This is a genomic window from Spirosoma sp. 48-14, assembly GCF_001898575.1.
In the GTDB taxonomy this organism is placed as follows: Bacteria; Bacteroidota; Bacteroidia; order Cytophagales; family Spirosomataceae; genus Spirosoma.
Map to the genome: position 1 here is coordinate 1 of NZ_MKUD01000070.1, position 230,686 is coordinate 230,686.

The window sequence follows — 230,686 nt, forward strand, 5'->3', positions numbered from 1 at the left end:
GCTGATTCTCAATCCGGTCCCCAATGTTATGATTGAGGTGAACCTACAGGGAAGTAAGCTGGCTCTGTTCAACACCGTTCAATTCCTTTTTTAGTCGATTTATAATGCCTCTGTGCGCATGGCACACTATTTAATCCACCAACATCTGCATTAAGCATCTAATTATGGCAATCGGTACACAATTAGTACGTATCCGTCGCACCAGCGATGGACAGGAAATTTATCAGGCAACGACGACACGAGATACGGATGTGTATCCGCTGAATAGTGCGGGGCAGGCAGCGTTTGAAGCAGCCGCCAGCGCCGGAGGATTCACACTCACGCTCGATAACGGTGCCGTAATTCCGGCGGGTACCCGCCCCCCGCTTATCAAACCCGGTGGGAATACAACACCCCCTTTTTCCCGAAAGATACAGGCCGAAGATGCTGCCGGTACGGGGACCTATTCGGGAGCGCCGGGCGACAATAATGTGCGGGGGCCTTATACATCCAGTGGTGATTATTTACTATACGCCGTTTCGGATGTACCCACTACAGCCTCTAACTACATTCTTACCATCCGTTATCAAACCAATTCGCAAACACCTGGGCTGGCCTCTATAATTATAAATTCAGGATCACCAGTCGATTTCCCTCTGGAAGGAACCGATGGAGGGAAACGGATGTATAGTCTGACAATTTCGTTGAATGCAGGGAGCAACCGGATTCGGATTCAGGGTAAGTCAGGTACTTCGTTTTATCAGGATTATATTATCGTTACCCGACCGGCTACTTAATTTACTGGCCTGCCGATACATACGCCTTCTTACTGGGTTCATCAGACAACTATAGGGTTGCTGTCTGATGAACCCAGTTGGCTTTATGGGTTAGTACATAGTTTGTACAGAATGCGCCACCAAGGGGATACGGACCCCAAAATACGCGTTTGTTTCTTCAATCTCCAGGTCGCCGTTGCCCAAAGAACGGTATCGATTTACCAGGTTTGTCAATCTGGCCTGAATCTGTTCAACCTTATTGATTTTACGCTGTACGTTATTCTGAACCAGTAATTTCCCGTCAGAAATAGTTTGTATATGAATAATCAGGGGATTATTGATCGCCATGCTGTTATGTTTCATTGCATTGTCGATCAGGGTCTGTAGCGTCAGTGCAGGCAGGCTAGAATCAAGGTAGTCGTCATCAATCTGACAGGCAATCTGTAAACTGGCGCCGTAACGAGTCTGAAGCAGGTGCGCGTAGCTTGCAATAAAGTCCAGCTCCTGTTGAAGAGGCACCAGTTCATGATGATTAGCCTGTAGCAAATACCGGTATACTTTCGACAGCTCATCGACAAACTGGCTGGCTTGCTGGCGGTTTTCGCCAATGAGCGACGAGAGTGAGGTCAGGCTATTGAACAGAAAGTGCGGGTTGATTTGCATTTTCAGGGCATCGAGCTGATTTTGATATGTAGCCTGACGAAGCTGCTCATTTTCAGTCTGGTCGTTGGCCCATTGCCGATAAGCGTAGAATGCGTTGAGCGTGATGCAGAGGAAAACATCGAAAATAACATCCAGTAAGAACAACGCACGAATCGTAGGCCAGTCGAACTGCGTACCGAACCAGGGAATTCGACTAAACTGAAACAGAATGCTTGTAGTGATAAAAACGGCCAGGATCAATACCAAACCCAGCATAACCAGGGTTCGGGCAACGGTCTGCTTTACGTTGGGAAAGCGGGCAATGATCTGGCGTACCAGTAACGTAAGCACCACAACGGCCCAGGCATAGTTGATACTGCCAATCAGAACCCCAATGACAAAGACGCGCCAATCGGACAAAAACACCGGGCCGATTAAATAATATAGCCCAATGGGGAATATAATCGGCATCACTAACGCATGATACCAAAGCTCCCATTTCGAAAAGAAGGTAGTCAGACGTTGATAACCAGGTTGGAACATGGACAGTAAGGGTAGTGCCTCAGCAATAAACTGACAGACTACTAAATTAGTAGATTTTGGGCGAATATACGCGGAATGGCCATCGATGTTCACGACCATTTAGGCATCGGTATGTGTTCGATGTAGAAAATTTTCTACAATTGACCGGCAGACTATTATTGACTGTGTACATCCGTACAGTTCATACGCGTTTATCCTCAATTCATTCATCATTTTTAACAATTCGTGCATCACTGGCCCAAAGGTTAGCCTCATATTGACCAACTTCGACTAGGTGCTTTGGCTTGCTTTACGAGCCAGTGGCCAGGAACTAGTGCCTATCTGTCGACCGAAAATTTTTTCAAAATACGAATGGCGGTATCATCTCCTGATGATGCCTGTTTTGTTCCCAATTGGTAACTATTACTTTATTGGGCCTTCTTATTTTAACGACCCGTCAAAATTCCTTGTCGGAACAGTTCTCGTATTTGGCTTATACTGGCTCTCCGTTAGTACGCTGACGCTTACCATATGGTGGGCCATACGACGGTATCCGGCAGCGCACCAAACCATTCGTCGCTCATTGGTGATGCTGGTCAGTGTGTTAGGGCTGACAATAGGGCTGGCTATTTTCGATGTCTGGGTATACAGCCTGGTTCCGGTAACAGGTGTGCGGTTTAGCTGGGCTTCTGTGCGTCCTATCTGGCTATTAGGTGCTATTTTCGATGTTTTTCTGTGCGTAGCACTCGGTTTATTTTACACCTATGCTCGATGGAAACAGGATATGACCGAAAGTGAGCAGTTGCAGCGGGTAGCCCTGCAGCATCAATATGATACCCTCAAGGAGCAGTTAAATCCCCACTTTTTGTTCAATGCGCTCAACTCGCTATCGGTACTGATCAGTGAAGAACCTCAACAGGCTGAGCGCTTTGTTGATAAACTGGCCGTTGTGTACCGATATATGCTACAGGCCGACCGACGTAATGGACAGCCCGTGGCCAGAACCGCTACAGAGTTAGTTACGCTACAGGCCGAATTGAATTTTATTCAGGCCTATACCGATCTGCTGGCCGTTCGGTATGGCCAGAGTCTTCAAATTCAACTACCTTCTCTGGTGAATAGCAGCTACATCGCCTATACCTTGCCCACCCTTAGTGTACAAACGCTGGTCGATAACGCCATTAAATTCAACGCTATGTCGGCTACGCACCCGTTATGGATTGTCATTACGATTACGGATACAGGCTGGTTACAGGTTACCAACAATCGACAGGCTCGATCGGTCAGGCTTGAAACGGGCGGGGCGGGTTTAGGCAGTCTGGCGGCCAAATACAGGCTATTGACGGAAAAAGCGATCAGGGTTGATGCAGATGAGGCACAGTTTCTGGTCGAATTGCCGCTGTTAACCCCTAATCTGGTATGAAAAGGAGCAAAAAGCAGCCCGGAGGACTGGCCATAATTCTATGTTACTATTCAGATTGTAAACTCTTTTCAACAATTCACAACCTGTAAAAACCAATTGACACAAATTCGCCTGTTGTTGGCCTAGGTATCTCTGTATCTTTATCGCTATCGACATGGCATCACGTTTACTTACCTATCAATGACCACACGCAGCATAACCCACTTTGATCGCGCGCGACGTTGGCTACGTCTAACAAGACGCGGTGGGTGGTCTTATGGGCTGCTGATGCCGTGGTTCGTTCCGTTGATTACCTACTCCCTGGTTGGCGAATCGTACCTGCAAAGCCTGCCCACGTTTCTGGGAGCTACCGTATTTGTCTGGCTTCTGTCGACGATAGCGTTCATCTGTCACGATTGGGTTGCCGATGCCATTGCCCGTCGCTACCCTGAACTAAGCCAGACACGCGTAAGGGCTGGGCTGCTCTGCCTGGCTTTCATGGGGCTTTCGGCTGGTTTTCTGACTGTATATACCTGGCTATTTATTCGATTTCGGCCGTTCAATTCGCAGTTGACTTATGAAACCGTGCCTGCCGTGTTTGGCTTCGATCTGGTAGCTATTTTCCTATTGGTAGGTATCTATGAAACCTCTTATTCGATGTACCGCTGGCAGCAGTATCAGATGAACAAGGAAAAGTTGAAGAAAGAAAATCTGCGGGGTCAGTTGCAGGGGTTGCGAAGTCAGGTCAACCCACATTTTCTGTTTAATAGTCTGAATTCCCTGTCATCGCTCATTGCAGAGGAACCCAAACGTGCCGAGCTTTTTGTCGATCAGATGGCCCGAGTGTATCGCTACATGCTTCAAACCAACCAGCGATCCAGCTTAGCGGCTAGTTCCAGTCACCGTCCAAATAACCCGGTTGGGCCAACGTCTCTGTTCAGCTTTCAAGCGCCTATTGGTGACGAACTTAATGAATTAACAACTCTCGACGAAGAGTTGGCTTTTATTGATTCCTACTTTCATTTGCTCAAAACCAGGCATGGCGATGGGCTTCAACTGAACGTAGAGGTAGCTGAGCAGTATCGACAGTATCAGCTCCCCCCCCTGACACTGCAACTACTGGTCGAAAATGCCGTAAAACATAATGTTATTCTGGCGAGCCGCCCTTTATCCATCGCCATTCTGACAACCGATCAGGGCAACCTTGTGGTTCGAAACAATCTTCAAAAGAAAACCAGTCGCTCGGAATCGCTGAAAATGGAGTCCACTCAGGTTGGCTTGAGCAATATTCAGGCTAAATATGAACTTCTGGCCTGCCCGGTGCCTACGATTGAAACGGGACCGGAGTATTTTACGATAACATTACCGCTGCTGACCAAAAAACAAACAAACGCATGAATGCTCTGATAGTTGAAGATGAAGAATTAGCGGTTCGCAAGCTTCAGAAATTATTGCAGGAAGTTGCTCCGGCACTGACGGTGTCGGGCGTAACGGCTAGTATCGACGATACGGTAGCCTGGCTCGAGAACCTGCGTGCCAGCGGTCAGCCCGACCCGGATCTGATCTTCCTGGATATTGAACTGGCCGATGGGCAAAGCTTCGAAATTTTTGAGCGCACAACTGTAAAGAGTACTGTCATATTTACAACGTCTTACGACGAGTACGCGCTTCAGGCGTTTAAAGTCAACAGTATCGATTATTTGTTGAAACCCATCCAGCGCGACGATTTACAGCGTAGTCTTCAGAAGTACGAGGATTTGCGCAGTCGGTCGGTGGTCTCGCCGGGGTTGAACATTGAAAAGCTGTTGCAGCAGCTTCAGAATCAATCCATTCGCGACTATCGGCAGCGGTTTCTGGTGCGACAGGGGCAACGAATGCTCTCCGTCGAGGTGACCGACATTGCTTATTTTTTCACCGAAGATCGCTACAGCTTCTTTACGATGCACACCGGACAGAAATTTCTGGTCGACTATACGTTGGACGAAATTGCTGATGCCCTGGACCCTGCCCGTTTCTTTCGGATCAACCGGGGTGTCATTGTCACGCATCAGGCTGTTGATCAGATCCAACCCTATTTTGGCAATCGACTGGCACTGACTCTCCGGCCCGTTTTCGACAAAGAAGCCCTCGTCAGCCGCGAAAAAGTGAGCGATTTTAAATACTGGATGGGAAAGTAAGTCTTTAGGGTGAGGGCAGATTCTCAAATCTGCCCTCACGAACTAAAAGAACTTTTCAGGAGGGAAATAATCCGGCGGGTCGGTGAGGTGAAACTATGTCAAGGCCTCCACCATTAACTGGCCAGCTCGTTCGGAAGCACCTGGGCCGCCCATTTTCTGCTGAATAGCCGCATAGCCTGCCAGAATCTCAGCCCGTTTTGGGCCACCAGGCAAAATCTGCTTGAGCTCAGTAGTCGCTTGTTCGGGTGTCAGATCGTTCTGGATCAGTTCTTTAACAACCTCATAGCCTGCAATCAGGTTGACGAGTGAAATAAACGGTACCGCAATGAGTCGTTTGGCAATGGCATATGAAATCGTTGTGGTTTTGTAGCAAACCACCTGTGGAATGGAAAGTAGGGCCGTTTCGAGCGTAGCTGTTCCCGACGTGACCAGGGCCGCTACCGACACATGTAGCAGATCATAAGCGGCATCATTTACACGCTTAATGTTCGGATAGTCAGCTAACAGGCTGTCGTACAGCGAAGTGGGTAAATTGCTGACTGTACCAACCACAAACTGGTAATCAGAGAATTGCCGGGTTGTCTGAAGCATGGTGGGCAGGATACCCGTAATTTCCTGACGACGACTGCCAGGTAGTAGAGCAATAATTGGCTGGCCACCTAAACCCGCTTTTTGTCGAAACAAGGGGTCGGGATGGAAATCGGCTAGCGCATCCAGTAGGGGATTCCCCACATAATCAACGTTGTAGTCGTATTTGGCAAAAAACTCGGTTTCGAATGGCAAAATTGTAAAGAGCCGATCTACACTGGCTTTGATTTTTAAGGCCCGGCGCTGATTCCAGGCCCAAACCTTTGGCGAAATGTAGTAAAAGACTCGAATGCCATGCTGTTTGGCGAATCGGGCTATTCGAAGATTAAAACCGGCATAATCGATCAGAATCAGCACGTCGGGGCGATGTGCCAGCAGGTCCGCCTGACATTCCCGCATAATCCGACGAATGGTTCCCAGATTTTTGACCACTTCCAGAAACCCCATAAAGGCCATGTCGCGGTAATGTCGTACCAGAACAGCGCCTGCTTCTTCCATCTGCTCACCACCGTAAGCCCGAAAAGTGGCCTCTGAATCATGACGATGGATTGCCCGAATCAGGTTCGCGCCATGTAAATCGCCTGATCGTTCGCCCGCAATTAGGTAATAGGTCATGAAATGATGAATGGGGTATGCTATATGATGTATGGGGTAACTTTTATTCGGTCTCCTACATCATACAGCATACCTGGAAACGTTATTCGCCAAAATAATCGACGAAGTTTTTTGGAGTTTCAACAAGTCGAATTTGATGCAGATGAGCTTCGGTAACGGGGGCAAGTGCTCGTTCAAGAATTTTCCAGATTTCCATCACCAGAATTTCACAACTCGCCATTTTTCCCTGCATAAAATCGACGTCGAGATTTAGATTTTTGTGATCAACTTTATCAATAACTTCCCGACGAATAATATCCCCCAACACTTTCAGGTCGATCACAAAACCCGTATCAGGATCGGGTTCACCTTTCACAGTTACAATTAATTCAAAGTTGTGCCCATGCCAGTTTGCATTCGCGCAGGGGCCAAAAACTTCCTGATTTTTTTCCTCCGACCAGGCCGGATTATGAAGCCGGTGAGCGGCATTGAAATGTTCAATTCGATTGATATATACCATAGCTCTGGTTTATATGGGGCGGTTGCCAGAAACGCCCATGTTAAAATGAAATGACAAAAGTACGAATCGAACCTGCCTTATAAAAACGTCGTCGATTTTATATAAGTGTCAACGTGACACATTAAAATAGTTATTATTAGAAAAATACAATTTAATCAACGAATCTGATAGTCGATTGTCCAATGGAAAAGATGTATCTTTACAGCCAATTTCACTTCATCAAGGCTGATACCCATCGGATTGCCAATATAAACACGTTTACGACTAGCATTTTATGATTATAGTTACGGGAGCCGCCGGTTTTATCGGAAGTTGCTTAATCAGCAAGTTAAATCAGGAAAACTTCAATTTTATCATTGCAGTCGATGATTTTTCATACCCGGAAAAAGAAGCAAATCTGGCTGGAAAACGGATTCAGGAACGTGTGGATCGGGAAGCTTTTTTTGATTGGCTTGATCAAAATTATCAGGAAGTCGAGTTTATTTTTCACATCGGGGCCCGTACGGATACAACGGAATTTGACCGCCAGATTTTTGAGCATCTGAATGTTGAATACTCTAAGCAAATCTGGAATCGGTGCATTGAGTATCAAATTCCTCTGGTGTATGCGTCATCGGCCGCTACGTACGGAATGGGCGAATTGGGCTACGATGATAATGAATCGTTGATTCCGCAATTAAAACCGCTGAACCCCTACGGCGACTCGAAGAATGAATTTGATATTTGGGCGCTGGAGCAGGAACGCAAACCTTTCTTTTGGGCTGGCCTGAAATTCTTCAATGTATATGGCCCAAATGAATACCACAAAGGCCGTATGGCATCAGTTATTTTTCATGCATTCAATCAGATAAAACAATCGGGTCGGATGAAATTATTCCGGTCGCACAACCCCGATTTTGCAGATGGCGAACAGATGCGCGATTTCGTGTATGTGAAAGATCTGGTTGAGGTTTGTTCATTTCTGATGCATCACCGGCGCAATTCGGGCATCTACAACCTGGGTAGTGGTAAAGCCCGTACGTTCCTCGATCTGGCCAAAAATACGTTCTACGCCCTGGGACTTGAGCCCCAGATCGACTTCATCGATACACCCGCCGACATCCGCGATAAATACCAGTATTTTACGCAGGCCAACATGGCAAAACTCCGGTCTATCGGCTACGACCGGCCGTTCTGCTCCCTCGAGGAAGGTATTGCCGATTACGTCAAAAACTATTTGAGTAAAGAAGACTATTTATAAAGGCGGATTACCATTTTTTGAAGATGAAGAATACCGCGATGACGATGAAGGCAAACCCAACCAGGTGATTCCAGGCCAGTTTATCGGTTTTGAACAAAAAAACCGTGATGAGGGTAAAAACAGTCAGCGATACAGCTTCCTGAATGGTTTTTAATTCGAACAGCGAAAAGGGGCCGCCCGTTTCGTTTGAGCCTATGCGGTTGGCAGGAACTTGAAAGATGTATTCGAAAAAAGCCAGCCCCCAGCTAAGCATAATCACCCCAAAAAGCGATAGTTTGGCCAGCATAGGATATTGTTTAATTTGAAGGTGACCATACCAGGCCAGCGTCATAAATACGTTCGATAACGTTAGTAATAGGATGCAATAAAGTCCTTTCATGGATTGATAAATAACTTACTTGTTTGGTTCAGCCGGCAAAATTAAGGTGCTTTTGAACGTAAAATTCTGCCAGTTTAGATGTAACTCACCATCGAGTAAGGTTGTTAGCCGGAAACCGATCCAAAGTCCCAAACCATGCCCTTCTTTGAGTGGATCAGCCTGAAAATAAGCTTGTGTCAGGTCGAGAGTAGGGCCATTTTTTCGAACAGTACGGTTCTCTACATCAACTTGCCAGTTAGTTCCTACACGCTGTAAACGAACGATTATGATACTGGCTGCCACAGCGTATTTAATCGCATTTTCGATCAGATTAAGCAGAATATGTTCCAGTTTGACAGCATCGGTCAGTATAGTTGTCTCGGTTGCGGCTGGCCAGTCGAGGTGAGTGGTTACGTCATAGTCGGTCGCAATGACGCTCAGTTGCGTCAGGCAGTTGGTCAGTAAAGTCGCTAAGTCGACTTCTGCCAAATTGAGTGGTTGCGTAAGGGCATCCGGTCGGCTGAGTACTAAAAACTCATCAATAAGCCGTGCTAATCGACTTACTTCGTCCAACTGCCCGGTCAGGAAAGACCTTGTTCCTGCATCGATCTGGCCATTCCCCAGCGTTACTTCCAGGCCGGTTTTCATAATGGTCAATGGCGTACGTAATTCATGGGCAGCCGCGCCAAAGAAATTACGTTGTAGCTCCACATTTTCCTGAATCCGGGCCAGCATTTGGTTGAGTGTGTCAGTCAGTTGGTATAGTTCGTCGCGGCTGCTGGGGAGCTGAATACGACTGCTGTTACTGGTAGAACTTATGGTGTTGGCCTGCTCAACAATACTCTGTATTGGCCGAAGGAGCCAGCCCGCTACGCCATAGCCTGCTCCGAAGGCTAGTAAAAGGCTCATGAGCCAGCCAAGACCGAAGAGCCAGCGAAGTTGTCGTATATCCTGCTGCAAAGTGGCATCGGGTACAGCCAGCGTTAGTAAAATCTGACCGTCGGCCAGCTGGTTACTGGTCGTTTGAGTCGTTACCGACCGATAGGAGTACGAAATGGACGGCTGGTGGCGACCTCGCCGGAACGTATTGGGAAAACCCGGACTGCGGAATAATTCGCGCGAGTGGCCGTAGGTTTGATAGTGGACGAGCATTCGTTCCCGGTCAGTTGGGAGGGGCAATACAACCGGATCGATACTGACCAGCGAGAGTAACCAATCGGCTCGGGTTTGCAGGGTTCGGTCAAAGGCAGTCTGCAGGCTTTTTTCGGCCCGATTGAGCATGAGCCAACCTGCCAGCAGGCTTACGATCGCAAACACGGCTGTAACGGCCAGCACAATCCGACTGCGCAAACTCATGCCGTTTTGAGCCGATACCCCCGGCCGATAATCGTTTCGATTAAACCCGTTTTTCCAGCAGCATCCAGCTTTTTTCGAAGCTGGTAGATGTGAACTTCGATCACATTACTGCCCATGTCGAAATCCACCGACCATACTTTCTCCGCGATTTCTGTTTTGGTGACCAATTGCCCTGGCCGACGAATGAGTAGTTCGAGTAGGGCAAATTCCCGGTTGGTTAATTCAAGTCGTTCACCGTGCTTGAATACCTCATGGGTTACCAGGCGCATTTCCAGATCGGCTACACGTAATACAACATTGTCGCTGATGGCTGTCCGGCGTTGAAGCACCCGAATTCGGGCCAGCAATTCATTGAAATCGAAGGGCTTGCGCAGGTAATCGACTGCGCCCAGATCGAGCCCCTGCACTACTTTTTCGGGGTCGCTCAGCGCCGATAAAATCATAACGGGAACGGTTAGTCCGAATGCTCGCAGATTTTGGAGTACTTCGAAACCAGTTTGGCCAGGCAGCATCAGATCAAGTAGTACCAGGTCGTATAAGCCACTCGCGACATAATCGAGCCCTTCAGAACCGGAGTGTGTCAGATCGGCAACATGGCCATGTTGCTCCAACCCCTGTTTTATAAACCGGGCCAGTTTACGCTCATCTTCGATGACTAGAATTTTCACGGTGCAAAAGAGCGAAAGAGCGAAAGAGTGAATGAGCGAAAGAGCGAATGAGTGTTTTGAAAATTCGCTCTTTCACCCATTCACTCTTTCGCTCTTTACTTGTTAACGTACCAGATATTGTTGCCCGTTGATGGTCAGCACTGACGCTCGCAGGATGTTTAGTTTTTCCAGTTGTACTTGGCCTTCATGCAGGGATTTTGGGTAACCCTGAACGGTTACAGTATTCCCTTTCTTCGCCAGATTCGTGAGCTGATACGCTACATGGGGAGGAATCGTCACAATGGTTTTGTCATCCAGTACAAACCCATTCACACGACCTTCACGGTCCATTCGGTAATCGGCGATTTTGCCGGTGGCGGTAGCAAGAGCCGGTGGTTCGGGCAGGGTCGCTGGTCGGGTTGGAGGGGTATGCATAACGGTTGATTTTCCAGCTGTCAGGCTATTCAGCAGAAAAACAGTTTCTCCCTTAGGTGTTGTGTCCGAATAACCTGTTACACTTACAGAGCTACCAGGTTTAACGGCCTGCTGAATCTGTTTTCCGAGGTGAGAAGGGAATTTAACCGTTGTTGCCGTTGCCCCTGTTCCAATGGTGAATCCATCCAATACCGAGTCGTCGTTTGTAATCCATTGCCCAACCGTTCCTGTAACCGTTGTGAGTGACGTAAGCCCATGGGCTTGTGGTTCCTGCCCTGGGCCACGTTGATTGCGGAAGTCGCCGGAATGCCGACCATGTTTACCTGGGCCGGGCCGACCGGGTTGATGTGGTCCAGCAAGAGGATCGTTGAGTGCGATCCCCGGAGCCGGTGGTTCGGGCGGGGTAGGGGCTGCTTGTTGGGCGTAGGTAAGGGGAGCGGTTAACGAGGCTGCCAGGATAGCCAGAGCCATTAGTTTTGTGTTCGTTTCCATGTTCAGTTATTTGTTACTGTGTGATTACGGAAGCAAACCTATACCCTCCGTATAAGCTCTATCTGAAACGGAAATTAATTTTTCTTCATACCGTAATCAATCATTCCCAGATTACCTCTACCACTTCTTTTTTGAGATCAATGGTGGTTTGCTTTTCGTTCGATGAACGACGTAGCGTCAGTTGTCCGTTATTGACTTTTGCCGCTTCCTGTTGCAGCACGTGTGTAGCATCTTTCTTATGAAATACCGATATGGTAGCCTCGTTTCCATCAACAGGCCAGTGGAATGTTTTCCCAGTGGCCTTAACCGATCGGGTTGTAACCGGCAGGTCCTGATTGCGAAGTAAAGCCAATGCCCGCGATGCCTGTGGTACACCATATCCTACATAATTATTGCCGTATGGATACAGGTGCGACGATTTCTCAATGATTTCCATAACCTGCTTATTGGTTAGCTTCGGATTTGCCTGCATAATACAGGCCGCAAAACCCGTAATAACGGGCGCCGACAACGAAGTACCATAGAGCGAAAAGCAGGAAACATTGGGTTTTAGGTAGGGAAGATTTTCGGGGCCAATGCTGCTATAGCCAATTCGATTCCAGAGTCGGCTGTTGGTGGCCCCAATGGCGAGTACCCCCTGGGCATCGGCAGGGGTACTGATGATCCGCCATGAACGGTCGTCGCCTTCGTTCCCGGCCGATACAACAATGAGAATCCCCTTTTTATCGGCTGCAATCTGAGCCGCCCGGCTAATCAGGCTCGTGTGGCCGTCCATCTGGCTGGGTTCGTAGTTCTCTTTCGGATTGCTCATGCCTTTGGCATAACCCAGTGAGGTATTAATCAGTCGTACGCCCAAGCTATCCATCCATTCCATAGCGGCTACCCAATTGTCTTCTTCGCCACGGTATTCACGATTGCCCTGATCAGTACGGGCCAGGTAGAACGTAGCATCGGTAGCTAAACCAAACTGAATGTTTTCGGTAGGATCGCTACCCGCAATGGCGGCCATTACTTCGGTCCCATGAAAATCAGACATCGTCTCGAGGGTGCGCAGTAGGTTGTTCTGCGTTTTCTTTTCATTGACATAATCGCGAACCTGCTTAACGCCCTGTCGCTCGAATACGTGCTTTAGCGAACTGGCAGAGTCTGCACCAAAGAAACCTGCATCGATGACTCCGATGTTAACAAAACGACCTGTTAGGCCTGCCTGGGCAAAATTAGGAGCCTGAATCTGGGTCATGACCGGGGCCATCTGAAGCTTCGAAGGAACCTCAAGGCTGGTAATTACAATTGCCGGGTCAATTGGCTGAATGCCTTTCACAAACGGCATCGCCATCACCTGAGCATATTGCACATTGGTAAGTCTGGCCGATACGGCATTTAACCACCGCGATAGACAAACCGGCTGAATACCGGCTTGTTTTAAAGCAGAAAGGTAGGCGCCCGATACGGCAAGATCTGTTTCATCGAAGGATAAATGTTGCTGTTGGCGTTGAGCGATGGACTGTGGCGACAAAGCAGGCGAAGAGGAAAGGTCTTTGTCTCGAAGCAAAACCCAATATTTAGGAGCTTCGGAACGGGCCTCGTTAGGTTGTGCCTGCACCAGATGGATGAACAGGCAGAAAAACGCGGTTAGGCGTACAATCATGATTCGTTTAGGTCAGAAAACGCGCGGCCTCACTGAAGCAAGGCCAATAAATTGTTAACTCAGAAACACACTAAAACTGTTCTGGGTTTTGAGTTTCTTTGCAATATAATCAAAAATAACTAAGCCTACACGGTATACCGTATGCGTTATTTACCAATCGATAAGCAGCTTTTTATTCAGAATCGTCAGCGGCTTACCCAACTGCTGAAGCCAAAATCATTAGTTGTTTTAAACGCTAATGACATCATGCCAACCAATGCCGATGGTACGATGGGGTTCCGGCAGAACAGTGATCTGTTTTACCTGACGGGCGTTGATCAGGAAGAAACCCAATTGGTATTGTTTCCCGACCATCCTGATGAAAAATTTCGGGAAGTTCTCTTCCTGCGTGAAACCAGCGAACTTATCGAAATCTGGGAAGGGCACAAGTTGACTAAAGCAGAGGCTGAACAGGCAACGGGTATCCCACAGAAGCAGATTTACTGGACGCACCAGTTCGAGCAGGTGTTTATTCAGATGATTTTCGAGGCCGAGCATGTGTACCTGAATTCGAATGAACATACCCGGGCCGGTATTGAGGTGCAAACCCGTGATGCCCGTTTTATCGACGAGTTTAAGCGGAAATATCCATTACATCATCTGGAACGGCTTGCCCCGTTGATGCATTACCTACGGGCCATCAAGCAGCCATTGGAGGTTCCCCTTATTCAAAAGGCTATCGACATTACCGATTCGATGTTCCGGCGGTTACTCAAGTTTATTAAACCCGGTGTTTGGGAGTATGAAATTGAGGCCGAAATGATGCATGAATACCTCAAAAATCGCTCACGGGGGGCGGCCTATAGCCCGATTATTGCATCGGGAGCTAATGCCTGTGTGTTGCATTATATCGATAATAGTCAGCAATGCCAGGATGGCGACATGATCTTGCTCGATATTGGTGCCGAATACGCCAATTACAATGCCGATATGACTCGTTCGGTCCCGGTGAATGGCCGCTTTACCGAACGGCAACGGGCAGTATACGACGCCGTTTTGCGCGTGATGAGGGAGGCCACTCAAATGCTTCGACCGGGTAACCTCTGGGACGATTACCACCGGGAAGTGGGTAAAATCATGGAGTCAGAATTGATTGGCCTGGGCTTACTGGATCGGACGGCCGTAGAAAAGCAGGACCCGGATGCACCCCTCTATAAGAAATACTTTATGCATGGCACCTCGCACTTTCTGGGGCTGGATGTACACGATGTTGGCAACAAGTACCGGCGCATGGAAGCCGGAATGGTATTTACCGTCGAACCGGGTATCTATATACGTGAAGAGAAGCTCGGTATTCGGCTCGAAAATAACGTATTGCTGACCGAGTCGGGTAACATCGACTTAATGGCCAACATTCCTCTGGAAGCCGACGAGATCGAGGAATTGATGAACCATAATCAATGAATAATGTAAAATGGAGAATGAACAATGGAATTTGTAAACCCATTGTTCATTCTCCATTTTACATTATTCATTGATTATTTCGCTTATTCTTTCTTCGAGTTTTCGCGATCGAGTGCAATGTTCAGGCTGGAGTAAATCCGACGAATGGCTGTTTCGAGACGCTCCCAACCGGCATCGGAGCGCAGGTCGATGTCTCCAATGTGATCGCGGTGATTACTGGTAAGAACCAGATGGGTTACGGCAGCAACCATCAAACTGGTGATAGCAATGGGGTCAAAAGCTGAATAGGGAGCAAGCTTGCTCACCATCGTTTTATACGATTGGTCACGGAAGTCGGCCAGGCGACGAGCCAGTTCAGTCTCTCCATTTGCCATTTCCCAGCGAATGAGTTCCTGAGACGATTTCCGGTTCCGGAATTCACGCATGAACTGAATGGTATATTCTGACCAGGCTTTGCTACGAGCTTCTGGAGCCAGATTATCAGGTACGGAATCCAGAAATTTATCATTAAACATCGAGAGGAAAAAGCCGCGATGTACGTAAGCTTCCAGCAAACCATTCCAACCACCGAAATAGCGGTAAATTAATACTTTGTTGACTCCAGCACGCTCAGCAACGGCATTAATACCTGCTTTTTCGGTACCGCGTTCAGCCATTACTTCTCCCATGGCGCGCAGGATACGTTCCATGGTCATCTGGCGATTCCTTCGCTTGACGACTTTCATACGATTGGGTAGTTTTATGTTTAAAGAGGATTCAGTTATATGCGTTTGTATGCTTTGGGAGTTAAATAGTCTGCTAAAATAGTAGCAAATCTACTGTAGCTACAAATATGAATATAACCGTTGAGGTTGTCAACCACTAGTTACACTAAAAATAAAAATAAACCGCAAAATGATTGACAAACGGGACTATTCTATCCTCTGCATTATACAATTATGAGTACCTGCACAAATCTGGCTGTACAGGTAAGTTAAGTGAAAAATTAGCCAATGGCCCAAGGGTAAATTGGTTAGGGAGGCACAAACTACCGTTCTGGGTAGGTATCTATCTGGCCCGATAAATCCTGAATGGCTTCCTGGAGCTGATTTCGATTGAGCAGAATATCCATTTCCAGTGGAAAATCGGGATAAGGATGCCAGGCAGGGGTAAGCTCATGATTAAGCTGAATTTGCAGGCGATATTGGTCGTTCGAAAGGGCTTTAGCCTCTACACTTAAACCAGGTTGTGAGAAATTGAGCGTAATGTGATTAGAGGCCTTATTCCATAACGAGCGTAAGCTAACCAGTAACCGCTTTACTTCCCAGGTTTGTAGAATAGCCGACCGCGTATCGGCCTTTTGGCGCCAGAAGGTCGAAAAACGGCACTGAAGCCGATTTCGGTCCCGCCAGGTGGTAGTGGCTTTACCATACCCAACAATAGCCATTTCGAATGAATCGGGAGAACCTGTGGAAGAAACAAATTTCATAACGAGAGTAATTAGGGAGTGTATATTTGTCTACTTAACAAATATACTAAGTATTTGTTAGAGCGACATGAATTTTTCGTGATTTTTTGGACTTTTCGAGTTTATGACAACGAAATGAGCGAAATGGTGAATGAGCAAAAGGTAAATGGCTGATGCAGGCAGGTTTTCACTCGTTCGATCCTGCATTCTTTCGCTCTTTAAAACAACCCTTCCCTGCTTTCCCTATCTTTGCAGCCGAAAACGAAACACACAAACTTTTAGATTCAGATAGATGGCAAAGGTGCTCATTATTGGGGCGGGTGGTGTTGGCAGCGTGGTAGCACATAAGTGCGCCATGAACAGCAACGTATTTACTAGTATCATGCTGGCTAGCCGTACCAAGGCGAAATGCGACCGTATCGCAGCCGAGATTCAGGAAATGCACGGCGTAACGATTCAAACAGCGCAGGTCGATGCCGACGTGGTAGCCGAGACGGTTGCTTTAATTCGGTCATTCAATCCCGTGTTGGTAATCAATGTGGCATTACCCTATCAGGATTTGCCCATTATGGATGCCTGTCTGGAAGCGGGTGTGCACTACATGGACACGGCTAACTACGAACCTAAGGATGTTGCCAAGTTTGAATATAGCTGGCAGTGGGCCTACAAAGAGCGTTTCGAGCAGGCTGGCCTGATGGCGTTGCTGGGTTGTGGTTTCGATCCGGGTGCTACGCAGGTATTTACGGCTTATGCTGCCAAACACTATTTCGACCGGATGGATTACCTCGATATTGTCGACTGTAATGCGGGGAACCACGGAAAGGCATTTGCGACCAACTTTAATCCAGAAATCAACATTCGGGAAATTACCCAGCCCGGTCGCTACTGGGAGAATGGGGAGTGGGTGGAAATTCCGGCCATGAGTATTCATAAACCCATCGACTATCCGGGCATTGGGCCCAAGGAGTCGTATGTACTCTACCACGAGGAGCTGGAATCGCTGGTGAAAAACTTCCCAACGCTGAAACGGGCTCGTTTCTGGATGACCTTCGGACAGGCCTATCTGACACACCTGGAGGTACTGCAAAACGTAGGCATGACGCGTATTGACCCCATCAAGTTTCAGGGCATGGACATCGTTCCACTTGAATTTCTGAAGGCCGTACTACCCGCTCCTGACTCATTGGGCGAAAACTATACCGGCCAAACCAGTATTGGGTGCCAGATCAAGGGGGTAAAAGATGGCAATGAGCGTACCTATTTCATCTGGAATAACTGCGATCATGCCGAGACCTACAAAGAAGTTCGGGGGCAGGCCGTTAGTTATACCACCGGTGTGCCAGCCATGATTGGCGCTATGCTCATGCTGACGGGTGTCTGGATGAAGCCGGGCGTCTGGAATTGTGAAGAGCTTGATCCCGATCCGTTTATCGAGCAAATGAACAAACAGGGCTTACCCGTAAACGAACGGATCGATATTCCCTTACCGCACGAATATCCGGCCTGATTAAAAATTCTTAAAATAGAAAAATCCCGTCATACATCAAGGCGGGATTTTTCGTTACTTGACAAACTATTTCTAAACCACGCATCCTATGAAACGTCTGGTACTTTTTGTGTTGGCAATGGCTTCCCTTGTTAATGTATATGCGCAGAAGCCTGATTCAACCAAAACACAGCCCGTTAATCAGTCGCAGTATAACCCCAATTCGCAACGGAATGGGTACGAAACCTATCAATCAACCAGCCAGATTGTCGGTGCCGGCCCCTATACCATGGTCAACACCATCGACCATCGGTACGAGGGGTTGCGTGGAACACCGTATTTTCTGCCCGAGTGGAATAAAGGCCAGATCGAAATGGTGGCTGGGCAGCACTACAAAGATGTGCCGATCAAGTTCGACGCCTTCCGCCAGCACCTGATTCTGCTGCGGACCTGGGCCGGAAATGACTCAATCATCGTTAATGCAGACCAGGTAAAGTCGTTTCAGCTAAAAAATGGCGATGGACAGTTTTATGTGTTTCGCCATATACCATCGGCCAAAATCAGTGACGAACTTGTTAGGGAAGGCTATTTTCTGGTGCTCTATCAGGGAAAATCAGCCTTGCTGAAACGAATCGCCAAGGCGTTTAAACAGGCCGATTATAAAAATCCTTACTCGAACAATGTCCGTTATGACGAATTTCGGGATATAATCTCTTATTATATCCTGAAGCCTGACATGACCCTGGAGAAAGTAAAACTCTCCGACAAATCACTGATTGAGGCATTGGGCGACCACAAAGAGGAACTGAAAGCGTATGTGAAGCAGGCCGATTTACATTTTAAGGCCGAAAATGATGCCATTCAGCTTGTCCAGAAGTACGATAGTTTCTGACCAGATTGTGGAATACGGTGTGGGCCCACATCTAAGCGGTAAACCAACTAATTATCGCTATGCGTCGCTCCGATCCGTTTCTGCCCGTTGCTCCTACCTACGACGACATTATTTTTCAGGCCCGTAATCAGGCCTATGGCGCATTTGTACTGCGTCAGCAGTATCGACCGACACTCAGCCGTGCTTTAGGCCTGGGTGTCGGTTTATTTTTAGCCGGATTGGCTGGGCCCGCCCTGTATGATCATTTCTGGCCTAAACAGACAGCCTCCGATCAGGAAGTCATGATTTCGGCCGATATGATGAAACTGCCTGAGAAAATAGAGGAACCTCCGGTTACCTTACCCAAAACGGAACCGGCTCCGGCAGTCAATACCGTCCGAAACTTACCTCCCGAAGTGAAGCCTGAGGAGGAAGTGATTGACGAAAATCTGCCGCCCACTACTGATCAATTAAAAGACGCTACATCGGGTACGGAAACGGCCGAAGGAACGGGTGCCGAAGAGGTAATACTGGCACCGGAAGCGTCTGCGCCAACCATTCAGGAGAAAGCAGTTGAAGTGGAAGCCGCCCCCGAAGCACCTTTTTTAAGGGTTGAGCAGCAGCCCGAGTATCCCGGCGGGATGGAAGCTTTGAGAAGCTTTCTGAGTAAAAACCTGAATTATCCGCGTGCAGCCGCATCGGCAGGGGTTTCGGGGCGAGTATATGTCAGCTTTGTGGTGAATACCGACGGTAGCCTGGCCGAGCTTCAGGTACTGAAAGGCATCGGCTTCGGTTGCGACGAAGAGGCCATTCGGGTTATGCAGAAAATGCCCCCATGGAAACCCGGTAAACAGTCGGGCCGGGCGGTGCGGGTCAGATTCAATTTGCCCATTTCGTTTACGCTGGAATAAATCGTTCACTCTGGGCCATGCACTCTATCCCTATTGCCTTGCTGATCATTAGTTTGTTTATTCTGTCTGTGCCAAAGGCCCAGGGACAAACGATACATAAAACGGATACAACTGTATATACAATTGTTGAAAGCGCGCCAGCGTTTCCGGGCGGGTCTAAAGCGTTGACCAGCTACCTACAGGCGATGATACATTACCCGTTAATGGCTCAAAAAGAAAAGATAAAAGGCCGGGTTTTTGTGTCGTTTATTGTTGAAAAAGATGGTAGCCTGACCGATATCCGGCTACTGAAAGAACTTGGCTATGGATGCGATGAAGAAGCACTTCTGGCCGTAAAAGCCATGCCCTGCTGGGTGCCGGGGAGCCAGTCTGGAATACCGATCCGGGTGAAGTATTACCTGCCGATCGCTTTTGGGATGGATTCAGACAAACGTAAATGACATTCATTTGCCTTTGCCTACCTTTGCGGTATGAATACCAATCTGCTGCAACACCTGTCCGATCCGGCGATTCCGTCGCCCTGTTTTATTCTCGAAGAAGCTAAACTTCGCCGAAATCTTGACCTTATCGATTCCGTTCAGAAGGCGGCTGGAGTAACCATTATTCTGGCCCTGAAAGGCTTTTCGATGTACAGTGCCTTTCCATTAGTACGCGAATACCTGAGTGGAGCTACGGCCAGTTCGCTCAACGAGATTAAACTCGTCAACGATTACATGGGCGTCAAAGCGCATACCTATATACCGGCTTACCGCGACGATGAGTTCGACGAAGTGGTAGACCGTAGCAGCCACCTCACGTTTAATTCATGGAGCCAGTGGGAGCGATTTAACGATCGGGCCGTTGGGCGGGTATCGTGCGGTATCCGTGTCAATCCGCAGTACTCCGAAGTGGCTACGGAGATGTATAACCCTTGTGTGCCCGGTTCGCGGCTGGGTGCCACCCGCGATCAGTTACCCGATCAGCTACCCGACGGACTGGAAGGGATTCATTTTCACACTCTTTGCGAAAATGACTCCTTTACCCTCGAGCGGACACTTCAGGCCTTTGAAGCGCGGTTTGCGGATTTACTACATCAGGTGAAATGGGTCAATTTTGGTGGAGGGCATCTTATGACCCGCGAAGGGTACGATACGGCACACCTGATTGGTCTGTTAAGCGCTTTCCGGCAGAAATACAATGTCGATGTGATTCTGGAGCCGGGATCAGCCATTGCCTGGCAAACGGGGGTTCTGGTATCGACCGTGCTGGATGTGCTGGATAGTCAGGGGATTCATGTCGCCGTTCTGGATACGTCGTTTGCGGCTCATATGCCCGATACACTCGAAATGCCCTATAAGCCTCGCATCATCCATTCCTATCATGAACCAGTGGCTGGTAAGCCTACCTATCGGCTGGGAGGTATGACCTGCCTGGCGGGTGACTTTATGGGCGATTATTCGTTTGATTCCCCTTTGCAAATAGGCGATAAAATCGTGTTCGATGATATGATTCATTACACGATGGTCAAAACCACGACCTTCAATGGCGTCAATCTACCTTCTATTGGAATATGGAAAGAGGATGAGACATTCCAACTCGTGCGAACGTACGGTTACGAAAGCTTCAAAGACCGGCTGAGTTAACGATAAACAGGTTGTAACGCGGTTGAAAATCGCCCGCTTTCTCCCGCGTTACAACAACGATTAGCTATTACTCAATAACGCCTGTTTCTTCCCATTGCGTTAGCCAATCCTTCTTGATGCCTTGTATGGATGAGAAAAACGCGTAGAAAGGAACCATATCGGCCTCATAATTGCCCGTTACATAGAGGGGTTCACTGAGAATGACCTGCTTACGGGGCCAGTCGAAGCCTGTGAGTATCAACGGAACGTTGGCCTTTAACGCAATGTAATAAAAGCCGGTTTTCAGCTTTTTAACATTACTGCGAGTGCCTTCAGGGGCGATGCAGATATGAAGATGGTCGCTTTGGCTAAAAACCTCTACAATTGCATCGACCAGATTGTGTGATCTATCCCGGTAAACAGGCTTGCCGCCAAGCGCCCGAAAGAGCCAGCCGGAATACCACACAAACAGCGAACTCTTGGCCAGGTATTGAACCCAGACACGAGTGGCCGCCCGGGCACCGAGCCCCACGAGAAAATCCCAGTTGGTTGTATGGGGGGCAACCACCCAAATGGTTTTGGGGAGATTAGGAACAGGACCTACTAATTGCCATCCGGCAATGGTAAACAACCAACGTGCAAAGGCACTGAGCATAAGAGTCGATAGTCGAAATAGATCAATCACTCAGTAATAGCCATTCTGGTTGAAAGACCTACTACTGAGTGATTGATCTATTTCGACTGAAATTAATACTTCCGGTCATTGCGCTCCAGCCACCGACCCGTAATGAACGAAGCGGTTAGCAGAACGACGTAGAACAGAATGGTCAAAGGAGTTGATAAATCCATGTCGATGTTCGGTTGAATTCAGATGCAAAAGTAATAGGAAAAGTCGATAGTTAACAGCCGTTGGCCGATACTCGTTCGTCAATTGTAGGTGCAAAAGCAGGCGGGTTATAACCGACGGCTCCACACTTACAAAACCCCTTTCGTACTAGGTAGGTTGTCCAGTTCTTTAATGTCACGTCGGACGGCCATTTTTATGGCTTTGGCAAAAGCTTTAAAAATAGCTTCGATTTTATGATGCTCATTGTCTCCTTCAACCTTGATGTTCAGATTGCAAAGTGCTGTATCTGAGAGTGATTTGAAGAAATGGAAAAACATTTCGGTAGGCATATCCCCGATTTTTTCGCGCCGAAATTCCGCATCCCAGACGAGCCACGGACGGCCCGAAAAATCGATACCGACCTGAGCCAGTGCTTCATCCATTGGGAGTAAAAAACCATATCGGCTAATGCCCCGTTTATCGCCCAGCGCACGACGGTAGGCTTCCCCAAGGGCCAGTGCTGTATCCTCAATAGTATGATGCTCGTCAATATGTAGGTCGCCGTTGACATGAATGGCCAGGTTTGCCCCTGAATGTTTGGCAACCTGGTCGAGCATGTGATCGAAAAAGCCCAGCCCCGTATGAATATCCGCTTTCCCTGAGCCATCCAGATTCAGATCGACACGAATTTGTGTTTCTTTGGTATTCCGTTCTACAGTGGCTGTTCGGGCGGGTAAGCGTAAAAATTCGTAAATCTGATCCCAGTTGTCGGTCGTTAGGGCAATCGCGTCCTGCATAGCTGGGGTCATGCCCGACACATCAGCAGCTTGTACCGTAGCTAGTCCATTGGGCGGTAGAAACAGGATGGCTTTAGCGCCCAGGTTAATCGCTAACTGTACATCTGTGAGCCGATCACCGATCACAAAACTATTGGCCAGGTCATAATCGGCTGAAAAATAGCCTGTCAGCATGCCGGTACCCGGTTTGCGCGTGGGGGAGTTATCGCGCGGAAAGTGACGATCAATGTGAATCGCCTTGAAGTGGATATTTTCTCCGGCGAAGGTGGTCAGCATTTTGTTGTGGGCGGGCCAGAAGGTATCTTCAGGGAACGAGTCGGTACCCAGTCCATCCTGGTTTGTGACCATAACTAGTTGATAATCTGTTTCTTCGGCTATTTTGCGCATTGCCGAAATCGCCTTGGGTATATAATCAAGCTTGGCTAATGAATCGACCTGTTGATCGGGCTGTGGCTCAATTATAAGCGTGCCGTCGCGGTCGATAAATAAGATTTTTTGCATAGTACGCAGGAATGAATGGGCAAAGATAGGGGTAGGGTAGCATGCATCTAAAAAATTGTTATGTTTGCAGCGTATTCTTTATACACTATTAATCTTTCCCGCACTGATTCTCCTTTTTCTTTGTTACCTACAATAATTAATAAAGTCTATACAATAAAGTGTAGTGCTTAAGGTTTAAGTAACTTGTTTTGAGTAATATTGAATACGATTAAAATAGAAGTAGATAAGTTATTTTTTTCGTAGTTATAGTATCCATATACCACCAATCAGCCCCATAAAAGGATAATTAAAAGCATTTTTCTCTTACATAATCATACAATTATAAACATTCAGGTACAGCATGCCAGCAGAATCCAGATTAACCCGTATTGGGGTTTTCTATGACGGTAATTATTTTCTACATGTAAGCAACTACTATAATTATTCGCACGAACGTCGTAGCCGTATCAGTATTTCAGGGCTGCACGCGTTTATTCGTCGTCAGGTAGCCGAAGAAGAAGGGGTGAACGAACGGCTGTGTCAGATTGTAGATGCACACTATTTTCGTGGTCGGCTGAACGCTCATGAGGCTAATCAACGTGGTAATCAACTTTTTTATGATCGACTGTTCGACGATATTCTCATGTCGGAAGGGGTTGTAACGCATTACCTGCCTGTAAAAACGTATCAGGGATACCGGCAGGAAAAAGGGATTGATGTATGGCTGGCCCTCGAAGCATTCGAACTGGCTCAGTACAAAAAGTTCGACGTAGTCGTATTGATCACATCCGATGGGGATTATGTGCCGCTCATTCGAAAGCTTAACACGCTGGGCTCCCGTATTATGGTGCTGAGCTGGGATTTCGAATTTCTGAATGAACAGGGCGAAAAGCAGGTGACGCGCACATCGCAGGATTTGCTCGAAGAGGTATCTTATCCGGTGGCTATGCACGGTATTATTGATGACCGAAGCCGTAGGAACGATATGGTGATCCAGAATTTATTTGTCAAACAGGCTGCCAGACCTACTTTTTCAACCGTCAACGGAAATGGCAATAGCTATACGAATGGTATGAGCTATGGCAGTTCATTATCACTGGAAAGTAATTACGACTACGATTCATCGATAGAGCCTAATTATAATGTGGCCGATAGTGACCCGGAAGGGCGTAAAATCAGCACCATTCGCAGCCTTAAAACCGGCTATGGCTTTGTGAATTACCCGCCTAATAACCTGTTTTTCCACTACACAAGTTTAGTCGATACCGATTTCAATGAATTGCAGGTCGACGACGAAGTTGAGTTTTCAATTGGTCAGAATGCCGAAGGAAAAGATATTGCTGTTGACGTTCGGTTATTACGTCAGTAAGGTATGGATTCCCTGCGTATAGACGTTGCCGACATGCAATCTGTTCGTTGGCAGGCATTAGCCTGGGCTATCAGCCAACAGAACGATTCAGTTGATTTTGTCGCTTCATTAACCAATAACGATAGTATCTATCCAAATGACCCGTTCCCAAACCGACTCTTTGTTGGTGCGGAACGGGTCATTTCGTTTTCTGAGCATGATGCGTTCGAGGCTCTAGCGGATGCACATGCCCGTCGACCATCTTACCTGGTTGGTTATCTGGGGTATGACCTGAAAAATCAGCTTGAGGTATTGGAAAGCCGTAACCCGAATCGATTAGGTTTTCCAGATGTTTATTTTGTTGAACCTGCCTGGGTTATTGACTTTGAAGCGTCTGACCGCCAGACGGGTTGCGTATGTATTCGTGGATACGGCAACGCCCAGGAGCTATGGCAACAAATCGTACATTTCCAGCCAGCCCCTATAACTGCACCTTCATTAGTTGCTCTTCCTCCGGCCATTCAGTGTCGGGTTTCTTATGATGACTACCTGGCCAACGTGCGTCGTATTCAGCAGCATATTCTGGCAGGCGATGTATATGAACTGAATTATTGCATCGAGTTTTTTGCCGAAGCCATCCATCTGGACCCACTAACGGTTTACCGCGCTCTGAACCAGCGATCCCCCATGCCCTTTTCTAATTTTATGAAAATCGGTGAGCGGTATGTTATGGGTGCATCGCCCGAGCGATTCCTAAAAAAGGAAGGGCAAAACGTTTTATCGCAGCCCATAAAAGGAACAATCAGGCGCGGAAAAACACCGGACGAAGATAGCCTGCTTCGTACGCAATTGCTGCAATCAGAAAAAGAGCGGGCCGAAAATCTGATGATCGTTGACCTCGTTCGAAACGATCTGGCGCGTAGCGCCAAAACCGGATCTGTGCGGGTGGATGAACTGTTCGGTATTTATGGCTTTCAGCAGGTGTATCAGATGATTTCGACGGTTTCGGCAACATTGCGGGAAGGCGTAAATTGGGCCGAGGCTATTCGACATGCTTTTCCGATGGGGAGCATGACTGGCGCTCCCAAAATCCGGGCCATGGAGTTGATCGATGAACTGGAGGTAAGCAGGCGGGGAGTTTATTCGGGCGCTATTGGTTTTATTACGCCAGAGGGCGATTTTGATTTCAGTGTGGTTATCCGCACGCTTCTCTACAATGCGCAAAATCGGTATGCGTCTTTCTCAGTAGGTAGTGCCATCACCTACGATGCCGATCCCGTACAGGAATGGGAAGAATGCCTGTTGAAAGCAAAGGCAATTCGGGAGGTGATTGACGGTTTTACTACCGTTTAATCAATTAAACGTATCGTTTTATGCAATCACTTCCTGTTTTTTCTCTTCACTAATCAAAGGATGCAACCTTTTTATCGGGATAAGGCTCTTTCGTTTAGTTGAGTAGGGTATTCGGTTTGTTCCTATAAAAATAGTTAATTTACTAAAAAATTAGTTAAAATTCGTTAAGGCCGTAACTAACCTATTAACTGATTTTTATATTTGCTCTCATTATCCTATTATCTTCTATTCGATCATCCATGAGAAACCTTTCCCTGCTGGCCTTACTATGCCTGCTCACGGCTTCGCTTTATGCACAAAGTCCTCCGGCGGCAACCCGCTTTACACTTCAGGGCCGTGCTGTCGATACAACATCGGCTCCGCTGCCCTCCTCAACGGTTATGCTGCTCAGCGCCAAAGATTCGTCGATGGTCAACTTTACCCGTACGGGCGACAACGGAGCTTTTACTTTTAAGAATATAAAAGCGGGTACATACATTCTGAAAATTTCGTTTGTCGGGTTGATTCCTTATAATCAACTGATTAAGCATGCGGGGGAGCCGGTTATGGATTTAGGTCCGTTGAAACTGAAGCCGATCACCCGCGAACTGATGGAAGTAGTGGTTCGAACGGCAAAGGCTCCACTGACGATCAAAGGCGATACCATCGAATACAATGCCAGTTCATTTAAGGTCCCGCCCGGATCAACGGTAGAAGATTTGCTTAGAAAGCTACCGGGTGTTCAGGTCGATCAGGACGGGAACATTCGGGCACAGGGGCAGGAGGTTAAAAAAGTAACGGTCGATGGAAAGAGTTTTTTCGGGGATGATCCAAAGTTAGCGACCAAAAATCTGCAGGCCGAAGCCATTACAAAAGTGCAGGTGTTTAACGATAAAACCGAACAGGCTAAAATGACCGGCGTTGACGATGGCAAGAAAGAAAAAACCGTTAACCTGCAACTGAAGGAAGAGTTTAAAAAAGGTGGTTTTGGGAAATTGACGGCCGGAGCCGGGCCTGCTTCGAATAATGTATCGACGCGTTTTGAGGGGAAAGGAAGCTACAACAAGTTCGACAGCAAGCAACAATTTTCGGCCTTGCTACTCGGAAATAACACGAACCAACAGGGCCTTTCCTTTAATGACTATCAGGATTTTAGGGGGAGTAACTCGTTCAACTGGAACGATAATGCCGACTTCGGGTTTAGTGGCTCTAATCGTTATCTCTACTTTGGCGACGACAATGAAAGCCTGACCATTCCGATTAGTGGCGGCAATGGCCGGGGCTTTACCAAAAATACGGCCGGGGGCCTTAACTACAACTACGACACGAAGAAAACCAAGCTAAGCACCAGCTATTATTTCAACCAGACCCGGTTAAATCTGGATGCGCTTCGGGAAAACAAAAGTTACCTGCCCGGTTCAACCAATCTGCGGAAAACGGACACCAGCAGCCAGTCCAACCTGGCCACGAACCACCGGATTAGCTTCCGTTTAGAGAAGCAGCTTGATTCCATGCAAACGTTGCTGATCATCAGTAACAGCCGGTTTGGGCTTAATACCAGCAATCTGCAAAGTCAGCAACGGGTGTTTCAGAGCGTCGCAAATAGCGCTGAACTTCCGACAACCTATAGCCAATCGACGAATAATTCATCAGCCAACCAGTTTGCGATAGCCAATACGCTTCTGTATCGGCTGAAGTTCAAAAAGAAAGGGCGCAACTTTGGCGCCAGCGCTACGTTTCAGATGAATAAAAACGATGGCGATTTACTGCTGAAAGCCCGAAACGAATTCTATCAGGCTACCAGTGTGAACGACATGCTGCGAATACTCAATCAGGATCAGGGAACCAATTCGGTCAGTAACCAATACAAGGCTAACCTGTTGTATGTAGAGCCGTTCGCCAAAAAGTTCTTCTGGGAGACGTTCTATAACTTTAACCTTCGCTACGATGAAGTCGATCGCGATGTGGCAAACCTGGACGACAGCCGCCGACGAATTGATTCCCTGAGTTTGTACTACAAGAACAATTACCTCTTCAATCGACTGGGAAGCAGTGTGCGTTACTCCTACAAAGGGTTGAATATATCGGCTGGGGTAGCGGGGCAGCAATTTCAGCTTGATGGGAAGTTTGCCCGCGACCAGAGCCAGCCGCTTCAACCCATCAACCGGACATTCACGACAGTGATTCCGAACGTCTCGCTCAACTTCGATCTGAAAAATAACCGATACCTGGGAGCCAATTATGATGTAGGGGTACAGATACCATCCTCGCGCGATTTACAGCCAGTAACCAGCAACAGCAACCCGCTGGCCATTACCCGTGGAAATCCGAATCTGCTCCCTCAGTTGGGTCATAATCTGAGTGCTTCGTACAACTACTTTAACCCAGGGAGCTTCATTAATTTATGGACGAATATTTACACGACCTATTTTGTAAACCAGATCGTGTATAGCCAGACCGTTGATCCGAAAACCCTGATTACAACGACGATGCCAGAAAACCTGACGGGTGGTAAAAATCTGGGATCTAATATTTATTTCGGCTTCCCGCTGAAGAAAACAAAGGCAACGCTTAACCTGAACACTTCGTTGAATTTGGGCCACAATCTGACGCGAATCAATGAAGTGCTGAACGAGACGAATAACCAGAATTACTCATTTGGTGTCCGGCTGGAGTTGACGCCTAAAGAGTGGATTACTTTTTACGGTAATGCGAATATGAGCATCACCAATACCAAGTATTCGATCAATACGACGCAAAACCAGACCATCTACAACAACAGCATCCGGGGTGATCTGAACCTGAAATTGCCCGGCGATTTTTACCTGAACACGACGCTGAACTACAACGAGTATAAAAACGAGAAGCTGAATTTCAATCAGCAGATTCCCTTGTTAAGTTCGTCGATCTATCGTATCGTTGGGAAGGCGAAAAAAGCAGAGATTCGGCTGTCGGGCTTCGATCTGCTCAATCGCAACGTGGTGGTGTCGCAGTATGCGGGTCAGAACTATACCAGCACCGAGCGAATTCAGTCGCTGGCCCGGTATTTTATGTTAAGCTTTACGTATAACATGCGGGGTGTTCAGGCGAAAATGCGCCGGGATTATTATTGATTTCAAGCTCTTCTAAACGCACTTATTTATCATGAAGAAATTAGTCCTGGTACTATGCCTGATGGTCAGCTCGATGGCTATGGCCCAGAAAACGGAAGGTGTAGTGACCTACGTTCGTAAAGATTACTGGAGTAAAATGATTAGTAGACTGACGTTTCTGAGTCAGGAGCAAAAGGACCGTCAGACGCAGCTACGGAAGAACTGGGAAGAGAACAACAAAGGCACCAAAATGAAGATGGCCTTTAACGCCAACGAAAGCCTGTACACCTATTTCAGTACGGAACCGGAAGAGGGTGGATACTCGTGGCGGCAGTACGAACTGGATTTGTACCGAAATTTTGAAAAGGATAAGAAGACGGACATCATCGAAATGCTGGGTAAAACCTACGTTGTTGAAGATTCGATCCATGCACCCGTCTGGAAAATTGGGAATCAGATCAAAGAAGTTGCGGGGTTCATTTGTATGAAAGCTGAGACGGAAGATCCCGTCAAAAATCAGAAAATTACGGCCTGGTTTGCGCAGGATATTCCGGTTTCGGCTGGCCCCGAACGGATGTGTGGTTTGCCCGGTCTGATTCTAGAACTGAATATCGATGACGGAACGGTGATCATAGAAGCAACCAACGTTGCGTTCCGCCCGCTTACGGCTGATGACCTTAAGCTACCAAAAGTAAAAGGAAAGAAAATAGACGATGCTGCCTACGATAAGGTGATTCGCCAGTATATTGCCCAGCAAACAGTAGCTCATGAAAACCCGTACTGGGAAATACGTTATTGAGAAAACTCAATTGAATTTGACAACGAAAACCGCTTCCTTACAAGCGGTTTTCGTGTTTATGACCTTTACCTAACAAAAGTCAAGTTTGACCCTGATAAACGTCATGTGGGGTCCGGCGACCTATGCCGTGATTTGTAGAGTAATTCAAACACACAAAATCATGGCAACGCTCACACAAGTAACTCCTGACTATAGCACAACCACCGATACTTCATGGATTTCTGCCGTTAAAAAATTCGTTTCTGAAGCCGAATTTTATCGCTTTGGATGGGCTGTCGGTGCCTTGGCTATTCAGGGATGCATCCTGTCGCCTGTACTGTTGCTGATCATGGCCAACTTTGGCGGAGGGGATTGGCAGTTTCTAGCCAGTATGCTTTGCTTTTTAGGGGTGCTGGTTCCCGTACTTTCTGCCTTACCCGTCCGATATATTTTTTCCGGCTTCGCCATTAGCCTGATCCTGCACATTATCATGATCGCTATCGATCTGCTCTGATAAGTAGCTTGTTTGGCTACCCGTATCGCTAAAAGAAGAACACTGCATATACAACTCCCCCTGAATGAGCTTACGAAGCAGCATTCAGGGGGAGTTTTGCGTTGGAGGTATTTGCTTTCCAGGTTTTGTAGGCTTCGGGCATACACACAGCACATGGGCGATACCCAATTGCAATGGCTTCTGTTGCATTGCGAAAAAACACCCGGTTTTCAGGTTTCATTCGCTTACCAGCCCGACAATCCAGCCGACCGTATAACTTGCCAGGACGATGGCCACCGAGCGCAATAGCTCCTTTTTTTAGTTCGCTAACTAACCTTCGCAGTCGGGCAAATGGTGTTGGACCGAGATCAACATGACGGATCATGCTGCATCGTGAAAAATAAGCCCAACGTTGATGCGCGTACCTGTCCGAACTTCACTGACACCGTGTCGCATCGTCAGCCGATAGTAGCCACGTGTGCCTTTAGCCGGTCGGTATTTTGTCGTGAATACAACAACCTGGCCTTGTTCGGGCTGTAAAACAATGGGCTTCGATTGCATACGCGGTCGTTGTTCGATGAGAACAAATTCGCCACCCGTATAGTCCCGATTGGGTTGACTCAGAGACAATACCGCCTGAAACGGAAAATACAACTCGCCATACATATCCTGATGAAGTGCATTCCAATCGCCAGCACCGTATTTCAGAATGAGTGGTGTTGGTTTGGTTTGCCCGGCTTCATGGCACATTACCAGCCATTCGTCAAGGTTAGTAGGGTAACGCAGGTCAATACCCAGTTTAGCGTTCCAGTCGTTGGCTACAGGAGCCAGTTGGGCAAACAATTCATGCCGAAACCGATCGACAACAGTAGGTAGGGGATAGCTAAAGTATTTGTATTCACCGCTACCGTATCCATGGCGTTGCATCACTACCGTTTTCCGGTATAGATCTGAGGCATCAAAGAGCGTTGCGACATAGTCACATTCCTCCGGCGATAACACGGGAGGCAATACGGCAAAACCTGTTTCGGGGAGCGTGGCTAAAGTCATTAGAAAGGAATTTAGTGGTCATTTACTTCGCGTCATTGATGGAAACTAATACACTGTCAATGATTGACAACAAAGTACGTGAAGTAAATGACCGGTTGACGGCCCTTGAATCACTAGTTATCAACGCGCGCAGCTTCCCAGCCTAGCATGGCCTGCTTGCGTTCGGCTCCCCAGCGATAACCACCGAAAAGGCCGGTTTTCTTAATGACCCGATGGCAAGGAATCAGATAACCGATAGGATTAGCGCCGATAGCCGTTCCAACCGCCCGCGACGCTGTTGGCTGTCCAATCGCATCGGCAATCTGATCGTAACTAGCCAGTTGGCCTTCTGGAATCTTCAGCAGGGCTTCCCATACTTTTAGCTGAAAGGCGGACCCACGCATCAACACAGGTAAGGGAGTACTAATAGTCTGGTTGGGTTCGCCAGTAACAGGAAAAATCTGATTGGTAAACCGCTGGATGCTAGTAGGATCGTGAATTAGTGACGCTTCAGGCCAGGCTGCTTTTAGAATAGTAACTGGGTCATCCTGGTCGTCTAAAAAATGCAATAGAGCGATTTTGTCATGCATAGTCCCCAATACATACGCGCCAAACGGACTATCGAATACGCCGTACACAAGTTGCAACCCGGAGCCTGCCTGCTTAAACTGGCCCGGCGTAACGCCTTCGATGGTGACAAAGAGATCGTGTAAACGCCCTGTTCCTGAAAGCCCGGCCTCATAAGCCGCTTCGGATAAGGCAACGCCTTTCCGGAGTTGGGTTTTGGCGTGTTCGAGGGTTAGGTACTGGCTGAATTTTTTTGGACTTACCCCCGCCCATTCGGTAAACAGACGTTGAAAGTGAAACTCACTCATATTAGCCTTGGTCGCCAGTTCACTCAGTGAGGGTTGCTCGCGAAACGTAGCGGTGAGGTGCTCAATGGCCTGGGCAATTTGCTGATAGGTGTACGTGCTGTTGGTTGTCATTGTATTTGTGTGTTGACTATACAAAAGTCGCCATAATCGCGCTGCCCAAAAACCCGATTCTTGCGGAGTTGAGTGTCTAAATAGTTTCCTGGCCTATGCGAAAGGGCGAACGATTTAGACATTTGTCCAGGAGATCAGCCCTGGTGCTCAGCCAATTTTGTATCGTCAATCAATCGTATACAAATGAAAACGGCTCTATTACCTTCGAATCGATTTATCAGTAATCTACTCATTTTTGGGGTTATTCTGGTCATTGTACCTTACACGGCCTTAACCATACTCTTCGATTATCCGAATGTGCTGCGCTACGAACCCGGTATCATACTGACCCGTTTCCATCAGGGCGGTGGGCTGCTGATAGCGGTGTGGTGGCTCTTTGCCATCAGTGGCTTTCTTCTGCTACAGGCGTATGTGCTTATCGGGCAGAAACTGGAGCCACAGGAACCCGGTTTGCGGTGGGCAACAACACTGGGCGTTATGTCGGGTATCGTGCAAATTGTTGGGTTGCTACGCTGGCCGTTTGTGGTGCCTGTGTTGGCTACCCAGTATGTTCAGGCGACCGACCCAGCTACCCGGCAGGCGACCGAAGTCGTCTTTACGGCTATTCATCAATACGGTGGTGTTGTGCTGGGTGAACATCTGGGCCAACTGCTGACCATTGCTTATACTGTTTTGCTATCGCTGGCTTTACGTCGGCTGGCTATGGTTTCAGGGTGGGTAAGTTACCTGGGTCTGGTGGCTTCTGGCATCTACCTGCTGGCACAGGGCGACCTGTTTGCGACTGTACTGCCGGGCTTCCCAACCTGGGAACTGGCTGGATTAGTGGGGAGTACACTTTGGCTGGTCTGGCTACTGGTTTTAGGCATTCAGTTTCGTCGGCTGGATGAGGTTGCCGTTCAGAAAGCCTAATTTACCTTCCAACGAGGGGAAGCAGCAGGTGATGTATTTTGGTGTTGTGCGATAGCTGCTTTTTCGTAAGTTCGATTAGTTATTAAACCAGACAGAACCTATGCCAGTTAACGCCAAACATTTAGCCACGTTTATTTTGGGAGCTGCCGCCGGAGTCGCGCTCAATAAATATGCACAAACCGAAGATGGTCAGAAATTGATGGCCGACCTGAAAGAAAAAGGACTGCAACTGAAATCGGAGGCCGAAGGAGCCATTGATAACGCACCGGAGTACTTTGAAAAATTAAAAGCTCAATTGGCCGACGTGCTCAAAACCAATTTCCCCGATGCGGAAGCGACGATAAACGATGTACTGGGCAAAAAGCCGGACGCGCCTAACACCTCTAGTCCAAGCTAGAAAATAACCTCTTTGTCAGCAGGACAAAGAGGACTTCTGTATGTACCTGTTGACCAATACTAGCGGGAACCAAAAAACAGCGCCGGACAATATTGCCCGGCGTGTTTGGTTTAGAGAAAGCTAGAAATTGACGTTGATCAGGCTAGTTCAAAGCGATCAAGATTCATAACTTTGGTCCATGCGGCAACAAAATCCTTAACAAATTTTACCTTCGCATCCGAACTGGCATAGACTTCTGCCAGAGCGCGAAGCTCGGAGTTCGAACCAAAAATAAGATCGGCACGAGTGGCGCTCCATTTCAGGTCGCCCGACTTGCGGTCGCGGCCTTCAAACACTTCTTTATGATCGGAAACGGCTTTCCAGGCTGTGCTCATATCGAGCAGATTGACAAAGAAATCGTTGGTCAGTACGCCGGGCTGAGCGGTGAAAACGCCGTGTTTAGAACCATCGTAGTTCGTATTTAGCACCCGCAGACCACCGACCAGCACCGTCAGCTCAGGGGCAGTGAGGGTTAACAACTGCGCTTTATCGACCAGTAACTCTTCCGTCGAGATCGTGAATTTAGCTTTGAGGTAGTTACGGAAACCATCGGCAATAGGCTCCAGCACCGCAAACGATTCAACATCGGTTTCTTCCTGCGAAGCGTCCATCCGGCCAGGTGTAAAGGGAACCGTGGTATCGTAACCCGCATCTTTAGCCGCTTTTTCAACAGCGGCACTACCAGCGAGCACAATCAGATCAGCCAGCGACACCTTTTTGCCGGTTGTTTGCGTACTGTTAAATTCTTCCTGAATGCTTTCCAGTATGCCCAGTACTTTCGCTAACTGAGTCGGATTGTTAACGGCCCAGTCTTTCTGAGGAGCCAGCCGGATACGGGCACCGTTGGCACCACCCCGTTTGTCAGAACCACGGAACGTAGAGGCCGAAGCCCAGGCTGTCGATACCAGTTCGGATACGGTTAATCCCGAAGCCAGGATGTTCGCTTTCAGGGCAGCAATGTCGGCTTCATCAATCAGGGCGTGATCAACAGCCGGAATAGGATCTTGCCAGATCAGCACTTCTTCGGGCACTTCAGGGCCTAAGTAACGGGCTCGAGGACCCATGTCGCGGTGGGTTAGCTTAAACCAGGCACGCGCAAATGCATCGGCAAATGCGTCGGGGTTTTCAAGGAAATGTCTTGAGATTTTTTCGTAAGCCGGGTCGAAGCGAAGGGCGAGGTCAGTGGTCAGCATCCGTGGCTCGTGGCTTTTTGATGGATCATGGGCATCAGGAATTGTACCAGCACCTGCACCGTTTTTCGGTTTCCACTGATGAGCACCGGCTGGGCTTTTGGTCAGTTCCCAGTCGAAACCAAACAGGTTTTCGAAGAAGCCATTACCCCATTTGGTCGGTGTGCTGGTCCAGGTAACTTCCAGGCCGCTTGTAATGGTATCGCCACCTTTGCCGGTTCCGAAGCTATTACTCCAGCCAAAACCTTGTTGCTCAATACCAGCGGCTTCGGGTTCTGGACCTACGTGCGTTGCCGGAGCAGCACCGTGTGTTTTGCCGAAAGTATGTCCACCTGCAATCAGCGCAACGGTTTCTTCATCGTTCATAGCCATCCGGCCGAAGGTGTCCCGAATATCTTTTGCGGCTTTAACGGGGTCTGGGTTTCCGTCTGGCCCTTCGGGGTTCACGTAGATCAGGCCCATTTGTACAGCTGCCAGCGGGTTTTCCAGATTCCGTGAGTGGATATCGCCATCAGCATCATCGTCAGAAACAAGTACGCCCCCAGCTTTTTCAACACCGTCGGAGCCATGCGCATACCGGATGTCGCCACCAAGCCAGGTTTTTTCTGCACCCCAATATACATCCTGCTCGGGTTCCCAGACGTCGGGGCGACCACCCGCAAAACCAAAGGTTTTAAAGCCCATCGATTCAAGCGCTACGTTGCCCGTCAGAACCATCAGGTCAGCCCAGGAAATTTTGCGGCCATATTTCTGCTTGATTGGCCAAAGTAATCGGCGGGCTTTGTCCAGACTAACGTTGTCGGGCCAGCTATTGAGGGGAGCAAACCGCTGTTGACCAGCGCCAGCGCCACCACGACCGTCGCCCGTACGGTACGTACCCGCACTATGCCAGGCCATACGGATAAACAAGGGGCCATAATGTCCAAAATCGGCTGGCCACCAATCCTGTGAATCGGTCATCAGGGCGTGAAGATCCTGCTTTACAGCCTCCAGATCCAGGCTTTTGAACTCTTCAGCATAGTTGAACGCTTCGCCCATTGGGTTCGATAGCGACGAGTGCTGCCGAAGGATATTCAATTGCAACTGATTGGGCCACCAGTCCCGGTTCTGCGTTCCGTTACCGGCTACACTAATCTTTTCAGCAGTCTGCATATTCCCATTGTGAAAGGGGCACTTGCTGATATCACCTGACATTGTATCCATCTTATTTTAACGATTTGGTTTACGCGTGAACGTGGTCTTTGTGTTGTTCTCGATTTGTTTTACAAGGCAATACTAGCAGGAACTTACTTATCAATCAAATTGATTTAATTGATTATCGTATCGACAATATTTATATTGAATAAGTAATGCTTATGGTTTTTCGGGTACCTTACTGGCTACCTGCTGGATCATTCCAATCATAATCAGGTATTGTGCCGTTGCGTAGGGTGTCATAACCAGCCAGGTCGAGCCACTAAATGGACTGAGAAACTTATTGACAGCAATAGCCGAGTCGGATATAATAAACAGTAAGGCGCCGATCACTACCTGATTATAACCAGGAAGACCCTGTCGCTGGGTTGCCAGAAGGCCCATTCCATTCAGGCAACTGGCATAGATGACAACAGGCCACCAAAGTACTTCTAAATCCGGTTTGCTGATAAAAACAGGTCGGAGTAAAACCAGAAAAATAATCAGGTATAGGCTAAAGGGAATCGCACGTTTCACTAACCTACGGCTTGTAATCAGTTGTTCTCCCGCCCGGATCGACTTCAGGAAAGCAATGCTGTAACAAATTTGCATCATCAGAAAAGCCCCTAGTCCGGCAGCAAACAAGTCGATTTCCTGAATCATCAGCAGGATATCGCCAACCAGCGCAAACACCATTCCAACCAGAAGCCATCGTATATACGAAACGAAGCCGACGGCCTGACAAAACTGCCACACGTATAGCATCAGCAGGGCCATAATCAGTGGTTTGCATCCGTAATGCAATACGCGGATAGTCAGCGAATCGCCAAGTATTTCCAGCAGCGTAATGGCTATAAACGTAAGCGTGAACGGACGGGTGGGCCTGATATACATAGCATTCGGTTCGGGTTTAGGTGAGCTAAATGTACGTGTTTCGTTGCCAGAATAGCTAAAATAGGGTAGGGAGCGTAGGTGGAAATGTGGCTAAATTAGACTGGGTTTTATAGATGAAATTAACGAGTAGCTACCAGACAAAATTTGCCTAATAATTTCTTAGTCTATTAGTTTTATTTATTAAGAAAAATTTATATTAATTATTTAATTGTGTCACATAACGGTAACTTTAATTCTGTTCAGTATTTTTAATCGATTTTTTAGACTAAATCGCTCTACACCCGATTTTGGTGAAAAACAGAGTGGATTTCTGGATAGAAACGTTCCTGCTATGAACAGATACCGGCGGATCTCCCTGATGGTAGCTTTGGGGGTTCTTATAACCGTAATCATCGGAATTAATGCCTGGCAGACGGTGAATCGGCTGACTGAAATGAATAAATGGGTTGTCCATACCCATCAGGTAATCAGTAAAACGCAACGGATGCTGGCACTACTGACCAATATGGATAATGATTTACGAGGCTATTTGCTGAGTAGCAATCTCTATTTCAAATCAGATTTTGAGCGCACAAGTCAGCAAATGAGTAAGGAACTCAAAGCCATACAGAAACTGTCGGCTGATGATCCTATACAAACAAAACGGCTTCAGTTGCTCGATCAACTTTTCCGGGCGAAGATTGCCAGGAGCCGCCCATTATTTGCGGAGGGGCTAATTAAGCCGGGAATGGCCCGACTGGATTCTATTGAACATTTTCTGAGCATCAGCAGCGACTTTTATCAGGTTTTAAAAGAGTCGGACAGCTACGAAAACGTACTACTCGAAACCCGCGTTGCGCAGAGTAAACGGTCGGCTGCCTATGCTACGATCAGCAATCTGGTTGGTGCGGTTGCGGCCTTGCTCATGATTATTGGGGCTATTTACCTGTTGTATCGCTCCCTGCGGGAAAGTAACTGGCTCAATCAAAAACTGACCGAAAGTGAGCAGCAAACCAAGAAATTGCTGGAAGCGGTACCGGCTCCTATTGTGATCATCGACCGGGATGGAAAGTTCTACTATGCGAACCAGGCCGCTATTAAATTATTCGGTGATCGTATCCAATTTGGTCAATATACGGAAGGGCTCAATGCCGATTCACTATTCCGTTTTCCGGATGGCCAGCCTTATCCGGTTAAGCAAAGGCCTACCTATCGGGCGCTGCAGGGCGAAACGGTTCAGGTCGACGATCTGGAACTGCGCATGAACGGTAAAGCCATTCAACTGCTTAGTACGGCCACGCCTGTTTACGATGCACAGGGCGATCTCCAATACGTAATTACGTCCAGTATTGATATTAGCGACCGTGCACAGTCACAGCATCAGTTACAGGAAGCGAAGAAAATAGCGGAAAAAGCGGCCAAGCTCAAGCAGGATTTCCTGGCTAATATGAGCCACGAAATTCGAACACCGTTGAACGCTATGCTTGGGTTTTCTGAATTGCTGGACACCACCTCCCTTGATGCCGACCAGCGCGAATACCTGGGGCATATTCGAACGTCGGGCAAAAACCTGCTGACCATCGTTAATGATATTCTGGACTTATCAAAGCTGGAAGCGGGTATGATCAAGCTGGAGTCGATACCCTTTAGTATTCAGCTGCTCGTTGCTTCGCTTAAGGCGATGTGTCAGGTATCCATTGCTGATAAAGGGCTGGAGCTGGTGATAAAAATTGATCCGGCATTGCCAACTGTTTTTCGGGGCGACCCAACCCGACTCACCCAGATTTTATTGAATCTGCTCAATAATGCCATAAAGTTTACCAAGCAGGGTACAATTACTTTACAGGCTGAGCCCCGTGGAGAGGTTGATGCCGACCTGGTTCTGGTGCGCTTTATAGTAGAAGATACAGGCATTGGTATCGACGCCGACGTATTGCCTACTATTTTTGATCGCTTCCAACAGGCCGACGATTTCACAACCCGATATTATGGTGGAACGGGCCTTGGCTTGAGTATTGTCAAAGCACTGACGGAGTTACAGGGTGGTACAGTTCGGGTAGTAAGCACATTGGGTAAAGGCTCTCAATTTGTCGTAGAAATTCCATATCCGGTTGCTGAAGAGCAACTGTTGCTGCACCAGCCCAATAACCTGGCCGTAGCTCCTGTGCTGGGTGATGTTCGTGTGTTGGTAGTGGAAGATAACCTAATGAATCAAAAGCTAGCAATTCAGGCGTTGAAGCGATTGGGGTATCAGTCACAAGTGGCCGACAATGGGCAGAAAGCCCTTGCGCTGCTCGAAGAAACCAGCTTTGCCATAATTCTGATGGATCTTCAGATGCCGGTGATGGACGGGTATGAAACAACCCGCCAAATTCGTTCAACACTCAAAAGTTCGGTGCCTATCATTGCCATGACGGCCCACGCGCTGCCCAGTGAACAGGAGGAGTGTATCAAAGTGGGCATGAATGATTTTCTGCCCAAGCCATTTCAGTTAGAAGAGTTACAAGCGCTCATGCGTAAATACGTAGTGACGGGCCGCCCTATCCCAAAACCTGCACTGGTAGCTGAACCCTCAACCCGTTCGTCGGCCAGCTTTTCTATAGAACCTTTATTAAGCGCAGTGGGCAACGATACGGCATTGGCAATGGAGTTAATCGAGATTTACCTGGTCGAAACGCCTTCGGGACTTGAGAGCCTCAGACAGGCAATCGATCAGCAGAATTTGGACACAATCAAACAGATCGTTCATACCCAGCAAGTCCATACAAAAATGCTGGGTATGAACGAAGCCACCCGATTAATTCTGGAAATCGAAGCGCTGATCAGAGAAAAGAAAGGGATTGACGACGTAGCTCCCCTGGTTGAACAATACATACTGCAAATTGAGGCAATCTTACCACTGATGAGCCACTATGTAGAAACTAGCCAAAGTCGCGCTGAGTAAATGTATTCGCCTATCCAACCTAAGGTATGTAGCGTAATCTATGGGTTTACCTGAGGATTTCAAAAACCATTTTCTGTTTAGATAGTTAAGTAAATAGACTCAACAAAATAGAAAAATTATGGATAAGGCACAGAAGTTTGAACTGATGAACAAAGTGGTTCGTGAATTGGAAGACCTGCAAAACAGCCAGACGGCCCTCATTACCAAAATCAGTCAGATCGAAGTGGACAATATGAATGGTCTGAACGATTCGACGCTGGAAAAAAATCTCAGCGATATGCATTCGAAAATTGCCGAGAATGTTGACTCGATCAATGACATTTTTTCGTATTTCGAAAGTAAACGGGACGAGTACGGTGAGAAGAATGGTGCAGCTATAGCGGCTATAGAGGCCGCAGCGGCTGTCGAAGCCGTTAAATAGATCAAAGAATACGATCAGGCAACAAGCCGGACACGATGTCCGGCTTGTTGTATTTAGAGCTAGTCTGTTTTTGCACTAGTCGGATAATAATGATTAGGGCCTCTCCAAGTGAAAGTTCAGGTTAAGAACCAATCAAAAAGTGTACGTAGAAGCTTGGTCTACATGGGCTGTATTACCTGGAAAAACGGCGGCTATAGGTTGAAATGTATTGGCAAGACGATACAATCAGGCAAGCCATATCCATTACGCGCGTGGTCTTCTGTGTGTTTTTCCGATGGATTGCTCTTGTTAAACCTTGTAAAAAGTCTTACCGTAAAAAATACGTAATGATAAAAAAGCATAGTAGATTCGTAGCGATTTGTTAAACCCTTGCTTTACGAAATTTATGACGTTACGAAATTGGCTACTGCTATTCGGTTGTCTGTTGTTCCAGACGGCAACACTTCTGGCTCAGGTTCCGCGAATGCCCGCCGTCAAATCCCCGGAAGTGACCGACGGCGGATTGATCTTCCGGCTGCGGGCGCCAAACGCTAAAGAAGTAATTCTTGACATCGAAGGCGTTTCGCGGGAAACGATGACCAAAGATGATCAGGGCGTCTGGAGTTTTACCAAAAAGCTTGACCCCGATGTGTATGATTATGCCTTTGTCGTCGATGGCCTTCGCATTCCCGATCCAGCTAATCCCGTGGCTAAACCCTGCTACCAATGTAACGGACAGAGTCTGGCCCATATGCCGGGACCAGCTTCGCTGAGTTGGGAGATCAAGGATGTGCCTCGCGGTATTGTCAACCACCATGTCTATCGGTCGGCGGTGATGGGCGAAGACCGGGACTACTATGTGTACCTGCCGCCAAACTACGACCCCAAACGCAAAGAGCCGTATCCAGTATTTTTCCTGCTTCACGGTGCCACGGGGACGGCCCTATCTTGGATCGTGAATGCGCAAGCCAACATTATTCTGGATAACCTCATTGCCGAAGGCAAAGCTAAACCTATGATTATGGTCAATACGCTGGGCTATGGCGGTAATGAAAAATACACCACCGAAGTGCTTCAGGAAATCATACCTCAACTGGAAAAGACCTACAATGCTGCTAAAGACCGAACCCAGCGAGCTATTGTCGGTTTGTCGATGGGTGGGGGCACGGCTTTTTATACGGGACTGAACAACCTCGACCATTTTGCCTACGTTGGTGGGTTTAGCAGTGCGGTTGGTATGGGAGGTCCGCGTCCAGCGGCTTCGGCATCCGGCAACCCAGCTACGACAACCCCGTCGGAGGAACAGATCAAAGCCATGAATGACAGCTTTGCCAAAGCGTATCCGAAGCTGGACGAGAGCGCCAATAAACAGTTAAAGCTCTTGTGGGTTTCCTGTGGGGTGGACGACTTTCTGTATCAGAACAATAAATACTTCAAGCAATATCTGGCCTCGAAAAAGGTAAAGTATAAAGAGGTCGAAACACCCGGTGGACACACATTCATGGTCTGGCGACGTAACCTCACCGACATTGCACCCCTGCTATTTCGGTAGGATACTGTTTTTTGTGTGAGCGGGTTCTTAAACCCGCCCACATTAGTACCTTACTGCTGTAATCACGTTCTGTAGTCTTGTTTGACCGAAATGGTTTATAAGTCCTGCGTTGTCGCTGGTAAAAGCCGGAATACCTTATGATCGGCATAGAAGGTTCCGCCCGGTAGGATCGATGCCAGCAGTGCCAGTCCCGTTTTGCTCGCCGACCAGCCATACTCGGTTTTGGCCTGAATAATGACCAGTACGTACCAGACAAACAGCAGCCCATGAATTGGTCCCAGAATTTGCACTGCTTCGGGATGACCACCAATTCGTTTTAGTGGCACAGCAATGAACAGAAGCAGCAGGTAAGAAATTCCTTCGGCAAAGCTTACTACGCGAAGCCGGATTTTGAGTGAATTGAAAAAGTGCATAATAGGTTGGAGAATGCTTAAAGCGTTCGATATAATGGTCGGGTGGCCAGCGGTGAAAATGGCCAGGGAATCGCAAGGAGGATGAGCAGCAAGGTAATGGTAAAATAAATAGCGGTCGTTCTGAATTTCTGTTGGGATGTCGGCTGGCGTTTCGCTTTGCTCGAGCCAACGGTCATTATCACGATGGCCGTGAACATCAACCCAATATGAATCAGGCTAAAAAACCGAAACTCGGGCGATTGACTGGCATCGGGCGAAAACGTCCAGTAATAGCTTACGATTGGACTTTTGGAGTAAAGATAGAAGCCGACCAGCAACTGCGTATGGGCAATTGACGTAGCGATCACGCGTATTGTCTGGTCGATGGGTCGGTACGAACGCCCTCGCAACCAGCCCGAATAACTGTTGCCCAGCGCTATCAGTAAACTCCCCAGAACCAGCCACCGTAGCGCATTATGAACAACCAGCAGAATAGGATAAATCATGGAGCTATCGAAGCCTGAATACAACCGCAAAGGTCCGACAGCTTACCGAGATATATGTAGGCAGGAACAGGGTAAATCTGGTCAAAATCAATCACGTTGTAAAGCCTCTACAAACTGGCTCCTGAATTGAGTCGGGGTCAATTCAGTATATTTCCGAAAGAGTTTTCCAAAAGTCGATTGATCGGGGAATCCCATTTCATGCGCGATCTGGGCCACAGTCAACTCTGTCTGAACAAGTAGCACCTTAGCTTCCAGTACAACCCGTTCGTCGATCCATACGGAAGGGGATTTACCTGTTCGATTTTTCACCACTTTGTTCAGGTGATTCGGGCTAACGGCCAGCCAGTCGGCATACTGACTGGCGAGTCGGGTTTCGCGAATACGTGTTGTCAGTACGTCCATAAAGCGCTGAATCAGTCGTTCGCCCAGGTCGGTTTTGGTTGCCATCGGACCCACATACGCCCGGTCGATCTCGGCAAACAGCGCCAGCAGATACGGCCGGATCAGCTCTGGTTTAGTTGCTCCGTTCTCCTGATATTCAATAGCGAGTCGATGCAGAAGCGTACTGACAAACTGTGCCTGCTGATCCGATAAATTTATGTGCGGATTGCCCGTCAATTTCAGAAAATCGAATTCACTAGCAGCGCCTAAAAGTAGTTCCTGACTGATAAACGACATAAACCCAATCGAATCGGGTCGGATGCTGTGCAGGGTAAATATTTGGAGCGCAGGCACTATGACCAGTTCCTTCGACCGAAGCGTATACGCCTGATGCCCGATGGTAATGTCGACCTCCCCATGTTCTACCAGAATCAGGGCATGATTGCTGGTGCGCGATGGGGGTAAAGGCAGTTTGATGACCGGCCAGCTATACTCCAGGGGCGCAATGATAAACTGGTTAAAATTTTCTTTAAACCGATCTCCCCACGATGCATCCCTGATTAGAAAAAGCTCGCGGGCCATTGCCGGACTGATGGCCGGAAAAAGATCACTGGACGTCATAGGTGATACAGCAACTTACTTGCCCGGAATGGCCCATCGGCCGCCTGTAACAGCTTCGCTCGCAACCGTGGGTTATAGTTCGGGCGGTCAGCCAGAAATTTCCGTATCAGTTGAACGGTTTCGGGTGTCTGATAGCTCGACAGGGTGGAACGAAGCCACGATTCAGGAAAGAAAATATCACCCGTCCGCTGAATTTCTTCCAGCAGTTCCAGACTTTTAGGCAGGTATTTGGCGGAGGTTTCTGTCCGCAACGGGTGGTGTAGGTACCCTAATGCCGCCGTTACCCAGGCTTCATGCTCCCGGTTGGATTCCGTTGCCAGTGACGCAAAAAACTGATCTCGCTCAGCTACGTTCGACGATAGAGCAGGCATCATAAATTCCAGCCGTTTCTTCCGGTCTGGGTTTTTGATACGAGCCAGTTGCTTCGCCAGAATTCCCTCAGCCGGGTAGTCGCGAACGGCCAGGGCTAAGGCCAGACTGGTGTAATCGTCTTCAGTGAGGGTAACGCCCGCTGGGGCTTTCTGATCGCGCCAGATGGCATACAGCCGGTCGCGGGCGTCGGTGCTTAAGGCAATGTTTTGGTACAACCGAAACAGGAGTTTCTTCTTACCCGGATTCGGTTCCTGTTCCATAGCCTGCCAGGCTGCCTGCTCAATTGAAGCTGCCAGGGCGGGCCGTTTTTCAGGTCGGGTAAAATTCCAGAAAATATCCGATAGCTGGCTGGTTATCAGACGTAGATTCAGTTCTTCCGATTCTATACGTAACATATTCTGATACCCAAAGGCCATCTGCTCCGGGGAAATTCCCTGACCAGATACCATGTTTTCGTATAAATTGATGTACGTAGCAGCCCGTGTTACTGGGTTTTTCGTGAATTCCAAATTGACAGCTGTGGCCGTATCGACGGGAAAAATTCCATACCCCTGCCCCGATGAATTGAACGTAACAAATAAAGGCGTTCGCTTCCCGATCGCTTCTTTTAGAACAACCTGTGGTTTGTCCATATGCACGGTCAATTCTTCCCGGTGATCACGATAGACAAATGCTATTTCAAAGCTCTGGGGCCAGAATCGATTGGAGCCGTCTTCACCCTGTTGCGAAATCACAAACTGTTTGATGGTTCCTCCTTTGCCATCCCATTGGTACGAAAACCGGGGGCGGCCGGTTTCATTTACCCAGACCTTGTTCCAGGCCTGGAGGTCGGCAGGGGTATATGTATCCAGAATCGAAATCAGGTCATTCCAGGTCGCGTTGCCAAACGAGTATTTTTTCAGGTAGTCACGCAGGCCGTCGCGGAGGGCGGTTTTGCCCATCAACCGCTCCAATTGCCGCATCATGATTGGCGCTTTGTGATAGATGATGCCTCCATACAGCGTTCCGGCTTCCTGTAAATTGGCCAGCGGCTGACCAATCGGGTTGGCGCCTTCAGTCCGGTCAACGGCATAGGCTGCTGGAAAATGATCGACCACAAACTGAAGGTCGTAATTAGCCTCCGGTGAGGATACTTCGGTAATCTTATCGGCCATGAAGTTGGCAAACACCTCTTTCAGCCACACATCGTTGAACCAGCGCATGGTAACCAGATCGCCAAACCACATGTGCGCCGTTTCGTGCGAAATCAGTGTCGCCCGTGAGAGTTTCTGGTCGCGGGTGGCACCGTTGTCGAGAAACAGGCTCGATAATCGGTAATCGATGGCCCCGACGTGTTCCATGCCGCCGTACTGAAAATCGGGTACGGCCACAAAATCGAATTTCTGGAATGGATATGGAATCTGGGTGTAGTCTTCCAGGAAGTTCAAGGCATCGGCATGGAGTTTAAAGATCGGGTCAAGACTCAGCCGGATTTTGGTCGTATCCGTTTCGCGATGGAAAAGGGTCATCGGTCGGCGGTCGAGGGTTCGGCTGATGGAGGTGAACTTCCCGGCTGCAAACGAAAACAGATAGGTCGGTATCACTTCCGACTGACGGAAATGGATGGTTTTACGGTCGCCAGTCACCGTCGAGTCGTTGACAGCCGCATTGGTCATAGCCTGCCAGTGGTTCGGAATCGTCAGCGACAGTTGGAATTTAGCTTTCAGGTCGGGTTGGTCGAAGCAGGGAAATACCGTTCGGGCGCGGTCGGGAACAAGCAGAGTGTATAGGTATTCATCATTTCGGTTGAGCGATAAATTACCAGCCATAAACTGGATAAAAATTGTGTTCGCTCCGGGCTTCAGATAAGCAGTAGAAATCAGTAGATGTTCGCTCTCAAACACAATAGGAATCGCAACCGAATTGACAGAAATGGTCTGTACCTTAGTATGTTTCTCTTTAAAATCGAGCTGGAGAGGGGCTGCGTTTTTGGTCCAGTTAAACGATATTGATTCAGTGGCTGGAATAGGCTGGTTTTTTTGCGCAGGAATGTCGAACTTTAAAGCATAAGCCACGTCACGGATCGTTTGTTTCCGGGCTTTGGCCAGCGTTTGCGACACGCCTGTTTCAACGGTTTTAGATTGACTTAGAGCAGGCTGTTGGCTCCCGAGCATGGCAAGTAGAAGAAGTGCAGTAATACCGTAACGCATCATAGAAGTTGTTGGTAGTCATGACTACACATGACGATGAATTAGGTCAAAAATAATGCACGCTATGAAACAGCACTTAACTTTTCTGCTGGTATTACTGGCTTTTGTTGGCTGGGCGGCTCCTGCCTGGGCTAATTACGTCCTGATTCCAATGGACGACCGACAGACCAATCACCTGAAAGCCTATGGCATTGCCTATAAAGTGCTGAAAGACGACCAGGACGTAGAGTGGCTTCTCAATTACCGGGGTGGCAGTTTTATGATGAAATACACCAAGTCAGTAGAGACCGAATGCCGGGTTCGAGGGGTGTCATTCGAGGGTATTTCAGATTCGCAGGCTGAATCGATCCGGCAGCAGTTGTCTAATCCAGATGTAAATATGGATGTGGTCAAACTGCAGAAGGCGGCAAAAATCATCGTGTATTCACCCGCTAAAGTTGGTCCTGCCGAATTTGAAAATACGGATGCTGTACTGCTCGTGCTGACCTATGCCGAAATTCCGTATGAACTGGTGTATGACGAAGAAGTGCTGAAAGGCGACCTGCCCAAGTACGACTGGCTGCACCTGCACCACGAAGATTTTACGGGTCAGTATGGGCGTAACATGCATCGGCAGTCGCTGGCCGACATCAAAGCGCAGGAAGACATTGCCCGTAAGTATGGCTATTCGAAAGTATCGCAGATGAAGCTGGCTGTTGCCAAAGGAATCAAGCAGTTCTGCGCGGGTGGCGGTTACCTGTTTGCCATGTGTTCGGCGGCCGAAACGCTCGATATTGCACTGGCGGCTGATGGCGTCGATATTGTCAGCAGTAACTACGATGGCGATGGCATGGACCCCAATGCGCAGGAGAAACTGGACTTCAGTAAAACGTTTGCGTTTGGCAACTTTACACTCGAATCCGACAATGGGTATCGCGGTTTTTCAACCTTCTCGGATATTAATTCGGCCGCTAATCGTGGATTCGATGAGCCCAGCGGCTTTTTTGAGCTGTTCAACTTTTCGGCCAAATGGGATGCTATTCCATCCATGCTCACTCAGAACCACGAAAATATAATCAAAGAGTTTTTTGGTCAGACGACAGCCTTCCGCAAAGGAGCGGTCAAGCCCAGTAGCCTGGTCATGGGCGAGGGCAAAACGTCGGATCGCTATCTCTATGGCGAAATGGGCAAGGGGCAGTGGACGTTCTACGGCGGGCACGACCCCGAAGGAACACGGGGGGGCGGTTTTCGTAACCCAACCGATCTGAATCTGCATCCCCATTCGGCGGGTTATCGGCTTATTCTTAATAACGTGCTGTTCCCATCGGCCCGTAAGAAAAAGCGCAAAACGTAGCCGAAGGTACACAGCCTTTGCCGTTTCAGGGGTTCTGATGGGGATAGGTTTTTTTAACCGCTGCCAGCATCTGATTTAATTCGGCAGCACTAAACCAGATTCCTTTCAGCATGACCCCGTTTATTTTTTTAGTGTTGGTTATGTCTTTTAACGGATTCCCTTCCAGCAGGACCAAATCAGCTTGCTTGTGAGGCTCTATCGTACCCACTTCCGATTGATTCTTCAGGAAAATGGCCGCATTGACCGTACAGGCTTTTAAGGCCTCGTATTCGGGTAAGCCTGCACTGACCAATTCCTGGAGTTCTTCGTGAATGCTGAAACCGGCTAGCACATAGGAATTCAGGCAATCAGTTCCCGCAATAAATCGCCCTCCATGTTTATGGATTAATTGGGCCATCTTTTTTTGTAAACTGTAGTGATCCCGGCTGTAATAATGAAGGCGCTGTTGCCAGAACGTTCGGGTGATCTTATCGACATAGCGTTCGTAATTGGTCGGAATACTCGGGTCGTTGGGGTGTTTCTGCATATTTTTATAGACCAGCAGAGTTGGGCACATCCATTTTTTGGATTGACCAATCAATTCTAATCGTTTCACCAACGGAAGATGTGGCGAGATAGGGCTCACATCGACATGCTCCAGCGAATATTGCGAAGATGCCAGGACTTCCTTAAGGTCTACCTGAAAAGGAATATGGCCTACTACCGGAATCTGGAGCGAATCGCCTACCCGCAAAATTTCCCGGTACAGTTCCTGGGGTAACGTGTGGTAAATTTTAATAAAATCATAACCGGCTTTGGCGAACTGGATAACCGCCTGACGGGCCTCCTGCTTCGTCCTGACGATCCGGCTAAACTTCCACACATTCGGACTCCCTTCCAGAATTGGGCTGGCCGTGTAAAGTGTTGGCCCCAGAAGTTGCCGTCGATGAATCTTTTCCCGCAGACTAAGATGAAATGGGTACCCGGCCATATTCCGAATCGTGGTTACGCCATTGGCTACAAATAGAAGCAGATTGTTGTCATCATTGATGTGTACGTGCAGATCATTCAGGCCTGGGATAAGAAACTTGCCGGTTCCGTCGATAAGCAGTGGATGGGCAGCCGTATCCACAGTACTTAAGTCAGGAGTGAGCTGTTTAATTCGGCCGTTTTCGACCAGTACATGGTAATTAGATAGAAGGGTATCCTTCGTCATAGGAATTACCGAAACATTACGGATCAGGTAGGTGCCTGCTTTTTTTAAGGCCTCTGTTCCAAATTGAGAAGGGAGCCCGGATTCCAGGTGTACGGGAGGTATCGCTTTGGGAGCAAAATAAAAATAGGCCACCAGTGCCAGTACGAGAATGATGGCTGGAAGCGCTGCCTTTTTCATGCCGTCGAGGGAGTAGGGGTAACAAGAAGTGGGGGCGTTATTGTGATTTTTTCCGTTTCTGGGCAAATAGCCAATCGAATATCCCAGGTGTAGTTGCCAGACCGGGCCGCAGATCGTGTCCTATTCCCTTAAATTCGGTATACCGAGGATGTCCACCCGCTTTCTGTATGGCCTTAACAACGTTTCGGGAGCCTTCTACCGGCACATTCTTATCGTTATCCCCATGAAAAGCCCAGATTGCTACGTCCACCATGTGGTTAGCGAAAGCCGGATTCCCCCCTCCACAGAAGGGGAGGGCAGCCGCAAATACGCCTGGATGAGTGCCAATGAAATGCCAGGTTCCATACCCGCCCAACGACCCTCCGGCCACATAACGCCGATTGGTATCGATAGCAAATTCGTATTCCAGGGCATGCATTAATTCAAAAACGACCGTATCCCGAGCTACCACGTTAGGTAGCCCGCCCCAGCTACTGCCAAGCGGGCATTGGGGAACCAGTACAAAGGCAGGGTATTTTTTTCGGCTTGCCGGTTCGGCCAGTTGCTGAACTTCCCAATTCGCCAATTGACGGATATTGTCTGTTCCGCAGCCTGCTCCTCCATGCAGACTAATTACCAGCGGATAGTTTCGGGTAAAATCATAGCCTGCCGGTTTGAGCAATCGATACGACAAGGTATCGCCACGCGAGTCAATAAAGGTTCGCGCTTCGAAAATTTGAGTCAGTTGGAGAGCCTCCTTTGAGGGATAACGGGCACGAATGCCCTCGCCAAATAGGGGTACGCCCAGAAACAGCAATGCAGCTACGCCGAGGAAACGAGCAGCGTCGATCAGCATGTCTGGCCACGAAGCTATGGCCGACTGAGGGATTGGCGCATGAAGTTGGGCCTGTTTTTGCCAGAAATGGCCAATCAGAAGCAAGGGAGGGATAGTACCCGCGAAGGAAAGCCATTGCTGAATGCTGACCAACATTGGATTGCCGGGACCCATATGTGCCTGTATGGACCAGATCAATAAGGCCAATGTGCTGCCTGATAAAACAAAATAGACCAACCCCGCTCCTTTCAACCAGCTATTCCTTCCAGTTCGGGACACAACCAGGCTACTGGCGTAGATAAGGCTGGCGCCAATATCCAGAAAGAGTACGGGCAGATAATAGCGCTCGAAAGCCCGCGTTAAAGGCACCAGTGTACAATAAAGCAGAGTCGCACGCAGCAGGGCGGTGGAAAAAGCGAATATACCCGTCCAAAAGGCCACCCGGTATGGCTGCTCATATAAATAACGGAGCAGAAAGCCCGTGCTAAGAAACGAAATCAGATTGGCTGCCAGAAAGAAATTGGCAAATGAGGGGAGCGTGGGCAGGCTTGCCCCTATTTGAACAAAAAACCAGCTTTGCAAAAGGCCAACCACAACGGTAAGTCCTAGAAAGAAAATCGTATTCTGATAGAATTTCTTAGTCATCACATCGGCAGTCCAGCCGCTTCTGGGGAAAAGTAAGCCTGTCTATTATTGTAAATCGGGTCATTTCGTTCTGGGCAGATTTATAGCCCTGCGTAGTTTTTAGCGGTATCGTCTAGCACCAGTATCCAGTCGTGGCCGTAGCCTCTGGAGGGCGGAGAAAATTGCCTGGCCTGCTGATTGTCGAAGGTGCCCGCCGATTGGGTTTTGCCCGTACGCGGATCGAACCAGGTGGCCGTGATGGTTTTGCCTGAAATCTTTCCCGGATTGACCGTAAACGGCTTGCCGACGGCCGAATACACAAAGGCATAGTCTTTGCCCCGTGTGGCCTGAATCCGTTCGGCCGGGCTGAGGTTGTTTTCCACAATAATCGACTGGTCGGGTACGCGGTCGAGTAGGGGGCGGGCGGTCATTAGTTTCCGGACATAAGTCATTTGATGGGCACCGGGTAAATCGAGTGCCTGCTGCCAGAATAGATGCGGGCCATTTACGGCGGGGCGCTGGCTACTGTACATCTGCCAGATGTCGTGACAACCGTAAGTGTGCCCGTGTGCACCCGCAAACAGATCCAGATAGGCATACACCCGCACATCGTAGGCATTGGAAGTTCCCAGATCCTTGACGTTGAAACAAACCGGATGGTCTTCATAAATGGGTTCGGCATCCATCGTTGGCTTGGTTGGCTGGCGGTTGTACGAAACGCTGATCTGGTCATATACAGGCGTGTATCGGCAGTGCCCGTTCTGATGCATGTTGAAGTCGAACCAGTCGTCATTTTGAAACCATTTTGAGGCCCCACCTTCCATTCCGTTGGGCTGGGGATGGTACGACATCAGGGCTTTATCGGTCCCGCCAACCCCTTCCTGAATACCTTCGGCCATAGCCCGCCAGACCGCTACATCCTGCGAACCATCGCGTGGCATCCGGTCGCCACCCAGTATCCAGACAATATTTTCGCGGTTTTTGTAGCGATTCCCAACGTAACGGCCATAAACACGGGCATTGGTCGGATTGAAAATTTCGGGTCCCTGTCCCCAGGTGCTTTTGAAAAGCTTGTCGCCCCAGGTGGGTAGAAAGGCAATGACGATTCCGTACTGAGCCGCTTTATCAACAATGTAGTCGATATGTTTGAAATAGGCTTCGTTGGGTTTGGTTGGGTCGTTGTCCAGAAGGGGTGTTTCACCGTAGGGGTTGGGTTCTTTCAATCCGTCAAATTCCGCCAGTGCCACCGCCTGTACGACCGTGAAGCCCTGTTCAGCCCGTCGCTTTAGGTATTGCTCGGCTTCTTCGCGGTTGAGTCGGTGAAATAGCTCCCAGGCTGTATCGCCCAGCCAGAAAAAGGGAGTGCCGTTCTGATGAACCAGGTAACGTTTATTCTCCGACACCTTTAGCCGACCATTCGTGAACGGTTGCTGGGCCTGAAGCAGGTGGTGACCAAGAAGAAATCCTGCCCAGATGATGAGTTTTTTCATGAATACGGGTTTAGACTAGGAAACCGATACAAACTGACTCAAAAAGACAGTTGAACCGTTTGCCTACCGTAGTGGCCGACGGACTAAACCTGAAAACGATACCTTCTGACTTATGTCTCAAATGCTTCATGCTGGCCCTGTACAGGTGCGTTATGAGCAGGGCTTCCTGCGTTACTTTACCCATAATAGTACTGAAATCCTACGGCTGATCTATTTCGCCATTCGCGACCACAACTGGACCACAGCCGCCTTTACCATAACCGACGAATCGATAACCCAGCAGACAGACACGTTCCGTGTTCAATATAATTGGCAGATCGACGAACTGGGTATTCAGATGACAGGTCGTGTTGTGATGACGGGCGATGAAAAAGGGACAATCTCGGTCGATTTCTACGGCAAGGCGCTCAATTCATTTCGGAAAAACCGCATCGGTCTCTGCATACTACATCCGATAGATGGTGTATTAGGCCAACCGGCTCAGATCGTAGCCCCCGATGGAACGACAACCGATGCCCATTTCCCGACATTTATAAAGCCCCATCAACCGTTTCTGAACATACAGACATTACGTTGGAAACCCGCTTCCGGCCTGACCTGGCAGTTGGATGTTGCAGGCGATGTGTTCGAAACGGAAGATCAGCGAAACTGGTCCGATGCGTCGTTTAAAACCTATTCAACCCCGCAGGTTCGGCCCAAACCCGTTACGGTTGCCGTTGGCGATGAATTTCAGCAGCAGGCAATAGTCAGTCTGGCTGAGGAGAATCTGATAGCTCCAGCAAACGACGAAAAACTACGCGAGATGGAGGAGTTTGCGGCATCAATAAAACCCGCTCAGCCGCGCGTAGGGGTCGGATACCGTACGGGTGGCCCTGCCCTGACCGATGCTGAGGTCGCTTTGTTGCGTCAACTAGAGCTATCACACCTGCGTGTCGATGTCTTTTTTAGTCTGACCAACTGGCCGGAATTATTCGCGCAGGCGCTTGCGGATGCGAATCGTCTGGATATTCCGCTTGAACTTGCGTTGTTTTTCGGTACAGAGCCAGCCGCTGAATTAACAGCGCTTCAGCAGGTTGTAGAAACACAGGCTGTGACTGTACAGACCATCCTGCTTTTCGAAGCCGCCACCTTACGAACATCGGATGAATTATTGGCCGCCGTTGTGCCTATGCTACGAAACGCCTGGCCAGAAGCGGCTATCGGCGGAGGAACTGACGATAACTTTGCGGAACTGAACCGAAACCCATTTGATGTTGAGCAGGTCGATTTTGTTACCTACTCAGTCAGTCCGCTGGTTCATGCGCTCGATGATCTGACCCTGTTCGAGAACCTGGCCGGGCAGGCCGAAACAGCTCTATCGGCCCGGAAGCTCAGCGGTGGTAAACCCGTTCATATTTCACCGATCACTCTCCGGTTACGATTCAAAACCCTGGAAGGCACGGCTACCGAACGGCTGAATGCCCCAGCCGACCCCCGGCAGGCTACTGAATTCGGAGCTGACTGGACGCGACAAAGTCTGGATACGTTAGCCAGGGCAGGTGTTGAGTCTGTAACGTATTACCTGACACACGGCCCCGGCGGGCTAGTCAGTAACGACATGGCTCATCCGGTTTATGATGTTTTTAAGCAACGCCTGAGCTGAGTACAGGCAGATCTATTCTTACCGTTATATGGGGTGGTTTATTGCGGTAAAAAGCATGAGCGTTCGTTTATGTGAAAGCCAACAATCAGTGCCGTAGCTGGTTAATCAATCTGTTGGGCGTGCGAAAAACCTGATAGATTGATTAACCATGTAGTGCAAATAGCCTGTTTGGGCATACTGGATGAATGAACGGTAGTGCTTATGACCTTCAAAAAACTGTTCACTATTGTTACCCCGCTTATGGGAATGGCTCTGCTGGGGTTGATTATGATTGGGTATGGTTTTGTACACCCGTCGCAGCAGAACAATGTACTACAGTTTATTTTCGGCATTCCTATTGCCTTAGGAGCCATAGGGGCTCATTTCCTGATTCTTCGGATCGTACACAACAACACGCTCATTATGTGGATTATTGAAGCGGTAATCGTCGGTTTCCTATGTTATGCTTTCCCGAAAATGTAGCCATCAGGTATGCTTGAAAGCTCAGAAAAGAATTTTTTATAAATTTGTATCGTAAGCGATATAATCGTTTGCGATTTTTTAATAACCATTCAGATGCTGGTTTCCTGACGAAGGAAGGCGCATATACTATTGAGTCAAGTAGCTAATTATGGAAAGTACATTTTATCAATTATCGGCCAGAACCCCAAAGGGGGCACCTATCCCAATGGGGGATTTTAAAGACAAGGTTGTTTTAGTAGTCAATACCGCAACCCAGTGCGGCCTGGCTCCACAGTTTGACGGGCTGGAGGCTCTGCATCAGCAGTATAAAGACAAAGGGCTGGTGGTGCTGGGATTTCCCTGCGATCAGTTTGCCGGACAGGAGCCTGAAAACAACGACACCATAGAGCAGGTATGTAAACTTAATCATGGGGTGACGTTCCAGCTTACCGAAAAATGCGACGTAAACGGCCCTCACACGCAGCCCGTATTTCAATATTTGAAAAAGGAACTAGGGGGCTTTCTGGGGAGTAGAATTAAGTGGAATTTTACGAAATTTCTGATCGATAAAAAAGGACGACCCTACAAACGCTATGCGCCAGTGGTCAAGCCTGAGGCTATCGAGAAAGACATTCAGAAACTGCTGTAAATGGAGAGTAAGCGCACATCCCTAAAGCTGGAAGATCAGCTCTGTTTTCCGCTATACACAGCTTCCCGGCTGGTAACCCAGTGCTACGCGCCCATCTTGAACACGCTGGGAATCACCTATCCTCAGTATCTGGTATTACTGGTGTTGTGGGAAAACGATGCAGTGAATCTGAGCTTTATTGCACAGCGTTTACAACTTCAGTCGAATACACTTACGCCTTTGCTTAAACGTATGCAGGAACTCGGGCTGATAACCCGGACCCGTTCGGAAACCGATGAGCGTAACATTGTCATTACCCTGACCGACAGCGGTAAAGTACTCAGGCAGGAGGCTGCCCAGATACCATTATATCTGGCCGATAAATTGCCATTATCACCCGAAGAAGCAGGGCAGCTTTACCATATTTTATACAAGCTGATCGGCAAGGTATAGGTAGCAGGGGTATGGTGCAGGAGGAGCGATAGAGAGAATGTCGCAGGTTAAAAAGTAGAAAAATGGGCGGAAGTCTGATGGAGTAACAGTTTATGCGTAAACTTGCCGCGCTTAAGCAACTAGAATAAGTAGGAACGTGGGTCAGCGGTTCTTACCAAAGCAAAACGTAGCAGTATCGTATCATTCACCAAATAATAGCATAATGTCAGAATCTGCAGATATTGGCCTGATTGGTCTAGCCGTAATGGGCGAAAATCTGGTGCTCAACATGGAGAGCAAGGGGTATACCGTAGCCGTTTTCAATCGGACGGTTGAGAAAGTCGACCATTTTATCAATGGCCGGGGAGCCGGGAAAAACTTTATCGGAGCCCATTCTATTGAAGAGCTGGTGGCTTCGCTGAAACGCCCTCGTAAGGTGATGATGCTGGTAAAAGCCGGACAGCCGGTGGATGACTTTATTGAACAGATCATTCCCCATCTGGAACCAGGCGATATTATCATTGATGGCGGTAATTCGTATTTCCCCGATACCATTCGCCGGACCCAGTATGTCGAAAGTAAAGGATTCCTGTATATCGGAACGGGTGTTTCAGGGGGTGAAATCGGTGCCTTAACCGGACCGTCGATGATGCCGGGGGGCAGCGTGGCGGCCTGGCCGTTTGTAAAAGAAATTTTTCAGTCGATTGCGGCCAAAGTAGACGATGGTACACCCTGCTGCGACTGGGTCGGTAGTGATGGGGCGGGCCACTTCGTCAAAATGGTACACAATGGGATCGAGTATGGCGATATGCAGATTATTGGCGAAGCCTATCAGGTGATGAAAGACCTGCTGGGCATGGGTGCCGATGAGATGCATGAGGTGTTCAAAAAATGGAATACCGAGGAGCTTGACTCCTACCTGATCGAAATTACGGCCGATATCATGGCCTATAAAGATGAGGACGGCACACCAATGGTCGACAAGATTCTGGATACGGCCGGACAGAAAGGTACGGGTAAATGGACCGGAACGGCTGCATTGGATGAAGGTATTCCGCTTACATTGATTGGCGAATCCGTATTTGCTCGATTCCTGTCGGCACAGAAAGACCTGCGCGTAGCGGCTTCGAAAGTGATTAGCGGGCCCAAGGCTGAATTTACGGGCGATAAGGCTCAACTGCTCGACGACCTGAAAATGGCGTTGTACGGAGCTAAAATCATCTCCTATGCACAAGGCTACAACCTGTTTATGGCAGCCGCCAAACAATACAAGTGGCAATTGAACTACGGCGATATTGCCCTGATGTGGCGCGGAGGGTGTATTATCCGGTCGGCCTTCCTGGGCGACATCAAAAAAGCCTTTGATAAGAATCCGGCCCTTCCACACCTGCTGCTCGATGATTTCTTCAAGGATAGAATCGAAGCAGCACAGGCGGGATGGCGTCGGGTGTGTGCGGCTGCCCTGAGCAACGGTATTCCGGCTCCGGCACTCACCTCGGCACTTTGCTACCTGGATGGATTTCGTAGTGAATGGCTACCCGCCAACCTGCTGCAAGCCCAGCGCGACTATTTTGGTGCGCATACCTACGAACGGATCGATAAGCCACGCGGTCAGTTTTTCCATACGAACTGGACAGGCGAAGGCGGTGATACGGTATCGACAGCGTACAATAACTAATTTGCCAACTTACTAGAACGCTGATTAGTATGATCACTATGATTTACCCAGATCATAGTGATCATACTAATCAGCGTTCTATTTTTAGTAAACGTTTAAGGATTACAAACGGGACAGTACCCCGGATCGGCCTGCGTAAGCCCATCCGCGCGACCTCGTATCGTTCGATAGGTGCATAATACACAGCCATCGATTTCGTAGTGGGTTAGTTCCGTTTTGTGGCCGCATTGACGGCAGGGTAATCCTTTTTCAGAACCTACCTTGCCCCAGCCAGGAGTGTGGCAGGCCGGGCATACACAGGAAAGACGATCGGCCAGTCGGGTTGCCAGCTCGCCAATGACTTGCATACGAGTTGGATTGAACTGCGCCCGCATATCCGTTTCGACCCAGACCGTATCCTTCGCAGAGTAGTACCTGGCCGTTTCATAAGCCACTTCCAACTCCGTCTCCGATTGAATGCCTTTAAAAACGGGCCCTTTGGTTGTCCGGCCGTTTGGGCGTACGATGAGCCCGTGAGAAGGAAACTGACAAGCCTTTGCAAAGGCTTGCAGCGCTTCCCACGACTGCACCTGTCCTGTCTGGTAGTTGGTATGCTCGCTTACCTGGGAAAGGTGCAGATGAAATCCTCGTTTGCGATCAATAAAATAAAGGATTTCCTCATCACAGGCTAGATAAGGCAGAAACGGGTGCGCTCCGAAACTACCCTCGCTGGCCAGGGCATAGTCGACTTTATCACCTAGCTTTTCCAGCGCCCACTCACATTTGCGCCGGGCACACGCAAGAGCGCTACCTTCGCGATCGATTTCCCCGGAAAATGTTCCTAACTGGTCAGTATCTACGACATATTCCAGGATACTCGCGTTCAGCCGGGACCAGAACGGCGGGGCTATCGCTATGGATTTAGCATGTTTGGTGGTCAGGATCATACAACTTCCTGTATAAACCGATGCGTGTTTTAGGTAAGGCTTTGCCATTGGAAGTCACGCGTTAAAAGATAGGGTTGGCTATCCTCAGGCTCCAGGCAGGCTAATTGTACCCATCCGTTTCCAAACAGTTTCTGCAAGACTGGCTGAGTCTGAACCAGCGTAATCAACAGCGTACGAGGAGCGTAAACCACCGTCAGTAGCCGTTGGGGTTCGTGGTAGGCTTGTTCGTCGGTGGCATAGACCGATTGTAACGGTAGGCCCGTCATCAGATCACTCGCATTTCCCTGCATGAGGCCGATTTTGCTGGTAACGTTCTGGGTTAGTTTGCTGCCACCGCCGTAGGCTATATTATCCAGCGTAGAAAACAGGTACTGCGCATTGATCCATTGAGCTACCACCATCGGCGCAGTCAGTATCGTTGTGAGGATGGTGCCCTGTGGGTCCTGCGTGTAATCGTACGAGTGCAGAAAGCAGCGCCCTTCCAGATTCAGGGAGGCCGTCAGCGCACGAGGAGCGACGATGAAGGCTGCATTACGAGCCAGGCCCCATTCGGGCCGAACCTGAGCCCAATCCACCGAACGCAGCCAGGTTTGCTGGACTTCATCAGAGCCTGGTCGGGAAGATGGGAACTGCTTGAGTCGCTCAATGCTGTTGGTCAGCCGGGCTTTTGCCAAATCCTGACTGATTTGTTGAAGTGCTCCAGAAGCGCTGTCGCCAAAGAGGGTGACTTCGTCGGTGGTTGTATTGTGTTCAGCCGCAACAAATCGAGTGGTATCTGGAATAACGATGCCTTTTTTACGCAATTCCTGCCGTACCTGCTGATCGTTTAGGATTCCCGCCAGCACTCGGGCATTCCCTCCACCATGTCGTCCCCCACAGGCTCCGCAGTCGAGGGCTGTGGCATAAGCATTGTTCTGGGTCGAGCTACCATGTCCACAGAAAATAATCACAGGAGCGAAGTTTTTGGTAAGCCCCATAGCCCGTAGTGCCCCTTCGGCATACCGGCTTTGGTCCGTTCCTGAAATGGAGTCCCAAGAGGAGGAGGTTGCCATGGGTTTTCGAATGGAGCGCACAAGCTGGTCCTGTAATCGATAGGCCAGCCCAGGCATAAGGCTGCGTAAGCCCATCCAGGTACCACTAGCAAGGCCCAGTCCTTCAACCAGAGCGAAGGGTGTAGTAAAGGTATATTTCAGCGATTGATAGAGTCGCTTGAGCATCTTTAGACGGGCATAACCGCTGCGATTCTGCTGTTGTTCTGTCGCTGTTCCGCAGGGCGATTCATGTATGGTATGGTTGGGAGTGAGCAGAACTGGGCAGGAGGCATAGGACTCCCCTGTCACGGTATCGGTGATCTGAACGGGTAGGCCAAAGAAGCCCGCAAATCCCAGCGTCTGGTAATCGCCTGTTGCTTCCAGGGCCCGGCGAAAAGGTTCTGAACGAACATCGATACAGAAAACAAACTGGGCGTCTGGAACATGGGGACCGGGCAGTGATTGAGCGGCTAGCTGTTTCAATAAAGGTACGCGGAACGTGCGTTCGGCCTGTTGCAACTGCGCCAACTGATTGCCGCCAGACGGCGCATTTTCCAACACCCGCTGGTGCCAGGTGAGCAACGTTCGGGCTTCTGGCCATAGCAAAGCAGTGATGATGACGCGTAGAGCCAGGTAGTCTACCTGTGTTACCGGGTGAGGATGATGGGCGTCCAGACCGGCCCAGTCTGTACGGTAGCGAATATAGGAGGCCCAGCCCGGTAAGGTCGTGAGCATGAGGGTTAGAAATTCCTCCTGCTCGTCGGTGGGTACGCCTAGCTGAAAAAGCGACTCCCGCAGGGCTTGGGCTGGCTGTTCGGGTAAGTTTGCCAGCCATTGCCGTTTTGACATATCCTGACCATACAGGCTTTTATCATGAATGGCGAGTTGTCGCCAGGCAGCGAACAACCCCAGGTGGCGCATGGGCATGGGTAAAGTGGCCTGACCGTCATCGACATATACAGATAACCATTTGATGGTTTGTCGGTTAATGGCTTCCATGGGCTCGGGTAGGGTAGGCTGCTGGAAATAAGCGTGTCCCAGCGCCAACGCTTCTTCAATGGGTAGCTCTTCGAAGCCCTGGAGGGGATTAACTGCAATCAGGTTTTTCAACGGCCAGAAGGGTGCTATTTTTTTGAAGCTACTCGTTACAGAATCAACTACTTGAGTTGCGTACAGATTGTCGAGCGGATCGATCATACGATCGGTGGAGGGAGGTAACAGGACAGTTTCCATCGGTTGTTGTTAGCGATAGTGGTAGTGATTGCGGTGTGTGGTTATGGTAGTTGGGTGGGGCTGGCTTGCATTGAGGGCCAGCACGTAACTTTTTAGCGCCCACTTGGGAAGCGCCCCGGTTTTTGCTGGCTTTCTGATAAAGAGCATACCTATCCACGACACTGAGAGAACGAGTAGCCCAGCGATGTGAAAGATGGTCAGGGGCTGTGGTTGCATTAGTGCCATTGGGGCCATAAATCCGGTAATAAGCTGTACGCTGCTACCGTAGATCAGTCCCGCCAGGGCCGTACCGAGGAGTGCCCCGGGTAGCATTCGCAATGGCTGAACGCGAAGCAGAGGCAAGGCAAACTGGCTCCCCGATAGAAAAACAATAGCATTCAATACAAGCGTTGTAGTACCGACAAACCAGGTTTCTCCACTGGTAAGGGAAAAACTGGCGCTACCGATCAGCCCACAGAGCAGCGAGCCGAAAAAGGCAGGAAGCCCAGGTGGGTAATCCAGGTCGATCCGTTTTTCCTGAGCGGCACTCCCACTAGATAGGAACAGATACGCTTTGAATAGTCCGTGCCAGACCAGATGGGCTACCGCAGCCGGAAACAGACCCAGGCCGCATTGAACGAACATAAATCCCATCTGACCCATGGTTGAGCAGGCCAGCATCCGCTTCACATCAGGTTGCATCAGCTTCCAGAAAGTACCCAGCCACGCTGTCAGAAATCCTATCACAGCTAGTCCCGTTAGTAGGAGAGGACTTTGTAGATAAAGCGGGGCAAACCGAACCAGTAAGAATCCTCCGCCATTGATCAGACCTGCGTGCATGATGGCCGAAACGGGCGTCGGCGAATTGAGGGAACTAAGCAGCCAGCGTTGGAAAGGCCAGATGGCCGATTGACTCATAGCACCCAGCAATAATAGCCCGAGGGCCAGACTCATCAGGGGCGAAAGACCAGACTGACGAAGCACCGCCTGAATACTGCTTTCGCCCGTGGTCAGATAAAACAGGGCAAAAGCGGTGGCGATACAGATGGCCCCCAAAGCAAAGTTTCTGGTAGCCAGCCAGCCAGCTGCTCTGGCCGCTTTCCAGCCTGATTTGTGGACCATCAAGCGAACCAGTAGCCCGTTACTAACGCACCAGCTTACCAGCAGTAGCCCCATATGATCCGCACTAACCATCAGAATGACTGAACCGATCAATAGACTAAATCGGACAAAAAACGCCCGATATTGACCATCCCCTTTCAGATAGCGGTAGGCGAAACTACCCACACATAGGCCAATAAAAAGGACCAGAGTGATCATGACCAGGGCCAGTCTATCGACATGAAAGAAGTTGCCAAGGATAAAAAGTAGCATTCGAGTGTTCGTTTATAAGTTATATTTGTTTTAGCGCTCAAATGTATTAGCTATTCTAATATTAGAAAAACTCGAAATTCTAATACTTTTTATTAGAGAATCTTATGAATATCGATACCATTGCCCTCCAGTGTTTTATTGCGGTGGCCGAAACAGGGAGTTTTACTAAAGCTGCCGACCGGGTAGGCCGAACCCAATCGGCAATTAGTCAGCAGATGACCAAGCTGGAAGGTTTATTGGGGAAGTTGCTGTTGGTGCGGGGGAAAGCGTTTACACTTACCCCCGAAGGAGAGATTTTTCTGGGCTATGCCCGCCAGATTTTTGCCTTGCACCGCGAAGCGCTGGATCGCTTTAAAGAACCCGAGCTGGAAGGGGAAGTACGCTTCGGCTTACCGGAGAATTTTGCTACCGTGTACTTATCGGACGTTCTGGCGGATTTCTCGCGGATTCACCCCCGTATCCTATTGAAAATTGAATGCGATCTGACGCTGAATTTATTCGAGCGGTTCAAGCAGAATGAGTTCGATCTGGTGCTGGTAAAGATGAATCGTCCCGAGGATTTTCCTAATGGACTGGACGTATGGTCGGAGCCACTCAAATGGGTAGGGGATACCAATCTGATTGATCCTGGAAAGCCGGTGCCGCTGGTGTTGGCTCCCCAGCCTTGTGTGTACCGGGCTTCGGCTATCAAGTCCCTTGAGCAGTCGAGCCGTGCCTGGCGATTGGTTTTTTCAAGCCCGAGTTATGCCGGAGCCGTAGCGGCTGTCCGGGCAGGTATGGGTGTTTCGGTGATGCCTCAGACTATGATTCCTGCTGATTTGCAGGCTATTGATGCGACGTTGTTGCCTAAATTGGCTGATACGCATGTGTCGTTAATCAAACACATGGCCAATAATGCGGCTATCAATACGCTGGAAGAGTTTGTGCTTCGGCGACTTAAACACTGAATTGATGAAAAGGTATTTCGACAGGATTAACAGGATTTGCATGATTTTTAAATCGTGTGAATCCTGTGAATCCTGTCGAACTTTTACTTCTTAATCTTGTTCTCAAGCAGGAAAACCCCGTTTTTGTTCGATACGATAATGTCGGGTTTCCGGTCGCCATTCATGTCGTGAACCGTAACGTTCAGGCCCGAACCTGAATCGGTATCAATGATGTGCTCTTTGTAGTACGGCTCTTTACCGGGCGTAAACTCAAACCACATCAGAATGGCCGGGTCGCTGTCGCCGGGGTCACGGCCGTGGTGCGCCAGAAAACGCTTGCCCGTAATATAATCCTTCCGGCCATCGCCATTCAGGTCGGCCATGATCGACGAGTGGGTTTGAGCGGTTGTGTTGCTCATCAGGTGCGTCTTGAAGTTGATCTGACCCTGCTCATCGGTGATTTGTTCGTGCCACCACACACCTAACGCGTGTGCCGATGCACTCACTACATCATTTTTGCCGTCGCCGTTTACATCCAGTACCTGCATGTGCGAACAGGGCTCGCCCAGATTGGCCGGATGAAAGACCCAGTTGCCTGATTTTTTGTCGGCCGTTCCTTCAAACCAGCCTTCCCGAATCACCACATCATTGAAACCGTCCTTGTTAATGTCGCCGAAGCCGATGCCGTGTGAGAAAATTTCGGTGCCAGGTACGTTTTCTTTGCTGAGCGGATAGCGTATCCATTCTGTTTCGCCGGGTTTCGAGGGCGCTTTCAGCCACACAATCTGCTTTTTGTCCTTATCACCACAAAGGATGTCGAGCCGCCCGTCGCCGTCGATGTCAATAAAACCGGGCGACTCGTTGGCAATCCCCATCGAGTTGGCCAGCATGTGTTTCTTCCATTCGCCCGGCGTGGATTCGCCCGGTGCATTGTTCTTCGGATTTTCGAACCAGAAGCCGGGCTTGCCGGGGAAGTCGATAATGACCACATCGTCCCAGCCATCCTGATTGACATCCATGCCCATATTCAGAAACGAATCACTGTACTCTTTACGCGGATCGTACGAGCGCGAAGGGGCCATTTCGTGACGGGTCCAGTTGGGGGCTTCGAACCAGTAATAGCCGGCTACAATGTCCATTTTGCCGTCTTTGTTCAGGTCGGCCACGGCAGCCCCCTCCGAGATGAAGTCGCGGGTAAGTGTCGTTTTTTTGAAATTACCTTCGGGAACGACTGGCTTGGTAGCTCGCTCGGTGCTGGTAGCTGCAGCCTGTTGCTCCCGAACCTTCATTAAGGTCTTATCCTGACTGTAAGCCGTAGTGAGCCAGCAGGCTAGTATGGTTCCACTCAGTATGATTTTTGTTTTCATAAGTTCATCGGTTATAGACCACAGATTTTTATGATTCTTATGATTTACGCAGATCATCATTAATCATAAGAATCATAACGATCTGTTGGGGACTCCCGTGCGGGTCTGTTGGTCTTAAATTATTCACCCAATACTTTGGCAATCAATGTCTGAATTTCGTGATTTTCGTGCGAATGCTCCAGTTTACCAACACGGTCGTTGAACTCTTTCAGTAGCTTTTTCGAGTCGTCGGTATTGATGGCTCCGATTCGCTGAATCATGTAGTTCAGATGCTTTGGCATTTTCGACTTCTGGGCCAGATCCAGCGCCCGTTTCATGTCGACAGCAGCCAGCGGCTCGGTAGCGTACCACAGCATAAGTGGTTGGTTATGGTCGTCTTTATCCTGCGCCTTTTGCACGAGGGCATCCAGTACATCCCACCGCTGACCCGGATCAATTCGCCCCATTGCCGAAGCCAGATACAGTCGGACCATTGCCGAATTGTCGTTTTGCGCCATGGTAGCAAACTGTTTCAGGGTTTCGGGTGAAACAGTTTTGTCTTCGGCTAGCAACTGGATGGCCCAACTCCGTACATACTCGTTTTCGTTCGAAAGCAGGTCGTTCAGATCTTTGTCGGTTAGCCCCTGCGTAACGTGTAAGGCCCAGAGTGCCCGTAGTTTACGGGTTGCGTCGGGGTTTTGGGCCAGAATCTCTTTCAGCGCCTTATGGACTTTTTTGTTCGGACCACGCTCCTGCAAAATGGTCCGGGCCTGCCGCACATACCAGTCGTTCGGGTTCAGTTGCGCCTTTACCAGTTCCATATCCGACGCCTTCCGTAAATCGACCTGCACCCATTTGTCATTCTCGTGGCTGAGCTTGAAAATCCGGCCCATCGTTTTGTCATGCACGTCGGGATTGGAGCTGTGGCATTGGTTTTTGTCGTACCAGTCGATCACCCAGACCGAGCCGCTGGCATCGTATTTAAAGTTGAGCCACTGCGACCACGAATCATTCATGACAATAAAATCGGGCTTGTGCGACACCGCATAACCAGTTCCCGAACGGGCCGGATGGTCTCTGTTGAACCGGGCTCCGTTGATGTTGTTCATGAAAATATCGTTGCGGTACTCCTGTGGCCAGCTATTGCCGAGGTAGATCATGGCACCCGAATGAGCGTGACCGCCACCCGCCGAGGCCGACCGGAAATTGCCCGCATGAGGGCCACGCTCACCTACCCAGTGTACGTGGTCGGCGTGGGTTTTGATGTCGTCGTAAGTGTAGGGGTTGAAATGTTTTCCGGCCTGTCGCTGGTAACGTCCGCCCTGAATCATGTGGTACATGTGCGGAATCACGCAGGCCGTTATGAACGCATGACCGTAATCGTTGAAATCGAGTCCCCAGGGGTTGCTGGTTCCTTCGGCAAAGAGTTCGAACTTGTGTGTGGTTGGATGATACCGCCAGACCCCCGCATTCAGTTTGGTCCGTTCCGAATCAGGGGCACCTGGCTTGCCAACGTTGGAGTGCGTAAACACACCGTGGGTACCATACAGCCAGCCATCTGGACCCCAACGCAGACTGTTGAGTGTTTCGTGGGTGTCTTCAAGGCCCCAGCCATCGAGCAGTTTTTGGGGTGGCCCCAGCGGTTTGTCGGTTTTGAAATCGGCCGGGATAAAGAGCAGGTACGGAGCCGCTCCGACCCACACACCACCCATACCAACTTCCATACCACTGACCAGATTCAGGCCTTCGATGAACACTTTCTTGCTGTCGAGCGTGCCGTCGCCGTTGGTATCTTCAAAGATGAAAATCTTGTCGCGGCCCTGGCCTTCGGGAGCTGGAACGGGATAGGTGTGCGATTCGACCACCCAAAGCCGCCCGCGCCAGTCGACGGTAAAGCAAATCGGCTTCACAATGTCGGGTTCAGAAGCGGCCAGGGTCATTTTAAAGCCATTGGGCAGTGTCATGGCCTGAGCCGCTTTGACGCCCGAAAGTCCCGCGTTCAGGACCGGATCGAGCGGAGGTAGAATAATAATGTCTTTCTGTTTCAGCTCATTAGGAAACGTTGGACGAGTGGCATAAAACTGGAAATCATCGAAATTGATGTGCGCCCACTTGTCATGCGGAATGTACGGAATCTGCGAAATTCCCGTTTCGTTGTCGATGATACGGATGTAAATGTCCTGATTCAGATACGGTTGCAGATCAACCACAACGGGCTGAAGCGTGGCGCGGCCTTGTCCGGTGCTGTGAAAAATAACCTTGTTGGTGCTGGCCTGTACAAGTTCGACGCGGGTATCCTGCAACGCTCCTCCCGACACTTTGAAGGCAGCAAAGGGCTGCGTGACTGTAAAGGGAACAGACGTTAAGGTGCCTGTTTGTTTGGCATTGGCCGTGCCGCCACTACTCAGAAAATACTTCCCATCGAAGCCGATGTGCATGTCTTTTTCATGAACGGGCGAGGGGTCATCCTGTCCGACAACCGGGTTGCTAAACGCATTGCCAGTCGCGGTCCAGTCTTTCAGCGTGCCCGTTTCAAAATTCAGGTTGAGTGGCTGACCGTTCTTCATGGGTGTCTGACCGGCAACAGTGGCATCGTTGACTGAACCTTCAACCACCTCGAAATTACCGACCATACCAGCCGCCCGGTGGCCCGGAACAGTACAGTAATAGGTGTCGTTTTTGTCGGCTTTGAAGGTGATACTGGCTTTGGTTCCCTTTTCCTGTAGCGTCTTGCTCTTAATGCCCAGCTTTTCGAGAGCAATATCGTGGGTCATCAACTCGCCATTGGTGATCGTAATGCGGACCCGGTCGCCTTTGTTGGCTTTCAGAGTTGGGTTACGGGCACCGTCCTTGGCGAAAAAGCCCAGCATAGTGGCTTCCAATGCATACTCCCGGTCGACTTTTGCCGTGTCTGGAGCCGCGGATTTGGTTTTGGGCGATTGGGCTAAAACAAGTGTTGCGGGTAGTAAGAAGGCCGCAACCGCTGAAGGTATACGATAACGGAAGTTAGGCATAGGAATAGATTTTTGTTTCTGACATGATTTACAGGATTGACATGATTTTCAGTCAACAAATCATGTCAATCCTGTAAATCATGTCAGAAAGAACATTACAACTCGTTTATGGTCAGATCTCTAAATTCAACCTGGGCGACACCACCGCTGTGAATTTGAACGGCAATGACGCCCTTGTTCGGAATTTTACTGTCCTGCTCTGTATAGTCACAGGTTTTGACACCGTTGATGTATAATTCATGGTGGTTGCCTTTGCAGCGGATGATGTAGCTGTTCCAGCCATCTTCTTTCAGCAGGTGTTTGAGCGTTCGCAGATCACCACCAACCAGTTTTTCCCGACGGTGTTCATCGTACAGATCGCCCCAGAAACCATTGCCAATATCGGCCTGGTACCCAATGATTTTTTTGCCCTCAATAATCGACCGATACTGAATGCCACTGTTGATCATCCCCGTTTTAGGATCGCCGTAAAGCCGAAACAGACAACGGAATTCAAAATCACCATACTCTTTTAGGGTATGCAGGTAGGTATTTTCCGGTATCTTGTTAACCCCATCGCCACTATGAATCACGCTGTCTTTCACCGACCACCAACTCGCCTGTGCCGGGTCAACGGTTTTCCAGCCGTTCAGTGTCTTTCCATCAAACAATGAAACCGCCTTGACGCTCGACTGGGCGAAAAGTGAACATGTACTGATAATCAGTAGTACCAAGGTACTCAATGTGGTCTGAAACGGCCTGGATAAATCTTGCGCAAAAAAACGATGTGGCCCGTTTGCGTTCATGCTGTCGAGGTTTACGTACTGGTTGACTTACTAAAGCAACCAATGCGGGTAAAACTCCCCATGTAGACGCAAGAAAATGATTGAATCCGTTAATCGATTAAGCTCAGTTGGAACTAGTTACGCACATCGTAAAATACATCAGGTACTTCCCTGGGTAGTGATTGAATCGGCCTCTATAGAGTACTTTTTTGTAAACGGCGAGGACGCAAAGACGCTAAAGCTAAACGTTTGATGTATAGCTCTTAGCGTCTTTGCGTCCTCGTGGTTGACTTGAATTGGGCTATTGTGAAACCATTAAGTCAGGAAAGGCTTCACAATCTCCAGCACTTCTTCTTTGGTAAGTGGCTCGTCGTAGGCTTCGGTAATGCCTTCCAGCGGTACCAGACCATTCAGAATACCCGCCAGATTGATGTTCTTCTGGGTTACATTGTCTTCGCCCTTGTAGACCATAGCGCCTACGGCTGGTGGTAAACCGGATGGGCTAGCCAGTGGAATCCAGCCTTTCTGACCGCGCAGGAACCGAATCCGGGCTGCATGGGTAGCTTCGGTCGAGTGAATCTGCAAAGCGGTTTCCAGAATTGGTTTGGCGTTCATCAGGTTTGGAGCCTGTCCTTTATAGGCCCGTACGCCCGTATCTTCAAATGCCTGCGAAACGGCAGCAAAGGTCTGGAAATTACTGAACACATCCGGAAACATCCCTTTAGCCGTAAAATCAAACTTCGGCTCCGAAATGGCTTTAGGCCCCAGTACACTTTTCAGCAGTTTAACGTGGAGTTCTTCGTGCCGACGAATTAGTTCAAACGCAGGTTTGTACTGCGAAGGAATCATGGTCAGGTTGTTGCCGATGTCGTAAAAACGATATTCGAGATATTCCAGTGTAAGGGCGAAGTTGAGCACATCCACAACATTGTCGGGGAGCATCATACCCTGTCCGTAGGCTTTATTGAGTGCCGAGGCCAGAATGGTTGGTGCGGCAACAGCCACTGTCTTTTTGGTCAATGCACTAAATAGTCCGCGACGGGAAACGTGTTCCATCCGTCCGATAAAGTCGCCATCAACCTGTTCGAGTTCGTTGAATAGATTTTGTAAGTTCATGAGCTTAACTGGGTTTAGGCGACGGCTGTCGGCAGATTACGACCATCGATTTTTTCAAGGATATATTTTTGCGCTTTGGGCAGTACTTCTGAAGGCTCCATTTTGATGAATAACCCGTCCATCACGATGTTTTCGCCCGAGAAAGCCGTTTGGTTCATGTATTCCATTTCGCGGATGATGGCTACGTGCCGGGCTTCGAGCGAAACAATTTTCCCCGCTACTTTCAGGTTTTGGGGATCGGTCAGGTATTTACCACCACCTGTATACGCTGCCGTACCTACTTCGGCAAACATGCGCGAGGCCTCCATGACGTCGGTACGCTGGCGGAAGTTGATGCTGCTGAAATCGAAGGTTAGATCGGGTATACCGGCACCACCCAGAGCCGTCCGGTAAAAGGCCCGGTGCGTAACCTCATGGTTACGTAGATCCTGGAACAACTGCATTTCCATAGCAGTCATGCCCGAATAAGGATTCGCCAGCACCATCTGGTAAAAAGTGGCTTCAAGCTGTTCCAGAACGAAGGCATAGTTTAGGATGCCCAGATCACCGCCGGGAAGTGTAATGACGTCGCCCGGTGCCGCAGCCCGTGCCCCATTGGGACTTACTTGAAGATCCGCTGTGGAGCAGGCCGTCAGAATACCACCGGTGACCGCTGCGGCTCCGACAGTTCGCAAAAACGATCGCCGTTGAACGGAAGCCGTCTCGGGCGCAGTCTGCGTAGGATTGTGCATGTTTTTCATTGAGTAAATAAATAAGTGTTCGTACTGCTGGACTTACACCAATTCGGGCTAACAGGTTATGCAAAGTGAGGAAATGGGACTTTTCAGCAAGCGGTGGGATGAGTTGAAACAAGGTCGGATAAATCCTGACTGACGGGCCATTACCTCACTATTTTTCGGTGAAACTCTAGGCAGAGGGTTGTTAATGTACTAAGTACCCATCATACTATGATTTGTACGTAATAATTAGCTATAAGACTATTGGATCAGTAGATTTTGGCTAATTTTACAGAGTTGCTTTATGCCAACATTAACTGAAGAATAACGTATGCGGCAAAACTTCAAACGGGCCAAAGTGCTGGTGATTGATGATAGTTCAGATCATTGGCTATTAATTAAAAAGGCCATGCAACACTGTCTTCCTGAGGTGACGCTTGTGCACGTGAGTAGCGTACAGGAAACACTTGAGCTACTTCAGGAGTGGAATACGCAGGAATGGGAACTACCTCAACTGATTTTGCAGGATTTGTACCTTCCAACTCGTGAAGCCGGGTGGCAGCTATTGAATCAAATTAAGGCAATGTCTACGACCGTAAGTCTGATACCGTTGATTATGTTCAGTTCATCCAACGACCATCTCGATGTTGAGGAGGCCTACCACGCAGGTGTTTCTTCGTATTTGGTTAAGCCCATTGATTACACGGACTGGGTTGCTTATTTCAACGAATTACGAGCCTATTGGTGGGAAACCGTTACGCTGCCTCCCGTTCAGTTTTCGATCTATTAAACGGACGGCAGATCGTAAAGTCATTAAAAAAATGATTTACTCTGCAGGGGGCGTCATTGAATGGGGGAAAAGAAGTTTTGGGATGGGTTGGGCGAGCGTGGGTAGAATTTAGCCGTATTCTGTATTTTCGTTATCAGCAGACTTCGCCATTCTCCTACGCCTTATTTTCATGCAACCATCACCCAGATCCCTGCCGTTCGACGAGTATGTTACCCATGATGCCACAGCCCTGGCCGAACTTGTCCGAACGGGCGAGGTAACTCCGGCCGAGTTGCTGGAAACGGCCATTGCCCGAGCCGAGGCTGTCAATCCACAGCTCAATGCCATCGTCACACCCCTGTACGACAAAGGCCGGGCCATGACAAAGGAGTTGCCCGAGACTGGCCCCTTTCAGGGTGTTCCCTTTTTGCTGAAAGATCTGGAGCTGGAATGGGCCGGAACGCCGATGAAATCAGGTTGTCGGGGCTATCATAACTATGTGTCGACGGTGGATAGTGAAGTGATTAAACGATTGAAAGCCGCCGGATTAGTTTTCTTTGGTAAAACCAATACGCCTGAATTTGGTCTGACACCCTATACCGAATCGAAGCTGTACGGCCCTGCCCGAAATCCCTGGAAACTGACGCATTCGCCGGGTGGTTCGAGTGGTGGGTCGGCGGTGGCGGTAGCGTCTGGTATCGTTCCGGCAGCAACGGCATCAGATGGGGGCGGTTCCATTCGGATTCCGGCTTCGTGTTGTGGACTATTCGGGCTGAAACCGTCGAAGGGCCGGGTTACGTTGGGGCCTCGTTTTGGTGAGTTGTGGAACGGAGCGGTGACCGGACTTGCTGTTACCCGTAGTGTGCGGGATAGTGCCCGGCTGCTCGATGCCATTGCGGGACCTATGCCGGGTGATCCGTATTTTTTGCCTGCCCCTGAGCGCCCCTTTCGGGACGAAGTGGGTCGTGAGCCCGGTAAGTTGCGGATTGCGTTCTCTACCCAGCCCCTGATGCCTGGCCAAATAGTTGACTCAGAATGCATTCGGGCGGTTCAGGAAACGGTTATACTGCTGGAAAAGCTAGGGCACTCGGTTGACGAAATTCCGTTGCCTTACGAGAAAACCATCGTCACGGAAGCCTTCTTCGTGAATGTGCTGAGCGAAACAGCCGCTACTCTTCGCGAACTGGGTGAGTATCTGGGGCGCCCGGTTCGGCGTGACGATGTCGAACTGAACACCTGGGCGCAGGCCCGACTGGCGGAAGGGTTCTCGGCGGCTGATCTGGCCTATCAGAAACGACGCTGGAATACACTCAACCGCAGTATGGGGACTCTCCACGAAACCTACGACCTGTTCCTGACACCGACCTTACCCCGCCCGCCTATTGCCATCGGAACATTTCAGAACAAAGCTTCGGAAGAGCGGCTCCTCAAACTGGTTGACTCGTTGGGTGGCTTAAAATACCTGAAAGGCAGCAAAACGGTCGATGACCTGGCCGAGCGCTCGCTGGGTTATATTTCCTTTACGGTCATTACCAACATGACGGGCCAGCCATCCATGTCGGTTCCTCTGCATTGGTCGGCAGATGGTTTGCCCATCGGTGTTATGTTTGCCGCCAAACTTGGTGACGAAGCCACCTTATTCCGACTGGCCAGCCAGTTAGAGCAGGAACGCCCCTGGTTTATGAAACGCCCGAGTTTATAACAAACGGCTCGTCCGCTATTGTATCGCAGACGAGCCGGGAGCGAATGGGCTTTTGTGTAGTGTGTAGTTTACTGACAAGCGTAGGTGTAATCTGTCGTGCTGATGGAAGGGGTTCCGGCAGCGTTCGGATTTATACCACCTACACCACTTTTATAAAGCATCACTTCCAGTTTTCGTTGAATTTTCCCCTGCTTGTCGTAAGTATAGCTAAACGTTGATGTAAAGTTTGTGTATAGATTTACATCAAATTGCTGATAATCCTGTGATGATTTAATGAGCAGGTTTCGATTTGGACGACCTTCAAAGAGTTTTTTGGCTGGCAGATTATCTTTGGTCAGATCGTAGGTGTATACGGTCGTTAGCTTGAAGTTTGGATTCGTAATTTCCTTTTTGATCACATTACCATTATCAATCGTATACGTCGTCTTCTGAACGCCCGTCGGGCTGAGTTCCGTCGTTTCGATAAGGTAGCCATTGGCATCGTATTTATAGGTGGTATTACCATTGATAATGGACCCGATCAGGCTCTGGCTGTTCAATGAATAGCTGGTCTCTTTGGTAAGGATGCCTCCCGTAAATTCAGATTGCTTAATCGTGGAAACATTATATTCATAGGTGGTCGCACTATTGGAGCTGTTATACACTATGTTTTCCTGAGAGAGAAGTTTCTGCGAATTATAGGTGTAGGTATGTGTTTCTGTAGGCGCTAAGACAAATGTTTGCTTGCCTGCCGGAAGCCCGTACGTAGATCCTTCAAACGTAATCGTTTCGCTGTTAGGTGGGGTTCCAGTCCCTGTGTAATCTTTCTTAATGGTTTCTTGTACAATCGGACAAGATGGGATCAATTCGGGGAAGCGGTGATCCGTGCAGGAAAAAACGACTGATGCAATGGTTAAACAACTGAGTAATGGGTATAGCGTGAACTTCATAAGTGAAACGTATATAGATAAAAAGTATTTATGCGGTTACTTGTTTAGTAACCCGCAAATGTAAAAAATGAATACTTGAAGATGTAATAAATTCTATGCTATGGTTTTATGAAGCTTTAAGATGATGTGCCTTTTGTGACGTTTAAAATAAACAGCCTCAATCTTACTCACTATAAGTCAGCTACCTCCCAAAAAGATCGCTGTTCGCCCGCGATGTAATCGCTGACGAACGGATGTGGGTGATGCGATAGTTTAATAAGTTTACTCACTATAATCCAGTTCCTTTCCATAAGTTTCTTCCATCGTGAAGAGGGACCAGAAGCCTAGTACAAAACAGATCAGGGCGACGATAGCGGCCGATTCGATGACGCCCAGCGACGGCTTCATAGCCTGATAGGCCGGAATGCTTAGAAGGGTGGTAGCCCGGACATTGTTGGCTACTGAGGTCGTAGCGGTAGCACGGAGGTTGGTGCCAAAACTCTCCGCTGTAATGGTCAGGAACATGGCGATGTAGCCGATGCTGAAGCCCATCAGTAAGTAGCTATTGTAAAAGAGGCTGGTCGATTTTATCCCGCCGAACAGATAAATACCGACCAGAATAAGGGCTAGCCCCATCATCCAACCAATGGCACTCCGGCGAGCCTGTAACCATTGGCTCAGTATTCCACTGAATAAATCACCCGCCACCGTACCGACATACATAAGCATCAGACAACGACCTGGCTGGATCGCTTCGGCAATGCCCAACGCCTTCCCAAACTCGTTGCCGAACGTAGCCAGAATACCAATGACAAAATAAGTTGGAACGGCAATGCCCATGCAGCGCAGATAACGAAGCGTCGAGGTTCTGGTTCGAAACAACGCCCAGAAATTTCCTCGTGAGACACCTGTTTCCTGCGTCCGTTTGAACATACCCGATTCCAGCACGCTCACCCGCATGAGTAGTAGGCCTAGCCCCAGTCCACCACCAACAAAATAGGTTGTGCGCCAGTCGAACAGGGTAACGGTGAAATACGCAACGACAGCCCCGAGTAAACCGACACTGGCTACCAGTGATGAGCCATAACCGCGCAGATGCGGTGGCAGAATCTCACTGACGAGCGTAATACCTGCTCCCAGTTCACCCGCCAGACCCAGCCCCGCTATCAACCGCAGGATAGCATAGAGTTGAGGGTCATGAACAAAACCACAGGCAATATTCGCTAACGAATAGGTAATAATACTGCCAAACAGAACTGACAACCGCCCCCGTTTATCGCCCAGAATACCCCAGACAATGCCACCGATTAATAGCCCTGCCTGCTGATAATTCAGAATTTTGCCGCCAATAATGGAGATGTCAGCCTCCGACAGGCCAATATCTTTCAGGCTCGGAACCCGCACGATGTTGAACAGCAGCAAATCATAAACATCGACAAAGTAACCCAGGGCGGCTACAATAACGGGCAATGCAAAAAGTGGACGTAATGAGTTTGACGGTGATACGGTAGCAGTTGGCGACATAAGAGGTAAGGAATAATAAGGTCGAATGTACGGCAAAAAATAGAACGCAGATGGTTAGGCCGATTATGATTCGCACAGATTTTTTGCGCGTAAATCATAATCAGCCTAACCATCTGCGTTCTATTTTTTAAATCAAAAACTTTCGCAGGTTATAAACGAAGCATCCAGCTTTATGTATCTTCAATATAGCTATTAGTCGTATTACGCGTAATTCGCCTGTATTGCCTTTTAGGCGCGGTTGCCATGCACACCGTATTCCCGATTTGGACTTTAACCGAACGCCCTGATTATACGGCTTTATTGAATGACAAACGAATAGCTTATTCCTGGGGTCGGATTTATTTTTACATCGTGGTCTTTCGCTAGTAGAGCAATGCCGCCAATTCGCAGGTTTAGCCCTTTCCAGACCATCCAGCGAAACCCGGCTTCAAGGCCCATTGCATTTTGTTCATTGTAGTCAAGGTTTGTACCGCGCAAATACGAAATACCTGCGTAAAACGAAGACGGATTTTCTTTTCTGCCAACGGGTAAAAACCAGGTCGTTAAGCCAACCTTCATAAATTTTGTGGTAACGCCTGGTTCCAGCGCTGTGATGTAGTATCCTGCATGTACTGACACTTGCTGATGACGGTATTCCAGCCCGATCGACGGATTGCGAAAGCCATTCAGGCTAATTTCCTGTTTAGGAAAACGACTTTGCGAAAAAGTAGTAGTTGATACAAGCACTAGAAGAGCGACGATTGACCGTTTGATTTGCATGAGATTATTCGTTTTCGATTGACGATGCAAAGGTCAGTCGCTTAAAAATGAGGCTACTAGACAAATGTCCAAAAAGAAGAAGCGGTAACTTTCCGATGAAATTACCGCTCCCTTGAGGCCAGAAGAAATTGTATTCGGGTAGATTGATTGTTATCGAATAGTACTACGGATGCGGCTCAGGTGCCGGGGAGTTACGCCTAAAATCGAGGCCAGGTACTGTAGAGGAATTTGCTGTAAAAGGAAGGGCTCTTCCCGGAGCATTTTCTCATAGCGTTGTTCAGCGGTCAATACGATCAGGTCAATTCGGCTGGCATCGATACCGCAGATGGTGCTTTCCAGAAGCTTAATATAAAAATCCTTGAACTGCGGAACTTCGCTGATCAATGCCTGTAGGTTGGGTTTACTAATCAGGCTGATACTGCCATCGGTTAATGCCCTGATGTTTTCGAGAGCGGGCGTTTCGCTGACGAAGCTTAAAACAGAAGCCAGAAACGTATTTTCAATGGAAATGTAGGTTGTTTTCTCTTCCCCATCCTTAAGCACGTAGTACTGGAACATACCGCTTTCCACAAAGCCAATATGCCGGCTTGTTTTACCAAACTGAACAACGAAGTCGTTCTTTTTGAACGTCCGACATTGTAACGAAGCCAGAATTTTCTCCAGATCAGGTCCCGCAAAGCCTATACGCTCGAAATATCGTTTTAGTTTTTCCATCGTGGAGGGCCGGGGGAATTATCTAAAATCAGCGATCAAAACAAAAGTAGGAAGAAGTTTAAGCTGTTGATTGATAATCGGTTTGGCCTTTTTGGACGATCGTGTCAATTCAAAAAGGCCAAAAACAAAAACCAGATGCCTTTTCTGTTTGAAGAAAGACATCTGGTTTTTGTTTATTATGTTGGGTAATTACCAGAAACGAACGTATAGTACTGTCAAAATCAGCATAATAACCGTAATCATCGCTGTGACCGTGGGTGGCAGACGGAACATGCTGGTATCGATCTTGAACGCTTTCGGATTCACCGCCGGACCAGCCAGGCTAATCAGTACCATAGCCAGGATGGTGAAGAAAAACGCCCAACCCATTGCTACCAGGAACGGAATCTCGTATACGCCATCCGCATTTTTGAAGGCCGTATACAGGATCGTTTCGTGACCAAACCACTCAGGAGCAAAGTTGTTGAACAACGTGGTTAGCGCAAAGCCGAGCAGAATACCGGCCACTGCAGCCGCGCCCGTAGTACGCTTCCAGAAGAAGCCCAGCAGGAACACCGCAAAAATACCGGGGCTGAGGTAGCCTGTATACTTCTGAATGAACGTAAAACCACCCTCACGACCGATACCCAGTGCATCTTTCCAGGTCAACGCAATAGACAGCAGCATGGCGATCAGAATGGTAACTCGTCCGGCCCAGACCAACTGCTTTTCGCTGGCGTCCTTCTTGATGTATTTGTGGTAGATGTCGAGCGTGAAAATCGTCGAAATCGAGTTGGCTTTACCCGCCAGCGACGCTACAATGGCGGCCGTCAGTGCGGCCATCGACAACCCTTTAAGACCGTTGGGCAGGAACGACAGAATAGCCGAATACGCGTTGTCGGCCAGGAGTTTACCACCAGGAGCCATTTCGCTCTGGAGGCTACCGTTTTTATACAGTACGTAAGCCGCAATACCCGGTAGCATCACGATCAGCGGCATAAACAGCTTGATCATGGCTGCAAACAGGATACCCGTACGAGCAGTTTTCAGGTCGGCGCCAAGCGCACGCTGCGTAATGTACTGGTTACAACCCCAGTAGTTCAGGTTCACAATCCATTGACCTGCAAAGTACATCGTAATACCCGGTACAGTCAGGTATTTATTTACTTCGACCTGTGATGTATTCGGCCCCGGCTTTTCAAAAATTAGGTGGAAATGGTCGTCGGCATCTTTCATCATGGCTGAGAAACCGGCCACTACATCGTTGCCCAGCCCAAACTTCTGGCTCACCAGCGTTAAGGCAATGTAGCTCGTTACCAGACCGCCAATCACCAGTACGACTACCTGAAACACGTCGGTATACCCAATCACTTTCATACCACCCAGCGTAATGATCAGCGCGAAGATGCTGAGACCAATAACGATTGGATGGAACGACGAGGGCCCTACCAGGCTACTGATGGCCAGAGCACCGAGAAACAAAATAGAGGTCAGGTTGACGAACACATACAGAAACAGCCAGAAAATAGCCATGATAAGGCTGACCGTTTCGTTATACCGCGTTTTCAGAAACTGCGGCATGGTATAAATGTGATTTTTGAGGTAGATAGGCATAAACCACACCGCCACGATGATCAGGGCCACAGCGGCCAGCCACTCATAAGCAGCCACAGCTACCCCAAACGTAAACCCATTGCCCGACATGCCGATAAACTGCTCAGCCGAGATGTTGGAAGCGATCAGCGAAGCCCCGATGGCCCACCAGGTCAGTGACCCTTCAGCCAGGAAAAAATCTTTGGTATCGAGTTTAGTTTTCTGTTTTTGTTTGTAAATCCAGTATCCGTAGGAGGAAACACCGATAAAATACAGTAAGAAAATTATGTAATCTGTCTGGTTAAGCTGGTTCATTGTAACAGCGCGATAAGTTGGTTTTGGGAATTAGCGTGTAAAAAAAAGATTATTTCTCTAAATAGGACTACTTTATGTTAAAATCATTTAGAGATTGGCCAATCCAATACCATATTTTCAGTTTTTGGTTTGAGGTTTGACTGCGCCTGATAGCAGGCGTACCAGTACCAAACCTCAAACCAAAAACTACTGCTTCGCCTGTTCCACTTTTTTTTCGATCGGAATTTCGGATACGTCCCGCTCCCGTTCGGTTTGTTCGACATACACAGCATAATCGGCCGGTTCGATGCGGATGCCGAAATGATTGGCGTACGCTTGTGTGAACTCAGCTCCGAAATACAGGATGGCAGCCGTGTAGTAAATCCAGGTCAGGATAACGATCAGTGACCCAGCCGCTCCGTAGGTCGAACTGGTGCTGGTGGTTTCGATGTAGAGGCCAATCAGGTAACGACCCAGCATAAACAGCAATGCCGTAAATACAGCCCCCAGTCGCACATCCTTCCAGGCGATCTTTGCATCGGGTAGCACCTTGAAAATAATGCCGAATAAAATCGTAATGATAGATGTACTGAGCAGGAAATTAAACGCCATGACAATGTACACGCCCAGGCCCGGTAGTAAACGGGTCAGCTGATTGCTCAACGCCAGCACCAGCCCGTTGATGACCAGCGATACCAGCAGTAGAAACCCCAGGCTCACCACCAGCGATGACGACAGGAGCCGATCTTTGATCAGTTTTAACCAGCCGCGTTTAGGTTTAGCCTTCACCCGCCAGATCAGGTTAACCGAATCCTGAATCTCAATGAAAATACTGGTGGCGCCAATCACCAGCGTAATAATTCCAATGGCCAGCGCTGTATTGGTTTTGCCCGACAGCCCCACGCTTTTAATCATGTCCTGGATCTGCTTGGCGGCTTCGTTGCCGACCAGCCCGTTGAGCTGACCAAAAATTTGCCCACGAATGGCTTCTTCACCCAAAAAAATACTGGTCAGCGACATGATCAGTACCAGCAGGGGAGCCAGCGAAAAAACAGTATAATAAGCCAGGGCTGCACTCAGTTTCAAACAACGATCGTCCAGAAAGCCGTTGAACGAATCGCGGAGTACAATCCAGGCATCTGAAAAGAAGTGATTCACCCGTTTCGTTGCCATACGATTGCTGTTTCTTATAATCGGTTTTGGTCATGCATTGACCAATGGTATATTCTTAATACGTACCGAAATAACTTGAATACAGCCAGGTTGTTGGCAAACAACCGCGTTTTCTAGGCAAAACTGTTGACTAATTTGGAGGAAGGTTAATGAATGCGTGCAAATCGGATGGCAAACGCCCCGATCGAGTAGTCAGGATTTGTTGCTGCCAAATGAAGCCAGCCAGCCAATAACGCTACCTAAAACCACCAGAGCGCCCAGCACAATAAGCATCCATTTAAAAATGGTCAGAAATGGCCATTTGGCAATGAAACAAATGGCAGCAATAAAACCGATAATGACCAACATGCTGATGCCCAGTCCAATAAACAGCATATAGGCAGAGCCAATCCCTGAATCGCGGCTGTCGTTGTATACGGCAGCTTCGCACAGGAAATTGACCACCAGGAAAATCCCGACCAGGCTGGCTAGTCCAACCCGAAAGAGCCACCACCATTGTCCACCCGGAAGCCAGTACAGTGTAGCGAATGCGAGCAGCACGCCCAGGCCCGGTAAAAACCAGCCTGCATTGAGTAGTTTGTCGTGATCGTTTGGCGGCAGCGGTTGGCTGAATGAAATCAATAACCCGGTGATTGCTAATAAACCTACCCAAACGAGTTCAGGCCCTAGCAAAAAGGGGAGCAAACGGTTCATATTAAAACGGTTTGTAATTTTTTACGTTTTCCTGCAATAGAGCCAGCGTATGATTAACCTGTTTGTCCAGCTCTGCGTAAATCGCCTGAAGATCTCTGTCGCCTTTCTGGCAGTATAGCTCGATGGGTGTCGAGCGAGCGTTTCCAGTATCCTCAACTGTGATTTGCGTAATGGTGGCCCGGTATTTTCGATTGGTGCATTCTACCATAAAACTGAAACGGAACGAATACACACCCCCAGCCGAACTCTCCGAGCGGGGTAATGTCACTACCTGCGTCATACGACCGACCAGGTCGCCTGTTTCCCTGTCACTCAGCGAAACGTTATCGTTTGCCGAATGGCTTGATTGCATAATCCATAAACGCGCTCTACGAAACAACTCGACCTGGGATACGCTACCGCAATCAACGACGTCGGTATAGGTGACGGCCTGATTCATAACGGGTAGTATGCCGTGTAACTTTCCGTTCGTCAGTGTGGGCGGGCATTGGGCCTGCGCTGATCCAACAAGGAATAATCCGGCGGCCAAAACGGTAAGAAAGAGGGAGTTCATAAGGGTTGTTGTTCAAATAAGTTGAATGACTGTTCAGCAGGGGCCTCTGGTTGCCCAGGACGTTAAAAAAGAGGAAGGGTTGTAAACCGATGTAAAGGTAGCCTGTTGGGCAGGCGGCAGGCCAGTTGGAGTTGGTAACAGGTGGCCCCGAGCCAATAAGTTGCGGGAAAACAACCGTATTCTGTTGGGCTACTGGCACACTTCATCCGGCTTATTCGACAGTTCAGCCAAAAGGGCGTTTCGGTCGTATGGTCAACTCGCTAGTTTTGAGCAACAGCTAATCGTATCAAGTCATGAAACCGTTTGTGTATATAGTCTTTCTGCTAATCGGCAGCACCAGTTTTGGCCAGTATGTCCCCTTGGGGGCAATCACTATGTGGACAGATGGCTATGTGGTTACGCTCCAGAACGATACCCTTCGTGGGCAGGTACGGGTAGGCTCGCTGATAAACGATTCGCCTGCCAGTATTCTGATTCGTACCAGTGACACTGATAAGATCAAACTGAAAGGGGATGACCTTCGGTTGGTTGCCCAGTGGATTCCTGAATTTTCGTATTCCACGGGATACATTCCCCGTCAGCGGGAAATGGTTGTTTTTGAACGGGTACCTAATCCGCGCCGGAACGGGAAGCCGATGCTGCTGGAGCGACTAACTCCGTTCGGCGGTAGTGTGGCCCTGTATTTTGATGCCGCAGGCTGGAAGAAAATGACCGAATATACCTTTGGTAATTTCACCGTCGAGACCGATTATCAGGACTTTAGCTATATCGTACTCAAAAATGGACAGGAAAGCTGGGTAGCCAAACGGGGGGATATGGAAGTCGTTCACGAAAAACTCTTTGGCGACTGCCCGGCGTTTATTCGAAATTACCCATCAGCCACTCGTCGTAGCTGGCGTGAATTTGGCGAAATGGTGGCTTCCTACAACCAACTATGTTCGAAGGAATAAAAGTTGGTTGGGTTGTGGTAAATCGAGGCAAACGACCACCCGGTCTATCTCACGGAGTGAAAGTTAAAAACAGCCTTATAGCGCAGAATGAAGATTTTAACCGATAGAATTAAAAAATATTAATCCACGACATGGTTTTTGGGGTATATATTGGCGTATCATCCATGTAGCCGTCGCTGTTTGTAGCGACCGATTCCTTATGGTGAGGTTGTCCAATATGTCTCGTTTGCGATTGCTCTGGCAAATTCCCCTTATACTGTTTGTTCTTATTGTTGTGCTGATCCTGGTGAATGAATACGCCATTGCCCGTTCCAGCCGACGCATCAACGATATTCCTTACCGACCAATCAACGCACCCGGTTTTGATGCCGAGCGCAATAGTCTGGATGTGTATGCGCCTACCGACGATCCATCCCGGCCAAAGCCTGTGGTCATGTTTATTCACGGGGGCAGTTGGAACAGTGGCAACAAGAATATCTATGCGTTTATAGGCCGCCGTTTGGCCAAACTAGGTGTAGTGGCTGTGCTGATCAATTACCGATTGGCACCCGCTGTTGAAGTGCCCGATATGGCGGCCGATTGTGCAGAGGCCGTTCGTTGGGTGAGCCAGCATATCGCCGAATACGGGGGCGATTCGTCACGTATCTTTCTGATGGGACATTCGGCCGGTGCCGGGTTAGCCGCCTTACTGGCTACCGACGACCAGATTCTGGCTAAGGTGGGCATGTCGCCCAATCCTGTGAAAGGAGTGATTCTCGATGATCCGGCCGGGTTAGATATGTTCGACTACCTCAGTCGAATGGACTACCCTAACGATGAGCAGTACCTGATTCCTTTCGGGAAAAAGCCGGACGTTTGGCGGAGCGTGTCGGCCTTATATTCATTGACAGCCCATACACCCCCCATGCTGGTCTATGTAGGTGATCAAACGTATCCGAGCATCATCAAAAGTACCGGGCAATTTCTTCAGCGACTCCAGGCGCTGGGAGTTAACCATGAATTTACCAGAATGCCCAATAAAAAACATGTGGGCATGGTTACGCAGTTGTTCTGGAAAAACAACATCATCTACCGCGATTTGCTGGCTTTTGTCGGGGCAAAACGTTGAAAATACCAATCGTTTGCACGATGCCCTACGAAATAACGTCCTGAAACCCTTTTAAATCTGAAAATCAGATAAATAGCGGAATGAACCGATAAATATAAGGCGATTCGCTTACGTTTGCCCGTATGGAAAATGGCGGGCTTAAGACAAACCGATACTTTATTCAGCGAACCAAGGATGGGCTTACTTTAGATAATGATGAGTACCGCGCCTATTTGAGATTGAAATAAGCAGCTATATGTTCACTGTTTCTGCTGAAATTGAGTGATTTTGGGCTTCTTCTAATTTTCTATATTTACAGTAAAGTGCTCAGAGCGAACAGTGTATATGGCCGACATCGACTTATTGAAATATGCATTATACGAATTTGCTGGTATCGACGAGGTTGAATTTGCCCGTTCACTGCCTTATTGGGAAAAGAAGCAGTACCGCAAAGGCGAGTTCTATAACGAGTACAAAAACGTGTGTAAGCATCTGGGCTTTGTGCTGGATGGCTTTTTCAGGGCGTACTGCGTGAATGGCGAGACGGGGGAGGAGAAGAACGTTTTCTTCCTTTCGAAGCACCAGGTTGTCGTATCGTACAAGAGTTTTGTTAATCAGACGCCCTGCAACTACCATACGGAATCGATGGTTGATTCGACGATCTTGTACATTCATATTAATCACCTGACGCAGCTATATCAGCAGTCGCATCAGTGGGAGCGGTTCGGTCGATTGGTGGCCGAAAAAGCGTTTACTATTGCCATGACCCGCACCGAGGATTTTCTCTTTCAGACGCCAGAACAGCGTTATCTCGATCTCATTACCCAACATCCTGAAATCTACAATACCATCCCACTGTATCATATTTCGTCCTATCTGGGTATTCAGGGGCCTTCGTTGAGTCGAATTCGCAAACGAATGGCAGGCCGTTGAGCGCGTTGCTCTTGTGGAGTCGGTTTTGAGAAACCGACTCCACAAGAGCAACTACTTCAGCAAAACCACAGCTTTATTTTATGTCTTTAGTACCATTCCAGGTCTGGTGATTGACGCTGATGATGACACCTTTCTGCCGTAGGTTAGTTTGCAACTCGCTGGTAGCTAGTTGCTGAACGGCTTTTTTCTGACGGAACGCCATAGCCGCTGCAATACCGGCACTGTTGCCCAATTGCATCCAGGTCGATTCGACCCGCAAGGAACAGAAACCCACATGCGAAGCCGATACACATACTGGAACCAGCAGGTTGGTACACTCGTTCGGTTTAGGCGTAATGGCCCGGTACGATACTTCGTATGGCTGCGTAATCGACTCCCAGATGCGCCCCTCATTAACAAATTGGGTTTTCGAGACGGCTACCCGCTGTACGTGGTGGCTGTCGATCCAGTGCGATCCCAGACAAATGGCGTCGGGTTTCGTTCGTTCGTCCAGAATATCCTTCTGCGTCTGGATGTAGGCACCGATCATGCGCCGGGCTTCGCGTACGTACAGGTAATACGGGAAGTTTTCGTTGTCGGTAAATTCATCGGCACTGAACCCATACGAAGCTGTTTCCTGGCGTAACGCGTCCGGGACCGACGGGTCGTTGGCGAGGTAATACATCAGCCCCAGTGTCCAGGCTTTATGGTCGTCGTAGATTGCTTTCCGGCGGGAATAACTGGCCTCCGGGTAATCGACATTGCCGCCGAAATGCCCAAGCGAAATGACTGCTTTCTGCTTGTTGTTGGTTTCAAATTTGCCCTTCGGATAATTCCACGCATACAGGTCGATGATATCGCGCAGTTTTGTTTCAGGATGGTTTTTGAGCAACCGGGTGAGCAACAGGTACCGTTTGGGGTTATACGCGGCCGGTTTGGGAAACGGACGACGGTCGGTATGCGTCGACATCATGAGCCGGAAATTGTAATTCATCACCCGATCACTCGCCTGTCCTTCCGTTAAGGTAGATCGCTCGACAAAGCCGGGAAGTAGCTTGCCCTTGTCGTCGTAAGGCGAGGCATCGATGGGCGTGTCAATAAACCGGACCCCCGCCAGCGATTCGCCGTATTGTTCCCGGTTTTCGCGGCCATGTGTATGCGAGACACCAGCTTTGGCCATCAGATCCCCCTCGTAGGTAGCGTCGATAAACACGGAGCCTGTGTAGCGGTTACCGTTGGTTAAGGTAATCGACTGGATCGTCGTCCCTCGTTTGGTTGCCGACTGCACAAAGGCATCATACACGACCGTTACGTTGGCTTCTTTCAGCAGATCGAGAAACGTTTTTTCGGCAACGTGTGATTCAAAATAAAACGTAGGCCCATTGATACCATAAAACTTGCCTAATCGCTGATAAAATTCCAGCGGTAGACCCGAAATAGTTTCTTCAATCATGTGTTCGGATTCGGCTGTACCGATGCCGCTGGTGTTGAGGCCGCCTACGTGCCGGGTTTGCTCCAGCAGTATGACACGAGCACCTTCGCGGGCGGCTGCTACAGCGGCAATGACTCCACTGGGCGTACCGCCATAAACGACAATATCATACGTGGTTGCCTGATGCGGACTAAACGACTGGAATGTCCAGCAGAGCAGCATCAGACAGAGTGATAGAATGGATTTCATAATAACTGATTTCGTTGACTGCATGATAGAAATGGAACAGATAAGAGTCAGCTAGCCATTAATGGCCGACTAGGTGAATTCGCCTGTAGTAACGTGGGTGGAAACCCGCGATCTTAACTAGATAGCGCGGGTTTCCACCCGCGTTACTAAAAGCCAGGGTTTTGCGTTAAGGCCGGATTGGCATCCCGTTCAAACGTCGGAATTGGGAAAAGCAGGTATTTATCCGTTATTGCGTAGCCCTGCTTCTGGGCGGCTGCCAGTAATTTACCCGTCCGAAGCAAATCCCACCGACGATGCCCTTCGCCTGCCAGTTCCCAGCTCCGTTCCTGCAATACCGCGTCGCGAAACTGAGCCTGTGTTAGTCCGGTCAGATCCTGTGGTCCCGTCGTAGCGCCTTTTCGTGCCCGCGCCCGGACCAGATTGATGGCATTATACGCTTCGGCACTGGGCCCATTCAGTTCGTTCAGCGCTTCGGCATACATGAGCAGTACATCGGCATAACGAATGACCAGGAAGTTGTTGCGAGCCGACGAAGATCCACAGGCATTATAGTCCCAGTATTTGTCGAGGTGTGGCCCCGTACGCGACTGCACCACTGTACCGTCGGCCAGGGTTTTCTGCGTGATGACGGCTACCTGTTTGCGGTAATCGCCCGCTACGAACGAGTTGGCGTACGAGTCGGTGACCTGAAATGAGCCTCCAGTCAGGTTAATGGGATAGCTGAAATAAATGGCAAAATTTGAGGCCATCGAGCTGCCGTACTTAGGCTGGATACAGCTAAACTGAATCGAGAAAATGTGCTCAGGTCCGTTTTCTTTTTCCGGGGTGAATACATCTTTGTAATCCGGCACCAGGCTGTAGGTTTTCGCGTCGATCACCTCTTTCGCTTTGGTAGCCGCATTGGTCCAGTCTTTACGGGTCAGATACACTTTGGCCAGAATCGACTTGGCGGCTCCGACAGTAGCCCGGCCAATTTCGCCAGCGGCTGTATAACTGACAGGCAGCACTTTTTCGGCATCCTGCAAATCCTGAATGATCTGTTGGTATACCTTCTCGGTTGGGTCGCGGGGTATTTTGACGTTGACCACATCGGTCGTTGTTTTTACCACCAGCGGCACATCGCCAAATGCCTGAACCAGATTGAAGAAATGCAACGCCCGGAGAAACTTGGCTTCGCCCACAATCTGATCCCGCAACTTGGTGTCCATCTGAATTTTGGGCACGTTTTCGATCACTCGGTTGGCCCGGTCGATGGTAACGTAGGAGTTGGTATAAAAGCTATCGAAGTAGGTGGTAGAAGCCGTGTATTTGAACTGGTCGATTTCGTTAGCGACCGGATCGCCATCGCTGCGGACCCAGAGGTCTTCTCCGCTTAAATCGCCCAGGATGATCATGGGCATCTGGTAAATGGCTTTGGCCCGGTCGTAAACAGCGTTGATAGCCGTAGTCGCATCGGCTGCATTGTTGAATGAATTGGATTCACTCAAAAAGCTAAGCGGAACTTCTTCCAGATTGCTTTGGCAACCACCCGTAACCAGCAGGCCGCTTAGAAAGGTGAGTAGATATAGGATTCGGTTCATGACAGTCATCGGATTTATTCGTGTCGGTTGACGGATGATAAGAGAGGGATCAGAAAGTGAGGGTGCCACCAATCGTATAGGTACGGGAAACCGGGTAGGCGAAATTGTCGATCCCGTAGGTGGTATTACTGTTGAAATTTGAGTTTACCTCCGGGTCGTAGCCTGAATACTGGGTGAACGTGAGCAGGTTTTGCCCGCTGATGTACACCCGTGCCGCTTTGATGGCTTTTGTTTTGATGGGCAGCCGATACCCCAGCGATACGTTTTTCAGTCGCAGGAAGGAGCCATTTTCGATCAGGTACGAACTGTTCGAAATGTTCCACTGCCGGGCTGATGGGCGATTGTTGGAAGGTTTATCGGTTTGCCAGTGGTCGTCGATAAAGCTTTTCAGGGGTGTGGCGCCGGGGTCGGTTTCGGTAACGCTACGGGTATAATTAAAAATCTGATTGCCCTGTACGCCCTGAAGAAATACGGATAGGTCCAGCCCTTTGTAGGAGACGGTATTTGTCAGGCCATAAATAAACTTGGGTAAGCCGTTGCCAATGATGGTCCGATCGGTTGTGTTGTTGAAAACGCCGTCGCCGTTCACATCTTTAAAACGAGGAGCGCCACCCAGATCGCCCGTTTGCGCGAGTGTTCCGGCCGCTTTAACCGCATCGGTCGATTGCCAGACCCCATCGAACACGCGCCCGTAGAACGAACCAATGGGCTCACCTACTTTTACAATGGTTTGCATACCCGTATTCGGGTCGGTAACCAGATACTGATCGGCATCGGCCAGCTTCAGGACCTTGTTGCGGTTGAACGACAGATTGCCGGAGGTTGTCCATTTAACCTGGCCGGTCGTATTGACCGACGAAATGCCCAGTTCAAAACCGTGGTTCTGTAGACTGCCAATGTTACGGGTTACGGTGGTGAAGCCCGTTGTGGCGGGGAGGTCGATGGCCAGGAGCAGATCGGTGGTCGTTTTGATGTAGTAGTCGGCCGTTACCTGAAAGCGGTTGTTGAGGAAACCCAGATCGACACCCGCATCAAACTGGCCGGTTTTCTCCCAGCGCAGGTCGGGATTGCCAATCGTAGATGCTTGTGTCGTAAGCACTTCGGTGTCGCCAAAGACCGTACGGGAAGTTGCGTAGGAAGACAGTGAATTGTACAACCCAATACCATCGTTACCCGTAAAGCCGTAGCTCAATCGGAATTTCAGATCACTCACTACCGGGCTCGATTTCAGGAAGGGTTCGTCGGATACCCGCCAGGCAAAGGCTCCCGACGGAAAGAAACCATATTTGTTGTTCGTGCCAAATCGGGAAGAACCGTCGATCCGGCCCGTTAGTGTAAACAGGTAGCGATCTTTGAATCGATAGTTGACCCGGCCCAGATAGGAGTTCAGCCCCCATTTTTGTACCGTTGTGGTTGGAGCGATCAGTACGGAGCCCTGCCCCAGGTTATTGGCACCCAGCGTGTAGTTGGCGAAGTTTTGCGCTTCCTGATAGGTACGGTCTTCTCGGTTCGACTGGAAGGTAAGTCCGGCCACAATGTCGAAGGCGTGATTGGTGTTCAGCGTACGCGTATAGGTCAGCGTATTTTCATTTAAGAGATTCACGTTGCTGGAGTTGCCATTGGAGCCATAGCCGTTTAAGGTGTTGGCCACCAGCGTTTGGGGCGTGTAGAATACGTTGCGTCGGCTGGTGAGCAGATCGGTACCAACGCTGACCCGCGCGGTTAGGCCGTCCAGAATCTGATAGTCAGCAAATACGTTTCCTAACACCCGACTGGTATACAATACGTTGGTCGAGGTGCGGAGTACGGCCACCGGATTGGGAATACTGGCCATGCCTGAGCCGGGACCGACATTCAGCAATTGCCAGTTTCCAGTAGCGTCATAGACTGGGCTGGCCGGCGAAATAGTCCGGGCAGCGCCAACGGGCCCGTTGGTGCCAGCCTCGTTGATGCCGTTGTTGATGCTATAGGTAACCAGAAAATTGGTGCCGATCTTCAGCCGATTGCTGAGTTTGGCATCCAGGTTCATACGCCCGGTATACCGTTTGAAATTGTTGGCAATCACAATCCCATCCTGGTTGAAATAACTGCCGCTGATCAGATACCGGAGTTTATCAGTCCCGCCCGATGCCGAAAGCTGGTAGTTCTGCATGGGAGCGGCCCGATAAATTTCCTTCTGCCAGTTGGTACCGACGCCATAGTCCGATGGCTTTTTAGGGTAGGCGGTTGTATAGCCATAGCGTTCAGAAAAGCCAAGATTGCGCAACTGTTCATTTTTAAGGGCGGTTTGGTCTTCGGCCGTAGCCAGATTGAGGAGTTTAGTAATGTTGGATACACCGTAATACGCTTCAAAATCGATATTCGACATCCCCTCTTTACCCCGTCGGGTCGTTACCAGCACTACGCCATTGGCCCCCCTGGACCCGTAAATAGCCGTGGCCGACGCATCTTTCAACACTTCAATGCTCTCAATATCATTGGGATTAATAGTCGATAACACGTTCGGGAAATTGGCGGAGCCGTTAGCCCCCTGTGCCGATGCCGGATTGGTCACGGGAAATCCATCGATCACATACAGGGGGTCGTTACTGGCCGAAATCGAATTGCCACCCCGCACGCGGATTGTTACTCCTCCACCCGGCGCATTCGAGGCATTGGTAACCTGTACGCCACTGACTCGCCCCTGGAGCGCCTGATTGAACGACGAAATTGGTTGTGCTTTAAGCTCATTAGTTCCAATAGAGCTAACGGACCCAGTCAGGTCACGTTTCTTGACTGCTCCGTAGCCAATGACAACGACCTCGCTAAGTGCCTTGTCGTCCGTGGCTAAGCGAATGGAGAGGGTTGTCTGATTGCCAATGGCAATTTCCTGGGTTTGGTATCCGACGAAGCTGAACACCAGTACAGAGCCTTTTTCGGGAACGGCAAGCTGAAACGTGCCCTGGCTATTGGTCGTTGTGCCGCGCTGAGTGCCTTTCAACAAGACACTAACCCCCGGAAGGGCTTCCCCTTTCTCATCGACGACAGTACCGCTAATGAGCTGATCGACGGCCATCATGGCGGGCGTGGGCATAGCCGAACTGGTTGGTTTCTTTCGCAGTACGATGTAATTGCCTGACACCTGATAGCTGATATTCAGGGGTTTCAGCAATCGTTCCAGTACTGTTTCGAGTGGGTCGTTGCTGGCCCGAACCGATACTTTCTGCTGCGTTTCGACCACCTGAGGTACGTAGGTGAATTTAACATTAGCCGCCTTTTCAAGTCGGCGGAGTACGGTTTTTAAATCCCGATTCTCGAATTGAATGGAAATCGGGCGATTCAATAAATCCTGCGCCATACCGTCCCGGGCGGCTGTCAGGCTGACCGAAACCAGGGTAATGAGTAACGGTAAACAGGTGAGTTTCATGAGGGTAAAGAGGGGAAAGGAATCCCGGAATTTTTTCATACTTTTAACCAGTTTTTGTTCGATTGAATTGGAAAGCAAAGGGCAAAAACAGTCCCGTCCCCGCTTTTTCAGGGTTGTTGCAAGGCCGGAAAAGAGAGGAGCGACGTTACATAGGGCCGGACATCGGGTTAATACTGGTTGCAACAGGATTAGCCGGTTGTCCGGTCTTTTTTGTGCAGGAGGTTAGGGTTGCTTCATCGTGAATGGGTTTAGGGTTAACTAATTTGGTTTAGGGGCCTGACAGCCAGGGCCGGTAATCACAATCCGGGTACCCCAGACTTCATACGTAGCGCCAATTGTCTGGCAGATAATATCTAACTTCCGGAAAAGGGGTTCGTTGCCCAGTGGTGCGGTCAGGCTGCAATGGGTAAATGTGGTGGTGTCGTACTGAATGGTGACGCCGTAAGCCTGCTCCAACTTGTGGAAAACCTGGTTGACCGGCGCATTCTCGAACACAAAATACTGACTGCTGCCGGGTTGTTTTAAGAGGGCAGGTTCATCGACCAGGCGTTTGGTGAGTTTTTCGCTGCGGGTGTCGAAAATGGCCTGCTGATTAGGCGTCAACAACAACCGATCGGCAATATTACCCTGATTTTTTGCGGCTTCCAGTAGGGCGTTTAACGTATAAACGGCCACTTTCCCAGTCCGTACCGCTACGGATATGGTTGGACTTCTTGGTGTAGCCTTAATCGTAAAACTCGTGCCGACCACCTGCGTTATCATCTTACCCGTATAGACTAGAAACGGTTGTTGGGCATTGTGGGCAACCTCAAAAAAGCCTTCGCCCTCCAGGTAAATCTCCCGTTTAGCCGAATCAAACGTTTGGGGATAACGGAGTCGGCTTTGCGGTTGTAATACTACCTGGCTACCATCGGTCAGGTGAATGGTAAGGGGTGATTCCGATTCATTGACCCGTTCTACCAGCGATTTGTCCGTATTGCCACCCCATGCATGCTGCGATACAGATCGGTCGTTGGAGCTGGTTTCCACCATAAACCACCAACCGAAGCCAATCATCAGGAGTACAGCAGCCGCAGCCACCCAACTCCATCGGAAGCCAATCGGGCGCTGTATGGGTTCGCTGGTTGGCTCAACCGTATCGACGTCCTGAATCTGATGCTGAATACCCGCCCACATTCGCGTACCCTGCTCCTGCGTAGGCAATCGCTGGATGTTTTCGACTGCCTGTAAAAAGGCTCTGGCTGTAGCGACAACGACTTGCTTTTCGGGATAACGCTCCAGAAAATCGTTCCAGAATGCATCGGTTTCGACGGTTGGTTGACGGACCGACCGCTGAAAAAAGGCATCCTGCGCCAAGTCTTCAACCGTATAATCCCGGTAATGCTGCATGGTTGTCGGGTAAGGGAGTAGCGTGTAACGGCACTTCTAAAAGACAAGAGAGCAGCGACCCTAAAATGTCCCCTTGTTTTTTGAAAAATATTTTTTGTCCCGTTACAGTAATCCAGATCAGGAGAGCCACCAAAGCAGAAAACCCAGCAAAGGGGCCAGATAAGGCGCCTGTTCGCGTAGATGACTTAGGGCTTTATGAAGCGTGTTGCGAACCGATTTTTCGGTAATGCCCATGATCTGAGCGATTTCTTCATTTTTGAAACTCTGGTAGAAGCGGAGTGTAATGACTTCCTGCTCGCGTTGGGGGAGTTTGGCTAACGCCTGGGTTAAACGGTCAATCAGTTGCGACTGCTGTTCCTGACTAATCAGTGCTTGCTCGGCCGAGTAGTCGCTTGATACCGACTGACTGGTTTCGGTTAGCTCAAAGTCAAGCCCCTGTTCTTGTTTGTCCAGGTGGTGGATTTTCCGCCTGAGCGACCGGAATAGGTAAAATTTGACCGATTGGGCTAGTGCAATCGAACGGCGCATACGCCAGATGTCGACGAACAAATCCTGAATGGCATCTTCAACCAGCGCGGTATTGTCGGCTACTTTGTACCCATAGCTGTATAAAATGGCATAAAAACGCTGGTACAGTTCAGCAAAAGCCGCCTGATCGTCCAGTTTCAGGGCGCTCCAGAGTTGCTCATCCGACTGCCATCCGTTATGTAAATCGCCAGCCAAGTTGTTTGTACTTCGGGTTGTGAAATAGATTTTTTTATAAAGTTACTATCTATAATAATATTTCTATTTTTTTGAAGAAATTCATTTTGTTCAGGTAATGACGGTTCAGTAGGCTTTAGTGCCGATTCAGTCGATTGGAACTCGGTGGCCGGGCCATACAGGCACAATTTTGATTCATCATGTCAAAACAGCCATTGTATGCAAACGTCAAAAACGGCTGCGCTTAAGAAGGGGCGCACCATCATCAATCCAATTCTGAAAGACGAGGTTATTTTTCTGGAAACCAGCCGCGAAAGTAATGGGGCTCAGACATTAGTTGAAGTAGTCTTAGCGCCTGGAGGAGGGAACCCCCTGCATTATCACGAGGATTTTTCGGAAGAGTTCACCTGTCTGGAAGGCGAGCTGAGTATTCACCTCGGCAAACAGATCATTCGCCTGAAACCCGGCGAGTCCGCTACTGCTCCTGTTTTAAGTAGGCATCGGTTTTTTAACCAAAGCCAGCAGCCTTGTCGGTTTCGATGCCGGATTGCACCCGGTTGCCCTGGTTTTGAACAAACGCTTCAACTAATGTATGGATTAGCCCGGGATGGTCAGGCGAATGCCCAGGGTATACCGAAAAACCCCTATGCCCTGGGGTATACGATCATGATCGGTGGGACTTGTATGACCGGCTGGATGGCGTTAGTACAACCCCTATTACACTGGCTGGGTCGTCAGGCTGTTCGGAAAGGTGTTGCGGCTGAATTGCAGCGTCGTTATCTGACAATCTGGTAGCACCCTATTTAGGATAAGTTTTTGGGTATCAGTATTCAGTTAGCCTGCTCATCTGCTTGGCCAAACCAATATTACCTGTATTTTTGATGATAAATGATTTGTTTGTCCTATGAAGCGGTGGGCTAAATTTGACCGATACGACTTTCTGATCTATTTGCTGAATTATCCCGCTGTATTCATTGCCAATTACGTCGTTTTTGGTCCTGCTTACTTTCAGGATCGGTCGCTGTTTCTGGGGGCTACGCTTATCGTCAATAGTTGGGGTATTGTCATTTTTGTGACGTTGACCCTCTGGATGAAATACATGCGATTTGTGTATGGCGCCCCCGATCAGTTTGGTCAGCGGCTTCTCTACTCCATGCTCATGTATGTCGGCGTGATGATGTCGGTTATTCTGTCGATCTACTGGATTTACGACCAGCTTGGCTACCCTTACAAACCCGAAACCATTCCATGGGTATTAATGATCGGCTTCGTGACCAACGTTACATCGGCTGGCTGTCATGAGTCTATATTCACCTACAACCAGTTGCGGGAAAGCACCCAGCGTGAATATCGGTTGAAGCAGTTACACATGCAGCAGCAGATGGATGTGCTGAAGCAGCAGGTTAATCCGCATTTCCTGTTCAACAGCCTCAATTCGTTGCTTACCTTGATTGGTGAGAATCCCAGCCAGGCAGAAATCTTTACCGAAGAGTTAAGTTCGGTTTACCGCTATGTGTTGCGGGCAAATGAACAGGACCTGACCGACCTGGCTACCGAGCTGGATTTTATCAACTCATACACGCATTTGCTGAAGACGCGCTATGGAGCTGGCTTTCAGTTAACTGTACAGGTCGATTCGCGCTTCCAGTCGTTTCAATTGCCGCCGTTGACCTTACAGCTACTGGTCGAGAACGCCGTCAAGCATAACATCGTAATGAAAAGCAGGCCACTTACAGTCGACATTCAAACCGATGGACTCGCTAATCTGCATGTTCGGAACAATATCCAGAAGAAAAAACAGGGCGTTGTGTCGAATGGCGTTGGTCTGACAAATATTCTGGCTAAGTACGAAATGCTGGGACAGCCCCGGCCATCGGTTCGCGAAGAAACGGGTCAGTTTGTCGTCGCCTTACCCCTGATCCCAGCTTAGTTTAAGCCGCTGTAATACCACACGCTATGCAAGTTCTGATTATTGAAGACGAAGATTTAGCCGCTCTGCGATTAACCCGGTTACTAGCTGAACTAGAACCGCAAATACAGGTAGTTGAAACGATTTCGAGTGTTGAAGCGTCTGTCAAGTACCTGCAAAGTGAACCCGCTCCTGATCTGATCTTTATGGATATTGAGCTGGCCGATGGACAGAGTTTCGAGATTTTCGAACAGGTCCTGGTGCCTGCCCCTGTTATTTTTACCACCTCCTATGATGCGTACGCGATAAAGGCCTTCAAGGTGAACAGCGTCGATTATTTGCTGAAGCCCATCAAGCAGCCTGAACTGGCAGCGAGTCTGCGTAAATACCATCAACTAAATCCCCAGCCCGAATCGACCGTGCGGCAGGTAGAAGCCATCGACGCGCTGATACAGCAGTTGCGCCAGCAAACGCAAGCCCCTGAGTATCGACGTCGGTTTCTGGTTCGGCATTTGTCACAGTGGTTACCTGTTGACGTTAGCGAGATTGCCTACTTCCACTCCGAAGAGCGGGTTACCTTGTTCCGTACGTTTAAAGGGCAAAAATTTTCGCTGGATTACCCACTGGACGAACTGGAAACCCTGCTCGATCCGACGCAGTTTTTTCGGATAAGCCGACAGTTTATAGTTAGTATCAATGCTGTGCAGCAGATTCATCCGCACGACCATCATAAGCTTAAACTTTTTCTCGACCCGGCCCCCGCTGAGGATGTATTGGTAAGCCGGGAACGAACGGCTGCTTTTAAAACGTGGATGGGCAAATGAAGCAGGCTATTACAGTTCCTGCATCACAAAACTCTCATTCGGATTCGCCTGTACAACAAATGTCTTACTAACAGTCTGGCCGCCCGTAGTCAGTGTCAGTCGGTAGGTGCCTGTGCTTAAGTTCGAGACGTCGAATTGTTGGTGCAATCCTTTCTGAAGAGCCACACGGCTTGTATAAATAGCCTGACCATTGGCATCCAAAATGGTAAGCTGGCCTTTGGTTTGGAGCGGTTGCACGTAGAGTTTTATTTTATGGTCGCTGGTCATGACCACGCGGGTATCGGAGGCCGAAGCAGGGGCAGTTGAAGCATGGGCAAACGATGCGGTACTGGCTACCAGGCTCAGCATCAGAACAAGTACTTTTTTCATGGCTTATAGATGTTATGGTTTGTAGACCGCGTCGGCGATCTGATGGAACAAAGTTGCATCCGGGTTTAATGGCCAGAAAATTGAAGACGATGAGTGCCCGAAATAGCAGGATGAATTTGGGCTTTTGCTGGATGAATACGCTACTAGGCTATGGTTATCAGTCTTTTATGTTATTTTTATTTAGGATATTTTGGTGAAGTTTTTGGCTTGTGGTAAGCTTGTCTACGTTCAGAGCCTAGATGATCGAATAGGGTAGTAAGCTATTGGTCAATAAGCCAATAAACGCTCATGGATGAGACGAATGATCTGTACCCCATAATAGGTTATTCATACCAATTGAGTTTCTAATCGTCATCCGGTCTATATTCAGCTCGGCTAACAGATCGTCCGTTTGTGTCGTATGAAAAGAAAAATAAGGCAATTTCTCAACGAACCCTTGCAGGCACAGATTCGCGACGTGCAAACCCAGCTTCGGCAAGCCAAAGAAGATAACGTGGCTACTAAACTGGTGACGGGGGCCGTACTGGCGAAACTGGCAAAAGGGGCGAAGTCTCTGAGGGAAGCAGAATTTAAAGTATTTTCCCAGTTTGGTGATGATGGTATTATTCAGTACTTAATCAGTCGTGTTAAGCCCCGTGTGGATACCTTTATTGAGTTTGGGGTTGAAGATTATGAGGAAGCGAATACCCGGTTTTTGTTACTGAATGATAACTGGAAGGGGCTGATTATCGATGGGTCGTCATTCTTCATCGACGCTATTAAGGCAAGTTCATTTTTCTGGCGTTATAGCCTAAAAGCTATTGCGAGTTTTGTCACCGCTGAAAACATCAATCAGTTGCTCCTTAGTAGTGGGCTTACTGGGCAGATCGGGTTGCTCAGTATTGATGTGGATGGCAATGATTACTGGATCTGGAAAGCCATCACCGTGGTTGAGGCCGATATTGTCGTTATTGAATACAATAGTGTGTTTGGGGCTGAGCGAGCGATTAGTGTTCCTTATAAACCTGATTTTGTGCGTGAGCAAGCGCATTACTCATACTTATACTTCGGCGCTTCACTCCCTGCATTATATAACCTGGCCATTGAAAAAGGATATGCATTTGTAGGCTGTAATCAGGCAGGGAACAATGCCTACTTTGTCAAGCGGGAGAAATTGAATGGTATAGCTGAACTATCTGTTGAAGAAGGCTATGTGTATTCTCGTTTTCGGGAAAGTCGAAATCAGGAAGGGCAAATGTCTTTTCTGGATGGCGTCGAGCGAAGCGCCCTGCTTGAAGGCCTTCCAGTTATTAACACAGTAACGAATAAAGACGAATACTTGTAAGAGTACAACGATTCGGGCTTCTCTAATACCCAGTACAGGCCAGTAGTTTCAACATCACAGTGAACATAGCTTATGATAGCGTTGGTTATGATGTTGAAACTTGACTCAACAACGTCTACGCCCGAATTCGATCAGGGTTGTAACCGACCCAGATGCGTAAGGGGTAGGGTTTACGAAGTTAGTAACCAAGGCTGCCTGACTCCATAAACCCTACCCCTTGAGACAGGTAAATCTTCTCGGTTATTGACCACCTGAAGGGAGTTTTTGGGGCGTAGTGGTTGGTCCTAAGACCTTAATAGTGCCTTGCCCTACTTCCATCCGGTCAAGAAAAACGACCCGCTCGTCGCCGGTTTTTGATGTTCTGGCGTGATAAACGCAAAACATCTCTTTCCCATCCGGTGAGTAAGCAATGCTATTATGCCCGGTTCCCGTAACCGAGCCCCCGTTGGGCGTGTTTTTCGCTACGATTGGGTTATTGGCGGCTTTTTTATAGGGTCCTAACGGTGAACTGGCGGTGGCATACCCAATGGCGTAATGCTGTCCACCAAAATAATTGGCCGAATACATCATATAATACGTGTTCCCCTTCCGGAAAGTGACTGAACCTTCTGTCCAGCGCCGGTTTACTTCGCGAGCCGTTACGGAGCGGCTTTCCCATTCCGACTGCGTATCGTCTAGCTTAACAGGCGGTCGTAACAAGAGAACGGGCTGACCAACGACTCCCGAAAAATCAGGTTTGAGTTCGACACCGTATACCCAGCTTTCTTCAATCTGGTTAAACCAGCCTTTTTGGCGGGCTAAATCGGCTACTTCACTCTCGACCGGATGTTTGTAGCAACAACGCGAGTAGTATAGATACGCTTTACCATTGGTGTCGAAAAAAACATTGGCATCAATGATGGGATACCCTGGATCAAAAATGGGTTTGTTCGCCAGATCAATGAAGGGACCCGTCGGTTTATCGGCTACGGCTACGCCAATCCGGAAGTTTTCTTCCTCATGCGTTGGATTGACTTTCCATTGAGCACTGTAAAAAAGGTAGTACTTGCCCTTTACCTCGTAGACTTCCGGCGCCCAGTAGGCACCGCCCCAATTCGCGTCTGGATCGCTCCAGCCCTGAGGATTGTCGTGAAAATAGACCTGTCTTTCCCGCTTCCAGTTTACCAGATCGTTGGACGAGTAAGCGACAAATCCCTTATTGGCCCCTGCGCCTGTGCCGTACATATAGTACTTACCTTTTGTATGCAGAACAAACGGATCGCCAAATTGAACCGATAAAGGGTTCGAATAAGTGGTTTGAGCTGGCGATACTTTTTGCGACGTCTGGGCTGTTGACTGGTAGCAAAACAGACTAAAAGAAACGAGAAGCAAAAACAGTTTTTTTATCATAGCCATGGTTGTTTCCTGGGTGAGACTGCGCTCAAAGCCTTTTTGTGAAGAAGGTCTACCTAAGAAATGGATAAATTGGGAGTAGGTTAACAGGTAAAGAGGTAACGGTTGTTTGGAACGATTCGCATCGAATACCAGAAGACAGTCTTGATTGCTCACCAGCGTTAGTGAATGGCCAGCAGATCAATCTGGAAGACAAGAATCGAATGGGCGGGAATATCTCCCTGCTGTTGATCGCCATAGGCTAACGAAGGTGGTAAATACAACGTAATTCGGCCACCCGGTGCAATAAGCGGAATTCCTTCCTGCCAGCCCACAATTAGTTGATTAAGGCCAAAGCGAACGTCATCCCCACTATCGAAACGGGTGCCATCGGTTAAATGTCCCTCATAATTGACACTGACGTTGGAGCAAACAGTGGGTTTAGCGCCACTACCCGCGTTCTGAATGGTGTAATAGAATCCCCGCTTATCGGCAGTAGCCTTAATCTGTTTCGATTCGATGAATTGTTTGAGCTGCGCTATTTCCTGGTCAGGCGCTGTTATTGTGACTGGCGTTGGTTCACAGGGGGGCTGATTGGATGACTGACAATTCGCTAGAAGACAAAGACTGATTAGTCCGATTCCAGCCGTAGTGAATAAGGTTCTAAACATAGTCGCAAGGTAGGGCTTTTCCGAAAGAGTTTCTCATGGGAGTGCGACCTTACTCGTATCCATGTGATTGGTTGACCCGTCAGCGTAACAAGCTCACACATAAAAGCGAGCTTAGTCTGTTGCTCATTTGCTGAAAGGGCTATTCTAGTAAATGGCTGGAAGCTTGTAAATCGTAAATTTTTTGAAAAATTATCGGCTCTTTTTTCAGTAGCGAAAACAATTCTTGCTGTAAGTCGTTTTATACGTACAATCGCTGATAGACGGGGATGCTGTGAAAAGCACCTGATTAGAGATAATAACTGTTCTAGTAAGCGAATCAAAAGCCAGGTGATCTCGTGTCGTCTGGCTTTCTTTTTTGTGATAAAGGCTTGGTCAGTAACCCGCCGTCGTTGCAGTTGATTTCCTGGGCCAATTGGTAAGGCATAGCAGAATAAGTGTATGAGATTAAAACAATTTGTTTACTCTTCGACTTCCACAACCAATCAATGTTGAGTAAGCCGATGAAACCTGTTTTCCGTTTCCAACCTCCCATTTTTCGTAGTTGTTGGGTTGACCGTTCCATGATAGCCTTTCTGGTTTTGACAGTTATCGGCATGCCATTTTATCCTATTCATTCTGTATGCCATCCATAACGCGCCGACTGCACATTGCCATTCTGGGTGGAGGCCCCAGCGCTTTGTTTATTTACAAACGACTAGTTGAATCCCAGCGTACTGATTTACAGATTGATATCTTTGAGCGGTCGAGCCAGTTGGGAGCCGGGATGCCGTACAGTAAAGCCGGGGCTTGCTCAGAACATGTAACGAATGTTTCGGGTAATGAAATTCCAGAGCTGGTCACCTCCTTGCCGGAATGGATAAAAAACCAGCCGGTTGACCAATTGAAACCCTTTCAACTGGACCCTTCTACGATCAGCCCTTACCGCGTAGTTCCTCGCTTACTCTTTGGCCAATACCTGGCTGCCCAGTTTGATTTACTGCAACAGCAGGCCTTGGTTCGTGGAGTCGATACCCAGGTCCACCTCAACTGCCCGGTGATTGACATCCGCGATGAGCCAGACCGTCAGCAAACTTGGGTGCAAACCACGGACCAACACTGGCACTGCTTCGATAAGGTAATTATCTGTACGGGCCATTACTGGCCGATCCGCCATGAAGGCAAGGTACCGCACTACTTCGATTCGCCTTACCCACCCACCAAACTGGCTCATACGTTCAATCATCCCGTTGCCATTCGGGGCGCATCGCTGACAGCCATCGACGCCATACGCACGTTGGCGCGTCATAATGGCCATTTCGAGGCTGATGCTACGGATCGACTTACTTATCATCGAGCTGAAACATCTCCTGATTTCAAACTGGTATTGCATTCGCGCGAGGGGCTGCTACCTGCCATTCGGTTTCATCTGGAAGAGCCGCTCATTTCGCAGGATGATCAGCTAAGTCCAGAGATGATTGCGGCTAATCGGCAACAAAATCAAGGATTTTTGTCACTGGATTTCGTTTTCGAAAAAGCGTTTAAAGACGCTTTCCGGCAAAAAGATCCTGCGTTTTATGCGCGCATTCGTAACCTGAATCTGGAGGATTTCGTTGAACAGGTGATGGCGATGCGGGAACAACAGGATCCATTTGTGCTTTTTGCCAACGAATATCAGCAGGCCGAACAGTCTATTCATCAACGGCAGTCCATCTACTGGAAAGAAATGCTGGCGGTACTGAGTTATGCTTTGAATTACCCCGCTAAATACTTTTCAGCAGAAGATATGCAGCGGTTAAAAACGGTGCTGATGCCGTTGATTTCTATAGTCATCGCTTTTGTTCCGCAGAGTTCAGCCCGAGAGCTATTGGCTTTATACGAAGCTGGATTACTGACACTTATACCCGTTGGCGGAGATAGTGAGGTGATTGCCCATCCACAGGGCGGAGCAACCTATCAGTATCTGGATGCGGAAAATCGCCCTCAGTCGGTGTACTATCACACATTCGTGGATTGTATCGGTCAGCCGCATCTGGCTTTTGAGGAGTTCCCCTTCAAGAGCTTGCTAACTGGCAAAACGATTAGCCCGGCCCGCTTACAGTATCAATCGGATGAGCAGGGTCGGGCTGCCTGCCAGCAAGGTCAGGAAGGAGTAGAGTTGTCGACTGATGGGAAGTATTATCTGAAAGTGCCAGGTTTAGCCATCAATGATGACTTTCAGGTTGTTGATCAGCAGGGACAGCCAAACCCGCGCTTATACATTATGGCCGTGCCGCACATCGGGGGCTATAATCCCGACTACTCGGGGCTTGATTTCGCAGAAGCAGCTTCGGATCGCATTGGCCATCGGTTGCTGACCGATAATCCGAAAGCCTGATCGATTACAGCTCGAAGCAACGAAACACAGCTAGTTTACCTTTATGATTGTTACCAGTAAAGATTTTGGGTGGGAGGTGATCCATCAACAGGCCCACGGCTTGTTAGCTTTTCAACTGGCCCTGCATTGGGCACCTGATAAACGACCGATTAGCTGGGCCGAGACCCTGGTGGCGCTTACGGAACACGACGACGGACAGGATACCTGGGAGGCACGCCACCATCTCACACAGGCGGGGGCTCCTCTGGACTTTACCATACAGCAGTATTCAGTAGCACAGGCCCAGCGAATGGTAGAGATCGCTCTGGAGAAAAGTCGCTGGAACGCTCTGATGGTGTCAATGCACGCTTCATTTCTGTATGAGCCCCTTCGCAAGGAACAGGCGGAGCTGAAAGAATTTCTGGACCAACAGCGTAAGAATCAGCGCGATTGGCTGCGAATGATGAAGGCTACAACAGCCGAGGCACAGTATGCTTACGCTTTTTTGCAGTGGTGTGATGCCTTCTCGTTGCTCTTATGTCAGGATAAGATACCTGTCGATGGTCGGCGATTGGAAATTAGCCGGGGACCAGACGATGTACCGTATTTTGTTGCCAAAGCGCCCGACGATTCGCTATGCGTCGATCCCTGGCCTTTTGACGTAGACTCCTTTGTGGTAGGCGTTGAAGCTTTTCAGCTAAACCAATTAGCCTTTAAAAATGATAAGGAGTTGTATGATGCGATTCAACAGGCTGATATTCTTCGCCATGAGTGGCGGATCAGTAATACAGCTCGCTAGGGTCGAGTGCCCGATTCGAGTAACCGAATCGGGCACTAAGCTTCCGAAGAGTCGGTACGGAATCCTTTTCCCTGATCATCTAGGGCAGATCCGTACAAAAGGCGAGGCTGGTTTTTAGATCAGTTTCCCGATTGAAATTGATTGAGTTCTCTTTCAGGTATTGCTTGACGGCCTGTTTGTTTTTAGCGAATAAATGCAGAAATCCGGCTTGGCTTGCCGGATGAAATTTGCCGTTGCTATCCCGTAATCTGAACTCCTCTTTTTTTGAAAATAACATATCGCTATGGGTGTCTAATCGGGCTAATGATCCGTTGACACCTGAATAGGTCGTGGTGGTTCGTATCGCTGAGGCACCCGTCGATTGTTTGTAGCCACCTTCCTTTTCCCGGTCAATTAAAACCATGGTTCGTTTAATCAGCAGCTGGGCTGAACGATAGGCTGATGCCAGCTGCCAATAGGTCTTTGGGTACTCATAATAAAACGAGTCGGGGCCGATAATCACGAGCTGAACGGTGGGGTCATTTTCTAAGGCCAGTGTATCGCCGGTAGCGTTAATAAAATGCATCTCATTCAAAAATAGATTGTAGTTGAACCGGGCTGCCGACGACTTATTGGAGGTATAAACAAGCTTTCCCATTGTAAAAGCCGGGTATTGGTAACGGTCATTGAAGGAGAGAGAATTTGTCAGATTCTCTCCCGCTTTGACCCGGATATACTGATTGCTCTGCGCAGCGACCATCGACTGCATACCAATCAACAAGAAACAAATGAGCGATAAAAATTTCATGGCTAAGGATAATAGAGAAGTGTAACGGTGAACCAACGCTTACTCGGGAAATAAATAGCTATGTTATTGAACCTGAATTAACTGAACCCCTAGTACCGGATGCCCATCAGCTGTAATGCCCTGAATGACCACGCGCAAGGTTCGCACAACGTCCGACAGTGGGAAACGGAGTTGGCTATGCCCCTGGCTATCGGTTTGCATGAGTGGCTTCCAGTATAATACATCGCGCTGATCGACGGGGCCAGAAAGGTTGTTGGTTGGTGCCTCCGCATCGTAGCGGGGTACATAAAATTCACGCTGTACCGACGGATAGCCAATGAGTTTAACGGCCCTCATCCCCTCGCTAGGCATCGCGTTTCCACGCATAGACCGGGCACTTTTGGTGTAAAAAGCAATGACTCCATTTCCTCCCCGAGCACCGTATGTGCCAGTCGTAATAGCGCTTTTCAACACTTCAATACGTTCAATGTCGCTTGGACTAAAGAAAAACAAAGCCGTTCCATCGGGGTCTTCAATGGGCATACCGTCTATCAAATACAAAGGTTGTGAACCCATGACAAAGCTAGTCGTTCCGCGTATCGAGACACGATAGGAAAGCGCTACCGCTGCTCCTACGCGTTTAACCGTCACGCCCGTCAAGCGCCCTTGAAGCATTTCGTATAGATTCTGGTAGGCTGGCGATTTCTCATCGACTACAATAACAGCATCGGCCTCATGGTGCAAACTACGCTGCTGAATATCCTCGGGTCTTTTATCGAATTTTTGCGCTCGCACGGTCACTTCGCTTAGCTCCTTCGCCGTTTTATCGCGGTAAAAATCGGTGTTTGCTTCCTGCCGAATTCGAGCCGCTTCCAGTTGAGCTTTCATCGTCGACCAGTTTGGCATATCGATTGGCATGCTGGTGGGCTCCCATCGTTGCCCCGGTTTTTCCTGAACCAGAAAGGCGTCTTTAGCCGAAAGGGTATGCTGCTTACGATCGGCGATTTTCGTTACTAATTGTACCGTATCGGCAATGGCCATCCCCGCCAGCTGGAAACGCCCCTGCTCATCAGCAATTGTTGATTTAACGAACGATTGTCTGGGGCCTGTCGACATTACGGTGATCTGGGCACCGGGTATGGGGGCTTTTTGGGCATTCAAAATACGACCTCTTAAGGATATGCCACCAAGCGAATCCGCTTCGGGCGTGCCACTAACTCGTCGCCAGCCCTGGGTCAGCAGCAGGTCGTCCAGCGCTCGACGGGTTTCGGACGAGTGATTCATGACGTAGCTATTGGGGCTTTCGATACGGCCCCGAAGCTCTCCTGTTAGCAACAAGTGCGCTGACAATGTGGCGTTGGCGGTATCATCGGGCACCTGGCCTGCATCGGTAATCGACGCCGATAAAGCGGCCTGAGACGATGATCCATTATGGCTCAGATTGATGCTCAGGATGGCTTGCTCGCGTGGCAGATACCGCTTTTTGTTAAAAGCCATTAGCACCCGCACCGGCGCAGTAAATTCGGGAACAAAAACTAGTCGCTCGGCTTGAGGGTTGGCGCTGGCATCGTACAGAGTGATTTGCGCCAGGCCTGGCAACCAGGTCATCATAGGCAGGCTTACCTTTGCTACCCCATGTTGCAGGAGAATTTTTCGTCCATCAAGTACACGGCCGTGTTGCTGAATCAGAATATAGGCGGAGTCGAGCGCGGTTCGATTAGTACTTAGTATGGTCAACGCCAGACGGGTTGTATCGCTGGTTACATCGGCTGAAAGTAAGAGCCCTTCCGTTTCGGGTCTGGGTAACGGAACGCGCTGGGGCTGGTTGTTGTAGGCTATATCGGCATAATAGGTCCGCTGTGGCTTTGGCGTCAGCGAGATACTGCTCATACCTTGCCGATTCGTCTTAAATCGGGCGACTTCAGCCCCCAAATCGTCGATAATACGCCCTTCAATGGTCAGGCCATGCCCATTCGGTTGCACAATTTTTACACCTAGCCGTGCTGCTAAACCCGAAATCCAGCGACCTCCTTCTGGTAAAATCTGAACATCAGCCTGTTGAGCGATAGAATCACTGCGTATAGATGCGTTGGGCCGAAGCAGATTATAGACGGCTACAGACCGCTCGAACGCAGGACGTTGCTGGGCGTCGTCTTCATCGGTATAAGCGCGAAGACGATAGGTTCCCGTTAGGAGTGTATCTGACAGGCGAAAACTGCCTTCACCGCGCCCGTCAATAATACGTACCCACTGGTGTTGCACGAGCCTGCCTGCTGACGACAGTAGATCAACATGAATAGCTGTTTCACCACTGGCTCGCAGGTAGCTAGCCGGGTCGAGTACATACGTACTCATCCACAGCCGATCGCCCGTGGCGTAAAAAGGCTTATCGATGTGAACAAACACGGTAGGCGCCAGCAGCCTGAATCGCTCACTGAAAGCCGCTGCGATACGCTCCAGGCGAGTATCAGATGGCGCGAGCTTCCCTTGTGTAGCCAATGGTTCAGTCGAAAGCGTCTCTTTCGCCATGTCGCCGGGTTTCCAGTCGGCTGGCAACATAGTCGATAGCCGGTCATTCCCCATCGAGCCTTTGACTTCCAGGCCTTCCGGCATCGTAATAACCCCATCGACCGTCATTTGCAACTGACCTTTGGGTAGTCTCATTTCTGTGTAGGCATAACGAGCATCAGGATAAGGAGAGAAATTTGAATTTGCATTCGTGTAGAATACAATCAGCTTCATAGGCGAAACCAATCGCCGTTCAGTCGATAGTCGGCCGGGTTGAATCAGCGTAGAGGTTTGAACGGGTATTAATCGTTTATAGTCATTAACCGCAGCCGAGAGGGTAATAGAACGCTGTTCCAGGGATACCATTTTAGTCAAATCTTCCTGATAGACCAGAAAACCAGCCTCTTTGAACGTATTATTCGTCAGGCTAGCCATTAAATGGCGAATAGATCCTTTGTAAGCGTTCAGTCGGTTCCGCTGGAAGCGGTTGGCTTCCCGTTCGTTTTCGGGTTTTAATTCATCAAAACGGGCCGTACCCCCATAATACGCTTCTCCTGACGTACTACCGTCAAACTGTTGCAGATCATAAATTAGTCGATAACCCAGCGCCTGATTTTCGATAATCAAAGGCGTAGAAGCGGTTGCATATAGATGATCTTTATCTTCTTTAAAGCTGAGAACATCACTGTTTACGAGCTGGCACTGCCCACCGAAGGGCTCGCCGAAGAGCAACTTTTTAAACTGACGTAACTGCCGTTCTCTATTCTTCGGATTGCCCTTTACGGTTACAGCATCCAACGTTTGCTCACTGGCTTTCAGCCGAAAATTGGCTGTTTGCGGAGAGGTGTTGTCAAACCGGATTGTGCGTTTATCAGACTGATAGCCAACAAACGAGGCAACAATCTCAACCGTACCAAGAGGAATTCCAGTAAGGGTATACGTGCCTTTTTCGTCGGTGATAGCTCCTCGCGTTGATCCATTGATATAGACGTTGGCAAATGGCATGGGCTTTCCCGTTGTGGCATCTGCTACGGAGCCGGTCAATAAGGCTGTTGGCTGGCCATGAGCCAATAAGAATGATCCTAAAAACAGGAAGGCCGCTAACCAGCCGATGATGAATAAACTCCGCATAGTCATTGAATTGCCCTCTCAAAAGGACCACTGATAACTAATTATACCTATGGCTGTACTAGGCAATAGGCTGTGAATGGCAAGCGTGTAGATTGGACTGGAAAGCTTATCGTAATCTCTGTTTATGAGGTCGTTGACAACGTTTGTCGTCGTTGGTAACTTTGCCCGTTTAAGCTATTTATGTATATCCTCCGAACACGTATGTTTTGTATTCGCTCGCTTATAAGCTCCTCGTTTTTAGCTGCCCAAACAGTTGTATTTACGTTCGGACAGATAGTGCAACCCGGCGATGCAACGCACCGTAGTCAGATTGCTTCCGATCTGAGTGGGATCGATGGGTTATACGATGACCAGAATAGCCTGATTGCTATTCAAAATCGGCGTTGACCATCCGCTGGCCAGCGAACCTGCCCTGGGCGTTATGGTTGGGCGTCGGTTTTATTATATTGCCAATAGCCACTGGGATGCTTTCGATGAAGCGGGCAAATCCGTACCTAATTTCCCGGCTCAAAAACCAACAGTTCTGGTATTCCCGCTGAATGAAAAGCTGGTAACTTAGAAAGTACCTATAGCAGACAGAGTAGACTTAGTTCTGAGTTTGAACCGAAGCTGTAGCATTATCAAATGTTAAGCGAGCGTTTGTACCAAACTGAATACGTTTGGCCTTAGCATTCGGAATGGTTATAGTAACCGTATGCCCATCCTGGATTTGGACGAGATCGCATAACGTGGGCACCCTACCACAACTCCAGGTGGAGGCCGATGACCACAAACCCGATGCTAAGCTCTGACAGGGACCCCTGGAAATGATAATATCATCAATCCGCAACTCATCCCGAGCATTGCTGCCCACCCCCGTCCAATAGTACTGCCACAACAACTGAACATAGGGCTTGTTCAACACAGTGGCTGGCAGAGCCACCGGACCCAGTACCTGACTATCGCCCGCTGTGGCACTACGCACATACTCGACAGGGTTGTTCTGACTGTCGAGCACATCGGTGAAGGGCCCTGAGTCGCCCACCCGGTAGCGGAGCCGGATGCGGTATTGCTTCACATTGGGTGTGACCGTACCAGCCGTCCACTGAACATAGGCTTCGTTGAGACCACTGGTTCGGATGGCCAGCAGGGCTCCCCCCAGGGTGGAGGCCACGTAGCCCGGATTGGTGTTGTTGTTGCCGGTGTTGATGAAGGAGAAACCGTTCTGATTGAGTCCGTTGATTCGGGTACGGCTGGTAAAGTTGTAGGCGCCAGTGACGGTGTTTGAGATGGTGGCCGATAGCGTGGGGTCTTCCTGATTCATAGAGACGAAGACCATGTTGGGAGGGTAGCTACCCGCTGGTGCGGAGTCGGGCCACTGGTCGAGCTGGTAGTCGCAGGTGGCCAGTGAGTAGGCGGCCGGGAACGAGTTGAAGGATTCGTCCAGGTAGAATACGGCGGTCAGGCTACGGTTGGCGGATGGGTTGAAGGTGTATACGGAGTCGGTGGAGATAGAGGCATTTGCTTCTGTCCAGCGGACGAACTTGTATCCGGGTTTGGCTCTGGCAGTGATGGTGACAGCGTTACCCTGGAAGTAGATTCCGGTCCATGGGTAGGGTTGCTGGGGAACGCCTACGGTAGAAGGCAGGATGGTGATGGAGTTGACGTTGACGTATCCTCGGGCGGTGTCGGAGACGTTAAGGGTCAGGCTGCGGTTAGCACTCAGGCTAAACTGCTGCCGTATATGCTTTCGGACGGAGTCGGGACGAACCTGTAGAAAATTCATCATATTTCCAATGTTCCCGAGCCAGCCGTTATAACTGGTGTTGGTTATCCATCGATTAAAATGTTCGGCCATGTTAGGCTGGTACTGCTGTTGCATGGAAGTCAGTAATGCCGTCGTTCGGGTGGGGTTGAAGGTGGTGTTCAGCAAGTCGGCGTATCGGTTGATGAAGTAGGTTTTAAAGGCTGGTATAGCGAGCAACCGACGCAAATAAACTGTGAATTCAGCATCCTGGCCCGTATCCAGCGCCGTTGGGAATACGTTTTTCTGCGCATAATTCTGCCCGGTTATTCCCCAGTCGAGATCCCGAATCATCCATCGCCACCGGCCATCGTGCCCGCGAGGAGCATTGGGTTTATACTGGCTGGTCCGTTTACGCCACATCGAGAGGTTGTTGTGAGGCCAGTCGGTGTTGGCTACGAAAATCTCCGACATCTGATAATCGGCGAAGCTCTCCACATCCATCAGCGTTTGCACATAGGTGTAATTGACCGGACTGGTATTCATGAAGTAGTTCTTCAGAGCAGTAAAGCTGGTTAGATCACCCTCGGTAGGCTCGTAGGTATATTGCGATACTTCTACCATATCCACACTGTCGGTAGCTACGCCGTAGTTCTGGTTGATGTAGAATCGATCATAGCGTTCGTACAGATTGGAGACACCCCAGTATTCGCCGTTGAAAAACAGGGCTACAGGTCGGTTCGACTGCGTGTCGAAGGGAAGATGCCGAACCATGGTTTGTCCGAACGCATCTACCAGTGTGGTGTAATCCCAATCGTTGCCGCCATTACGAAGCAGGAGCCGATCGTAAACGACGTTGGTTGGCCGATTGTCGAAGAAAGGATAGGCGAATTCGCTACTTCCATACAGACGAACACTTTTACGAGGTACGGATCGGGAGCAGCCGCCATGTGTCCGTAAGCCTATTGGCTGGTTGATAACCGAAGCGTTATTGATAAAGAATTCGACATTGCCTGGTCGTTCCCAATCATCACCTTCGTTAAAAAAATTGCCGGTTGTACAGAAGGAGGTGCCTGCGCTGGGATTGGCTGCCCGCCAGGTATCGAAGGTTTTTCCGGCTGTATAAATACCTGTGTTGTAGTCAAATAAATGCTTCTCATTTAGTGAAACCGAAACGACAGGAATGTTATATCGGGGGAGCGAGGGGGAGACGAAGTAGGTTTGCGTGACGATATCACTGGGAATGGCATCGGGTTTATAGACCACCGCCCGCACCACCGTGCCCTTAAAAACTGGACTTGTAGGGAAATAGGTGGGGGTATAATTCCAGGTCGATGACTTGACGGATAATTTATTCGGTGAGCTGGTTTGGTCAGTAATGGCTATCGTTGTCGAATAGGGGAAAGTTTGATAAGAGCCTGTCAGGAGCGGACCAGAGGGTTGACCTGGTTGTTCGGTATATCTGTTTTTATACGTATACGTAACGGAGTTGGGATTGGTAGGATCGGGGTCGGAGCCATCCAGCGTATAGTAAATGGTTGCCGTTGGATCGGATGCACTCAGTGCCAGATTGAAACCCGTCGAATAAAAGCCTCCAGCCTGCGAAAATGTCGGCCCTGCCAGCCATGCTGTATATCCGGTTTTTCCATTATTCGATGCCTTTGGCGTGCTGTTGGCTTTCTGAAAATAGACCCAGCTGGCACTGCCGTTGGGCTGGCGACCCCAGGATATATCGGCCCGCTGGGGTCCGAAACGCAGCGTATCCACCACTGTGGTGCCATCCGGTTGATACAAGCCCAATTGCTCCCCACTGGCCGACAGGCTGAAACCAATGTGATCGGCTCCCCGGTTGGTCTGCCCGCTGGCCCATACCAGCAGAAAACCGTTGGCGGGAATAATCGTTTTGGTGGATCCGGAAACGAACTGGTATTTGGTGGGATTAGTCAGGTTGTCGGTGATGAAATAACCGGCGATGTTGACTGAGAAGGAGTTAGGGTTATAGATTTCGAACCAGTCTTCAAAGGCCCCGGTCTGGTCGGCGAGGGTCGTTTGGTTGGAGGCCATCAACTCATTGATATAAAGTTGCTGGCTGCGTGCAGAGAAGTTAATGCACAGAAAAAAGATGGTGAGGGCAGTAATTGTTTTCATAAGCGGTACTACGCGTACTGGGCAGGCGATATATAGTTAGAAAGTGCCTGGCTGATTTAATTGGATAAAACACGTACAGACTTTTAACGGGAGGCTTTAGTAGAATGGCTATCTCCCAAAAAACGGATTGAGAGCAGGTATAACTAGACAGAATTATATAAGTAAACTTATTTCTGCTATAAGTAAAAAGAGGGCAAGTGCCTTTGTTGGGGCTTCAAATATACTTATGGGAGTTGCAAATGTATATAGTCTTATGTTGGTTTGTCTATAATCTTTACTGGAAGGTATGTAAATGCTAACCCTAACTGCGTGAAGCTTGCAGCGGAGTAGCGCGTATCACTCAAATTGAAAAGCGAAGTACATGCAGTTCCCCTTGCTCGTGTTCTGAAGGGCGTGAGGCACATTCGATTCCAAAAAAATCAAATCCCCTCTGGTCGACGGGCAGAGCTTGCCATTGATACTTTCCTGAGCGTTGTTATCAACCATCAGCAGGATTTCGGCGGCCCGGTGCGTATGGGGAGCATGGCTCCATAAACCTTCACGAAGCGTGGTCACGTGCATTTCAAACCGTTTGGTCATGGCCGTAGCCCGGTCGAACATCCGCCGGATTCCCCCTTTATCGTGTGGCTGAAAAGGAACCTCGTTCCAGTCGATCCAGAAGGAACCACCTGCTATCTGGCCCCGCTCCCGGTCGACAGGTAGTCGGGACGTATACCGCATCACGTAATAGGTTGTCGGGCTGCCTTCTTTATTGCTAAAGCCGTGCTCATCGCCGGGCATGATCAGGGCAATGCTGCCAGCTCCCAGCGTTTTTGTTTTGCCCTCTATGGTAATTGTCAGTTTGCCTTCTTTAATGATAATTAATTCTTCGTCGTCATGTTTATGGGCTGGATGGGGCGCCTGATGGGGAGGTAAGGTGGTAGCGTGGACGTCAATATGGCTGAAATCAATGGTGTTTCCTTCAAGAATTGGTCGTTGTTCCGAAGCTGCTTTTTGTACAACAGGCGCTTCGGCCCAGGCATATACCTTCGAGTCGATGGATTGGCCAATCACCAACTGAAACGGAATAGTCACCGACAAAGTGGATAGGAGTATAACCAGTAATTTCATAAACGAGACAACGTCTGCCAGTAAAAAAAGCAATGAAGAACAATAGTTTGTTCATATGTGATAAGGCAGAAGTCGGGCGTACTTACTGCTACTGGTGAAGTTGGGCATGTCCAGGCGATACGATGGTGGTGTATAATCTCAATGGGAAGCTGACTGTAAAGAGCCAAATAGAGGAAAATAGTTGAATTGCCAGGATACTATTGCGTGAAATGCCTCATTTGTAATTTATTATAGGGGATATGTACTAATTTATTTGAAAAAATTATACCTTGGTCGGTATTCCACTACAGGACTGTAACTATATGAAGGTCATCATATTGGGGGGAGGGGTAGCTGGTATGAGTGCAGCCCACGAATTGATCGAACGTGGGTTTTCTGTCGATATTTATGAGAAAAAACCGTATTACATGGGCGGTAAAGCCCGCAGTGTAAACGTACCGGGTTCGTCTCCAGATGATCCTGATGGCCAACATTCAACGGAGCCTGGCGCCGATGCCCAGGCGTTACCTGGCGAACATGGCTTTCGTTTTTTTCCGGGTTTCTATCGGCATATTACCGATACCATGAAACGAATCCCTTATACAGCACCAGACGGGAAGAAAAACGCCCAGGGTGTGTATGATAATCTGGTCGATGTGACACGGGTGGGTATTTTGCGAAATGGGAAAAAGCCGATCATCACCATCGTTAGTTTTCCGAAGTCCCTGGCCGATTTGAAAGCGGCTCTGGAAGTACTACATACACACGATACGGGGCTGCTACCAGGCGAAGCGCACTTTTTTGCTACGAAAGTCTGGCAATTGATGACTTCCTGCCAGCGTCGGCGTGATATGGAGTATGAAAAAGTTGGCTGGTGGCAGTATATGGAAGCTGATGGGCACAGCGAGGCTTATCGGCACCTGTTGGTAGAAGGGTTAACACGGACACTGGTGGCGGCTAATGCCAAATTTGCCAGTACCAAAACAGGGGGGGATATTTTTATTCAGCTACTGTTCAATATCGCCAATCCTGGGATGCATACCGACCGGGTATTGAATGGCCCTACGAGCGAAAAGTGGCTAAAGCCCTGGGAAGACTATCTGACCGCTAAAGGAGTACGGTTTTTCAAAAGTGCGCTGGTGCAGCGGGTAAACTGCGTGAATGGAAGCGTTCAGGCGGTCGATATTCAGAATTGGGAGAAGGGGGCCCCCTACGATCCCCCTGCCCAAGGAGATTATTACGTGCTGGCTACGCCCGTTGAGGTGGCAGCCGCCGTACTACCCGACGAACTAAAGCAAAGTATCGGTAGTCTGCAATACCTGGATGATCTGGCGGCCGATGTAGCCTGGATGAATGGCATTCAGTTTTACCTGAATCAGGTGATTGACGTTGTGCATGGGCACTGTATCTATGTCGATAGCGAATGGGCACTGACATCCATCTCACAGCTTCCTTTCTGGGACGATTATGATATCAGCAAGCGCGGCAACCGTCGGGTAAAAACTATTCTATCTGTCGATATATCGGACTGGCTTACAGATAGTCCCGACCTGCCGGGGTTGCCAGCCATGAAGGCCAAAGATTGCCAAACCTTTGATGAGATTGCCGACCGGGTGTGGGCGCAGTTGAAGCGTAGTTTGAACGTCGATGGCACCATTGTACTCAGCGATGACATGAAAGAAGGGGCTTTTCGCGAGAACGACATGGTATACCGGGGGTACTTTCTCGATCACTCCCTGAACGAGCAGGCGCCACCTAGTAAACGGGATCCGATGGCTTCGGTGGTCGGGCAGAAAGGGCAGAAGGGCGATGTGCTGGTCAACCACGAGCCACTGCTGGTCAATACCGTAAATAGTTGGTTTAAGCGACCCAGTGCCTATATACCGGGTTTGTCGAATCTCTTTCTGGCTTCGGACTATGTGCGCACCAATACTGATCTGGCTACGATGGAAGGAGCCAATGAAGCAGCCCGACGGGCGGTCAACAGCATTATTGATGTGTCGGGAGTCGATGCTCCGCTCTGCTCGGTCTGGGATTTACACGAGCCCGTCTTTTTTGCCCCTTTCAAGTGGTACGACAACTGGCGTTTTGGGCGAGGGTTACCTTATAAAAAGCCTCCCGGCTGGTTCGATGCCCTGATGGTGGTCTGGGGTGTTATGTATGCCATTGGATTTCTGCTATATACTGCCTGGACGGCCCTTACTACCTGGACCCAGAAAATGCGATGATAAACCAACACGATTATACGAACCTTGAACTCATTACGTTCGGAGTCGGCTGCTTTCTGTGGGTGATGGTTTACTTCTTCACGCTACGAAGCATTCGGCTGCATCGGTTTGTCGAAATTCCCATTGTGACAATATGGGGGAATATTGTGTGGGAGTTTCTATGGAGCTGGGTCTTCGTGCCGGATATGGGTAGCCTGTTTGTGTGGGGCTATCGGGTCTGGTTTTTTATGGACTGCTTTATTGTGTATGGAGCCATCCGGTTTGGGTATAAGCAGATCAGTGTCCCGTTGTTTCGGCAGCACGTTGGTCTTTTGACGGTGTTGGGTATACTGGGCTGGCTGCCCTTGCTCTATTATTACATTGCCGTGTACGATGCACCCCTGAGTCATATGGGGGCTTACTCCGGCTATTTACTGAATATACTGATTTCGGCTTTATACATTACGCAGGCTTTGCGGCTCAATAACTGGGCGTTGTTCTCATACCCGGCGGCCTGGTGTAAAGGGGTCGGTACACTCCTGATTTCCATATTTTGTTTCCTGCATTTCACCGATCCGTTCCTATTATCGATGTGCGTTATTACGGCTATCCTTGATGGTGCCTATATTGTTCTCTTCACCAGGCAGTCTACTCATGCCTAACCGTTATGAGCAAACTAGTACACTGGAAAGATAACTTTTGGAAAGGGTTTGGTTTTGACGGACTGGAGCCTGAAGAATTTAAAAAGCGGACATCTGCCGTTTTGCTGGCTATTTTTACGATAGGGGCTGGGTTGTGTTATTCGTTGATCTACTCTTTTTTAGGTTTCTCGTCGCTGGCTTTTGTTGTTTATACCTACGTGCCTGTATGCCTGCTGAACATCCTGTACCTGCGTTTTTCGCACCAGTATCAGGTTTTCGGCGGTATTCAGCTTGTGTTAATTTTTATATTTCCTCTAGCCGCCCAATTGGCTATCGGCAGCTATGTCGATGCCAGCGCCGTTGTTCTGTCAACGTTTCTGGCACCCGCAGGGGCACTCATTTATGCATCACGCCGGATTGCGCGTCTCAGCTTTTATTTGTTCATGGTGGCCATTGTGGGCGTAACCTGTTGGGAGTATTTTTTCGGGCGACCCGAAATGGTACTACCTCGCGGTATTGTCCTTATCTTCTTTTCCTTTAATCTGATTATTGTCTGCGCCATCATTTTCTTCCTGCTCGAAAGTTTTCTCCAAAAACAGGATGAACTTCGTGCCGAATTGCGCCAGTCGCTTCATACCCTGAAAATCACGCAGAACCAATTAATTCAGTCCGAGAAACTGGCCAGCCTGGGCGAGCTGACTGCGGGTATTGCGCACGAAATTCAGAATCCACTGAACTTCGTCAATAACTTTTCAGAAGTAAGTACCGAACTTATAGAGGAGCTAAAAGAAGAGGCCCAGGCCGGACGTATCGACGATGTGCTGGCTCTCGCCAACGATCTGGATCAAAATCTTAAAAAGGTTATCTTTCATGGTAAACGGGCCGGTTCCATTGTGCGAGGAATGCTGGAGCACAGCCGTTCTGGAACGGGCGAGCGGCAACTGACTCAACTGAATGACCTGGCCGATGAATACCTGCGGCTGGCGTATCAGGGGCAACGGGCCAACGACAAAACCTTCAACTGTACGCTTCAAACCGACTTTGCGTCAGGGCTTCCTCAACTGAATCTGGTGCCGCAGGATATAGGTCGGGTCTTGCTGAACCTTTTTCAGAATGCCTTGTATGCGGTACGGCAACGGCAGAAACAGGAACCTGTTGGTTATACGCCAACCGTGTGGATCAGTACTAGTCAGCAACAGGGACAGGTCGTTGTCAGCGTAAAAGACAATGGAACAGGTATGTCGGAAGTGGTCAGGGGTAAGATTTTTCAGCCGTTTTTTACGACCAAACCCACGGGTGAAGGAACAGGATTGGGCCTGAGTCTGAGCTATGACATCGTAACGAAAGGGCACAATGGCACACTGGACGTGGAGAGTCGGGCAGGCGAAGGGAGTAAATTTGTCATGAAACTTCCTCTTGTATATAACGGACCCAGTTCGGCTAAACCAAAAACAACGTAAATCGGCTACTTATTTACTCATATCTACCAGTTATTCATTTCCCCGTTGACGGCCGGTCCCTGGCGTATTGTTTTGTGACGACAAGTGAGCAATACCTCCTTGACTAAATCATAGCAAGACAATGGCAAACGAAAAAACAATCATCGACGAGTGGGCGGTGAAAGACCTGGAAGACGGCTCTTCCCTTAAAGTTACGGTTATGAGTTGTTCCGAACTGGGTAATCAATCCCTCCCTGGTATTCAGGTTTGGTATCTGGGTTATATTGTTAACTACGAACCGCTGATTGTAGAACGTTGGGCATATCAGGCATCGAAAGCGGGTGTTGATGAATACCTGCTGGAAGACCAGTCGTGGATGGTGCATGCCGATCAGTTTATAAAAAACTACCTGGTGCTGGGCTCTCCGCTGAAAGCCAAAGTAGAAGTTAAAACGCGCTCATCCAAGGTGATTACTAAAGAGTACGAGCTGCCTTTTGAGGTCTAGAAACCCATGACGCCCCTGTTTCGCAAGGTTTTCCGCGTTTTATTCTTCCCCATTAGCCTGTTATTCGTCCGGTGCGGTAATTCATCGCTATCGACAGGAACTGTAATCGATCCTTCACTGCTTCGGGTGAGTGTTAACGTTTACCAGTCTACTGATGAAGATGGTGACCTAACGGAGCGTGTGGATGCCTATGTTAAAGATGCCAAGGATCGGTCGGTGGCTAACCCAAATATTCAGGTGAAAGTGGATGGACGTAAGCTGCGGCTGACGACCGGATCAACCAATTATTATAGCTCTTATGCTTATTACATGCTGGCTGATACCACCTGGCATGTGGACGCTACGAAAGCGTATCCTGTCTCGATTGTACTGACCGATGGAAAAGAATATAGCCTGGGTACTATGCAGGTTCAGCCAACGCTTACGCCCGCTTTATTTCTGCCTCCTAAAACCCACAGTCGACGCCAGGCATTGACCCTATATTGGCAGGATGTAGAACCGAACAACTGGTTGGTCAGCCTCTGGAAAAAGTGGCATGGCGAAACCTCCAAAACAGAATTGACGGTTTCGAAAAGACATCGCACCGTTGATGAGTGGAACAATGTATATTACGAAGGCCAAAGTACTGACGAGGCCGATTATCTGCTTAAAGAAATAGGATCGGGTAAGGGAGCCCTGACCGTTCCTGTGACTTATTTCCAGCGGTCGCAGAACCCATTTAACGAACTCTCGCTGATGGTCAATTCGGAGAAACAAGTCACCGTCGATGCACCTTTCCTGAAGGGGAGTGCCATCAGTAGTACACGCAGAGCTCTTTACCGCATAGACGTAACGGATTAGAAAATACAGACGGGCCCATTGCGTTGGCAACGAGAACCTTTCCGACTAGCGGCAGTTATCTCTGTTCAATAGGTTGAACATACTATGATGACTGTCTCAACGCAAACAAAAGCCCTGCTGTGGGGATTAGCAGGAGTTGGCGCCTGGGTAGCCCTAAAGTCGGGACTGGCCAGGCAACGTAAAATCGATTTTCAGGGAAAGACTGTGGTGATTACAGGTGGATCACGCGGACTTGGACTCGAAATGGCCCGTATTCTGGCGCAGGAGGGGGCTAATCTGGCTCTGTGCGCTCGCAACCCCGCCGAACTCGACGACGCCCGAAACGAATTGCTGGCCTATGGCGGAAGGGTTTATACACAAACCTGTGATCTGACTGATAAGCGCCAGATTGAGGACTTCATCGAAGACGTCCGCCAGGCGCTCGGCCCTGTCGATGTGCTGATCAATAATGCCGGAACGATTCTGGTTACCCCTTTCGAACACAGCACTGAAGCCGATCTTCGGGAGTCGATGGATACCAATTTCTGGTCGGCTTTTCACACCATCAATGCTGTGTTGCCCCATATGCGCCCTCGTAAGGCAGGCCGTATCGTCAATGTGACCTCCTTTGGCGGGAAAGTGTCGATTCCGCATTTGCTGACCTACTCGGCCAGTAAATTTGCCTTTGTAGGCTATTCAGAAGGCATTCGCCCCGAATTACAGAAAGAAGGTATTTATGTAACAACCATCTGTCCGGGCCTGATCCGAACGGGCAGTCCGCGTAATGCTTATTTTAAAGGGCAGAACGAGAAAGAGTATGCCGCCTTCAAAATTGCCGGATCGCTCCCTTTTTTCACCATCGACTCCGCCGAATGTGCCCGTGAAATTATAGAGGCCTGCCGCTATGGTGAAGCGGAACGTATTATTGGCCTGCCCGCTAAGATTGGCGCTTCCGTTCAGGGATTGGCTCCGAATCTGCTGGCGGAAGTTATGGGAGTGGTAGCCCGACTGTTGCCAAATCCTGGCGGTATTGCGGAAGAGGCAATAAAAGGGAAATACAGCGAAACACCGTTATCCGAATCCTTTCTGACCACGCTGACCGACCAGGCCGCTCTACGAAATAATGAACGGGCGGAAGAGTAAAAGAGCGAAACCTGCCGGATAAAGCGCTCTTTTACTCGTTCGCTATTTGAGTTTACTCCTCCTCAATGCTTACATCGTGTTTTTTTGCCGCTTTTTTGATGCGCTCTTTGATCGTATCTACCTCATCGGCATCGTATTTGGCTGCGTTGTCTTTGTGGTTGATGTAACTCCAGGCCGCCCGAACGTGCTCAGGCGTATCAATTGGGTATTTTTTGTTGGTTTGGTCGGCGAATTCAACGTCTCCGTATTTATGTTCGCCTTCGGTCGGCCGGACGTCATCGCGCCGACTGATTGTTGAGTCAGTTGCCATAGTCGTTGAGTGTTTGGTTTATCTCTATAAAACGTTGCGGGTCGATCGGTCATCGCTCCGAAAAAAAATCCATAAACATAAATTGTTGTTCATTCGTCAACGATCCTGTTTCAGGGAATGTTTAGGTAAGTAATCCATCGGTCAGGATTAACGCTGACCGGTCAATACGTTGACGATCACATAAACACTGTACAATGTCTGTTCTTTTTTCGCCACTGGGTCTCCGAAGCATTCAGCTTAAAAATCGCATCGTCGTTTCTCCGATGTGTCAATATTCAAGTCTCGATGGTTTTGCCTCCGACTGGCATCTGGTTCATCTGGGAAGCCGTGCTGTGGGTGGGGCAGGGTTGATTTTTACGGAAGCAACGGCTGTATCGCCCGAAGGCCGCATTTCACCCGACGATCTGGGGATCTGGAGCAATGAACATATTGCTGGATTAAAACGCATTACAAAGTTTATTCAGCAAAACGGATCGGTCGCAGGTGTCCAACTGGCGCATGCTGGTCGAAAAGCCAGCCACCGTCGGCCGTGGGAGGGAGGGTCGTTGCTTTTACCAACCGAAGAGCGCGGCTGGCAAACCGTAGCGCCCAGCGCGATTCCGTTTCAGGAAGGACAGCCTTCCCCTCTGGCACTGACCGCAGAAGGCATTGAACAGGTACTGACTGATTTCGAAAAAGCGGCTCAGCGTGCTATCGAGGCAGGTTTTCAGGTTGTCGAAATTCACGCGGCCCACGGTTATCTGCTTCATCAGTTTATGTCGCCACTGAGTAATCAGCGGACGGATGATTACGGCGGACTGTTTGGCAACCGGATTCGCTTGTTACTGGAGGTCATTGAACGCGTCCAAAGTGTGTGGCCGGGCGATTTGCCGCTGTTTGTGCGTATATCCGCGACCGATTGGACCGAAGGCGGCTGGACAATCGATGATTCGGTGGCTTTGGCTAAAATTCTTCATGAAAAAGGGGTAGATGTAGTTGACTGTTCGACGGGAGGTAATGTCGCCAGAGCAAAAATTCCGGTTGGGCCAGGCTATCAGGTTCCATTTGCTGAGCGAATCAAACAGGAAGCAGGTATCAAAACGGCGGCTGTTGGCCTGATCACATCGGCCGAACAGGCAGAGGGTATTCTGGAAAACGGACAGGCCGATCTGATCTTGCTGGCCCGCGAATTTCTACGGGATCCGTACTTTCCGCTACATGCCGCGCATGCGTTGGGCGATTCGGTCAATTGGCCAGTACAGTACGAACGCGCCAAACCTCGCTGAAAATTCGGTTGAGTATAAACAATTTATCCGCAGAAACAGTAATCTTGCCAACGAAAAGCTAAATAACCAGTTGTACTATCACCATTTATTAACTCAAAAGAAATCATGCGTTGGTTAGGAGGACGTGAAAGTGATAATGTCGAAGACCGCCGGGGAAGCGGTGGCGGTGGACTACTTGTAGGCGGGGGTATCGGTACCGTTGTCATCGCCATCATTGTTACCTTGCTGGGGGGCGATCCATCAGAAATTCTAAATCGGTCGTCTCAGTCATCGGCTCCGGTCAATCAACAGGCCGACGACCAGGCCGCTTCGTTTACCCGGAAAGTGCTGGCCAGTACGGAGGATGTCTGGACCAAAATTTTTGCCGAACAGGGAGCACAATACCGGAAGCCGGTGCTGGTTATGTACCGGGGAACAACTACATCCGGCTGTGGCACAGCCCAGGAAGCGATGGGGCCATTCTATTGCCCTGCCGATCAGAAGGTTTACATTGATCTGTCGTTCTACGATGAGCTGGCTGAGCGCTTTCAGGCACCGGGCGAATTTGCCATGTCCTATGTGATTGCGCATGAAATTGGCCACCATATTCAGAAACAACTGGGGATTATGGATAAGGTAGACCGATTGCGGCAGCAGCTAAGCGAACGGGAATACAATCGGGTTTCGGTCCGGCTGGAGCTACAGGCCGATTTCTTTGCGGGGGTCTGGGCAAATCACGCACAGGGGCAAAGCATAGCCATCGATGAAAACGATGTAGAGTCAGCCCTGACAGCGGCCAATGCCATTGGCGACGATAAAATTCAGGAAGAAACTCAGGGGCGTGTTGTTCCCGATGCCTTTACACACGGCACCTCTGCCCAGCGTGTATACTGGTTCAAAAAGGGACTCAAGACCGGTGATTTAAATCAGGGTGACACATTCAATAGTCGCGAAGACGCCAATTTGCAATAGTTGGGGTTGTCAACATAAAAATAGCCATCCTGAATTTTTCGGGATGGCTATTTTTATACCTAAACTTCTTACGCAGGTAATTGAACTCGCGGTTTCAATACGCCTAACCACATACCTACCAAGGCACCAATAACGGCCGAAATAAAAAACTTAAGCGGAAACCAGTCTAACACCAGGTAAGATGGCCGCTCCTCGTAAAAAATGGCAGCACTTACTATAATTTCTCTAATTGCTGAAAGACCGGGATCAACGCTTTCCCTCGTTCGGAGAGTGTATATTCAATATGGAGAGGCTTTAATTTGATCACTTCTTTAGTCAGGTAGCCTTCGTCCGCCAATTCTTTTAAGGCCAGAGAAAGAGATTGTTTGTTTGCACCTTCGATTATGCGTAGCAATGTGTTGAACCGTAACGGACCCTGCATCGCTAATTGAAAAATTTGCGGTTTTAGCTTGCCAGAAAGCCGCTTCAATAGCTCTTCGGCTGGACAACTCGTTTCAACTTTTTGCATTTTCTTGTAGTCAGCTTTTTTTGACTAATTGACTTGTTGCCTGCTATAAGGCCAATTTTGCAGACGAATTAACCAATATCCTGAAACAGTCTGAGCAACCAGTCAGTAGCTGTTACAGAAAGTAGGCTGGCCAATTTTTCAAAAGGGATATTGACAGCATAACGCAAACTTTAGCAGAAAATTCAACAGGAATTGGCTGGCTCATGCGGAGCTAACCGGCATTAACAAAACGTACAACCTACTCAATATGGATAATACGACCATTAATCCGCTTTTATGCGATGTCGAATCCGGTATGTGTGAACTACCCGGTTTCGATGCAGAAACCAAAACGGGTGTGCCTGCGCAAGCTAAACAGTCTGTCAGCGTCATTTATTTCACCGACCCGATCTGTTCTACCTGCTGGGGTATCGAACCGCAGTTGCGTAAACTCAAATTGGAATATGGGCATAGTCTTGACATAGAATACCGCATGGGCGGGTTATTGCCCGACTGGAGTTACAACAGTGGTGGAATAAGTAAACCATCCGATGTGGCGCCCCACTGGGATGAGGTGAGCCTATACTATGATATGCCCATTGATGGGGATGTTTGGCTGGAAGATCCTCTGTCATCGTCCTACCCAGCGTCGATTGCCTGTAAAGCTGCTCAATTGCAGGGCGAGAAGAAAGCACTGTTATTCCTTCGGGAGATTCGCGAAATGGTTTTCCTGCAAAAAACGAATATTGCAACGTGGGAGAATCTGGAAGCTGCGGCCAGGAATGTAGGTTTAAACGTGGAAACCTTTACTGCCGATTACAACGGGCAGGCTCAGGAGTTGTTTCAGCAAGATCTGGCTTTGGCCCGACAACTAGGTGTTAGAGGATTTCCAACCCTGTTTTTTGTGGACCAGGCTGGTAATCAGGAAAAAGTATATGGATACAAGCCCTATTCCGATTATGAGAACGCCATTCACAAACAACTCCCTTCGGTCTCTAAATCGGCGATTGATACAGACTGGCAAAATTTGTTTGCTATATACCGTACCTTAACCTCCCGTGAATTTGCTGAATTGTCGGGAATGGATCGAAACGAAGTGGATGGGTATCTGCAAAAATTGTCGGAAGCCGGGTATCTTAGAAAATTAGCGTCTAAAAACGGCCCATTATGGATTAGGCAGTAGGCTCGTTCAGCGTGTTTAAAACCGTCTATCTGCGAATTGATTTCTATCCTTACTTCAGATAGAAATCAATTCGCAGATAGACGTTGGATGCTGGTAGGCTTGTTGACGGATTTCCCTGACTCGCCCAGGCAGAGCAAGATCAGTATTTTCTCCTCACACCAGGTTTTCTCTGGAGCTGAGTTCTTTTTTTATTGCCTTTAAATTATTCCAGTTTATAAATAGGATGGGCATAAAGGCAAAAGGAATCACGCCCAGACCTATGCTCGTTGCATTGAGTCCTTTTTTTGTTGCCAGAAATACGACCATAACCAGCAGTGCTAAAAGCATCCCAGCCAATATACCCGTTGCGAGTTCCGTTGTTTTCTTTTGTTTGAGCAAAGCCTCATTGCTCATCTCTTCGATTTTCTGGCCTTTCATGTGTCTGATTTAGCGTTAAGAAAAAGTTACTTTATAGGGGACTATCTGTTCAAAGGTATTTTACAACACCTATAGCGATTTACAACTGCTTTTTGAGCCTTCTGTAGAGGTATAGGCCTATTGACCAGCTCATTATGAGACTGTAAGCCATCAACTTTCCGGGCAGTAGAATAACCTGGATGTATATGAGCCATCTGTTATAATCGTCCGATATGCGAAAAGGGTTGTCGATCAGCCCCCCAAACCAACCCACGTTGGTATAGTCAGGGGTAGCGGTAACGACATGACTTATCAGCACATAGATAGTTAAAAAGCATAGCTTTACAAATACGGCCCTAAATCCTGCATAACCTAAATTGTAAAATACTGTGTAGAGACTGATACCGACCAAAATTAGTCCTATACCAATGGCTACCCAAATCAACCATTTCTTAGGTGGCTCATCGTCATCTGGTTCAGGGGCATTCACTTCCAGTTTGCCAACAGGCCCTGGATTAGTTGGTTCAAGAAACCATTCAAGGAAGCTCATTAATCGATTTTTAGGCCTAATCTAGAGCCCACCAGGATATGAAAATGAAACTTTGTGTCTATTGGCTTCGCCTATACATTGCTGGTTGAAAACAAGGATAGGGTTACTATAGTATTCACTTTGGAGCCCCTCTTGATCCTGTTCGTCAAAGCCTATTTTAGTGCGATTGTATTATACGGATTTGAGATTCAGGGAGCCAATAGTTGTGTTGTTCTGATATCCTGTACTTTATCGATTCGAATACTGTTTAATTCTATATAGGCTGAAAAGCGCAACGAAGCGTAGGGCTTGATCGTTTCGTACTTTTATAACAACTATGCCATTTACGTTACGACTTTAACCAAAACGCAAACAAGTGAATTATTACAGTATATGTGTCATGGGCTGCCTACTGCTCAAGAGTGGTATAGCGGCTGCTCAATCAAACGCTAAGCAGATTACCGTCGAAGTAAACCCTACTGTCGAAACCATTGCCACATTAATGAATCAGTTATCGCCGGAATTCCTACCTGATTCAGCGAAAGACCCGACAGGCTACCGACGCTCACAGTCAATGCGTATCAACGTTAATGCGTTTCAATTGTACGCCAATCATCCAGCTATTGCGGCCACCAAAGCCTTATCAGATAAAATCGGAACAGGGATCTATCTATTGGGGCTTTATGCTCGTCCATTGCCGGCGACCGGATGGCGGGCTCCGGTATCACCGTTGATCCTATCTGCCGTACACGCAGACCCGGATTCAGCGGAATACTTAGCAAACGCCTATATGGATCATGTGGCTCGTTTTTATAAAGATACTCATATGGCCAGATTCATAGCTGAGCAACACCGTACCTACCAGAAAGCGATCGCTCAAGTGAGCCAAAACCGCCCCTCGACTGCTTTTATTCCAACAATGGAACAGTACTATGGTAGCCGAAAGCAGGCTTATACACTCGTTGTAATGCCTTTTTTTATTACGCAATGGGGTATGGGCTGGCAAATCGGGGAAGGGCAGACTGCTCAGATTTTTAACATTAGCGCCCCTTACCGGGATCAGCAGGTGCAAGGGCAACGGGTAGTCGATCCGGGGTTCAATGACAGCGAAGCGGTTCGTACACTTTGTGTCCATGAATTTGGGCACTCCTTTGTTAATCCGCATACTATGCAACCGTTGCTGATGGAGCGCATTAATCAGTATAAAGACTTATTCAGACCCGTACCCAATCAGGCCCAGTATACAGATTGGCTAACTCTTTTTAATGAATTGACGGTACGGGCCGGCGAAATACGGATTGCCCTAAAAATGGGGTTGCCAGCAGAGAGTCAGCGCCTTCAGGAGTTATATAACGAATGGCCTTACCTCGATCATTTTAGCAATCAGTTAGCTTATTATGAAAAGAATAGGGACAAATATCCTGCCTTTACCGACTTCCTGCCTGATCTGATTCATTCATTAGAAAAGCTACGTTCTGTTCGGTAAATCCAACAAGTGAGACTGATGGTCTTCAAGTAACGGAGAGTCTAAGAGGCCAATATCGCCCAATTCGTTAATCCGTAGAATTTACTATTTTTTGTAATTCAACCGATATCGTCAACCTGTGACTATTAAACTCCTAAAGCGGTGTTAATCTGCACGAACACCGCTTTAGGAACTATGGGCTGCTTCCCTTACTTCTTCAATTCGTCCAAAAATTCATGGAATGCTTTTTCAAGCGCCTGTAGCGCATCCGACAGGCCACTGGTGTCATTCACTTTGAGCTTACCTTCGGCGGTTCGGGCAATATCGGCTACGCGGGATACACCGATGGTCCCGGCACTACCTTTCAACGTATGCAGATGACCTTTTACCGTCGGAATATCGCCCAGTGAATAGGCTGATAATGAACCACTGACCAGCTCTTCAGCCTCGGTCACAAACTCCTCCATAATGCTATCCACCAAGTCCTGTCCGCCAATGTCACGAAGTTGCCCCACGATTTCCTGGTCAATAATGGGCAACGTTGGCTGAGGAGTCAACACAACGGGCTTTACTGGTTCGGGCGAATCAGTGGATTTGGCTCGGTTGGCATCCGAAATCTCTTTTACTTTGGCGACCAGACTCTGCGCGCGGATGGGCTTGGCAATGTAGTCGTCGAGGCCCTGACTAATGAATCGTTCCCGGTCTTCCTTCATCGAGTAGGCGGTCATAGCCACCACCGTAGGCAGGGCTTTCCCAAACTGTTCGCGAAGTCGACGGGTGGTTTCAACACCATCCATATCTGGCATCTGAATGTCCATGAAAATGACATCGAAGGGAGTTAATGGATTGCTACCTTCTGCTCGTTCCGTCACGGCCTGAATGGCGGCTGGTCCACTATCGGCAGTGGTGACAACACAACCCGCTTTTCGTAGGATTTCGCTGGCCACTTTGCGGTTTACGGCATTATCGTCGACCAGGAGTACATCCGGGTGGTAGGTGCTGAAGAAGTTAGCCAGGGCGATTTCGGCTACTTCGGTCGTTTGCTGCGTTGGGCTGATGGCCGTTTCTTTAAGCTCAATGACGAACCAGAACGTACTGCCCATGCCAACGGTCGATTCAACGCCAACTTCGCCTTTCATCAGGTGCGCCAGCTCCTTAGAAATAGCCAGTCCGAGCCCGGTGCCCCCAAACGATTTCCGCGATGAGGTGTCGACCTGGCTGAATGAGTTGAACAACAGATTGATATTCTGGGGAGAAATGCCAATGCCCGAGTCTTTAACCGCCACACGAATCCGGTTGAATTTGCCCCGTTTGCTGACCAGCGACGCTTCGACTTCGATGGTGCCATTCTCCGTAAATTTGATGGCGTTGGATGTCAGATTCGACAAAATTTGCAACAGACGCGTCTGGTCGGCAATGACAAACGTGGGGAGGTCGGGAGCCAGTTTGTACGTTAGCTGGTTGTTTTTTGAGTTGGCCTGCTGCCCAAAAAGCGCAATCAACTTCTCGAAAATCTCCTTGAAGGCAATGGGCGCTTCGTGGAGAACCATTTTACCCGCTTCGATTTTCGACAGGTCCAGAATGTCGTTCAGGATATTGAGCAGGGTTTCCGACGACCGTTTGACGGTTTTGACATAACTGCGCTGCTCTTCATCCAACCGGGTGTCGTTCAGCAGGTCGATCATGCCGATGATTCCGTTCATGGGAGTCCGGATTTCGTGGCTCATATTGGCCAGAAACTGCTCCTTCACCTTCAACGAACGCTCGGCCTCGTCTTTGGCCTTTTCCAGTTCGGCCGACTGTCGTTTCAATTCGGTGATATCACGAGCCAGTACGGCCACTACCGAACCTGTACTGGGGTCGTCGTTCAGCATCAGCATGTTGAACATATATTGCCGTTCACTGCCGTCTTTCCGGCGCATACTGGCTTCAAAATTCCGAAGGCTTCGGTTTCGGGCCAGTTTGAACATGGCTCGGCGAATGGCTGTCTTATCGATAAAGAACTGGCTGATTTCATGCCCCAGCACTTCGTCGGGCGTGTAGCCCATGCGCTTGAACACCGACGGGCTGATCATGGTAATGCAGCCTTTCCGGTCAACACGAGCATAGATATCCTGAAGGTTTTCAAAAATACCCCGGAATTTCTCTTCACTCTGGCGGGTTGCAATTTCGGCCTGCCGACGGTTGGTAATATTCCGGGCAATGCCCGACACTTCTTCGATAACTCCGCCCGCCAGTAAAATTGGGTTGAGATGAAACTCAAAAAATGTTTCGCCCCGATCGGTGGTGAAGTGCAGTTCGAAGTTTTGTGGGTGCCCGTGAAAAGCCTGCCGGTAGCGTTCCTCAAGTCGCTTCAGGTTTTCATCGCCAATCATACGCCAGCCCAGGTTAGGCACATTATCCTTATTGGTTGGAGCTACCTTCTCCTGGTAATCAATAAGCCGGGCGTAGTTTTTATTGAACGAAGTCAATTGGAGCGCTTTGTTGACCGACCAGATCAGGTAGGTACTACTGTCGAAGATGGCATTCAAACGGGCGTTTTGATTGTCGAGTCGGGCTTCCGACTGCTTCCGGGCAATTGCCAGCGCTACCTGCCCCGAAATAAACTCCAGCAGTTCCAGATCGCGGGGGCCGTAGGTTTGTGCATCGTCGTACGATTTCACTCCAATGATCCCCGTAATCTCATCGCCAATCCGAAGAGGAGCCGTCAGCATAACCTGGGGTTGTTGCTGACCATACAGATCGATGTTGTGCTGGTCGGCTAGCTGGCGAATATCACGCTCGTAGAGGAACAACGGTTTGTTGGCCCGAATTGTGTACTCGATAATGCCATTGCCCAGCTTCCGTTTCGTAAATCGCATGTTGCTGCCAAAATACTCATCGACGTAATACGGGAAAGACAAATAGGTTTTAGTCGAGTCGTAGAGCGCGATGAAAAAGTTTCGGGCGTCGATGATATTCCCCAGCTCTTCGTGAATCTTATGGTAAAGCTCGCCAAGGTTAGGGGTATTGATCGTCCAGTTGGCGATGCTGTAGTAAAGTTTCTGCGATTTTTCGGCGCGGATTTTGCCGGTTGTATCGTGCAGAATACAGCGAAACGTTGTCGGACGGCCATTGTCGAACCGGCAGTTGACACTTCCCGACAGGAAGAGTGTTTTGCCCGACTTACTCCGAAAAACGGTTTCGACATAAGGCAGTTTGTCGCCTTCCTGAATTCGTTTGAGCAGGCCGAGAGTACTTTCGGCGTAGTCGGGATGGAGCACATCACGCAGGTTGAGGGCCGAAATCTCTTCGGAGTTGTAGCCCAGAACCTCACGCCAGGCGCGGTTCACAAAAATGAACTTGCCATCGAGCGTTAGCAACTGAATGAGGTCGGAAGTATTATCGACCAGATCCTGCAACTGCGCGTTGGTATTCGATAAGGCCGAGGCTACGCGTCGTTTGTTGGTAACGTCTTCACCGATTACGGTAAATGAATCGACGTGGCCATCTTTACTGTTGGTAATGAGCGAGTTGATCTGTACACTACGAAGCGCACCACTACGGGCCAGCAGGGTAATTTCGCGAAGATCAGGAAAGGTGTCCTTTGCGAGTGAGTCCTCGAAGTCGATTTCGAGTCTGGCCCGATCGGCAGGAGGAATCAGTACATCGAAGAAGTTTTGCCCGATGATGTCGTCCGGTTGCCAGGCCGTTACGCGGTACGTATACGGATTGGCATAGCTAAGGGTTCCATCACGCTGGATGGTGAGGCCTACCAGATTGAGTTGGTCAACCGTCTGTCGAACATCGAATAGGGGTTGGGCGTCGGTTAGCACCTGACCGTCGCGCTCATGGTGGAGCCGTTGGATTTCAGCCACTAACTCATCTTTAGTTTTTGCAGACCAGCGCATGTAGGGTAGGGAAGTTGATATGTCGTCTGACTTGTTAAATTTACAAAAAAAGCTGCTTTCTGACTACTACTGACGAATTGGTTAGAAATAAGTTCTGCCTATAAGACCCACCTTTGGGCAATTCGTCATCCGTAATTCTGCAACGTTTTAATCAATACGATTCGTCGATAGGAGCCTGAAGTCTACCAAAAATATCCACGACTATGAAAAATTGTAGGGCATTGAGCTTTTGTTTACTCGGTATGTGGCTGTTTGTTACCTGCCATCGCTCGGAAGTAGAACCCCCTCGTTTTCTGGATGGTTCTCCGCGCATCAAATCCATTGCCTTTTCAGGAATTTCCTCGGATAACGTTTCTATCGACCAGGCGACGCGGACCATCTGGGTCATTATGCCAGCGAAACTACCCGACTATATTGACATTAATATGGAGTTGACCGATAATGCGGAGTGGGTCAACAAACAGTCGGGTGTCAAAGGTAGTGGTTTGTTTGGCTGTGAGACCTGTTCCCGTATTGATCTGATTGATAAAACGGCCATGAGCAGTCAGGCTACATATGGGTATCAGATTAAGCGTAAAGCGTCGGCCCCGTTGCAGGCAGGTGTATTGACTGTGCCGTTGCAATACAACATTCGGAATGCAAATGGAATGGAGTTAGCCATACCGATGCTGAATCTGTACGGAAATAGATTGCCTAAAGAAGCCCGCTTTACGCACGACAAAACCGGCGAAACACTACAGGTCAAACGAGACTCGGCTTTATCGTGGATTTATCCCGATTCACACCGGATTTATTTTAGTTCGTATACCAATCAATTAGCCATTTATCTGTACGATGCGAACTTACTGCCGGGAAATTATCATATCGACCTGATTTTGGATGACGATTCGATACTGAGCGTTCCTCAGCCTGTGGTGGTGACACAGGGTACAGCCGATTTTGAATACGAATCGGAACCCTATATGGCGTATCGAAAAAAAGACTTTGGCTACCGGGTAGCTGTGAACGACGTTCTGACGGTCGATGGCTATAACTTATTTGAAGGGACTGTTGCTATAGAGTGGGTCGATAATCAGAATAATGTCATTAAGCCGTCGGGTATTCGGTTCGATCGGTATGGGCGTCGGGTTCAGATACCAGTCCCGGCGGGTTTGCTGCCGGGGCAATATAGCATGCGGGTTTGGCAGAACGATGTTAAACTGCCTTATACCTATTGCCTGCGAGTGAACGTGACGGGCGATACTAAAAATCGGCCGATCATTGGCACTATTGGTGATGATTCGGCTCCTTGCTCGCTCCGTGATCCGGTTCCTGTTAATCGGGGAGTGCGTGTAAATTTTTCGTCCAGTCTGAAACAGCAGGTGATAAATGGAGTCATGCAAACGGCTGTACTCAAACTGACGGCCATTGCCAGCAAAGACGTCTATTATGCGCCGGTTGCTCCTTATGATGAGCGAAGAGGCTGGGACCCGGCAGAATCCGTTACGATACCTATAACGGTGCCACCTGGTTTTTATACGGTATCTTTGCAGGTTATTGATGATAAGACAAGTGTTTTATCGGAAAGTGAATCATATGGCCGGATTATTGATGTAAAGTAATCGATGGTCTTCATTGCGTAATTACTGTTTATTTCGTCATGTTTTAGTGACTACCTATGCAACATCGCTTTATTTGCTTACTGGTTTGCCTGGTCACCGTAGCCTGCGAACCCTTTGATCTGGAAAAAAAGAATTTTCCGGTATGCGCCAAGCCGTCGGCATCTATTGGATACACGGCTGGTACACTGGATGTTACATTTTTCTTGGAAAATCCACAGGGCAACATTGGCGCTGTGGGCTGGGACCCCGGCGATAACAAAGGAAAAAACCGGGTCGGGACGCGGGTAACCTATACCTACGACAAACCCGGTACCTATACCGTAACGCTCACGCTCGCTAACTCATGCGACGATCAGTTCTCAACAACCCGACAAATCACCGTTAGTAATTAACCTATGATGCGCCTATTTTTCCTTCTATGCTTTAGCTGTCTGCTGGTTTTGTCGGGCCAGGCGCAGGAGCGTGTTCGCAATGTGCGAATGCGGGTGGTCGATTCAGTTCAGCTCGAAATCCGGTACGATCTTATCAATGCCAAACCGGGCGATTCGGTGTATTTCGAGATGCGCAGTCGATTACGGGGTACGTTGCGTATCCTGCCCGAATTTGTACAGGGCGACTGGGGGGCTAATGTCCCGGCGGGCTCCGATCGACGAATCATCTGGGATGCACTGGCCAACGGCTATTCGCTCAACGAAGAAGTGCAGGCCAAAGTATTCGTTCGAACCAATACGGGTGCGGTTGCTGCGCCCGCACAGAATGAGCCGACACCACCCATTGTAACACAAGCGGCCCCGGCCACCAGTAAAAAGCCAACGCCCGTGCCACCTAAACCGGCATCGACTGACCCTGTTGCGATTACAGAGCCAAAACCAGAACCAACGACCCCTGTGTCGGTAACGTCTACACCTGTATCAGCCAGAAGGCCAAAACGAGTCGCACCACCCAAGCGATCTATTTTTGCCCCCGATAGCGTTCAGGCGGAACCAACAGTACCAACAGCATCGACCCCTACTCCTCAGACTCCTACAGCCCAGACAACGGTGGTAACTCAGCGTGTTGAACCCGCCAAAACAGAACCGGCAAACGTAGAGCCTGTCAAAAGCGAACCAGCCAAGGTTGAGCCACTAAAAAGTGAACCGGCAAAGATTGAGCCTGTTAACGTCGAATCGAGTACAGTGGCTGGCCCAGTAGCTTCGGCAAGTGACACAACTCGGCGGCCCAAAACCCGCTATGCAGGACCTGCCTGGGCCTTACTGTCGGCAGTGGCGCCGGGCGTCGGGAATATTTTCGTACAAACGCCTAAACCCAAAATAGGCTTACGACCGCTGGTGGCCATTGGGTGTTATGGGCTAGTAGCGTATGGGCTGATTGAACGGCAGAAATCAAGGGATGAGTACGCGATTTACGAGCAGCAGAAGAATGTGAAAGAAGGCGATCCGTATTACCAGACTGCCAACGAGCATTACCATATGTATTGGCTGGCTACCAGAGGAGCCGCGGTCGTTGCCGTTGCCGATGTAATTCTGACAATCATAAAAGGCGTTCGGAATAACCACATCCAAAAAGAAGCCCAGCGCTATCAGAGTATCAGGATTCGACCTGGCCTTCAGGCTGGGCAGCCAACAGCCGTATTGCGGTACACGTTTTAACGAGTGAACGTTTTCTCTATAACTCATGCACGCTGCATCGATAGTCCGATTTCGCTCATTTACTCTTTCGCTCTTTGCATACCTATGCGCTTAATTCTGACCATTAGCCTTGTGGCTCTGATTTCCATAAACAGCCTGGCGCAGCCGGCAGGACGGCGGCCGAAATCGACTATCTATTCGGCTTCCAGCGAGTGGCAAAAAGTGACACTCAGGCAAACTGCCCGGCTTTCAGGCAATGCATCAGCACCTACTCAACCCGTGCGTGAACGTGTCGAATCAACCTCCAGACAGCCAGCTACGCCCGACGGTTCTGATTTTCGGCCTGCTTTCACGGGCGATTTCTCGACCAATCGCAATGGCTGGCGAGCTGGTAATCAGGGCGACTATTTTTATCAGATTGGCCTGGGGCGCTACAGCATTCGCAAACGCAACACGAATACGCAAAAAACGGCCTTTAGTTCCGTTGAACTTCCCACCAATATCAACCTCAACAAAGCTGATTACTTTACCATTAAGGTAGATGTATTGGCTGATTCTGGGCAGGTCCCAACGGGAGGAATCTTGTTTGGCGTCAAAGATTCACTGAATTATTCCGCATTCACGGTAAATGGTAAGGGTGAAGTGTCGATCATGCGTATTGCCAACGGGCAGACCTTCAGCGATTATATGCCGGGCGATTTTTTTATGCCAGGGGTAACTGTCGATAAAAACCGAAATCGATTGATTATCCGACGAAAAGGGGAAGAACTTCATTTTTACATAAATGAGCAGGAGATTCGCAGTAGCCCGTATTTGTTTAAAATGCTTCCCGGAAATGGGATTGGACTAACCTCGTCGGGCTACTGGACTTCGTTCCAGAAATTAATCGTTACGCTGGGGCAGTAAGCTTAATTTCTGACCTGCTCGCCGTTGCGGTTGATAGTCAGGAGCTGACCGTTTAAAAAAACGGAGGCTGTATTACCCCGGAAAGGCGTAACCGCTTCATATTCGGGCTTGATCACCCATTCGTCATCTTCGTTGATATACCCCCATCGTCCTTGGCTTCGGGCACGTCGCCAGCCGCGTTCATCGGCACCCAGTTCCACTTTGTCGAACGGTTTATCCCCAAAGGCTTCTTCGTACTTCCCCTGTCGGGCATCGGCTGGGGAAGTAGGCTGTGACTCAGGCGCCGACGGATTCAGATCGGCATCTGTAGTTTTACCTTTAGGTTTAGTATCTGCTTTTATTTCCTGGTTCGTAGCCACCGTCTGATCGGCTGGCGTTTCCGTTGGTGTATCGGTTGCTTCTGTCGATGCAGCTTCCTTTTCGGGCTCTGCGGTGCCGATAGATGACCCTGTTTCGGACGGCCGATCGTCGGGAATAGCGGTGGTACTCTGCTCTGTTTTCGACTTCGGACGAGGTTCGTCGGGTCGGGAATTACTGCTTTTAATAAACCAGTAGATCAGTGCCAGCAATAACAGCGCGAATAAAACGCCATAAATACCACTACGGTCGCGGGGGATAACCTCAATCCGTACCGTACTCAACGGATTATCATTGGCATCGAAGAGGGTATAGTCTGTACTTTTCGAGGGTTTCACCCAGCCCCGATTTTTGGGAGATAATCCTTCGCCAAGGTCATCAATCGTCACGGCCAGCAGATTCTCAACCTCCCACTCCAGTGTTACGGTTTGCCCTTGTCGAATACGGGCGGGGGTTGCGGTGAATCTCCGAACAACTGGTGCGGGATCGGTATGCGTCGGTGGCGCCTGATAAACCGGAGGCTCTACCACAACGGGCGGTGGTGGAACGGGTGTCGTAACAACTGGCGCTGAAACGGTTGAGCGAACCGGAACAGGTTCAATGACTTTCGGTTCAATGATAACCGGCTCTCGATTGATCAGTTTGTCAAACTCATTTGGTGATGTTGGCGGACTGATATTGACGGGTTGGACCGGAGCAGGGTGTTCTGCCGGTTTAGGTGCAGACGCAGGTTCAGGCGTTGGCGCGAGTCGCTTCAGAACTGTAGGTACCCAGCGATTCTTGACGAAATCGGGGGACAGCTTTAGTGACGTAGCGGCATTGACGATCTGGGCCAAATCCTGATCATAGAAATGGCTCCGCGAGGGTTGCGCCATCCGGGCAATACGAGCCTGTATATTTTGAAACAGCAAGCTATTATTCGCTACTTCCTGACTGATTTCTGTTGCCCGTTTTTGCGCATCAGCCAGCGATAGGCCTGCCCGTTGAGCATCCTGTAGGTAGCCATTGGTTTGCCAAACATCAGGGCCGTCGAGCACAATGGCTTCTCGAAGTCGGTCGATCAGTTCGGATTCTGTCATTTGTGGGGGGGAGTTTTGTCAAGTAGGATCACGTAATTGTCAGATATTGCCAACGTCTACTGGAGAATTCCTATAACGATTGCTGGCAATCGCTGGGCCAATACCTGACAATTTCTGACAACTTGTTTTACAAACAACAAAAATCAGTCGAACGTCACGACATTCCGCCGATAATCGACAGAAATTTTTCCAAACTTCGACAGAGCCGACTGACCCAGCAGTAAAGGAGCCTTCGTACTACGGACTACATTGGCATTGACATTTTCGAGTACCCGATCGCCGATCTGGACGGATTTCAGTCGGATAATATCACCCGGTGATATATCCCCATTGGCATCTTCAAAACGTGAATGCCCGACAATATCCTCCTCCGAAATGGTACCCTGTTTGGCCATAAACTCGGCTTCGGTTGAGGAAATGGAGATGAGGCTGGCACCTGTATCCAGAATAAATTTCATGGGATGCCCATTGATCAGTACCTGAATCTTGTATACCCCTTTGTCTTTTACCATAGGCACCTCGGTAGGACCTGTACCCACCTGTGTCAGAGTCGGTTTGGTAGCGGTAACGGAGGTCGGTGCCGTTGTACTTGTTGGCTCGGTAGCGGCTGTGTTATGTCTGGCCCGGCGTGGTTGGTGACTGCCCGAGCGGGAGCAGCCGGAGCAAGCCGATAGGTAAATGGCCAGAAACAGCACTAAGCTACCCACCAGAAGCTGAGTAGCTAGTTGATTAACAGTTGATTTTCTCATTCGGTTGTGCCAAACTAAAGGTCTGGATGTGTCCAGAACGGTTGGTTAGATGTGCGTATTGTCCGCAGAACCCGGATGAGGTCGTTTGTGCTTTTGTCTGTGTTCATGCCTGGCGTGATACAGTTTTTCAAACACCTCTGTTACTGTAACGATATAAACGCCAATAATGATCAGATTAATCAAATGATTGAAAAAGGCGGTGATGCTGAAGAACTCCAGATCGGGAAGCACATACACCTGTTTTTGGGCTGTAGGCACGGGGGAGACAGCCCAAAAACATCGACCAGGAAAGCAGGAGGGACGTTTGCCTTATTTTTTAACCAGCACCGTATAAGTCACGGTCGTTGATGACTCCACGCCGGTCATGGTACCGCTTATACTGGTATTATTATCCGACGAGCCCGAAAGGGTATAAGTTGTTCCGCTGGCATCCGGTTTTAAAGTCATTGTTAGAATAAGTCCTAGAACAGAACCCGTTAGTTTGCCCGAAGTACCATTTAAGTTGTATGTTCCAGCCACTGGGTTTTCGGTACTGGTAATGGTCATACTCAATGGTTTTTGATCACTACCGTTGGTTTTATTGGTAGCCGTGCCATTATAGGTTCCTTTTAATTCAGACTCTGGCTTATCGGGCACGCCGTTTCCTTCATCTGGATGACAACTAAAAAAAACGATCGAGAAGAAACTGACGAGAAGAAGAAAAACGATGGTGGATAGGCGCTTCATAACGTGGCTGGATTATGATTCATTAATTTTCGTGCAATGTTACAGGCCGCCGACTCTCCATAAAATAGTTAGCCCTAACTACTTTTTACATAGCCTGTAAGCGACGAAAAATAACCCCGTCTCTGTAGTACTTCTTACGAGCCAGGAAGTAGTATAAACGACAATCGCTTACCCGCTGTATCTGCTATATTCGAATGGCTACGGCATGATCTATGAACGCTCACTGGTTTTACTTTGGAATACTTGTTTTGGTCAGTGCTGGTTTTGAGGCTTGTAAAACGGGCCAGAAATCGACTCCCGCATCCGTTAAAAACGTTATGGATAAAGCGGTTACCCGGCTTTATGAAACGCACAAACCCGAACAACTGGATACGATCAGCCATAGCTATATTCTTCAGTTCCTGAGCGAACCGGAGAAGGAAGTATTGGCTACCCAATACCTGACGTTCGATGTCGACGTACCCGCCGTGATTTCGTTGATGCGGGATCAGAACCAGAAAGTAGTGCCCTTCTGGCTGACAGAGCGTGGTTTTCGGAAAACGGCGCTGGTTGTAAAAAATGAAGAATACACCTACGAGGTGTGGCAAAAGGCCGTTCAGCCCGGAACGGTGCGGCTTGGCATCAACGGGTTCGACAAACACCGCCCGGTATACTTTATCAGTATTGGGCCGCAAAAGCCGGGTGAAAAGGTCACTATAACCAATGTGTTTCCGGCCAATCAAACACTCGATACGATGCGGACAGGCGCATTTACCTACCACGACTGGAGCGACCTGACACTTACCGACGTACCGGAGTCGTTGCGTGGACAGATACTGGTTCAGACGATTCGTGGCCGGGCGAGAGAAGCCCATCTGGTAGGGGCATTTCGAAAAACCACCTCCCCATCGCAGGACCGCCCCGACCAGCTTTTACTGACATGGAGTGGGGACCCCGCAACGACGCAGGATGTTCAATGGCGAGTGGCACCTTCGGTTAAGGATGGCGTGGTGCAATACTGGATAACGGGTACAAAGGATACGCTGTCGAAACCAGCAACGGCTTTTCTGATGGAAGATCGGCTGTTGCAGAATGATCGGTACGTTAATCGGTTTACAGCGCAACTTTCCGGGTTGAAAGCGGGTAAAACGTATGGGTATCGCGTTGGTTCGAAAACAGGGAATTGGTCAGTGCCAGCCACCTTTCGTACACAGTCGGCAACGGCGGATGGCTTTTCATTCATCTGGTTTGGCGATACCCATAAGTCGCCGGATTGGGGAGCTATGGCTCGGAAAACGCTGGATCGTCATCCCGAAATCACTTTTTACTCCATTGCCGGAGATCTGGTCAGTACTGGATTGCACCGGGACGAATGGGATGAGCTGTGGCAACATTCGGGGGGTATTTTTCATTACAAGCCGCTAATGCCGATTCCTGGAAACCATGATAGCCAGGATGGATTGGGGGCCTGGATGTATCAGGCGATGTTCAGTCTGCCCAAAAATGGTCCAGCTCATAAAGACGTACCTGCTGAACAAACCTACGCCTTTACGTACCAGAATGCGCTCTTTCTGATGATTGATGCCACATCGCCCATTGATGCCCAAACCGCCTGGATACAAGCGCAACTAGCTAGTTCGAAAGCCGACTGGAAATTCGCGTTTTTCCACTTTCCGCCCTATAATTTTGAAGAAGACTACGCGGATATTCGTCGGGAGTGGTGTCGGTTATTTGATCAGTACCATGTCGATATGGTTATGAGTGGCCATGTGCACTATTACCAGCGGACAAAGCCCATGTTTGCCGAAAAGCCGGTTGCCTCACCAGCACAGGGCACTATCTATACCATTTCGATTGGGATACCCAGTGAGCATGAGGTCTGGCCAGCCGCCGATTATGCACAGGTTCGGTATAAAAGCGGGCCGTTTTATCAACACATGACGATCAACGGCAAAATGTTGACCTACACTGTGTATGATAAAGACGGGCACGAAGTGGACGAACTGAAAATCGTTAAATAACGCGTAAGCTAGATTGAATAAGTCAGGCTACTCGTAGCGAATCAACGCCTTTGTTTTCACCCGCCATACACCGTTTTCGAGGGTCGCTTCTCCATCCCGACGCATAGCAATTCGAGTATGGCTGGCACTGTAGCTGTTCTCGCTGTCGCAGGCGGGTTCGATCATGTAATTCCGATAAGTCATGAATCGGGCAACCCGGCCCGGATCAGCTTCAAATCGGAACGTAGCTATAGTTGGATTATCGGCATTCACACTGAAGCGATAGGCAGATTCGGGGGAGAGTACAGGTGATTTCTGGCTCAGATCGAATTGGCCGGATGGGTCGGGGGGAGGAAAATAAAAAACTTCCGAGCGGTTCATCGATGGCAACGGTTCGAGCGGAGGGAGTGGCGGCAGGGATGCCTGTACCTGTATAGGCCCTGGCTCTACGGGTACGTTGACAGTGGGTTCAACCAGCGGTTCGCCAGTACGCATTATGGGCCGATTTTCTACTTTCCGTATGGTCTGTTGCTTTAGTTGCCGAATGGCCGTCAAGGGATTTTCGCCACCCAGTTCGGCAACGATGGCATCATATTGGGCTATTTTCTGACGATCTGCTGACCGGAGCGAATTAACATCAGAGCCAGATTTTGTCCGTTGAGCGTTTTCGAGGGAGTTACGTAGTCTATTGTTTTCGTCCTGTAACGCGTCTATTTCGGCCTGTGCCGACCGATACAGTAACAGATATACTGCTCCACCACCTAATAATAAACCTCCTAATGCAGTTACGATCATCATCCAAAGGTTGCTTTCTTCTTTTTCTTTGAGTTGCCGCTCTAACTGACTCATGCGGTAGAGCGTCGGGTCAACATTCGCGCTGTCTCCGTCAACAACCTGATCGGTTGACTCATCAGCCGGAGCCGAATTAACTGTGGGCGTTGGTTCGGCCGCTTCGGCTCCAGGTGGTAGTAGTGCATCAATTTTCTGAATAATGCCTAGCTGAACGGCGGGACTTAACGGCTTACCGTAGTTGTTATCACTTTTGTATCGGCTGTAGAACTGAATCAGCTGCTTCCGAATGGCGTCATTAGCCTCGGCTGGCGACATGGCGTTGAACTTGGCTGTGTTTTTCAATTCACTCAGCTCCTGCATTTTTACGCCCACGGCATCCCATCCGCCCACAGATCGGATAACCGTCTGCGGGTCGCAGCCATCGCCACAGTCGATAAGCTGGTCGTAAATTTCCTGCGCTTTGGCCTGCCCTGGAGCCTGGCTTATTTTTCCGAATACCGCTTTGGCTACTTCCTTTGTCAGGGTATCAACAGCGGCCTGATTGGTTGTCTGGGCAAAGGTTGAGGTGGTGACCAGGCCCAGTATGAAAAAAAATAGGTTTCGCATAAACGATTGTGGCTTGTCGATTTTGCTAGTACACGGAGTTTCACGGAGAGACAAGAGATTCACAGAGAATAGAAATAGCTCTGCGAATCTCTTGTCTCTCCGTGAAACTCCGTGTAACAACGTTCAAACATTACGCGAGTGCATTTGCCAGTTTATTGATTGCCCCGATCAGTGGATAGAAAAACAGCGTTTCTTCGATAGGAGAGCCTAGTGCGTCGGTCATACCACTGTATTCGGCCATCAAGTCGCCTTCTTTTCGTTGAATACCATCCATGAGCGAGGTGTCCAGATGCGTCCGCAATTCCTGCTGAGCAATGACCAGCGAGCGGGCCGAAACATTGAGGTTTCGAACGAAGCTAAACTGCTGATTGATCGCAAAGAAGAAATCAATAAACTCGTTGGTTTCCTTCAACAGTGAGTCGATCACTTCGGGTTTGCGCAAGTCGGCATAGGTCAGCTCTGGGTACTGGTCGTTGAACGTAGCCGGATACACATAACTGATCGCTTCCGTATCGACCGGACGGTTGTTAGCGGGTTGCATCAGAGCGCCTTTGCAGGTTACCTCTTTCGGGCCTTTCCGTTCGTAGAAGAGTGTCAGGCCACTGGCATCGTAGGGTTGGTCGTATACCTTCTCGAAAATAACCCGTGCCAGTTTGCCTAGCATCTGATCGTCGGAACTGATGATGGTCAGCAGTTTGGAGCCCGTTCCGCTGAAGGTGATCGCTCCCGGAAGGTTGATGCCCTTGTGCTTCATCAACCGGGCAATGTGGTAAAGCAGTGCCGTATAGAACAGCACGAATACCACTTTCAGGTCTTCATCCTTCGCCAGCATCCCGTTGAACGACAGCATACTCTTGGCTTTTACGTCGTTACTCTTTTCGATTGAGAACCAGAATGCCATAATATCCTCCGACCGATTCGTATCCAGAATCCGCCGGTTATTGTCGCTGAGGTTACCCAGGCTCTGGCTATCCAGCAACGTTTGAATCCGGTCGGCATATTTGCGGATGAATCCGTTATGACTGGCGGCTCCGTATTCGCTGAACGCGTCGCCGTAGATGGCATTTCCGGCAAACCGGAACGAGGTCAGCAGCTTGGGTTCATTACGTTCGTACACCACCACATCCGACGTACCGCCACCAATGTCGACGTTGATTACGGGCCGGGCCGATGCGCTGAGGGTTGGGTTTTGCTTGTAATAATAGAATGGTGCTACGGATTCCGATACTTCACGCAGTCGGCCAGGGGCACCACCGATATAACGGTCATACAGCGTTTGCCAGTCGGCCCGAAGCTGGCTCACCCGGCCCGGTGTCATACTGGCCGGGAAGAACCAATACACCGTTGTCTGGGCCAGATTACCGCCTTCGGTCAGTACTTTGTTTTTGATGAGCATCAGCAATTCTTCCAGAAACGCTTCCACGCGCCGTTCGGTCTGATCGCTGTTTTTTGCCCATTTCAGGTTGGTCGTAATACGATTAGAACCCGCCGGTTGACGCTCCACATAGAACGGGATATTGAAGTCGGCCAGTGCCTGCGTTTGCTGATTGTAGCTCAGATTCATCGGTTCGGCAATAGCCGTTCGAGTCGGGAAATTATCCGGTTTGCCGGGGCCAATGGTCGGTGGTACAAATTCCAGATCGTAGAGCAGGAACAATTCGAACAAGGCCGGATTGTACTGCGCCGGATTCACCAGCGTAGCAACTTGTGGCGTCAGTTCGGCCACGTCGAATGGGCGAGGGGAGCCACCATCCACTTTATACTCGACGTGTGTGTTGGTAGTTCCGAAATCGACCGAAAATTCGAACTGCTTGCTGCCGCCACTGTACTGCTGCCAGCGCGGAATCAGAACCCCGTTCATTTCTCGTCCATCGCCCCGAATGTGCGCTTGTAGGTAATCGAACTCTTCGCGCAGCACATAATACACGCTCGACCCGTCGGTATTTTGCTGACGAACGGTGCGCTGGTGTTTCGACTCAACCGTCACTTCCGAATTGGCCCGTTCGCTGAAGTAGGTAAGCTCGTACTGATTCTGGCTGTCGAAGCCCGATTCGATCAACTGAACCCGGTAATCGGCCGGAACGGTGACGGCCCCCGAGCGAACAAATGGATAAATGTTGACGGTGAAGGAGTTTTCGACAATGATCCCTTCGTTCGTGGCTTCGTTGGGGGCGCTGGCTCCTCCAACTGTCGAATTATACAGGCGCTCGAACGTGATAAACTGATTGCCGGGCTGGCTGGGGGCTGTAACGGGGATGTCGAGCGTTACGTTGATACCACCACCCTGCGGGGTCATTTTGAGCCGAACGCGGCCCGTCAGCAAATCTTCAACGTTGAAGAAATCGAAGAAGTCCTTCTTCAGAGGCAGCAAAAAGCCCTTATCCGTAGCGGGTGTTTGCAGATTGCCATCGAAGAAACGGCCCCGGTCGGTAGGGAAGGGTAAGCGAATCAGGTAGGGTTCCAGAAAATCACTGACGGTGAGCCAGGGGTAGTTTCCGGGTTGTCCCGGTAATGGCCGCTGGTTCTCGCGCCAGGATTCACGCGCATAATAAGGCACTACCGTGTTCGAGTTCCACAGTGTTTGCGGTACATAGGTAAACTGCCGGAAAAAGCGATTTTGCAGGGCCATCGGGCGCGGCAGGTTCTGATTCAGTCGGGCGTACTTATCCGATCGGATGATGAAATCACTAACCTGACTAATGGCTCGTGAATCCGACTTTTTCTTGCGAAGCGGGAAACCCAATACTTCGACAATATCGCCCGGCCCGGTGGTCAGTTCGTCAAAATCCTGCTCAAATTTCTCCCGTGTCATCAATGGCTGCCCATTGTGCGACTCAATATGCTCGTAGAATAAGGCCGGATTGTGTTGCTGCAACAGCGCCCGACTCCGATTGAGGTAATCATCCACTTCGCGGAAACGGTCGCGGAAGTTGGGCATGAACTGCTTGATGGCGTACCAGAACTTCTGGTATTCAATGTCACGCTGATACAACGGACAAACCGACGCATCGAACAGTCGATCATTACCCATCGACACATCCACCCAGCTCAAATCGTTTCCCGAACTGAAAAACAGCGTTTTGGGAGAAGTGCCACCGACAACCCGCCCCCGATAATTGAGAACGAACAGCCGGTGTATATCGCCAAAATTGTATTCGGCAGCATCCTGATCCAGAAACAGTTTCAGCGCATCGCCCAGCCGCTTATGGCCCTGATTGATGGATTGCCGCAACCGTTCCAGATCCGTACGAATATCGAAAGGCGTAATGGTGATGTAGGTCTTGAGCTTATCGTAATTGAAAAACAACTCGCCCACATCGAGGGCATCCGACACAATACGCTGATCGTTCACCGTGCCCATCAGGTCGGGGCGGAGGGCCAGGTTCAGGAAGGCCGACCGTACCAGGTCCATACGGGCAAACGGACTCGGAATCGAAGTCGGTTGTTTTACGGTTTGTCCGCCCTGTGGGTCACGAATGGCCGCAATCTGGTCGGTGCCGAAGGGCTTGCTCACGTACCAATGCAGGCCCGGAACGGGATTATGTAAGCTGAATGTGGTTGGCATAAGAAATAGTGGTCATTGACTCCGTCGGTCCGCCGGTTCGGTCATTTGTGGTCATGAATTGTCATTTATCGTTTTGGCAACTGTTGACAATCAATGACCATCGAATGACCCTGAATGACAAGTTTAATAGTCCATTACTTTCGGGAGTTTTTCGCGGACGAACTGGTCGGTCGCTTCCGAAAATAGTTGTATAAATTTATCGGCTTCGCTGCCGTAGGCTTTGCCTTCAGCGGTTTTGTTGAGCGTCTGGTCGAAGTCGTCGACGATGTCCAGTTTTACGTCGGATTCACCGCCAAAAATGCCTCGTTTTTTCGGTTCAAAGCCGCGTACTGTATGGCCGAGGTTGGCCGCATCGAGCAAAAACGGCTCAAACGACCGCTTGTTCTCCCGCATCTCGGACAACCATTGTCGGAAAGCCGCGTCGAAATTTTTGACGCTGTTGAAAAACGACGAATTCAGGAACGACGACGAAATGGTTGGATTGGCTTTTGACCATTGAACTGTACCGGCTGCCTGCCGAAGTCGCTGACTCAGGTATGTACTGAACAGCGCCATTTTAGATAAGGGTAGGTTGATCAGTTGTTTGGTCGGCGCTGCGAGGTGCCCCAACTGAATACTAATGCCATCCTGTTCAATACCGAACTCTTTGAATACCGGATTCACAGGGCGACCGTTGCTAACGGCCAGGCTGCTGTCGTCGGTGTTCATGAAATCGACGATGGCCAGCGCCGACGCCATTTCAACAAAATGAGCTTCGTTCTTCTGACCACCCGCACCCGGATCGTAGGTGTAGGCTTTCGTCTGGTCGTCGCCAATGTAGTAAAGCGTATTGACCGACGGGTTCACACCCTTCTGGTAATAGTTCAAAGCCGCTTTGGTTTTGGCAATGAACGAAGCCGGGTCGATCAGCTTATTTTCGTTAGTAGTCAGGCTGAAATAGGGCATCACCGTAACGGCTCCGATTTTGGCATCACGGAGGAAAGCCGGATTCGGAATTTGCCCGATGGCCTGCGCCCCCCGGATGTTTTTCAACAGAATTGGGAAGCCAGCCGCGCCCGTTCCGCCAAAGATGGAGCTAACGATAAAGATACGGTCGTTGGCGCCAAAGTTTTCGGCAAATGCCTGGAACACATCCGAATACCGAAACTGATTCAGCACCGTACTGCCGATGTTCGGGTTACCGACGAAACCAATATCCATTTTGGTCTCCAGATTTTCTTCTGAAAACAGCAGACTGGCAAAGGCTTTGGCGGGGGCATCGAGTCCTTCGTAGTTGATGTAGTCCCGGAATTTCTCCTGCTGAACACCCTGAAGTTCAAAAACGTAGGTATCGGCAATGGTCGCGTTGCCACCAATTGAGCGGTTCAGCGTTTTGATTTCGGTACTAAAAAAGCCCGATGTTGGTTTGGTTTGCAGGTTTGCCCGGATGTTGCCGTATTCTCGCAGTAGATCTTTAGTGCGCAGCAGGTCGTCATTGGTAGCGTGTGGATCGAGCACAATCGGGATAACCTCGTCCGTATTGTTCAGCTTCACGCCAGAGGCCAGCAGAAATGTGAGTGCCTTAAGCACCCGCGAACCCGTTCCGCCAATCGCAAAGACAAATAGTTTAGCCATATTTTTATTTTTTTGTAGAGACGCCATCCCTGGCGTCTCATGACCGGATGGTTTTATCCGGCGTAATAAATTGCTGATCGTCTCGTAACCGGATGGTTTTATCCGACGTAACAAATTGCTGACGCACAGGAGACGCCAGGTATGGCGTCTCTACATGTGGGTTATTTAGAAGGCCACAACATGGGCCGGTGTTTGGCATTTTTACTGAAATTTTTCATCACCATCGAAATGATGAAGAAAATAACAGCCGTCAATAAGGCCATCTCGAAGGCGTAACTCAGGAAAACACTGATGCCCTGATCGAAGAGAGTCCCCTGGTTGGGGTCGGCTTCGTCGCGGGGAATTTCCTGGCCTTCTTTCTGATAACAGGTAACCAGCGAAATAATAAACAGGAGCACCGAACTGACGCCCATCATCAGCAGCCAGTTGCCCATGCCGCTGAAACTCACTTTGTTGAACGGCCAGATATAGAAAGCAACCGCTACGACAAAGGCAATGCCGATAGCCGTCAGGGTGAGGGGGGATAACAGTTCTTCCTGGTACAGATCTTCCAGCAGGGCACTGTTCACAAACAGATTGTAAAAGTTATAGAGGGATTCTTCCATAAGTAAAGAGTGAAAGAGTGAAAGAGTGAAAGAGCGAAAAAAGGCTTATGTTGGCGTTTTGTCGGATTGATAATCCGCTCTTTCGCTCATTCACTCTTTCGCTCTTTAAAGTTCTTTCGCTCACTCAAGATTAATTGTTAACGTAAAATAGTCGGTTTGGTTATTGGGGTTGTAGGCTCGCTCGACGCCCTGTAAAAGGTTTTGGATGCCAAAAGTAGAACTGGCGTCGGGCGAGGCATCGTTGGTAGTGTTGGTGTTTTCGATCCAGCGGGGAGGGAATTCCCGGCGTAGGCGAATGGTAACGGTTCGTTTGCCACGGGCTGGTTTATCAGTCGTTAGGAGTAGCTTGTGGGTGGTACCATTAGCTCCAGCATAGGTTTGTACCGATGTGACGCGGAAATTGTCTTTGCCCGATACATCGTACTGACTGGCATTGGTTAGCAATGAAGCGGGTACGCGCAGGGCCGACAGATCGACGGCTACCGGAATCGTTAAACTTTTGTCGGCTACGTCGGGCTGAACATCGGTGAGGGCGTGAACGGCTTTATCATGATTGCGTACCTCTTCGTCCGACCGCTTGAAACGACCTTTTCGGGCAGGATCATTGACCAGAACGCTGTAGAAAGGCGTAACGGCCTTGGTATCACGACCAAAGAACCACGAGTCCTGATAGCCGGGTAATTCGTTGAACTGGCGGATGGTCTGGTAGGTTTGGTCCTGGTACAGCCGCTGCATGGCTTCGTTGCGGCCGATCAGGCAGAGGTAATAGGGCCGTTCGCCCGTATATTTTTTCTTGGCGTTGTTCCAGCTATAATACGTACCATCGAAGTCGGCTTTCAGTTTGATCACCAGCATCGAATGGGTGTTGGCATAGGGGTTGAATACCGTAGAGAGTAACGAACTGGCGGCATCGAGGGTTTTCTGGGCGCTCATACCCGTCAGGCTGGGGTCGGAGTAGATCAGGTCTGAAACCAGGATGCTTAGGTCGTCGCCAGAGGTATTCTGGAGAATATCGCTGAAAATCTTCTCGAAGTCGGTGCTGGTGGTTTTGCCCTTCGTTTTGGCAACCGTAAAAATGTCTTTCTCCTTAAAAAACTGCGAGAGCGACAAGCCCAGGTCGTTGACTTCGGTATTGACCACGAATAGTTTTCCCTGGTTGGGATTAACCGCATCAAACTCCGTCAGCACATCATTGAGCGTTCGTTTAAATAGACCGTTGCCGCCCGGTGCATCGTAGGGAAACATACTGCCACTAGCCTCCAGATAAAGCTTCAGCCGCAATGGTTTGCCAGCTACCGCACCACCTGATAGGTTCAGGGTAGGGTTCTTGCCCTCTTTTACCAGTTTACGATAAGTACGGTTTCGTTTAATGTAAGCCACTAATGCCGACTCATCCAGTTTTCCGTCGGGTGTGATCAGAATACTGGTTTTTTTATCTTTCCCTAATGCCTTGCTCTCCTGACCGATAAAGACCCGCAGGGCATCGGCCTCTTCAACATCGAGGGTATTATCTTCCAGCGCATCGCTGATCTGGCTATCGAGCTGGTCGGCGGAGCTGGAACAGCCCACCAGCCCACCAAGCAAAGCAACAGCAAACAGCCATGCGCAAAAACGGGTGCAAATCATGAACAGTTGTTTAATAGTTAGCAACGAATAGGGGAGCCCTGTACGCCCAAATTTCACCCACATTCTCGTTCACGGAGCGCGCTACCTTTAAATTTTCTTAAAATTCTATACATCCTAACGAACAGACCATCCATTTTATGTCAATCGGTACGGTTAAACGATGAACGGACGTTTACCTTTGTAGGATAAAATAAAGAGTGAACGAGTGAAAGAGCGAAAGAGCGATTGTCGATTTTCATCCCTTGTGTTGAATCAGGTACTTGTGACCGATTTATACGATAGAATATTTCATTTCTTTGTTTTTGCCCTTTTACTGGCTCTTCCATTTTTTCTGCAAAACTGCGCGCAGGTGGCCCAACCGCCTGGCGGTAAGAAAGATACATTGGCACCTAAACTGGTCAGTAGTATCCCTTCAGCCCGTCAGTTAAACTACGATGGTAAGTTTGTGGAACTGGAATTTGATGAGTACGTCAATAGTGAAAACCTGCAACAGAAAATTACGATCACTCCGCAGGATAGCAATACCTATGTGGTAAAATCGCTGCCTAAAGGCATTCGATTAAACTTCAACAAACCTTTTCTGAAGAATACAACCTATACCATCGACTTTGCCGACGGCATAAAAGACGTTACTGAACGGAACATCGCCAAAAATACGAAAGTGGTATTCAGCACCGGGTCTGTGATCGATTCGCTCTACCTGACGGGCAATGTGGTCGATGATGAAAGCCGACTGCCCCTGTTAAGTTTTGTTGTTGGGCTGTTTGCTCCTACCGATACGCTACCGATCAATCGGAAACGGCCTCAGTATTTTGCCCGGACCGATAGTAATGGCAACTACCGCATCGAAAACGTAAAGGCAGGTCAGTATAAAGTATATGGGTTCGATGATAAGGATTTGAATCTGGTCAACAACACACCGGGCGAGCGGGTTGCTTTCCGCGATAGCGTGCTGAACCTAAACCGCAACTATACGGATGTGAACCTGGTGGCGTTTCGGGGGTACGGAAAACCACGAATCAGCCGACGTGAGCGTACCGACGAAACCCTGGGCCTGGAACTGAGCAGCGGTATTGCCAGCTATAAACTACGCTACGGTCGCCCTACGTCGACGTCGGCCGTATCCACGTCGGCCGTCTCCACAACGGCAACTTCCACATCCGCTACGTCTGCATCAGCTACGTCCACCACAGTGTCTGGTTCTTCATCGGGCGATTCGCTGGTGTCGTTTCTGGAAAATCCGAAAATGATTCGGTTGTTTCGACCGGCCAATCGGGCTGCCGACGATACCATTCACGTAACCATTATGGCTGAAGATTCAGTTGGGAACGTGACGGAACTGCGGGAACGTATCTATTTTTCTCCGCTGAAAACCAGAGCTAAAAACCGGACTGGGCTAACTGTGCAGGTGTCTCCGCCATCGGGGGAGCCGATCGACAATAATCTGGAGTTTACGCTGACCTTTAACAAGCCAATTCTGCGCTACAATACAAACCAGATTATTATTGGCCCCGATAGTACCAAACCGTTTCCGCTGACTCGTGCCGATCTGATGTGGAGTAACAATTTCTCCCGGTTGGTCATTGCCCGAAAAACCAACCTGCGCGACAGTGTGCTGTTTAGGTTGCAGAAGGGCTCGTTTATTAGTGTTCAGGGTGATACACTAGCCCGATACTCCGCCAAATATATCATTGCCGAAGAGGATAGCTACGGGTTGATTGCTGGTCGGGTGAGTCCCGCAACCGTAGGGGCGGCTGGTAATAACTTCATCATCGAACTGCTCGACGATAAGTACAAGGTTATCCGATCGGTGTACGGAACGCCCTCGTATAGTTTTGGGCGATTAAAACCTGGGATGTACCGTGTACGTCTGATTATCGATTCGAACGGAAACCGAAAGCGCGACATCGGTAATGTGCAGAAAGGCATCCAGCCCGAACGAATCGTCTATGCGCCCGGCACCGAAGAAAATGGTACCATCCGCGTCAAACAGAATTTTGAACTGACTGATATTGATTTTTGAGTGGTGGTCGTTTTGGGCCTTTTCGTATATAATGAGAATGGCTAATTGGCTAAGTAGTTTGCTTTTAAGGGATAATTAAAAGGTATTATTGGCTTACCTAATTTTAAGACAAAGACTCGTTTGTAAATTGTATTAATATATTTCCATATCAAGGGTTATAGGTACGATTGTTTTGTACTAATCTTTAAGCGTCGAAATGACTTTACTAAGTAAATTTTTTGAAGGGAGAGAAGCTTTATTTGAAACTTTCGAAGAGTTTGACGATAGGCATGGCTTAGGTATTATAAACAGTCTATACAAAGAAAATAATGAGGTTGATTTTTTGTCAAAAATTACAGAAATTCATTTCGGCCTTTTCTTTGGTACATTTAGCAGTTCTGTAAAATATAGTAAAATGTATGATAAGCTAACGCCTGATTGGGCTTTGACTATAAACGGTCAAGAGATTATTGCTGAGGTCATGAGGCTTAATCCATCAGTAGCAGACAAAGTGAAGCTTGATTTTGACTCGAAATTTATGAATGCCTTGCATGAAATAAAGCAAAAATGCGTTCTGGAATTTTCTTATGATGATAAAATAATTAATATAGATAAAATTAATATTATTAAATGTAAAGCTTTAGTAGAAAGTTGGCTTAATAATAAACCAGCTATTAATGAAATGATATTGATAGATAATATGATAGAGGTAAGATTAATTAATTATATTCCAAATGTTGAACACGTCTGTCTAATAGGCGGTGGAGGAGCTATAAATTTTAACTACAATCGGTTAAGAGGGGAAAACAGCGCATTGCTAAAGAAAGCTAGAAAATATTCTCAAATAGTTGATAAATATAACCTTCCATATATTATTTGTATTTACTTGGATTTTCATAGTTGGTTTGATAAGGATGATTTATACAGGACACTTTATGGGCTTTCAGTAGAGCACGAAGCAGAAATAAATTATTTTTCTCACGATATTGAAAACGCACTGTTTTACTCGGAGAGAGAAATAATGGCTAATGTTAGTGGAGTGCTGTTAAGACAAAATGGTGAGTTTACATATTATAATAATTATCACAAAAACAATAGATTGAAGGATATAAATCAAGAATTATTTTCAGAGTGGCAGTACACTTATGAATCATACGCAAAAAAGTATTGATTTAATTGGTACGGTAAATTCATATTATGGGCGTTGTAGCGAGTTCCTTATTTCAAGGATACTGATTTCCGAAATATAACAATTCAAAAAGCCAACTTCACGAATTTTCTGGCTAATACCATGCCGGTCATTCAGATGGTGGATCAATATGTTGGTATCAAGCAAATACATTTAGAGGGGTAAATCAATTGTTTTGGTAGTGCGGGCCGATTCGATAAGGTCAATTAATTCGTCGGTAGATTGTTCACTCTGCCAACTTCCAGCTAAAGAGAAAAAACGGTCTTCTGCCTTGGTTAATTCTTCCAGACTTTGCGATTCTTCCCGGTAGTCAACCTGAAGGCGTTTGGCCAGATCAACAAAAAGTTGATAATCGGCTTGGTTCTTGGTTTCCAGAACGAGTGTCATGTATTGGTAGATGATTGATAATACACTGTTACAAAACTAACAAACTTACACCCCTATCTTGTTGCAAGACCTTAAAATACGTTCCGACAGGTATTTTGGCTTAGATTTTTGATTACCAGTTGCTTTGGGTGAGGTCTTTTCTATATTTGATCAAAATACCCCAAACCGTTCTCATAATCAGCATGAAATCGTTCTTTCTGTTCCTCTTTTTTACGAGTAGTATAGTCCTGGTGTATGGTCAGGGAAAACTACCGACTGGGACCGTAACCGTCCCCAAAAATATCACAGCCACTCTCCCTAAAAATCAGAAGTTTCCAACGGTTGTCCTGCCTTGTAAGCTACACAATGGTAAAGATCGGCCCTACCCCTGCGAATTTGCTCTGCTGAAACTGGTTTTCTATGACACCAATGGTAACAAGATTGGTGAGGCTACCCAAAAGAATCCGAGTTTTACACTACCTCTGTCGAAAGCGAAATCGGCACCGGCAAATGGAGCCAAGGGGCTGGTAACCTACAATGTACGCGCTACCATGACGCGCATCAATCCGCCTGCCTTTCCGCCTAAAGATGGGTATATGGTGCGTAGTGCTTTTGTGACGTTGGCCCTTCAATCGGATCCACTGACTACGCATGCATCGGGTGTTTCGATTCCATCGCCTACCAATGGCCCCATCGAAATACCGTTTACGGTATCCTGGCTCTATGAAAAATCAGAAGGTATAACCGTCGGGCCCCGTGAGTTTTATATCGAAAACGATGTTACGACGACTAAATTCCCATTTAGTTCGGATGTGCCTATGCGCGACAAGGCGGAGGTTTCACTAGTTGTTCAGCCTAAAATCGATTATACGAAATAACTACCTGGTTCTGTCAGTGCAACCTTGGGTCGTGTATCTGCATCTTTTGGGAAATAACATCATAACGACGACATGAAAATCCTGATTACATCCCTCCTGTTTGCCCTCGTTGCTTTGTCGCCTGCACTGGCGCAGACAACCGTTGATGCGAAAGACATTATGGCAAAAATCAATCGGAAAGAAGCGGTTTCCTATCAAAATGCGACCATCACTGGCGATCTGGACCTAACCAGTTTAGCTAATCGTAAAGAAGTTCGGGATGGTAACTGGGGTGATTCTCAGCATTACCTGAGCACGGTTGATGTGCCGATGACATTCAAAAATTGTACGTTTAGAGGTAAGTTTCTTGGCTACCGTACGGAAGACCAGGATGGTAAGATTTTTCGGACCAGCAACATTGTTTACAACACCGATTTCCCGGAAGCTGTCACGATTGAAGGCTGCACATTTGAAGACGATGCCACTTTTAAATATTCGACGTTCAGCCAGCGGGCCATTTTTAGTAACAACAAGTTTGAGAAGATAGCTTTGTTCAAGTACACCAAGTTTCGGAATGATGCCGATTTCAGTAGCTCAACCTTCCAGGGCTATGCCGATTTCAAATACACCAAATTCGATGAGGCTTCCACGTTCCAGAAAGCCCGTTTCGAGCGATCTGCCGACTTTAAATATACCAAATTCGACGAAGGAACGAACTTCAGTCAGGCCCGCTTTACGGGTAGCGCCGATTTTAAATACACGCGTTTGCCGAGTGGGAGTAATTTCGATGAAGCCCGTTTCGATGGGTCAACCGATTTCAAATACACAACATTGGGTGGACGGCGTTTCCTGCCTTATGGCCGCTGATTGACAGGCTGGCAGAGCGGAAGTAAACGGGGTGGAGTTGGTGTACTAATGGCCATTGGTTGGCACTTAGTCACCGATTCCACCCCGTTTACTTTCTGCACCATTCCTAAACCTGTGTCCTACTTTTTTGTTTATCAAAGCGTTACACCAATCACGCAACGTTTTGAAACGCACGACTAAAATCCTGATTGCACTCGTAGTACTCCTGATCATTGCCCGATTGCTGTTACCGTACTTTGTACTGCGCTATGTCAATAAAACCCTGGCCGACATGGGTGGTTATACAGGCCATGTCGAAGATATTGACATTCAGCTCATTCGTGGGGCTTATCAGATAGATGATCTTCGTATTCGGAAGATCAATGGGAAGATAAAAGAACCATTCCTGTTTATTCCTAAAACGGACTTGTCTGTGGAATGGAAAGCCTTATTTAAAGGTAGGCTGGTAAGCGAAGTGGAATGCTATAAACCTGAAATTAATTTCGCTTTTGGTAAAGACCAGGCCAGTAGCCAGACAGGAGCCGAAGTGGATTGGACAGCCTTCCTGAAAAAACTGCTCCCCATCAAAATCAACCGATTTGCTGTGATCGACGGAGAGGTCAATCTGGCCAGTTTGATTACTCAGCCCCGCGCCGACCTGTCGATCAAACGGTTTCAGGGGGAGGTGCGAAACATCCGAAATGTCGATGACCGGAACAAAAAACTTCCTTCGCCGGTGGTGGCATCTGGTGATGTACCGGGCTACGGCGGCACCATGAAATTTTCGGCTGATATGAATCTGCTGAAGGTAGTTCCTGACTTTGATTATAACCTGATGTTCGATAACCTTCAGTTGGTCAAGCTCAATGCACTCGCTCGTGCCTACGGCAATGTTGACTTCGAATGGGGCACCGTCAGCGTATATAGTGAGATGGCCATGCTCGACAAAAAACTGAATGGCTATGTCAAACCGCTGACAAAGGGAATGGAGATTTTTAAGCTCAATGAGCACGAGCATCGGTCTGTAGGGCGCTTTTTTACGGAATTGCTGGCTCAGGTCGGTACGGATGTCCTGAAAAATCAGAAGCATGATCAGGTAGCTACCCGGATTCCCCTCAACGGAACGTATGACGATATCAAGACGGCGGTGTGGCCTACTATTTTCGGCTTATTGCGCAATGCATACGTAGAAGCTTTTCGGCATGATTTTGACAATAATATCACGCTGAAAGACGCGTTCAAAAGCATCAAAGAGGATTATAAAGCCAGACGCGATGAGCGAAAGGCCGCACGTAAGGAAGCCAGAGCTGACCGAAAAGCCCAGCGACAGGAAAAACGCAGAGAACGAAAGGCCGAACGTGAACGCAAAAAGAAAGAACGTAAAACGGTTGCCTGATACCTGTGGATCAGCGCCGGACAGTATCGATTCGGGTGGCTCCACCACGGCGCAACGAATCTGGGCGCAGTCGGGGCTGACGACGGTTTCCGGGTTTGGTCGAATCGGGTAATGGTTTGGTTGTGGAACGTCTATTCGGTTGGGCAGAAGGCCGATTCGGTGTTGGCTGCTGCCTCGCTTCCGAAGCCGACCGAAGTTCCGACGAGATGAGGCTCGTTGAGTTGATAAGGCTTAGTATACCGAGCAGGCAGGCCCAGAAAAATATCCATTTCATCGTGATAAAGCGATTGTTTAAATACTGTAACCACATAGAACGGCGTTCGGTTATGGAATTCCGACTGCTTTTGCATCTTTAGGCATAAGTAGCCCTACACTTATGTTTCTGAAACTGTTTCGTAAGCCCAAACCCCCCTCTGAACGATACCGAACGGATTCTGCCGGTCTTCTGGCGGCTTATCGGGCCACTGGCGACCTAACTATTCTGGGGGAGCTGTATGAGCAGCATATGGAATTGATTTACGCAGTCTGCTTCAACTACCTGCGCGACGAAGAGGAGGCAAAGGATGCGGTCATGAATCTGTTCGAACAACTCATAACCGATTTGCGTCGGCATGATGTTCAGCAGTTTGGGCCCTGGCTGCATAGCGTGGCACGCAACTATTGCCTCATGCAACTGCGAAAAAGCCAGTCCCATCCGACAGTTGCGCTAGTCAATCAGACCGAATCAGAGGCCAACGACGAATCGTCAGATCAGTTTACCAGCTATGATACCGACCTGCCTGAGCTCGAAGAAGATCTAACCCGGATGGAAGCCTGTTTGCTGACCTTACCTCCCGAGCAGCAGGTATGCCTGACGTTATTCTATCTGGAGCGAAAGACCTACACCGAAGTTGCCGACCATACGGGCTACGATATGAAACAGGTGAAAAGTTATTTGCAAAATGGCCGAAGAAATTTGAAAATTTGTATGAGTCGGCATTAAGTAACGTGGGAGAAAACCCACATTGTTTTGTTAAAGCGGGTTTGCCCCGCGTCACCACAATGAACGACCAATTGACATTCGACGATTTACAGGCGTATCGGTCTGGGCAACTGAGCGGACCGGCACGACATCGTGTGGAGCGGTTACTGCTCGAAAACCCGTTCTACGCGGATGCGCTGGCCGGGTTGGAGGCCATGCAGCAAACGGCCACGAACGTCGCCAATGGCCCAATGGCCGATCAGATGGCTGATCTTCGTGATGCGCTGCATCGGCGAATTCATGAATCGGCTAATCGAAAACGGCTCTGGCCTCTCTGGATTGCTACCACAACAGCTGCCATTCTGTTTATGCTGGCGATGGCTATTTATTTTATTTTCTTCGCGCCAAAACATTATCCGAAGGCCAGACCAGTTGTGCCTGCATCTAAAACGGTTTTAAATAAGCAGCACACTATGGGCGGAACAGGTTTTTATCTGCTTGATTATCAGCGTTTTGCTTGCTGATAGGGCGCGGATTTTTAGGGTCATCTAAGATTTAACGTGCTGGTAAAGCAGGCTCTGAATAAACTCAATCTTAATTGACCAAAAGAGTCATAAAAATCCGTGTTCGCTGTGTACCATGTCCTTTTTTGTAGGTAAAAAAGATTGAAGTCTCCCGAAAAATTAAAACATTTGCCGAACATCAAGCGTTAACGGGGCATATCAACCCATTGATTTATTTATGTTTCGCGCAAATTCACTACGTTCTATTATTCTCTCATCTTTTCTTGTTATCGGTTGTCTATCAGTGAGTTCGGCCCAGCAGCGGTTCACGGCAGGTCCGCGTGTTGGCTTGAATTTATCTAATTACTGGGGCAGCGCGGATGGGATGAGCTTTACGCCTGGACTTACAGCAGGGGCCTTTCTGATGTATAGCTCGCTGAACCACTTCGGTATCTCTGGTGATGTTTTGTATTCGCAACGCGGTACAAGCTATCAGGGCAATAATATGAAGTTTATTCAGCGCGTCAACTACCTCGAAATTCCGGTGGTAGCCCGCTATTTTCTGACCCTGAATGGAAACTTCAGACCCAACCTGTTTGTCGGTCCTTCGTTAGGCATCAAACTCAATGCAAAGCGGATTAAAGGGGATTATCTGCAAGGGACTGGTCCGGTACTCAACGGCGACAACAGCGACGCGTTTAATAATCTGGACTTGGGAGCAACAGGTGGTATTCAGTTGAACTGGGGCACTGGCAATCGGCAGCACTTCCTGATCGATGCCCGGTATACCCTGGGGTTAACTGATGTGCAAGCCTTCACGAACGTCTGGGGACCACGGAGTTCGCTGCAAAATTCAACCGTCTCCATTACGCTTGGCTATGGTTTTGGGGTAGGACCTGAGTATCGCAGCCGATACAGAAAATAAGACAGCTGACTAGCTACGAACCACGAGGTACGGTTTACGATTTAGATGGTGTGATTCATATTTTAATTGGTCACGCAGGAAAAAAATCGTAAATCGTACCTCGTAATTCGTAATATAGTTAGCTTATGCCCTTCAGACGGCCCATTTTTGTTCTCTTCATCAGCATCTTATTTTCTATGCCGGTAGTGGCGCAAACCACTACCCCCGCTTTTCTTAACCTCAACGAACGCCAAAACTGCTGGGTCGATTCGGTATTTACCAACATGTCGCCCGACGACCGGATTGCGCAGTTAATCATGGTGGCGGGCTATTCGAACCGCAGACCTTCCTATGAAGATTCGCTGGTTCGACTGGTACAAACGGCAAAACTCGGTGGCGTTGTCATGTTTCAGGGTGGGCCTGTTCGGCAGGCTCAACTGACCAATCGCTTACAGGCCGTTTCGAAAGTCCCGTTGCTGATGGCAATAGATGCCGAGTGGGGGCTTGCCATGCGCTTAGACAGTACGGTCCGCTACCCTTATCAGATGACGCTGGGGGCCATGCAGGGGAACGATAGTCTGATTTATCGTATGGGGGCCAATCTGGCCCGGCAAGCCCGTCGATTAGGTTTGCACATCAACTTTGCGCCCACGGTCGATGTCAACAATAACCCTAACAATCCAGTCATCAATTTTCGGTCGTTTGGTGAAAACAAATACGATGTGGCCCGAAAAGCCCTCGCCTATGTGAAGGGTATGCAGGACAACCAACTGCTAACCAGCATCAAACATTTTCCGGGACATGGTGATACCGGCACCGATTCTCACTTCGATCTACCACTCATTGCTAAAAGTCGGACCCAGCTCGACTCGCTGGAATTGTATCCGTTTCGGGAGCTGATCAAAGCGGGGGCTTCTGGGGTGATGGTGGCGCATTTAAACGTTCCGGCCCTGGACACGACCCGTAACCGTCCTTCTACCTTATCGCCTGCTATTGTAACGAACCTGCTCAAAAATGAGCTGGGCTTTCAGGGGCTGACGTTTTCGGACGCGATGAATATGAAAGCGCTTACGAAGTATTTTCCGTCGGGGCAGGCCGATCAGTTGGGTATCGAAGCCGGCCTGGATATACTGGAATTTACGGAAGATGTACCGGCAGCACTGGCAAAAATCAAACAGGCCGTGGCCGCCGGGCGTATCAGTCAGGCGTCGCTGGATGCCCGTTGCCTGAAAGTACTCCGGGCCAAAGTCTGGGCGGGGCTGGATCGATACAAACCCATTGACCTCACCAATCTGGTAAGCGATCTTAACTCAGTGCAGGACGACCTGCTCAACCGGAAACTCACCGAAGCGAGTCTGACCGTTCTGAAAAATGAACGGAATCTACTACCTCTGCAACATCTTGACACCCTGCGTATTGCGTCGGTAGCTGTGGAAAGCGATAAGATCACGGCTTTTCAGCAGATGGTCGCCAACTACACGCAGGTCAATCATTTCAATATCACGTCCCGCACACCCGACTCAACGCTGGCTCAGGTGCGTGATTCACTAAAGAATTATAATCTGATTCTGGTCGATGTTCACCTGAATAATATTCGTCCGGCTGCCCGCTATGGTTTGCAGGCTAAAACGGCTGCTTTGGTTAGTGAGTTAGTATCAACGGGTAAGGCGGTTGTTACGGTATTCGGTAATCCCTATGTACTGGATAAACTCACGTTTCCGATGGATACGGTACAGACAGCCCGGAATATTGAACAGGCGCGGGCGGTCGTAATGCCGTATCAATTAACCAATTATACCGAAGAACTATCAGCTCAGTTGATATTTGGCGCTATTGGGGCTTCGGGTAAACTGCCGGTAACCGTCAACCAGCGCTTCCGGTATGGCGATGGTATACCTGTTCAGCCCATCGGCCGGATGAAATATACCATTCCCGAAGAAGTGGGGATCGACAGCCGATATCTGGCCCAACAGGTCGACTCACTGGTAAACGTGGGGATGACTCAAAAGGCATTTCCCGGCTGTGTGGTTCAGATGGCCAAAGATGGGAAAGTGATCTTCCGAAAAGCGTATGGAAACCATACATACGATGCATCGCTTGGGGCAGAGCCTAAACCTGTCCAGTTGGATGATCTGTATGATATGGCGTCGGTTACGAAAGTAAGTACCTCTACCCCGGCTCTGATGAAGCTGGTGGATGAAGGTAAGTTCAATCTGGATGGCAAAATGGCCGATTATCTGCCCTTTCTGAAGAAGTCGAATAAGGCGAACCTGATCTGGCGGGATGTACTGACGCACCAGGCCCGGCTGAAAGCCTGGATTCCGTTCTGGATGGACACCAAAAATCCAGATGGTTCGTGGAAGCCAAAAACCTTTAAAAACGAACGCTCGGGCCGTTACCCAATTGAAGTGACCGACAGCCTGTTTGAATTCAAAAACTACCCGAAAGTTATTTACCAGCAAATTCGGGACTCCCCACTGAACGAGAAGAAAGAGTACGTTTACTCCGATCTTTCGTTTATTATGTACCCACTTGTTGTGAAGCGCCTTACGGGTGTCAACTTCGAAGAGTACGTCAAAGCCACCTTCTTCCGACCACTGGGAGCTACTACGCTGACGTTTAACCCACGTCGGTTCTACTCTCTCGACCGGATTGTACCGACCGAATACGATTCGTTGTTTCGCAAAACACTCATTTGGGGACGCGTGCACGACGAAGGAGCTGCCATGCTCAACGGCCTGTCGGGGCATGCGGGGCTGTTTGGTTCGGCCAACGATCTGATGAAGGTGTATGACATGTATCGTCGGATGGGGTCATATGGTGGACAGCAATTCATTTCGCAGAAAACCATGGCAGAGTTCACCCGCTATCAGTTTCCCGAATTGGGTAACCGCCGTGGGTTAGGCTTCGACAAACCCTCGTTCAAGTACTCGGGTAATGGTCCTCGTTCAGCAACCAAGGCTAGTTTTGGGCATTCGGGCTTTACCGGCACGTTCGTATGGGTCGATCCCGATCCGGCCTACAATCTTACCTATGTATTTTTGTGTAACCGCGTGTACCCAACCCGCAATAACAATACGCTAGGCAATCTGAATACCCGAACGAACATTGTAGAAGCACTGTATCAGGCAACTAAACGAGGCATTCAATGAAAGAGTATCTGATTGAGCTACTCGACTATGAGCTTTGGGCCAACCACCGCATCATTACGGCCCTCGAAGCGGTTAGCAATCCACCGCAGCGAGCTGTAGCCGTGATGGGGCACATCTTATCTGCACAACAGGTCTGGATCGGCCGAATTACGAATCAGTCGGTGTTTGTATCAATCTGGGAAGATATCCCCGTTAGCTGGATGGCCGAAACCGCCGACCGCCAGCACCGTCAGGTGAAGAGCTATGTAAGTGGGCTTTCCGAAGGGCAACTGGCCGAGTCGATTAGCTATAAGGATTCGAAAGGCAATCCACACCAAACGCCATTGGTCGAAATTTTAACACACATGAGTCACCACGCAGCTTACCACCGGGGGCAAATTGTGCAGCTCATCCGGCCCATGCTGGCCGAAGCCCCTGTGACGGATTACATTATCTGGAGCCGGGAGAAACAGAAATAGCCTACTTGTAGGCTATTTCTGTTTCTTTATGCGTATTCAGTAAGGCGTTGATCTATAGGTGGGTAGCTCTTATTTCTTTTCCAGCCAATTACTAAAATAAAACCCCTTGACCCTGCCACTTGTTAAGTTAAGGAACAGTAGTTACGTTCTGTCTGCACACGTTTCCTGTCCTACACGCCGAGAAAACCATGAAGGTGACGTCAAAAAGCTGGGTAAAACTAGTTCTTCTGGTAGTAATGCTCCCGTTTCTGGCGGCAGGGGCTGTGTATTATGTACTGATTCATAATTTGAATCAACTCATCACCTTTGCTGTCGATAAAGAAACACAGGGTGGCTATGTATTTCAAACCCATAATCTTAGCCTATCACTGCTACATAAAACGGTTACCATCGATAAGCTGGTGTTTACCCGGAAAGATACTACGAAGGCATCCTCCTACTATTCTATAAAAATTCCAACTGCCTATTTGTCGGTCGAGTCATGGCAGGAATTGTTGATAAACAAACGGTTACTGGTCGATAGCTTTTCGGTAAGCAGGCCCGAAATTGTTATTCACGATTACCGGACAAACGCGCAGGGACATAGCCAAACGCGTTTTCATACATCGAGTATTCTCGAAAATCTCCAGAAAACCTTAGCGCACCTGCACGCCAAGTCGTTCAACGTACAGGGCGGAACGTTCGCACTGTACAAGCGCAATACGACAGACCCGTTTCTGATCAAAGACATTAACCTGACGGTTCGCAACTTTTCGAAGATCGACAACGACGACCGACGGGTGTTGGCCTCCGATCATATTGAACTAGCCCTCGGACGCCAGAAATGGGTGCTGTCGGACGGAAAAAATACGCTCAGTTTTCGAGGACTGCACTTCATTAGCTCAACCCAGTTATTCGAGATGGATTCGGTCCATTTCCGGAAACCAGCTACCGATAGAAAAGGGGAGTTGAGTTTACGGGCGGAGAAGTTTTTCTTCAATTCCAGTCATTTGCCAGCTGTTTATCAAAAAGGTGAATTATGGCTCGATACGCTCATTTGCCTCAGGCCCGTTTTGACGTTGCCTATCGAGAGTCGTAAAGACCAGGTAACCGATACCGTTAGTACGATTCAGTCGAACCTGAAAACCCTGTTTAAAACCGTAACGATTGGGTATACACAAATTAAAGATGGGGAGCTACTGCTCGGAAATAAGACCAATCCGGTATCGCGGGGAGGGACGCAGAAGGCTAATATGAGTATCTATAACCTGGTGCTGAATCCCCAAAGTGAGCACTCGGTCATTACCGATAGCATCAATCTGAGTTTACGGAATATCGCTTTTTTTTCGCCCGATAGTTTGTTCAAAATTGGGGTCGAATCGTTTCAGATGGTCCGAAACGACGTTATTTTTCGGAATGTGCTCTATGGTACGGCTTCTCGAAGAATAACGGGTAAAGGGCTGACATTTAAGGCTCCACTCTTGCAACTGCATGATGTGAGTCTTGAAGATCTGATGCAGAAACGCATTGTGGCGTCGGCGGCTGAGTTGGTACAGCCGAGTATTGACATTAGCGCGACAAAAAAAGGCGATAATCGGCCGAAACCGTTTGTCGTAGCTACAGCCGCTCCTCGAAAGGTTGATTTATTCAAAACACTCCACGGCCTGGGCGAACTGCTTCAGGTAAAGCATTTTCAGATCATTAATGCTAATGCGCACTATCATCTGGAAGGCGATGGCCCCATGGAGGTAACGATGCACAACATGAATGCCAATGTGTTGCTGAACGATTTTCTGGTCAGCGATTCATTGATCGACATAAAACATGCTATTCCGACGCTAACCATAGCCGATGCACACCTGACTACCAACAAAGTGGCTGTTGCCTTGAAAAATTACACGCTGAAAGGGCAACAGCGCTACAACCAGGTGGACAGGTTACAGGTAAACCTACCCAATGGTACCGTTATGACGGCCAGCAAAGTCTACTGGGATGCCTGGGGATGGGATGCCCTTCAGCATTCGAAAGATATACAGGTCGAGCTACTTCGTGTGCATGATTTAGCCATTGATGCCCGATTGACGCATAAAAAGCCCGCCCGGTCCTCCCGAGGCCCGTCGTCCGATTCACCCCAAAAGCCGATGCCCCTCCTGCACATCGATCAACTGATGGCCGATCACATTACCCTCAACATCGGGTTATCACCACAAACGCAGGCAGGCTTTCAGGCTAGTAATGTCCGTATCGATAAACTATCTACCGAAACCGGAGATATTGGCTGGGAACAGTTCAGGGGTAAACTGATGGATACGTATGTGAACTTTCCGGGGGGTAAACGCCTGTCGGTAGCGCAGATCGATCTGAATAGCCAGCAAACCTCCACGCTCACGGGTCTACGCTATGCCGATAATCGGCCTGGCCAAACTATGCAGGTTTTTGTTCCGCAAATCCAGCTCAAAGGCTTATTGAATTCGACTGATTTTTCAACCGTACGCTTTCATTCGCTGCAAATAAATCAGCCCGAATTCACGGTGGTGAGTAAACAACAGGCTGCTAGTTCATCAGGACCAGCCAAGGCCTTTCCAATTCCGTTTACGTTTACTTTACACGATCTTGACGTGCAGGGAGCGAAGGTGGCTTATACACTGCAAAAAGACTCCAGTTCCATTCAGGTTCAGTCGGTGGTCGATATAACCGGACAGAGCTTCTTCGGTGCCAAAGACGAAGCGCTTACCTTTGCCTCCCTACGTATTGCCCCGTCCAGTACAACGTTCAGTACGCCACGACTCAAAACTAGTCTGCCTTCGTCTACCATTCAGCTTAGTAATGGAAGTCTATCCGGTTCTCAACTGGGCCGCCCAATGCTGGTGGGGCATTTGCAGGCTAGCTTAACAGCCAGTGAGTTGCGCCCAATATTGAATCTTAAGAAAAGTGTGACACCTGATCCTTTACTTATTGGCCATATTACCGCTCAGGTCGATTATCCGGGTTTCAGTTGGATACCAGGTAAAAAACAGTCCTGGCGAACCTGGCTGGACCACACCAGTCTGGCAGCCAGCAATGTATCGTTCAGGGGACAAAAAACGGCCATAGACGCTGCTAAGCTGGCCTGGGAACCGCAAAATGCTCGTCTACAGGTAAGTCAGTTCCAGATAACGCCGACGATGACCAAAGAGGAATTTATGACTCCTCCCAACTTACAGGCCGATTACATAACCGTAAAAGGCGATGAAGCCCAATTCAACGGGTTGAACACGGCGCAGTGGAATCGCGATTCGAGCATAGCCATTCATCATGTCGTGGTAAGAAATGTTATGACGGATGTGTCGCGCGATAAGCGGCTGCCCGATCCCAGCTTCATTCCCGAAAAACTAATGCCTACCCGCTTGGTCAGGCAGGTGGGTTTCCCGTTCCGGATCGATTCCATTTCGGTGATTAACAGCCAGGTGCTTTATCACGAAACCTCCAAATTAACCAATCGGGTGGGTAGCGTTCCGTTGAGAAATATCAATGGCGTTCTGAAAAATATTACCAATCGCCCGAAGCGGGCAACGGATAGTTTGGTATTGAGTGCCAGTACCAAACTGCTGGGGCTACATATTGATCGTCTGCTTTATCGGGAATCCTACGGCGATTCGCTGGCTGGTTTCCGGATGTCGCTCAATACGTCGGGTGTCCATCTGCCCGAACTGACCCGGATCACTAGTCCTATGATCGCGGCCAATCTGGAAGCCGGTTATGCACAGCCCATCAGGGCACGGGTAGCAGGGAATCAGTACGCATCGGTCGGTATGATGCAATTGCACTACAAAGACTTAAAAATCCATCTGCTTAGCCCGGCCGATACAACAAAAAAAACGCTGCTTACACGGTTTAAAAACTTCATTGTGGGCCAGGTAATTCGCAAAAAGAATGAAGCAGATTCGCGTATTTTTTATGACCGTGACCCGCAGGTCTTTATTTTTGGGTACTGGATCAAAACCATGCTAAGTGGCGTCATGACCAGTGCGGGTGTCAAGCGGAATAAAAAATACCACGATAGCTACTTGAAACTGAGTCAGCAGCGACCATTGCCTGCCGAACTGGAGTAGCTTTTCTACATGATCTGTTCACTATGAAGTATTTGCTTATCCTTGCGTTATGCGTATCTATCCAGACTGTTGCGCAGGTACGATTACCCAACAATGAAGCTGGCCAGGTTCAGTATCAGGAGATCATTAAAGTACCCAATCCGAAAGCACCGGCCCGGCAACTGATGGAACAATTTCATGAGTGGGCTGATACTTATTATGCCTCCGACCTCACCGCCGAGCAGCAATATGATCAGGAGCATAATATTCTGTTTGTCAAGTCGATGTACAAAATCCACGACCAGACTATCCGCTATACATTGACTCTTGAAGCCAAGTATGGTCGTTACCGAGCAACTTTAACTGATTTGATCGCTGAAAGCAACGGATTGAGTGCGCCCATCCGGGCCACGAGCAGTACAGTGGCCGAAATGGAACGCTCGGCTGCTGGCAAAACCACCCCAAAAAAAGTGATTGAGCAGACAGTACAGCGGCAAACAGAACTGTATCAGGAAATTGACAAATCTTGCCGGGAAACGCTTGCCAATCTGCGCGAGGCCATGTTGACAGAAATGAAAAAATAATATAGCTCGCTAAGTATCGCAAGGTGCTTCGGACGGCCGAATAGCGTAACAGAAAACCAACTCAAATTTTACCGATGCCGCTCAACACCAACCTGTTCGCAATAGTCCAGAACCGGGCAGGTGGAGCAGTGCGGTAATGTGCCCGTGCAGATGTGCTTTCCAAACGGCATGATCAGCCGATTGATGTTGATCCATTGCCGCTGAGGGACCTGGGCTTCCAGCACCTTCAACGTTTGTTCAGGTTGCTTCGTATGCACATAACCCCATCGATTAACGACCCGATGCACATGAACATCCACGCTGATAGCCGCCTGTCCTGTAGCCACGCCTAAGGCGAGATTGGCACACTTTGGGCCCACTCCTTTCAGGGACGTCAGCGTATCGAAATTGGCTGGTAGTGTGCCCTTAAATTCATGAATGATGCGTTCGGCGATGCCATGCAGAGTGTACGCTTTCTGGTCAGGATAGGTGGTGCCGTATAGTAAGTTAGTCAGGGTTGGAATATCCAGCGCCAGCAACTGTTCGGGTGTACGGGCTTTCTCGAAAAGACGCAACGAAACGGGAATCGTGGTTTCGTCAAGTGTTCGGATCGAGATAATACACGAGATCAACTGTTCGAACAGGGTGTTGTATCCTCGTTCGAACAGGTCGAACATAGCGGCTTTGGGAAAGGGACGGATGGCTTCGTCAATTCGGGAAAGCACAAGGCTGAGGTTGAAATCAGGTTTCATATTCCCTAAACACCGAAGAGACGAAGATGTCACGAAGAGCAACCGAAAATCTCTGGGTACTCTGCGACATTTTCGTCTCTTCGGCGCTTCGGGAATCCTATGCCTTGACAATGACTAGTTCAACCCGACGGTTTTCAGGTCGTTCTTTCAGACTTTTGTTAGAATTGATTGGGCGGGAGGGGCCATAGCCAACCGTTTCAATTCGACCGGCACTGATGCCTTTACTGACCAGGTATTTCTTCACTTCATTGACCCGGTTCCGCGACAACTCCACGTTGGCATCGAATTCGCCCACAATGTCGGTATGTCCTTCCAGTTTGATCTGCATGGTTGGGTTGTCGCGCATCACTTCCGCCAACCGATCCAGTTCAGGATAGGATTCGGGTTTAAGATCGTACCGCGATGCATTGAAATAGATGTTTTTTAGCGTGATTTTCGTGCCCGCTTCAATCGGAACCAGATTGAAGTCGCGCGTCACATCCACGCGATTCGTAGCCAGCGTATCACTTTGGCTAAAATAGCCTCTTGCCGAAACCGTTAAGGCATAGACGCCTTTTCGGCCAACTGGAATCTGGTATTTACCCGTCGGGATATCGCTCCGTACCGAATCGGCAGGATCATCGCCAGTCGCTTCGGCTCCCGAAATCAGTCGATAAGTTACTGTAGCGGCAATTGGATCTTTCGTTTTAGCGTCCCGCGTAATCCCGTTAATGGCCACCTCCGTCGGGGCTTCTTTAGGTTGTGCAGGCGTAGCAGGCTCATCCGTTCCTACGCCGGGTTTAGTGCGGGGAGTGTAGCGAGGTTGCTGTGTTTTTGGTTGTACAGGTACAGGCGTAGGGGCTTTGGGAGTACGCTGCGAGTACTGATTTTTTCGTAATGGATTTATGATATGTACGCCCCAGAAATTGAAGCAGACATAGCCCTTACTGTCTCTACATTCATATAGGTCAAAGGTGGTATAGCCGGGGTCGACCCGTTCGAAATAAGCCACAAAATCAACCCGCTCGCCCGGCTGTACACGCCGACGGGTTTCGGCCGGTATATTCTCAGCTTTAATAAATTTGTAAGATTTCTCGCCCTGATTGACATACAAACGAGCCGTTGGCTGAAAACCAATGTTACTTGTTGAGAGTTCTTCCCCATTTGGCGCTGGAATTGGAAATGGCCAGGGACGGTTTGGGAGCGTCAGTGACTGCCTTTGCGACTCAAATTTCATGTAAATGATTGTATACTGGGCTGTTAGTTCGACCCGCTTGATGGTCACATCGCGGTCGTTTACGTCATCTACACGCGGATTTTCGGTTGTATATTGTACCTGTGCGCGTAAGCCTGTTACGAGCAGAGTCAGGCATAAGGTGGACAGGAGTCTCTTGTTCATTATTGTTTGCGTTTACGGGCACATACCACTAACGATTAGACACTAAAAGCTGTTTCATAGTTTAACCGATAGTTGGAATGATAACCTAAGCCAAATAAGCTGGTCAGTCGGATATAGGTAGTGTAAATAATTGATTTTGCACCGTTTAGCCCCTCGATCCCAATGTTCGTATTGAGTGTATTATGGTTAAATGTACTTATTAGTTAATGGTTATTTTTACTTATGTTATAAGTAGTTTTTTGTATTTTTTCTAGTTTATGCATATTGGGGATTAAGTAGTCAAATATGAATTTTCAAACAATTTATCATGCTTATCGACGTCTAAATAGTTAGGTTAATAGATATTTTATGGATATTTTATTCTTTTAATAACTCATTTATTAATCAATTATTCTAATTAGACATTTATAGTGTACTAGTTGGTCTTGCTTAACAATTTTTTAATTTGTTGTTGACTTTTGTACTTTTGCACTATTATCACTTATGTTTCATTAACAACTTATGAGAAAACTCGTACAGATTAGCTTCCTGCTGCTGATGACGGCACTAGGGGCTTATGCCCAAAATCAGGTGGTTTCGGGTAGAGTTACATCGTCCGATGATGGCAGTGGATTGCCGGGGGTATCGGTCAGTGTGAAGGGGAGCACGCAGGGTACGCTTACCGACGCAACAGGCACCTATCGGCTCACTGTTGGCAATAATGCTACACTTGTTTTCAGTTTTATTGGTTTTACCACGACGGAAGAAGTGGTCAATAATCGGACGACGATCAATGTGGTCCTGAAAACTGACGTCCGGAATTTGAACGAAGTTGTCGTAACGGGTTACGGTCAGCAAATTAAACGTGACCTGACGGGCAACATTGCGAAAGTAAAAGCGGCTGATATTCAGGATCAACCCGTTACCACCTTCGATCAGGCGCTTCAGGGAAAAGCTGCTGGCGTACAGATCAATGCCGGGTCGGGTAAGCTGGGTCAGGGGATTCAGGTTCGGGTGCGTGGTCAGTCGTCGGTATCGGCGTCGAACCAACCGCTGTATGTAGTAGATGGCACGCCCGTTACGACGGATAACCTGAGCTTTAACAGTGCGGCTACCAACCCATTGGCCGATATTAATCCGCAGGACATCGAATCGGTTGATATTCTGAAAGATGCATCGGCTGGGGCTATTTATGGTGCTCGGGCGGCCAATGGCGTGGTGCTGATCACCACCAAAAAAGGGAAAGCAGGGCGCACTAACATCACGTTTGGCGCACAATATGGATCGAGCAAGCCAACTCGTAAACTACAGTTCCTGAATACGGAGCAATACGTGAATTTCTATAATAAAGCGGCTGCTAACTCCGACCGGATTGAAGGGCTTGACCCGGCTGATCCTGACTCCTACAGTTCTTACATGAAGGGCTTCTATGAAACACAAGGGTTGGGAACCTACGGAACACCTCAACAGGTAAGCACCAACTGGGGCGATCTGGCCTATCAGGATGCGCCGTATCAGCAGTACGATCTGAATCTGAACGGTGGTAACGAAAAAACGACGTTTTATATGTCGGGTCAGATTCTGGATCAGAAAGGTATCCTGATTGGTAATGCGCTCAAACGATATTCGGGTCGTCTGAATCTGGATCATCAGGTATCGAGTCGGCTACGGGTGGGTATCAATATGGGCCTGACCCGTACCTTCAATCAGCGGATTTCGGCTGATAACCAGTTTGATAACCCGATGCAGATGGTGGCTCTACCGCCAATGACCCCGTCGATCGATCCGACTACGGGACTACCCGTCGGAACTCCTCCGGGCGACATCAGCATTCCGACCTACTATAACCCAATGATTAACATTGGTAATGCGTACTTTAATACGACAGTCTATCGCACGCTGACCAATGTGTTTGGACAACTTCAGATCGCTAAGGGATTGTCGTTCCGTACGGAGTTTGGCCTGGACGTGCTCAATCAGCAGGAAGAACTGTATTACAACAGCAAAACCCAGCGTAATTTCGGTGCACCACAGGGTATCGGTCAGAATCGATACGTTCGGGTAGAGAACTATACGACTAACAACTTCTTTACGTACAATTTGCTGTTTGGCCGTAGTGTTCTTGACCTGACAGCGGGGATGTCGTATCAGCAGTCGCAGCAAAAGACCAGTTTCACGGAGGGCCGCGATTTCCCATCGGATGCTTATCGTCAGATTATCAGTGCTGCCCGGAAAACGGATGGTTCATCTACGCAAACCGATTACCGCTTCCTGTCGTACTTTGCGCGGGCTAATTACAAATTTTCGGATCGGTATCTGGTCGGTCTAAGCGCTCGTGTCGATGGATCTTCCCGCTTTGGTCTGAACAGCCGTTACGGGTTCTTCCCGGCTGTATCGGGAGGCTGGGTAATTTCGGAAGAAGATTTCCTGAAGAACAACAGTACCATCAGCTTCCTGAAACTGCGGGCCAGCTATGGTCAGACGGGTAATGCCGAGATTCAGAATTTCCCACAATTGGGTCTGTTCACGGGCGACGCCAGTTATGGAACGCTACCCGGTCAGCGGCCATCGCAGCTAGCAAACCCCGACCTGAAATGGGAAACCACCAATCAGTTCGACGTGGGTGTTGACTTTGGCATCCTGAACAACCGCATCAATGGGGAAATTGACTACTACAACAAGCAAACGTCGGGTCTGTTGCTGAGTGTAAACGTACCGGGCACCACAGGATTTGCTACCCAGTTCCGCAACGTCGGTAGTCTGGAAAACAAAGGGTTTGAGTTTGTGCTGAACACCGAAAACCTTACGGGTGCTTTCCGCTGGACGACCAACCTCAATGCTGCTACCAACACCAACAAGATCACCAACCTACAGGGGCAGATCATCGAAGGCGGTATTAATGCCATGAGCCGGGCCGTAGAAGGACAGCCGCTGGGCGTTTTCTTCACGCAGGAGTATGCGGGTGTCGATCCGGCCAATGGCGATGCGCTCTGGTATAAAAACACGAAAAATGCCGACGGGTCGATTGACCGCTCAACGACCAATGTATATGGTCAGGCGCAGCGTGTTGTGGTCGGTAGCCCACTGCCTAAATGGACGGCAGGGATGACCAACACCTTCAGTTATAAAGGGTTTACCCTAAGTGTATTGTTCAACGGTGTATTTGGCAACAAGATCAACTTCTACGGCGTAGGTCGGTATTCGTCGGCCAACGGTCGGTATGAAGACAACCAGACCGTCGATCAGTTAGCTGCCTGGACCCCACAGAATACCAACACCAACGTACCCGAAGCTCGTTTGTACTACAACAACGGGGCTCAGTCGTCCAGCCGCTTCATTCTCGATGGATCGTTCGTTCGGTTGCGTACAGCTACCCTGTCGTACAACCTGCCAAAAGCCCTGATCAATCGGGCGAAACTGAATAACGTTCGGTTGTTTGTGACGGGGCAGAATCTGTTGACGTTTACGAAATATACCGGCTGGGATCCTGAAGTAAACGCCGACTACATTGTATCGAACATTGCTCAGGGATACGATTTCTATACGGCTCCTCAGGCACGCACCATCACGGGCGGTATCAACATCGGTTTCTGATAGCTTCGTTAAAACGACTTTTCAAATGCATTTTTCTATGAATTCATCCATAAAACATTGGTTATACGCTGGAACCGTCGGTATGTTGCTGACGGCCTGCGGCAACCGCCTGAACGTTGTACCAACGCAAAGTATCGAGCAAAGTCAGGCGTTAAATACCGAACAGGACGTACAGATTACGCTGACCGGCGCTTACGACGGTCTGAGTGACGTGAACGTGTATGGCGGAGAAATCCAGTATGCGGGCGATTTGCTGGGCGACAACCGGGATGTCGTATTCGGTGGAACCTATGCGGCCATCGACGAAATCTGGCGGAAGGCTGTCACAACGTCCAACACCTACACCCGCGATTTCTGGCTCGATGGGTACAATGCTATCAACCGGGCAAACAACGTACTCTCGGCGCTGGATAAAGTAGGTCAGTCTAACCGGGCCAATACCGAAGGGCAGGCTCTGTTTATCCGGGGGGCTTTGTATTTTGAGCTGGTGAAAGCGTTTGCCAAAGACTGGAACGACGGTACACCCGCATCAAATCCGGGAGTTCCGCTTGTGCTGACAGCAACTAACAGTGTAACAGAAGCGGATTACCGCGCCCGGAACACGGTTGCCGAAGTGTATGCCCAGGCAATAGCCGATCTCACCAAGGCTGAGAGCGATCTGCCTGCTACCCAGCCAGGGGGGAATGGTTTTGCCACGAAGGGGGCTGCGGCTGCCATGTTGGCCCGTATTTACCTGCAACAGCGGAATTATACCGCAGCGCGCGATGCCGCTAACCGGGTTATTACGTCGGGGCAATATAGCCTTGCATCCAACTTTGCCGATGTATTCAACGATGCTACGAACGGATCGGAACTGATTTTCAAGATTATCGTAACCGACCAGGATGGCGCTAATGATATGAATACCTTCTATGCGTCGGCGCTTAACCAGGGCCGGGGCGATGTGCGGGTGCAAACCAAATTCCGGCAGTTGTATGGTACGGGCGATGTGCGGGGCACCTTCTTCAATACGGCAGGGCAGAACACCTTCACCAGCAAATACAACGATCAATACGGTGATGTGCCTGTGGTTCGTCTGGCAGAAATGTACCTGATTCGTGCTGAAACGAACCTCCGCCTGAATACGGCTGTTGGCGCTACGCCACTGGCCGATGTCAATCTGATTCGGGCCCGATCTAAAGCTACAGCACTCACGTCGGTCGATCTGGCGGCTATCCTGCTGGAACGGCGTCTGGAACTGGCGTTTGAAGGGCAACAACTTGCCGATGTGAAACGTACGGCCGGTACGGTGGGTACAACCGCTTACAATGCCAATAACCTCGTGCTGCCAATTCCTCAGCGGGAGATCGATACCAACAAAAATCTGGTTCAAAATCCTGGTTACTAAGCAGTAACAGCTAATCAATGAGAAAACGAGCGAACTTCCAGACGGAGGTTCGCTCGTTTTGTTTGAATGAATTGACTCCGACTGTGGAGTGCCTGAAATCCTGCTAAATCCACTCTACTAAATCATAGAAGGTATAAAAATCAGTCCTTCCGTCGATGCGGTTCTATGATTTTATGCGTAAACCCGGATTGGTAGAACTAATGGTCGATTAATTCTGTGACAGAATCGTTACCCGTTCGGCCCAGTTTGTTCCGGGCGGAATTTTCATTCGGTTTCCTTGTGGAGTAATCAGGACTTTGGTTGGGTATTCGCCGACCCGGAATTGTTTGATGAAGGCTTCATCGGCCATGACAACGGGAAAGGTATACGCATGTTTTTTCATAAACTCCCTGACGCGTGCTTCGGTGTCGTGTGAGGCCGCAGTAAAAACCACTATGTTGCCAGAGCTCTTTTTTTGTAGATCGGCATAAAAGGACTGGAAACGAGGCAGCTCTTCTACGCAGGGTTGGCACCAGGTTCCCCAGAAATCAATCAATATCCACTTTCCTCGAAGCGTTTTATAGTCGAATACGCTGTTGCTGAGGTCTGTCATCCGAAACGTCTCAGCAGTCTTCAGCTTTTCATTCAGCTTTTTTGTCCAGTAGGTCTGGAAGGGTAGGGCTGAAAAATGAGTTTTCTGGTAGTAGTTCTTAAGCAGGGGCAGATTGCCGGGATCAGCCAGCGTCAGTTCCGTTAGTGCATCTACCGCATTGGTTGTGTCGCCTTTTGCCATCAGGAATTGGGCATACCCTTCGTGAAAATCTTCCTTGCCATCCAGCAGAAACGCAGCTTCGTAGAAATAGGCCGACTTAGCCATCCGGTCAGTATCGTCGGGGCTGAACTGAGAGGCCGCTTTCAAATATGACTCGGCCAGCGTCTGATTTTGCTGGCTTAACGCTTCATTGGCTTTCACAAAATTCGCATAAGCCATCAGGTACCGGAAGTACGCCCGCCCGGCCCGTTGTCTTCGATCATCGGTTTGTGGATAGTAAAACCCATTCACAGCATGCTCAAGCCGACGACGAGTGTGTTCAAACAGGGTGTCGGCCAGTTCAGCATAGGCAGGGTGTGGCTTTAAGGCGGTATAAATCAATAACGCATACCGATCCAGCCGGTTACCGATTTCTTCGTCTGTACGCTCCTGAGCAACCATAAATCCCTTCAATAACTGGTGAAGTTTCAGGCTATTGTTCAGATTGGATTGGATGGCCAGCCATTGGTATAGTGGGTATGTACTGCGTTGAAGGGCCAGATTACCTGAGTATAACTTTTGAAGTAATTGCCGGGCAAAAACGGTATCGGAGGGCGAATGAGTTGACGGAATGAAGCTCTGGGCGAAACTGTCGTGAACCAGAAAGTTTAACAGCTCAGGACTTTCGAGAGCGAGTTGTTGCGCATAGTAACTGGCCGAGTCGAGTTTTTTCTGACCGTAGGCATCCTGAAACTGGTTGAAATGAGTAGCTGCCTGCATGGGTAACGTCTGCGCCTGCGAGAGCAGACCACAAATCAGCAGCAGAAACGTAGCAAGAAAAGGGTAGGGCTTATGCATAAGTGGTTGGCTATAAGTTATAAAAGACTGCTTTGTGTGTTGGTGTATTCAGGAGAATGCATATTTATACGATGCGCTGGCTACCAAAAATCCATAATTTGACGGATGCCCCGTACCTTTGTACTCCAATGCGGATACATCGAATCTGAGTCGCCCGAAAATTGCCCGTATAATGTCTGTAAAGCCCAAAAAAGAACTCGGTCAGCATTTTTTAAAAGACCTTAGTATTGCGCAGCGTATCGCCGAACTACTGACCGGACATGGTGACTATCAGAAAGTGCTTGAGATAGGACCGGGGATGGGGGTGTTGACACAGTTTTTACTGAACGACAGTCGGTTTCAGACGTATGTGATCGAGATTGACCGGGAATCGGTCGATTATCTGAAACAGCATTTCCCGGCACTGGAAGGCCGGATTCTCCCCTCCGATTTTCTGACCATCCGCCCCGACTTATTACCGGCCAAACAACCCGATAGCACGGAGCCCTTTGCCGTAATAGGCAACTTCCCGTACAATATTTCGACCCAGATTCTCTTTAAAGTACTGGACATGCGCGATCGGGTGCCCGAGGTAGTGGGTATGTTTCAGCGGGAGGTGGCGCAGCGCGTAGCATCGGGGCCGGGCAACAAAGACTACGGTATCCTGAGTGTGCTGCTGCAAGCCTGGTACGACATCAAATATGAATTTACGGTTGATCCAGACGTGTTTAATCCACCCCCTAAAGTGTATTCAGGTGTGATTTCACTTCGACGGAACGATAAAACGGAGCTGGGATGTGATGAAAAGAAATTTGTGCAGGTGGTCAAACACGGGTTCAACCAGCGTCGAAAAACACTCCGAAATGCCTTAAAGCCGCTGGGCCTGACTGAAGCGGCCCTTGCCAGTCCCTACCTCGAAAAACGCGCCGAGCAACTCAGCGTGGCACAGTTTGTGGAATTGACAGTATTAATGAGCGAAAGAGCGAAAGAGTAGGCTGGCGTTCCTGCGATAGGCTTTCCTTGTAAAATCACTCTTTCGCTCTTTCACTCTTTCGCTTTTTAAGTCGTGACGTTCGAACTCACCAAAGAATACCTGGAACGAATCCAGTCGGCCATTGATGCGGGCGACGACGCGCTGCTACGCGCGGAGATGGAAGAGCTGTTCCCGGCCGATATTTCGGGTATTCTGGATGAGCTGGAATCCGAATCAGCGCATTACCTTCTGAGTTTGCTGGACAAATCGGTAGGGGCCGAAATTCTGGCTAATCTCGATCCTGCCGAACGAACCAATCTGTTAAAGCTCTTTACCTCCGAAGAACTGGCCCCATTCATCAACCAGATGGATTCGGACGACGCCGTTGACTTGCTTAATGAGCAGCCTATTCAGGTGCGTGAGGAAGTCATGGGGCTACTGGAGGATCGCGAACAGGCTCGGTTTATTCTGGACCTGCTGCATTACGAAGATGGCGTAGCGGGTAGCCTGATGCAGAAAGAGTTGATCAAGATCAACGTCAATCTGACGGTGAATGCCTGCATCGAGGAAATTCGGAAACAGGCCGAAGATGTCGAAAACGTGTACGCAGTGTATGTGGTCGATGACGTAGGCAAACTACTGGGCCTGGTATCGCTGAAGAAAATCGTGCTGGCCCGTAAGAATGCTAAAATTGCCGATATCTACGACGAGGATGTCGTCTTTGTGGAAACCTACCGACCCGTTGCGGAAGTGGCCGAGGTGATGCAAAAGTATGACCTGGATGCTGTTCCGGTCGTCAATGTGCAGCAGCGCCTGCTGGGGCGGATTACCATTGATGACGTCGTCGACGTGATTACTGAACAGGCCGAAGAAGACATCCAGGTGATTTCAGGGTTATCGGGCGAAGTAGAGGAAGACGACAATGTCTGGCAGCGGTCGAAAGTACAATTGCCCTGGCTGGTGGCGGGGGCTGTAGGAAGTTTGCTGGCGGCTACGGTGATCAACGGATTTCAGAGTGAACTGGGAAAAGTGGCGGCACTGGCTGCCTTTATTCCGATCATTGGATCGACGGGTGGGAATGTGGGCATTCAAACCTCGTCACTTATTCTGCAAAGCCTCACCGATTCTACGGGGCTGAGTATGACAATGGCCAAACGGCTTCTGCGTACATTGCTGGTCGCTATTATCAATGGCTTAGTCGTTGGCCTGATTGCGGGGACGTATACGTTTATTATTGGCGAACCCCGACTGTTTTTTGTGGTGGCTATCTCGTTGCTGGCTGTAGTTTTACTGGCTTCGTTTATGGGTACCGTTACCCCCTTGGTCCTCAATCGGATAGGGGTAAACCCGGCGGTAGCTTCCGGCCCATTTATTACCACTGCTAACGACCTTATCGGCATCGGGGTCTATTTCCTGATTGCGCAGGGGCTATTGGCTGAGGTATAGAATAGAAGCGTTAATTTAATCAGGATAGACGAATACGTTCTACACCGTTCCGTAGTAGTCAAAACTCTTTTGGTAATAACGAGAGTTTTTATAGATTGTAGTTGATCTTATTAAAATGGTTTACTATTTAGTAGATTTTTTATAAATTAGCTCTTCGATAATTCAAGTTAACAGCGTGCCTAAGCTACTGATCTACCGGGCTGTCTGGATATTTACTATATTCGGAACAGATATTTTTGAGAATCGTAAACATGTTCATATAGGTCGAAAGGGGACCGAGCAACTTTGTAAAGTATGGCTGGAGCCTGATGTTGAGATGGCGAAATCGGGCGAGTTGTCATTAAGTGAACAGCGGGAAGTTTTGCAGATCACAGTGTTATATAGAGAAGAATTGATTCAGCAATGGGAACAATTCCTATCTGGGCAGAAAGTGGAAATTATAAAAATCAATTGATATGGTAAGCGTGAAACCTCCGGTTGAAGGATATTGGGATGTTGTACCTAAGGTACAATCGATCAGTTTTCCGGCCAATAACCAGTTACGGGTTGAACTGGAAGATGGGCGTGCTATCATTATGCCCCTTGACCGTTTCCCAAGTATCCAAAAACTAACTCCAGAACAACGGCTATATTGGTATAAATACGGTAATGGCTTTTCGTTTGACGATGCTGACGAAGTTATTCATATTGAACAGATTCTGGGGAATTTTAACCTGTATCGTCATGAAGCCTAATTCAAGCTCATGACGATCCGCTTTGCCACTCCGGCCGATGCGCCAGCCATTCTGGCAATCTATGCGCCGTACATTACCGATACGACCATCACGTTTGAATACGACGTACCATCGACGGATGCCTTTACGGAACGTATCCGATCCATTCAGCAGCAACTTCCGTATCTGGTAGCCGAGGTTGATGGTCGTGTGCTGGGATATGCTTATGCCTCGAAGCACCGCGACCGAACGGCCTATCAATGGTCAGTCGAGACGTCGGTGTATGTGCATCCCGATGGGCACCGAAAAGGAATTGCCCGCCAGCTTTATACCAACTTGTTCGCCTATCTGCGCCAGCAGGGATATTACAACGCCTATGCGGGCATAACCTTACCGAATCCGAAGAGTGAAGCGTTTCACCAATCAATGGGTTTCGAGCCAGTTGGGGTTTACCGAAATATTGGGTATAAAATGGGAGCCTGGCATAGTGTAGCCTGGTTTCAACTCCTCCTACAACCACATCAACTGAACCCACCTGCGCCTACATCCATACGTTTGATAGGGCCGCCTAGATAGACCGACTGATCGCTATTGCCTGACGGTATTGAACTCAATATTAAGCAATTGTTAACATTGGTGTTATCGATTTAATATGACCCTAACGTTATCTACTTTTGTGCGTAATTCTACTTAGAAGATACCGTAGCAGGTTATAGTTGTGAATCGCATACTACTCTTTACTGTACTGACGATCAGCCTTGTTTTAGGCTTGGCCGGACGTACACAGGCGCAAACGTCGCTTACCCCCTCTACGCCAACGGGAACCTGGCTGATTGGTACACTGGTGCTGCCGGGCGGTGAAAAAAAATGGGGTGGTTTTGCTGAAATACAGGCTCGGGGCAATGGAATGTTCCAGCAGTTCTTTTACAATGAATTGAAAGGTGGTGTCAGTTATGATGTCGATAAAAACTTTTCGCTGATGGTAGCGGGTGGGCGGTATGCAACCTACGATTACCAGGATTTATCGGCGGGGCCACTCAACACCGAGAAACGGCTGTGGGAGCAATTGACCGTCAACCAGTACTTGTCGCGACTCAAATTTGAACACCGATACCGGATTGAACAGCGGTGGTTTACCTATCGGGATGGCAGTACACCCTTTCGAAACCGAATTCGTTATCGATTCAACACGTTCATCCCACTGAACAAGCACACCATTACGGATAAAACCGTATTCCTGTCGATTTACGACGAGATTTTTCTTAATCCGGTTGGGCCTGTCTTTGAGCGAAATCGCTTTTATGTGGGCGCTGGCTACCAGTTCGACTCGCAGTGGATTTTGCAGGTTGGTGCGGTCAATCAGACTAACTATAATCCGGCCACGTTTGAAAGTGGCGTGTTTTCTCCTCAGACCGCTACGGGTAAAAACAATCTTGTCATTGGCTTGATCTATCGTCTGAAACGCCATAGTGATTCGGAGAAGCTGCCGACACAGCCTGATTAGTGATGAACTAGGATGCGCGGCCGATGCAAATCTCATGAACACCGTCTGCTGCCTGATAGGCAATCCGAAGTCCGTAGCTATCGCAGATTTGCCGGACAATAGACAGCCCTAACCCAACCGAATCAGGACCGGAGCTTTCCTTCTTAAATCGTTCAAAAAGCCGTTCTGGCTCCGTAGTCAGGGCTCCTCCGGTGTTACGTAGGCATAGCTGATCAGGCGTAGACGCCAGTTCGATACGGCCGTTGGGCTGATTATGTTTGATGGCATTGTTGACCAGATTCGTTACCAGACTATCGGCCAGGGCGGTTGGTAAACTAACCTCAAACGGAACGACCGGGCCTACCTGAATTGAAAGGTGTTTGAACGACAGCACATCGTCCATATCGGCTAGTTTCTGGGCCAGCAGGTTGGCTAAATCAATGCACTGGCTGTCGTTGAACTGGCGATTCTCGATTTTGGCCAGCAGCAATAACCCCTGATTTAACCGGGAGATACGACGCGAAGCCTGATAGATGGTTTCAATCCAGTGCGTTTGCGATTCGGAAAGCGACTCGGTTTGAATCAGCTGTTCCACTTTGGCATTAATCAGCGCCAGCGGGGTTTGAATTTCGTGTGAAGCGTTTTCGGTAAACTCTTTGAGACTCCGGTAATCCTGTTGCATCTTGGCCGCCATTTTCTGAAGAACGTCATTCAGTTCATTGAATTCTGTAATGGTGGTTGGGCTAAGGTCCAGGGACGAATTGGTGCTAAGATCGAATTGCTTGATGCGGGACAGAGTCTCGTAGAATGGATACCAGAGCTGACCGGATAGCCGTCGCTGAAACCAGAACATACCCAATAGCAGCAAGCCTAGAAAAACCACCATCGTTGCCGTAATGACTTCAATGAGCCGATAGGTCTGAATCAACGACTTACGAATCGAAACCCGGTGCATAACCCCATGAATCGGTTCGTAAAAGGTCAACTGCCGAAACGGAGTAAGTTCGTTATCATACCGATTAAGAATTAAGGTATCCCTAAACGATTCTCTGACGGACTGGCGCTTGCTGACGGGCACTACCTCAATCTTGTTTTCAACGAAATACGGACTACTCGACCAGGTATTGTGTATACGGACGTAGGTTTCAAAATCCCTTCGTTCGACCCGCAACCGGCTTTCAACCTCTTCGTAGATCAGTAACCGGATTATCTGGTAAAAAGCCAGCGCCGTCAGCAGGTAGATGACCAGCGAAAACGCTAAGTAAATCCGGTTGGTTTTGGCGAGCAGTTTCAAGGCTGACTGAATTTATAGCCAATCCCATAAATTGACTGAATGTAGTCGGCGGCTCCTTTTTCGAGTAATTTCCGACGCAGGTTTTTAATATGCGAATACACCATATCAAACGAATCGGCCGAGTCGATGTTGTCGCCCCACAGGTGTTCGGCAATGGAGGCTTTGGTCAGGGCTACATCAATGTTGGACAGAAAGTACAGTAATAGGTCGTACTCTTTTCGGGAAAGCGTAGTTGGCTGTCCGTTGACAAACACCTTGCGCGTTTGGGGCACAACCACCAGTTCCTGAAACCGGATTTCGGTATAGCCACCAAACTGCCGCCGACGCATCAACGATTTTACCCGTGCGTTGAGTTCGGACAAGTGAAAGGGTTTGGTTAGGTAATCGTCGGAGCCAATATCGAGGCCTTTCAGCTTGTCTTCGAGGGTATTACGAGCCGATATGATAATGACACCCGTTGTGGCCATAAGCCGCTTTAGCATTTCGATCAGTTGAAAGCCATTGCCATCGGGCAGGGTAAGGTCTACGATCACGCAGTCGTAGGTGTACAGGTGGATCTTCTCCTCAGCATCCCGGAATGTCGTTACGGTTTCGCAGATGTAGCCATCTTTTACCATATAATCGGTAATGCTCTCGGCCAGGCCCTGTTCATCTTCAATTACCAGTACTTTCATCCCGTTATCGACTCGTTGATCCTACGAAAGTAGGAGGCAATGTTGGAAAGATTCTGGATTTGAGGGATTGTTTAAACACAAAGACACCGAGAGCGCAGGGAAAAGAAACCCCCAGGCCCTCGGTGTCTTGAAGCGAAGCCGGATGTTATTTGGCTACGGTAGCAATTTTCAGTTCATCCATCTGTGCCTGCGAAATCGTTGATGGCGAGTCGATCATCACATCGCGACCCGAATTGTTTTTCGGGAACGCGATAAAGTCGCGGATGGTGTTTTCGCCCCCGAAGATAGAACACAGTCGGTCGAAACCGAACGCGATACCGCCGTGGGGTGGTGCACCGTATTCAAATGCATCCATCAGGAAGCCAAACTGAGCTTTTGCCTCTTCGTCCGAGAAACCGAGAATGCTGAACATACGGGCCTGCAATTCGCGGTTGAAGATTCGGATGGAGCCACCACCAACTTCGGTGCCGTTGATAACCATATCGTAGGCATTGGCCCGAACAGCCCCCAGATCGGTTTCGAGTAGCGGAATATCTTCCGGTTTTGGCGATGTAAACGGATGGTGCATGGCAAACCAGCGCTGTTCCTCTTCGCCATATTCGAGTAAGGGGAAATCGAGCACCCATAAGCTGCTGAATACGTTTGGATCGCGCAGGCCAAGTCGCGTTCCCATTTCCAGACGAAGTTCGTTCAGTTGCTTGCGAGCTTTGGCCGTATCGCCCGAAATGATCAGCATCAGGTCGCCGGGTTTCGCCCCGAAATGAGCCGCCCAGCCTTTCAGGTCCTCTTCCGAATAGAACTTATCGACCGACGATTTCAGCGTACCATCTTCGTTATATCGGACATAAATCAGGCCTTTGGCACCGATCTGCGGACGTTTGACCCACTCGGTAAGTTCGTCCAGTTGCTTGCGGGTATACTGCGCACAACCCGGTGCGTTGATGCCGACCACTAGTTCAGCCGAATCGAACACGCCAAAGCCCTTGCCTGAGGTCATATCGACCGTATCGAACGTGCCTTTCAGCTCAACGAACTGCATGCCAAAACGCGTATCGGGTTTGTCGGACCCATAGAACCGCATGGCATCGGCATAGGTCATACGAGGCACTTCGTCCAGCTCAATCCCCTTCACGGCTTTGAACAGGTGTCGAATCAGTCCCTCAAACATATTCAGGATGTCTTCCTGCTCCACGAACGACATTTCGCAGTCGATCTGTGTGAATTCAGGTTGGCGGTCGGCGCGTAAATCTTCGTCGCGGAAGCACTTCACAATCTGGTAGTATCGGTCGAAGCCCGATACCATCAGCAACTGCTTGAAGGTTTGTGGCGATTGGGGCAATGCATAAAACTCACCGGGATTCATGCGGCTGGGTACCACAAAGTCGCGGGCACCTTCGGGCGTCGATTTGATCAGGACGGGTGTTTCGACCTCGATGAAGTTCTGCCCGTCCATGTACAACCGGGTTTGCTGCGCCATCCGATGCCGCAATTCCAGATTCCGCCGAACGGGATTCCGGCGTAAATCGAGGTAGCGATACTTCATCCGAAGGTCATCACCCCCATCGGTATCGTCTTCGATCAGGAACGGAGGAAGTTTCGCTGCATTCAACACCTCCAGCGACGTTACCTTGATTTCAATATCGCCCGTAGGCAGGTTTGGGTTTTTGGATTTCCGTTCGATGACGGTTCCGGTCGCTTTCAGGACAAATTCGCGACCCAGCGAGCGGGCTGTGGCAAAGAGTTCGGGTGCTGTCTGTCCATCTTCCAGCAGGAGTTGGGTAATCCCATAGCGGTCGCGGAGGTCAATCCATAATACGCCCCCTTTATCCCGAATGGTTTGTACCCAGCCACTGAGTGTTGCGGTTTTGTTGGTGTCGGTAAGGCGGAGTTCTCCGCACGTGTGCGTTCGAAGCATATATAATGAGTGATTGAGCGAATGAGTGATTGAGTGAATTGGTATGAGAAATCGTCAAAAATTACCCGATCACTTACTCGCTCATTAAAATTCTGCCGCAAAGGTAGGGACTCCGGGCGCAACGGACAAGGTAATCTCTTACCCATACTAGCTAAACCCCTAAATCCCCTAAAGGGGATTTTGCTCATAATTGAACAAAGTCCCCTTTAGGGGATTTAGGGGTTTAGAACTTAGATATAAAACGTGACGAAACCGACTCACTACGTCTCGAAGAACTAATGCATTAGATAAGTGAAGCCAGATGAAAAGTGATATGTTTTACGGAGCTTCTCCTCAGATTTTTGAGAATGCCAGGAAACTGCGCGCAGCAATGACCCCGGCTGAGCTTTTGCTTTGGGAACATCTGCGAGCGAAGCGTTTTAAAGGCTTACGCTTTAAGGCACAACATCCAATCGGGTATTTTGTTGCCGATTTCTATTGTCACGTTGCACGATTAGTGATCGAGCTAGATGGGAGTGTACACGATTCTGTCGATCAGCAGGAATATGACTTAAACCGAACGTATGTACTTAAGGAATTTGGTCTTACAGTCATTCGCTTCCGTAATGAAGAAGTTTTGCTGCGTGTAGATGCTGTATTAACAGAAATAACAGAGTTTTTACCCCAAATATAGATAACCCCTAAATCCCCTGAAGGAGACTTTGTCCAAACTCGAGCAAAGTCCCCTTCAGGGGATTTAGGGGTATTTCTTTACTTTCTATAGTCCAGTGCCGGTTTACGGTCGCCGAGGAGGGCTTCGTATTTGAAATCGGCCCCGCGTTTCTGCTTCCACTCGGCAGTGGCTTTCTCGATGAGGGCAGGGCTTTTGTACAGATCGAGGGCGGTCAGGGCCAGGGTTTTGGCGGCTACGAGCATCCCTTTCTGCCCGATGCTCATGCCACTGGCGGCTGTCGATTGCCAGCTATGAGCCGATGAACCCGGCACCCAGGTAGCCGTCGAGAGGCCAACCGTCGGTACAGTCCAGCTTACATCACCCACATCGGTTGAGCCGCCACTAACCGGGTTGTCGGAGGCATCACGGAAATCTTTAATGGTGGCCGCTTCTTCAATCGGTACTTTCTTGTCGAAGGTTTCGCTGATCTTTTTGGCGAATTCGGTTTCTTCCGGTGTGTATTTGACACCGCCTACAGTTGTCAGATTCTGGTGCATCACTTCGGCCAGGGTTACGTTGGGCAGCAGATTGAAAACACCCCCCAGAATTTCCCATTCGACTTTGGTGCCCGTGCCTTTAGCCGCTCCTTCGGCCGCATTTTCGATCCGTTTCCAGACACTTTGCAGGATGTCGCGGTCTTTGTGACGTGCATAATAATACACTTCGGCAAAGGCCGGAACCACATTCGGTGCTTCGCCCCCGCGTGTGATCACATAGTGAATGCGTGTATCGGACGGAATATGCTCCCGCATCAGATTGACCATATAGTCCATGGCTTCGACACCATCCAGCGCCGACCGGCCGCGTTCGGGAGCCGCAGCCGCGTGGGCCGCAATACCCCGGAACCGGAATTTGGCGTTTTTATTCGCCAGCGACGTACCGGCATCGGCTGAATTAGCAGCGCCTGGATGCCAGTGGAGTACTACATCGACATCGTTGAATAGCCCTTCGCGAACCATGTATACTTTACCTGAGCCGCCTTCTTCGGCCGGGCAGCCATAAATTTTGATGGTACCCGAATGCCCCGACTTTTTGAGCCAGTCTTTGATTTCGGTAGCAGCTGCTACTGAGGCTGTTCCGAACAGGTTATGTCCGCAGCCATGACCACCTTTCTGTCCGGCAATGGGCGTAAACTCCGGCTTGGCTTCGGTTGCCAGACCAGGCAGAGCATCGTACTCGCCTAAAATTCCGATAACGGGTTTGCCCGAACCGTAAGTGGCAACAAAGGCCGTTGGAATACCCGCTACGCCCGTTTTTACATCGAATCCTTCCTTGCGTAGCTGATCTTCGAGTAGGGCAGAGCTTTTCTCCTCCATATACCCCAGCTCGGCGAAGTTCCAGATCTGTTTTGAAATACCCGCATATTCCGGGAATCGTTTGTCCAGATCGGCCAGGATGGTTTGTTTGTCAGGGTCTACGGCAGCAGTGGGTGATTTCTTGGCTTTGGGTTGGGCAACTGCCAGTAACGGCAGCAGCAAAGCCGCTGAGAGGAACTGTGTTTTCATAGATTAAGCCGTCGTCGCGGTTATATTTGGAGAAATAGGTTGTAAGCCGATAAAAATACGGTAAAAAGACGGTTTGGGCAATCTTATTAGAAGGGTACTATCTTTGCCTGCCAAATTCCAGTTTTATGTCGATTCCTTTTGATGAAATCCTGTTAAAGGTATACAAGCGGAAGTTTACAAAGCTTAGACAAGGTGGAACACAGTATGGCAAAGCTCCGCACAAGCCAGTTTTTCTGATTAGTTTGCTCGAACTGATTGACAAACATATTATCTCGGATAACCGGATAACGATCACTCCTGAATTGGTTGCTACGTTTAAGGAAAACTTCGCATTACTGGTCAACACAGCCCATAAAGATGACTTTACCCAGCCCTTTTTCTATCTTCAGCACGATGGTTTCTGGTTTCTGAATGCCCGGCTAGGTTATCAGCTCGATCAGTATATTCGAAGCGTTCAAACACTGAATGATAGGCTTGACTACGGCTATTTCGATCATAGCCTGTTCGACTTATTAATGAATGACGCTGCCCGGTCCGATCTGAAACGGACATTGCTCGATCATTATTTCAGCGATACAAAGGCTGAATTTTGGTCGGTAAAAAATGCTGGACGTAGTTATTTACAGGATATGGAAACGTATTTACTGAATGAAAAAGAAGTAGTTTATGAAAAACTACAGATTAAAGAAGACGAAGAGATTCGCTTTGTTCGGGGAGGGTTGTTCAAGAAACTTGTGCCCAAAGTTTATGATTTCACCTGCGCTATTTCAGGAATGAAGGTGATTGCTGTTGATGGATCGTCGTTGGTAGAAGCTTGTCACATTGTACCCATCAGCATTTCAGGCGATGATAAAGTCACCAACGGGATTTCGCTCTGTCCCAACTTGCATACTGCCTTTGATCGTGGTATGATAGGAGTAGATGAACAGTTACGGGTAGTGGTTTCGCCTTTACTCGCTGATAATCCAATGAGCTCTTATAATCTGACGCAGTTTCACAGAAAACCCTTACAACTTCCGTTTGGCAAGGTGCATTACCCAAAGATAGAACATTTTCGATGGCACATGCAGGAGCGATTTAGACGGTAATTTTTAGAATATACTCTATTGAGAGTCGAAAGCAAGTTTAAAAGTCAGGTAGAACAATGCCGCTAAAAATTTCGTTATCTTGCTGATTACTACTGGTATTGCCGATCTTCATGAGTTGATTGATAGTATTAATGCTATGGATTTTGGGTAATCGTGATTTATTTCGATACTGACGTTCTTGTCCATTATCTTGTTAATTACGATCCGGCAAAACATCAACAGCCACGGCAAGTAGTGAAACAGGCTTTTATTAATGGAATGTTTCACGGTAAAATTGAGATCGGTCATGTACACAGGATGTACACGAAGAGCCTATCATGTGCAAAAAAAGTCTATTTTTGTATATGATAAATTTTCAGTCTGCCCAGTCCTACAATCGCTTACCGCTATTACCTCCCTCACGTGAACAAGTCGAAACATTGGCTATTCTGCGGCAGGAGAGTCGGGCGTCTCGAGCATTGGCCGAACTGAAAGGCTTGAGCCGTCTACTGCCTAATCCGGCTATTCTGGTTGATGCACTCGTGCTGAAAGAAGCCAAAGCTAGTTCGGAGGTTGAAAATATCATTACCACCAGCGACCAACTGTATCAGGCGTTGACGGCTAAGAATCAGCCCATCGATAGTGCTACGAAGGAGGTATTGCAATACAGACAGGCACTTTATACAGGGTTTCGGTTTGTTAAAGAGCGTGGCTTTCTGAGTACAAATGCAATCATATCTATTCAGCAGGAGTTAGAGGCTAATCAGGCGGGTATTCGCCGATTACCCGGTACCGCCCTACGAAACGATCGCACGCAGGAGGTTATCTACACACCTCCCGATGATCCTGATGTCCTTCAAGCCTTAATGCAGAATCTGGAACTGTATCTGAATATAAACGCCGAGGACGATGTTGCCCCGCTCATCAAACTGGCAGTGCAACATTACCAGTTTGAGAGTATTCATCCATTCTATGACGGAAACGGCCGAACAGGACGCATTATTAATGTGCTCTACTTAATCCTACAGGAGTTGCTGACCGAGCCAATTTTATACATTAGCGGATACATTATCAGGCACAAGACAACTTATTATCGGTTGCTGCAGGAAGTACGAACTTCTCAGAATTGGCAGGATTGGATACTTTTCATGTTGCAGGCGGTTGAAGAAACGGCTCGGCAGACTATTGACCAAATACTTAGTATTCAGACGCTTTTTGACCAGACTGTGGAGCAAATTCGACGTGAGGCTCCGACTGTATATAGCAAAGAGTTGGTCGAGGTATTGTTTCTATATCCCTACAGCAAAATTGAATATGTTGTTGACAAGCTGTCGATCGATCGGCGGACAGCCTCTAAATATTTACGGGCAGTTGAGAAAATTGGCTTACTCCGATCTGAGAAAAAGTGGAAGGAAACATTATTCATCAATACACGTCTATTTGACTTATTGAAGGAATAAATCACCCCAACAACGCTCGCAACTCGTCTACAACGCTCTTTACTCCATTAATAGCCGCCGTTATTTCGGCATCAGTGGTAAATCGTCCAAGGCTAAATCGCAGGCAGGAAAAGGCTTCGGTTTCGTTCAGGCCCATGGCCATTAATACGTGCGATGGGTCGATTGAAGCAGCTGTACAGGCCGAGCCGTTCGAAACCGCCATGCCTTCCAACCCCATAATCAGCGCGTCAGAATCACAGTTTTCGGAATAGATATTGGTGACGTTATACAGCCTGTGTGTCTGATTGCCATTTACGCGGGTGCCGGGAATTGTCAATAAAGCCTTTTCGAGTCGATCCCGTAGAGACGCAATCCTTTGCGTCTCATGACCGGACGGTTTTGGCTGACGCGAATGAGACGCAATGTATTGCGTCTCTACAAGAGATGCCGCTGTACCCATGCCTACAATGCCCGGAACGTTCAACGTACCACTGCGTAAGCCGCGCTCGTGTCCACCACCGTGCAAAAGGGCTTCCAGTTTCACTTTGTTTGGTCGGCGCTGGCGGATAAATAGGCCACCAACGCCTTTCGGTCCGTAGAATTTATGGGCGGAGAAAGCTAGTAGATCAATACCAAGCGTATCGACGTCAATCGGTAATTTGCCAACGGCCTGTGTGGCATCGGTCATGAATAAGGCACCGACTTCGTGCGCTAGTTGAGCAATTTCCTTAATGGGCTGAATAACGCCCGTTTCATTGTTAACCAGCATCACCGACACCAGTATTGTATCAGGTCGAATAGCCGCTTTTACTACATCCAAATCCAATAAGCCATCGGGTTGAACGGGTAAGTACGTCACTTCAATTGGATCACCGAATCGACCATGTTTTTCCAGATACCCACATACATCCAGCACGGCTTTGTGTTCCGTTTGCACCGTTACGATATGTCTGCCACGATTCTGGTAGTTTTCAACCACGCCTTTGATCGCCAGATTGATGGCTTCTGTAGCGCCCGATGTAAATACCAGTTCATGCGTTTCGCAACCCAGCAAATCAGCCACCTGCTGGCGCGCCGTTTTAATCGCTTCGTGTGCCGAAAGGCCAAACGGGTGCGTACTGGCCGCATTGGCGAAGTTGTCCGTCAGGAACGGCATCATCGCATCCAGCACCCGTGGGTCGAGCCGGGTTGTCGCATTGTTATCGAGGTAAATCATACAGTAAAAATAACGTTGTCAGCGATAGGTTGCTATAGGCTTGGTTAGATCAGGCACATATTCACCGCGATCCTATTGAGTTGTAGCCGATAGGCTATTGGCATACATTCTTAGTCATTCAGTTATAAAATTCCCCAGCACTTCGTACGGAGCCAGATGCTGCCAGAGGGTTGCTAAACTGCAAATCTGTACCTGTTCATCCAGTCGAAAATCCTGAGCTGAAGGGGTAACGACCAATACTGGGATTCCTCCCAAATCACGGCTGGCATTGTAATTTCCGCGACTTAATACAGGGGCGTTGGTGTATTTTATTTCAATCCCCACGATCGGTTGCCCAGCACGTACCAGTACTAAATCCAGTTCAGCCCCTTCTGCCGTGCGGTAGTAATAAGCGTGTGTGTCATGGGCCAAATTGGCAATTACCTGTTGCACAATATAGCCCTCCCATGAACTACCCAAATGCAGACTTCCACTAAGCGCTTCGGTCGTTTGAATAGCAGCCAGTGCATGAAACATGCCACTGTCCCGTATGTACAGCTTCGGGGCTTTAACCAACCGTTTGCCAATATTGACGAAATAAGGGGGCAATCGCCGAATCAGAAAAGCCTGTTCCAGAAAGTCGAGATAATGCTGAACGGTGGGGACGCTAAGACCCAGTGAGCGGGCTAATTCGGAGTTGTTTACTTGATTGGCATGAACACTGACCAGCATCGACAACAACGTACGAACCCGCGTTGGTGAAGCTCCCAGCCCTAATCCGGGAAGGTCGCGTTCTACATAGGTTTGAATAAAATCGTTCATGCGCCGATTGGCCGAACGGTCGGTGGGAGCCTGTAGCATGTCGGGATACCCTCCACGGAGCCAGTGTTGCTGATACGATAGCTTATCCTGCACCTCCGGCCAGGTAAGCGGTTGAAGCTCCAGATAGGCGATTCGTCCTGCCAGTGACTCCGAACTTTGTTGAAGCAATTGGGGCGATGCGGAGCCTAAAAGCACAAACCGACCGGGCACCCGATGTCGATCAATAAGCGAACGAAGTACGGGAAAAAGCTGTGGCATTCGCTGGACTTCGTCAATAATCACTAAGGCGTCCTGTCGATCTGTTAAATATAACTCAGGATCGCGGAGCCGATTAAGATCCTCCAGCGATTCTAAGTCTAAATAGACCGTTTGGCGGTCGAACTGAGCCGCCAGCATTTTTGCCAGGGTAGTTTTTCCGACCTGTCGGGGTCCAACGAGTGCTACGGCTGGTCGATCGTCAACCAGTTCAACAAATTCTTTAGCTATAAGTCGCCTAAACATACCCTGCAAATTTAAAGTAATAGTTTAAATTTGCAGGGTAATAATTTAAATGCAAGCCATGATCTTAGATTAATACAGCTATTGTGCTAATGCCTCAAAAAGTGATATTGTAGAAAAAGCATAAAGGCGAAAAGGCGGTGATGTAATTAAAGACCTGCCTAAACAAAAAAGCGCGTCACTCTCCCAAATGACGCGCTGAATGAGTCGATGACTGGTTTAATAACTGTCGGCTCGGTAGTTGAAGCGATTAAAAATCAGGTTGACAGCTTCGCGAATTTTGCCCTGTTGCCGATCAAAGCCGTTGTTGGTTGTCAGGCCTGAAGCCAACCCGGACCAGATTACCTGATCGGTTTTATTGTCGACCAGGTTAACTAGAATTGTACCGGGCTGAACCTGAATATCCTGCTCATCACCCAGGCTTTGTACCTCACCGGCAGAAAAATAATCGGAACCCTGGTTGGTGTACCCTTTAACGGTAGTCGGTTTGTCGAACACCCGGAAATTGACCAGCAGGTCGGGATTCTGCCGCATAAATTTGTAGCCGCGTCCATCCATCGCAAAGCCAACGGCATCCCGAATCTGTTTTTTCAGGACAAGATCGTTGAGGAAATAGAGGCCGGGGTCAAGTTTGTTATCGACCTGTGAGGCCCAGGCATAGGATTTATAGCGGCTAAAGTCGGTATTGGGCCGCATTTCGCTGTTGACAGTAACTGTTTGGGCCTGCGTCAGGCTGGCTACCAGCGCAAACGCAGCAAGAAAAAAGAACCGTTTCATTGTCGTTAAGTTTTGAATCAGGTTGTTGACTAATCCATATCAATAACTCATCGACGGGTTCAGACGGTTATTAAAAGTAAGTTAAACCTCCATGACAGCGCCGAGATAGTTTCGCTATCTGTAACTAGTGGTTTCGAAACGGCTTGTCATTCCGGCAGTTGTTAGGATGGTAGGGTGTAGGGTTACCAGTTTAATCCGGCTGTTCGAAATTCGATCTGTCGGCTGCCCTGCCCGGCAAAATCGACATCGACGAGCATGGTACGGGCCGTTTTTAGCTGTTTGATCAAGGCTTTTTCGGAATCGAAGAAAATAACATTGGCACTGCCATTTTCGGCGGCCGAAAACGTATAGGTGACTGGTGCACTGCCATCGAACCGAACGTTTGCCTTGCCCTCCTGAAAGCTCCGGTTAAACTGCCCCTTCGACACCTGAATGTAAACATGCGTATTGGTATCTCGTTTCCGAATGGTCAGCGTGGCAACCGACCCGCCATTATACGGGAAGTCGAATTCGAGCAGCCTGGGCGACGTGATCGAGGCTTTATAGACCGTACGGCCTTCGTTATCAACACGCTTTGAATACTGCCACGTACTAGTTCCAGGCCGACTGTCTGGCTTGTTCGCTGCGGCATAAGTTGTATTGACTGGTTGCGTAGCGGTTGTGTCGGCCTTTGGCAGGTTCTGGTCGTTCACAGCTTCCTGACTGGCTTTTTCCTTGGTGGAGCACCCCCAAATGAGGGTTAGCGAAAACATATAAAGCAAAAGTCTCATAAGGTATCAATGAGTAAATCACATGACCATTCAGGCCGACAGCAGAAACCGTATGTTCAGCGATACAAACGTAGCCGCTCCGATGTTTTAACATTGCGGATAGGGCAGACAAATATATAGTCTTTGTAAGGTATCTGGCTGATTTGCAGTATAGGCTTTTGGTTTGAGGTACGAATTTTGCGGAAGCAGCTAATAAAATTCGGTTAGTCCCTAACTTTAATTCCGTCTCCCAAATACTTTTTTCTATTTTAGGGCATATTTACGTACTATGTTCATTCGTCAAAATCTATCGCTTGCAGCGGCCATCTGCCTGTCTGTCTTATTTACCCACAGTTTAACGGGATGTCAATCCAAGGGCAAGGCTTCCAGCGAAGCGACTACCGATACCACCAAAGCGACTGCCGCCGATAAGCCATCGGATGTGAAGGCCGAAGCGGCTGCCCCAGCCCCCGACCCATCCAGTATTCCGGCCGATAAAATTGCCAATGCAGCCGCTATTCTGGCGCGGCCACAGGTGCCTGTGCTCTGTTACCATCAGATTCGCGACTGGCGGGGTGGCGATTCCCAGACTGCTAAGGATTATATTATCCCGGTGGCTGCATTCAAGGAGCAGATGCAGATGCTGGCCGACAGTGGGTATCATACCATTTTGCCCGATCAACTGTACGCTTATCTGACTACGGGCGCCCCGTTGCCATCCAAACCTGTTATGCTGACCTTTGATGATGGTGACCTCGATCAGTACGAAACAGCCGTCCCCATTCTGGAAAAACATGGCTTCAAAGGCGCGTTTTTTATTATGACAGTGGCGATTGGCCGGCGGGGGAAACAGCCGTACATGGATAAAGCGCAGATTAAAGACCTGGCCGATCGGGGCCATACCATCGGAGCCCATACCTGGGATCATCATAATGTGAAAAAATACCAGGGCGACGACTGGAAAATTCAGATCGAAGAACCGAAAGCCAAGCTGGAAAGCATCACGGGCAAGCCGGTGAAATACTTCGCCTATCCGTTTGGGCTTTGGAATAAGCAGGCACTGCCCGAAATACAGAAGCGGGGCTATGCTGCTGCGTTTACACTGGCCGATGGGCGGGACGAGCAGTTGCCGCTCTATACCATCCGGCGCATCATTGCGGGTGGACAGTGGAAAGCCAAAACATTCTATCGAAACATGATCCAAAGTTTCGACGGTAAATAGTACCTACCCTCTCCCCCGGTTCCTCTCCCATTTTGGTAGAGGAATCAGGGGAGGAGGGATTTATTCGTTCACTTCGTTGCGACGGGGCATGGACGCCTGAGCACCCATACGTGTGACGGAAATGGAAGCGGCTTTGCAGGCGAAGGTGATTGCGTCGGGTAAGGGCTGTCCTTCGGCCAGCGCAACAGCCAGGGCGCCATTGAAGCAATCGCCCGCAGCCGTAGTATCGACAGCTTTTACGGGGGGCGTGGCGATAAGCTGACTCTGCGTGCCGGTCGATAGATAGGCCCCTTTGGAACCCAGGGTAATAATGACGTTCGATACGCCCATTGCGTGCAATTTCTGAGCAGCCTGTCCGGCGCTTGACAGGTCATCAACCCGAATGCCAGTCAGGAGTTCTGCTTCGGTTTCGTTCGGGGTTATTAGAAATAAATTGGGAAACAGTTCATCGGGCAAGGGCTGGGCAGGAGCTGGGTTTAAAATAACCCGTAAGCCACGTGTAGCCGCTTCACTTATTACGTGAACCACCGTGTCCAGCGGAATTTCGAGCTGAACCAGCACCAGGGCATCCGCTTCGGCTGACATCAGGGCCGGATTGGTTTCGGCGGGGCGGAGCTGGGCATTCGCTCCGGGAGCTACCGTAATACAGTTTTCGCCCGCAGCATCGACGTTAATTAACGCCACGCCCGATGGATGGTCAGGATCACTCTGAATGTAAGTGGTATTGATCCCTTCCTGACGAAATCCAGCAACAGCCTGCTCGCCAAAGATATCGGTCCCAACTTTGGCTACAAAGGTTACGTTCCCTGTCAAACGGGCAGCCGCCACGGCCTGATTGGCCCCTTTCCCGCCAGGATTCATGAAAAAAGTACCGCCTAGTACGGTTTCGCCGGGGGCTGGTAATTTGGTCGTTTGAACAACCATGTCCGTGTTTGAGCTACCAACCACTAAAATCTGACCTGGCATGTAGTAAGGATTTAGGTAAAAACTAATAGTACGTGAACCGACACCCTGGTAAACTTCGTCCGCAGCGTCTGAATTTCTCGCCAAATAAATGCATTTGTTCGTAAGCATGGGCAGATTCGCCCAACATTCGCAAAACATCTGGTTAACCCTTTGGTTTTTATAGGGCGCACTTGCTGGCGGTTGAGGAGTTCTGCGCTACATCATCCACAATTTTCTACTTAAGAGTCTATCGTATACGTTGATAGCTATCCATTAGCGGTATTAAAAAGCCCTGTTGGTTTATAGAGTTTCAATGTATTACCATCTAGTATGCGTATATTGCGCTATACCGATACGGTTTACCTGTAATGGCAAACGTTTTATCGACGCTATTCTGATCTATATGAGCTGTAACAACCTATGAGTTGGTCAGAGGATACGTTTTAACCCACTTTACTCAACTAGTTGATTAATGAGTGCATTTACTGTTGACCTAACTAACTGCGAACGCGAACCAATCCATATACTCGGACACGTACAGTCGCATGGCTATTTACTGGCTATTCTGCCTGATACCTATTCCGTTGTTCATGCCAGCGATAACATTGTCGACCTGTTAGGCATACCAGCTACCGATCTGTTGGGGAAGTCGATCGATACGCTATTTTCGGGCACCGAACTATCGGCCAGTACCGTCATTGAGTTGCTGAATATTGGTCGGCGAAACCATTCGTGGGAAACGATCAACCCGCAACTGGTAACGCTGAACGACAGCGTCTGGAATTTGATCATTCATGAACACCAGGGGTTGATTATTCTGGAATGGGAATCGGCGGGTGATGAACGAAATACGGCTATCAATCAGCAGCTGATTGCGCAGTCGCTAACCGAAGTGCAGGCCAGCCGTACATTGTCCGATTTGTTACAGAATACCGCCCAGCGTATCAAAACCATTATCGGGTACGATCGGGTCATGGTGTATCAGTTTAGCCCCGACTGGCATGGGCATGTAGTGGCTGAGGCTAAGGACGATCATCTTGAACCGTATTTAGGGCTGCACTATCCAGCGTCCGACATTCCTCGTCAGGCCCGAGAGCTGTACAAAATCAATCTGGTTCGATTAATTGCCGATGTAGGGAGTACTCCATCCCGGATTCTGTCGATTCCCGACTGGCCCATTGATCGACCGCTCGATCTGACGCATTCGGTGCTTCGGGCCGTCTCGCCCATTCATATCGAATACCTCAAAAATATGGGCGTTCAGGCATCAATGAGCATCTCGCTTCTCTACCGGGGCGAATTGTGGGGCCTGATCTCATGCCATAATACAACGCCCCGCTTTGTCGATTATCCGGCTCGGCAGGCGGCCAAATTCGTAAGTCAGCTCTTATCGTCGGCCCTGGAGTTTCGGCGGAGTGAGGAAGATAAAACCAATCTGCTGCAATTCACTCAGAATGCACAGCGACTTCATGAGCAACTGCTGCTGACCGACGATGTGGCCAGGGCATTGACCAAGTTTCCGGTTACCGCGCTCGATGTGACCAATGCGACAGGAGTCGTGTTGTTGTTTAACGACAAAATTTACCAGCTTGGCCAAACCCCCAGCGAAGCGCAGCTTTGGGATCTTGGGCAGTGGCTGACAACAACCAATACCGAAACCTTTCTGGAAACCAACAATCTGGCCAGTTTATACCCACCCGCTGAGGCATTTCGGGAAGTGGGGGCAGGGATGCTGGCCATTGCCCTGTCGCGCGAGCTGAAGGAATATGTGCTCTGGTTCAAACCCGAACGAATTCGGGAAGTGACGTGGGCCGGTAACCCCGATAAACCCGTAACGGTTGGTGGCGATGGGCAGCTTCGGCTAAGCCCCCGCAAGAGCTTCGAAGCCTGGACAGAAATTGTACGAAACACATCAAATCACTGGACCGAAACGGAAATCGGTACCGTGGTGAAGCTGCGGGAAGATATTCTGCAGGTGCTGACAAAACAGGCCAACGCCATCCGAATCCTGAATCAGCGGCTTCAGGTAGCCTACGAAGAACTGGACGCATTCAGCTACACGGTCTCGCACGATCTGCGAACTCCTTTGTCGTCTATCCGGTGTTATTCAGAAATTTTGCTGGAAGAGCACGGAAAAGACTTTGACGAAGATGCGCAGGCGCTCTTCCAGAAAATTATTGATTCTACCGAGCGTATGCGGAGCCTGATCCGGCATATTCTTTATTACTCGCGGATGGGCCGTACGGACCTGGATACGCAGTCGATCGATATGCGCCAGTTGCTGGAGGGAATTCGGGAAGAGCTGCTGGTGACCGCTAAAGGCCGTTCGTTGCGGATTGATATTGGCGATACTCCGCCGATCAACGCCGACTCGACTATGGCGCTTCAGCTATTTACTAACCTGATTGGTAATGCAGTGAAGTATACACAGCATAAAACCGATGCATTGATTCGGATAAACGGCCAACAAACTGACGATGAAGTTGTTTATACTATCGAAGACAATGGGATAGGATTTGATATGAAACAGGCCGGTAAGATGTTCGATTTGTTTAAACGCCTGGAAAACGCACGAAACTACGAAGGGTCGGGTGTTGGATTGGCAATTGTAAAACGGATTATCAATCGACATCAGGGGAAAATCTGGTTCCGCAGTGAACCCGATCGAGGGGCCAACTTTTCAGTTTCATTTCCTGCTGTACCTTTAGTATAAGTTGTTGTATGGCAGATGTTTTGTATATAGAAGACGATCCGAATGATGCGGATATATTTGGCCGGTTGATGCAGAAGCTGGATCGGCACATTACCTATGTGGTCTTGTCCAGTGGCACCGAGGCTATCAATTATTTGCTGGGAAAAGGTTCGTATCAGTCATTCAGGCCTCAATTGCCAAAGCTGGTTTTGATGGACCTGAATCTGGATGGTATCAGTGGGTTTGATATTATTGAGCAGGCTCGGGCTATCGACCGAACCCGGTTTCTGCCCATCGTTGCTTTTAGTACGTCGGATAGTCCCAGAGATATCCGATCGGCGTATGAGGCAGGGGTAAACGCCTATGTAGTAAAGCCGGGAAGTTATCCGGCTACTCGAACGCTTATTGACCAATTGTGTGATTTCTGGCTGAATAAAAATACCCGAATCGATTTTGCATGATGACGTTGCTGGAACGACTGCGGTACGAAACTCAACCGCTGCATCGCCAAACGGAGACGTTATTTTACACCGACGACTTACAGAATGGCTCACTTTCAATTGATCAATACACCCATTTACTGCTCACTCACCTGCGTTTCCATCAGGAGTTAGAAGCGGCTATTGATGGTTATCCGGATTTTTTTCAGGACTATAATCCCGATACGCGCCGAAAAACAGCCTGGCTTCTTGCCGATCTGGAACGTCTGAATGAACCCGTTCTCGCTATCAAATCGGACTTGTTTCGCGGGTGGACACCCGTTTCCTTATTGGGAGCGGCTTATGTAGGGGAGGGGTCTATGCTGGGAGGTACTGTAATCTGGAAATGGTTACAGAACAACACAGCTATTCAGCCCTTGCTGACCCATGCCCGATTTTTTCAGGGATATAGATCGGTTACGGGCGTTAACTGGAAGCAATTTGGCACTTTTCTGACTTCAGCCGGAGAAAACCATGTCGATGATGTGGTGGAGGGTGCTAAGCAGGCTTTCGTCAACTACCAGACCATTTTTCGCTCGCTCTCAGCCAATCGTTTGACTAGCCAGTGTAGTTTCTGAATCAACTACTTATAAGGTAGCCATCGGTAGAAAAACCTTGAACGTGGAACCCTGCTGAGGCTGACTGCTAACGTCAATCGCGCCACCGTGGCTTTCGGCAACCCGTTGGCAAATAGCCAGCCCGATACCAGTGCCAGTATAAGACCCGGTGTCGTGCAGGCGTTGGAAAGGGGTAAAAATCCGGTCTTTATAGCGCTCATCGAAGCCGATTCCATTATCGATGATCCTAATCAGCCAGAACGAACTGGCTGACTGATCCTGTAACCGGGCAGGGAGTTCGTCGGCGGTAGCTTCCCGCGCTGATACCTGAATACTGGGTTTTCGGTCGGCCGGGACGAATTTCAACGCATTGGCAATCAGGTTCTGGAACAGTTGCCGTAAGCGGGATGAACTACCGAGCACCGTTGGTAAATCGTCGACAGTTACGGTAGCCTGTTTTTCGGTGATACTCATTTCCAGATCGCTGACAACGTCTTCGAGCACATCGGTAAGCTGAACCGTAGCAAATGGCTCCCGCTGGGTACTCAGCTTTGAATAGGTAAGTAAATCTTTGATGAGCAGTTGCATTCGTTGTGCTGATCGCTGAATCCGGTAAATCATGTCCGATTCGCCATCGGACAGGTTATCGGCAAACTGTGTTTTGAGCAGATCACTGAACGATTGAATACGCCGGAGCGGTTCCTGTAAATCGTGCGATGCAATATGGGCAAACTGCTGAAGATTTTCGTTGGACCGTTTAAGCTCTGCATTCGCTGTTTTGAGTTCGAGGGCTTGCTGTTGGGCGGCCAGTTCCGTCTTTTTGCGCTCGGTTATGTTGTTGTAAGTCACTACTAGTCCATCCTCACCTTGTTTAACCGCCGACACTTCGAACCAGCCTTCCAGTCCAAACTCATCCCGATAATACTGAGTGCTTTCGCCTGCCTGACCCGTTTCAACAACGCGTACGTATAGGTCGAAAAACCCGTTCTCTTTATTCCCCGGAAAGACCGTCAGCAGTCTACGACCAATGATCTGTTCGGGTTCCATAAAGTTACTGCGTATAACGGCCTGATTCGCCATATCCATCATGAAATCGATAATCTGGCCGCTCTCGTCCCGAATGGCTGTCATGGCGATAATGCTATTCAGCGAAGCATCCAGAATCGTTCGTAAATGATGGGCTTGTCGTTCCAGATTTTGCGTTTGCTCAACGACGAGTTGATGCAGGACTGCTTCATTGCGTTTGCTGTCGGTAATGTCGATCACCGTGCCGATAAATTCCTGGGCAACACCCTCTTTGCTGAAAAGAGCCTGCCCATTGGCCCTGATCCAGCGAAGCTGCCCATCTTCGATACCAACAGTTCGGTATTCGATGTCATAACGACCTGAACTGCCTGGCCGTAGGGCTTCCTGTACGGCCTGGTTGGTAGGCTCCCGATCATCGGGGTGCAGTCCCTGCAAGAAAACCCCGTAATCGACATGGGCCGATGGCGAAAGCCCGAACAGCTCTTTGCAACGATCCGACCAGATCAGGGTTTGGGTGAGAGGATTAAAATCCCAGGTACCGAGCTGGGCGGAATCTATAGCAAGCCGAAGTCGATCCTCGGCTAATTGAGAACGCAGCTCTGCTTTTTTGCGCTCAGTCAGGTCGATCAGTATGCCCGAAAAGGTAAGCGGTTGATGGTGCTCATTGTAAGTTGATTGTCCACGAGCCAATACCCATTTGTTCTCCTGATTTGCGCTTAAAATGCGATATTCGGCTTCATAAGTCCCGCCTAGTCGAATCGACTCGTCAATTTGTTGTAAAACCCGGTCGCGATCGTCGGGGTGAATGTTGTCGGTAAAGGTACTGAGTGGGAGCCCATCTCTTGAGGCCTGCGTATCGGCTACATCGAACATCCGCAGCAGGTTAGGGTCGCCATATAGTTTATCATTGCCTATGTCCCAAAACCAGGTGGCAATAAGTCCAATGCTCAATGCCGTCTGGAACTGGTCGTACGATCGTCGCAATAAAGACTCTTCATCTGACAGCAAGGGTGAAAATTGAGCAGCGATCGGCTGATTCATACGTTGAAATAAGCTGAAAATAGGGTAAGTGCGGAGCGCTATGATACATAAACCAACTTCCTGTAAGACTGTTCAGAGGAATAGGCTTTGCTGAATAGGCTGAATCAATCTGGTTCGGAAAAAGGCTTAGTAACGGGACTGCTCAACTTACTGGATTGGTGGAGAGGGTGGTGTTTTGGGGCTTTTTTGTTTGGGGCTTTCTGAAGGTGAAGTAGCCGTGTTGTGGTTCGTAAGCCGACTGGCTTTTAGCTGATGAAAATCCTCTACCTTTTCCTGATGAATTTCGTTCGCTTCTTCAATCGAGTGCGAAATAGAGAGGCTGGTTTCTGATTTGGCTCGTTCGGCTAATTCGCCAAAAAAACGGTGCAGCGCCCGAATTTCTTCTTCCGACAAATCCTCTACGTTCAATAGTCTATTGCTGGCTTTGCGGTTGACGGCGATCAGTTCATTCAGTTTGACCTGCATAGCCAGTGAGTCTTTATTCTGCGATTTCTGAATCAGAAAAACCATCAGAAACGTAATGATTGTGGTGCTGGTATTGATCACCAGTTGCCAGGTGTCGGAATAGCCGAAAATAGGTCCGGTAATAATCCAGATAATGATGGTAAGTAGGGCGAGCAGGAAAGCCATGGACGAGCCTGTGGCCTGTGTAGCTTTGGAAGCAAACCGTTCGAACGGCCCAGCGTTTGGGTTGGTGAACATAAGACGAGCGAATTAAACACGGAAGTTCCGTCTAAATCACGGATTCACTGCGCTGAGGAGGATTAAAATTACGCATCAGTCTGGGGAATCTGTTGATAAACGACCTTGCTTGTCCGGTTGATGCCTAAAAACAGGCTATCCCTTACGGATTCATCGTTCTTAATTCGCTCTCGTATTGGTCGGTAGGCCAGCCAGCTTTTTGCGCGTCGGCGATAGCTTGTTTCTGGTAGGTAAGGGCTTCCTGCTTGCGTCCCAGTTTATGGAGCAGTTGCGCGTAGGTATGCAGCGATTCGTGTGACCGATAGAGAACCAGCGACCGTTCGATCCAGGGAATTGCCATCTGCCAGTTGGCTGTCGAATGGCCTTGCTGGTGATACGTGTCGGCTAGCTCATAGAGCGAGTGGGCCACTTTCCACGACATCATCTGGTCGTTCATCGGCTTGCCCGCCAGAGTACTGGATAATCGGTTCTTTATCGAATCGGGCATAAATCGCATCATATTCTTGAGCCGTATTGAAGCGAGCGAATCGGACGTATGCAGTTCGGCGACCGACTGGGCCATAAGGGGGTGAGCCTCGGATTCCGCGATTGGCTGGTAACGGGTAAAGTTTCTGGTCTGCTTGAAAAACGTCAGTCGGTAGTGTGTAGCGGCTTCCTGTTTTACTAACTCTGTTCGCTGCATGAATGGATTGGCCGAAGCGGTGTTGCGTTCACTGTTGACAATTACTTTTTCCAGCAGCGTTTCATCATTGGTCGAAACGGCCTGTTTATAATCACTATCGAGCGTACGAAGAATGGCTTTCAATACGGTTGTCGCCAGGTTTCGTTTGACTGGGTCAGCCGAGAGAGCCGGTGGCCGGTTCCGGACTAAAAAATCGAAGGCCTGAGAATCAGTCGTCTGGAGATTATTGGCTATAAAAGCTATGGTTTCGGGAGCGGTGCGGTCGGAGTCCGACAGGGTCGTCAGATACGCATCCAGCACATCGCTTGTAGGCCGGCCAAGCGCCTGACGCATCATCAGGTATTTCTTGAGAAATTCGGCATCACGTCGGCCGTTGGCAAAATCCTTATCCCCTTTGGCAAGGGTTGCTTTCAACGCAGGAATGCGCAACACATGATCTACCTGATCGAGCATCCCATTGATGCCGCCATAACCTATCGCCCGATGAATCAACGCGCCATCGGGAGCGATGTACAAGGCTGTCGGATAGCTGGCTACCGCATATAATTTGGCAACGTCGATACCCTCACCTTTTTCGGCATCCAACTGGTAATTAATGAAGTGGACATTGAATGTAGACCCGATTTTAGGATTTGGAAAGGCTTCTTTAGCCATGCGTTTACAGGGAGGGCACCAGGTCGTATACACATCGACGAATATCGGTTTGTGTTGCCGCTTCGCTTCAGCCAGTACCTGCTGCCAGGAGCCTTTGAAGAAGCGAATACCGCCTGATGGGTCGTCGGAAGTAAGTGGCCTGCCCTGAATGGTTATGCAAATAGTTAAAGCCAGAAACGGACAGAGAACCAATCGGAAAAAGGTCGGTCGCATATCAACAATGGTGAGGTTTATGACTTGACGTCAACTTGACTCAGTAAATAACCAGGTTTTCGTTTGAAAGTCGACAAAAAACGATGCGTTTCGCTGTAGCCGAGTCTGTACAGTAATTCTGATTCTGCGTAATCGTATTCATGAAACGAAGCCATACCGAACCCTGGCTTGACCAAATTGGAAAAGTACCAATCCTTGCTATAAGTTTAGCTGAAACTTTTCAGAAAATAAAAAGACCAACCTTCTATACAGGCTGGTCTTTACGTTGGAAGCGGCTGGTTTCTTAATCCATCCACATAACTTTTTCGTAGGCGATTTCATAGTCCATTTCCTGAAGTGGAATCAGCCCGGCAAAATGGCCTGTTTCGTCGGTCTTGATGGCATTCCAGCAGCCAGAGGCATCCCGCAATAGGAGTCGGTATCCATAAAGTGGGTGTAGCGTGTTGCTGTCGGTGCGATGGTCCCAGCCAGTTTGTAATTCAATGGCAAAGCCAATGCGCTCCATCACATCATCCATTTGAGTCGTCAGGCTGTCGGTACCGTCTAATTCCTCGATCCAGAGTACCAGACCATCGGTACCCCAGTCGAAATGAAGCGGAGTAGGCGTCAGGTTGATTATTGAAGCGTTCATAACGTTTTGTTGGTTTTCGGTTTTGCGGTATTCTATTTACGGCCTATAGGGGCTAACGCAGGAATTAGTCACGCTTCGGCCGCCACAGGCCGTAAACAGAATACCGTGCACCAAGTTTAGGCACTCATACTCCAGGCGGGTGTTACCAGGGGTAAAGTCTGTTCTTCCCGCCATTTGCGAAGCCAGAAACGATATTTTTTTCGGCCATAGTCCAGGAAACCGGGTATGGAACTCGCATCAACAGCGAACAGCCGGTGAGGACGTTGTTTCATGATACCAATGAACACAAATCGAAACTGGCGCGTACTGGCCCACTCGCGATTGTCGGCGTGGCGAAGGCTGTCGATGTAAAAAGCAGCCTGCCGATCGTAATCGTAGGTGTAGCAGGATTCCAGAAACTGAGCCTGCGACCGGGCCGACGTTGTTTTCAGGTCGATGATCAGCGCATTACGTCGTTTGAGGCTGGTATACACCATATCGAGCCGCGCTTTGCAGGCTATACCCGTTGCGGGGTCTGTCGATAAAATAATGCGTTCACGCTCCGAAAGTCGTAAATACCGTCGGCAAAACGTATCCTGCCGGATGGTCTTCATGAGCGTTTGTAGCTGTTTGCTTTGTGCCGGAGCCAGTTCGTCGGTAGGTAGTTGGCTGGCCGGATCAAGTAGATCGGGCAGGAGTTGGGCCATTACCGTACCGACAGATTCAGGTTCGAGTAAGTGCTGATGAAAGGCACGTCCAAACACCTTCGTTTTCTCCGAAATAAACCGGGCCGATGGCGTAGACCAATAGCCGAGGTGCTCTTCTTTCAGGCGTGTCAGATCGGAGTTCGACACCCGTACGATCGAGCGATAGTAATCACCAGCGCCAACAGATTGACTAAGCATACTAAATGGATCTAAGTTGAGTATGTAGACTAGCTGAAAGGTGGTGTAGTGGACTGATTGACAGGCAATCGCCTGCTTTACTCACTTCACTACACCACCTTTTTTCGAAACCTAACCAATGGGCAATAGCTCGTGCTCGTCGATTGGGTTCAGAAATGGATTGTAATAGTTCATCGCCGTCTTGATGTTAGCGATGTCGGTTAGTGTTTCCTGGCGGAAAACTTTGACATCCTGGGCAAATTGCTTCAGTTCAGCCGTTTTTTCAGGATCGCCGTTCTTATAGGAGAACGTGGCAATGTAATACACACCCTTTGGCTGCGACTTGGTGTATTCTTTCTTTTCGGCAACCGCTGTAACTACTACATCGGCCAGCGTAAGGTCGTCGTAGTAGAGGGGTTCGATCAGGCGGAAAATATTATCGACGGAGTAGCCATGAAAAAGAATCGCCGAAACACAATTGTTTTCATCGATGAAAAAAATCTCGGCCCAGTTCTTGGTTCCCATATTCAGGATGTTGTCGGTGAAGATCCGCCAGGCAATGGGTTGAAAGGTGAGGGTACGGCCCAACTTCTCGGTTCCGTTGATATTGAACACACCTTCTTTGGCATCAAACCGGTACTGACGGGGGTGTCCTTCCAAATATTTGTACTTATTTACCACTTCACCTGTCAATTCGTGAATTTTTTGATACGGTTTAAGGGGGTTACCGCTTTGAATTGTCGAAAGTTGGTTTTTGTTTTGTGTGTTCATTAGTATTTGTTGTTTACTGTTCAAGCAGGGGACCCGTTTTGCGGTCCCTTTTGCCTTTTCTAAGGGCACTGTTTATGGTTTAAATATACATAGTTTTGTGTAATTGATCAAGGCTTTTTTTTGCCTTTTTGCAATTATTTTACAGGGTTATATGTAGTAATGGGGGTGAGGAGTGAGTACTAGGAGTTGCGGCTGCGAGTTTTTCCCTCCTATTACGCACTCCTCACTCCCAATACTAATTTTTTAAGATTTTTATTTTTTATGACCATTCACCTACGTTTGCAGCAACTTATTGATACACTAGATATTAGCGTGCTCGAGTTTTCTCGTAAACTGGGGGAGAATCGGGGCGAAAAAGTGTATCATATCCTGCATGGTCGATTGAAGCCCAGGTTCGATACGCTCGAAAAAATTTTAATCGCTTTTCCACAGGTGAACGGCGACTGGCTGCTGCGGGGCGAAGGGCTGATGTTTAAAACACTTAGCTCACCATCGGCAGCTATCACAACCGAAGAACGACTGCGTAATGTTGAGTTTCTACTTTTTCAGCTCAATGAGCGCGTGGCCCTGCTTCAGCAAACAAATGATGAGCTATTGGCTGAACTAAGAGCGCATAAGGCAGAGGGGTAAGGGGACGTGTTTGAGACAAGCGGTGAAGGATAGGAATGCTCTCTGATTCATACTGGCTAAACAACCTTCCTTCATTTCGGGTTATAGCTAAAAAACACGTAACGTTATGGCAACTACATCACCATTCGACCCCGAAAAAGTAGATCCTGATTTTTACTCGAAAGACCCCAACCAGCATGGTACGTCCGACTTTGGCCGTGAATCAGAGGGGGTAGGAACAAACGCCTATAAAGACTCGACCTCGGGTATGGATATGGACAGCGAAAACATGCATCTGACGCACGATACCCGCGAAGCGAACCTTGGCGTCGGACGCGCTGGTGAACCGCATAACGAAAGCCTTGGCGGCACGCAGGAATGGGACGTCGATGCCGACGCTATTTCGGACGTACCCAAAGGGCACATGATGAGCGATGAAGCAGCCAGCAAACTAAGCGAGGTAGCAGAAAACCCTTCTGATGATGCACTCCTGCACCGGGCTGATGCAACCTATCTGGAAGAGGGCGACAATCCGAATGAAGGGTACGACCCCCATCATGTCGGATACGATGATAAAAACAAAACGGATGTGAGCAAATCATAATCGTTATACCAGAATGCCTAATACTGAGTGGCCAGTTAATAAACTGGCCACTTTTTTTAGTAGGTTTCGGGACATACAGGACAGTTAATACTAGGATTCTTTCGTAAACTTGTTGGCTAATTGTTTGATTAAAATGGCGGCCTGTAGCCGCTTTCTGTCTTGCTGATCGAAACTCGTGCTTATGCCCGGGCGGGATTGCTCGGTAACCCGTCCGATGGATTTTTTGGTAAAACCATTGCTATTTCTGTTCGTAACTTCGGAGCGTCTGTAACGCTTTACCCGTCGCCCGAACTTCATATTGAACCACAGCCACAGGATACGAACGTTTTTCGGAGCCTGCACCACTTGCGCGATTCCGTCAGCATGCTGGGTTATCATGGTGGGGTGCCCCTGCTGAAAGCGGCTATCAAGAAATTTGCTGAATACTGCGAGAAAGAGAACATTCGGCTTCCTAATCAGAACTTCTCCATTCGTTACAACACGTCCATCCCCCGGCAAGTGGGCTTGTCAGGCTCCAGCGCCATTATTGTGGCGACGTTTCGGGCGTTGATGCAGTTTTACAACGTTGAAATCCCTCTGCCTGTGTTGCCTAACCTGGTGCTGGCTACCGAAACCGACGAGTTGGGCATAACAGCGGGTTTACAGGATCGGGTTATTCAGTGCTACGAAGGCTGTGTTTATATGAACTTCGACAAAGCCATTATGGAGCAGCAGGGACATGGTGCCTATGAACCGCTCGATTCTCGGTTGCTACCCCGGTTATACATTGCCTATAATACCGATCTGGGTAAACAGTCGGGGCAGGTGCATAACGATGTCAAATCGCGCTGGCTCAAAGGTGAACCCATCGTGGTCGAAACCATGAGCGCTATTGCCGACGTAGCCCGGCAGGGGCGCGACGCCATGTTACAGCGTGACACGGAAGCATTGAATGCGCTGGTTAATCGTAATTTTGATTTGCGGGCTCAGATCTATAACATCAGCGACCGGAATCGAAGCCTGATCGAAACGGCCCGTTCCTGTGGCGCATCAGCCTCGTTTACTGGTTCGGGTGGTTCCATCATCGGCCTGTATCGTGACGACGCCATGCTGAATCGACTGTTTGTATCCCTGAAGAAAATCAACGCCCGCGTGATTAAGCCATATGTAGTATAAATTGGCGAAAGAGCGAAAGAATGAAAGAGCGAAGGATTCTCGCGTCGGCCACTCTTTCGCTCTTTCGCTCTTTCGCTCTTTAAAATGATAAAGAAAGCCGTTATTCCTGCTGCCGGATTTGGAACCCGGTTTTTACCAGCTACCAAGGCACAGCCTAAAGAAATGCTGCCTATTATCGACCGGCCGACCATTCAGTATGTGGTACAGGAGGCCGTTGATTCGGGTATTGAAGACATCCTGATTATTACAGGCAAAGGCAAACGTGCCATTGAGGACCATTTCGACCGTAACCACGAACTCGAAACGCGTCTGGAAGAAAAAGAAGACCAGTTGCTGCTCGATGAAATGCGTCGTTTGTCCGACATGGCTACGTTGCACTATGTTCGTCAACGGGAGTTGAATGGTCTGGGCGATGCGATACGGTATGCTAAGCATCACGTTGGTAATGAGCCATTTGCCGTATTGCTGGGCGATACCATTATGGATTCGGTAATTCCGGTAACCCAACAATTGATCGACACTTATGCGCAGTATGGCGGTTCGGTGATTGCGGTAGAAGAAGTGCCGCATGATAAAGTAAATCGCTATGGCATTGTTGGCGGGAAGTCGCTGAGCGACCGTATTCTGGAATTGAATACGTTGGTTGAGAAGCCTTCGGTCAGTGATGCGCCATCTAATCTGGCGATAGCAGGCCGGTATATTCTGACGCCCGAAATTTTTACGATGCTGGAGCAGACACCGGCCGGTAAGAACAACGAAATTCAGTTGACCGACGCCATGTTGCTGCTGCTAAAGCGGGAGAACCTGTATGCCCACTGCATCGAAGGAAAGCGGCACGATATTGGTAACAAGCTCGATTTCCTGAAAACAACCGTTGAATTTGCCTTGAAGCGCCCCGAATTTGCCGACAAGTTCCGGGCTTTTTTAGAAGAGATTTTAAAGAAGGACTAGTAGAGAAGGCTAAAAAAAAGGATCGATGTGTGCACACATCGATCCTTTTTTTTACCTCACTCGCACACTTATCGTTGCGGTGTCATCCTCGCCATTGGTGTATCCATTGCCCGGTGTTGAGTCGGGATCGGATGGCGTAACACTGAATACCTGGCCCTGGAGCGTTCCTGAATTGGGTACCTGAACGAACAGTGATATAGTTCCTTTGTTGCCAGCAGTGATTGAGCCTATGTTGGCTGTTACTGACTGGCCGCTGATGGTTAATCCGTTTGTAACAGTCAATTGCCAACCCGAAGGCAGAAGGGTTCTAATTGTTACATTGTTGGCCGTTGCTCCGCCACTGTTCGAAACAGTAAAGGTAAACTTGGCCACCTGATTCGGTCGTACGACCAGTTGGTCACTAACGATAGCCAGGCTAAGATCGGCCTTTGTTGGATCGGTAGGCGGTTGGTTGGATTGTACAGGTGGCAGCGGTACCTGGTTTGGATTCGGCGAAATGCTTATAAAATCGCTCTCTTCAAAAGTACGTAAATCGACTGTGGCTGCATCATCCTGTCCATCGCCTGTACCCGAACCTGGCTGGCTGTCGGGGTCTCGCCGACTACTGGTCATGATTTGGGCTGATGTCAGAAACCGGCCAGCCTGCTGGGCTTTCATTCGAAAGGCGAATGGCAGGCTAGTACCAACGTCTACTCTGCCTGATTTGATCCGAATCGTGTCGCCTTTCGCCTGAATGGCTGCATCAGCGGTATTGATAAACTCCATACCTGGCGGAAGCAAACTCCGAATAGTGGTACTATCAACGGCTGCTGGTCCTTCATTTGTTAGAACTAGTGTAAGTGTAACGGGTTGATTGACAGCAGGTAGGCGACTGCTTAGGCTCATTGAGATCGAGAGATCAGCATCGTTGCAAAGAGAAAAAGGCTGACTGGGTAATGTGGCCAGATTAGGGTTGCTGGTAACTACCCGGATACGGTACTGGGTGCCTGAGGCTAACTCGGGCGATAGCGTAACGGTGAATGGGCCGGTAGCTGTAACGTTGCTGATGGTCGTTTCATTGGCAAAGGAGCCGGTTGGATCTGATAAACGAACGCTGTAAATACCATCTTTAGGCCCGTCAATTACTTCGATAGATACGGTGAGCGGATTGATAAGACAAGCAGGTGGGGTTGGGGTACCACTTACTGTCAGAAAAGGTTGAATGACCACATTGGGTTCTTTTTGATACAGGATTTGCCGCGCATCGATAAACGCAATATCGAACCACATCGTCTGGCTGGTATTGCCCTGAAGTCGTATTGAGTAACGGTATTTGCCAGGTGAAACCCCTCCAACACCAGCGCCCTGGGGAGGATAGTTTTGAACGTACGTAAAATTGGCAAACTCTTCATAATCGGGCGCTTGCGAGCCTGGTTGAGCCAGATACCAGCCGGTATCGGTGAACGTTCCCCCATCAATACGCTCAAGTTTCACCTCAACGGGTGCAGTCGATTCCACCATAGCAAAGAACCCGTGTGTCCAGGAATCGTATTTGTACGAAACCCTACGAATGGCGTCGGGGGGCGTACCGCCCATAACAGGCTGACGTAATACACGTAACAGCGAAGCGGGGGCCGCCGATTGCTGGATTGTAAATGGTTCGCTGAGAGTCCCCAGAATCACTGGGTTCGTTGAGCGAGTTCTGACCCGGTATTGACTGTTGGGTAGGTTGGTCGGAATCTTTATTAGAATCGGGTTGTCCTGCGTTGGTGAGGACTCGGCGACCACCGTTCCGTCGCTGGCTCGAATAATCTGAGCAACATACTGATTTGATGGCTGATACGGGTCGCTGCGGAGTGATGCCACGGCCAGTGTATCACCCTGCCGACGAAGAAGGGGTAAGGTGTATCCGGTAGTAATCAAAGCGCCAGGGTCGTTAGGCATGAAAGGGACTGCATTCTGAAAAAATGCAGTCGTCAGCGCCTGATCCCAGCTATTGGTAAATCGTACCAATCCTGGCCCCTTCATATGAATACCATCCGGTCGGTTTGCGGTACCTATGATGCTGTCGCTGGCTGGACCCGGAAATGTGTTGGATATATTGGTAATAAGTTGGTTCTGAGCCGCAATAATGCCGGCATTAGTCAGATAATTATTAAAACTTACGCGCGAAATCATCCAGGCTAGTGGCTGTGAACCTACCTGTTGTCGACTTTTCTGAATGACCGCATTAATGTTATTGTAATACGTCTGACTAGTAACGTTATAGTATGTGTCTGTTTCGCCCTGGTGCCACAGCACGGCTCGGGCACCTGTGCGCGATACATAATGCAGCAGTGCTTCTCCAAGCCTCCGATACACTGATGAGTTGGTGGTCGTACCCATATTTCCGACTGCTCCCTGCTGCCATTCGCTGCTGCTACTACCACCCAGCGCTGCTCCCAGGAATAGAACGGGGACATTTAAACGTTGCACCAACTTGTCGCCGAGCGTACTCCATAAATGAGGTGGCTGACTAGGGCCTATCGAGCTTCCATAGCTGACTTTACTGAACTGGAGAGGTAATAGTTGTTCGCTGATGCTATCCTGCCGAAAATCGACGCAGGACACGCGATCTTCAACCGAACTTGTTACGCGCTGTAAGCCGCCGAATACGTTCGATTGCCCTGCTACTACAAAAACCTCGCCTATACCTATCCGGTCAACTTGTGTTTCGGCTATAACTATTGGCCCGTTTTTGGCCCGGACTGCTAATCGATACCACCCACCGTTGACCGTTACCTGGCCCCGGAACGAGGATGTACCTGATAAAAAGGATAGAGATGACCAGTTAGTGCTTGTTCCCTGATTGGCAGCTAGGGGTATAAAACGTGCCTCAACCAGCGTAGCATTGCTTGGTGCAACACCAGTTACGGTAACGGCGGCATTGTTGGCTAAGTTACGCTGGAAAACCATTCTGGTTACCGGGCTCGTGATCGTCAGTTGAGCATACAGGATGCTAAAAGGAAAAACCACCAGTATTAAGAATACTAGCTTCCGTAGAGGTAAATACATAGATAGTCTATTAAATGGATAGGATGTGTCGTGTGGTGACAAATAGCGTGCCTAAAGCTATCAGATTGATTATTTTTTTTAGGTTCAGTAATTCATTTGTGTTGATTGACTAAGTAGTTGACGTGATTATACAGGAGGAGTTTAGGGGAGATGAGAGGAAAAAGGTATTATTGATAGTAGCTTTTGTATTTGCTTATGAATACTTTGTTTAAATCGATCTTAATTGGCTGTTTTTCAATAGTTTTTTCTCTTATGGAGGACTTGTTGCCAAGTCCTGAAGTGCTGAGGCAGGGGGCGCCACTTGCCAAACGTCCTAATATCGTCCTAATTGTAGCCGATGATCATGGACGCGAAGCAGTAGGATGTTATGGCAATACATCTATACGCACTCCCCATATCGATCAATTAGCGACTGATGGCGTGCGATTTTCCAATGCTTTTTGTACAACAGCCAGTTGCAGCCCCAGCCGGTCTGTATTACTGACTGGTATCCATAATCATGCCAATGGTATGTATGGGCTAGAGCATCAGATACATCATTTTAGCTCGTTCGATACGATCCATTCGTTGCCTGTCTGGCTCGAACAGGCTGGCTATCGCACCGCTCGCATCGGTAAACTGCATGTGTCACCAGAGTCAGTCTATCATTTTCAGCGCATACTGGGTACAGGCAAGGTCAACGATCCGGCTTCAATTGGTCGCAGTCCGGTTGAGATGGCACGGGCGTGTTATGATTTTATGGTGGAGAAGTCAGACACGCCATTCTTCCTGTATTTTGCAACCGACGACCCTCACCGCAGCAATACCATCTCTCCGGATGGCTCCCCCATTTTTGACGGTACAAAACCGAATTTGTTTGGGAATCGACCGGGGGGCTATCCACAGGTGGGCGATCATTTTTATCAACCCCGAGAAGTTAGTGTTCCGACTTATCTGCCCGATAACCGAGCCTGTCGCATGGAACTAGCTCAATACTATGAAGCCATTAGCCGTCTCGATCAGGGCGTTGGGCGGTTGGTGGATTATCTGAAAGAGACGGGCCAGTACGATAACACGCTGATCGTTTATCTGTCAGACAATGGCGCTCCCTTCCCAGGAGCGAAAACGAACCTGTATGAACCGGGTATGCGGTTGCCCTGCATTGTAAAACTTCCCGGTCAGCACAAGCGTAGTTTTGTGCAGGATGCCCTGATCTCGTGGATCGATGTGACACCTACATTGCTGGATTTTGCGGGCGTCGATCTGAGTACGATTGTAACACAGGGCCGTTCGTTCCGGTCGGTTGTGGAGCAGGAGTCTGTAAGGGACTGGGACGAGGTGTATGCCTCCCATTCACTGCACGAAATCACGATGTATTACCCCATGCGGGTGCTGCGCGAACGACGCTACAAGCTGATCTTCAATATAGCCCACGAATTGCCTTATCCAATGGCGCTCGATTTATATCGTTCCTATACGTGGCAGGAAGGGTTAAAGAAAGGGGAAAAAGTATACGGAAAACGAACGGTAGCCGCTTATTTGCACCGTCCACGTTTTGAACTTTATGACCTTCAAACCGACCCTGACGAGATCCACAATCTGGCTGCCAATCCGAAGTATGGCGGGGTACTTCAACGGATGCAGACTAAACTAAAGCAGTTTCAGAAACAGACTCGGGATCCCTGGCTAAGCAAGTGGGAGTTTGATTAATAGGGGCTTATACTTTTTACGAAATCTGTGTGTCGGCGAAGTAGACCATGGCTTTGTGCAGGAAGGACGCATAGTCCGGGTTGTCTATGCCGTTCTGGCTTGTAAATCGGGGATCATCGAGGTATAATTGGGCCAACCCTTTATATGCTTTTGCCATATCCTTCGACTGGCAGACTTTTTCGCCCCAGAACCCCCGAATGTTGACATAGTGCCGGGCTATCTGCTGTTGTACTGCCAGGCTGGCGGGGTCATGATCGACCATAGCTGTTAGTATTTGTGCAATAGCCTGCTGATCAGCTTTGAGCTGCTCAAAACCGGCCTTGCCCATTTGCTGTAGTTTGGCTTCGCTGCTTTCAATGGCTTCTTTGCCGTATTTTTCAATAGCTTCCTGTCGGTACTCCCTGCCTTTGGGGAAACCTTCGTATAACTCTTCGTTGGTTACCATGACTCGTTCGCCTTTTAAGGTTGAAATTGTTTTATCAATCGTCAGCAGCAGCTTTGACAGTCGAAATTGGCGGGCCTGAAGGGCCAACTTATGGCTTTCAAGTGCTTTCAACGTGTCGAATTCCGGGTCTTCCAGAATATGCAGAATCTCGTCGAGCGAGAAATCCAGTTCTTTGTAAAAAAGAATCTGCTGTAACCGGATCAGTTCTTTTTCGCCATACAGTCGGTACTTGGTCTCGGTACGGACTACTGGTTTTAACAGACCCACCCGGTCGTAATGATGGAGTGTTCGTACACTTACACCTGCCAGTTTTGCCAGCTTATTGACCGAATAGTGCCGCATAAAAAACGTGCTTTGATTGACCCTGGCAAATGTAGGCTATGACGTAAGGGGAGAGTCAAGTAAACGTTTAACTTTTTTTACACCCGATTTAGGTAACGGGGGTGGGAACCCGCTATTTTGGCCCGTAGCGCGGGTTTCCACCGCATTAGCTAAAGGCTATTCTCAGTTTGGGAGAACGGGGGGTTTGGGATTTATCGCTGTTTTCGGGTGCTTTATCCCTAATATTCGACGGTTAATCAATTTATCATAGGAGCAAACCGACCGATCAGTCATTTTTGTAGCCTCCCTTCCAACAGTAAACAACAACTACCATGAAATTCAAACACTGCTTATTGCTCAGTCTGATTCTGTCATCATTAATGATTGGTTCCTTAATGGCTCGTAGTATCAAAGCCCAGCATAAAGCCAGCACAGCTATGCATCAATCCCGTTAAGTAGCCAAGAGTTATCCAACTAGTTTAACTTAGAGGGGTCAAACTGGTTGGATAACTCTTGAGCGTTCAATCGTTAGTTAGTCAAAACGGGTCGGGGAAGCCGATTAACCAACCAGAGGCAGAAGAGTGCGTTGAAAATCAGGGTGAACGGAATCACCGAAATGTTCTTGAAGAAAAGAATGATTGCCCACTCCGACGATTGATCAGAAATCAGATCTCGGGCTTTTAATGTGATGTATAGACAGGTTTCGTAGGCAATGTGGTCGATTAACTTGTTGAACAGTAGGGCGATTACCGAAAATACGACTAGATTGATTAGTAAAGCGCCCCACTTGGTTCGAAGTTTCTGAATTGCCAACTGCCAGTTCTGTTTTCGGCTCTGTTTATTAACAATGAGCTGCATCAGCCGTTTGGCGCCTGCCCGGATATTGGTGAGTCCCAGTGCATACAGGAAAATCAGTATCCGGGCCGACTCCACAATAATTTCCAGTAACCCATGCGATATTGGGCTGATCGGCCCAAACGCTTTTAGTTGAATGGCTCGTCCAACAGCGGCAATCAGCCCCAGGCTGAAAATGAACCCGAAATGTTTTTTGCAGAATTGAATCGTTTCGACGGTCCAGTCGAGTGCTTTGAGAAGGTTGGGTGGTAATGTCATCAGTTAGTGGAGTAGTAATGTTCAGATTAGCATTTAGTTTAAAAGTATTGATAGCCAGTAAATTACTGATTCATATAAAAAACCGCGAGGCTGCGAAGTCCCAAGGAGTATCACCGATTTACTTCCTTGCGTCTTCGCGGCCTCGCGGTTTATGTTTGATACGGTACTTAGGCCAAAGTAGCCTCGACGCTGATGGTGGTATTGAACAGCTTCGAGATTGGGCAGTTGTGTTCGGCATGATCGACCAGCTCGTCGAATTTAGTTTTGTCCAGGCCCGGAACAGCGGCTGTCAGCGTCAATTTTGAGCTGGAAATGCCACCGTCTTCAAGGGTGATGGCACAACTAACGTCCAGCGAATCGGCTGCGAAACCAGCCTGCTGAATGTTGAAGGCCAGTTGCATGGCGAAACAGCCCGCATGAGCAGCAGCAACCAGCTCTTCGGGGTTGGTGCCGATTCCATCCGCAAATCGAGTATTGAACGAATATTGGGTTTTGTTCAGAACCGTGCTGGCGGTAGTCAGGTCTCCTTTTCCATCTTTTCCGGTTCCAGTCCAGTGAGCAGAGGCATTGCGTACGATTTTCATAAGAGTAAGCTTTAACTTGTTTTGTGATTTGTTTTGATGCCTCAAAGGTAGACGGGCACTTTTTGCCAATTTTTCACCTATGTTAAAAAGAGAATAGAGAACCCGGATTTTTATGATCATTATGGTTTGTCATGATCTGTGTAAATCATAATGATCATAAAAATCCGGGTTCTATTGAACGTAACGAATAGCCAATGCCCCACCGCGAAACACACTACCTTACACCAGTCTTTACGGCAATTTGCCCAACTTTCTGACGATGATCTCAGGCTGGGTGATCCATTCTGGACGATCCGAAGCATTGCCAAGCATGAGTATTTCAATTTTCAGCATTCCGTATGTCGGCAGGTGGGGTTTATTCTGAAGGGAATCTTTCGGGTTTACTACATCGATCCCCGAACCGAGCAGGACCATAATCTCTATTTTATTCCCGAATATGCTTTTCTGACTTCGCTGAAAAGTCTGCTGACGAAAACGACCTGCCCATACTTGATTGAAGCGCTGGAAGATGCTGAATTGCTGGTGATCGACTACGATCATTTACAGCAATTGTACGAACAGTCGCACGGATGGGAACGCTTCGGACGTTTGCTGGCCGAACAGTATTTTATGTTCAATCAGACCCGTTCGGAGAGCTTGTTGACCCAATCGGCCGAGGAGCGCTATGTCGATTTATTGACGAATTACCCGGATATTCTGAATCGGGTATCGTTGGGGCATATTTCGTCCTATCTGGGCATCAAGGGGCCGTCGCTCAGCCGCATCCGGGCACAGGTAGCGCATAAGTAGAATAGGCCAGACTATTTGCGGGTTTTCCTGTAGACATGAGATGGCTACAGGGTGAGGCTAATCAATTCAGGTACTGGTTTACTGTTTTGGCAAAAGAAAATCTTATAAATCTGCCTGGCCTACCCTCGTAGACCAGGCAGTATGTCGAAACGTGCAGAAATAGAGTTATTCGAATACCTTTTTGAGTGAAGCCTGCAGCGTTATTCTTCGTCCTGTTCGGCGTGGCCATGAATATAACCGCCGGGCAGTTCTTCCTGATCGTCTAAAGGCGTATCGCCCGGCTCGTGTGGTCCTTCCTGACGCAGAATGGTCTCTTTATCACTCGTAGCGTCTCCGCCCTGGTCTCCTTCGCCCCCTGGCGAATACCATCTTACTGTTTTCATGTCTGTTTCGTTTTGAGATAACTTTATTATAAAAACGGGATAAAAAAGATGTGGTTAATAATAGAGAGAATCTGGTTGATTCGCAAACCTGAACCGGACAAGATGCATGCGCACTCGTTTAGTGGCTGGTTCGATCACGTTATGGATTTTTTCTTCTACCTGCCCAATCTGCTGGTAGTCGAAGCGTATATACGTGCGGGGCGCTATAAAGCGTCACCTATCCTCCGATTGTCGGCATCGTTGGTACTCCTGCTGGCAACGGGCTTTTTAGGATTAGGTACGTACTATTTTACCCTCTACTACTGGGGGCCTGCCATTCTGCGTTATTTATCCATTGCGTAATTGCTCAATAGCCTTCATCCAGAACAAGGTAATAGTTCTTTATGGCCGTTGTCTGATCGGCATGCTGAAGTGTTACCGTCAGTAATTCGACGTGGGTATAGGCATCAAATTTGACAATCCGGCTATCCGTAACCTGCTGTTGTTGGCCAGTGGCCTGTTCCTGAACAAATGCCAGCGCTTCTTCCCGCGAGTCGAAACTGCCGAGCAGATTGCCCAGTTCAAGGGCTGGCTCCTGTTCTGGAAGTTCACCTGTTGTATTGGAGATGGGCGACTCAACGGGTGCTGAATAATCGGTAAGCGACGTGCTGTAAAGTTCGATAGTCATCCGGGTGAAAAGTAGGTATAAACGGATAACTATTTTTGGGAAAAGTAGTTAAAAAATAGGTGTATCCCAATGATCCTGACAGGCTTGGCCAGAGGATAATCGGGTTCGTTATTTAGCCACTCGTTCATACCTTAACAGCTTATTGGCCCAGGGAATAAAATACTGGAAATTAGGCGCATCGGTATGGCCGCCGTTATGCTGCCGCCAGGCGAGTTCGCCGTTCATCAGGCCAGTCAATACGGGTGGCATTATGTCTTTATTGTACTCACTGTTGGCGCTCAGGTCTTTTGCTCCCAGAAGTTGGAAAACCGGCCCAGCGGCTACGGTTGCCTTGTAACTACCCATCTGATCGAGCCATTTGGCATCGCCTTTTTCGGGGATACCGTAGCTGACAAATGTTGGTCTTGGGGCACAGAGCGCCAGTAATTCGTGCGAATCGATGGGAAGGTCGCAGCCGGTTTTAGGGCCCGACGATGATTCCGAAGCGGCATAATTCAGGTAATTACCCGCCATCCAGTGATACTCACCGCTACCCGCCAGACTTTCGACGGCTTCTCCAAAAACGCGCCGTTGTAGCGTAGTACCGCCTTTTCCCGACGAACCAATCAGTACCATCGCAAATCGCTGGTCGAAGGCCATCGCCACGAGGGCTGCTTTACCGTAGCGCGAAACTCCTTCAATAGCAACCTGTTTGGCGTTTACCAGCGGATCGGTTTCCAGATAATCGAGTACCCGTGAGGCCCCCCAGCCCCAGGCGCGTAAGGCGCCCCAATCCTCTGGTTTGCGTGGTTGACCTTTATTGGTAAGGCCAATAATACCTCGGGTAAGGCCCGCGCCGTTGTCGGCCTGGATACTGCCTGGTTCCAGGGTGCAATAGCCCCAGCCAGCCGCCAGCAGTTGCTCGGTAGGAGGGGAGTCGCCGTTGGGAGCGGGAGCAAAGAAATTGGGTCCGGGCAGTCGGGTAATGGGTGAGTAAGCCGGGTATTTATCGAAGATGGCTTTTAGTTCCGGATTGCTTTTGATCATCATGTCCTTAAAAGCGGCATTGATCTTTTCCAGCTCAGGAAGCGAAGGCTGAGCTGGTGCCGGTAAGGTTGGAAAGCCCAGCATGATCATGACAGGTACGGGGCCTTTTACGTTTTGGGGCAACACCAGTACCATATTGATATTCACGCTGATCAACGGATACTCGCTATTATCGACCCGGCCAATCATGTGTCGGGCAAGCACAGGAATACGGCCTACAAATTCATTGTCAGTGATTTTCGTTGTCCAGGTAACTTTAGGGACGTTGGCCGGTATGCGACCATACATTTCTTTTTCGAAATCCTCAATGATTTCGGGACGACGAATGCTCCACCATTGCTCGGGGGTCGTTACTTTCCTGCCTTTTTTAGTGGTAAGCACATCGGGTAGTTGGGGGCATGGATTCGCCTGCGACTCGTCGTAATTGGCATGATTGGGGTCTGATTCATTGCCACTTGGTCCCGGTCTTAGTTTGCGGATGCCCAGTTGCTGCATCATGTTGGCCTGATCCTGTTGGGCCGTCATGGTTTTCAGCGGAGGGTACTTGCTGCTGTCGATGGCAGCTTGTTGAGCAAGGGCCCAGCAGGGTAGGCTTGTCAACAGTACTAACGCCAGATGTTTCGGCATATAGGTAGTGGTTAAGGACGATTAATTGTCGGTTCGGAACGGTGAAGCGGGTAGCCCTTCTTTATTATAAAGGTTGGGATTCACGGGATTATCGGCCCAGGCGTACCGCACGTATTGGGGAGAAGGCACCTCGTCGCTCCAAACGACCACTTTATCGCCTTCAATTTTTGCCTTTGCCCACACGAATTTTTTGTCGTTGCCCGCAATGGCAAACTCGCCCAGGTCCTCGCCATCATTGGTAATCAAGCCACCACCAACATTGGTAAAGCTGATCGTTATTTTGTTGCCGTCGACTTTCGCGGATTGATACAAAGGCCCTGAAGAAACCAGGTTTTCGTGGTAAGCGGTTTTCAAAGCAGCCAGGGCCAGCCGTTCGCCAACCCCCTGTTTATTGTCGGGGTGAATATCGTTCCATTCTCCCAGGTCAATGGCAACAACCATAGCCGTGTTGGGTACTGATAAGCCGTTGAGTTGACCTTCCCGCAGAATAGCCCAGTTGCTTTCGGAAGGGAGATAGTTGTAGTCCATAAAGCCCGGAAGCTGGATGAACAGAAAGGGTAACTCTCCCTGTTGCCATTGACTTCGCCAGTTTTTAATCAGAGCAGGTAATAAGGTTCGGTACTGCTCGGGTTGCCCGGCGTTACTTTCGCCCTGATACCAGCAAAAACCTTTGATGGCGTACTTGATTTCAGGGGCTACCATGGCATTATACAAGGCCGTTGGCTGATTTTGAGCCGCGATGCCGCCACCAAAAGCTCCTTCAACGGGTCGGTACACGGTGCCGACTTTGTACTGCCACGTCCCTTTCAAATCGACTGTATCGGCACCGGCAAACACACAATACGGCTTGTCGGGTACGAAGCCGCCTTTCCCGGCCATATTGGTCACCCGCACGACAAACACGTTTTTGCCAGCTTTCAATAAATCGGTCGGAACGGCATACCGGCGTTGTGGGTACTGATAAGTGGTTCGACCGACCGATTTGCCATTGATGTAGAGTTCGTCGGCATCAACGATTCGCCCCAGAAAGACGCGGGCCGGTTTACCAGCCATAGAAGTCGGGATGGTAATTTCTCGTCGATACCAGACCACACCATTCAGGTCTTTAATGCCCTGGTCTTCCCAATAACCGGGAATATTGATAGGCCGCCAGCCTTTGGGAACATAAGCCGGGTCATACCATTTGGTGGTTCCTGCCTGTCCTAAATCCACAGGAGGAGCCGGTCGATTAGTGGGCTGCCGCCGGGAGAGACTGTTGATATAGGTGGTATCTTTATTCTTCTCAGCAGTAGCTTTTAGCGTAGCGAAATCGGTCAGGCCTTCTTCACTCATCCAGGCTTCGATGGGGGTGCCGCCTACACTGGCGTTAATGATGCCAATCGGTATTCCGTACTTTTCGTGAATTTTTTTGGCAAAGAAATAGGCCACAGCTGAGAACGGGCGGACGTCTTCCCCAACAGCGGCTTTCCATTGCCCATTGGGCAGATCGCTCTGAGGGCCCTGCAGGTTGGTAAGGGTAGGTATCCAGAACTGACGAATTTGCGGATAGTTAGCTTTCGCAATTTCGTTGGCATAGGTCACGTCATGAATGTTGAGCTGGTGAACCATATTACTCTGCCCACTGCAAAACCACACATCCCCGATCAGAATATCGTTTATGGTTAGTTGCGTACTGCCCACAATATCCATGCTATAGGGGCCACCTGCTGCTGTCGATGGTAACTTGACCTGCCATTTTCCGGTGGCATCGGTGACGGTTTTGTAGGTTTTGCGGTTGAAACGCACCGTAATTTTTTCACCCGCTTTGGCCCATCCCCATATGTTCAGGGGCGTGTCGCGCTGCAATACCATTCCGTCGCTGATTAGGCGGGGCAAACGAAGCTGAGCCTGAGTTGAGTTCGTTAAAATACAGAGCAAACAAATGATTAGTAGGTGCTTCATTATACGTGCATTAACTGATTTAGTACTCTATGCAATCGGTTGCAGAGATAGCGCGAAAAATAAACCGCTACTAAGGATGACTCTCCTGTAAATTGATTGCGGTTCGAGTTCAAAAAGCATAGACTGTCTGTTTACTAACTATCGATTTTGTTCTAAATGATAGGAAAGGCAACTAATACCGTTTAACTATAGCTTGTGTGAATACAGCCTGCTCCAATTAAAAGAGGTGTAGACGGGCGCTGTTGATGGAAAGCCGATAGCTACGATTGCCATACAATCGTGTGTTTTATAGGGGAGAAGGGCTTTAAACGTATCACCCAATGCTTGTTTTCCCAAATGTTTCCAAAATTGATGCTGTGTTTTGCATACACCTGACTGTCGGCTAAAGGGCCGTCGGGTGCATGGACATGACGAGCTTTTTTTGCGCTTACGTTCGACAACGGTTTGTAACAACCAGAAACCGATACTGGCAAACTGGGTGTATTCTGGTGGGACTGAGTCTATCCGGGCTACCGTCCTGGGGGCAAACACTCTCGCTGAATCAGGTAGTCGAGCAGAGCGTACGACAGTATCCGTTTCTGAAAGCGAAGCAGGCCGAAATCAGTAGTGCCGAGCGTCGGGTACAGGCCAGCCAGACTGAACTGATGCCGATTATGCTGCTTCAGCATCAATACAATTACGCCACCAGTAACAGCCTGAATGGGTCTTTCTTCCCAAATGAAAGCGTCAATATTTCTACATCGGGTGGTGTACGGCCTGTAGCGATTTCGCAGGCTAGTTTTGGGAGTTTCTCTACCGCTTCTATCGAATGGCGGGCTACCACGTTTGGACGGGTCAAAGCGAACATTGGCGTAGCTAATGCCGATCTGCAACGGAGTCAGGTCGATTACGAAAATGAAGTGTTTCAGCATCAGGTGCGTACCATTGATGCCTATCTGCTTTTGCTGATCAATCAGAAACTGGTTCAGATTCAACGAAGCAATCTGGACCGGGCCGAAACCTTCAAACGAGTAGTCGATTCGGGTGTCCGGTCGGGGATGCGGGCGGGCGTCGATAGTGCACTGGCTACCGCAGAGGCCGTTCGGGCACGTTTGCTCTTACTCGAAAGCCAACAGCGTGAGCAGGTACAACGGCTCCGGCTATCCGAACTAACGGGCTTGTTGCAGACCAACCTCCAGGTCGACAGTATGCGCTTCTACATCAATCTTCCTAACGATTCGTTTCTGTCCGATTCCATTTCGCCCAAGAACCCAACGCTTCGACTGTTCGAATCACAGGTCAATCTGTCGGCTGCCCGGAGTTTGGCAACCCAGCGGTCGGGGATGCCCATGATTTCACTGGTCGGGGTGGGTAATGCGCGCGGGTCGGGCTTTTCCAATCAGGGCGATATTTTTCTGAATAATCAGATTAATGGTCTTGGCTATCAGGTAGGTAACTACCTCGTTGGGGTCGTAGCACGCTGGAATTTAACCAATATGATACGCACTAGACGCGATTATCAGGCCGACCAGTTTCAGGTGGAGCGATTCCGGCAATTGTTCAATGAGCAGCGTCTGCGAATCAACCGACAGTACCAGGAAGCGGATACGCAATATGACGTAGCACTGGAACAGGCGCGTCAGGCCCCGCTTCAGCTACGGGCGGCTCGTCAGGCATACGATCAGGCGAAGGCTCGCTATACCAGTGGTTTAACCGACTTGCCGACGCTTCTGCAAAGCGTGGTTACGCTCAACCGGGCCGAAGTCGATGGCTACGTAGCCACTAGCAACGTCTGGCGGTTTCTGCTCCTGAAAGCCGCTGCCGAAGGGGATTTGTCGCTATTTATGAATCAGGTACGGTAGAGACTGGTGCGCTACCTCTTGTGCGTCAGCAGTTTATAGGCCTAGTCGTCTGTTTCAATAACCATCCGGTCATAAGACGCAAAGATGCGTCTCTACACATAAAAATTAACCTTATGAATTCGATCATTCGATCTGCGTTGCGAAAGCCGATTTCGGTGGTGGTAGCGGTTATGGGACTGTTATTCTTCGCGGTGATGTCGTTGTTTACTATTCCGGTCGATATTTTTCCGAACCTCGATCTGCCGACTATTTACGTGGTGCAACCGTATGGGGGGATGGCGCCCGACCAGATGGACGGGTTTATCGCTACCCGTTATCAGGATCACTTTCTGTACGTATCGGGGATTCGCGATGTTGAAGTAAAAACGATTCAGGGACTATCGCTGATCAAGCTGCAATTTTACCCTGGCACCGATATGGCGCAGGCTGCGGCTGAGGTGGCCAACAACGTTTCACGGGCAAAAGCGTATATGCCCGAAGGAACGGTGCCGCCACAGGTGGTGCGTTTCGATGCCAGTTCGGTGCCGGTAGGTCAATTGGTGTTTGAAAGTCAGAGTCGGTCATTGAACGAAATTCAGGATTATGCCTCGTCTCGTGTGCGGCCGATGTTCTCCCGGATTCCGGGCGTGTCGAGTCCTCCGCCGTTTGGGGGTAACCAGCGTACCGTCGTTATCCGGGTGAATCCGCAACTGGTGCGTAGTTATCAGCTTACGCCTGAAGAGGTCATTAAAGCCATTACGACCAATAACCAGCCATCGCCCGCCGGGAATATTCGGATCGGTGATAAAGCACTGATGACCCCCGTAAATTCACTGGTGAAACGCCCGGAAGATTTTCTGAATATTCCGATTCGGATTGGTACGGGCCCAACGGTGTTTGTACGGGATATTGGAACGGTGGAGGATGCCGCCGACGTAACGGTAAGTTATGCACTGGTCAACGGGCGACGGGCGGTGTACATTCCGGTGGTCAAAAAGTCAGATGCCTCAACGCTCGATGTCGTGAACAACATCCGCAAGGCGATGCCCGAACTACAGGCGGCTGTTCCCGAAGATGTAAAGATTTCGTACGAGTTCGACCAGTCGGTTTACGTAACCAACGCGCTCAAAAGTCTGGTGACAGAAGGGGTGTTGGGCGCTATCCTGACCGGATTGATGGTTCTACTTTTCCTGCGCGACTGGCGGAGTGTGATTATTGTGGTACTGACCATCCCGATTTCGATTCTGTCGGCGGTGATCCTGCTCAATCTGTTCGGGCAAACCATCAACATCATGACGCTGTCAGGACTGGCACTGGCCATTGGGATCCTGGTCGATCAGGCGACGGTGACCATTGAAAATATTCACCAGCATCTGGAAGAAGGCAAACCAAAAGCGGTTGCGATCTGGGATGCCTGTAAGGAAATCATTTTCCCAGAATTCCTGATTCTGCTGGCCATTCTGGCGGTGTTTGCCCCGGCATTCGTGATGAGTGGAATCCCCCGCTCCATGTTTCTGCCGCTGTCGCTTTCCGTAGGGTTTGCCATGATTGCCTCGTTCATCCTGTCACAGACACTCGTGCCGGTGATGGCCAACTGGCTGCTGAAAGCCCATCCTAAACACGAAGCCCCAACGTTAGCGCTGGATGCTCAGGAGCGCCACATGATTCTGGACGAAGCGGCCCATCCAACAAAAAACGCTACCGGTTTTGAGAAGTTCAAGCAACGCTATACGGCTCAGCTTGAAAAGATTATAAACCGTCGGGGGCTGGTTGTCGGAGGGTATCTGATTGGTTCGCTGGCCATCATTGTGGTCTGCTTTCTGGTGATCGGGACGGATATTCTGCCCCACGCCAACAGCCACCAGTTTCAGCTTCGGTTGCGCGTTCCCGATGGCACACGCGTAGAACGGACCGAACTGGCTACGCTGAAAGTCCTCGACATCATCAAGAAAGAAGTAGGCCCTGAGCATCTTGAAATTTCATCGGCCTATGTCGGTACAGTACCGTCCAGTTATGGTACATCGAACATCTTCGTGTTCAACAGCGGCCCACACGAAGCCGTCTTGCAGGTGTCGCTTCACGAAGATTTTCCGGTGAAGATGGACGATCTGAAAGAGCAGCTACGCAGTCGGATTGCCAGTGCCTTACCCAACGCCCGTATTTCGTTCGAGCCGATTGAACTGGTCGATAAAATCATGAGTCAGGGTTCGGCTACGCCAATTGAGGTGACGGTAGCCGCCAAAGACCTGAATGAAGCGGGCCGGTTTGCGAATAAAATCAAAGACCGGATGAGCCAGATTGCCTACCTACGCGATGTGCAGATAGCCCAGCCGTTGTCGTACCCGATCCTGAACGTGACCATGAACCGCGAACGGGCCGGGCAGTTGGGGGTTACATCAACGCAGGTGGCCCGGTCGATGGTGGCGGCTACATCATCGAGCCGTTTTACCGATAAAAACCTCTGGCTCGACGATTCGAAAGGACTGGCGTACCAGGTGCAGGTGCAGATTCCTGAATACCAGATGGCCAATACCAACGATATTGGGAATATTCCGTTGAAAAGTGGTGAAATGCGCCCGCTCCTGTCGGATGTGGCTACGTTCTCGGAAGGGACGGCCCCCGGCGAATACGACCGGGCAGGCCCGAACCGATTGGTGACAGTAACGGCCAATCTTCAGAAAAAAGACCTGGGTACCGCCCAGAAAGCCGTTATGCAGGCTATCAAAGATGCTGGCGATCCACCCCGTGGAGTAATTGTGGAGATGCGGGGACAAACCCGGCTCCTGGCGGATACGCTGAGCAGTTTGCAAACGGGTCTGCTGGTCGCGATTATCATTATCTTCTTACTGCTGGCGGCCAACTACCAGTCGTTTAAGCTGTCGTTGGTTATTCTGGCGGCTATTCCGGCGGTGGTGGCGGGGGCTTTGCTGATGTTGCTGGCCTGTGGCGCTACGTTGAACCTGCAATCGTACATGGGGCTGATTATGTCGGTAGGGGTATCGGTAGCCAATGCCATTCTGATGGTAACGAATGCCGAGAACTTACGACTGGAAATAGGCGAAACCCGAAAGGCTGCTGTATTGGCAGCTAACAGCCGGATTCGCCCCATCCTGATGACCAGTATTGCCATGATTGCCGGGATGGTGCCGATGGCTTCGGGCCTGGGCGAAGGGGGCGATCAGATTGCGCCACTGGGTCAGGCAGTTATCGGTGGGTTGATTGCGTCTACATTGGCCGCTTTGCTGATTCTGCCCTGTGTGTTTACGCAGCTTCAGGCCAAAGCCGCTACCCAATCCGTATCGCTTGACCCCGAAGACCCGGAAAGCAAATACTATCATCCCGAACTAAGTGCTACAGCATAAAATTGGTCTTTACATCCTTTCAATGGCAACAGACATGGCTTCTTTTCACGATAATCGCTCTTTCACTCTTTCGCTCTTTCGCTCTTTATCCCTGAGCCTATGCATATCTACAGCTATGGTTGCCTGTACTACCGCCAGCAGCGATCATAAAACGCCAGCCAAAGAACCTGAAATTCAGCAGGTAGTGGTATCGACAGTACAGTCGCTCCAACCCAGCAAACGGGTTACGCTTCCCGGTGAACTGAAACCCTGGAACCGGGTGAGTATGTATGCCAAAGTAAAGGGGTTTGTCCGGGACGTTTCGGTCGACCGGGGCACCGTTGTTCGTAAAGGGCAGGTACTGGCTCGGCTGGATGCGCCCGAAGTCATTTCCGAACTCAGTCAGGCACAGGCGCAGCTACAGGCGCAGGAGGCTACGCTGGTAGAACAGACAACCCGTGCTCGCGCCAGCAAATTGACGTATACGCGGCTTTTGCAAACGGCCAAAATGGAAGGCGCTGTGTCTGCCAATGAACTCGACCAGGCGCAGGCTCGTATGCAGGCCGACAGTGCTATGGTAGCCGTAGCGCGGGGTACCGTGCAGGCGTCTCGTTCCAATTACCAGGCGAAGACCGAACTGCGCCAATACCTAACCATTACGGCCCCATTCGATGGTATAGTTATTGAGCGGAATATCAGCCCCGGCGCCCTGGTTGGCGCGGGCGATAGCGGTAAACCGTTGTTTGTGCTGGAAGACAGCCGGACCCTTCGCCTGACGGTGGCTATCCCTGAGTTGTTCGCCAATCAGTTGCCGCCCAATAGTTCGGTTTCGTTTACGGTCAACGCCATGCCCGATCGTCGGTTCAATGCGAAACTGGCTCGTTCGGCTCAGAGTCTGGTCGAAGCCAATCGGTCGATGATGGCCGAGTTTGATGTGCCTAATGCCGCACACGAACTGAAAGCCGGTATGTATGCTGAGGTTCAGATGCCTATCGAGCGTACGGCTAAAACCCTGTTTGTGCCGACAACTGCCGTAGTCAACTCCAGCGAGAAGATGTTTCTGATTAAGGTACAGGACAACCGGGCACAGTGGGTTTCCGTGCAAAAAGGAAATGTGCTGGATAGTCTGGTCGAAGTATTTGGCGACGTTCAGCCGGGGATGGCCATAGTGAAAAAAGCATCTGAAGAAATCCGGGATGGACAGGAAGTGAAAGCCGTTCAGAAGTGAAATAGTTGGATGAAGTAATGTGTCGAAGAGCTATAAAGCCTACGGCTGATTGATGGGAATGCCTACCCGATATAAATCGAATCCGCCTTTACCTCCTGGACGATTCGAGGAAAAGATCATGAGTTGATTACTGAACTGGTTTAAACTAGCCAGAATAGGGCGATATTCATCATACTTGGTGTTGATGGCAGGGCCGAAATTGACAGGGGCTGACCAGCCATCGGAGGTCCATTGACTGTAATACAGATCGAATCCGCCATAACCTCCCGGACGGTTAGACGTAAATACTAATTTATCCCCACTGATGAACGGGCATTTATCATCGGCTGAGGAAGACAGAGCTGTAACTTTTTCAATCGGGACATCGGTCAGCGTGGTTAATTGGGTTGGTAATGCGGAAGGAGAGAGAGTTGGTAAAGTGGCCTTGTATACATCGAACGAACCAGCCCGGTTAGACGTGAAGTAAATGGTTTGGTTGGTTTTGTCAAACGTTGGATAGGCGTCATCATAAGGCGAATTGAGGAAGGACACCGGCTTAGGATCGACAAATACCTTGTTACTGGCTCGGCTCGATAGGCCGGTTACGGAACTTGGTGAGGACTGATAATTATGCGTCAGGTAAATATCCAGATTGCCAGTCCGATCCGAAGCAAACAGCATCAGATACTCCCCGAAGTGTGTATCACTGTAGGACGTATTGATGGTTAAATCATGGCTAAACGAGCGGATATAAGGGCCTAATTCGTTGGCATTGGAGTTAGCTTTTCCAGTAGCCCAGGTCAACGGACTTTGTTCTTCAACAACATCTAAGCCTCCGTAGGGCTGAGAATCAAACGTAATGGAGCCGTTTCGTAGATCAAAGTAGGTTTCCAGCGATTCATGAACGAAGTCAAAATCGGTTCGTCCTCCTCGTTTAGATGAGAATACCAACGCCATTACATTTCCTACAAAGTGGCTGGTTGAATTATAATCGTCGTCGACGGAATTAATATCCCCTAAGTTTTCAACTGTTTCGGGGAACTGGCCTTGTGTGTACTGGTCGGGAAGTAATGGACCGCAGTTACTGGCAATCACTAATAGGAGGGATAGAAAAAGAAGTCGTTTCATCGTACAATAGTTTCGTAGTATAGACTCCAATTTTAAGGATACAGTTGGAACGGTATGGTCTATAATAGATTGGCCAAGAAGTTGTTTGCATTTGTAACGCGGGTGGAAACCCGCGCTCTTTTTTTTAATCGTGGGTTTCCACCCGCGTTACAATTTTTATTTACCGGAAAGATATAGTTTGAAATATATAGTTATGTTTATTCGATAAACGCTTTTTAATTTGTCAGTTTGGTTAAACCGTCAATTTATACTGTTTTCTACTAGTTCAATACGCTATGATGCTCTTGATGGACGGAATGTATAAAGGAGTTCACTATGAGAATGTGGCTCACTGGGTTCAGAGTTATGAATCCGCATTCGAGCTACTAACGCAACTTGTAGTAAACCAATGGACATTGACGACGGCTATACTTGTCGATAATGGCGATTGCCTGTGCCTGCCTGTTGAAGCATTTGATGGACAGCCAATTCTGGATCATATTCAGGCTTTGGAGCTGGAGTGGACCCAACTGCTGTTGCCGAGCCACTATAGTCCCTCCAGATCAGTCGATGCGCGGCTTAAGGATTGGTATGTACGACTGGATATCTATTATGGCGATTTACTGGCCCATTTAGAGAGAATCATTCTTCTGCTGGAAAACCGGAAGCTTAAGATCCTGAATCATCACAATGAAGCGATGAGAAGCCTGCTGAGCAGTAAATACGAATCGCGGCTTGAGCTAAACCGGAAATTGCATTTGCAAACGCAAAATAATCGGCAAACGAATCAACAACGTTTACGGCAATTGGAGGGCTAAATGCTAAGAGTTAATACAGTAGGAAAGGCTCTATAATGGCTGCCCACCTCCTACAGTCAGTTACTGTCTGGCCCGTTTCCCGAAACGAAGCGAATGGTTGCTCAAACAAGGATTCTGAGTCAGGTATGCCCAGGAGTTTGTCCAGGTGTTGCTTTCCCGTTGGGTTAACGTAAGTGGGGTAGGGAGCCCAGCTAAACTCGTCGGGATGAAAGTCGTAGACAAGCTTAATGAAAAGTAGTCCAGACCAAACCGCCTTAAACACAGTAGCATCCGTAACGTGAAACATCACCCCCTGGCACAGTTCTCCAGCATATTTACCACTTTGGGGTGTAAACGTTAAGGCGCGGGCAATAACACCCGGAATGCCCGTAGCATTGAACTGGTTCGTAAGCGTATACGCATCCAGCCAGGGTGCACCAGCCAGTTGAAACGGGGTTGCGGTTCCGCGTCCCTCGCTCAGATTAGTGGCTTCCAGCAGGCCCAAACCCGGATAAAGGACAGCCGCTTCCGAATTGACCATCGCTGGCGAGGTTGGTACAAACGAGGGCTGCCAATCGCGTGAAAAATCAGCTCGGCACCAGCCTTCGGCTTTTACAACAGTGAGTGATAGATTGGAAAAGCGCTGATGTTGCCAGAATCGGGCTAATTCGCCAAAGGTGCAGGAATGCCGTAATGGAATAGCCCATCGGCCAATAAAGGATGAGCAGGTAGTTTCATCGAGAATAGGGCCTTCAATATGATCCATTCGCCCGGAAAGTGGGTTCGGTCGGTCGAGCAGAATTAGTGGCTTGCCATACTGCGAACAGGCTTCCATAACGTGCGTAAGCGTCCACAGGTAGGTATAAAAGCGGCAGCCGATGTCGGGCAAATCCACAATGACCACATCAATATCGGCCAGGTCGTCAGCTGAAGGCTGAAGTTTTGTACCGTATAGACTGACAATAGGAAGACCCGTTAATGGATCGGTTCCATTCGGCATGAGCCTGCCATCTTCGCCAATCGAATCCAGCCCATGCTCGGGGGAGAACAATTTGGTTACTGGAAATCCAGCCGCTAGCAAAGCGTGCCGGGAAGGTATATACGAGGCCGTAATAGCGGCCTGATTGGTGACAAGGGCAATGCGTTTTTGCTGAAAATTTACTGCCTGTTCCAGGAAACGATCCATACCAAAGAAAACCATAAAGCAGATGAGAAGGCCACTTCCCGAACGTTCAGAACTTCTGGGAAGTTTGCCGTATGAATCAGAGGGTCAGGCCAGAAGTTTGCTGAGTTTTCGTGGCTATTTTCAGAACAAAGATGTCGTCGTCACGTGTTTACTTTATGACTAACTTAAAAACATTCACCATGTCTAGCCAATCTACCCGGCCTGAAGATTTGCTTTTTGAAGCCGCCCGCAACGGCGATGTTCGTTACCTGAACCAACTTATTGATAATGGGGTAGAGGTCAACATCCAGAATGAACAGGGATTTACGCCGTTGATTCTAGCTACGTATAGCGGTCATCTGGAAGCGATCCGGGTTTTGCTGGATGCCAATGCCGATGTGAATGGGCAGGACATACATGGCAACACGGCTCTGATGGGCGTTTCTTTTAAAGGCTATCCCGAAATTGCCCGTTCGCTGATCGAGAGTGGTGCTGATTTGAATAGACAGAATGTCAACGGCAGTACTGCCCTGATGTTTGCTGTCCTTTTTGGCCGAAATGAACTGGCCAGACTGTTACTGGATCATGGGGCTGATGCTTCTATTCAGGATAGCCGCGGATTGACTGCGCGTGACCTGGCCATTCAAAAGAGCAATGAAGAAGCGTTGCAGTGGTTATAAACGTTCTTGATGAGCGTAACGCGGGAGGAAATCCGCGACTATTAGTCAAAAAGCGCGGGTTTCCTCCCGCGTTATGCTCATCAAGAACATCTATTTATTTCCCACCCGGACGGGTTGGGCGTACTTCAATTTTACTGGGGAGTGTGCGAGCGGGCATTTTGATCAGGTCCGAAACGATCTGACCAATGTCTTCCGGCTGAATTTTCCAGGCATCTTTTTCGTTGGGCTGGTGGTCGTTGAAGTAGGTGGCAACCGAACCTGGCATGATGGTCGATACTTTGATACCTTCGTTTCGCAGGTCGAGCATGACGGCTTGGGTGAACCCAACCAGGCCGAATTTACTGGCGTTATAAGCCGCTCCTTTTTCGAAGAAGTTCGTACCCGCCAGACTGGCAATGGTAATAAAATAGCCTTCCGATTTCTTCAGGGCGTCGAGAGCTGCTTTGGCGGTGTAGAATACGCCAGTCAGGTTGATATCGATGGTTTCCTGCCATTGTTCGGGAGTAAGGTCCTGAATAGACGCAAAGTGGCCGACACCCGCATTAGCGATCGCATAATCCAGCCGACCCCACGTTTGTAGCATGGTGTCGACGGCTCGTTGCTGTGAGGCTAAATCGCGTACATCGGCACCGATGCCTACTGCATAACCAGGCTTGATTTCATTGAGTTTGGCAGCTGCCAATTCGGCGGCTACCGACGACCGGCTAGTAATCGCTACCCGAATTCCTTCGTTGATGAGCACTTCGGCAATACCGTAGCCGATGCCTTTTGAGCCGCCCGTAATAAGTGCGGTTTTAATACTATCTGCCATAAGGACTATGAACGGAATGGTTTCTGTTTCGCCCATAACCCCGAAGCCAACGGAAAGGTTTTTGGTAAACCGATTTCATTATAGCGTCCAAGGGATGCGTTTACGGAATGGTTAGCCCGATTTACCGCGAGTGCAACCGATAGTTTAGCGTAGCAATGCCCTGCATGCCCGGCCAGAATGTGTCCCAGTTTGTGAGGCCAATGCCCGGCTGGTAGGTCATGTACTTGTCAAAGAGCAGATAATCCGTCCGTTTGCTTAGACCGATAAATTTCTGGAGGCCGAGGTCCAGATTCCAGCGTGGCGAAAACCGGATGTTCATCGCTGCTGTTACACCTAACCCCATTATAAATCCGCTTGCCGATTGCGTGGAAAAAATGTCCTGTCCACTCGGGAAGGAACGGATGGTGGCATTCTGGTCATACTGGGAGCCAATCAGCAATACGCCAATCGGCAGGCCAATTCGGGTTGTGTGTTTGACCATCCGAATGGCGTCGATTCGCGCACCAACTTTGGCCGAAGCCCCCGACGTATTGATGGCACTAATACCGCAATCACATACGTAATTGGAAGGAATTCGACGGGCATGATTCTGATAGGTGTATCCGACACTGGCCACCAGCGCCCAACGGTTCAGGTCCGGGCTCCAGGCGGTGGTTAATTCGATCGACCGACCTGGGAGCGTAGCCAGATTCGTACCGATTTGCCCTTGCCAGGATTGGGCGTGGGCTATGCCTGAGCAGATCAGTATGACTAGTGCAAGTAGATTGTCTTTCATGGAGGAGGAGTGGTTCGTGGGGTAGTCGTTTGATAGAAGATGACGATGATCAACCGCCTGCTTTCTTTGCTTTATAGCCTTTGCTGGTCAACCAGGTCAGGACTTTGTCGCGATGATCGCCCTGAATCAGAATTTCGTCGTCTTTGGTCGACCCTCCTGATCCACAGGCTGTTTTGAGCTGCTTGCCTAAATCGGACAAATCAGCCGTACTGCCGATAAAGCCCCGGACGGTGGTAACAACTTTATTTCCGCCTAGTTTAACCAGCCAGATTTTCAGGTTCTGCTGAGCAGCAGGCAGCGTCTCGGCCTCCGATGGCTCGTCTGATTCATAGTGAAATTCTGGATTGGTGGAAAATACGATTCCCGACCTGTTTTTCTTGCTCATATGCCATACCTATTTAGGTACAAAGCTAATGGCTTTAGGCTAAACTCTCGTTCAGTAGATGTAGACCCTAAACGGATGGGTAAGGTTGGATAGACAGGAAAATTAATGGGTATACATCCATCTATAACTCCATTAACTGCCGCACTGCCTCGCCATACGTACTGCCGCTGGTCAGTTTCGTTCCTTTCCGATCGTTCATCGCCAATACGAACTTACCGTCGAAATGGCGATGGATCTCACCAATCTTATGCCGATTGACCATAACCGACCGACTGATGCGTACGAACGTATCGGGTAGTTTCTCGTTGAGGGTCGTCAGGGTGTAACTAGTCAGGTATTTCTGACCGTCGAGGGTGGCCAGGAAAACGTATTTGTCTTCGGCTTCAAAATACGCAATATCGGAAAGGGGAATCAGAATGATTTTTTCGCCGGTTTTGACCGAGATCGAATAAATCTCCTTCTTGGGTTGCATCTGGGCCAGTAAGCGCATTACGCTGTCCGTCATGGGGTTGCTGACAGGGTAATTGGATTCGTTCCGTTCGACCAGGTTACGGATTTTTTGGGCGGTTCGGGTTAGTCGATCGGCTTCAATCGGCTTGAGCAGGTAGTCGACCGAGTTTTCTTCAAAGGCACGGATGGCGTATTGATTGAAGGCCGTGGCAAACACCACCATGGGTACGGTAGTCACTTTTGCGAGCATTTCGAACCCATTGAGCAAGGGCATTTCGATGTCCAGAAAAATAATATCCGGGTGTTCGGCTTCGATCAGGGTCAGCCCCTCGGCCCCGTTGGAGGCTTCGCCTATAATGTCGAACGTGTCGCGGTGTTTATCGAGTAATCTGCGCAAGCGGCTGATGGCCAGTGCTTCGTCGTCGATCAGGATGGTTTTTAGGGGGAATGTCATAACGCGTTGCAATTAAGCGTCGGGAGTTACAGCGGTATCGGTATTACGTATTTTATCCATGCTGATCGAGATCAACACCTGTTTAAGCGGCCAGTTCTGGAGTTCAACGCGGGCATCGTTGCCATACAGTAGTTTTAGTTTATCCTGAATGCTGCGAAGACCATAGCCGCCGTCCATATCGTCGGGGAACGATGGGCCATTGTCGTGTACACACAGGTGCAACTCCCTGGTTTTTTCGTAAATCCTGACGTCGATTCGACCCGAATCGGCCCGTTTGGTAATACCATGTTTGATGGCGTTTTCAACAATGGGCTGCAATAGAAACTGTGGTAATTTCAGGTCGTTGAGCGACGGGTCAGATACTTCTACGCTGAACGCGAGCCGATTGCCAAACCGGACCTGCTCTACCTGCAGGTAGGTGCGAACCATTTCCAGCTCGTCAGACAGGGTTGCATACAGCTCGCCGTTGCGTCCGGTCGAATACCGAAATAGTTTAGACAGGAGTAGTGTCATCTCTTCGGCCTTGTCGGGATCTTCGTGAACCAGGCTGGCAATGCTGTTGAGGGCGTTATACAGAAAATGCGGGTTGATTTTGGCTTGTAAAGC

197 protein-coding genes (1 of these 197 cut by a window edge) are annotated in these 230,686 nt (G+C 49.1%); 96 read left to right on the top strand and 101 right to left on the bottom strand.

Annotation, left to right across the window (positions count from 1 at the left end):
- Positions 1-164: 164 nt before the first annotated feature.
- A complete protein-coding gene (locus tag BGO59_RS29265) occupies positions 165-776 on the top strand; it encodes a hypothetical protein (protein ID WP_293689939.1) in 612 nt (203 codons plus the stop codon).
- Between the two features lie 90 nt (positions 777-866).
- On the opposite strand, the gene BGO59_RS29270 is transcribed toward BGO59_RS29265, so the two are convergent.
- Complete coding sequence (locus tag BGO59_RS29270; RefSeq protein WP_293689941.1) at positions 867-1,940, bottom strand: sensor histidine kinase; 1,074 nt, start codon at positions 1,938-1,940, stop codon at positions 867-869.
- Between the two features lie 274 nt (positions 1,941-2,214).
- Between BGO59_RS29270 and BGO59_RS29275 the strand changes: the two genes are divergently transcribed.
- The 3 genes from BGO59_RS29275 to BGO59_RS29285 all read left to right on the top strand — a co-directional run bounded on the left by BGO59_RS29275 (position 2,215) and on the right by BGO59_RS29285 (position 5,498).
- Positions 2,215-3,342, top strand: coding sequence for a sensor histidine kinase (locus BGO59_RS29275; protein WP_293689944.1), 1,128 nt, complete (start codon positions 2,215-2,217; stop codon positions 3,340-3,342).
- A gap of 267 nt (positions 3,343-3,609) precedes the next feature.
- Complete coding sequence (locus BGO59_RS29280; protein WP_365981603.1) at positions 3,610-4,719, top strand: histidine kinase; 1,110 nt, start codon at positions 3,610-3,612, stop codon at positions 4,717-4,719.
- A complete protein-coding gene (locus tag BGO59_RS29285) occupies positions 4,716-5,498 on the top strand; it encodes a LytTR family DNA-binding domain-containing protein (protein ID WP_293689949.1) in 783 nt (260 codons plus the stop codon). The genes BGO59_RS29280 and BGO59_RS29285 overlap by 4 nt, the downstream gene beginning before the upstream one ends.
- A 93-nt stretch (positions 5,499-5,591) precedes the next feature.
- Here BGO59_RS29285 and lpxB read toward each other — a convergent pair whose 3' ends face one another.
- Together lpxB and BGO59_RS29295 are read right to left on the bottom strand one after the other, a co-directional pair.
- Positions 5,592-6,701, bottom strand: coding sequence for a lipid-A-disaccharide synthase (gene lpxB, locus BGO59_RS29290; protein ID WP_293689952.1), 1,110 nt, complete (start codon positions 6,699-6,701; stop codon positions 5,592-5,594).
- An 82-nt stretch (positions 6,702-6,783) separates the two neighbouring features.
- Positions 6,784-7,200, bottom strand: coding sequence for a 6-carboxytetrahydropterin synthase (locus BGO59_RS29295; RefSeq protein WP_293689954.1), 417 nt, complete (start codon positions 7,198-7,200; stop codon positions 6,784-6,786).
- Between the two features lie 274 nt (positions 7,201-7,474).
- On the opposite strand from BGO59_RS29295, the gene rfaD reads away from it, so the two are divergent.
- Positions 7,475-8,440: an ADP-glyceromanno-heptose 6-epimerase gene (rfaD, locus tag BGO59_RS29300; protein ID WP_293689957.1), complete on the top strand. Its 966-nt coding sequence runs from the start codon at positions 7,475-7,477 to the stop codon at positions 8,438-8,440.
- Between the two features lie 7 nt (positions 8,441-8,447).
- On the opposite strand, the gene BGO59_RS29305 is transcribed toward rfaD, so the two are convergent.
- From BGO59_RS29305 to BGO59_RS29325, 5 genes are all read right to left on the bottom strand, one after another.
- Positions 8,448-8,819, bottom strand: coding sequence for a DMT family protein (locus BGO59_RS29305; protein ID WP_080058017.1), 372 nt, complete (start codon positions 8,817-8,819; stop codon positions 8,448-8,450).
- A 15-nt stretch (positions 8,820-8,834) separates the two neighbouring features.
- Positions 8,835-10,154 (bottom strand): HAMP domain-containing sensor histidine kinase, encoded by a 1,320-nt coding sequence (locus BGO59_RS29310; RefSeq protein ID WP_293689963.1) that lies wholly within the window; start codon positions 10,152-10,154, stop codon positions 8,835-8,837.
- Complete coding sequence (locus BGO59_RS29315) at positions 10,151-10,822, bottom strand: response regulator transcription factor (protein WP_293689966.1); 672 nt, start codon at positions 10,820-10,822, stop codon at positions 10,151-10,153. Before BGO59_RS29315 ends, BGO59_RS29310 begins: the two co-directional genes overlap by 4 nt.
- Positions 10,823-10,924: 102 nt before the next feature.
- On the bottom strand, positions 10,925-11,728 hold the full coding sequence (locus BGO59_RS29320; RefSeq protein WP_293689969.1) for a hypothetical protein: 804 nt from the start codon (positions 11,726-11,728) through the stop codon (positions 10,925-10,927).
- Positions 11,729-11,828: 100 nt separating this feature from the next.
- The gene (locus BGO59_RS29325) at positions 11,829-13,376 is read right to left on the bottom strand and encodes a S8 family serine peptidase (RefSeq protein ID WP_293689972.1); all 1,548 of its coding nucleotides are present in this window, start codon (positions 13,374-13,376) and stop codon (positions 11,829-11,831) included.
- 141 nt (positions 13,377-13,517) lie between these two features.
- On the opposite strand from BGO59_RS29325, the gene BGO59_RS29330 reads away from it, so the two are divergent.
- Positions 13,518-14,819 carry an aminopeptidase P family protein gene (locus BGO59_RS29330; protein ID WP_293689974.1) on the top strand — a complete coding sequence of 434 codons (1,302 nt, stop codon included), beginning with the start codon at positions 13,518-13,520 and terminating at the stop codon, positions 14,817-14,819.
- Between the two features lie 83 nt (positions 14,820-14,902).
- Here BGO59_RS29330 and BGO59_RS29335 read toward each other — a convergent pair whose 3' ends face one another.
- Positions 14,903-15,514 carry a TetR/AcrR family transcriptional regulator gene (locus BGO59_RS29335; protein WP_293690448.1) on the bottom strand — a complete coding sequence of 204 codons (612 nt, stop codon included), beginning with the start codon at positions 15,512-15,514 and terminating at the stop codon, positions 14,903-14,905.
- A gap of 332 nt (positions 15,515-15,846) precedes the next feature.
- The gene (locus BGO59_RS29340) at positions 15,847-16,287 is read right to left on the bottom strand and encodes a hypothetical protein (RefSeq protein WP_293689977.1); all 441 of its coding nucleotides are present in this window, start codon (positions 16,285-16,287) and stop codon (positions 15,847-15,849) included.
- A 271-nt stretch (positions 16,288-16,558) separates the two neighbouring features.
- On the opposite strand from BGO59_RS29340, the gene BGO59_RS29345 reads away from it, so the two are divergent.
- The 5 genes from BGO59_RS29345 to nspC all read left to right on the top strand — a co-directional run bounded on the left by BGO59_RS29345 (position 16,559) and on the right by nspC (position 21,156).
- Complete coding sequence (locus BGO59_RS29345) at positions 16,559-17,773, top strand: saccharopine dehydrogenase family protein (protein WP_293689980.1); 1,215 nt, start codon at positions 16,559-16,561, stop codon at positions 17,771-17,773.
- Positions 17,774-17,861: 88 nt separating this feature from the next.
- Positions 17,862-18,644 carry a hypothetical protein gene (locus BGO59_RS29350; RefSeq protein ID WP_293689983.1) on the top strand — a complete coding sequence of 261 codons (783 nt, stop codon included), beginning with the start codon at positions 17,862-17,864 and terminating at the stop codon, positions 18,642-18,644.
- Positions 18,645-18,703: 59 nt separating this feature from the next.
- Positions 18,704-19,534: an energy transducer TonB gene (locus BGO59_RS29355; RefSeq protein WP_293689986.1), complete on the top strand. Its 831-nt coding sequence runs from the start codon at positions 18,704-18,706 to the stop codon at positions 19,532-19,534.
- A gap of 17 nt (positions 19,535-19,551) precedes the next feature.
- Complete coding sequence (locus BGO59_RS29360; RefSeq protein WP_293689989.1) at positions 19,552-19,974, top strand: energy transducer TonB; 423 nt, start codon at positions 19,552-19,554, stop codon at positions 19,972-19,974.
- 30 nt (positions 19,975-20,004) lie between these two features.
- Positions 20,005-21,156, top strand: coding sequence for a carboxynorspermidine decarboxylase (nspC, locus tag BGO59_RS29365; RefSeq protein WP_293689992.1), 1,152 nt, complete (start codon positions 20,005-20,007; stop codon positions 21,154-21,156).
- Positions 21,157-21,223: 67 nt separating this feature from the next.
- Here nspC and BGO59_RS29370 read toward each other — a convergent pair whose 3' ends face one another.
- Positions 21,224-21,790 carry a 1-acyl-sn-glycerol-3-phosphate acyltransferase gene (locus tag BGO59_RS29370; protein ID WP_293690450.1) on the bottom strand — a complete coding sequence of 189 codons (567 nt, stop codon included), beginning with the start codon at positions 21,788-21,790 and terminating at the stop codon, positions 21,224-21,226.
- Positions 21,791-22,110: 320 nt separating this feature from the next.
- Positions 22,111-23,259 (bottom strand): bifunctional histidinol-phosphatase/imidazoleglycerol-phosphate dehydratase HisB, encoded by a 1,149-nt coding sequence (gene hisB, locus BGO59_RS29375; RefSeq protein WP_293689995.1) that lies wholly within the window; start codon positions 23,257-23,259, stop codon positions 22,111-22,113.
- Positions 23,260-23,599: 340 nt separating this feature from the next.
- Here hisB and BGO59_RS29380 point away from each other — a divergent pair, with 340 nt between their 5' ends.
- From BGO59_RS29380 to BGO59_RS29400, 5 genes are all read left to right on the top strand, one after another.
- Positions 23,600-24,607: an NYN domain-containing protein gene (locus BGO59_RS29380; RefSeq protein ID WP_293689998.1), complete on the top strand. Its 1,008-nt coding sequence runs from the start codon at positions 23,600-23,602 to the stop codon at positions 24,605-24,607.
- 3 nt (positions 24,608-24,610) lie between these two features.
- Positions 24,611-25,939 carry an aminodeoxychorismate synthase component I gene (gene pabB / locus BGO59_RS29385; RefSeq protein ID WP_293690001.1) on the top strand — a complete coding sequence of 443 codons (1,329 nt, stop codon included), beginning with the start codon at positions 24,611-24,613 and terminating at the stop codon, positions 25,937-25,939.
- Positions 25,940-26,178: 239 nt separating this feature from the next.
- Entirely contained in the window at positions 26,179-29,031 is a 2,853-nt protein-coding gene (locus BGO59_RS29390; RefSeq protein WP_293690004.1) for a TonB-dependent receptor, read from the top strand.
- 31 nt (positions 29,032-29,062) lie between these two features.
- A complete protein-coding gene (locus BGO59_RS29395) occupies positions 29,063-29,809 on the top strand; it encodes a GLPGLI family protein (RefSeq protein WP_293690007.1) in 747 nt (248 codons plus the stop codon).
- Positions 29,810-29,969: 160 nt separating this feature from the next.
- A complete protein-coding gene (locus BGO59_RS29400) occupies positions 29,970-30,302 on the top strand; it encodes a hypothetical protein (RefSeq protein ID WP_293690010.1) in 333 nt (110 codons plus the stop codon).
- Positions 30,303-30,372: 70 nt separating this feature from the next.
- Here BGO59_RS29400 and BGO59_RS29405 read toward each other — a convergent pair whose 3' ends face one another.
- The 3 genes from BGO59_RS29405 to BGO59_RS29415 all read right to left on the bottom strand — a co-directional run bounded on the left by BGO59_RS29405 (position 30,373) and on the right by BGO59_RS29415 (position 32,296).
- Complete coding sequence (locus BGO59_RS29405; RefSeq protein ID WP_293690013.1) at positions 30,373-30,666, bottom strand: Ada metal-binding domain-containing protein; 294 nt, start codon at positions 30,664-30,666, stop codon at positions 30,373-30,375.
- The gene (locus tag BGO59_RS29410) at positions 30,663-31,331 is read right to left on the bottom strand and encodes a 2OG-Fe(II) oxygenase (protein WP_293690016.1); all 669 of its coding nucleotides are present in this window, start codon (positions 31,329-31,331) and stop codon (positions 30,663-30,665) included. The genes BGO59_RS29405 and BGO59_RS29410 overlap by 4 nt, the downstream gene beginning before the upstream one ends.
- A 113-nt stretch (positions 31,332-31,444) precedes the next feature.
- Positions 31,445-32,296 carry a bifunctional transcriptional activator/DNA repair enzyme AdaA gene (locus tag BGO59_RS29415; protein WP_293690019.1) on the bottom strand — a complete coding sequence of 284 codons (852 nt, stop codon included), beginning with the start codon at positions 32,294-32,296 and terminating at the stop codon, positions 31,445-31,447.
- A gap of 183 nt (positions 32,297-32,479) precedes the next feature.
- Between BGO59_RS29415 and BGO59_RS29420 the strand changes: the two genes are divergently transcribed.
- Both BGO59_RS29420 and BGO59_RS29425 read left to right on the top strand, forming a co-directional pair.
- Positions 32,480-33,205 (top strand): DUF4386 domain-containing protein, encoded by a 726-nt coding sequence (locus BGO59_RS29420; RefSeq protein ID WP_293690022.1) that lies wholly within the window; start codon positions 32,480-32,482, stop codon positions 33,203-33,205.
- A 100-nt stretch (positions 33,206-33,305) separates the two neighbouring features.
- Complete coding sequence (locus tag BGO59_RS29425) at positions 33,306-33,602, top strand: YtxH domain-containing protein (RefSeq protein ID WP_293690025.1); 297 nt, start codon at positions 33,306-33,308, stop codon at positions 33,600-33,602.
- 137 nt (positions 33,603-33,739) lie between these two features.
- Here the strand turns inward: BGO59_RS29425 and katG are convergent, their stop codons facing one another.
- Both katG and BGO59_RS29435 read right to left on the bottom strand, forming a co-directional pair.
- Positions 33,740-36,034, bottom strand: a complete 2,295-nt coding sequence (gene katG, locus BGO59_RS29430) for a catalase/peroxidase HPI (RefSeq protein ID WP_293690027.1) — start codon at positions 36,032-36,034, stop codon at positions 33,740-33,742.
- Positions 36,035-36,184: 150 nt separating this feature from the next.
- Complete coding sequence (locus BGO59_RS29435) at positions 36,185-36,898, bottom strand: lysoplasmalogenase (RefSeq protein WP_293690030.1); 714 nt, start codon at positions 36,896-36,898, stop codon at positions 36,185-36,187.
- A gap of 331 nt (positions 36,899-37,229) precedes the next feature.
- Between BGO59_RS29435 and BGO59_RS29440 the strand changes: the two genes are divergently transcribed.
- The 3 genes from BGO59_RS29440 (at position 37,230) to BGO59_RS29450 (ending at position 41,773) form a co-directional block, all read left to right on the top strand.
- Positions 37,230-39,821, top strand: a complete 2,592-nt coding sequence (locus BGO59_RS29440; protein ID WP_293690033.1) for a response regulator — start codon at positions 37,230-37,232, stop codon at positions 39,819-39,821.
- Positions 39,822-39,939: 118 nt separating this feature from the next.
- Entirely contained in the window at positions 39,940-40,242 is a 303-nt protein-coding gene (locus BGO59_RS29445) for a hypothetical protein (protein WP_293690036.1), read from the top strand.
- A gap of 385 nt (positions 40,243-40,627) precedes the next feature.
- The gene (locus BGO59_RS29450) at positions 40,628-41,773 is read left to right on the top strand and encodes an alpha/beta hydrolase-fold protein (protein ID WP_293690038.1); all 1,146 of its coding nucleotides are present in this window, start codon (positions 40,628-40,630) and stop codon (positions 41,771-41,773) included.
- A gap of 95 nt (positions 41,774-41,868) precedes the next feature.
- On the opposite strand, the gene BGO59_RS29455 is transcribed toward BGO59_RS29450, so the two are convergent.
- The 4 genes from BGO59_RS29455 to BGO59_RS29470 form a co-directional block, all read right to left on the bottom strand.
- Entirely contained in the window at positions 41,869-42,186 is a 318-nt protein-coding gene (locus BGO59_RS29455) for a DUF3817 domain-containing protein (protein ID WP_293690041.1), read from the bottom strand.
- A 17-nt stretch (positions 42,187-42,203) separates the two neighbouring features.
- Positions 42,204-42,671, bottom strand: a complete 468-nt coding sequence (locus BGO59_RS29460) for a hypothetical protein (protein ID WP_293690043.1) — start codon at positions 42,669-42,671, stop codon at positions 42,204-42,206.
- 87 nt (positions 42,672-42,758) lie between these two features.
- Entirely contained in the window at positions 42,759-43,673 is a 915-nt protein-coding gene (locus tag BGO59_RS29465) for a helix-turn-helix domain-containing protein (RefSeq protein WP_293690046.1), read from the bottom strand.
- The gene (locus BGO59_RS29470) at positions 43,670-46,234 is read right to left on the bottom strand and encodes a M1 family aminopeptidase (RefSeq protein ID WP_293690452.1); all 2,565 of its coding nucleotides are present in this window, start codon (positions 46,232-46,234) and stop codon (positions 43,670-43,672) included. Before BGO59_RS29470 ends, BGO59_RS29465 begins: the two co-directional genes overlap by 4 nt.
- 64 nt (positions 46,235-46,298) lie before the next feature.
- Here BGO59_RS29470 and BGO59_RS29475 point away from each other — a divergent pair, with 64 nt between their 5' ends.
- Entirely contained in the window at positions 46,299-47,567 is a 1,269-nt protein-coding gene (locus BGO59_RS29475; RefSeq protein WP_293690048.1) for an asparagine synthetase B, read from the top strand.
- 25 nt (positions 47,568-47,592) lie between these two features.
- On the opposite strand, the gene BGO59_RS29480 is transcribed toward BGO59_RS29475, so the two are convergent.
- The 3 genes from BGO59_RS29480 to BGO59_RS29490 all read right to left on the bottom strand — a co-directional run bounded on the left by BGO59_RS29480 (position 47,593) and on the right by BGO59_RS29490 (position 51,867).
- Positions 47,593-48,939: an amidohydrolase family protein gene (locus BGO59_RS29480; protein ID WP_293690050.1), complete on the bottom strand. Its 1,347-nt coding sequence runs from the start codon at positions 48,937-48,939 to the stop codon at positions 47,593-47,595.
- Between the two features lie 37 nt (positions 48,940-48,976).
- The gene (locus BGO59_RS29485; RefSeq protein WP_293690053.1) at positions 48,977-50,398 is read right to left on the bottom strand and encodes a peptidase; all 1,422 of its coding nucleotides are present in this window, start codon (positions 50,396-50,398) and stop codon (positions 48,977-48,979) included.
- Positions 50,399-50,478: 80 nt separating this feature from the next.
- Positions 50,479-51,867, bottom strand: coding sequence for a glycoside hydrolase family 140 protein (locus BGO59_RS29490; protein WP_293690056.1), 1,389 nt, complete (start codon positions 51,865-51,867; stop codon positions 50,479-50,481).
- Between the two features lie 112 nt (positions 51,868-51,979).
- Between BGO59_RS29490 and BGO59_RS29495 the strand changes: the two genes are divergently transcribed.
- From BGO59_RS29495 to gnd, 5 genes are all read left to right on the top strand, one after another.
- Positions 51,980-53,509 (top strand): hypothetical protein, encoded by a 1,530-nt coding sequence (locus BGO59_RS29495; protein WP_293690059.1) that lies wholly within the window; start codon positions 51,980-51,982, stop codon positions 53,507-53,509.
- Positions 53,510-53,710: 201 nt separating this feature from the next.
- Positions 53,711-53,971 carry a hypothetical protein gene (locus tag BGO59_RS29500; protein ID WP_293690062.1) on the top strand — a complete coding sequence of 87 codons (261 nt, stop codon included), beginning with the start codon at positions 53,711-53,713 and terminating at the stop codon, positions 53,969-53,971.
- A gap of 148 nt (positions 53,972-54,119) precedes the next feature.
- Positions 54,120-54,599, top strand: a complete 480-nt coding sequence (locus tag BGO59_RS29505) for a glutathione peroxidase (protein WP_293690064.1) — start codon at positions 54,120-54,122, stop codon at positions 54,597-54,599.
- Positions 54,600-55,031, top strand: a complete 432-nt coding sequence (locus tag BGO59_RS29510) for a MarR family winged helix-turn-helix transcriptional regulator (protein WP_293690067.1) — start codon at positions 54,600-54,602, stop codon at positions 55,029-55,031.
- A gap of 202 nt (positions 55,032-55,233) precedes the next feature.
- Positions 55,234-56,688 carry a decarboxylating NADP(+)-dependent phosphogluconate dehydrogenase gene (gnd, locus tag BGO59_RS29515; RefSeq protein WP_293690070.1) on the top strand — a complete coding sequence of 485 codons (1,455 nt, stop codon included), beginning with the start codon at positions 55,234-55,236 and terminating at the stop codon, positions 56,686-56,688.
- A 95-nt stretch (positions 56,689-56,783) separates the two neighbouring features.
- On the opposite strand, the gene BGO59_RS29520 is transcribed toward gnd, so the two are convergent.
- Genes BGO59_RS29520 through BGO59_RS29530 form a run of 3 tightly spaced genes read right to left on the bottom strand, consistent with a single transcriptional unit; the run spans position 56,784 to position 61,231 of the window.
- Positions 56,784-57,662, bottom strand: a complete 879-nt coding sequence (locus BGO59_RS29520) for a DUF6671 family protein (RefSeq protein ID WP_293690072.1) — start codon at positions 57,660-57,662, stop codon at positions 56,784-56,786.
- Positions 57,644-59,878: a DUF2309 domain-containing protein gene (locus BGO59_RS29525; RefSeq protein WP_293690074.1), complete on the bottom strand. Its 2,235-nt coding sequence runs from the start codon at positions 59,876-59,878 to the stop codon at positions 57,644-57,646. Before BGO59_RS29525 ends, BGO59_RS29520 begins: the two co-directional genes overlap by 19 nt.
- Before the next feature lie 9 nt (positions 59,879-59,887).
- Positions 59,888-61,231, bottom strand: a complete 1,344-nt coding sequence (locus BGO59_RS29530) for a proton-conducting transporter membrane subunit (RefSeq protein WP_293690077.1) — start codon at positions 61,229-61,231, stop codon at positions 59,888-59,890.
- A 104-nt stretch (positions 61,232-61,335) separates the two neighbouring features.
- On the opposite strand from BGO59_RS29530, the gene BGO59_RS29535 reads away from it, so the two are divergent.
- Positions 61,336-62,178 (top strand): LysR substrate-binding domain-containing protein, encoded by an 843-nt coding sequence (locus BGO59_RS29535; protein WP_293690080.1) that lies wholly within the window; start codon positions 61,336-61,338, stop codon positions 62,176-62,178.
- 83 nt (positions 62,179-62,261) lie between these two features.
- Here the strand turns inward: BGO59_RS29535 and BGO59_RS29540 are convergent, their stop codons facing one another.
- The 5 genes from BGO59_RS29540 to BGO59_RS29560 form a co-directional block, all read right to left on the bottom strand.
- On the bottom strand, positions 62,262-63,524 hold the full coding sequence (locus BGO59_RS29540; protein ID WP_293690083.1) for a VCBS repeat-containing protein: 1,263 nt from the start codon (positions 63,522-63,524) through the stop codon (positions 62,262-62,264).
- 119 nt (positions 63,525-63,643) lie between these two features.
- The gene (locus tag BGO59_RS29545; RefSeq protein WP_293690086.1) at positions 63,644-66,517 is read right to left on the bottom strand and encodes a PVC-type heme-binding CxxCH protein; all 2,874 of its coding nucleotides are present in this window, start codon (positions 66,515-66,517) and stop codon (positions 63,644-63,646) included.
- Between the two features lie 95 nt (positions 66,518-66,612).
- On the bottom strand, positions 66,613-67,302 hold the full coding sequence (locus BGO59_RS29550; protein ID WP_293690089.1) for a DUF1080 domain-containing protein: 690 nt from the start codon (positions 67,300-67,302) through the stop codon (positions 66,613-66,615).
- Between the two features lie 294 nt (positions 67,303-67,596).
- A complete protein-coding gene (locus BGO59_RS29555; protein WP_293690092.1) occupies positions 67,597-68,397 on the bottom strand; it encodes a ferritin-like domain-containing protein in 801 nt (266 codons plus the stop codon).
- 14 nt (positions 68,398-68,411) lie between these two features.
- Complete coding sequence (locus tag BGO59_RS29560) at positions 68,412-69,128, bottom strand: ferritin-like domain-containing protein (protein WP_367120210.1); 717 nt, start codon at positions 69,126-69,128, stop codon at positions 68,412-68,414.
- A 316-nt stretch (positions 69,129-69,444) separates the two neighbouring features.
- Between BGO59_RS29560 and BGO59_RS29565 the strand changes: the two genes are divergently transcribed.
- Positions 69,445-69,903, top strand: coding sequence for a response regulator (locus BGO59_RS29565; protein WP_293690098.1), 459 nt, complete (start codon positions 69,445-69,447; stop codon positions 69,901-69,903).
- A 169-nt stretch (positions 69,904-70,072) separates the two neighbouring features.
- Positions 70,073-71,584 carry an amidase gene (locus BGO59_RS29570; protein WP_293690101.1) on the top strand — a complete coding sequence of 504 codons (1,512 nt, stop codon included), beginning with the start codon at positions 70,073-70,075 and terminating at the stop codon, positions 71,582-71,584.
- A gap of 68 nt (positions 71,585-71,652) precedes the next feature.
- On the opposite strand, the gene BGO59_RS29575 is transcribed toward BGO59_RS29570, so the two are convergent.
- The 8 genes from BGO59_RS29575 to BGO59_RS29610 form a co-directional block, all read right to left on the bottom strand.
- Positions 71,653-72,513, bottom strand: coding sequence for a hypothetical protein (locus BGO59_RS29575; RefSeq protein ID WP_293690103.1), 861 nt, complete (start codon positions 72,511-72,513; stop codon positions 71,653-71,655).
- A 261-nt stretch (positions 72,514-72,774) separates the two neighbouring features.
- Entirely contained in the window at positions 72,775-74,016 is a 1,242-nt protein-coding gene (locus BGO59_RS29580; RefSeq protein WP_293690106.1) for an MFS transporter, read from the bottom strand.
- 297 nt (positions 74,017-74,313) lie between these two features.
- Entirely contained in the window at positions 74,314-74,775 is a 462-nt protein-coding gene (locus BGO59_RS29585; protein WP_293690109.1) for a hypothetical protein, read from the bottom strand.
- A 150-nt stretch (positions 74,776-74,925) separates the two neighbouring features.
- Positions 74,926-75,489 carry a cyclic nucleotide-binding domain-containing protein gene (locus BGO59_RS29590; protein WP_293690112.1) on the bottom strand — a complete coding sequence of 188 codons (564 nt, stop codon included), beginning with the start codon at positions 75,487-75,489 and terminating at the stop codon, positions 74,926-74,928.
- A gap of 189 nt (positions 75,490-75,678) precedes the next feature.
- Positions 75,679-77,376, bottom strand: coding sequence for a sodium/solute symporter (locus BGO59_RS29595; RefSeq protein WP_293690115.1), 1,698 nt, complete (start codon positions 77,374-77,376; stop codon positions 75,679-75,681).
- A 186-nt stretch (positions 77,377-77,562) separates the two neighbouring features.
- On the bottom strand, positions 77,563-78,528 hold the full coding sequence (locus BGO59_RS29600; protein WP_293690118.1) for a YihY/virulence factor BrkB family protein: 966 nt from the start codon (positions 78,526-78,528) through the stop codon (positions 77,563-77,565).
- A gap of 192 nt (positions 78,529-78,720) precedes the next feature.
- Positions 78,721-79,221, bottom strand: a complete 501-nt coding sequence (locus BGO59_RS29605; protein WP_293690121.1) for a hypothetical protein — start codon at positions 79,219-79,221, stop codon at positions 78,721-78,723.
- A gap of 1 nt (position 79,222) precedes the next feature.
- Complete coding sequence (locus BGO59_RS29610; RefSeq protein ID WP_293690124.1) at positions 79,223-79,774, bottom strand: DUF4468 domain-containing protein; 552 nt, start codon at positions 79,772-79,774, stop codon at positions 79,223-79,225.
- 293 nt (positions 79,775-80,067) lie between these two features.
- Between BGO59_RS29610 and BGO59_RS29615 the strand changes: the two genes are divergently transcribed.
- From BGO59_RS29615 to BGO59_RS29625, 3 genes are all read left to right on the top strand, one after another.
- Positions 80,068-80,724 carry a hypothetical protein gene (locus tag BGO59_RS29615; RefSeq protein ID WP_293690127.1) on the top strand — a complete coding sequence of 219 codons (657 nt, stop codon included), beginning with the start codon at positions 80,068-80,070 and terminating at the stop codon, positions 80,722-80,724.
- Positions 80,725-80,941: 217 nt separating this feature from the next.
- Positions 80,942-81,832: an alpha/beta hydrolase gene (locus BGO59_RS29620; protein WP_293690130.1), complete on the top strand. Its 891-nt coding sequence runs from the start codon at positions 80,942-80,944 to the stop codon at positions 81,830-81,832.
- Between the two features lie 324 nt (positions 81,833-82,156).
- Complete coding sequence (locus BGO59_RS29625) at positions 82,157-82,744, top strand: Crp/Fnr family transcriptional regulator (protein ID WP_293690133.1); 588 nt, start codon at positions 82,157-82,159, stop codon at positions 82,742-82,744.
- Between the two features lie 73 nt (positions 82,745-82,817).
- Here BGO59_RS29625 and BGO59_RS29630 read toward each other — a convergent pair whose 3' ends face one another.
- The 5 genes from BGO59_RS29630 to BGO59_RS29650 all read right to left on the bottom strand — a co-directional run bounded on the left by BGO59_RS29630 (position 82,818) and on the right by BGO59_RS29650 (position 91,502).
- On the bottom strand, positions 82,818-84,404 hold the full coding sequence (locus BGO59_RS29630; RefSeq protein WP_293690136.1) for an FAD-dependent oxidoreductase: 1,587 nt from the start codon (positions 84,402-84,404) through the stop codon (positions 82,818-82,820).
- A 146-nt stretch (positions 84,405-84,550) separates the two neighbouring features.
- Complete coding sequence (locus tag BGO59_RS29635) at positions 84,551-85,984, bottom strand: RagB/SusD family nutrient uptake outer membrane protein (RefSeq protein ID WP_293690138.1); 1,434 nt, start codon at positions 85,982-85,984, stop codon at positions 84,551-84,553.
- Positions 85,985-86,033: 49 nt separating this feature from the next.
- Entirely contained in the window at positions 86,034-89,429 is a 3,396-nt protein-coding gene (locus BGO59_RS29640; protein WP_293690141.1) for a TonB-dependent receptor, read from the bottom strand.
- Positions 89,430-89,648: 219 nt separating this feature from the next.
- Entirely contained in the window at positions 89,649-90,779 is a 1,131-nt protein-coding gene (locus tag BGO59_RS29645; protein ID WP_293690144.1) for a FecR family protein, read from the bottom strand.
- 117 nt (positions 90,780-90,896) lie between these two features.
- Positions 90,897-91,502, bottom strand: coding sequence for a sigma-70 family RNA polymerase sigma factor (locus BGO59_RS29650; protein ID WP_293690147.1), 606 nt, complete (start codon positions 91,500-91,502; stop codon positions 90,897-90,899).
- 198 nt (positions 91,503-91,700) lie between these two features.
- Here BGO59_RS29650 and BGO59_RS29655 point away from each other — a divergent pair, with 198 nt between their 5' ends.
- The 3 genes from BGO59_RS29655 (at position 91,701) to BGO59_RS29665 (ending at position 94,214) form a co-directional block, all read left to right on the top strand.
- Complete coding sequence (locus BGO59_RS29655) at positions 91,701-92,276, top strand: cupin domain-containing protein (RefSeq protein ID WP_293690150.1); 576 nt, start codon at positions 91,701-91,703, stop codon at positions 92,274-92,276.
- Positions 92,277-92,385: 109 nt separating this feature from the next.
- Complete coding sequence (locus BGO59_RS29660) at positions 92,386-93,411, top strand: sensor histidine kinase (RefSeq protein WP_293690153.1); 1,026 nt, start codon at positions 92,386-92,388, stop codon at positions 93,409-93,411.
- 26 nt (positions 93,412-93,437) lie between these two features.
- Positions 93,438-94,214, top strand: a complete 777-nt coding sequence (locus BGO59_RS29665; protein WP_293690156.1) for a LytTR family DNA-binding domain-containing protein — start codon at positions 93,438-93,440, stop codon at positions 94,212-94,214.
- Between the two features lie 9 nt (positions 94,215-94,223).
- Here the strand turns inward: BGO59_RS29665 and BGO59_RS29670 are convergent, their stop codons facing one another.
- Positions 94,224-94,583, bottom strand: a complete 360-nt coding sequence (locus tag BGO59_RS29670; RefSeq protein WP_293690159.1) for a T9SS type A sorting domain-containing protein — start codon at positions 94,581-94,583, stop codon at positions 94,224-94,226.
- Between the two features lie 400 nt (positions 94,584-94,983).
- On the opposite strand from BGO59_RS29670, the gene BGO59_RS29675 reads away from it, so the two are divergent.
- Positions 94,984-95,907 (top strand): hypothetical protein, encoded by a 924-nt coding sequence (locus tag BGO59_RS29675; RefSeq protein WP_293690162.1) that lies wholly within the window; start codon positions 94,984-94,986, stop codon positions 95,905-95,907.
- Between the two features lie 240 nt (positions 95,908-96,147).
- Here the strand turns inward: BGO59_RS29675 and BGO59_RS29680 are convergent, their stop codons facing one another.
- Together BGO59_RS29680 and BGO59_RS29685 are read right to left on the bottom strand one after the other, a co-directional pair.
- A complete protein-coding gene (locus tag BGO59_RS29680; protein WP_293690165.1) occupies positions 96,148-97,296 on the bottom strand; it encodes a glycoside hydrolase family 43 protein in 1,149 nt (382 codons plus the stop codon).
- 164 nt (positions 97,297-97,460) lie between these two features.
- On the bottom strand, positions 97,461-97,949 hold the full coding sequence (locus BGO59_RS29685; RefSeq protein WP_293690168.1) for an FKBP-type peptidyl-prolyl cis-trans isomerase: 489 nt from the start codon (positions 97,947-97,949) through the stop codon (positions 97,461-97,463).
- A 619-nt stretch (positions 97,950-98,568) separates the two neighbouring features.
- Between BGO59_RS29685 and BGO59_RS29690 the strand changes: the two genes are divergently transcribed.
- Together BGO59_RS29690 and BGO59_RS29695 are read left to right on the top strand one after the other, a co-directional pair.
- Positions 98,569-100,302, top strand: coding sequence for an FAD/NAD(P)-binding protein (locus BGO59_RS29690; RefSeq protein ID WP_293690171.1), 1,734 nt, complete (start codon positions 98,569-98,571; stop codon positions 100,300-100,302).
- A 43-nt stretch (positions 100,303-100,345) separates the two neighbouring features.
- On the top strand, positions 100,346-101,080 hold the full coding sequence (locus tag BGO59_RS29695) for a DUF3891 family protein (protein ID WP_293690174.1): 735 nt from the start codon (positions 100,346-100,348) through the stop codon (positions 101,078-101,080).
- Positions 101,081-101,159: 79 nt separating this feature from the next.
- Here the strand turns inward: BGO59_RS29695 and BGO59_RS29700 are convergent, their stop codons facing one another.
- Both BGO59_RS29700 and BGO59_RS29705 read right to left on the bottom strand, forming a co-directional pair.
- Entirely contained in the window at positions 101,160-101,867 is a 708-nt protein-coding gene (locus tag BGO59_RS29700) for a hypothetical protein (RefSeq protein WP_293690177.1), read from the bottom strand.
- A gap of 63 nt (positions 101,868-101,930) precedes the next feature.
- Positions 101,931-105,485: a carboxypeptidase-like regulatory domain-containing protein gene (locus tag BGO59_RS29705; RefSeq protein WP_293690180.1), complete on the bottom strand. Its 3,555-nt coding sequence runs from the start codon at positions 105,483-105,485 to the stop codon at positions 101,931-101,933.
- A 201-nt stretch (positions 105,486-105,686) separates the two neighbouring features.
- Here BGO59_RS29705 and BGO59_RS29710 point away from each other — a divergent pair, with 201 nt between their 5' ends.
- Both BGO59_RS29710 and BGO59_RS29715 read left to right on the top strand, forming a co-directional pair.
- Positions 105,687-105,872, top strand: a complete 186-nt coding sequence (locus tag BGO59_RS29710) for a hypothetical protein (RefSeq protein ID WP_293690182.1) — start codon at positions 105,687-105,689, stop codon at positions 105,870-105,872.
- Positions 105,850-106,044, top strand: a complete 195-nt coding sequence (locus BGO59_RS29715; RefSeq protein WP_293690185.1) for a hypothetical protein — start codon at positions 105,850-105,852, stop codon at positions 106,042-106,044. The genes BGO59_RS29710 and BGO59_RS29715 overlap by 23 nt, the downstream gene beginning before the upstream one ends.
- 27 nt (positions 106,045-106,071) lie before the next feature.
- On the opposite strand, the gene BGO59_RS29720 is transcribed toward BGO59_RS29715, so the two are convergent.
- Entirely contained in the window at positions 106,072-109,356 is a 3,285-nt protein-coding gene (locus tag BGO59_RS29720; protein ID WP_293690188.1) for a CotH kinase family protein, read from the bottom strand.
- 336 nt (positions 109,357-109,692) lie between these two features.
- Entirely contained in the window at positions 109,693-110,466 is a 774-nt protein-coding gene (locus BGO59_RS29725) for a cupin domain-containing protein (protein WP_293690191.1), read from the bottom strand.
- A gap of 302 nt (positions 110,467-110,768) precedes the next feature.
- Between BGO59_RS29725 and BGO59_RS29730 the strand changes: the two genes are divergently transcribed.
- From BGO59_RS29730 to BGO59_RS29755, 6 genes are all read left to right on the top strand, one after another.
- Positions 110,769-112,673 carry an FAD-dependent oxidoreductase gene (locus BGO59_RS29730; RefSeq protein WP_293690194.1) on the top strand — a complete coding sequence of 635 codons (1,905 nt, stop codon included), beginning with the start codon at positions 110,769-110,771 and terminating at the stop codon, positions 112,671-112,673.
- The gene (locus tag BGO59_RS29735; RefSeq protein WP_293690196.1) at positions 112,670-113,314 is read left to right on the top strand and encodes a hypothetical protein; all 645 of its coding nucleotides are present in this window, start codon (positions 112,670-112,672) and stop codon (positions 113,312-113,314) included. The genes BGO59_RS29730 and BGO59_RS29735 overlap by 4 nt, the downstream gene beginning before the upstream one ends.
- A gap of 5 nt (positions 113,315-113,319) precedes the next feature.
- Positions 113,320-114,753: an ATP-binding protein gene (locus BGO59_RS29740; RefSeq protein ID WP_293690198.1), complete on the top strand. Its 1,434-nt coding sequence runs from the start codon at positions 113,320-113,322 to the stop codon at positions 114,751-114,753.
- A gap of 121 nt (positions 114,754-114,874) precedes the next feature.
- A complete protein-coding gene (locus tag BGO59_RS29745) occupies positions 114,875-115,237 on the top strand; it encodes a hypothetical protein (protein WP_080057919.1) in 363 nt (120 codons plus the stop codon).
- Between the two features lie 6 nt (positions 115,238-115,243).
- Positions 115,244-116,077: a hypothetical protein gene (locus tag BGO59_RS29750; protein WP_293690203.1), complete on the top strand. Its 834-nt coding sequence runs from the start codon at positions 115,244-115,246 to the stop codon at positions 116,075-116,077.
- A gap of 87 nt (positions 116,078-116,164) precedes the next feature.
- A complete protein-coding gene (locus BGO59_RS29755; RefSeq protein WP_293690454.1) occupies positions 116,165-117,199 on the top strand; it encodes an SDR family oxidoreductase in 1,035 nt (344 codons plus the stop codon).
- A 52-nt stretch (positions 117,200-117,251) separates the two neighbouring features.
- Here the strand turns inward: BGO59_RS29755 and BGO59_RS29760 are convergent, their stop codons facing one another.
- The gene (locus BGO59_RS29760) at positions 117,252-117,509 is read right to left on the bottom strand and encodes a DUF6582 domain-containing protein (protein WP_293690206.1); all 258 of its coding nucleotides are present in this window, start codon (positions 117,507-117,509) and stop codon (positions 117,252-117,254) included.
- Between the two features lie 194 nt (positions 117,510-117,703).
- Here BGO59_RS29760 and namA point away from each other — a divergent pair, with 194 nt between their 5' ends.
- Together namA and BGO59_RS29770 are read left to right on the top strand one after the other, a co-directional pair.
- Positions 117,704-118,774 (top strand): NADPH dehydrogenase NamA, encoded by a 1,071-nt coding sequence (gene namA, locus BGO59_RS29765; RefSeq protein ID WP_293690209.1) that lies wholly within the window; start codon positions 117,704-117,706, stop codon positions 118,772-118,774.
- Positions 118,775-118,879: 105 nt separating this feature from the next.
- A complete protein-coding gene (locus BGO59_RS29770; RefSeq protein ID WP_293690212.1) occupies positions 118,880-119,725 on the top strand; it encodes a neutral zinc metallopeptidase in 846 nt (281 codons plus the stop codon).
- A 214-nt stretch (positions 119,726-119,939) separates the two neighbouring features.
- On the opposite strand, the gene BGO59_RS29775 is transcribed toward BGO59_RS29770, so the two are convergent.
- On the bottom strand, positions 119,940-120,233 hold the full coding sequence (locus tag BGO59_RS29775; RefSeq protein ID WP_293690215.1) for a helix-turn-helix domain-containing protein: 294 nt from the start codon (positions 120,231-120,233) through the stop codon (positions 119,940-119,942).
- 247 nt (positions 120,234-120,480) lie between these two features.
- Here BGO59_RS29775 and BGO59_RS29780 point away from each other — a divergent pair, with 247 nt between their 5' ends.
- The gene (locus tag BGO59_RS29780; protein WP_293690218.1) at positions 120,481-121,395 is read left to right on the top strand and encodes a ClpXP adapter SpxH family protein; all 915 of its coding nucleotides are present in this window, start codon (positions 120,481-120,483) and stop codon (positions 121,393-121,395) included.
- Positions 121,396-121,548: 153 nt separating this feature from the next.
- Here BGO59_RS29780 and BGO59_RS29785 read toward each other — a convergent pair whose 3' ends face one another.
- Together BGO59_RS29785 and BGO59_RS29790 are read right to left on the bottom strand one after the other, a co-directional pair.
- Positions 121,549-121,812 (bottom strand): redox-active disulfide protein 2, encoded by a 264-nt coding sequence (locus BGO59_RS29785; protein WP_293690221.1) that lies wholly within the window; start codon positions 121,810-121,812, stop codon positions 121,549-121,551.
- Positions 121,813-121,891: 79 nt separating this feature from the next.
- Positions 121,892-122,341, bottom strand: a complete 450-nt coding sequence (locus BGO59_RS29790; RefSeq protein ID WP_293690224.1) for a hypothetical protein — start codon at positions 122,339-122,341, stop codon at positions 121,892-121,894.
- A gap of 379 nt (positions 122,342-122,720) precedes the next feature.
- On the opposite strand from BGO59_RS29790, the gene BGO59_RS29795 reads away from it, so the two are divergent.
- Positions 122,721-123,806, top strand: coding sequence for a DUF4932 domain-containing protein (locus BGO59_RS29795; RefSeq protein WP_293690227.1), 1,086 nt, complete (start codon positions 122,721-122,723; stop codon positions 123,804-123,806).
- Positions 123,807-123,994: 188 nt separating this feature from the next.
- On the opposite strand, the gene BGO59_RS29800 is transcribed toward BGO59_RS29795, so the two are convergent.
- On the bottom strand, positions 123,995-127,675 hold the full coding sequence (locus BGO59_RS29800) for a PAS domain S-box protein (protein WP_293690229.1): 3,681 nt from the start codon (positions 127,673-127,675) through the stop codon (positions 123,995-123,997).
- Positions 127,676-127,878: 203 nt separating this feature from the next.
- Here BGO59_RS29800 and BGO59_RS29805 point away from each other — a divergent pair, with 203 nt between their 5' ends.
- The 4 genes from BGO59_RS29805 (at position 127,879) to BGO59_RS29820 (ending at position 131,810) form a co-directional block, all read left to right on the top strand.
- Positions 127,879-129,276, top strand: a complete 1,398-nt coding sequence (locus BGO59_RS29805; RefSeq protein WP_293690231.1) for a hypothetical protein — start codon at positions 127,879-127,881, stop codon at positions 129,274-129,276.
- Positions 129,277-129,332: 56 nt separating this feature from the next.
- Complete coding sequence (locus BGO59_RS29810; protein ID WP_020599528.1) at positions 129,333-129,668, top strand: PKD domain-containing protein; 336 nt, start codon at positions 129,333-129,335, stop codon at positions 129,666-129,668.
- 3 nt (positions 129,669-129,671) lie between these two features.
- Positions 129,672-130,925, top strand: a complete 1,254-nt coding sequence (locus tag BGO59_RS29815) for a hypothetical protein (protein ID WP_293690237.1) — start codon at positions 129,672-129,674, stop codon at positions 130,923-130,925.
- Between the two features lie 84 nt (positions 130,926-131,009).
- The gene (locus tag BGO59_RS29820; RefSeq protein WP_293690240.1) at positions 131,010-131,810 is read left to right on the top strand and encodes a hypothetical protein; all 801 of its coding nucleotides are present in this window, start codon (positions 131,010-131,012) and stop codon (positions 131,808-131,810) included.
- 2 nt (positions 131,811-131,812) lie between these two features.
- On the opposite strand, the gene BGO59_RS29825 is transcribed toward BGO59_RS29820, so the two are convergent.
- The 4 genes from BGO59_RS29825 to BGO59_RS29840 form a co-directional block, all read right to left on the bottom strand.
- Positions 131,813-133,246 (bottom strand): WG repeat-containing protein, encoded by a 1,434-nt coding sequence (locus BGO59_RS29825; protein ID WP_293690243.1) that lies wholly within the window; start codon positions 133,244-133,246, stop codon positions 131,813-131,815.
- A 143-nt stretch (positions 133,247-133,389) separates the two neighbouring features.
- Positions 133,390-133,995, bottom strand: coding sequence for a retropepsin-like aspartic protease (locus tag BGO59_RS29830; protein ID WP_293690246.1), 606 nt, complete (start codon positions 133,993-133,995; stop codon positions 133,390-133,392).
- 45 nt (positions 133,996-134,040) lie between these two features.
- Positions 134,041-134,253, bottom strand: coding sequence for a hypothetical protein (locus tag BGO59_RS29835; protein ID WP_293690249.1), 213 nt, complete (start codon positions 134,251-134,253; stop codon positions 134,041-134,043).
- A 51-nt stretch (positions 134,254-134,304) separates the two neighbouring features.
- A complete protein-coding gene (locus tag BGO59_RS29840; RefSeq protein ID WP_293690252.1) occupies positions 134,305-134,721 on the bottom strand; it encodes a hypothetical protein in 417 nt (138 codons plus the stop codon).
- 212 nt (positions 134,722-134,933) lie between these two features.
- Here BGO59_RS29840 and BGO59_RS29845 point away from each other — a divergent pair, with 212 nt between their 5' ends.
- Positions 134,934-136,721 (top strand): metallophosphoesterase family protein, encoded by a 1,788-nt coding sequence (locus BGO59_RS29845; protein WP_293690255.1) that lies wholly within the window; start codon positions 134,934-134,936, stop codon positions 136,719-136,721.
- Positions 136,722-136,748: 27 nt separating this feature from the next.
- Here BGO59_RS29845 and BGO59_RS29850 read toward each other — a convergent pair whose 3' ends face one another.
- From BGO59_RS29850 to BGO59_RS29870, 5 genes are all read right to left on the bottom strand, one after another.
- Positions 136,749-138,098 carry a hypothetical protein gene (locus BGO59_RS29850; RefSeq protein ID WP_293690258.1) on the bottom strand — a complete coding sequence of 450 codons (1,350 nt, stop codon included), beginning with the start codon at positions 138,096-138,098 and terminating at the stop codon, positions 136,749-136,751.
- Positions 138,099-138,228: 130 nt separating this feature from the next.
- Positions 138,229-141,663: a hypothetical protein gene (locus BGO59_RS29855; RefSeq protein ID WP_293690261.1), complete on the bottom strand. Its 3,435-nt coding sequence runs from the start codon at positions 141,661-141,663 to the stop codon at positions 138,229-138,231.
- Positions 141,664-141,786: 123 nt separating this feature from the next.
- The gene (locus BGO59_RS29860) at positions 141,787-143,277 is read right to left on the bottom strand and encodes a hypothetical protein (protein ID WP_293690264.1); all 1,491 of its coding nucleotides are present in this window, start codon (positions 143,275-143,277) and stop codon (positions 141,787-141,789) included.
- Between the two features lie 161 nt (positions 143,278-143,438).
- Positions 143,439-143,882 carry a hypothetical protein gene (locus BGO59_RS29865; protein ID WP_293690267.1) on the bottom strand — a complete coding sequence of 148 codons (444 nt, stop codon included), beginning with the start codon at positions 143,880-143,882 and terminating at the stop codon, positions 143,439-143,441.
- Between the two features lie 120 nt (positions 143,883-144,002).
- A complete protein-coding gene (locus tag BGO59_RS29870) occupies positions 144,003-145,508 on the bottom strand; it encodes a hypothetical protein (RefSeq protein WP_293690270.1) in 1,506 nt (501 codons plus the stop codon).
- A gap of 262 nt (positions 145,509-145,770) precedes the next feature.
- Between BGO59_RS29870 and BGO59_RS29875 the strand changes: the two genes are divergently transcribed.
- On the top strand, positions 145,771-147,531 hold the full coding sequence (locus tag BGO59_RS29875; RefSeq protein ID WP_293690456.1) for an Ig-like domain-containing domain: 1,761 nt from the start codon (positions 145,771-145,773) through the stop codon (positions 147,529-147,531).
- A 196-nt stretch (positions 147,532-147,727) separates the two neighbouring features.
- Positions 147,728-148,681 (top strand): hypothetical protein, encoded by a 954-nt coding sequence (locus BGO59_RS29880; RefSeq protein WP_293690273.1) that lies wholly within the window; start codon positions 147,728-147,730, stop codon positions 148,679-148,681.
- 171 nt (positions 148,682-148,852) lie between these two features.
- Here the strand turns inward: BGO59_RS29880 and BGO59_RS29885 are convergent, their stop codons facing one another.
- Positions 148,853-149,086 (bottom strand): hypothetical protein, encoded by a 234-nt coding sequence (locus BGO59_RS29885; protein ID WP_293690276.1) that lies wholly within the window; start codon positions 149,084-149,086, stop codon positions 148,853-148,855.
- Between the two features lie 182 nt (positions 149,087-149,268).
- On the opposite strand from BGO59_RS29885, the gene BGO59_RS29890 reads away from it, so the two are divergent.
- From BGO59_RS29890 to BGO59_RS29900, 3 genes are all read left to right on the top strand, one after another.
- Entirely contained in the window at positions 149,269-149,943 is a 675-nt protein-coding gene (locus BGO59_RS29890) for a hypothetical protein (protein WP_293690279.1), read from the top strand.
- A gap of 72 nt (positions 149,944-150,015) precedes the next feature.
- Positions 150,016-150,789 carry a pentapeptide repeat-containing protein gene (locus BGO59_RS29895; protein WP_293690282.1) on the top strand — a complete coding sequence of 258 codons (774 nt, stop codon included), beginning with the start codon at positions 150,016-150,018 and terminating at the stop codon, positions 150,787-150,789.
- A gap of 163 nt (positions 150,790-150,952) precedes the next feature.
- Positions 150,953-152,164, top strand: a complete 1,212-nt coding sequence (locus BGO59_RS29900) for a DUF748 domain-containing protein (protein WP_293690284.1) — start codon at positions 150,953-150,955, stop codon at positions 152,162-152,164.
- A gap of 10 nt (positions 152,165-152,174) precedes the next feature.
- Here the strand turns inward: BGO59_RS29900 and BGO59_RS29905 are convergent, their stop codons facing one another.
- Positions 152,175-152,438: a hypothetical protein gene (locus BGO59_RS29905; RefSeq protein ID WP_293690287.1), complete on the bottom strand. Its 264-nt coding sequence runs from the start codon at positions 152,436-152,438 to the stop codon at positions 152,175-152,177.
- A gap of 102 nt (positions 152,439-152,540) precedes the next feature.
- Here BGO59_RS29905 and BGO59_RS29910 point away from each other — a divergent pair, with 102 nt between their 5' ends.
- The 7 genes from BGO59_RS29910 to BGO59_RS29940 all read left to right on the top strand — a co-directional run bounded on the left by BGO59_RS29910 (position 152,541) and on the right by BGO59_RS29940 (position 162,775).
- Positions 152,541-153,146 (top strand): sigma-70 family RNA polymerase sigma factor, encoded by a 606-nt coding sequence (locus tag BGO59_RS29910; protein WP_293690290.1) that lies wholly within the window; start codon positions 152,541-152,543, stop codon positions 153,144-153,146.
- Between the two features lie 59 nt (positions 153,147-153,205).
- Positions 153,206-153,649 (top strand): hypothetical protein, encoded by a 444-nt coding sequence (locus tag BGO59_RS29915; protein ID WP_293690293.1) that lies wholly within the window; start codon positions 153,206-153,208, stop codon positions 153,647-153,649.
- A 217-nt stretch (positions 153,650-153,866) separates the two neighbouring features.
- Complete coding sequence (locus BGO59_RS29920) at positions 153,867-154,553, top strand: porin family protein (RefSeq protein ID WP_293690296.1); 687 nt, start codon at positions 153,867-153,869, stop codon at positions 154,551-154,553.
- Between the two features lie 125 nt (positions 154,554-154,678).
- On the top strand, positions 154,679-157,684 hold the full coding sequence (locus BGO59_RS29925) for a glycoside hydrolase family 3 N-terminal domain-containing protein (protein ID WP_293690299.1): 3,006 nt from the start codon (positions 154,679-154,681) through the stop codon (positions 157,682-157,684).
- Positions 157,681-158,142, top strand: a complete 462-nt coding sequence (locus BGO59_RS29930) for a DinB family protein (protein WP_293690302.1) — start codon at positions 157,681-157,683, stop codon at positions 158,140-158,142. The genes BGO59_RS29925 and BGO59_RS29930 overlap by 4 nt, the downstream gene beginning before the upstream one ends.
- A gap of 188 nt (positions 158,143-158,330) precedes the next feature.
- Positions 158,331-162,212: a hypothetical protein gene (locus tag BGO59_RS29935; RefSeq protein WP_293690305.1), complete on the top strand. Its 3,882-nt coding sequence runs from the start codon at positions 158,331-158,333 to the stop codon at positions 162,210-162,212.
- A 23-nt stretch (positions 162,213-162,235) separates the two neighbouring features.
- The gene (locus BGO59_RS29940) at positions 162,236-162,775 is read left to right on the top strand and encodes a hypothetical protein (protein ID WP_293690307.1); all 540 of its coding nucleotides are present in this window, start codon (positions 162,236-162,238) and stop codon (positions 162,773-162,775) included.
- Between the two features lie 68 nt (positions 162,776-162,843).
- Here the strand turns inward: BGO59_RS29940 and nth are convergent, their stop codons facing one another.
- Both nth and BGO59_RS29950 read right to left on the bottom strand, forming a co-directional pair.
- Positions 162,844-163,506, bottom strand: a complete 663-nt coding sequence (nth, locus tag BGO59_RS29945; protein ID WP_293690309.1) for an endonuclease III — start codon at positions 163,504-163,506, stop codon at positions 162,844-162,846.
- Between the two features lie 97 nt (positions 163,507-163,603).
- The gene (locus BGO59_RS29950; protein ID WP_293690311.1) at positions 163,604-164,884 is read right to left on the bottom strand and encodes an OmpA family protein; all 1,281 of its coding nucleotides are present in this window, start codon (positions 164,882-164,884) and stop codon (positions 163,604-163,606) included.
- Positions 164,885-165,385: 501 nt separating this feature from the next.
- Here BGO59_RS29950 and BGO59_RS29955 point away from each other — a divergent pair.
- Together BGO59_RS29955 and BGO59_RS29960 are read left to right on the top strand one after the other, a co-directional pair.
- Complete coding sequence (locus BGO59_RS29955) at positions 165,386-168,457, top strand: TonB-dependent receptor (RefSeq protein WP_293690314.1); 3,072 nt, start codon at positions 165,386-165,388, stop codon at positions 168,455-168,457.
- Between the two features lie 37 nt (positions 168,458-168,494).
- Complete coding sequence (locus BGO59_RS29960) at positions 168,495-169,844, top strand: RagB/SusD family nutrient uptake outer membrane protein (RefSeq protein ID WP_293690316.1); 1,350 nt, start codon at positions 168,495-168,497, stop codon at positions 169,842-169,844.
- A gap of 208 nt (positions 169,845-170,052) precedes the next feature.
- On the opposite strand, the gene BGO59_RS29965 is transcribed toward BGO59_RS29960, so the two are convergent.
- The gene (locus BGO59_RS29965) at positions 170,053-171,432 is read right to left on the bottom strand and encodes a TlpA disulfide reductase family protein (protein ID WP_293690318.1); all 1,380 of its coding nucleotides are present in this window, start codon (positions 171,430-171,432) and stop codon (positions 170,053-170,055) included.
- A 172-nt stretch (positions 171,433-171,604) separates the two neighbouring features.
- On the opposite strand from BGO59_RS29965, the gene rsmA reads away from it, so the two are divergent.
- The 6 genes from rsmA to BGO59_RS29995 all read left to right on the top strand — a co-directional run bounded on the left by rsmA (position 171,605) and on the right by BGO59_RS29995 (position 176,047).
- The gene (gene rsmA, locus BGO59_RS29970; protein WP_293690321.1) at positions 171,605-172,405 is read left to right on the top strand and encodes a 16S rRNA (adenine(1518)-N(6)/adenine(1519)-N(6))-dimethyltransferase RsmA; all 801 of its coding nucleotides are present in this window, start codon (positions 171,605-171,607) and stop codon (positions 172,403-172,405) included.
- A 72-nt stretch (positions 172,406-172,477) separates the two neighbouring features.
- Positions 172,478-173,830, top strand: coding sequence for a magnesium transporter (gene mgtE / locus BGO59_RS29975; RefSeq protein ID WP_080057884.1), 1,353 nt, complete (start codon positions 172,478-172,480; stop codon positions 173,828-173,830).
- Positions 173,831-174,005: 175 nt separating this feature from the next.
- Complete coding sequence (locus tag BGO59_RS29980) at positions 174,006-174,284, top strand: DUF4160 domain-containing protein (protein ID WP_293690326.1); 279 nt, start codon at positions 174,006-174,008, stop codon at positions 174,282-174,284.
- Between the two features lies 1 nt (position 174,285).
- The gene (locus BGO59_RS29985; RefSeq protein ID WP_293690329.1) at positions 174,286-174,564 is read left to right on the top strand and encodes a DUF2442 domain-containing protein; all 279 of its coding nucleotides are present in this window, start codon (positions 174,286-174,288) and stop codon (positions 174,562-174,564) included.
- A 9-nt stretch (positions 174,565-174,573) separates the two neighbouring features.
- Positions 174,574-175,119: an arsinothricin resistance N-acetyltransferase ArsN1 family B gene (locus BGO59_RS29990; RefSeq protein WP_293690331.1), complete on the top strand. Its 546-nt coding sequence runs from the start codon at positions 174,574-174,576 to the stop codon at positions 175,117-175,119.
- Positions 175,120-175,261: 142 nt separating this feature from the next.
- A complete protein-coding gene (locus tag BGO59_RS29995) occupies positions 175,262-176,047 on the top strand; it encodes a DUF2490 domain-containing protein (protein WP_293690334.1) in 786 nt (261 codons plus the stop codon).
- Between the two features lie 7 nt (positions 176,048-176,054).
- Here the strand turns inward: BGO59_RS29995 and BGO59_RS30000 are convergent, their stop codons facing one another.
- The 3 genes from BGO59_RS30000 to aspS form a co-directional block, all read right to left on the bottom strand.
- Positions 176,055-177,320 carry a HAMP domain-containing sensor histidine kinase gene (locus BGO59_RS30000; RefSeq protein ID WP_293690337.1) on the bottom strand — a complete coding sequence of 422 codons (1,266 nt, stop codon included), beginning with the start codon at positions 177,318-177,320 and terminating at the stop codon, positions 176,055-176,057.
- Positions 177,317-177,994, bottom strand: coding sequence for a response regulator transcription factor (locus BGO59_RS30005; protein WP_293690340.1), 678 nt, complete (start codon positions 177,992-177,994; stop codon positions 177,317-177,319). Before BGO59_RS30005 ends, BGO59_RS30000 begins: the two co-directional genes overlap by 4 nt.
- A gap of 145 nt (positions 177,995-178,139) precedes the next feature.
- Positions 178,140-179,909 (bottom strand): aspartate--tRNA ligase, encoded by a 1,770-nt coding sequence (aspS, locus tag BGO59_RS30010; RefSeq protein ID WP_293690343.1) that lies wholly within the window; start codon positions 179,907-179,909, stop codon positions 178,140-178,142.
- 301 nt (positions 179,910-180,210) lie between these two features.
- On the opposite strand from aspS, the gene BGO59_RS30015 reads away from it, so the two are divergent.
- Positions 180,211-180,582 carry an endonuclease domain-containing protein gene (locus BGO59_RS30015; RefSeq protein WP_293690346.1) on the top strand — a complete coding sequence of 124 codons (372 nt, stop codon included), beginning with the start codon at positions 180,211-180,213 and terminating at the stop codon, positions 180,580-180,582.
- 77 nt (positions 180,583-180,659) lie between these two features.
- Here BGO59_RS30015 and BGO59_RS30020 read toward each other — a convergent pair whose 3' ends face one another.
- A complete protein-coding gene (locus BGO59_RS30020; protein WP_293690349.1) occupies positions 180,660-182,126 on the bottom strand; it encodes an amidohydrolase in 1,467 nt (488 codons plus the stop codon).
- A 125-nt stretch (positions 182,127-182,251) separates the two neighbouring features.
- Between BGO59_RS30020 and BGO59_RS30025 the strand changes: the two genes are divergently transcribed.
- Both BGO59_RS30025 and BGO59_RS30030 read left to right on the top strand, forming a co-directional pair.
- Positions 182,252-183,214, top strand: a complete 963-nt coding sequence (locus tag BGO59_RS30025) for an HNH endonuclease (RefSeq protein ID WP_293690352.1) — start codon at positions 182,252-182,254, stop codon at positions 183,212-183,214.
- A 344-nt stretch (positions 183,215-183,558) separates the two neighbouring features.
- Positions 183,559-184,653: a Fic family protein gene (locus BGO59_RS30030; RefSeq protein WP_293690355.1), complete on the top strand. Its 1,095-nt coding sequence runs from the start codon at positions 183,559-183,561 to the stop codon at positions 184,651-184,653.
- 1 nt (position 184,654) lies between these two features.
- Here the strand turns inward: BGO59_RS30030 and BGO59_RS30035 are convergent, their stop codons facing one another.
- The 4 genes from BGO59_RS30035 to BGO59_RS30050 form a co-directional block, all read right to left on the bottom strand.
- Positions 184,655-185,848, bottom strand: coding sequence for a cysteine desulfurase family protein (locus tag BGO59_RS30035; protein ID WP_293690358.1), 1,194 nt, complete (start codon positions 185,846-185,848; stop codon positions 184,655-184,657).
- 114 nt (positions 185,849-185,962) lie between these two features.
- A complete protein-coding gene (locus tag BGO59_RS30040; RefSeq protein ID WP_293690359.1) occupies positions 185,963-187,150 on the bottom strand; it encodes an ATP-binding protein in 1,188 nt (395 codons plus the stop codon).
- Between the two features lie 216 nt (positions 187,151-187,366).
- Positions 187,367-187,924 (bottom strand): DUF4136 domain-containing protein, encoded by a 558-nt coding sequence (locus tag BGO59_RS30045; protein ID WP_293690361.1) that lies wholly within the window; start codon positions 187,922-187,924, stop codon positions 187,367-187,369.
- Between the two features lie 182 nt (positions 187,925-188,106).
- The gene (locus BGO59_RS30050) at positions 188,107-188,694 is read right to left on the bottom strand and encodes a hypothetical protein (RefSeq protein ID WP_293690363.1); all 588 of its coding nucleotides are present in this window, start codon (positions 188,692-188,694) and stop codon (positions 188,107-188,109) included.
- 268 nt (positions 188,695-188,962) lie between these two features.
- Here BGO59_RS30050 and BGO59_RS30055 point away from each other — a divergent pair, with 268 nt between their 5' ends.
- Entirely contained in the window at positions 188,963-189,895 is a 933-nt protein-coding gene (locus BGO59_RS30055; protein WP_293690365.1) for a polysaccharide deacetylase family protein, read from the top strand.
- 60 nt (positions 189,896-189,955) lie between these two features.
- Here BGO59_RS30055 and rbsK read toward each other — a convergent pair whose 3' ends face one another.
- A complete protein-coding gene (gene rbsK / locus BGO59_RS30060; RefSeq protein ID WP_293690367.1) occupies positions 189,956-190,861 on the bottom strand; it encodes a ribokinase in 906 nt (301 codons plus the stop codon).
- Positions 190,862-191,312: 451 nt separating this feature from the next.
- Here rbsK and BGO59_RS30065 point away from each other — a divergent pair, with 451 nt between their 5' ends.
- From BGO59_RS30065 to BGO59_RS30075, 3 genes are read left to right on the top strand one after another with little or no spacing between them, the layout of a single operon-like run.
- The gene (locus tag BGO59_RS30065; protein WP_293690368.1) at positions 191,313-193,553 is read left to right on the top strand and encodes an ATP-binding protein; all 2,241 of its coding nucleotides are present in this window, start codon (positions 191,313-191,315) and stop codon (positions 193,551-193,553) included.
- 8 nt (positions 193,554-193,561) lie between these two features.
- A complete protein-coding gene (locus tag BGO59_RS30070; RefSeq protein WP_293690369.1) occupies positions 193,562-193,993 on the top strand; it encodes a response regulator in 432 nt (143 codons plus the stop codon).
- On the top strand, positions 193,990-194,589 hold the full coding sequence (locus BGO59_RS30075; protein WP_293690371.1) for a biliverdin-producing heme oxygenase: 600 nt from the start codon (positions 193,990-193,992) through the stop codon (positions 194,587-194,589). Before BGO59_RS30070 ends, BGO59_RS30075 begins: the two co-directional genes overlap by 4 nt.
- A gap of 9 nt (positions 194,590-194,598) precedes the next feature.
- Here BGO59_RS30075 and BGO59_RS30080 read toward each other — a convergent pair whose 3' ends face one another.
- The 6 genes from BGO59_RS30080 to BGO59_RS30105 all read right to left on the bottom strand — a co-directional run bounded on the left by BGO59_RS30080 (position 194,599) and on the right by BGO59_RS30105 (position 201,151).
- The gene (locus tag BGO59_RS30080) at positions 194,599-196,635 is read right to left on the bottom strand and encodes a PAS domain-containing protein (protein ID WP_293690373.1); all 2,037 of its coding nucleotides are present in this window, start codon (positions 196,633-196,635) and stop codon (positions 194,599-194,601) included.
- Between the two features lie 147 nt (positions 196,636-196,782).
- A complete protein-coding gene (locus BGO59_RS30085; protein WP_293690375.1) occupies positions 196,783-197,337 on the bottom strand; it encodes a low affinity iron permease family protein in 555 nt (184 codons plus the stop codon).
- A 142-nt stretch (positions 197,338-197,479) separates the two neighbouring features.
- Positions 197,480-198,886: a DUF255 domain-containing protein gene (locus BGO59_RS30090; RefSeq protein WP_293690377.1), complete on the bottom strand. Its 1,407-nt coding sequence runs from the start codon at positions 198,884-198,886 to the stop codon at positions 197,480-197,482.
- Between the two features lie 283 nt (positions 198,887-199,169).
- A complete protein-coding gene (locus tag BGO59_RS30095) occupies positions 199,170-199,517 on the bottom strand; it encodes a hypothetical protein (RefSeq protein WP_293690379.1) in 348 nt (115 codons plus the stop codon).
- A gap of 116 nt (positions 199,518-199,633) precedes the next feature.
- On the bottom strand, positions 199,634-200,401 hold the full coding sequence (locus BGO59_RS30100) for a PD-(D/E)XK nuclease-like domain-containing protein (RefSeq protein ID WP_293690381.1): 768 nt from the start codon (positions 200,399-200,401) through the stop codon (positions 199,634-199,636).
- A 111-nt stretch (positions 200,402-200,512) separates the two neighbouring features.
- The gene (locus BGO59_RS30105) at positions 200,513-201,151 is read right to left on the bottom strand and encodes a hypothetical protein (protein WP_293690383.1); all 639 of its coding nucleotides are present in this window, start codon (positions 201,149-201,151) and stop codon (positions 200,513-200,515) included.
- 261 nt (positions 201,152-201,412) lie between these two features.
- Here BGO59_RS30105 and BGO59_RS30110 point away from each other — a divergent pair, with 261 nt between their 5' ends.
- From BGO59_RS30110 to galU, 4 genes are all read left to right on the top strand, one after another.
- Positions 201,413-201,781, top strand: a complete 369-nt coding sequence (locus tag BGO59_RS30110; protein WP_293690384.1) for an XRE family transcriptional regulator — start codon at positions 201,413-201,415, stop codon at positions 201,779-201,781.
- A gap of 106 nt (positions 201,782-201,887) precedes the next feature.
- Positions 201,888-202,364: a hypothetical protein gene (locus tag BGO59_RS30115; protein ID WP_293690386.1), complete on the top strand. Its 477-nt coding sequence runs from the start codon at positions 201,888-201,890 to the stop codon at positions 202,362-202,364.
- A gap of 159 nt (positions 202,365-202,523) precedes the next feature.
- Positions 202,524-203,519, top strand: a complete 996-nt coding sequence (locus BGO59_RS30120; protein WP_293690387.1) for a GHMP kinase — start codon at positions 202,524-202,526, stop codon at positions 203,517-203,519.
- Positions 203,520-203,603: 84 nt separating this feature from the next.
- Positions 203,604-204,470 (top strand): UTP--glucose-1-phosphate uridylyltransferase GalU, encoded by an 867-nt coding sequence (gene galU, locus BGO59_RS30125; RefSeq protein ID WP_293690389.1) that lies wholly within the window; start codon positions 203,604-203,606, stop codon positions 204,468-204,470.
- A 51-nt stretch (positions 204,471-204,521) separates the two neighbouring features.
- Here galU and BGO59_RS30130 read toward each other — a convergent pair whose 3' ends face one another.
- The gene (locus tag BGO59_RS30130; protein ID WP_293690391.1) at positions 204,522-207,404 is read right to left on the bottom strand and encodes a sialate O-acetylesterase; all 2,883 of its coding nucleotides are present in this window, start codon (positions 207,402-207,404) and stop codon (positions 204,522-204,524) included.
- Between the two features lie 351 nt (positions 207,405-207,755).
- Here BGO59_RS30130 and BGO59_RS30135 point away from each other — a divergent pair, with 351 nt between their 5' ends.
- Positions 207,756-209,192: a sulfatase gene (locus tag BGO59_RS30135; protein WP_293690393.1), complete on the top strand. Its 1,437-nt coding sequence runs from the start codon at positions 207,756-207,758 to the stop codon at positions 209,190-209,192.
- 16 nt (positions 209,193-209,208) lie between these two features.
- Here the strand turns inward: BGO59_RS30135 and BGO59_RS30140 are convergent, their stop codons facing one another.
- The gene (locus tag BGO59_RS30140; RefSeq protein WP_293690395.1) at positions 209,209-209,979 is read right to left on the bottom strand and encodes a MerR family transcriptional regulator; all 771 of its coding nucleotides are present in this window, start codon (positions 209,977-209,979) and stop codon (positions 209,209-209,211) included.
- Positions 209,980-210,290: 311 nt separating this feature from the next.
- Between BGO59_RS30140 and BGO59_RS30145 the strand changes: the two genes are divergently transcribed.
- Entirely contained in the window at positions 210,291-210,413 is a 123-nt protein-coding gene (locus tag BGO59_RS30145) for a hypothetical protein (RefSeq protein WP_293690397.1), read from the top strand.
- A gap of 73 nt (positions 210,414-210,486) precedes the next feature.
- On the opposite strand, the gene BGO59_RS30150 is transcribed toward BGO59_RS30145, so the two are convergent.
- Positions 210,487-211,071, bottom strand: coding sequence for a hypothetical protein (locus BGO59_RS30150; protein ID WP_293690399.1), 585 nt, complete (start codon positions 211,069-211,071; stop codon positions 210,487-210,489).
- A 167-nt stretch (positions 211,072-211,238) separates the two neighbouring features.
- A complete protein-coding gene (locus BGO59_RS30155; RefSeq protein WP_293690401.1) occupies positions 211,239-211,655 on the bottom strand; it encodes an OsmC family peroxiredoxin in 417 nt (138 codons plus the stop codon).
- Positions 211,656-211,805: 150 nt separating this feature from the next.
- Between BGO59_RS30155 and BGO59_RS30160 the strand changes: the two genes are divergently transcribed.
- Positions 211,806-212,444, top strand: a complete 639-nt coding sequence (locus BGO59_RS30160; protein WP_293690403.1) for a Crp/Fnr family transcriptional regulator — start codon at positions 211,806-211,808, stop codon at positions 212,442-212,444.
- A 200-nt stretch (positions 212,445-212,644) separates the two neighbouring features.
- On the opposite strand, the gene BGO59_RS30165 is transcribed toward BGO59_RS30160, so the two are convergent.
- Complete coding sequence (locus tag BGO59_RS30165; RefSeq protein ID WP_293690405.1) at positions 212,645-212,827, bottom strand: hypothetical protein; 183 nt, start codon at positions 212,825-212,827, stop codon at positions 212,645-212,647.
- A gap of 102 nt (positions 212,828-212,929) precedes the next feature.
- On the opposite strand from BGO59_RS30165, the gene BGO59_RS30170 reads away from it, so the two are divergent.
- Positions 212,930-213,169 carry a hypothetical protein gene (locus BGO59_RS30170; RefSeq protein WP_293690407.1) on the top strand — a complete coding sequence of 80 codons (240 nt, stop codon included), beginning with the start codon at positions 212,930-212,932 and terminating at the stop codon, positions 213,167-213,169.
- A gap of 4 nt (positions 213,170-213,173) precedes the next feature.
- Here the strand turns inward: BGO59_RS30170 and BGO59_RS30175 are convergent, their stop codons facing one another.
- From BGO59_RS30175 to BGO59_RS30185, 3 genes are all read right to left on the bottom strand, one after another.
- Positions 213,174-213,494 carry a hypothetical protein gene (locus BGO59_RS30175; protein ID WP_293690409.1) on the bottom strand — a complete coding sequence of 107 codons (321 nt, stop codon included), beginning with the start codon at positions 213,492-213,494 and terminating at the stop codon, positions 213,174-213,176.
- Positions 213,495-213,602: 108 nt separating this feature from the next.
- Positions 213,603-215,147: an acetylxylan esterase gene (locus BGO59_RS30180; RefSeq protein ID WP_293690411.1), complete on the bottom strand. Its 1,545-nt coding sequence runs from the start codon at positions 215,145-215,147 to the stop codon at positions 213,603-213,605.
- A 21-nt stretch (positions 215,148-215,168) separates the two neighbouring features.
- The gene (locus tag BGO59_RS30185) at positions 215,169-217,088 is read right to left on the bottom strand and encodes a sialate O-acetylesterase (protein ID WP_293690413.1); all 1,920 of its coding nucleotides are present in this window, start codon (positions 217,086-217,088) and stop codon (positions 215,169-215,171) included.
- A gap of 401 nt (positions 217,089-217,489) precedes the next feature.
- On the opposite strand from BGO59_RS30185, the gene BGO59_RS30190 reads away from it, so the two are divergent.
- From BGO59_RS30190 to BGO59_RS30200, 3 genes are all read left to right on the top strand, one after another.
- The gene (locus BGO59_RS30190) at positions 217,490-218,929 is read left to right on the top strand and encodes a TolC family protein (RefSeq protein ID WP_293690415.1); all 1,440 of its coding nucleotides are present in this window, start codon (positions 217,490-217,492) and stop codon (positions 218,927-218,929) included.
- A 113-nt stretch (positions 218,930-219,042) separates the two neighbouring features.
- Positions 219,043-222,270, top strand: a complete 3,228-nt coding sequence (locus tag BGO59_RS30195; protein WP_293690417.1) for an efflux RND transporter permease subunit — start codon at positions 219,043-219,045, stop codon at positions 222,268-222,270.
- Between the two features lie 115 nt (positions 222,271-222,385).
- A complete protein-coding gene (locus BGO59_RS30200; protein ID WP_293690419.1) occupies positions 222,386-223,477 on the top strand; it encodes an efflux RND transporter periplasmic adaptor subunit in 1,092 nt (363 codons plus the stop codon).
- Between the two features lie 39 nt (positions 223,478-223,516).
- On the opposite strand, the gene BGO59_RS30205 is transcribed toward BGO59_RS30200, so the two are convergent.
- Entirely contained in the window at positions 223,517-224,584 is a 1,068-nt protein-coding gene (locus BGO59_RS30205; protein ID WP_293690420.1) for a hypothetical protein, read from the bottom strand.
- A 275-nt stretch (positions 224,585-224,859) separates the two neighbouring features.
- Between BGO59_RS30205 and BGO59_RS30210 the strand changes: the two genes are divergently transcribed.
- Positions 224,860-225,381, top strand: a complete 522-nt coding sequence (locus BGO59_RS30210) for a hypothetical protein (RefSeq protein WP_293690422.1) — start codon at positions 224,860-224,862, stop codon at positions 225,379-225,381.
- A gap of 10 nt (positions 225,382-225,391) precedes the next feature.
- On the opposite strand, the gene BGO59_RS30215 is transcribed toward BGO59_RS30210, so the two are convergent.
- Positions 225,392-226,546, bottom strand: a complete 1,155-nt coding sequence (locus tag BGO59_RS30215; RefSeq protein ID WP_293690424.1) for a DUF1343 domain-containing protein — start codon at positions 226,544-226,546, stop codon at positions 225,392-225,394.
- A gap of 179 nt (positions 226,547-226,725) precedes the next feature.
- Here BGO59_RS30215 and BGO59_RS30220 point away from each other — a divergent pair, with 179 nt between their 5' ends.
- Positions 226,726-227,205, top strand: coding sequence for an ankyrin repeat domain-containing protein (locus BGO59_RS30220; protein ID WP_293690426.1), 480 nt, complete (start codon positions 226,726-226,728; stop codon positions 227,203-227,205).
- 94 nt (positions 227,206-227,299) lie between these two features.
- Here BGO59_RS30220 and BGO59_RS30225 read toward each other — a convergent pair whose 3' ends face one another.
- The 5 genes from BGO59_RS30225 to BGO59_RS30245 form a co-directional block, all read right to left on the bottom strand.
- Positions 227,300-228,016, bottom strand: a complete 717-nt coding sequence (locus tag BGO59_RS30225; RefSeq protein WP_293690428.1) for an SDR family oxidoreductase — start codon at positions 228,014-228,016, stop codon at positions 227,300-227,302.
- A gap of 121 nt (positions 228,017-228,137) precedes the next feature.
- Positions 228,138-228,791: a hypothetical protein gene (locus BGO59_RS30230; RefSeq protein ID WP_293690430.1), complete on the bottom strand. Its 654-nt coding sequence runs from the start codon at positions 228,789-228,791 to the stop codon at positions 228,138-228,140.
- Between the two features lie 49 nt (positions 228,792-228,840).
- Positions 228,841-229,176 carry a translation initiation factor gene (locus tag BGO59_RS30235; protein ID WP_293690432.1) on the bottom strand — a complete coding sequence of 112 codons (336 nt, stop codon included), beginning with the start codon at positions 229,174-229,176 and terminating at the stop codon, positions 228,841-228,843.
- Positions 229,177-229,297: 121 nt separating this feature from the next.
- Positions 229,298-230,080, bottom strand: a complete 783-nt coding sequence (locus tag BGO59_RS30240) for a LytTR family transcriptional regulator DNA-binding domain-containing protein (protein WP_293690434.1) — start codon at positions 230,078-230,080, stop codon at positions 229,298-229,300.
- Between the two features lie 12 nt (positions 230,081-230,092).
- Positions 230,093-230,686: the 3' portion of a pentapeptide repeat-containing protein gene (locus BGO59_RS30245; RefSeq protein ID WP_293690436.1), read on the bottom strand. The gene runs 882 nt beyond the window's last position; the window shows 594 of its 1,476 coding nt (coding positions 883-1,476); its start codon lies beyond the right edge, outside the window; its stop codon occupies positions 230,093-230,095.

Excerpts from the sequence above, each read along its gene's own strand:
- BGO59_RS29265 (WP_293689939.1), top strand. The coding sequence starts at position 165 with ATGGCAATCGGTACACAATTAGTACGTATCCGTCGCACCAGCGATGGA.
- BGO59_RS29270 (WP_293689941.1), bottom strand. The coding sequence starts at position 1,940 with ATGTTCCAACCTGGTTATCAACGTCTGACTACCTTCTTTTCGAAATGG.
- BGO59_RS29280 (WP_365981603.1), top strand. The coding sequence starts at position 3,610 with ATGCCGTGGTTCGTTCCGTTGATTACCTACTCCCTGGTTGGCGAATCG.
- BGO59_RS29285 (WP_293689949.1), top strand. The coding sequence starts at position 4,716 with ATGAATGCTCTGATAGTTGAAGATGAAGAATTAGCGGTTCGCAAGCTT.
- lpxB (WP_293689952.1), bottom strand. The coding sequence starts at position 6,701 with ATGACCTATTACCTAATTGCGGGCGAACGATCAGGCGATTTACATGGC.
- BGO59_RS29295 (WP_293689954.1), bottom strand. The coding sequence starts at position 7,200 with ATGGTATATATCAATCGAATTGAACATTTCAATGCCGCTCACCGGCTT.
- rfaD (WP_293689957.1), top strand. The coding sequence starts at position 7,475 with ATGATTATAGTTACGGGAGCCGCCGGTTTTATCGGAAGTTGCTTAATC.
- BGO59_RS29305 (WP_080058017.1), bottom strand. The coding sequence starts at position 8,819 with ATGAAAGGACTTTATTGCATCCTATTACTAACGTTATCGAACGTATTT.
- BGO59_RS29310 (WP_293689963.1), bottom strand. The coding sequence starts at position 10,154 with ATGAGTTTGCGCAGTCGGATTGTGCTGGCCGTTACAGCCGTGTTTGCG.
- BGO59_RS29320 (WP_293689969.1), bottom strand. The coding sequence starts at position 11,728 with ATGGAAACGAACACAAAACTAATGGCTCTGGCTATCCTGGCAGCCTCG.
- BGO59_RS29325 (WP_293689972.1), bottom strand. The coding sequence starts at position 13,376 with ATGATTGTACGCCTAACCGCGTTTTTCTGCCTGTTCATCCATCTGGTG.
- BGO59_RS29330 (WP_293689974.1), top strand. The coding sequence starts at position 13,518 with ATGCGTTATTTACCAATCGATAAGCAGCTTTTTATTCAGAATCGTCAG.
- BGO59_RS29335 (WP_293690448.1), bottom strand. The coding sequence starts at position 15,514 with ATGACCATGGAACGTATCCTGCGCGCCATGGGAGAAGTAATGGCTGAA.
- BGO59_RS29340 (WP_293689977.1), bottom strand. The coding sequence starts at position 16,287 with ATGAAATTTGTTTCTTCCACAGGTTCTCCCGATTCATTCGAAATGGCT.
- BGO59_RS29345 (WP_293689980.1), top strand. The coding sequence starts at position 16,559 with ATGGCAAAGGTGCTCATTATTGGGGCGGGTGGTGTTGGCAGCGTGGTA.
- BGO59_RS29350 (WP_293689983.1), top strand. The coding sequence starts at position 17,862 with ATGAAACGTCTGGTACTTTTTGTGTTGGCAATGGCTTCCCTTGTTAAT.
- BGO59_RS29355 (WP_293689986.1), top strand. The coding sequence starts at position 18,704 with ATGCGTCGCTCCGATCCGTTTCTGCCCGTTGCTCCTACCTACGACGAC.
- BGO59_RS29360 (WP_293689989.1), top strand. The coding sequence starts at position 19,552 with ATGCACTCTATCCCTATTGCCTTGCTGATCATTAGTTTGTTTATTCTG.
- nspC (WP_293689992.1), top strand. The coding sequence starts at position 20,005 with ATGAATACCAATCTGCTGCAACACCTGTCCGATCCGGCGATTCCGTCG.
- BGO59_RS29370 (WP_293690450.1), bottom strand. The coding sequence starts at position 21,790 with ATGCTCAGTGCCTTTGCACGTTGGTTGTTTACCATTGCCGGATGGCAA.
- hisB (WP_293689995.1), bottom strand. The coding sequence starts at position 23,259 with ATGCAAAAAATCTTATTTATCGACCGCGACGGCACGCTTATAATTGAG.
- BGO59_RS29380 (WP_293689998.1), top strand. The coding sequence starts at position 23,600 with ATGCCAGCAGAATCCAGATTAACCCGTATTGGGGTTTTCTATGACGGT.
- pabB (WP_293690001.1), top strand. The coding sequence starts at position 24,611 with ATGGATTCCCTGCGTATAGACGTTGCCGACATGCAATCTGTTCGTTGG.
- BGO59_RS29390 (WP_293690004.1), top strand. The coding sequence starts at position 26,179 with ATGAGAAACCTTTCCCTGCTGGCCTTACTATGCCTGCTCACGGCTTCG.
- BGO59_RS29395 (WP_293690007.1), top strand. The coding sequence starts at position 29,063 with ATGAAGAAATTAGTCCTGGTACTATGCCTGATGGTCAGCTCGATGGCT.
- BGO59_RS29400 (WP_293690010.1), top strand. The coding sequence starts at position 29,970 with ATGGCAACGCTCACACAAGTAACTCCTGACTATAGCACAACCACCGAT.
- BGO59_RS29405 (WP_293690013.1), bottom strand. The coding sequence starts at position 30,666 with ATGATCCGTCATGTTGATCTCGGTCCAACACCATTTGCCCGACTGCGA.
- BGO59_RS29410 (WP_293690016.1), bottom strand. The coding sequence starts at position 31,331 with ATGACTTTAGCCACGCTCCCCGAAACAGGTTTTGCCGTATTGCCTCCC.
- BGO59_RS29415 (WP_293690019.1), bottom strand. The coding sequence starts at position 32,296 with ATGACAACCAACAGCACGTACACCTATCAGCAAATTGCCCAGGCCATT.
- BGO59_RS29420 (WP_293690022.1), top strand. The coding sequence starts at position 32,480 with ATGAAAACGGCTCTATTACCTTCGAATCGATTTATCAGTAATCTACTC.
- BGO59_RS29425 (WP_293690025.1), top strand. The coding sequence starts at position 33,306 with ATGCCAGTTAACGCCAAACATTTAGCCACGTTTATTTTGGGAGCTGCC.
- katG (WP_293690027.1), bottom strand. The coding sequence starts at position 36,034 with ATGGATACAATGTCAGGTGATATCAGCAAGTGCCCCTTTCACAATGGG.
- BGO59_RS29435 (WP_293690030.1), bottom strand. The coding sequence starts at position 36,898 with ATGTATATCAGGCCCACCCGTCCGTTCACGCTTACGTTTATAGCCATT.
- BGO59_RS29440 (WP_293690033.1), top strand. The coding sequence starts at position 37,230 with ATGAACAGATACCGGCGGATCTCCCTGATGGTAGCTTTGGGGGTTCTT.
- BGO59_RS29445 (WP_293690036.1), top strand. The coding sequence starts at position 39,940 with ATGGATAAGGCACAGAAGTTTGAACTGATGAACAAAGTGGTTCGTGAA.
- BGO59_RS29450 (WP_293690038.1), top strand. The coding sequence starts at position 40,628 with ATGACGTTACGAAATTGGCTACTGCTATTCGGTTGTCTGTTGTTCCAG.
- BGO59_RS29455 (WP_293690041.1), bottom strand. The coding sequence starts at position 42,186 with ATGCACTTTTTCAATTCACTCAAAATCCGGCTTCGCGTAGTAAGCTTT.
- BGO59_RS29460 (WP_293690043.1), bottom strand. The coding sequence starts at position 42,671 with ATGATTTATCCTATTCTGCTGGTTGTTCATAATGCGCTACGGTGGCTG.
- BGO59_RS29465 (WP_293690046.1), bottom strand. The coding sequence starts at position 43,673 with ATGACGTCCAGTGATCTTTTTCCGGCCATCAGTCCGGCAATGGCCCGC.
- BGO59_RS29470 (WP_293690452.1), bottom strand. The coding sequence starts at position 46,234 with ATGCGTTACGGTATTACTGCACTTCTTCTACTTGCCATGCTCGGGAGC.
- BGO59_RS29475 (WP_293690048.1), top strand. The coding sequence starts at position 46,299 with ATGAAACAGCACTTAACTTTTCTGCTGGTATTACTGGCTTTTGTTGGC.
- BGO59_RS29480 (WP_293690050.1), bottom strand. The coding sequence starts at position 48,939 with ATGAAAAAGGCAGCGCTTCCAGCCATCATTCTCGTACTGGCACTGGTG.
- BGO59_RS29485 (WP_293690053.1), bottom strand. The coding sequence starts at position 50,398 with ATGACTAAGAAATTCTATCAGAATACGATTTTCTTTCTAGGACTTACC.
- BGO59_RS29490 (WP_293690056.1), bottom strand. The coding sequence starts at position 51,867 with ATGAAAAAACTCATCATCTGGGCAGGATTTCTTCTTGGTCACCACCTG.
- BGO59_RS29495 (WP_293690059.1), top strand. The coding sequence starts at position 51,980 with ATGTCTCAAATGCTTCATGCTGGCCCTGTACAGGTGCGTTATGAGCAG.
- BGO59_RS29500 (WP_293690062.1), top strand. The coding sequence starts at position 53,711 with ATGACCTTCAAAAAACTGTTCACTATTGTTACCCCGCTTATGGGAATG.
- BGO59_RS29505 (WP_293690064.1), top strand. The coding sequence starts at position 54,120 with ATGGAAAGTACATTTTATCAATTATCGGCCAGAACCCCAAAGGGGGCA.
- BGO59_RS29510 (WP_293690067.1), top strand. The coding sequence starts at position 54,600 with ATGGAGAGTAAGCGCACATCCCTAAAGCTGGAAGATCAGCTCTGTTTT.
- gnd (WP_293690070.1), top strand. The coding sequence starts at position 55,234 with ATGTCAGAATCTGCAGATATTGGCCTGATTGGTCTAGCCGTAATGGGC.
- BGO59_RS29520 (WP_293690072.1), bottom strand. The coding sequence starts at position 57,662 with ATGGCAAAGCCTTACCTAAAACACGCATCGGTTTATACAGGAAGTTGT.
- BGO59_RS29525 (WP_293690074.1), bottom strand. The coding sequence starts at position 59,878 with ATGGAAACTGTCCTGTTACCTCCCTCCACCGATCGTATGATCGATCCG.
- BGO59_RS29530 (WP_293690077.1), bottom strand. The coding sequence starts at position 61,231 with ATGCTACTTTTTATCCTTGGCAACTTCTTTCATGTCGATAGACTGGCC.
- BGO59_RS29535 (WP_293690080.1), top strand. The coding sequence starts at position 61,336 with ATGAATATCGATACCATTGCCCTCCAGTGTTTTATTGCGGTGGCCGAA.
- BGO59_RS29540 (WP_293690083.1), bottom strand. The coding sequence starts at position 63,524 with ATGAAAACAAAAATCATACTGAGTGGAACCATACTAGCCTGCTGGCTC.
- BGO59_RS29545 (WP_293690086.1), bottom strand. The coding sequence starts at position 66,517 with ATGCCTAACTTCCGTTATCGTATACCTTCAGCGGTTGCGGCCTTCTTA.
- BGO59_RS29550 (WP_293690089.1), bottom strand. The coding sequence starts at position 67,302 with ATGAACGCAAACGGGCCACATCGTTTTTTTGCGCAAGATTTATCCAGG.
- BGO59_RS29555 (WP_293690092.1), bottom strand. The coding sequence starts at position 68,397 with ATGAACTTACAAAATCTATTCAACGAACTCGAACAGGTTGATGGCGAC.
- BGO59_RS29560 (WP_367120210.1), bottom strand. The coding sequence starts at position 69,128 with ATGCACAATCCTACGCAGACTGCGCCCGAGACGGCTTCCGTTCAACGG.
- BGO59_RS29565 (WP_293690098.1), top strand. The coding sequence starts at position 69,445 with ATGCGGCAAAACTTCAAACGGGCCAAAGTGCTGGTGATTGATGATAGT.
- BGO59_RS29570 (WP_293690101.1), top strand. The coding sequence starts at position 70,073 with ATGCAACCATCACCCAGATCCCTGCCGTTCGACGAGTATGTTACCCAT.
- BGO59_RS29575 (WP_293690103.1), bottom strand. The coding sequence starts at position 72,513 with ATGAAGTTCACGCTATACCCATTACTCAGTTGTTTAACCATTGCATCA.
- BGO59_RS29580 (WP_293690106.1), bottom strand. The coding sequence starts at position 74,016 with ATGTCGCCAACTGCTACCGTATCACCGTCAAACTCATTACGTCCACTT.
- BGO59_RS29585 (WP_293690109.1), bottom strand. The coding sequence starts at position 74,775 with ATGCAAATCAAACGGTCAATCGTCGCTCTTCTAGTGCTTGTATCAACT.
- BGO59_RS29590 (WP_293690112.1), bottom strand. The coding sequence starts at position 75,489 with ATGGAAAAACTAAAACGATATTTCGAGCGTATAGGCTTTGCGGGACCT.
- BGO59_RS29595 (WP_293690115.1), bottom strand. The coding sequence starts at position 77,376 with ATGAACCAGCTTAACCAGACAGATTACATAATTTTCTTACTGTATTTT.
- BGO59_RS29600 (WP_293690118.1), bottom strand. The coding sequence starts at position 78,528 with ATGGCAACGAAACGGGTGAATCACTTCTTTTCAGATGCCTGGATTGTA.
- BGO59_RS29605 (WP_293690121.1), bottom strand. The coding sequence starts at position 79,221 with ATGAACCGTTTGCTCCCCTTTTTGCTAGGGCCTGAACTCGTTTGGGTA.
- BGO59_RS29610 (WP_293690124.1), bottom strand. The coding sequence starts at position 79,774 with ATGAACTCCCTCTTTCTTACCGTTTTGGCCGCCGGATTATTCCTTGTT.
- BGO59_RS29615 (WP_293690127.1), top strand. The coding sequence starts at position 80,068 with ATGAAACCGTTTGTGTATATAGTCTTTCTGCTAATCGGCAGCACCAGT.
- BGO59_RS29620 (WP_293690130.1), top strand. The coding sequence starts at position 80,942 with ATGTCTCGTTTGCGATTGCTCTGGCAAATTCCCCTTATACTGTTTGTT.
- BGO59_RS29625 (WP_293690133.1), top strand. The coding sequence starts at position 82,157 with ATGGCCGACATCGACTTATTGAAATATGCATTATACGAATTTGCTGGT.
- BGO59_RS29630 (WP_293690136.1), bottom strand. The coding sequence starts at position 84,404 with ATGAAATCCATTCTATCACTCTGTCTGATGCTGCTCTGCTGGACATTC.
- BGO59_RS29635 (WP_293690138.1), bottom strand. The coding sequence starts at position 85,984 with ATGAACCGAATCCTATATCTACTCACCTTTCTAAGCGGCCTGCTGGTT.
- BGO59_RS29640 (WP_293690141.1), bottom strand. The coding sequence starts at position 89,429 with ATGAAAAAATTCCGGGATTCCTTTCCCCTCTTTACCCTCATGAAACTC.
- BGO59_RS29645 (WP_293690144.1), bottom strand. The coding sequence starts at position 90,779 with ATGCAGCATTACCGGGATTATACGGTTGAAGACTTGGCGCAGGATGCC.
- BGO59_RS29655 (WP_293690150.1), top strand. The coding sequence starts at position 91,701 with ATGCAAACGTCAAAAACGGCTGCGCTTAAGAAGGGGCGCACCATCATC.
- BGO59_RS29660 (WP_293690153.1), top strand. The coding sequence starts at position 92,386 with ATGAAGCGGTGGGCTAAATTTGACCGATACGACTTTCTGATCTATTTG.
- BGO59_RS29665 (WP_293690156.1), top strand. The coding sequence starts at position 93,438 with ATGCAAGTTCTGATTATTGAAGACGAAGATTTAGCCGCTCTGCGATTA.
- BGO59_RS29670 (WP_293690159.1), bottom strand. The coding sequence starts at position 94,583 with ATGAAAAAAGTACTTGTTCTGATGCTGAGCCTGGTAGCCAGTACCGCA.
- BGO59_RS29675 (WP_293690162.1), top strand. The coding sequence starts at position 94,984 with ATGAAAAGAAAAATAAGGCAATTTCTCAACGAACCCTTGCAGGCACAG.
- BGO59_RS29680 (WP_293690165.1), bottom strand. The coding sequence starts at position 97,296 with ATGATAAAAAAACTGTTTTTGCTTCTCGTTTCTTTTAGTCTGTTTTGC.
- BGO59_RS29685 (WP_293690168.1), bottom strand. The coding sequence starts at position 97,949 with ATGTTTAGAACCTTATTCACTACGGCTGGAATCGGACTAATCAGTCTT.
- BGO59_RS29690 (WP_293690171.1), top strand. The coding sequence starts at position 98,569 with ATGCCATCCATAACGCGCCGACTGCACATTGCCATTCTGGGTGGAGGC.
- BGO59_RS29695 (WP_293690174.1), top strand. The coding sequence starts at position 100,346 with ATGATTGTTACCAGTAAAGATTTTGGGTGGGAGGTGATCCATCAACAG.
- BGO59_RS29700 (WP_293690177.1), bottom strand. The coding sequence starts at position 101,867 with ATGAAATTTTTATCGCTCATTTGTTTCTTGTTGATTGGTATGCAGTCG.
- BGO59_RS29705 (WP_293690180.1), bottom strand. The coding sequence starts at position 105,485 with ATGCGGAGTTTATTCATCATCGGCTGGTTAGCGGCCTTCCTGTTTTTA.
- BGO59_RS29710 (WP_293690182.1), top strand. The coding sequence starts at position 105,687 with ATGTTTTGTATTCGCTCGCTTATAAGCTCCTCGTTTTTAGCTGCCCAA.
- BGO59_RS29720 (WP_293690188.1), bottom strand. The coding sequence starts at position 109,356 with ATGAAAACAATTACTGCCCTCACCATCTTTTTTCTGTGCATTAACTTC.
- BGO59_RS29725 (WP_293690191.1), bottom strand. The coding sequence starts at position 110,466 with ATGAAATTACTGGTTATACTCCTATCCACTTTGTCGGTGACTATTCCG.
- BGO59_RS29730 (WP_293690194.1), top strand. The coding sequence starts at position 110,769 with ATGAAGGTCATCATATTGGGGGGAGGGGTAGCTGGTATGAGTGCAGCC.
- BGO59_RS29735 (WP_293690196.1), top strand. The coding sequence starts at position 112,670 with ATGATAAACCAACACGATTATACGAACCTTGAACTCATTACGTTCGGA.
- BGO59_RS29740 (WP_293690198.1), top strand. The coding sequence starts at position 113,320 with ATGAGCAAACTAGTACACTGGAAAGATAACTTTTGGAAAGGGTTTGGT.
- BGO59_RS29745 (WP_080057919.1), top strand. The coding sequence starts at position 114,875 with ATGGCAAACGAAAAAACAATCATCGACGAGTGGGCGGTGAAAGACCTG.
- BGO59_RS29750 (WP_293690203.1), top strand. The coding sequence starts at position 115,244 with ATGACGCCCCTGTTTCGCAAGGTTTTCCGCGTTTTATTCTTCCCCATT.
- BGO59_RS29755 (WP_293690454.1), top strand. The coding sequence starts at position 116,165 with ATGACTGTCTCAACGCAAACAAAAGCCCTGCTGTGGGGATTAGCAGGA.
- BGO59_RS29760 (WP_293690206.1), bottom strand. The coding sequence starts at position 117,509 with ATGGCAACTGACTCAACAATCAGTCGGCGCGATGACGTCCGGCCGACC.
- namA (WP_293690209.1), top strand. The coding sequence starts at position 117,704 with ATGTCTGTTCTTTTTTCGCCACTGGGTCTCCGAAGCATTCAGCTTAAA.
- BGO59_RS29770 (WP_293690212.1), top strand. The coding sequence starts at position 118,880 with ATGCGTTGGTTAGGAGGACGTGAAAGTGATAATGTCGAAGACCGCCGG.
- BGO59_RS29775 (WP_293690215.1), bottom strand. The coding sequence starts at position 120,233 with ATGCAAAAAGTTGAAACGAGTTGTCCAGCCGAAGAGCTATTGAAGCGG.
- BGO59_RS29780 (WP_293690218.1), top strand. The coding sequence starts at position 120,481 with ATGGATAATACGACCATTAATCCGCTTTTATGCGATGTCGAATCCGGT.
- BGO59_RS29785 (WP_293690221.1), bottom strand. The coding sequence starts at position 121,812 with ATGAAAGGCCAGAAAATCGAAGAGATGAGCAATGAGGCTTTGCTCAAA.
- BGO59_RS29790 (WP_293690224.1), bottom strand. The coding sequence starts at position 122,341 with ATGAGCTTCCTTGAATGGTTTCTTGAACCAACTAATCCAGGGCCTGTT.
- BGO59_RS29795 (WP_293690227.1), top strand. The coding sequence starts at position 122,721 with ATGGGCTGCCTACTGCTCAAGAGTGGTATAGCGGCTGCTCAATCAAAC.
- BGO59_RS29800 (WP_293690229.1), bottom strand. The coding sequence starts at position 127,675 with ATGCGCTGGTCTGCAAAAACTAAAGATGAGTTAGTGGCTGAAATCCAA.
- BGO59_RS29805 (WP_293690231.1), top strand. The coding sequence starts at position 127,879 with ATGAAAAATTGTAGGGCATTGAGCTTTTGTTTACTCGGTATGTGGCTG.
- BGO59_RS29810 (WP_020599528.1), top strand. The coding sequence starts at position 129,333 with ATGCAACATCGCTTTATTTGCTTACTGGTTTGCCTGGTCACCGTAGCC.
- BGO59_RS29815 (WP_293690237.1), top strand. The coding sequence starts at position 129,672 with ATGATGCGCCTATTTTTCCTTCTATGCTTTAGCTGTCTGCTGGTTTTG.
- BGO59_RS29820 (WP_293690240.1), top strand. The coding sequence starts at position 131,010 with ATGCGCTTAATTCTGACCATTAGCCTTGTGGCTCTGATTTCCATAAAC.
- BGO59_RS29825 (WP_293690243.1), bottom strand. The coding sequence starts at position 133,246 with ATGACAGAATCCGAACTGATCGACCGACTTCGAGAAGCCATTGTGCTC.
- BGO59_RS29830 (WP_293690246.1), bottom strand. The coding sequence starts at position 133,995 with ATGAGAAAATCAACTGTTAATCAACTAGCTACTCAGCTTCTGGTGGGT.
- BGO59_RS29840 (WP_293690252.1), bottom strand. The coding sequence starts at position 134,721 with ATGAAGCGCCTATCCACCATCGTTTTTCTTCTTCTCGTCAGTTTCTTC.
- BGO59_RS29845 (WP_293690255.1), top strand. The coding sequence starts at position 134,934 with ATGAACGCTCACTGGTTTTACTTTGGAATACTTGTTTTGGTCAGTGCT.
- BGO59_RS29850 (WP_293690258.1), bottom strand. The coding sequence starts at position 138,098 with ATGCGAAACCTATTTTTTTTCATACTGGGCCTGGTCACCACCTCAACC.
- BGO59_RS29855 (WP_293690261.1), bottom strand. The coding sequence starts at position 141,663 with ATGCCAACCACATTCAGCTTACATAATCCCGTTCCGGGCCTGCATTGG.
- BGO59_RS29860 (WP_293690264.1), bottom strand. The coding sequence starts at position 143,277 with ATGGCTAAACTATTTGTCTTTGCGATTGGCGGAACGGGTTCGCGGGTG.
- BGO59_RS29865 (WP_293690267.1), bottom strand. The coding sequence starts at position 143,882 with ATGGAAGAATCCCTCTATAACTTTTACAATCTGTTTGTGAACAGTGCC.
- BGO59_RS29870 (WP_293690270.1), bottom strand. The coding sequence starts at position 145,508 with ATGATTTGCACCCGTTTTTGCGCATGGCTGTTTGCTGTTGCTTTGCTT.
- BGO59_RS29880 (WP_293690273.1), top strand. The coding sequence starts at position 147,728 with ATGACTTTACTAAGTAAATTTTTTGAAGGGAGAGAAGCTTTATTTGAA.
- BGO59_RS29885 (WP_293690276.1), bottom strand. The coding sequence starts at position 149,086 with ATGACACTCGTTCTGGAAACCAAGAACCAAGCCGATTATCAACTTTTT.
- BGO59_RS29890 (WP_293690279.1), top strand. The coding sequence starts at position 149,269 with ATGAAATCGTTCTTTCTGTTCCTCTTTTTTACGAGTAGTATAGTCCTG.
- BGO59_RS29895 (WP_293690282.1), top strand. The coding sequence starts at position 150,016 with ATGAAAATCCTGATTACATCCCTCCTGTTTGCCCTCGTTGCTTTGTCG.
- BGO59_RS29905 (WP_293690287.1), bottom strand. The coding sequence starts at position 152,438 with ATGAAATGGATATTTTTCTGGGCCTGCCTGCTCGGTATACTAAGCCTT.
- BGO59_RS29910 (WP_293690290.1), top strand. The coding sequence starts at position 152,541 with ATGTTTCTGAAACTGTTTCGTAAGCCCAAACCCCCCTCTGAACGATAC.
- BGO59_RS29915 (WP_293690293.1), top strand. The coding sequence starts at position 153,206 with ATGAACGACCAATTGACATTCGACGATTTACAGGCGTATCGGTCTGGG.
- BGO59_RS29920 (WP_293690296.1), top strand. The coding sequence starts at position 153,867 with ATGTTTCGCGCAAATTCACTACGTTCTATTATTCTCTCATCTTTTCTT.
- BGO59_RS29925 (WP_293690299.1), top strand. The coding sequence starts at position 154,679 with ATGCCCTTCAGACGGCCCATTTTTGTTCTCTTCATCAGCATCTTATTT.
- BGO59_RS29930 (WP_293690302.1), top strand. The coding sequence starts at position 157,681 with ATGAAAGAGTATCTGATTGAGCTACTCGACTATGAGCTTTGGGCCAAC.
- BGO59_RS29935 (WP_293690305.1), top strand. The coding sequence starts at position 158,331 with ATGAAGGTGACGTCAAAAAGCTGGGTAAAACTAGTTCTTCTGGTAGTA.
- BGO59_RS29940 (WP_293690307.1), top strand. The coding sequence starts at position 162,236 with ATGAAGTATTTGCTTATCCTTGCGTTATGCGTATCTATCCAGACTGTT.
- nth (WP_293690309.1), bottom strand. The coding sequence starts at position 163,506 with ATGAAACCTGATTTCAACCTCAGCCTTGTGCTTTCCCGAATTGACGAA.
- BGO59_RS29950 (WP_293690311.1), bottom strand. The coding sequence starts at position 164,884 with ATGAACAAGAGACTCCTGTCCACCTTATGCCTGACTCTGCTCGTAACA.
- BGO59_RS29955 (WP_293690314.1), top strand. The coding sequence starts at position 165,386 with ATGAGAAAACTCGTACAGATTAGCTTCCTGCTGCTGATGACGGCACTA.
- BGO59_RS29960 (WP_293690316.1), top strand. The coding sequence starts at position 168,495 with ATGAATTCATCCATAAAACATTGGTTATACGCTGGAACCGTCGGTATG.
- BGO59_RS29965 (WP_293690318.1), bottom strand. The coding sequence starts at position 171,432 with ATGCATAAGCCCTACCCTTTTCTTGCTACGTTTCTGCTGCTGATTTGT.
- rsmA (WP_293690321.1), top strand. The coding sequence starts at position 171,605 with ATGTCTGTAAAGCCCAAAAAAGAACTCGGTCAGCATTTTTTAAAAGAC.
- BGO59_RS29985 (WP_293690329.1), top strand. The coding sequence starts at position 174,286 with ATGGTAAGCGTGAAACCTCCGGTTGAAGGATATTGGGATGTTGTACCT.
- BGO59_RS29990 (WP_293690331.1), top strand. The coding sequence starts at position 174,574 with ATGACGATCCGCTTTGCCACTCCGGCCGATGCGCCAGCCATTCTGGCA.
- BGO59_RS30005 (WP_293690340.1), bottom strand. The coding sequence starts at position 177,994 with ATGAAAGTACTGGTAATTGAAGATGAACAGGGCCTGGCCGAGAGCATT.
- aspS (WP_293690343.1), bottom strand. The coding sequence starts at position 179,909 with ATGCTTCGAACGCACACGTGCGGAGAACTCCGCCTTACCGACACCAAC.
- BGO59_RS30015 (WP_293690346.1), top strand. The coding sequence starts at position 180,211 with ATGAAAAGTGATATGTTTTACGGAGCTTCTCCTCAGATTTTTGAGAAT.
- BGO59_RS30020 (WP_293690349.1), bottom strand. The coding sequence starts at position 182,126 with ATGAAAACACAGTTCCTCTCAGCGGCTTTGCTGCTGCCGTTACTGGCA.
- BGO59_RS30025 (WP_293690352.1), top strand. The coding sequence starts at position 182,252 with ATGTCGATTCCTTTTGATGAAATCCTGTTAAAGGTATACAAGCGGAAG.
- BGO59_RS30030 (WP_293690355.1), top strand. The coding sequence starts at position 183,559 with ATGATAAATTTTCAGTCTGCCCAGTCCTACAATCGCTTACCGCTATTA.
- BGO59_RS30035 (WP_293690358.1), bottom strand. The coding sequence starts at position 185,848 with ATGATTTACCTCGATAACAATGCGACAACCCGGCTCGACCCACGGGTG.
- BGO59_RS30040 (WP_293690359.1), bottom strand. The coding sequence starts at position 187,150 with ATGTTTAGGCGACTTATAGCTAAAGAATTTGTTGAACTGGTTGACGAT.
- BGO59_RS30045 (WP_293690361.1), bottom strand. The coding sequence starts at position 187,924 with ATGAAACGGTTCTTTTTTCTTGCTGCGTTTGCGCTGGTAGCCAGCCTG.
- BGO59_RS30050 (WP_293690363.1), bottom strand. The coding sequence starts at position 188,694 with ATGAGACTTTTGCTTTATATGTTTTCGCTAACCCTCATTTGGGGGTGC.
- BGO59_RS30055 (WP_293690365.1), top strand. The coding sequence starts at position 188,963 with ATGTTCATTCGTCAAAATCTATCGCTTGCAGCGGCCATCTGCCTGTCT.
- rbsK (WP_293690367.1), bottom strand. The coding sequence starts at position 190,861 with ATGCCAGGTCAGATTTTAGTGGTTGGTAGCTCAAACACGGACATGGTT.
- BGO59_RS30065 (WP_293690368.1), top strand. The coding sequence starts at position 191,313 with ATGAGTGCATTTACTGTTGACCTAACTAACTGCGAACGCGAACCAATC.
- BGO59_RS30070 (WP_293690369.1), top strand. The coding sequence starts at position 193,562 with ATGGCAGATGTTTTGTATATAGAAGACGATCCGAATGATGCGGATATA.
- BGO59_RS30075 (WP_293690371.1), top strand. The coding sequence starts at position 193,990 with ATGATGACGTTGCTGGAACGACTGCGGTACGAAACTCAACCGCTGCAT.
- BGO59_RS30080 (WP_293690373.1), bottom strand. The coding sequence starts at position 196,635 with ATGAATCAGCCGATCGCTGCTCAATTTTCACCCTTGCTGTCAGATGAA.
- BGO59_RS30085 (WP_293690375.1), bottom strand. The coding sequence starts at position 197,337 with ATGTTCACCAACCCAAACGCTGGGCCGTTCGAACGGTTTGCTTCCAAA.
- BGO59_RS30090 (WP_293690377.1), bottom strand. The coding sequence starts at position 198,886 with ATGCGACCGACCTTTTTCCGATTGGTTCTCTGTCCGTTTCTGGCTTTA.
- BGO59_RS30095 (WP_293690379.1), bottom strand. The coding sequence starts at position 199,517 with ATGAACGCTTCAATAATCAACCTGACGCCTACTCCGCTTCATTTCGAC.
- BGO59_RS30100 (WP_293690381.1), bottom strand. The coding sequence starts at position 200,401 with ATGCTTAGTCAATCTGTTGGCGCTGGTGATTACTATCGCTCGATCGTA.
- BGO59_RS30105 (WP_293690383.1), bottom strand. The coding sequence starts at position 201,151 with ATGAACACACAAAACAAAAACCAACTTTCGACAATTCAAAGCGGTAAC.
- BGO59_RS30110 (WP_293690384.1), top strand. The coding sequence starts at position 201,413 with ATGACCATTCACCTACGTTTGCAGCAACTTATTGATACACTAGATATT.
- BGO59_RS30115 (WP_293690386.1), top strand. The coding sequence starts at position 201,888 with ATGGCAACTACATCACCATTCGACCCCGAAAAAGTAGATCCTGATTTT.
- galU (WP_293690389.1), top strand. The coding sequence starts at position 203,604 with ATGATAAAGAAAGCCGTTATTCCTGCTGCCGGATTTGGAACCCGGTTT.
- BGO59_RS30130 (WP_293690391.1), bottom strand. The coding sequence starts at position 207,404 with ATGGTTTTCCAGCGTAACTTAGCCAACAATGCCGCCGTTACCGTAACT.
- BGO59_RS30135 (WP_293690393.1), top strand. The coding sequence starts at position 207,756 with ATGGAGGACTTGTTGCCAAGTCCTGAAGTGCTGAGGCAGGGGGCGCCA.
- BGO59_RS30140 (WP_293690395.1), bottom strand. The coding sequence starts at position 209,979 with ATGCGGCACTATTCGGTCAATAAGCTGGCAAAACTGGCAGGTGTAAGT.
- BGO59_RS30145 (WP_293690397.1), top strand. The coding sequence starts at position 210,291 with ATGAAATTCAAACACTGCTTATTGCTCAGTCTGATTCTGTCATCATTA.
- BGO59_RS30150 (WP_293690399.1), bottom strand. The coding sequence starts at position 211,071 with ATGACATTACCACCCAACCTTCTCAAAGCACTCGACTGGACCGTCGAA.
- BGO59_RS30155 (WP_293690401.1), bottom strand. The coding sequence starts at position 211,655 with ATGAAAATCGTACGCAATGCCTCTGCTCACTGGACTGGAACCGGAAAA.
- BGO59_RS30160 (WP_293690403.1), top strand. The coding sequence starts at position 211,806 with ATGATCATAAAAATCCGGGTTCTATTGAACGTAACGAATAGCCAATGC.
- BGO59_RS30165 (WP_293690405.1), bottom strand. The coding sequence starts at position 212,827 with ATGAAAACAGTAAGATGGTATTCGCCAGGGGGCGAAGGAGACCAGGGC.
- BGO59_RS30170 (WP_293690407.1), top strand. The coding sequence starts at position 212,930 with ATGCATGCGCACTCGTTTAGTGGCTGGTTCGATCACGTTATGGATTTT.
- BGO59_RS30175 (WP_293690409.1), bottom strand. The coding sequence starts at position 213,494 with ATGACTATCGAACTTTACAGCACGTCGCTTACCGATTATTCAGCACCC.
- BGO59_RS30180 (WP_293690411.1), bottom strand. The coding sequence starts at position 215,147 with ATGCCGAAACATCTGGCGTTAGTACTGTTGACAAGCCTACCCTGCTGG.
- BGO59_RS30185 (WP_293690413.1), bottom strand. The coding sequence starts at position 217,088 with ATGAAGCACCTACTAATCATTTGTTTGCTCTGTATTTTAACGAACTCA.
- BGO59_RS30190 (WP_293690415.1), top strand. The coding sequence starts at position 217,490 with ATGGACATGACGAGCTTTTTTTGCGCTTACGTTCGACAACGGTTTGTA.
- BGO59_RS30195 (WP_293690417.1), top strand. The coding sequence starts at position 219,043 with ATGAATTCGATCATTCGATCTGCGTTGCGAAAGCCGATTTCGGTGGTG.
- BGO59_RS30200 (WP_293690419.1), top strand. The coding sequence starts at position 222,386 with ATGGTTGCCTGTACTACCGCCAGCAGCGATCATAAAACGCCAGCCAAA.
- BGO59_RS30205 (WP_293690420.1), bottom strand. The coding sequence starts at position 224,584 with ATGAAACGACTTCTTTTTCTATCCCTCCTATTAGTGATTGCCAGTAAC.
- BGO59_RS30210 (WP_293690422.1), top strand. The coding sequence starts at position 224,860 with ATGATGCTCTTGATGGACGGAATGTATAAAGGAGTTCACTATGAGAAT.
- BGO59_RS30215 (WP_293690424.1), bottom strand. The coding sequence starts at position 226,546 with ATGGATCGTTTCCTGGAACAGGCAGTAAATTTTCAGCAAAAACGCATT.
- BGO59_RS30220 (WP_293690426.1), top strand. The coding sequence starts at position 226,726 with ATGTCTAGCCAATCTACCCGGCCTGAAGATTTGCTTTTTGAAGCCGCC.
- BGO59_RS30225 (WP_293690428.1), bottom strand. The coding sequence starts at position 228,016 with ATGGCAGATAGTATTAAAACCGCACTTATTACGGGCGGCTCAAAAGGC.
- BGO59_RS30230 (WP_293690430.1), bottom strand. The coding sequence starts at position 228,791 with ATGAAAGACAATCTACTTGCACTAGTCATACTGATCTGCTCAGGCATA.
- BGO59_RS30235 (WP_293690432.1), bottom strand. The coding sequence starts at position 229,176 with ATGAGCAAGAAAAACAGGTCGGGAATCGTATTTTCCACCAATCCAGAA.
- BGO59_RS30240 (WP_293690434.1), bottom strand. The coding sequence starts at position 230,080 with ATGACATTCCCCCTAAAAACCATCCTGATCGACGACGAAGCACTGGCC.